The sequence below is a fragment of the Nonomuraea sp. NPDC049625 genome (assembly GCF_040675285.1).
Classification (GTDB): Bacteria; Actinomycetota; Actinomycetes; order Streptosporangiales; family Streptosporangiaceae; genus Nonomuraea; species Nonomuraea angiospora_A.
This window is the reverse complement of the sequence record NZ_JBFAOQ010000010.1, coordinates 228,484-396,030: the sequence shown is the minus strand read 5'-3', so window position 1 is coordinate 396,030 and position 167,547 is coordinate 228,484. Positions and strand designations below refer to the sequence as shown.

Below are 167,547 nucleotides of genomic sequence, written 5' to 3'. Positions count from 1 at the left end.
CTCCGACCCCAACGGCTTCCGTGATCACAGAGGGTGAAGTCCTACGGCACACCGGGGAGGAATACAGATCAATGGATCAATGAAGCCTGCCAGTGTCCCACCCCTTGCTGGGTGTTTCGTCATGCCTTCCGGGCACCAGGGATCGCCGAGACGTGACGAGCATCGGCCCGTTGCCCTTCCGCGCCCGCTCGACATCGAGATCGAAGCGATCGGCAGTCAGGACGCGTCGTCGGTGAAGTGTGACAGAACCATCTCGACCAACGCGGCGACGTCGGCATCCACCATCGGCTCGCCGGTCATGCCCATCCGGTGGAGCAGGGTTCCGACGACGACGTCGATGAAGAACAGGACCCGGTTTTCCGGCTCGCCGAGCGCCTCCTGGAGCGCGCGCCGGTAGGGGTCCTGCAACCGGGCGGACAGGATCTCGCGCAGGGCCGGGTCGCTGACGGCGTCGCTGAACACGCCGGCGAACGCGTCGCCGACCCCGGGTTCGCTGATCTTCCCCGCGATCCAGCGGATGGCCGAGGACATGAGCTCGGCTCGACCGGTGCCCTCCAGCGGCACCGGGCCGAACACGTCCAGGAGGCAGTCCACGATCAGCGCGCCCTTGGACGGCCAGCGCCGGTAGATCGTCGTCTTGGCGACCCCGGCCGCGGCGGCGATGCGGTCGACGGTGGCACGCGCGTACCCGAGCTCCTGGACCGTGCTCAGTGTCGCGGCGAAGACCACGTCGTTGAGGCCGGCGCGCGGGCGACCGGGTGGTCTGGCGGATGCGGTCGAGGTCATGCCCACACGATAAACCATTGCGCTACCAGCGGTATCGATACTTGCGGTGGCGCAATTGCTGGGCCGAGGAGGAGACATGGGTGAGGTCACTGTCACGGAGCGGCAGCCGGAGCCCGGACTGGTCGGCGGTGGATGCTGAGTGCAGAAATCAGCGGTAACGACCTGCGACTTCTTGCCTTGCCGACTGTGGTCGTGCAAGCGCTGCGGCGTGTGGTCAGGCGCCAGGGTGGGCGGCCTGCTCGGCGGGAGTGCTCAGCGGCAGGCGCAGGACGAAGCCGGCCCCGCCGATCGCGGCCTGCTCGACGTGCAGGGTGCCGTGGTGGGCGGTGGCGATGTCCCGGGCGATGGCCAGGCCCAGGCCGGTGCCTCCGCGGTCGCGGCTACGGGCGGCGTCGAGGCGGACGAACCGCTGGAAGATCCGTTCTCGGTCGGCCGGAGGCACGCCGTCGCCGTCGTCGCTCACCACCAGCTCGGCATGCGTTGCCGAGCTGCGAAGCCGTACCCGCACCTTGCTGGTGGCGTGCCGCTGCGCGTTGTCCAGCAGGTTGGTCAGCACCCTTGCGATCTGTCCTGGTACGGCGTCGACGACGACCCGTTCGGCGAGGTTCAGGACTGCCGGGTGGCGATCGGCACGCCGGCCGGTCTCGGTGCGGATCAGATCGGTCAGATCGACGCGCTGAGTGGCCTGGGGAGCGGTGGCGTCCAGGCGGGCAAGCAGGAGCAGGTCGGTCATGATGTCCTGAATCCGATCCAGGTCCTCCAGCGTGTGCCCGATCAGGTCGAGCAGGTCGGTGTCGCGGGGATGCATCTGTGCCTCCTCCAGGCGCACGCGCAGGCCGGCCAGCGGGGTGCGCAGCTCGTGGGAGGCGTCGGAGGCGAACTGGCGTTGCCGCTGCAGCGCCTGATGGGTCGAGGCTTTGGCCTGCTCCAGACGTCCGAGCGTGTGGTTGACGGTGCGCGCCAGTTGGGCGATCTCGCCGTGGCCGTGCGGTTGCGGGATGCGGATGCTCAGGTCGCTGACGTTGATCGCGGCCAGCTGTGCGCGTATGAGCTGGATCGGGCGCAACGTGCGGCTGGTGATCTTCCATGTCGCCGCGGTGGCCAGGAGGATCAGCAGCGCGATCTGGGCGATCCAGAGCAGTTGGAACGTCCGGGACGGCGCCACGGGCGAGACCATCCGGCCGGCGTAGACCACCGGGGAGGTGGGGGCGGGTGAGAGGCGGACGGCGGCCAGACGCAGGCACCGTCTGCCGCTGTTCTTGTCGCACACCTCGACGTCGGCCTGAGGGTGGTCCGGGGAAGGTCGTACCTGGCTCAGCGGGTCCCGGCCGCGTGCCGCGGGAGAAGCGGCGATGACGCGGTGATCGGCTCCCACCACCTGGATCAGGTCGATGCCGGGTGTTTGCGTCTCGATCGTGCCGGTCAGATTCCGGCGCCCGGCCGCGGCGGCGGTGATCCCGGCTTGCTCGCGGGCGCCCGACCAGCCGGGGTCGGCTGAGGCCTGCCCGGCGGCTGACGCTCCGACCATGCCCATCGGGACCAGTACGGCGATCGCCGTGGCCAGGGCCAGGACGGTGAGTCGGGCCGGGGTCGAGCGCAGGCGCGGCCGCCGCGGCGATGAGCCCGGACTCATGACGTCATCTCGCCGCTTCGCAGATCGCCCGGCGCGCCGCACGCGTGCGCGAACCTGCCAGGCGTTCGGCCGTTCAAGCTTCGCCGGCGGCGGTATTCCTCCTCGTCGATTTCATCGCGGATGAACAGGACGAGCAGCTGCCGTTCCTGCGGCGAGCAGTCCTGGCACGGGGCCGGTGTCCGCCTGTACAGCGACACCATGGCCAACGCCGCGGCGATGGCAGTGGTGAACAGGATCTGGCTGACGATCAAGGACATGATTCTCCTCCCGGCGGTGATGATGAAGGCTCGCTCTCAGGGCGGCCTACAGGTCCGGGATGTCGTGGTGGTGGCGCCGGATGTGCGCCGTGAAGGCCTGCATGTATCCGGTCAGAAACTCGGCGACGGACGGCACCTGGATGTCGCCTTCGTCGTTGATCAGGCCCTTGGCGAACTGGATGTAGGCCTCGGGCTGACCCAGCACCGGGGAGTTGGTGAAGGACAGGATGGTCTTGAGGTGCTGCTGTGCGACCGCGGTGGAGATCTGGCCGGGCGAGGCTCCGATGATCGCGGACGGCTTGCCGTTCAGCACGTTGGATCCGTAGGGCCGGGTCGCCCAGTCGATGGCGTTCTTCAGTGCGCCCGGAACGGACCGGTTGTACTCGGGGGTGACGAACAGCAGGGCGTCGGAGGCTTTGATCGCGTCCTTGAACTCCTGGGCCACGGCGGGGTAGTCCGGGTCGTAGTCGTAGCTGTACAGGGGCAGCTCGCCGATGGGGATCTCCGTGAGGCGGAGTTCCGGCGGCGCGAGACGGCTCAGAGCCAGAGCGAGAGTCCGGTTGATCGACTTCTGGGACAGACTCCCGACGATGTAACCAACGGTGTAGGTCATTGCGTTTCCTTTCAAGAAAAAGAGGCGGGACGGAGGCCGTGCCGACGAGGTCTTCGGGTTGCCGGCCGCGTCGCGCTCACAGCAGTGCCGGGGAATGTCTTGCGCACCTGTTCGGTGACGGAGATGCCGTGGCTGCCCAGTCCATGGGCGAGCCGACCGCGACGTAGGAGGCCCGGAGCCGGATTTGACGACACGTACTCATCAATCGAGGAGGGGGTACGTGCCGGTGAGGTTGATCTCGAGGACGCGCGGGGCTAACCCTCGACGAACGCGACCGTCTCGCCGAGGGGCGCCCGGCCCGTACGGACGTACTCCACGGTGACGTCCTCGAACCCGATCGACATGCCACAGAAGAGGATGAGGTCGTCCGGGGGTGACAGGATCTCCGCGACGGTCCTGCGATACACCGACCACGCCATCTGCGGGCAACTGTGCAGCCCTTCGGCGCGCAGCAGCAGCATGACGGTCTGCAGGTACATGCCGACGTCGGCCCATTGGGGCGGGCCCAGGTCGCGGTCGATGTAGCAGAACAGGGCGGCGGGCGCGCCGAAACACTGCCAGTTCTCGGCAGCGGCCCTCTGGCGCGCCTCCCAGTCCTCACGCACGATGCCGAGTGCGCTGTAGCGCTCCTGGCCGAAGGCGGATCGGCGCTCGTGGTACGGGGTCTTCAGCGTGGGCGGGTACATCTCGTACTCGCGATCGTCCCAGGGGTCGCCTGCGGCCAGGCGCTTACCGGCGCGCTTCTTCAGCTCGGCCAGCGGCTCGCCGGTCAGCACGTACGCGTGCCATGGCTGGAGGTTCGATCCGGACGGCGCCCAGGCCGCGGCGGACAGCACGCGCTCCAGCACCTCTCTCGGGACAGGCCGGTCGGTGAATCCGCGCACCGCCCGTCGGCTCGTGACTGCCTCATAGACGTCCAAGATCACCTACCTCCTCAATGCATTAATGTCACTACATCCGAGACTGTATCATCAGTGATTGTATCATTCAATACTATCTGGTGACCGTACGAGCCCCGTGCATCGCGGAGGGAATGAATTCAACGCTAGCCGACGAGGTGCGCAACGGTGCCGCCAGGGCAGGGGCCCCCGCCCGAAGCCGGCGCGGCGCCGGGCAACCGGCACACGGGCGCGCTTACGCCTCGCCGTCCGCTGGATAGGCGAACCGGGTCAGCAGATCCCTCAGGAGTTCGGCCTCGCCGGGCCCCAGCGCGGCAACCAGGCGCGCATCCGCCGGCTCCGCCGCCACATGGGCCGCATCGAAGAGCTCGACGCCTTGAGGCGTGATCTCCACTGCCCGAACCCGTCGATCCCCCGGAACGCTCTTGCGTACGGCCAGCCCCTTACGCTCCAGGTCGTCCACGACCCGCATGATCCCGGCCTTGTCCGACCCGGTCGCCGTCGCCAGGTCCCGCTGCACCGTGGGCCCGCGCTCGATCAGTACGATCAGCACGGCAAAATGCCGCAACTCTATGCCGAGCGGCCGAAGCGCCTCTGTCATCACCGTGGCCGCGCGCCAGTGCGCCTGGCGCAGCAGCAAGCCGAGAGCGAAAGGTGATGCATCCCCAGAGCGGTCGGTCGCTCTGGGGGGAATGTCGGCAGCCATCAACCCATGCTATCAGATATATTCTCATTCGATACGGTATCGCATGAAATTAATGCTCGGTCGGCGGGAGGTAAGAGGGGTTTCGGACTCGACGCGGGTGAGCTTTTCGGGGTTGCGGACGTAGTAGAGGCCGGTCACGCGGGCGTTCTCCAGCGGAAGGCCAGCACGCCGTCCAGGCGCAGGATGAGCCCGGGGTTGCCGTTGACCGTCGTGGGCTCACCGGTGAAGGCGCCGTCGGCCTTGGCGACACTGCCGGCCATGTAACCGAGCACCTTGTCGGCGCCGACGACCGGCCGCAGGGCCGCCGGCTTGAGGCCGCCGCCGTCGCTGACGAAGACGACGTCCGGGGCGAGTACGTTGAGCAGCCCCCGCAGGTCCCCGGTCGCGAGCGCGGTCCGGAACGAATTCAACGCTGCCCGGGCTTCTTCCGGGGAGACACCAGCCACGCATCCGGCGTAACGGCCTGCGGATGAGACATAGCGCACATCGGACGCAGCGGAAACGCCCCTGCGCGGCCGGCCTCCTGGCGGTCATGCTCCTATGGAGAAGATCGCGACAGGTAAGACGATGGAGGAAGACACAGTGAAGCGCATCGGCATCATCGGGGTGGGCGAGATCGGCCGAGCCATCGTGGCGGGCCTGTGTGAGGGAGCCGACCGGTCCCCCGAGGTGTTCCTCTCCCCCCGGGGAGCCGGCACGGTCGCGGCGCTGTCCGAGCGCTACGAGAGCGTGCGGGTGTGCGCCGGCAACCAGGAAGTGGTGGACGGCTCCGAGGTGGTGATCATCGCCGTACGCCGCCAGGACCGGCACGAAGCACTGGCCGGGCTGAGGGTGGACGGCGACAAGGTGGTGGTCAACGTGATGGCCGGGGTCGGCAACGACGACCTGCGCCGGACGCTCGCCACCGACGCCCCGCTGGTGCGGGCCATCCCCCTGCCCACCGTACGCGAACGCCGCTCCGTCACGGTGACGTACCCGTCGCACCCGGTGGTGAACTCCCTCTTCGAGCACCTGGGCGGGGTGCTCCCGGTCGCGGACGAGGCGGCCTTCAACGTCTTGTCCGCACTGACGGGAACGCTGACCACCCACTACTCGTATCTCGCCACGCTCACGTCGTGGACCGTCGGTCACGGCATCGACCCCGACGAGGCGGACCGCTACGTCCGCGGCCTCTTCCAGGGGGTCGGCCGTTCGCTGAGTGACGAGACCCGTTCGCTGCGCCGGCTCGCGGCCGACCACGAGACCCCGAACGGGAACAACGAACGCATCCGCACCACCTGGTTCACCCCGGCCAACGCCGAAGCCCTCAACAAGGCCCTCGACGACCTCCTCGCCGATCTCTGAAGCCCGGTGAGTTCACCGCTGTCCGCCGGTCGCCACCAGCTCCCCGGCGAAGTGGCACGCGGCCAGTTGCCCGCCCGGGGTCTCGGCGAGCTGCGGCTCCTGCTCGGCGCAGATCGTCCGCTCGGGATGGGCCAGCGGGCCGATCGGGCAGCGCGTACGGAACCGGCAGCCCGACGGCGGGCTCTTCGGGCTGGGCAGGTCGCCGGTGAGCACGATGCGCTCGCGGCCGCGCACCGTGGTGTCGGGCACCGGCGAGGACGACATGAGCGCGACCGTGTACGGATGCTGCGGAGCCGCGTAGACCGCCTCGACCGGGCCGGTTTCGACGATCTTGCCGAGATACATGACGGCGACCCGGTCGGACAGGTGCCGCACGACCGAGAGGTCGTGCGCGATGAACAGGTACCCGAGGCCGAGCTCGTCGCGCAGCGACTCCAGCAGGTTGATGATCTGCGCCTGGATCGACACGTCCAGTGCCGACACCGGCTCGTCGCAGATCAGCACCTGGGGTTGGACGGCCAGCGCGCGGGCGATGCCGATGCGCTGGCGCTGCCCGCCGGAGAAGGCGTGCGGGTAGCGGTCCAGGTGCGACTCGTTCAGGCCGACCCGCCGGATGAGCGCGTCCGCCTCCGCTGCACGTTCGGCGACCGGCACGCCACGCATGTCGAGCGCCTCGTCGAGCGACTGCCTGATCGTGCGGCGCGGGTTGAGCGACGCGTACGGGTCCTGGAACACGTACTGCACCGTGGAGCGCAACGCCCGCGCGCCGGCCGGGGAGAACGCGTCGACGCCCTCGGAACCGACGCGGACCGTGCCCGCGGCCGGCCGGTTGATCCCGACGACCGTCCTGGCCAGGGTCGACTTGCCGCACCCGGACTCGCCGACCAGGCCCAGTGTCTCCCCGCCGGCGACCGTCAGGCTCACCCCGTCCACGGCGTACACGGGCTGTGGGCGGCCGAGCAGGCTCCTGCGGCCGGAGGCGACGTCGACCCGGAGGTTCTCCACGCTCAGCAGCGGGGTTCGGGCCTGTTCGGCCCGCGCGGCCGGGTCGGCGGTGACGAGCGTGAGCGGCGGTATGGGCGTGCCCTGATGGGTCACCCAGCAGGCGGCGGCGTGCCCTGGCGTGGCCAGGGGCAGCAGCTCGGGAATGTCGGTGCGGCAGCGGTCCTCGGCCAGCCGGCAGCGCGGGTGGAAGGCGCACCCGGGCGGCAGCGCGGCGGGGTCCGGCGGGGCGCCGGGGATCGCCGGCAGCCGGTTGCCGCCCGCGGTGTCCATCCGCGGCATGGCCTTGAGCAGGTCGGCGGTGTACGGATGCTCCTGCCGCGCGAAGATCGTCTCGACCGGTCCCCGCTCCACGACCCGGCCGCCGTACATGACGACGACGTCGTCGCACATCTCGGCGACCACGCCCATGTCATGGGTGATCATGAGAACGGCGATGCCCAGCTCGTCGCGCAGCTGCTTGAGCAGGCGCAGGATCTGCGCCTGGATGGTGACGTCCAGGGCCGTGGTCGGCTCGTCGGCGATCAGCAGCGACGGCGAGCCCGCCAGTGCGATGGCGATCACGGCGCGCTGGCGCATGCCGCCGGAGAACTGGTGCGGGTAGTCGTCGATCTTGCGTTCGGCGTCCGGGATCCCGACCTGCCGGAGCAGTTCGAGGGCCCGTGCGCGGGCCGCACGCCTGCCCGTGCCGTGCACGGTGAGGGCTTCGACGATCTGCGCGCCCACCGTCAGGACCGGGTTGAGCGCGGACTGCGGGTCCTGGAACACCATCGCGATCTCGGCCCCGCGGATGCGGCGCATCTCCTCCTCGGACAGCGCGAGCAGGTCGCGGCCGCCGAAGCGGATCTCGCCGGCGGCGATCCGGCCCGGTTGGGGCACCATCCGCAGGATCGAGCGGGCGGTCACCGACTTGCCCGAGCCGGACTCGCCGACCACGCCGAGGATCTGGCCCGGTCGCAGGGTGAGATCGACGTCGTTGACGGCGTGGACGATCCCCGCGCCGGTCGCGAACTCGGTGCGCAGCCCGCGGACCTCGAGCAGGACGTCCGCGTCGGGACGCGCCGGGGCCGCCGGCGCGACGCCGTGGGGGTGGCGATGGGGGTGGCCATGGGAGTGGATGGTCATTTCCGCAGCACCGCCTTGTTGAGCGCGTTGGACAGCAGGGTGAACGCCAACGCGAGGAGCAGCAGCACCAGGCCGGGCCCGAGCACGTACGCGGGGTGCACCTCGATGTAGCGGGCGCCGACGTTGAGCATCGCGCCCAGCGACGGGACGGGCGGCTTGATGCCGAGACCCACGATGCTCAGGCCGGACACGATGAAGATCGCGACCACCATGTAGACGGCGGCGCCGACGACGATCGGGTCCATGATGTTCGGCAGCACGTGCCGCACCAGCACGGTGCGCTTGCGCACGCCGAGCACCTTGGCGGCCAGCACGTACTCGCGCTCCTGCTCGACCTGGAGCCCGGCCCGCGACAGCCGCCCGAACCCGGGCAGGCCGCTGATCAGCACGGCCACGAACAGCGAGAGCCAGCCCGTGCCGAGCACGAGGACGACGCTCATGCCGAGCACCAGCCCCGGGAAGCCGAGGATGATGTCGAGCGCGCGCTGCATCGCGGCGCCGAGCAGGCGCGAGACCACGCCGGTGAGCCCCATGAGCGTCCCGATGACGGCGCTCACCGGCACCGCGGCCAGGATCAGGCTCAGATCCGTACGAAGGCCGTAGATCGTACGGGCGAGGATGTCGCGGCCCAGCTCGTCGGTGCCCATCCAGTGCGCGGCCGAGGCGCCGGCCAGCGAGTCGCCGCTCTGGTCGTCGTACCCGCCGGGGAACAGCACCGGCGCCAGGAGGGCAACGGCGACGAGGGCCAGCAGCAGCCCGGCGCCGAACGCGCCGCGCGGGGTGCGCAGCGCGGTGAGGTACTGCCTCAGTGCCCCGGCGCCGGGGCGGCGCGGCACTGCCGGCGCGGGGGTTCCGGGTGCGGTGACGGTGGTGGTCATGGTTTCACGCTCCCAACCTGACGCGGGGGTCCAGGACCGCCATGGCGATCTCTGTGAGCAGCTGCACGACCACGGCGATCAGCACCGTGCCGACGATGATCACCTGTACGAGGTTGTAGTCCGCGCTGAGCACGCCCGAGACCCCGAGCTGCCCGATCCCGTTCCTCGCGAAGATCATCTCGATGACGACGGCGCCGGCCAGCATGTCGCCGAACCGCATGCCGATCGTGACGGCGGCGGGCCCGAGGCTGTTGCGGACGACGTGGCGCAGGGTGATCCACCTTCGTGGCACGCCCTTGGCCACGGCGAGGTCGACGTAGTCCTGCCGCCACGCGTTGTCCATCGAGGACTGGACGAGCATGGCGACGTGGCCGCCCATCGGCACCGCCATGGCCACCGCGGGCAGGATCAGGTACTGCAGGCCGATCACCGGGTCGTCCAGCACCGCGACCTCCCCGCTGATCGGCAGCAGGCGGAAGACCACCCCGAACAGGATGATCAGCAACAGGCCGAAGAGGAAGGGCGGCATCGCCAGGAGCACGGTGTTGCTCGCGTCCGCGGTGAACCGGGACAGCCGCGAACGCGCCGACCCGGCGAAGATCCCGAGCCCGAGCGAGACCGCGACCAGGAGGATCGTGGCCGCGACGGTCAGCTCGAACGTGCTCTCCACCCTGCTGCCGATCAGCTCGGCGACCGGGCGCTTGAACTGCAGCGACTGGCCCAGGTCGCCGGTGAGCAGCCCGCCCATCCAGTGGACGTACTGCTCGGCCAGGGGGCGGTCCAGCCCCATCTCGACGCGGATCGCCGCGACCTGCTCCGCGGTGGCCTCCGGCCCCGCCGCGATGGCGGCCGGATCACCGGGCGCCAGGCGGGGCAGGAGGAAGGCGATGGCGGTCGTCGCCGCCAGGACGAGCAGGACCGACGGCAGGCGCCGGATCAGGAAATGGATCATGCTCGGCCTCGTTCACCGGGTGAGGTAGGCGGCGCGCATGGAGCGGCCGTAGCGGCTGACCAGGATGTCCCTCGCGGCGTCCGCGCGCACGACCGTGGCCGGCACGATGGCGATGGTCTGGAGGAAGGCGGCGTCGAGCAGGTACTGCGAGAGGTCCTTCAGCCGCTGCGCCGTCTCGCTCTCGTCGGCGCTGTCGATCAGCGCCTGCGCCCGCTCGCGGTAACCGGCGTCGGCGTAGTTCGAGGTGTTCTTGGCCGGCCGCAGGTCCGGGTATCCGTACAGCGAGAGTGCCGGCGGCAGCTTGGCCACCGCGGTCCAGGTCAGGAACGCGGGCCCCAGCTTGCCGGCGATCCTGCGCGGCTCGAACTCCGCGGGGGGCAGTTCGAGCGCCGACGGCCGGAGGCCGACGTCCGTCAGGTTGCGGGACACGATCTCGATCACGTTGCGCGGCACCGGCAGCGCGTGGACGGCGATCTCGACGCGGGCCCCGGCCGCCCCGGCGTCCTCGATCATCTTCTTCGCGCGGTCCGGCTGGTAGGCGTAGGTGGCGGCGAGCTCCGCGGGGTAGCCGGTCGCGTCCTCGCTCCACGGCAGGCTGGTCGTCGTGCCCACCCCGCCGAAGACCTGCTGGTTGATGCGCCGGCGATCGATCGCGTAGCCGATGGCCCGGCGCACCTCGGGCTTGTCGAAGGGCGCCTTGGTGACGTCGAAGCCCAGCGCGTACACGAGCCCGTGGTTGAGGTCGAGGTGGAACTCCTTGTCGTCGACGACCGTCTTGGCGTCCTGGATGTTGAGCCCGTTCGCCAGGTGCGCGCGGCCTGAGCGCAGCGCCGCCAGCTGGGCGGTGGAGTCGCCGATGACCGTGAGCTCGATGCCGTCGAGGTAGGGCAGCCCCTGCTCCCAGTACGCGTCGTTGCGCGTCATCTTGATCTCCGTGCCGGCCTTGTAGCCGGACCAGAGGAACGGTCCCGTACCGATGACCTTCGACCCGTCCGCGAGCCCCTTGTAGCTCTCGCGGTCGATGATCGGTGTCGAGTCGAGGATGTCCAGCACCACTTCCTGGAGCGGCCGCGGCGAGGTGATCGTGACCTCGTGCTGGCCGGTCGCGCTCGCCTTCCAGCCCTTCATCGCGCCGCCGAGCGTGGCCAGGCCGTCGCCCGCCATCTCGCGTTCGAGGGTGAACACGACGTCTTCCGCGCCGAAGGCACGGCCGCCGTGGAACTTGACACCCTCGCGCAGCGACAGCACCAGCGTCCGGTTGTCGTCCCGCAGCTCCCACTTCGTCGCCAGCAGGGGCTGCGGCTTGTTGTCCTGGTCGACCATGACCAGGGTCTCCAGGACGTTGCGGTTCCAGAAGATGTTGCCGGGGCGGCCGGTGAAATAGGCCGCCGGGTCCGGCGGCGCGGCGACGGTGGCGACCAGGGTCCCGCCGCGGGTCGGGCCGCTCACCGCGCCGGCCGTCTTGCCCTCGTTCACCGCGGAACGGCATCCGGCCAGGCCGGCCGCACCGAGGACGGCCAGCCCGCTGAGGAGCGTCCGGCGCGACAGGGCCGAAGCGCCGGGGATGGAATCGACGTGGCGATTACTGGGGTACATCGCTGCACCACCTCACTTACTTTCTCTCGGGCCGGGGGGAAGACCCGGTTGATCACTCCTCGTGAACCTTGATCGACGTCGTGCCACGGATGTCCGCGCAGGAGAATCCGATGGAGACTTCGAACGTTCCAGGCTCGACCGCCCAGTCGTGCCGTGCCGCGTCCCAGTGCTGGAAGGCCTGGGGAGGCAGCGGGATCTCGGCGGTGAGCGTTTCGCCGGGTTCGCCGCGCACGACGGCGAACCCGGCCAGCCAGCGGGCGGGGCGGTCGACGCTCGAACCGGGCCGCGCCAGGTAGACCTGCAGCACCTGCTTGCCCGGCCGCGAACCGGTGTTGCGCACGGAGACCCGTACGGCCGCGTCCGGTCCGCTGTCGACGTTGACGAGCTCCCAGGACGTGTAGCCGACGCCGTGCCCGAACGGGTACGCGGGCTCGACCCCGGCACGCAGCCACGCGCGGTAGCCGACGTGGACCCCTTCGCCGTACTCCAGCCGGCCGTCCACGGGCGCCGTGTCCAGCACCGGAACGTCCTCGCCGCAGTCCGGCCACGTCATCGGCAACCTGCCGCCGGGCTCGGCGTGACCGAGGAGCACGTCCGCGAGCGCGGCGCCGGACTCCTGGCCGCCGAACCACGTCACGAGCACCGCCGCGACATCATGGCGCCACGGCAGCAGCACGGGGGCGCCCGCGTTGACCACGACGACGGTGTTCGGGTTCTCCGCGGCGACCGCACGCACCAGGTCGTCCTGCCCGTCGGGCAGCGACAGGTCCGCCCGGTCGAAGCCTTCGCTCTCCGTCTGCGAGCTGGTGCCGACCACGACGATCGCGACGTCCGCGGCCCTGGCCTGCTCGCGGGCGACGGCGAGCTCCTCGGCCGGGGACCGCCGCGGCGCCCGGGAGCGGATCGCGACGGCCGAGCCGGACTTCGGCATCCGCTGCCGCAGCAGCACCTCGACCGGCCTGCCCGCTTCGAGCGGCACGTCGAACGTGCGCACGGGCGGCGTGAGGATCTCCGCGCCCGGGCCGTCGTGCGTCGGCCGTACGTCGTCGTCCAGCAGGGTCCGGCCGTCGACGGCGAACACGATCCGGCCCGCCCCGCTGAGGCCGAGCTGCCACGTGCCCGAGACGTCCGGGACGATCCGGGTGGCCAGCTCGACGGTGGTGGCCCCCGCGGGCACGTCGGCGCCGAGCCGTACGAGAGCGGCGCTCCGGCGATCCTCGCGCGTCACCTCGGCGCCCGTGTCGTCGAGCCAGCGGATCAGCACGGGCGCGCCGAGCATCCCGGGCGGCACCGGGGCGGGGTCGCCTTCGAGGTAGCTGCCGGCGGTGTAGGTCACCTGGACGCCGGGCGGCAGGGCGGCTTCGAGCCCGTCCAGCGGGGACACGACGTGGGTGGGCCGCACTTCGGCGCTGCCGCCACCCTGGATGCGCGGGCTGCCGGCCAGCTCGCCGAACACGGCGACGCGGCGCAGGCGCTCCGGCGCGAGCGGCAGCAGGTCGTCGGAGTTGTGCAGCAGCACGGTCGCGTCCGCGCCGGCGGCGTGCAGCTCACCGCGTACGTCGACGGTGACCGGCGTGCGGGTCACCGGCACCGAGTCGAGGGCGCCGAGCCGGGCGGCGAGCCGCAGGAGGTTCTTCACCTTCGCGTCCACCGCGGCCTCGCTGACCAGGCCGTCGGTGACGGCCTGCACCAGCGCGGCGCCCCACGGTCCGCCGGGGCCCGGCATGGTGAGGTCGAGGCCCGCCGAGGCGGCGGGCGCCACCGAGCGGGCGGCGTGCCAGTCGGACATGACGAGCCCGTCGAAGCCCCAGTCCGTGCGCAGCGGGCTGTCGAGCAGCTCGTTCTCGGTCATCGCGGTCCCGTTGACGGCGTTGTACGACGCCATGACCAGCCACGGCCGTTCATCACGGACGATGTGCTCGAACGGGGCGAGATACACCTCGCGCAGCGTGCGCTCGTCGAGGCGGACGTCGACGGTGGCGCGTTCGGTCTCCGAGTCGTTGGCGACGTAGTGCTTCACGGTCGCCGCCACGCCGTGCCGCTGGAGCGTTCCGACCAGCGCGCCGGCGAGCCGGGCGGTCAGGACCGGATCCTCCGACCACCACTCGAAATGGCGGCCGGCGAGCGGGCTGCGCTGGAGGTTCGCCGTGGGGCCCAGCACCACGTCGACGTCCTTGCGGGTGGCCTCCGCGGCGAGCACGCGCCCGGTCGCGGCGGCGCGGTCGACGTCCCAGCTCGCCGCGATCGCGGTCGGGCACGGCAGGCACGCCGACGGGGAGCCGTTGTCCCATTCCGGGCCGCGCACTCCGGCGGGCCCGTCCGACACGTTGATCTCGCGCAGCCCGATGGCCGGCTCCGCGTACGTGCGCCAGTGGGACTCCCCCGTCAGCAGCCGCACCTTCCGCGGGAGGTCGAGCTTGCCGACCAGGGCGTCGAGGTGCTCCTCGAGTCCGTCGTTCACCGGTCCTCCTTGATGATGAGTCGCTCGAGGTAGGCGGCCATGCGTCCGGGGAGGTCCATGGTGGGGTCGAGCAACCACTGGATCTGGAGCCCGTCCATCACGGCGATCATCTCGCCGGCCAGGACGACCGCGTCGAGCGTGGCGGGGAGCCGGCCCAGCTCCTGGTCGCGGCGGATGCGCTCGGCCACGCGCTCACGAACGCGGGCGTAGCGGCGCAGGAAGAACTCGCGGGCGGGGTGGCCCGGCTCGATGCTCTCCGCGGACTCCACGGCGTACAGACGCATCGCCGTCGGATCCTCGACGTTGTGGCGGCACAGCGAGATCAGCGCGTCCGCGACGGACATCTCCTGGAACATCGCGTCCATGTGGTCGCGGCTGTCCTCGTCACGACGTTCGAGGGCCGCGAGCAGCAGCTCTTCCTTGTTCTTGAAGTGGTGGATCAGGCCGGGCTGGGAGATGCCGACCCGGGCCGCGATGTCGGCGAGCGAAACACCCCGGTAACCGCTGTCGCCGAACATCTCGGTGGCGACCCTGAGGATCTCCTCCCGCCGCACCCCTGGCGGCCTGCGGTTACGCACCGATGGTGCCACTCCTGACAAGAGATTCTCCTTGTGTTCTCGCGGTTTCGGCAGACCTTACCGAGTACTCGGTAAGGTACGCTACCCCCCAATTCAGTAACGGGAGAATGACCATGACGTATCGCCCGAATTTCCTGGTGGTGGTCGCGGACCAGCTGAGGGCCGACGCGGTGGGCGCCTTCGGAAACCCGTCCGCGCGCACTCCGAACCTCGACCGCCTCGCCGCGACAGGCACCGCCTTCACCAACGCCTATGCGCAGCATCCGGTGTGCTCGCCGAGCCGCGCGTCGTTCCTGTCCGGCTGGTATCCGCACACGGCGGGGCACCGCACGTTCGGTACGCCGCTGCGCGCCGACGAGCCGAACTTCCTGCGCACGCTCAAGGAGAACGGCTACCACGTGGCCTGGGCCGGGGATCGCGGCGACACGTTCGGCCCCGGCGCGACCGAGCTCAGCGTCCACGAGCACGGCTTCGGCACGCGGCCGACCAGCGGCCGATGGGCGGGTGGCGCCAGAGCGGCCATGGAGCTCCCGCGGATGGCGTCCGAGGTCGATCCCGACCTGTGGGACCGCCTCTACTACCACGGCCGCGTGGTCGACGACAGCGACATCGACTTCGACGAGGCCGCCGTGCGCACCGCCGAGGAGTGGCTCGCCGACCCGCCGGACGGGCCGTGGGTGCTGTTCGCGCCGCTGGTCGCGCCGCACTGCCCGTTCCGTGCCCCCGAACCGTGGTTCTCCCTGCACGATCGCGACTCCGTGGGCGACCCCGTGTCGGGCAGCGGCCCCGAACCCGCCTACCTGCAGGGGATCCGCGACTACTACGGCACGGACCGCGCGACGCCGGAGGTGTGGCGGGAGCTCCGGGCCACCTACCAGGGCATGGTCTCGCGGCTCGACTCACATGTCGGCCGCCTGCTCGACGGCGTGGATCGTACGGGTGCGGCCGAACGTACTGTGACGGTGTTCTTCTCCGACCACGGCGAGTACCTCGGCGACTTCGGCGTGGTCGAGAAGTGGCCGTCGGCGCTGCACAGCTGCATCACCCGCGACCCGGTGATCATCAGTGGCGGCGGGCTGCCGGCGCACGGCGCGGTCGACGCCATGGTGGAGCTGATCGACGTCTTCCCGACCGTGCTCGATCTCGCCGGGATCGAGCCTGGGCATCATCACTTCGGCCGCAGCCTGCTTCCGGTGCTGCGCGATCCCGCCGTGGGGCACCGCGAGTACGCGTTCAGCGAGGGCGGCTTCCTCGTCGAGGAGGAGCCGAAGTTCGAGCGCAGCGGCTTTCCGTACGACCGCAAGGCGGCGCTGCAGCACGAGCGGCCGATGACCGTGGGCAAGGCCGCCGCCGTCCGCGACGAACGCTGGACGTACGTGTGGCGCCTGTACGAGCCCGCCGAGCTCTACGACCGGTCGGCCGACCCGCACGAGGCGCACAACCTCGCCGGGTGCCCCGACCTGGCCGACGTCGAGGCCCGGCTCTCCGGCGTGCTGCTGCGCTGGCTGGTGGAGACCGCGGACACCTTGCCGGAGCAGGCGGACACCCGGATGCCCGACGTCGACCTCCCCACCCCGGGCGCCCGCTCGGCGAAGTGCCGGACCCCGGGCGGCACTTCGGGCGGCACTTCGGGCGGCATGGCATGAGCGGCCGGGGATTCGGGCCGGACAGCCTGCTCGCCGACGTCCTGGACCACGCCGCGGCCCGCGGCGTCATCCAGCGCACGCTACCCGGCGTCGTGAACTCTCCCCTACTCATACAGCTGCGCCGCCGCACCCTCGGCAAGATCACGGCCGCCGGTCCGTACGCCCGGCTCTCCCCCGCACAGCTCGACGACCTGTGGCGCGAGCTCGCCGCGCTCGACGCCGGCGACCCGGGCGTGCGCTCCGATCCGCCCGCGATCGCGCCGAACCCCCACTACGAGCCGCCCGGTACGCCGCGCGGCTCGGCCGGCGTGCTCTCCGCACCCGCCACGGGGGAAGTGTGGGCGACCTGGGAGCTCGCCCTCGCCGGACCGGACCGCGGCGACCCGTTCGTCGACGTCGACCTGCGCGCACGCGCGACCGCCCCCGACGGCTCGACGCGCCGGCTCGGCGGCTTCTACGACGGCGACGGGATCTGGCGCGTCCGGCTGCTGCCGGACCAGGCCGGACGCTGGGTCGTCACGACGGAGGCGACCACGCCCTCCCTCGACGGCGTCACCGTCGAGTTCACCGCGGTGGCCGGCGCCGGTCGAGGGCCTGTCCGGGTGGCGGACCGGTATCACTTCTCGTACGCGGACGGCACGCGTCACCTGCCGCTCGGCACGACCGCGTACGCCTGGACCCACCAGAGCGAAACGCTGCAGGAACAGACCCTGCGCACGCTCGCCGAGTCGCCGTTCACCAAGATCCGGATGGGGGTCTTTCCCAAGTCGTACCTGTTCAACGCCAACGAGCCGCCGCTCTACCCGTTCGAGCCGGACAGCGACGGCGGGTGGGACCACACCCGCTTCAACCCCGCCTACTTCCGCGCTTTCGAGCGCCGGATCGCGGGTCTCGCCGCGATCGGCGTCGAAGCCGATGTCATCCTGTTCCACGCCTACGACCGCTGGGGCTTCTCGGACATGGGCACCGCCGCGGACGACCGCTATGTCCGGTACGTGGTTCGGCGATTGTCGGCATTGCCGAACGTCTGGTGGTCGCTCGCGAACGAGTACGACCTGCTGTTCTCGAAGACCGTCGACGACTGGGAGCGGCTGGCCGCGATCGTCGTCGAAGAGGACCCGATCGGGCACCTGCTCTCGATCCACAACTGCTTCCGCTTCTACGACTACGGCCGGCCGTGGATCACTCACGCGAGCGCGCAGCGCATCGACGTGTACCGCACCGCCGAGAACACCGACCAGTGGCGTGAACAGTGGGACAAACCCGTCGTCATCGATGAATGCGCCTACGAAGGCGACATCGACCAGGGGTGGGGCAACATCACCGGTGAGGAGATGACCCGGCGGTTCTGGGAGGGCGCGGTACGCGGCGGCTATGTCGGGCACGGGGAGACCTACCTCAACGACCGCGAAGAGCTGTGGTGGTCGAAGGGCGGCGAGCTCGTCGGCTCGAGCCCGGATCGGATCGCCTTTCTCAGACGGATCATCGAGGAGTCGCCGACCGGGGTGCTCGACCCGCTGCCGAGCGATTGGGACACCCCTTGGGGTGGCGTGGCGTCGCGTTACCTGATCGCGTACTTCGGCTTCAACCGGCCGTCGTATCGCGATGTCACGATGGAGCCCGGCACGGTCTGGACGGTGGACGTGATCGACACGTGGAACATGACCGTCGAAACGCTGCCCGGCACGTACTCGGGCAGCTTCCGGGTCCCATTGCCGGCACGCCAGTACATGGCGATCCGATGCGTCGCCACCGACGCCGACCAGCCTGCGGAACCGCGCGATACTGCGCTGGAGATGAATGGCCGTGGCGGGATCGGAGAGGACGAGCATGCGCGGGTGCCGGCAGGCTGACGTACGCATTTCGGTGCTGGACACCTCACCGATCGTTCAGGGGTCCACACCGAGCCAGGCACTGCACAATACGGTGGATCTCGCGAAGCTGGCCGACGCGCTGGGCTTTCACCGCTAATGGGTCCCCGAGCATCACGGCATGCGCGGCGTCGCCAGCTCCGCCCCCGCCGTCCTCATCGGCCACCTCGCCGACGCCACGCGGCACCTGCGCGTCGGCGCGGGCGGGGTGCTGCTGCCCAACCACGCCCCGACCCCCGTGCTCACCACCACACTGCCGCCCGAGTGCTGGACGGCCAAGCACCGGGCCGAGTGGGTCGGTGATGAGGACCACCTTGCCCCGACCGCCTCCTCCCGGTCGAGCAGCACCTCCAGCTCGGAGAACAGCCGGGCGGGCGTGAAGAGCATGATCACGTTGCCAGCCCCAGCGGCAACACCAGGTGTCGCCGGGGCTGACGCGCCTTCAGACCGAGACCGGCCGGCCGGAGCGCCAGGTATTCGGCGGCGGTCCCCGAGTGGCCCACGCCGTAGGCGATGACGTCGCGGGCCGCCGCCAGGGTCTCTGCGGCCAGGATGAGCCCATCGGCGCGCTGCCCCGTGCGAGCCTGGCCAGGACGGACCCGCTCCGGCTTTGTTCATCTGCCGGTCGGGGCCGTCGGAGGGCGGCTACTGGAGGCGCAGCTTGTTGGCGTAGTCAGCGATCCGGGTGGCCAACTCTGTGACGTCGGCATCGTCGGTGCGGAACACGGTGGGGATGAGAGTACGTGCCCGGGCGGCGTCCGCCATCGCGTCCTCGACCTCGTCCGGCATGTCACCGCGTGCTCGCAGTCGCCGCAGTCGTTCGGTGTCGCTGCAGTCCAGGAGGGCGCAGTGGACGTCGCCGGTCCATCGCCCGCCCGGTGCGAGCTCGTCGGCGTCGGGGACGGGGCACAGCAGGAGGACGGGATGTCCGGCTCGCCGGACCATGGTGACGATGCGGGTCCACATGCGGTCGTAGACGGGCCAGACGGGTGCGGCGTCCATGGTCGCGATCGGTACGCCGATGAGCCTGCCGTCCTCGAGAAGCTCATCCATGTCCATGACGACCAGCCCGTCGGCGGCCTTCAGCAGGTGCGGCAGCAGCGTGCTCTTCCCCGACCCCGGAGCCCCGGCGAGCAGAACCAAGATCCCTTCATGCACCGGTTGATCATACGGGCCGTGCGTCGTTACTCACCGTCGACATGAAGTGACCGGTACGGCGCTCTGCGAACTCCTGGAGCATGCTGTCGGTCCGTCCCAGCCGCAATCCGAGGCTCCCCCTCCCCTGGCGGCGAGGCCTCGGTGCTGGGCCGCGCGGCCGTCGGCGTAGTGGGGACCGGAGCCGCCGGCGCGTCGGTCAACGGCATGACGCCCCGCTCCACCCGCCGGATGCAGGCGGGGCACGCGGTGGAACCCCCTCCGGTTGTGGCTGGACGCCCTGTACACCCGGCTCCGGTCGGCCGTCTCCGCAAGCGGTGTCCGTACCAGCAGAAAATCGATCACGGCCGCCGAACAGGACGGCCCCGCCATGGAGGCGCCGGTCTCGCCCCAGGTCCGTGCCGCCGCCTACCGGGCGCTCGCCTCCCGGCCGGGAGGCGTCGACCTCGGCGAGACCGGCGGCGGGCGACACTTGCGGGTCCCGGTGATGTTCGGCAAGGGCACCATGATCGTCGACCCGGATACCGGGCGGATCCGTGAAACCTCCGCATGGGCTCCCCTCGCAGGCGGAATGGCCCAAACCCAGGACGGCATGGTGACGATCGACGCCGAATGGACGGACCGGCTCCCGCCCAGCTGACGTGCGCTTCGCAGGGCCAGGACGCAGGCCCTGCGGCGCCGGCGGGCGTGGTGGAGATCCACACCGAACTGGCCGAACTCGACGCTACCGGTTACCGGCCCCTGCGCCTCCATGGTCTGAGCTGATGAGGCACCCTCTGTCCATCTCGCAGGGCATGATCAGGGCGTGCCGAACCAGCCGGAGAGTGCTTCGCGCAGGGCGGGCGCGGCGGTGCCGGTGGGTTCGTCGATGGTCGCGGCCCAGGCGATGTGGGCGTCCGGGCGGATCAGCAGGGCGTCGGCCGGCCGAAGGTCGGTCTTGGCGGTGTGGATGTCGACGCGATGCTGCCAGTCTTGGGCGGTTTCGCGCAGGTCCGGGCGGTCGGCGAGGTCGAGCAGGATCGGCCGGGCGGGGTGCAGGAGTTCGGCCACGCTGGTCTTGCCCTGGCCGGTGTGGAGGGTGAGGTCGGGGGCGAAGGTGCCGGCGAGGGGGTGGTGGTCGGAGCCGGGCATCGGGTAGCGGATGTCGGTGCCGGCGACCAGCGCTCCCATGCGGCGCAGCGGCTGCTCGTCGGTGAGGAGTTCCTGGAAGACCTCCCGCAGTGCTTCGGCGGCCGCGTCGTGCCCGCGCCGTAGTGCCACCTGGGCTCGGGTGTGCAGCATGGTACGGGCGCCGGCGAGGTGGCGTTCGCTGTGGTAGGTGTCCAGCAGGCCGGTCGGCGCCCAGCCGTGGAGGTTCGCGGCCAGTTTCCAGGCCAGGTTGACGGCATCCAGCATGCCGGCATTGAGCGCCACCCCGGTGGCGGGGAACAGGTGCGCCGCATCGCCGGCCAGCAGGATCCGCCCCTCACGGTAGCGCTCGGCCTGCCGGGCCTTGAAGGTGAAGCGCGACAGCCGGAGCGCCTCTCCCACGGGCAGTTCCACGCCGAGCACGCGACGGACGCTGTCCTGCAGTTCGGCGACCGTCATCGGGACGTCGTCGTCGTACTCGGTGCTCTCGTCCTCGATGGTGTAGAGCGAGACGGTCTGGGAGCCGGGCGAGGAGCCGACGCCGAACAGACCACGGTCGGTCCGGGTGAAACCCGCGTGGACAGCGCCGTAGCCGGGCACGTCGAGATCGCCGTTTCCGAGCACGGTCACCTTCTCAGGCAAGGTGACCTGGGCCAGCCGGTTGACCTCCGGATAGATGGTGCCGGGAAAGCCGATGCCGGCCCAGTCGCGGACCCGGCTGCGCGCGCCGTCACACCCGACCAGGTAGCGGGCGATCACCCGGTACGCCCCGTCCGGTCCGTGCACGTCCACGCTCACCGCGGCCTCGTCCTGGCTCACCCCGGCCACCTCGTGCCCGCGGCGGACGTCGACGCCGAGCTCGCCGGCGCGTTCGTCGAGTAGCCGCTCAAGCAGCTGTTGCGGGAGCGGCAGGGCGTGCAGCGGGGGATCTGCCAGCTGGGTGAAGTCCAGGTGCACACCGCCGAAGGGGAAGCGGGGAGCCGGAGCAGGGCCGGTGCAGGCCGCTTCGAACCGTTCCAGCAAGCCCCGGTAGCGCAGGAGCTCCAGGATCTGCCCGCCGAGACCACCTGCCTTCGGAGTGTCCCGGCGCTGCGGATGCCGCTCCAGCACCAGTGGTCGCACCCCGGCCAAGCGCAGCTCGGCGGCCAGCATCAGGCCGGTCGGACCGGCGCCCACAATGATCACATCGGTGTTCATCACCGGGTAGCTCCCTTACAGTCCGTCGTTGTCAGCAATACATGCATCTCGTTACTCCCTGTTTCTGCAGGTTCTGGCCTCGGCTGACGATCTCCTGGACGGTTCAGCTTTCGACGCCGTCGGCGACGGTGGAGGTCGGGGTGCTGAGGATGCCGTCGAACGCGTCGAGGACGGGGGTGTGCAAGTAGGCGCCTTGTATCCGGATGCGATCGGGACCCGGGGCAACGGCCTCTCGGCGTGCCCGGCGGAGGTCGGCGATGCTGAGCCCCAGGCCGGCATCCGCGAAGGCGGCTTCGACGCTTCCCGGCTCGGGCGCCTCCAACGCCGTGTTGTCGATGGCGAAACCGAAGCGCGCGTTCTCGTCGGGCCGCATGTCGGCTGTGTGTCCGGTGGTGCTCGTCAGGCCGAGGGCGAAGTACTCATCGCCGAGTGCGCGCTGCAGGTGCTGTCCCATCGGGAGCCCCGTGAGGTGACCGTTGAAGGAGATCGGCACCTTCTGGAGGTGGGCGTTGTGAGCCGCCAGCACGATGCGGGCCCCGGGTTCGAGGCGCTCCAGGTGCCAAAGGACCGACCCGGCCATGTAGACGTCGCGGGCCGAGGTGTCGGCGGTCAGCCCGTTTCCGGCGTACAGGCCGGCCATGGCACGGAAGCCGTAGTCGGCGTGGCAGGCGGCCTCGATGCGACGCAGGGCGATGTCATAGCTGTGCTGATCGCCACGGGAGACGTACAGCGCTTCGACGGCGCGGAACCGGATGAGCAGGCGCATCAGGACAGCGCTGAGAGCGTCCTGCTCGGCAGTGGCCAGGCGCGTCCAGGCCGGCGCGGCCGAGGCCGCGGAGGCACCGGCGAACGACTCGGCCATCCGCATCGCCGCCTGGACCGCCGGGAGGGTTTCGGGATCGATCTCGCGGAGGTAGTCGGCGACCGGGGCCAGCGCGGGAAGCAGGGATCCACCGGCCGCCGGGATGTCGATCCCGGCGAAACGCACCGGCACCCCGGCTGTGGCGTTGTGCCGGCGCATCCAGCGCAGCGGCTCATCGACTCCCACGGGGATCGCCTCGGCGAGATGGGCCGACAGATCATCATCCGTCCCCTCCCCCTGGGCCCAGGCGTCAAGGGGGAAGCCTTCGCTGAAGCCGTACTCGAAGGCCAGGACGGTGAAACCGCAGTGTTCGACCAGGAACCGCAGGATGCGCCGGCGCATGAGTGAGAACTCGTTGATGAAGTGGGAGTTCTCACCGATCGCGACGACGCGGGCGTCGCCGAGGATGTCGCGTACCGGCTTCAGATCGTCGAGCGGCGCCTCAGGGTCGAGGTGGGTGAGCGGGACGGCCTGGCGGCGAAGCCAGCCGGCGAACGGGTTGGGATGGGACGAAGCAGGCATGCCGATAGCTCGATTCCGAAGTGCTGGAACTGTGAAACGGAGGTCAGATGTCGCAACCGCGAGCCAGGATCCGGCTCGAGTGATCTCACAACGTGTGGACCAGCGTGAGCACCTGGAACTCGCGCTCCATCGCCCGACCGGCGATCCCGGCGAGCTCTCCCGTCCCGGAGTTCGGGACGATGCTCCCTTCGCTGCTCTGTTCGGCTCCATCGGCCAGCCCCCAGTGCTGGATGACCAAGGTGCCATGGCGGCCGTCGAGCGTGCCTTCGATGCGCTCCGAGGCGACGTAGCCACCGCCGGCGCCGCCTTGGGCCGTCAGCACCTCGGCGACACCCGTTCCTTCGATCACGCCCTGGTAGCGCTTCCGGATCGTGACCCGGGTCAGCTTGGGCCCCTCGGCGTGCTCGTCATACACCGTCTCGTCGAACTCAACGATCTCGAACTTCGCCTGCACGGTGTGCTCCACCTGCGGGTCACTCATGATGACTCGACTCCCAAGTGGCGGCCACCTTCTCCAGGTCGTCGATACTGCCGGACATGATCGTGCGGATGTGCTCGGTGATCTGCTGGAGCGGCCAGTCCCACCAGGCCACAGCGAGGAGGCGGTCGATGTCGGCGTCGCTGTAGCGGCGGCGGATGAGCCGGGCCGGGTTGCCGCCGACGATGCCGTAGTCGGGCACGTCATCGACGACGACGGAACCGGAGGCGATGATCGCTCCGTGGCCGATGCGGACGCCGGGCATCACCGTGGTCCGGTAGCCGAGCCAGACGTCGTGGCCGACCACGGTGTCACCCCGTCCGGGCAGACCGGTGATGAGGTCGAAGTGCTCGGCCCAGGAGCCGCCCATGATCGGGAAAGGGAACGTCGAGGGCCCGTCCATGCGGTGGTTGGCGCCGTTCATGATGAACCGCACGCCCTCCCCCAGCGCGCAGAACTTCCCGATGACCAGCTTGTCCGGCCCGTAGTGGTACAGCACGTTGCGGGTCTCGAAGGCGGTCGGATCGTCCGGGTCGTCGTAATAGGAGAACTCTCCGACCTCGATCAGCGGCGAGGTGACAAGAGGCCTCAGCAGCACCACCCGCGGCTGCTCGGGCATGGGATGCACCACGGTCGGGTCGGCAGGAATGGGCATCAAAAATCGTCTTCTTTCCGAAGAGGTGGGGGTGGAGTCCTTGGGACCTGGGAGCTCTTATCGGTACGGAACGCACCGTGCCGATAGGATGATGTCCAAGTGGGGCTTCCGATGTCAAGTACGGCACGTACCGTACCGATAAGGTGTCGGCATGACCGACACGCCCCATCGTCGCGGCGCCGACCGGACCGAGGCCATCATGCGGACCACACTGGAGCTCGGCCAGGAGATCGGCTACGCCAAACTGAGCATTGAAGCGGTCGCCGCCCGCGCGGGCGCGAGCAAGCAGACCATCTACCGCCGATGGTCGTCCAAGGGCGCCCTGCTGCTCGACTCGCTGTTGTCGCTGAACGAGCCCGGCCTGGACTATCCCGACACCGGCGACATCGTCGCCGACCTGCGCGCGCAGATCCGCGCGGCCGTCGACCTGCTGGCCACGCCACCCTTCGGCCCCTTGTACAAGGCCCTGATCAGCGAGGCCCAGCACAATCCCGAGATCGCTGCCGCGCTCAACGAGCGCTTCATCACCCCGCAGGCGGACAAGACCGTCGCCCGGCTGAAAGCGGCCCGCGACCAGGGCCAGCTGTCACCCGGCTTCGACCTCGACCTGGCGATGGCGATCCTGTCCGGCCCGCTGTACTTCCAGCTCCTGATCACTCAGGAACAACTGACCCATGAGTATGTCGACCGGATCCTCAACGCTCTCTTCGCCGGGATGGGGCCCTCGCCACGCTCGTCGGTTTCATAAGCGCCGGGGAGTCCGCTACGGGAGGTCGATGCCGGCCGAGCGCATCCTTGCCTCGAACAACTCGTCCAGCCGAGCCCAGGCCGGCTTCTGCTCTTGTCCGTGGTGGCTGAGCAGGCTGTACCGAATCGCGCCGTCGGCGCGGGCCCGGAGTCCGGCCGGGATCGGCATCAGCGAGGGGTGGGCGAGGAAGTGGTCGGCCATGGCTGTGGCGAGTTCGTCGATCCGGGGGTCCTCCGGCTCCCACTCGGCGGCACACCACAGGCGTTTGACCAAGGAGACGTACCGAGGGTCGTCGAGGGCGCGCTCGACCTTGGTGACACAGTCGTCGAAGCCTTCCGGCACCAGGGCCCTGATCAGCACCAGGCCCTCCCGGGCCATCGTCACGTCGTCCGGGGTGAAACCCAGCTCGGCGGCCACCCTGTCCAGCTTCGCGAGAACGCGGTCGGGCAGCAGGGCCCGGTCGCCGGTGGCGAGCCGGCGCAGCGTGTCGCGCCGCGCGATCGGATCGTCGATCCGGTCGGTGAGGCGCCGTTCGACGTCGACGAGCGCGGCGGCGAACCGGTCAGGGTCGGCGTCGAGTATGGCCCCGATCTCGGCGAGCGGCACGCCGGCGGCGGCCAGCGTCCGGATCTGGACCAGCCGCAGCAGGTCGGCCGATCCGTAGCGGCGGTAGCCGGAGCTTCGCGCACAAGTGCAGGGGACGGAGCATCGGAAACAGCCAGCCCCACCGGCGGTCCAGCCCCGCGGGTACGCGCCGTCCACGGACACCACTCCCAGGACGCGGCCCGGGTTCCGGCCGGCCCAGTGCAGCGCGACCGGCGCGCCGTAGGACCAGCCGACCAGCAGCGGCCGGTCGACGCCCCTCGCCTTGAGGACGGCGTCGACGTCACGGACGTGCGCCTCGAACGAAGCGGCCACCGCCGAACGTCTCGATCGGCCGCGGGGTCGGTCACCCGTTCAGCGTGCAAGCTGACCTAAGGTCAAGGTCAACCCTGGGGGCGAACGGCTTGCCTTCCCCCGCTAGGGACGGAGCACGATCTTGCCGTGAGTGTGCCGCTGTTCCAGCTCGCGGTACGCGTCCCGTACCTGCTCCAGTGGGTAGGTGCGGGCGATCGGCACTTCGAGCTCCCCACGCGCGGCGAGCCGGGCCAGCTCGCCGACCACGACCGCGCACGCCGCGGCGCCTTCTCCGTCGGTACGCGCACCGACCTTGGCCGCGGCCTGCCAGTCGCAGATCGTGTTGATCCGCTCGGGCCGCACGCCCAGCTCCACTGCCAGCTCCACGTAGCCGTCGCCGAACGTGTCGATGAACGCGTCGACCTTTCCGCCGCAGGCTTCCCGGATCCGCTCGGCCACACCCTCCCCGTACGCGATCGGAACGACACCGCGATCCTTCAACCAAGCGTGGTTCGGCTCGCTCGCCAGCCCGATCACCGTGGCGCCGCGCCGCCGCGCGAGCTGTACCGCAAGGGACCCGACGCCGCCCGCCGCGCCGGACACGACGACCGTGTCGCCCGGCCCGGGGTCGACCGCGAACACGGTGGCGTACGCCGTCGTGCCGGCCACGTACAACGACCCGGCCACCTCCCAGGACAGCCCCTTCGGACGCGGGGTCAGCTGCACATCGTCCACCACGACGAACTCCGCGTGGCTCGCCCTCTTGTGAGTGAAGCCGAGGACCTCGTCGCCCACCGCGACACCGCGCACCTCCGGACCGACCTCCACCACGAGTCCGGCCAGATCGCTGCCCTGCCCGGAGGGGAACGTCGCCGGCCAGCGCTCGTGCCGCGCACCCTGCCGGATCATCACCTCGCCGGGCTGGATCCCGGCCGCACGGACCTCGACCAGCACCTGCCCGGGGCCGGGCACCGGACGCTCCACTTCCTCCACCCGCAGGACATCGATCCCGCCGTACTCGTGGAACCGCACCGCCTTCATCGCCTGATCACCGCTCTTCCTCTTTCGGACAGGCCTTCACACTGCCATCGCCCTCGATGGCCCAGGAACGGAGCGGTCTTCCTAGGACCGACGCTCCGATGATGCGTTCGACCACCGATTCGGGGATGCATCGCGACGCCTCCCGCCGAAAGGGGCGCTGCGCATGCTGGGCGAGCGCCATGACCGCCATCCCCGCTGGGGGACGACGACCGTGACCGCGGCCCGTGGCTCACGAACTGCGCCCTGCGGTCGATCGCGTTCGGCTGGCACGGGCGCGTCGTTGCGCGGGTCGCCGCAGTTCATGAACCCTGCTCGGCTCCGGTCAGCATGGCGACCATGCTGTGGGGTGCGTCGTCGCCGAACATGATCGTGTAGATGTCGTCGTCTGCGGCTACGCCGGCGGCGCGAGTGAACATGGCTTGTTCGTACTCGGCGAGTGCGGCCTCGACGTCGTCGGGGCGGGCGGCGATGGCCTGGCCGAGTGCGGCGCCGTCCTGCATGGCCAGGTTGGCGCCTTCGCCGTTCGGGGGCATGAGGTGGGCCGCGTCGCCGAGCAGGGTCACACCCGGTGTTCGATTCCAGCGGTGTCCGGTCGGCAGGGTGAAGAGGCGGCGCAGGACCGGCGGGGTGTCGCTGTCGGTGATCAGGGCGGTGAGCTCGGGAGCCCAGCCGTCGAACTCCTCGACGACACGCGCGGTCACGGTTGCGGCATCGGTGAGGTCGATGCCGGCGAGCCAATCCTGTGGTTTCACCAGTTGCGCGTAGCTGTGCAGGGTTCCGCCGCTCTCCCGATGGGCCAGGATTCCCTTACCCGGCGTGAGCGCGAACAGCGATCCGGCGCCGACCGCCTCCGCGGCGGCGGGATGGCGGGTGTCACCGTCGAACAGGAACGTCTCGATGACCGAGACGCCGACGTACTCGGGGGTGGCGCCCGAGAGCAGCGGACGAACCCGCGACCACGCGCCGTCCGCGCCGACGAGCAGACTCGTGACGACGGTGGTGCCGTCAGCCAGGCCCACCTTGTAGCGGCCCTCGTCCAGGGTCTGCACGCCGGTCACCTTGCACCCCCACCGGACGATGCCGTTCGGAAGTGAATCGAGCAGCAGTTGCCGCAGCTCGCCGCGCTGCACCTCGGGACGCTCGCCCGTGCCGTCGTCGGGCCGGTCGAGCAGCACGGTCCCCTTCCGGTCGAGGACCCGGTAGGACTCGCGGCCCTCCAGGACGAGCTCGCGAAACCCCTCGGTCAGGCCGGCCGCCTCGAGCGCCGGTTGGCCGTTCCAGGGGTGGATGTCGAGCATCCCGCCCTGACGGCGCGCGGCCGGTGAGGGCTCCGCCTCGTAGACCGTGACGGGGATGCCGTGTACGTGCAGGACGCGGGCCAGCACCAGACCGCCGAGGCCGGCACCGATGATCGTGACCGGGGTCGTCATGGCGTTCCCTCCAGAGGGGTTTGGATCGACGATCCAATCAAGCTAGCACGACTTTGGATCGACGATCCAAACGTGCGATAATGCGACCATGGCGAACAAGGCTCAGCGGACCCCGCGGCGCACGGACGGGCTGTCCAAGGAGCTGATCGTCAAGGCCGCGACCGAGATCCTCGACACCGACGGCGAGACCGCGCTGACCTTCCGTGCGCTCACCACTCGCCTGAGCACCGGCTACGGGGCGATCTACCACCATGTCGCGAACAAGAGCGACCTGCTCGCGGCGGCCACCGGCGACGTCATGGCCGGCGTGATGTCCGGCGTGGTCATCGATACAGAGCCGCGGGAAGCTCTGCGTACTGTCGCATTGGGCCTGTTTGACGCGATCGACGCGCACCCCTGGGTCGGCGCTCAACTCTCCCGGGAGCCGTGGCGTCCCGCGCTGCTGGAGATCTACGAGTGCATCGGCAGGCTGCTCGATGCGCTCGGCGTTCCCGAGCATGCACTTTTCGACGCTGCGGGCGCGCTCGTGAACTACGTGCTCGGTGTCGCCGGGCAGAATGCCGCGAACGCCCGGGTCCTTGCCAGCAGTGAGGCGGACCGCTCGGCCCTCCTGTCCACCGTCGCCGCACAATGGTCGCAGCTGGACCCCGGCAAGTACCCGTTCGTGGTGAGAGCGGCGACGCAGTTGCGCGAGCACGACGACCGCGAACAGTTCCTGTCCGGCGTCGACATCTTCCTGGCCGGCATCGCGACCCTTCGCTAGAACCACCACCTGCCAGGGGCTGTTCCAGCTTGTCACCCACCGCGCCGCGACGCTCTACCGCCGCCTGGCGTGAGCCTCCGGGACGGGCGTGTTGATCAGCAGGGCCGCCAGCGCGGCGGCCAGGAGCAGGACCCCCGCCCCCCACGCCGTCGCGGTCGTGTACCCGTGGACCAGCGCCCGCGCCTGCGGTACGCCCGCGCGCAGAGAGGCGGCGGTGGCCGCGGTGGCGACCGTGTTGAGCAGCGCGGCGCCGAGCGAGCCGCCCACCTGCTGTGCGGTGTTGACCATGGCCGAGGCCACGCCGGCCTCCCGGCGGTCGACGCCTTGGGTCACGACGCTGAACCCAGGGGTGATGACACAGCCGATCCCCCCGCCCAGCAGCACCTCGGCCGGCACGATCATGGTGAGGTAGTCGCTCTCGGGAGTGAGCCCGGTGAGCAGCAGCAGGCCGGTGGCCGTGACGAGCAGCCCGGGCACGATGAGCAGCCGCGCGGGCACCCGCGGCAGCAACGGACTGGCGATGCCGAACGCGCTGGCCGCCACGGCCAGCGTCATGGGCAGAAAGGCCAGCCCCGCCTGGAACGGCGAGTAGCCCAATACCGCCTGAAAGTGGTACGTGAGCAGCAGCGACATGCCGAACAGCCCGACGATCGCCAGCCCCGAGGCCACGCAGGCGCCACCCCGGTTGCGCTCCCACAGCAGGCGCAGGGGCAGCAGCGGCTGAGCGGCCCGCGACTCCCACAGGACGAACGACGCCAGCAACAGCACGGCCGCCCCGAGCGGGACGATCACCTGAGCCGCTCCCCATCCGGCCGCCACCGCCTGCGTGCACGCGTACACCACGGCGACGAGCCCGCTCGTCACCAGCAGCACGCCGGGCACGTCGAAGCGCTGCCTGCCCTGGGACTCGCCATCGGCCAGCACCCACAGCCCGGCCAGGCCGGCCGCCAGCCCGATGATCATGTTCACGTACAGGCACCAGCGCCACGACGCGAACTCCGTCAGCAGACCGCCCGCCAGCAGACCGACCGCTCCTCCGCCGCTGGCGATCGCGCCGTAGACCGCGAACGCCCTGGCCCGCTCCTTCGGCTCGGTGAACGTCACGGCCAGCAGTGAAAGCGCGGTCGGGGTCAGGACCGCGGCGAAGGCGCCCTGCAACGCCCGGCCCGCGACCAGCATGGGAAAGTTCACCGCCGCACCCCCGATCGCCGAGGCGGCCATGAACCCGGCCAGCCCGGCCAGGAAGACCCGCTTGCGTCCGAGGTAGTCGGCGATCCGCCCGCCCAGCAGCAACAGGCCCGCGAAGGCCAGCGTGTACGCGGTCACCACCCACTGCCGGTCGGCGTCGGACGGATGCAGGGCCTGCTGCGCCGAGGGCAACGCGATATTCATGATCGTCGCGTCCAGGGCCACCATCAGCTGAGCCACGGAGACGACGGAGAGGGCGACCCACCGCCGGGATCCGGTCATCGCTACGCGTCGTCGGCCATCGGGCTGAACTGGATGCCCGCCAACCGCCACGAGCCCTCCTGCTTCACCCACACCTGGGACACCCGCACCCGCAGCGCCACCGGCCGGCCGTGCGAGGTCGCCTTGTTGCTCTGCACGTTGCGGACGATCGCGGCATCGCCATACATCCGGATGTCGATCCGGCTGGTGTCCAGGGCGTGGTACTCGAACTGGGCGTGCCGGCCGATCCACTGCTCCTTGTCGAGCACGTACCCCTTGGGACCGATCGACTGGAAGTCGTCGGCCAGCAACTCGCGCAAGCGGTCGGCGTCCGCGGCCAGCTCGGCCTCGTCGAACTGCCGCTGCAGGCTTAAGACCGCCTCTTTCTCCGTGTCCGTCATGAAGCCGAGCATAGGCGTGGCCGCGAAAATGGGAACCGGATAATTCCGGGTGCGAGAAAATGTCCGGTGAATGTCCGGTCCATGACCTGTCGCCCATTGATCGCCATCAGCCAGACTCTCTTTCAGCCGAAGCCGGCGAAAGAATGCGAGGCGAGCATCGCCACCCGGCATATCGCGGTCACGAACGCCTGGCTCATCCCCCACCGTCCCAACCGAAACCCGCGAAACAGGAGAGTGCGGATGCGGATCGGCAAACTCGTCCTCGCGGCCACCTCTGTGATCATCGGAGGAGCCGCGCTGTTCGCGACCCCGGCGACGGCCGGAGCCGCCGCTGCCCTGGCTCCCTGCCGCGTGGTCGCCGACACACACGGAGGGTCGTTACGGCTCTGGTACTGCGACGGCACCGGTGGAACAAGGAACGGCTATCACGGGCAGGCGGTGGGCGCCTTCGAAGGCGACCAGCTATTCCTCAGAAGCGCCGCCGGCACCAAGACCGCAGTGGTGAACATCCCCCGGAACGGCAATTACGACACCGCCACAGTCGGTCGCCAGGGAGGGCCATGGAAAGCCTGCTACGACCCTTGGCCAACGGCTCCGGGCGTAGGGGACGAATTCTGCACCGCGGCAGGCTGGTGATCCGAGGGTCCACGCTCCTGCACTCGCGTGCAGGAGCAATTCCGGCCCCGGTGCTGGGAGAACGGTGTAGCAGTCACATCCGACTCCCCGTGCCGCGCCGGATCCCGACCTGGCGCAACAAACCGGTAGCAGGCGCTTCGGTCATGAAGAGGACCCTCCCTGGCGGACATACTCATCCATGCATGGGCAGGCGTCTGGCGGCAGCGTCCCGTAGCGCAGGAAGAGACGATCGGCTTTGCTCAGGAACGGCTCGATCTGGCCCTGCATCGTGCCGTCCGCCCCTCGGGAGAACGACCAAATGCGGGTTCTTTCTCCGCCTCGATTCCTGAATCGCGGCCACCATGGGGAGACTTTTTTGTCCGGGTCGTCATTGACGCCGTAGTGGTAGCGAGCCATGGGAGCCGACGCGTGGACTCGGCTTTGTCGTCAAAATCCCATTCCTCTCCGGGCCTGTCGCCCGTTCGTACGCACGCCTGGGCCGTCCCTTGACATGCTCGTCCGCTCGTGTCGGTAATTATGCGACAGCTCGAGAATGCGATCGGGACGGTCGACGGCCTTTTCGAAGTCCTCTCGGCCCAGACTGATAGCCAGTCCGCGAAACACTCGAATCCGTCGGACGATGCGTAGCCGGTGGTGATGTGTCGATGCCATGGCCCATGATCATGGCATCCGGAGGGACTTCCCGCTTACCCGCCGCCTGCTGGCCGTCGGAGGCACCGCGCCGCCGATACGCTCTGGCGCAGAGCGCTGGTGGCGAGCAACGTGAGTGACGGACGAACGCAGTCGGCGATTTCTCACCGCGGGTAGCGGCGGACTTGGTCGCGTTCCCGAGATGACGATACGCGGCGATCTCGAGATGGCTCGCCGAGCACGGTCGCTCGGTGTTTCTCGGCACGGTGACGCCGGTGCGTGCCACGGCGGTCGAGGACGCCCGCGGGGCTTCTGAGACTCCCGGCCTCCCATCGAGAGCGGACCTGAGTTCAGGGCTGGTCTCGCGACCCGAGCGGGGGTCGTCGTGGCGCTGATCGTAGTTCCTCGGCCATGGCCGCTTGGATAGCACGCGCCGTTACGCCTTGCCCGCCGAAGCCGGGAGTGGCTCCCAGGTGGGACTGCCGGTCGGTGTCTGGTCCGCACCGGTCAGCCGGATCTCGTAGGCGATCTCCTCGCCGAACCTCCCTACGAGTTCCTGGCGGATGCGGGCAGTGCGGCGGTGATCCTCACGGCCGGGGCACGACTCCGTTGCTGAGGGCGTCGAACAGGCGCTCCAGGCGGGCGCGGTGGTCGTCTGCGACGGTGTCGGCCGGGTCGCCGGCGATCAGGCGCCGGGCGGTCTCCACCAGCACGACGGTGTAGCCGGCGATGAAGAAGGCGGCGAGCAAAGGGGCGTCGCCGTCGAAGAGCGGGTCGCGTTCGAGCTCGCCGGCGAGAGTCTGTTGGAGGTCGGAGGCGATCTCCCTGGCGCGGGCGACCAGCGTGGGCGAGGCCGCGACGGTCCGGAAGAAGGGGGCGGACCCCTCCTTGAGGCCGGACAGGGCGTGGCGCTCCTCGAGGAGGCGGAACGCCGTATCGCGCAGGGACTGGAGCACCCCGGCGTCCGGGGCGCGGTCGTGTACCGCTGAGCGCAGGAGCCCGACGGCGTCGACCTCGCGGTCCAGCAGGAGGTCCTCCTTGCGCGGGAAGTGCTTGAAGACCGTCACGGCCGAGACCCCGGCCTCCCGCGCGACCTCGGTGACCGCGACCGTGTCGAATCCGCGTTCGAGGAACAGCCGGGTCGCGACCTCCGAGATCTTCGCGCGCGTCTGCGGTCCGCCTCGCGCTCCGGTCCTGGGCATCCCGACCTCACTTTCTTGTGTCACTTAACTTAGTCGCATAATCTAGTGGCGTGTCCTTCGAACAGACCACTGTCATTGTCGCCGGAGCAACCCCCCACCGGGCCGCGCTCCACCGCGACCACGGCCCGCGCGAGCGGCCGGATCGCCCTGATCAGGGTCCCCGCCGGGATCACGACGTGAAGGGAGTCCTCCATGAATGAGATGGCTGCTCGTACTCCCCGGTCGCTGCGGGAGGCGTGGGTCGCGTTGGCGGGGCTGTCGGCGGTGTTCCTCTTCGAGATGCTGGACAACTCGATCCTGAACGTCGCGCTGCCCGTGATCGGACGCGAGCTGCACGCCTCGACGATCGCGTTGCAGTGGGTGACGGGCGCCTATGCGGTCGTGTTCGGCGGGTTGATGCTGGCGTTCGGCGCGATCGCCGATCGGTTCGGCCGGCGGCGGATCATGCTGATCGGGCTGGTCCTGCTCGGCGTGGCGAGCCTGGCGACCGCCGTGGTCACCACCGCCGAGCAGCTGATCGCCGTCCGGGCGACGATGGGGGTCGCCGCGGCGATGACGACCCCGGGATCGATGGCGCTGGCGTTCCGGCTGTTCGACGAGGACGGCCTGCGCGTGCGCGCAGTGACCCTCATCTCGACCGTCGGCCTGGTCGGGCTCGCGATCGGCCCGACGGCGGGCGGCCTGGTGCTGGCGATCGCGCCCTGGCAGGCCCTGCTGCTGGTGAACGTGCCGATCGCCGCGCTGGCGTTCCTCGGCGTGCGCGCCGGCATCGCCGCCGACGACCCGGCCGGCCTCCACCGCGACCCGCTCGACGTCCCCGGGATGCTGCTGGGCACGGCGACGATCGCGCTCGCACTCCTCGCGCCGACGCTGTTCGTGGACGAGGGCACCGGCTCACGGGCGCCCTGGGCGGCCACCGCCGCGGCCGCCGCGACGGCGATCTGCTTCGTCCTGCGCGAGCGCCTGGCCCGCCATCCGCTGCTCGACCTGAAGCTCCTCGCCCTTCCCCTGGTTTCCAGCGGGCTGGCGTACAAGGCCGCCACCGGGCTAGCGACCGCCGGACTCGGTTACCTGGTGACGCTGCAGTTGCAGCTCGACTGGGGCTGGACGCCCGCACAGGCAGCCATCGGGATGCTGCCGCAGGTCGTCGTCCTCATCGCGGGCAGCGCGTTCGTCAACCCGTTCGTGCAGCGCGTCGGCCTGGACCGGGCCGCCTGGATCAGCGCCGCGGCGGTCGTGTCCGGCCTCGCCGTCTACGGCCTGCTCGGCCGGGTCGGCTACCTGTGGGTCGCGATCGCGCTCGTCCTCGTGGCGGCCGGGATGCGCGTGGTCGGCGTCGTCGCCGGGCTCAACGTGGTCCGCGGCCTCCCGGACAACCGGACCACGATCGGCACCGCGCTCGTCGATACCGCCACCGAGGTCACCTCCGGCACCGGCATCGCCATCACCGGCACCATCCTCGCCGCCCTGTTCACCGGCGACATCGCCACCTCCCGCTGGAGCCCGCAGCAGACCGGCGAGTTCCACCAGGCCGTCACCATCGCGGGCCTCACCCTCACCACCGTCGCGGCGGCCCTCGTCGGCTGGGGAATCGCCCGCACCCGGTACGCCGCCGGCGGCCAAGCCGCCACTCCCCTCGACGACGCCGTCCCCCAGGACGCCTGACACCCTCTGCCGCAGCGCCCGCACCATCATCAAAGGAGCGCACATGACGATCACCCTCCGACCGGGGGCAAGCACCGTGGTGTTCACCGGCGATTCGATCATCGACTGCCAACGGCTGGAGAGCGAGGACGGCCTCGGGTTCGGCTACCCGCTGCGCATCGCGGGCGAATGGGGCCCCCGGCATCCGGACCGCCCCGTGACCTGGCTGAACACCGGGATCGGCGGCAACAAGGTGATGGGCCTCGAAGCCCGCCGGCAGGCGGACGTGCTCGACGCGCACCCGGATGTGGTGTCGTGACCCGGCCGTCGAGCCGCCCTCTTCATCGCCGGTTACGGCACCCTGATGGTGGAGAACGCGCGTCGCCTCATCGCGACAGGGGCTTCAGCTCGTCGGCGACCAGCTTGACCACCAGATCGTCCAGGGCCAGCACGGCGTACTCCGAGACGTGATGCTCGGTCTTGTCGCCCGGCGAGACGCCGTCGGCCCCGTACGTGAGGAAGGTGAAGCGCCCCATGGTGAGCTGGGCGAGCTGGCGGTAGATGTACTCGCCCTGGGCGTCGAGACCCGACGAGGCGATCGGCTCGATCTTGATGCCACGTTCGGCGGCCCGGCGGGCCTCGGTCAGGTAGTCCGGCCCGTCGTAGTCGAGGTGCGGCGGGGCGTCGGCGATGAGGAAGACCAGCCTGACGGCGTCCTCGCGCCAGGCCGGCTTGGCCAGCGCCTCGGCGAGCGCCGCGTTCAGGTCCTCGGGGGTGTCACCGCCGCCTTCGGCCCGCACCGCGGTGAGCTGCTCGCGGAACGTTCCCACGTCGGCGGTGAAGTCGGTGGTCCTGGTGACATATTCGTCGCCCTTGTCGCGATAAAGCGTCATGCCGAGCTCCAGTTCGGGCCCCGCCGTCAGCTTGGCGATGCGTGCGGCGACCGAGTCGACGCTGGCGGTCAGGCGGCCGATCTCGTCGCCCATCGAGCCGGTGGTGTCGATGAGGAACAGCACCTGCAGCTTGGCCCGGCCTTCCGGCCCGGTGACGGGCAGCTTGACCTTGGGCGCCTGGCCGGTGGCCGCGGCGGTGGCTCCGCCGTACGAGACGGAGATCCGGCCGTCACCGAAGATCAGCGCGCGTCCGTCGGCGTAGGTGCGCGCCTTCTGATCTCCAGCCTGTACGGTGGCGCCGGACAGCGGCCGGCCGCCCCTGTCCGTCACGGTCACGATCCGGCGCCCGCGGACATCGGCGTCGCGCACCTCCTGGTCGCCGTCGGCGAACTTCTTCCGGTAGTCGAGGTAGGCGGTGAAGGCGGCGTTGTCGTCGACGCTGCCCGCGCGTAACCCCGATTGCCCCTGGTCTCCGGACCTCGGTTCGGGGGCACCGGCGGCGGTCGTATCCGCTGCGCCGCAGGCGGTCAGGAGGATGGCGGACAACGGCAGGACGGCGAGACGTACACGGTGACGTGTCATGACCTTTCCGACGGAAGGATCGGCGCGGGCGTTCGAGCCCGGGCCACACGGTGACCGTGCCGTGCCCGACGTGTGACCTTCCGGCCGCTGTCATGGCCGCCGGGGGGTGTACGGCGCCCCCGTGGCGGGCCTCGTCCACGGCGCCGAGGTCAAGAGACCGCGATCGAGGCCGAACCCGTCCGCCAAGGCCTGTCCCTGCTTCTGCTGCCCTCGGCCCGCGCCCACTTCCGCAAGTGAGGCGTCCCGCGGATCACCGTGCCAGCCGCCCCAGCAGTACGGACGCCGCCGTGATGCCGATCGCCGTGGCCGCGAACAGCACCGCGAAGTCCAGCGGCAGGTGCGCGGGCACGCCGAGCAGCAGTCCGCGCAGCGCGTCGACCTGGTAGCTGAGCGGGTTGACCGCGCTGACGTACTGCAGCCAGTCCGGCATGGCCGTGGTCGGGTAGAGCGCGTTGGACGCGAAGAACAGCGGCATCGTGATCGCCTGCCCGATGCCCATCAGCCGGTCGCGAGTCAGGACGATTCCGGCGATCGTCACCGACAGACAGGAGAAGAACGCCGAGCCGAGCAGCACGGCCACGATCACGCCGGCCAGGCGCACGGGGTTCCAGGTCATGCTCACGCCCAGGAGCGCGGCGATGAGCATGACGACCACCGCCTGGATCATCGCCTTCACGCCGGCGGCGAACGCCTTGCCGGTGACCAGCGCGGCTCGCGGGGTCGGCGTGACCAGGAGCTTGGTCAGGACCCCCGAGTCGCGCTCCCAGATGATCTGGATGCCGTAGAAGATGGCGATGAACATCGTGGACTGGGCGATGATCCCGGGGGCCAGATAGTCGAGGTACGGGATGCCGTCGCTGGGGATCAGCTTGATGCGGGTGAACGTCTCACCGAAGATCAGCAGCCACAGGGCGGGCTGGATCGCGCGGGTGTACAGCTCGGTGCGATCGTGGCGCAGCTTCTGCAGCTCCACCACGCACATCGCGGCGACCCTGGCGGGCAGCACGCGCCACCCCGTACGGGCGCGCGGCGGAACGAGCAGCAGGTCGAGGCCGCCCGCGCCGGCGCTGTCAGCCGACACGGGAGGCGGTGTTGCGGGTACGGCGGACATCGCGGAACTCCCCTCCTCCTTCGTCGAGGCCGCTTCCGGCGACGTCGCGGAACACGTCCTCCAGCGTCGGCACCGCGCCGTCACCGCGCCGCTCGCGCAGGTCGGCGATGAGCCGTTCCGGGGTGCCGAGGGCCCGTACGCGTCCCTTGTGCATGAGCGCGACCCGGTCGCAGTACTGTTCGGCCTCGTCCATGTAGTGCGTGGTGACCAGGACGGTCATCCCGGTGGCGGCGCGCACCGCCATGATGTGCTCCCAGACGCTGGTGCGGGCGATGGGGTCGAGCCCGATCGTCGGCTCGTCCAGCATGAGCAGGCGGGGCGCGCTGACCAGGGCCTGGGCGAGTTCGAGGCGGCGTACCATGCCACCGGAGTAGGTGCCGGCCATCCGGTCGGCGGCGTCGGCGAGCCCGACCGCCTCCAGCGCCTGGCCGACACGGCCCGCGCGCTCGCGCCGGGGGACGTCGAAGACGCGGGCGAACAGGGAGACGTTCTCGCGGCCCGTGAGGCTCGCGTCCGCCGACAGCTGCTGGGGCACGTACCCGAGCAGGCGGCGCACCGCCATCTTCTCGGTGGCCGCGTCGTGCCCGAAAACCCGCACCATCCCGGACGGAACGGGCAGCAGCGTGGTCACGCACCGGATGGCGGTGGTCTTGCCCGCCCCGTTGGGGCCGAGCAGACCGAACACCTCTCCGGCGGCGACCGTCAGATCGACACCATCGACGGCCCTGGTCCGGCCGAACGAATAGCGCAGGCCGGTGCAGGTGACCGCGTCACCCGTGGTCGGCGTACCGTCCCTCATGCCGTCCCCACCTCCTCGTGCAGGCCCTCGGCGAGCCTGCGCAGCGCCGGGAGCGCGGCGGTCAGCGCGGCCCGGTCCTCCTCACTGAGCCGCTCCACCTGCTCGCGGACGAGCGCCGCGCGCCGCTCCTCCCAGGCGCGCAGCCGCGCCTCGGCCTCGGGGGTGGGCAGCAACCGGGCGGAACGGCGGTCGTCGGTGCCGGTCTCCCGGCGCAGCAACCCGGCGGTCGTGAGCTGATTGACCAGCGTGGACACCGAGTTTCCTGCCAGGTACAGCTCCTTGGCCGCCGCCGAGACGCCGATGCCGGGGTTGGTGGAGACCAGCCGCAGCAGCTCGACCTGGGCACCGCGCAACCGCGGCCCGGTCAGCCCTCGGCGCAGCTTGCGCCGGAGGAGCCGCTGGATACCGGTCAGGACGCCCGCGAGAGCGTCGGAGAGTTCCGTGCTGCCCATACTCAGAACATTAGCTCTGTTCACGAGCTAATGTGAAGTAGTCTTAAATGATCTCGAGGTTGGCCATCATGCCCATGTCCTCGTGTTCGGCGTTGTGGCAGTGGAAGAGGTAACGGCCGCGGTAGCCGTCGAACCGGGTGATGATCTCCACGGCTTCGCCGGGCCGTAGCGAGACGGTGTCCTTGAGCCCCGCGTCGTGGGCCAGCGGCGCCCTGCCGCTGCGCGAGAGCACGCGGAAGCCGACCAGGTGCAGGTGGACGGGATGGTGGACGTCGGCGACGAGCCGCCAGACCTCGACGTCGCCGAGCCGGGCCGTGACATCGGCGCGGGCGGGGTCGAACGGCAGGCCGCCGATGAGCCAGCCGTGGCCCGCGTGCATCTGCCCGGCACGGAAGGAGAAGTCGCGCACCCTGACGGCGTCCGAACGCCGCCAATCCGGCAGATCGGTGGACAGCCTGCCGGGGATGCGGCTGTCGTCGGTGGCTCCGCGGGCGACGCGGAAGGCCATCACGTCGCCGGTACGGCCTGCGCCGAGCCGGTTGATCACCCTGACGAGGCTGCCGGCCGGGACGCCGGAGAAGTCGACGACCACGTCGTAGCGTTCGGCGGGCGCGATCGGCAGCAGCCGGTGGGTGACCGGGACGGCGAGCAGCCCCTGGTCGGCCCCGATCTGGACGAGGTCGAGGCGGCGCCCGTCGTCGGTGACCGCTTCGAGTTCGTAGTGGCGGGCGTTGGAGGCGTTGAGGATGCGCAGCCGGTAGCGGGCCGCGTCGACCTCGTGCACGGGCCAGGGTGCGCCGTTGACCAGGATCACGTCGCCGAGGACGCCGGCGAGGTACGGCTCGCGGACGCCGGGCCGTACGCGCAGGGTGGGGTCGAGGGCGGGGTAGGCGAGGCTGCCGTCGGCGGCGAACGCCCGGTCGGCGATCATGAGGGGCAGCTCGCGCGGTCCGGCGGGCAGGCCGAGGGCCTCCTCGGCGTCGTCGCGGACGATGTGCAGCCCGGCCAGGCCCCGCCAGATCGCGGGGGCGGTGAAGTCCATCCGGTGGTCGTGGTACCACAGCAGCGTGGCCCGCTGGTCCAGCGGGAAGGTGTAGTCCCTGGTCAGCTCGGTCACCACGGCCCTCGGGTCGCGCATGCCGTGCTCCATGTGCATGGTGTGCTCCTGCCGGCCCTCGGGCAGGACGAGATCGGTCGGATACCCGTCGGAAGCCGCCGGGGTCCGCCCGCCGTGCAGGTGCACGACCGTCGGGACGGGCAGTTCGTTGCGGTGCGTCACGGTGACCGGCCGGCCGCGGCGCGACTCGATCGTCGGCCCCGGGAAGGTCCCGCCGTACGTCCACATCGGCGTGGTGACACCGGGCAGGATCTCCGCGCTCGCTTCACGCTGGGTGATCTCGTAACGGTCGGCGCCGCCGGAGGTGCTGACCGGCTTCAGTACGGCGGGGATCGGCAGCGGCACCTGGAAAGGCGGCGGCAGCGGTACGGCACTGCGCAACTCGGCGCCGGTGACCGACGGCCTGCGGGCCAGTGCGGCCGAGGCCGACAGCCCGGTGGCCGCCATCAGCCCGAGCGCCCCGCCGATGCCCAGAACCCGCCGCCGGGTCAGGCCCCGGGCGTCATCCTCACGCATCGCGAGCCTCCCGCCGCGGCAAGGGCCGGCTCCAGACGGCGATGAACAGCACGACGAGCGCGACGACGGTCATCACACCCAGCGGGATGTGCAACCACAGCGCGCCGTCCAACCCGGCGAAGTACTGCACCGTCTCGGCCGCCACCACCGCCGTCGTGGCCAGGAACGGCCACACCTGGCGCAGCCGGATCCACACGACGATCGCCACGATCACCTGCAGATAGCCGATGGAGGTGACCACGTCGGCGCCGATCGCGTGCCAGCGCAGGCTGTCGAAGTCGCCGGTCAGATACACCCCGGCGAACACCGGCTGGCCGACGATCGCCACCACATGCGCGCTGACGACGGCCCGCAGTGTCCGCGCGGCCATGGAAAGCATGCGACATCCCTCCTCACTTTGTTCTCGCTGTTCGCGAGCAGGCTCGACACTATGGCTCGCCAGTTATCTTGTCTAAGATCAGTATTGCTATGCTGTTATGACCGGGGAGTCATGATGGAGCTGAACACGCTCAGGCAGTTCCTGGTGGTGGCGCGGCTGGAGCACCTCAGCCGGGCGGCGACGAGCTGCGGGGCGGCCGGCTCCTCGAGCGGCTCTTCGCCGCCAGGGGCCTCACACAGAAGATCGTCTGTGAGGTCGACGAGCCCAGCTCCATCGCCGACCTGATCGGCGCGGGGCTCGGCATCGGCCTCGTCCCTTCGTTCGCCCGGCATACCTCCATCCGGGCTCCCCTCGTCGCGATCACCGTCGACAGCCCCGACTGCCGTCGCGCGCGCACGCCGTACTGGGGTGCCGACAGCCACCTGTCGACCGCCGCCCGCCTGATGCGCACCATGATCACCAACTGGAGCTGGACCACCGGCGATGCGCCGGCCTCACATTCCGAGGGGCTGTCCGGTCAGTAACTACAGAGACGCGGGTTTCACTATCTCGACCAGAAGAGGCGACATGTCAACAGCTCAGGAAGCACGCAACAAGGAGACGTACCACCGCTTCCACGAGGCCATCAACAGCGGCGATCTGGAGATCATCTCGAAGGCGATCGACGAGTTCATTCACCCGGACGGGCGGTTCCACACGGCGGAACTGGCTGGCGTGACCGCGGTGCAGGCGCAGAAGCGCATATGGGACGTCCTCCTGCGCGCGTTCCCCGACATTCACGTGAGCGTCGAGGACCTGCTCGCGGAGGGAGACAAGATCGTCGCTCGGCAGAGGGTCACCGGGACCAACTCCGGTGAATACCGGGGCATGCCCCCGACCGGCAGATCCGTCACGTACAACGAGATCTTCATCGCCCGCTTCGCCGACGGCCAGATCACCGACATTTGGGGGGTCGTGGACATCTATTCACAGCTGCAGCAGCTCGGCCTGATCAAGGCGTAGTACCTCGCGATCATCGTGCCCGGAGGCCCTCCCCCGGAGCCGACCGGCCCCGAGGCTGGGCCTCGGCACCGCAACGGCCGACGAAGCCGTCGCAGGGCATGGGGAATCGTGTGGGTCCCTCCCGGGGCCGGTACCGCGGCCCGGTTCTGTGGCTCCCGTACCTGAGCTTTCTTACTCGACCGGGCCCTGCCTCGGTGCCGCACGGACGTGCGCGCGTTCGCCTTGTTTCCCGATGAGGCTCAGGAACTCGACGGGTCCGGCGCTGGTGGCCCCGAACCAGTGCGGGGTACGCGTGTCGAACTCCGCCGCCTCCCCTGGCCTGAGGGTGAGGTCATGCTCCCCGAGCACGAGGCGGAGCGTTCCGTTGAGGACATAGGCCCAGTCGTAGCCCTCGTGGGTGCGCAGATCGGGTTCGGCGTCGTCGCTTCCGGTCGGGAGGACGAACTTGTAGGCCTGGATTCCTCCGGGCCTTCGGGTCAGCGGCAGGACGACCGAGCCGTCGCCGCACGGGATGGGACGCAGATTGACGCGGGGATCGCCGGTCGGCGGCGCGTCGACGAGCTCGTCGAGTGTGACCCCGTAGGCGCGAGCAAGCGGAAGCAACTGCTCGAGCGTGGGACGTCGCAGGCCCGCCTCGAGCCGGGACAACGTGCTGGTGGAGATGCCGGTCTCCGCCGCGAGGTCGGCGAGCGTGACGTCTCGATGCAGCCGAAGGCGTTTCAACCTCGGTCCCACAGCGTCAAGAGTGCGGTCTATGGTTTCGTCCACCCCGCCATTTTGCCATTCGGCAACAGCGTTTGCGAATCTGCCTGCTCTGTCAGCACCATGAACAACGCCACAGCAGAGAGATCATCGCGAACAAGGGAAAACGACCTATGACGTACGAATTCGACAAGGACTTCTGGGAGCGGCACTGGCAAGAGGGGCGAGCCGGGGGCTCCGGGTCCATGGGCGGCAACCCGCCGAACCCGTACCTCGCCCGTGAGACCAGCGGCCTGACACCGGGCACGGCACTGGACGCCGGGTGCGGCGGCGGCGCCGAGGCGATCTGGCTCGCCTCTCACGGCTGGCACGTCACCGCGGCCGACATCTCGTCCGAGGCCCTTGCTCGCGCGGCCGAGCGCGCGGCGACGAGCGGGGCCTCCGAGCGGTTGCAGTGGGTCGAGGCGGATCTGCGCCTCTGGAACCCGGGCGATCGGTTCGACCTGGTCATGACCCACTACGCCCACCCGGCGATGCCCCAGCTGGAGTTCTACGATCGCATCGCCGGGTGGGTGGCTCCCGGCGGCACTCTGCTCATTGTGGGGCACCTGCACACCCCGGAATCCACCGGCCACGGGCACCAGCATCCGGCCGAAGCGTCGGCCACCGCCGCGACCGTCACCGCGCGCCTGGACGGCACGGAGTGGGAGATCGTCACCGCCGAAGAGCCCCGCCGCACGCTCACCGGCCACGGGGGCCGAGCGGTCCCCCTGCACGACGTCGTCGTGCGCGCCACCCGCCGCCGGTGACCGCGCCGACTCCCCTGGCCTTCTGAAAGGAATCGCATGAGTACGAACCCGGGAGCACCCGGCCCGACCATCCACGACCCACGACAACGACGTACGATCCTGGCCGGGGTCTGCATCGCGCTCATGGCGGTCATCGCTTCGGTGTCCGGGCTGAACGTCGCCCAGTCGGAGCTCACCGTCGCGTTCGACGCCTCGCAGACCGAGGTCTTGTGGTTCATCAACATCTACACCCTCAGCCTGGCCGCGTTGCTCCTGCCACTCGGCGCGATGGGCGACCGGTGGGGCCGCAGGCCGGTGCTGCTCGCCGGCCTGGTCGTGTTCGGAGCAGCGAGTGCGGCGGCCGGCCTGGCCACGTCGTCCGGGATCATGCTCGCCGCGCGGTTCCTGAGCGGCGTGGGCGCAGCGATGATCATGCCGGCCACCCTCGCCGTCATCACCTCGACCTTTCCGGATGAGGAACGTTCCAAGGCGATCGGCGTGTGGACCGGCGTCGCCGGCGGTGGAGGCATCTTGGGGATGTACCTGTCGGCGGTCCTGGTCGACCTGGCGAGCTGGCGGTGGCTGTTCGTCCTGCCGGTCGTGCTCGTCGTCGTCGCCATCGTCATGGCGCTGCGATCCGTCCCGAACTCGCGCGAGGCGTCAGGGCACGGGTTCGACGCCATAGGCTCGGTGTCGTCCGCGGTCGCGGTGGTCGGGCTCGTCTTCTTCCTCCACGAGGGCCCCGAACGAGGCTGGACCGCGCCCGCGACACTGCTGGGCCTTGTCGTCGGCCTCGTCGCCGCTGTCGGATTCGTGGCATGGGAGCTGCGCCGGCAGGCACCGCTTCTCGACGTCCGCCTGTTCCGCGAACGTGGTCTCGCGAGCGGTTCCGTGTCTCTCTTGACGGTCTTCGGCGTGCAGGCGGGGATCTTCGTGGTCCTCTTCCCGTACTTCCAGGCGGTGCTCGGCTGGTCCGGCCTTCGCTCCACCCTGGCGCTCATGCCGATGGCGCTGCTGATGATGTTCGCCTCCGGCCTCGCCCCGCAGGTGGCGGCTCGGCGGAGTGCCGGACGCCGCCGCCGACACCGCCCGCGAGGGGGTCGCCAACGTCCTCGCGGGCGGTGTCGGGACGCAGGCGCTGATCCGGGCCGCCCAAGAGTCTTTTGTCGCCGGGTGGCAGCAGGCCATGTGGGCGGGCGCAGTGGTCATGGCGGCCCTGTTCGTGTACGTTCTCGCGCGAGGTCCGCGGCCACAAACCCGGGGTTCCGACAGCGACAGCCGTGAATCCAACGATGTAGCCGCCGACCTGCGCTGACTCACCCAGGCGACGACCGTCTCCTCTGAGCGCGAACGGCCCGCCGTCCTTGCCCGTCCCGGTCCGTCCGAAGGCCCACAGGTCGTCCGGGGCGACCGCCACCACTGACAGTGTGACGAAGACGCCGTGCTCGGCCAGGGACGGGCAAGTACTGCCCGCCGCTCTACGGCCGGCCCGACGCTGCTGTACGCGGGCACGGCCGACCCCTGGCACGAGCCGATGCGGACCTTCGCCGAGCGCTCAGGCGCGAGCTTCGTGTCCGTGTCCGACGCGAATCACCAGGGCTACTCGGACAAGACCATGTACTGGTCGTGGCGGCCGTAGAGGTCGGTCCACTCCTCTTCGCTGAGTTGCCGCCCGCTCGCCACGATCTCGGCCAGCTCCTGGAAGTAGGCCTCGCGAGGAGCGCCAGGGGCGAACAGCACCAGCATCGTGGCCGGCCCGTCCGAGTTGCGGAACGCGTGAATCCCGCCGGGAGGGACATGGAGGAAGTCACCTGGGGTGCCGTCGGCCCAGCTTTCCCCGTTGTACAGGCTGACCGTCCCGTTCAGGACGAAGAAGGACTCGGAGAAGGTCCGGTGAAAGTGAGGTCCTCCCCCGGACGGCTCGGCGCCCATCTCCCACCGGTAGAGCCCGTACTGGCCGCCGGTACTCGCGCCGGTGGCCAGGTAGTGCACCCTCGTACGCCCGCCGATCAACAGGTCCGGCGCGGTGTCCGCCGTGTGGAGCCTGCCGGTGACCTCTCCCTTGTCACCCAGGTAGCGAGCGTCCGGATATGACATCCCATTCCTCGTCGATGGAGGAACTCTATAGACGCCGGTTCCGGGCGCTTTGTGACACCCAGGCCTGGTGGCGCACGTCACATCGTCGAGTTGTCACAGGGACCGGGTGGCCGGCATCTCCATGCCGTCAGGACGCCGCGCGAACGATCCGCGCGGCGTGCAGCTCCACAAGTGAGGACGAAGTCATGGAACCCCGTATGAACCTGAACGCCAACGAGTTCGGCGCCAAGCTCGGCAAGCGGTTCTACAACGTCAGCCTGGCGATCGAGCAGTCGACGCTGCCCAAGCCCACCCAGGACCTGGTGATGCTGCGTGCCAGCCAGATCAACGGCTGCGGCTTCTGCGTCGACTACCACTCCAAGGATGCCGCGGCCGCCGGGGAGAGCGCGGTCCGGCTCAGCCTGGTCGCCGCCTGGCGCGAGTCCACCGTGTTCACCGAGGCCGAACGGGCCGCGCTGGCGCTCGCCGAGGAGGGCACCCGGCTCGCCGACGCCTACCAGGGGGTGTCCGACGAGACCTGGGCGCAGGTGCGCAAGCACTACGACGACGACCAGATCACCGCGCTGGTCTACCTGGTCGCCATGATCAACGCGGCCAACCGGCTCGGCGTGATCGTGCGCACCCAGGGAGGCTCCTACGAGCCCGGCATGTTCGCGAGCATGTCGAGCTGATCGACGGGCGAACCCCGGTCCAGGATCGTTCGATCCCGGGCCGGGGCCGCCCAGGTCCGGGTGCGGCGGCGGCCGGTTCGCGCCGCGGGCTAGGATCGCGCCCATGCCCTTGACTGTGGACGACGTCGACCGGTTCGAGGCGTCCAGGCCGCGCCTGGAGGCCATCGCCTACCGCCTCCTCGGCTCCGCCTCGGAGGCCGAGGACGCCGTGCAGGAGACGTTCCTGCGCTGGCAGGCCGCCGACGTCGACCGCATCGAGGTCCACGAGGCCTGGCTGACGAAGGTCCTCACCAACCTGTGCCTCAACCAGCTCACCTCCGCGCGGGCGCGCCGCGAGACCTACGTGGGCCGATGGCTCCCCGAGCCGCTGCTCGCCGGGGACCCGATGCTCGGCCCGGCCGACACCGCCGAGCAGCGCGACTCGGTCTCGTACGCGGTCCTCACCCTCATGGAGCGCCTCTCCCCCAACGAGCGGGCGGTGTACGTGCTGCGGGAGGCCTTCGACTACCCGCACCGGGAGATCGCCGAGATCCTCGACCTCACCGAGGCCGCCAGCCAGCAGATCTTCCACCGCGCCAAGAAGCACGTCGCGGACGGCAAGGCCCGTACCGAGATCGACGCGGCCGCCGCCCGGCGGATCGTCGAGGAGTTCCTGGCGGCCGCCACCAGCGGCCGGACCGAGCCGCTCGTACGCCTGCTCACCGCGGACGCCATCTCGGTCGGCGACGGCGGCGGGAAGATCCCGGCCCGCACCAAGGCGTTCGAGGGCGCCGTCGCGGTCGCGAAGTTCCTGCGGGGCCTGTTCAAACCCGCCGAGGCCAAGCGCACCATGGTCGGCGGCCCGCCCGAGATCTACGCCTGGATCGCCAACGGCGACCCCGCCGTGGTGGCCGTCGTGGACGGCCGGGTCGTGGCCATCATGTGCCTGGAGGTCACCGCCGAGGGCATCACCGCGTTCCGCAACCAGGTCAACCCCGACAAGCTCGAACGCGCGACCGCGCAATGGGCGGCCGCCGACCACGGGGAGCCCCTGTTCGATATGTGAGGTGCTTCACATCCCGTTCCTGTCAGGAAACGGCGGGCTGCCCGGTTCAAGAGGCAACCGCACCAGACAGGAGCAGGAAATGCAGCACCGCATCGTCGTCCTCGGAGCCGGATACACCGGAGCCGTCGCCGCCGGCCGCCTCGCCAAGCGGCTCCACCGCGAGGACGTCGCCATCACCCTCGTCAACGCCGAGCCCGACTTCGTCGAACGCGTCCGCATGCACCAGGTGGCGACCGGCCAGGACCTCAAGCCCCGGCCGTTCAGCGAGATGTTCGCGGGCACCGGCGTCGAAGTCCGGCTCGCGCAGGTCACCGGCGTCGACGTCGACCGCAAGACCGTCGCCGTCATCGACGCGAACGGCGCCGGACAGCTCCCCTACGACACCCTCGTCTACGCCCTCGGCAGCCGCTGGAACGCCCAAGGCGTCCCCGGGACCGCCGAGCACGCCCACGAGATCGCCAGCCGCCCCGGAGCGCTCCGGCTGCGCGAGCGCCTGGCCCGCCTCGACGCCGGGCAGAGCGTGGTCGTCGTCGGCGGCGGTCTCACCGGCGTGGAGGCCGCGACCGAGATCGCCGAGGCCCGCCCCGACCTCGACGTCGCCCTCGCCGCCCGGGACGGCCTCGGCGACTGGCTCTCCCCCAAGGGCCGCGAGCACCTGCGCAAGGTCTTCGGCAAGCTCGGGATCACCGCGTACGAGCACGCCGCCGTCACCGGCGTCGAAGCCGACCGCGTCACCACCGCCGACGGCACGGCCATCCCGGCCGCGGTCACCGTGTGGACCGCCGGCTTCGCAGTCCACCCGATCGCGAAGGCGACCGCCCTGGAGGTCACCGGCAGCGGCCAGATCGTGGTCGACGGGACCATGCGCTCGGTCTCGCACCCGGACGTGTACGCCATCGGCGACGCCGCCATGGTGATGGGCCCCGGCGACAAGCCGCTGCGCATGTCGTGCGCCTCGGGTACTCCGACCGCGTGGCAGGCCGCCGACGCGATCGCGGCGCGCCTGACCGGCGGGAAGCTCCCGAACGTGTCGATCCGCTACTTCAACCAGTGCATCTCGCTGGGCCGCAAGGAGGGCTTGATCCAGTACGTCACCGCCGACGACCGCGCCGTGCAGGCGGTCCTGACCGGCCGGCTCGCCGCCGTCTACAAGGAACTGATCTGCAAGAGCGCCGCCTGGGGCGTCGCCAACCCGACGCTCGGGCTGCCGACCCGGCGCCGCCGCGTCACCTGGGAGCGCGCCGCGGCGGGCTCGGCCGTCAAGGCGTCGGCATAGAGCGCGAGGGGACGCGGGCGCCCGCGCGGCCCCAGAGACGTCCTCGGCCCGGCTTGACCTTACCCTCGAGGGCAAGGTTTACCGTTCTTCGAGGTGAGAGGCATGCGGATCAGCGAGCTGGCCCGTCGGGCGGGCGTGACGACAAAAGCGGTGCGTTACTACGAATCGCTGGGACTCCTCACGCCCGAGCGGCTGGCCAACGGCTACCGGGACTACGACGAGCACGACGTACGACTCACGCGGGAGATCAGGGCGCTCGGCAGCCTCGGGATCCCCGTCGAGCGCACCCGGCCGTTCCTGGACTGCCTCACGGCCGGCCACCGGCACGCCGACGACTGCCCGGCCTCGCTGGCCGGGTACCGGGACGCGATCGCCGAGCTCACGCAGCGGATCGAGGGGCTCACCGCCCGCCGGGCGGTGCTGATCGGGCACCTGGAGGAGGCCGCCCACCGCAACAGCCGCGTCTCACCGGCCACCGAAGGAGAGGACCCGATGACCGACTACGCGAGCCTGCCCGCTGACCTGCCCGTTCCCGAGGACGACGGCGCGGCCGCCCATCTGCCGGGCATGAAGGTGCCGCACCTGGAATTCCAGGGCACCGGCGGCGGAACGATCCGCCTTGACGCGCTCGGCGCGGCCCGGACGGTGCTCTACATCTACCCGCTCACCGGCCGCCCGGGCACCGACCTGCCCGACGGCTGGGACTCGATCCCCGGAGCGCGTGGCTGCACCCCCGAGGCCTGCGGCTTCCGCGACCACCATCAGGACCTGCTCGCCGCCGGCGCGGCCGGCGTGTTCGGCCTGTCGAGCCAGGACACCGACTATCAGCGCGAGGTCGTCGAGCGGCTCCACCTGCCGTTCCAGATGCTCTCCGACCCTGCGCGGAGCCTGGCCCAGTCGCTCGGTCTGCCCACGTTCGAGGCCGGCGGGCGGACGCTGTACAAGCGGCTGACCCTGATCATCCGCGACGGCGTGATCGAGCACGTCTTCTACCCGATCTTCCCGCCGGACGAGCACGCCGGCCAGGTCCTGACCTGGCTGCGCGACAACCCTCTGGTCAGGCCGTTTCGGCGCTGAGGGTCTGTGCCACGGGCCGACGGGCCGCCCACCGTGCGGGTACGGCGGTGAGTGCCGCCGTTGCCAGGACGATCACGAGTGCGGCCGCCAGCATCCAGGAGACGGGCGGTGTGATCGTGTTCCCGACGCTGAAGAGCCCGAACAAGCCGATGCCCAGGGGAACGCCGGCGAGCGCGCCGAGCAGGGCGGGCAGGAGCTGGGCGGCGGACAGCCCCGCGGAGATCTGTCCCGGGGTGGCGCCGAGGGTGCGGGCGATGGCCATGTTCGCTCGGGCGTCCATCGCCGTGGTCCAGGTGAGCGTGATCGTGTTCACGACGGCGAGGGCGATCAGCAGGATGGCGACGGCGAGCATCAGCCGGCGGTCGTGCTCGCCCCGCAGGTTGGGCAGGGCGGAGGAGCCGTTGAGGCCGTAGCCCCTCTCCGATTGGACGTAGAGGGTCAGCAGGGCGACGATCGCGATCATTGTGGTGGCGGTGGAGCACGCCTGCAGCACGGCGCGGCCCGGCCGGCGCGCGGTCAGCCGCAGCCCGAGCAGCAGCGGCGTGGGCAGCAGCGCTGACAGCGCGGTGAGCCAGGGCCGGTGACGGGGCTGGTGCGCGGTGGCGGACAGCGCGGTGACGGTCGCCGTACGCATGGCCCGCAGGGTGGGACGTAGCGTGGACAGCACCGCCACCGCCACGGCCAGGACGGTCGCCGTGGCGACGGTGGCGCCGCCGGGCCCGACCGCTTCGCCGATCCGGCTGGCGGTGGGGCTGGCGATGGCGGGCACGGTCAGGCGGGCGATCACCAGCCCCAGCACGTCGCCGACCAGCGCCAGCACCAGGTACTCGGTGAACAGGACGGCGGCGATCAGGCCCGGGGTGGCGCCGACGGCCTTGAGCAGCCCGGCCCGGCGCGTCTGCTCGACGGCGCGTCCCGCCGCCAGGGCCGCCACTCCGGTGATGGCCAGGAAGCTGAGCAGCCAGCTGCCGACGACCAGGATCGGCTGGCTGTTCCTGAGGATGACCATGTCCTGTTGCGCGGTGAACTGCCAGGAGCGGAAGTTGACCCTGAGGGTGGGCACGCTGCGGGCGTCGATGAAGGCCTCGGTGGCGGCGGGGTCGCGCAGCTTGAGGTCCATGGCCGTGGTCACCGGGAGGTCTTGGGACGACGCCAGTGTCCGGGCGTCCGTCTGGGTCATCCAGGCCAGGCCGCTGTAGTCGCTGGGGCCGCCGCCCGGGCCGATCTGCGCCGCCCAGGGGTAGATGGAGGTGGCCGCGGTGACGGCGATCCCGACGACGGGGTACGACCGGCCGGCGATGGTGACGTGGTCGCCGACGCCGACGCCCAGCGCGGTGGCGAAGCCGCGTTCGAGGACCGTGCCGCCGGAGCGGACCCACTGACCCGAGGTCACCAGGGGCCGGTTGACCGCGCCGGGCTTCTCGCCGAAGCCCTGCACCACCACCGGGGACGACGTGGAATCACGCGTGGTGAGGTTGGCGTAGACGATGCGATAAGGGCCATGGTGGGCGACCACGTCGGGAGTGTCCGTCAGCGAGACCAGGGTCGGGGTCACCGCGGGGCCCGTCTCGCCGGAGAGCACCACCACGTCCGGCCCGGCGGTGGCCGCGCGGGTCTGCACGTACAGCGCGTCGCTCACGCCGCGCAGGGACAGGCCCAGTGCCATCGTGGCGGTGGCCACGGTCACCGCGAGCAGGAGCATCACGGCCTGGACCCGGTGCCGCCGCACGTCAGCCAGCACCAGACGCACGACGAGGACGATGGAGCCCATGCCGTTCAGCCCTCCAGCCCGATCAGGCCGCCGAGCCACCCGGTGCCGGTGCCGGCCAGCCGGGTGTCGTCGACGAACATCCCGTCGCGCATCGAGATCAGCCGGTCCGCGGTGGCCGCGACCCGCTCGTCGTGCGTGACGATCACGAGGGTCTGCCCCGCCGAACGCAGGTCCTCGAAGATCCTCAGCACGTCGAGTGTCGCCGCGGTGTCGAGGTTGCCGGTCGGCTCGTCGGCCAGGACCACCAGCGGGTCGTTGGCCAGCGCGCGGGCGATGGCGATCCGCTGGCGTTGCCCGCCCGACAGCTGCGACGGCAGATGCCGGGCACGGTCGGTGAGCCCGACCCGTTCCAGCAGCAGGCCCGTGCGCCGCCTGGCCTCGCGCCGCGAGCGCCCGGCCAGCAGTACGGGCAGCTCCACGTTCTCGGCCGCCGACAACTCCTCCACCAGATGGAAGGCCTGGAAGACGAACCCCACCGACCGGCGCCGCAGCCGCGCCAGAGCCCGCTCGCTCAGGGTGTCGATGCGCCGGCCGGCCAGCCACACCTCCCCGTCACTGGGCCGCTCCAGGCCACCGAGCAGGTGGAGCAGGGTGGACTTCCCGCAGCCGCTGGGGCCCATCACCGCCAGCATCTGCCCCTGGGGCACCTCCAGGTCGACGTCGTCGACCGCGCGGACCCGGCCCTGCCCCTGACCGTGGTGTTTCACCAGGCCGCGGACACCGACCACGGGACTCGACTCGCTCATGCGTTCTCAACCTTGTCGTCGATCCTGGACCAGGCTCGCTCGCAGGCCGCCAGCCAGCGCAGGTCCGCCTGCAGCCGCAGCATGATCCCTTCCAGCAGCAGGCCGGCGCCCGAGCCCGCCGGCTCGGCCAGCGCCGCGTGCTGCGTCTCGTTCAGGCGGCGCAGCAGCTCGCGGCGCTGCGCCCCGACCAGCTCGACCGGGTCGGCCAGTCGGGCCGCGGCGGCCGCGACGAGCTTGAGGTGAAACTCCGCCAGGTCCGGTTTCGGCCAGCCCACCTCGGCCAGCCACGCGGCCACCCGCTGCTGCCCGGCCGGCGTCAGCGCATAGACCTTGCGGTCCGGCCGCTCGGGAAGGCCGTCGGCCCGCTCGCAGACCACGAGCCCCGCTTTTTCCAGCCGGGCCAGCGTCACATAGATCTGACCGCGGTTCATCGACTCACCCAGCGGCCCGAGACTCTGCCGCAGCCGGGCGTGCAGGTGGTAGCCGTGCGACGCCTCCTTGGCGAGCATCGCAAGCACTGCGTCTTGCACGTCCCTCCCTCCTAAGGCTTCCTGAGCCGGAACCCGGTGGTGACGTCGTCCCCTTCGAGGGGATCGCCGTCCTCGAACGGGTCGTCGCCGACGTCGTCGTCGGTGGACGGCTCCTCGGTCGGCTTGGGCGTCGGCTTCTGCACCAGGTCGTGCTGCCGGCCGCCGAAGGTCGGCACCGGGAACTGCTCGACCGGCTTGCCGTCCATCGCGATCGTCATGAAGTCACGCCAGATCTTGGTAGGTGTCCCGGCGCCCTGGATGTTGCCCAGGGAGACCTCCTTGGGCAGGGGGTAGCCGTTGGCGTCCTTGATGACCTTCTTGGTCTTCGGGTCCGTCCGCGGGACCTCCTTGTACATCCCGACGGCCGCGGAGAGTTGCGGGGTGTATCCGACGAACCAGGCTTCCTTGTTCTCGTTGTTGGTGCCGGTCTTGCCGGCGATCGGACGCCCGCCGGGCAGCGAGGTGCCCCTGGCGGTGCCGTTCTTGACCACCTGCTGCATCGCGTAGGTCGCGTCCGCGGCGCTGTCCGGGCTGATGACCGTTTTGGGCACGCCGGCCTCCTCCATGACGGTCATCCCCTTGAACGTCTTGACCGAGACGACCACGTGCGCGTCGTGGTGGACACCGCCGTTGGCGAAGATGCCGTACCCGTCGGCCTGCTCGACCGGGGTGACCAGGCCGGCGCCGATGGACATGCCGAACGCGTGGTCCTTGACGGCCTGGTCCAGATTCTTCTTGTTGATCCCGGCGTCCCCGGCGATCCTCTCGACCTCTTTCAGGCCGACCTCCTGCGCCATCGTGGCGAACGCCGTGTTCACCGACTCGGCGGTGGCCCGGTCGATCTGCACGGCCGCGCCGAGGTTGTGCGAGTTGCCGATCGGCTTGGTGCCCGGCAGCGTGACCGGGCCGTTGCCGGACACGTAGCTCTTGAGGCTGTAGCCGTTCTCGAGCCAGGCGGCCAGCACGTACGGCTTGAACGCCGACGCGGCCTGCTTGTAGGCGTCGAAGGCGTTGTTGGTGAAGCTCTTCAGGTAGTCGCGGCCGCTGTAGAACGCGATCACCCGGCCGTTGCGCGGGTCCACGGCGGCCATGTTCGCGCGGATGTGCCTGTCGTGGACGGTGGCGAGGTTGCTCTCCACCGCCTTCTTCGCGGCCTGCATGAGCTTCCTGTCGAACGTCGTCGTGACCCGGAAACCGCCGCTGCGCAGGCTTTCCCTGGAGATCCCCCGCTGCTCCAGCTCACGCTGCGCGATGTCGACCATGTAGCCGTTGATGCCCTTGAGGGTCTCTTTCTTGTCCAGCTTGGCGAGCTTGGGGAACTTCGCCGTCTTGGGCAGCTGCCCGTACTTCGCCGGGTCGACGATCGCCATGCCGCCGATGACGTACGCGAACCGCTCCCGGGTCGGCGCCCAGTTCTTCTTGGCTTCCGTCTTGTCGAAGACGACCGGGTTCTGGATCCGGCCCGCCAGGTAGGCCGCCTCGGCGGCGGTCAGCTTGTCGACGTCCTTGTCGAAGAACGCCTGGGCGGCGGCCTGGATGCCGTCCGCACCGCGGCCGAAATAGATGGTGTTGAGGTAGTTGGCGAGGATCTCGTCCTTCGACATCTCCTTGCTGGCGCGGATCGAGACGAAGATCTCCTTGACCTTCCGCTGAATGGTCCGCTCCTGGCTGAGGCCGTCGTAGTAGGCCCGCGCCATCTCCTGCGTGATCGTCGAACCGCCCTGGACCTGCTGGCCGGTCAGGGTGCTCCACGCCGCCCGCGTGATGCCGGACACCGAGATGCCCGGGTCGGTGCGGAACGTGCGGTTCTCGGCGGCGATGAAGGCGTCCTGGACATGCCGCGGGATCTTGGTGATCGGGACGATCTCGCGCTTGGTGCCGAGCCGGGCGATCTCGGTCTTGCCGTCCCGGTAGTAGATGACGCTGCCCTGCTCGGTTGCCTTCTGCTGGGTCGCCAGAGGCAGCGGGGTGTTGGCGTACGCCACCATGATCATGCCGAAGAGACCCACCGCCAGCACCGTGCAGGCGAGGACCACGACCTTCCAGCTGGGGATGAACCGCTTCCAGCCGGTCCGGCGCGGCCGGTCGCCGTCCTCGTCCGGCCCTCCCCCGGGACCTTCGCCGCCCGGCCCGCCTCGTCCCTGGCCGCCGGCTCTCCGTAACGCGTCACCACCTGGCACCGTCGCCTGGGGGGTGGCGCGGCGCCGCCTCCTGCGCGGGCTTTCCCCGGCGCCGCTGCGGTCGGCCTCGCGCCGAGTATGTGAGCGGTACCCGTGCGACGGCTCCTCGGCCATTGCCAGCAATCTATCCCCCTAACGGTTAGCCAATAGATAGCGGTTACCCTAAGGGGTGTCAAAGCGCCGGGGGCGCGAGGTCGGACTCGTTCCAGATCCGCAGGACTCCGTCGCCCCCGGAGGTGACGAGCACGCACCGGCCGTCGACGATCGCCGGCTCCATCGTCGTGATGCCGTGCCCGTGCGCGTTGACGTGACCGACCTCGGTCCCGTCGGTGGCGTCCCACAGGCGCAGCGAGTCCTGGGTCGGGGTCACCACCAGCGGCCGCCCGTCCACCGTCATCACCGCCACTGTCTCCAGAGCCCCGCCCGAGGCAGAGACCGGTCCGTACAGCGGCTCGTCCGGTTCGGCGTCAAGGGCCCAGGCGTACAGTTCGCCCTTCTCGGTGACCGCGACGATCGCCGTGCGCTCTGCGAGAGCGCAGGCGGTCACGGCCCACACCCGCCCCTCGTACGGGTAGAAGGAGCCGAGCTCGGTGAGGCTCGCGGCGTCCCACACATGAGCTCCCGAACCGCCCGCCAGGATCAGGCGGCGGCTGCCGACCTGTGCCGTCCCAAGGCAGGACAACTGGCCCACTTCGTCAAGCAGGGTGTCCGTGCCGTCCGGCGACCAGAGCCGTACCTCCTCGGAATACTGCTGCGCGGTGACGAACCGGCCGTCGAGCGCGATGACGTCCGCGAGGTAGGCGCCGTTGAGCGGCGTCCGCCACAGGAGCTCACCGCTGCCGAGATCCCACAGAGCCGGCTCCTGCTCGTCCCCGCCGGCCGCCAGGAGGAGCCTGCCGTCAACGGAAAGCGCGGCGACCATGTCGATGACGTTCGCGGCATCGGGGAACTGCGCCACGATCGGATCCCCCGCGTGCGCGTACGGCAGGGAATGCCCCGACCATTCGCCGGTCGACGGAGACCACGTCCACACCCCGCCCCACCTGTCCGCGCAGACGATCAGGGAGCTTCCCTCGTGGCGCACAACGGAGAGGTCGCGGATCGGGGAATCGGTGGGGATCGTTTCGCTCATGATCATCCGCAGAGTGTAGCCATCCGCTGCGGGCCACCATCGGGTACACCGGAATACGACGGAAACACACCGCGGGCCTGACGACTGATCGGCAGCTGGACGCTCGACCTGACCCCGCCGGATCAGAACCCCACGACCCGGCCTGACCGCAGGAGGAGGAGCGCACGAAGAGCCCGGCGCCGCCCGAACTTCCTGTACTCCGTTCAAGCCGACTTGAGCCCAAGGCCTGCTTGGCAGGAATTGGTACACGCCGGTAACGTCCGATCCTGTGGGGCGATTGAGGACCAATTCCGGGCTGGCCGAAGACGTGCTCATCGAACTGGACCGCGACGCCGGGGTGCCACTGCACCGGCAGATCGAGGCGTCCATCCGCGCGAGCATCCGGGCCGGTCGGTTGCGAGCGGGTACGTCGCTGCCACCCACCCGCACTCTCGCGGCCGGGCTCGGGGTCTCCCGCGGGGTGGTCGTGGAGGCCTACCAGCAGCTCGTGGCCGAGGGCTACCTTGCCAGCCGATCGGGCGGTTACACCCAGGTCGCCGCGTCGATGCCGCCGGCCGCCGCCGACCCGGGCTCCGCGGCTTCGACGGCGGCTGCGACGGCGGAGCCGGCCGCCCGCACGGTCGGCTTCAGGGTCGGCTTCAGGGTGGACTTCGGGTACGGGCGCACCGACGTGTCGCAGTTCCCGCGGGCCGCCTGGCTGCGCTCGGTTCGTACCGTGCTCACCACCACACCCAACGACCGGTTCGCCTACCTCGACGGGCACGGCGTACCGGAACTGCGCCAGGCCCTGTGCGACTATCTCAACCGGGTACGCGGCACGCTGGCCGTCCCCGGCAACGTGGTCATCTGCAACGGCTACGGGCAGGGCATCTCGCTGCTGATCCAGGTGCTCGCACGGCGCGGCGCCAGGCGGATTGCCCTGGAGGACCCGTCGTCCGACGACGATGCCCGGGTGCTGGCCGGGGCCGCGGGACTGGACGTGGTCGGCATCCCGGTGGGTCCGGACGGCGTTCAGGTCGATGCCCTCGACCGGGCCGACGCCGACGCGCTGGTCCTCACGCCGTCGCACCAGTGGCCAACCGGCGGGGTGCTGTCGGCGGCGGCGAGGGCCGAGGTGATCCGCTGGGCGAGGCGCCGCGGCGCGATCGTGGTCGAGGACGACTACGACGCGGAGTACCGCTACGACCGGTCTCCGGTGGGCGCCATGCAGGGCCTGGCGCCCGATCACGTCGTCTACTGCGGCACGGCCAGCAAGACGCTCGCGCCGGGGTTGCGGCTCGGCTGGATGGTAGTGCCTCCCCAGCTGGTCAACGACGTCGCCGCGGCAAAGCTGCTCGCCGACCGCGGTTCGTCGGTCATCGACCAGCTGACGTTCGCCGACTTTCTCGGCCGCGGCGAGTTCGACCGTCACCTGCGCCGGATGCGTCCGGTCTACCGGCGCCGCCGCGACGCGCTGCTGGACGCGCTGCGCACCCATCTGCCGGATCTGCGACTGGCCGGGATCGCCGCCGGGCAGCACGTGGTCGCCTGGCTCCCGCCCGACCTCGACGAGGCGGCGGTGGTGGCGGCAGCCGCCCGGCACGGGCTCGGCATCCAGGGCGTCGGGCCGTTCCGGATCGCCGGCGCCGGGCCCGGTGGCCTGATCTTCGGCTACGCCATCCTCAGCGAGAGCGCCATCGCCGAGGGGGTCGCGCTGCTGGCGACGGCCATCCGGGAGGTACGGGGATCCTGACGCGGCCCGTCACAGTGCCGGACGGATGTTCTGGTTCAGGTGGAACACGTTCGCCGGGTCGTACGCGGTCTTCACCGCGGTCAGCCGGGCCAGCTTTGCGGCCGAGTATGCCCGCCGCACGCCGCGCTGCCCATCGGCCAGTTCGTCGGCCGTCAACGAGTTGACGTAGATCCCGCTGGCGTACGGCTCGAGCGAGGCGCCGGCGGCGCGGGCGGCACCCATCCTGGCGTCGTCCTCGACCGGGTCGGTCCAGCGGGAGCCGGCACCGAACTCGAACATCGTGCCGCGGTGGCTGAACGCCGCGTCCGCTTCCGGGACCTCGGCTATCGCGCCGCCGTGCGCCTGCAGGCCGACGCCCGGCAGGTCCAGGCTCGCGCTCAGGTCGGAGCCGCCGCGCAGCAAAAACGCCTCGATCGCCGCGGTGGGAAAGCTCCGCAGGTAGTGCCCCTTGGAATAGCGGCGGTATGCGTGGCCGCCGGTGGAGTCCTCGCGTCGCTGAAGTTCGAGGTACGACGGTGTGGTGACGCGGGAGGCAACGGGACGCCCGAGCGCCCGCATCGCGGGCAGCAGCCGGCGGCCCTCGGCCGGGTCGCCGATCCACACGAACCCCAGCGTGGCGATCGGACCAGAGGGAGCGCTGCTGACACCGGCGGTGAACGTCGCCTGCCGGGGCGCGACGGCGTTCAGGTCGCGCCAGCCCTCGATGACCGGGACGGCGTCCTCGGCGCGGAAGTCGAACTCGGCGACCAGCGTCCGCGTACCGGTGTGATGCAACTGGAACTCGAACTCGGTGACGATGCCGAAGTTGCCGCCACCGCCGCGCAGGCCCCAGAACAGGTCGGGGTTCTCGGTACGGCTCGCGGTCACCACGTCGCCCTCGGCGGTGACCATCGTGTAGGAGACGACGTTGTCGCAGGCCAGGCCGTACTGGCGGGCCAGCCAGCCCATGCCGCCGCCGAGCGTGAGCCCGCCGACGCCGGTGTGGGAGACGTTGCCGGCGGTGGTGGCCAGGCCGTACGCCTGGGACGCCCGGTCCAGCGCGCCGAGCAGCGCGCCGCCCTGCACCCGGGCCCGGCGACGGGCCGGGTCGACCCGCACGCCGCCCATGGGCGTCAGGTCGATCATGAGACCACCGTCAGGCACGGCGAAGCCGGCGGCGTTGTGGCCACCGCAGCGCACGCCGATCTCGAGGTCCAGTTCGCGGGCCATCCGCACGGCGGCGACCACGTCGGCGACGCCCGCCGCGCGGACGATCATGCGTGGGCGCCGGTCGATCATGGCGTTCCAGACGGTACGGGCGGTGTCGTAACCGGCGTCGCCAGGCGTGAGCACCTGGCCGTCGAAGCGAGCTGCTGTCGTCGTCATGCCACTCAGCCTGGCAGGAATCGGTACACTCGATAAGGTCCGATCCTGTAGCCCAATTGAGGACCAATTCAAGCTCACGCCGGCTCGGCAGATCAAGGCGCACCCCCGCACTGACGGGTCATCCCGACGGTGTATGAGATGAAGCGGCTGGGCCGTGACACCGCTCGTGGACGTCGCGCAGCGCTCCCGAGGGGTCGGTGGTGCACCCGACCATCAGGCGCTGCCGATGCGGAGTGCTTCCTTCAGGAACACGCGGTAGACGCTCGGCGTGCCCTCGGTGGTGATGACCTCGACGACGGAGCGGAGGTTGCGATCCTCGACGGCCTCGCGCACGAGCGCGTCGGCCAGGTCGCGGCGTGAGGTGAACCGGCCGACCATCTGCGGCGGGCCGACGGTGTAGCCGGTGACCGCGTCTCCGTCGAACAGGCCGGAGGGGCGGAGGACGGTCCAGTCGAGGTCGGTCCGGGCCACGAGCTCTTCCATGCGGGCGGCGTCCTCGTACAGGGGGCGGCCCATTCTGAGGAGCATGGGCACGATCACCTTGCGGTAGACGAGGGTCTCGCCGGGCGGGGGTTTCATCGGCACGCCGGTCGAGGTCACGCAGACCAGGCGCCGGACGCCGTGCGCGGCCATGGCCGCGACGATGTTCGCGGCGGACCGGGAGAACGGGGTGGGCACCTCGGAGCCGTAGGGGACGCCGAGCGTCGAGATCACCGCCTCGTGCCCGGCCACCACCCGGTCCACCGCCTCGGGGTCCAAGGCGTCCGCCTTCGCGACGTCCAGCGCGGGATCGCCGAGGGGGAACGCCTCCGGATGCCGGGTGACGGCGGTGACGGCGTGGCCCTCGGCCAGTGCCTGGGCGGTGGCGAGCCGCCCCGTCGGGCCGTTGGCCCCGAAGATCACGAGCTTCACGTGCTTCCCTCCCGTGGCTTGCGCCGCGACGTCGGCGTTTTACGCATCATATATTCATTATAAGGAGCGTAAAGACGCGCTCAGGCTCGGCCCGGGTCGCACATGCACGGGCCGAGCCTGACGACACCGGCTCAGGCCGGGGCGGGCAGCTGGATCGAGGCGAGTTTGGCCGGGTCGACGACGATGTGGATGCTGGTGATCCGGCCTTCGGCGACGGTGAAGGCGATGACGGAGAGAGGGGTTCCGTCGGAGCGCCAGGACATGTGGCCGGGGATGCCGTTGACCAGCACGGGTCGATGGCGGGCGGCCTCGCCGGAGAACATGCGGGCACCGGCGGCGACCTCGGTGGCGCCGAGGGTGACCACCACGCCGCCGGGGGTGTCGACGGTCAGCTTCACGTTCGGGTCGAGGACCCGCAGGAGCGCTTCGAAGTCGCCGCCGAGGGCGGCTGCGCGGAATGCGTGGACGACCTCTCGGTGCTCGCGGCCGGGGCCCGCCGGCCGGTCCGTGGCTTGGACCTTGCGGCGGGCGCGGCTGGCGAGCATCTTGGTGGCGTCGGCGGATTTGCCCAGGATCTGGCCGATTTCGTGGAACGGGACCGCGAACATGTCGTGCAGGACGAACGCCAGGCGCTCGCCCGGCGTGAGCGAGTCGAGCACGACGAGCAGGGCGAGGCCGACCGAATCGGCCAGCGCCGCCTGCTCGTCCGGCGCGGGGTCGTCGTGAGGCGTCACCACGAGGTCCGCATGCTCGTGCCCGTACGCGGTTTCGGGGTGGGCCTGGCGGGATCTCAGGAGGTCCAGGCTGATGCGGCCGACCACGGTGGTCAGCCAGCCCGCCAGGTTGCCGATGGTCGTCTCGTCCTGGCGGACGAGACGCATCCAGGCTTCCTGGACCACGTCCTCGGCGTCGGCGTGCGAGCCCAGCACGCGGTACGCGACGGCGCGCAGCCGATCGCGCTGGGCTTCGAACGCCTCGGTCACGAGGCCGGACGGGTGGGCGGTCACGGCTTTCGCTGCTGACGGAGCGAGACCCGGTTGCCGTCCGGGTCCACCGCCTCGATACGGACCCCGAACGGATAGTCCACGGGTTCGGACTCTTCGAAAGTGACGCCGCGCCGGCGCAGGATCTCGAAATCCTTCCGCAGATCATCGGATTCGAGGATCAGCGGACCGGGCGCGCCATCCTGGCCCACGTCGCCCGGCTGGCCCGCGGCCGCCGCATGCGACCACAGGAGGATCTGCACCGGGCTGTCGGGAACGCCGACGGTGAGGAAACGTCCGTCGGGCCCCCGGAAGTCGATCCGCTTTTCCAGGCCGAGTCCCTCGGTGTAGAACTCCAGCGCGCGGTCCTGATCGGTGACGTAGACCGTCACGTACATGATGTTGTTCAGCATCTTGTTCTCACTTCACTCGTTGGTGCGACGACCGTTCGTATTCGGTCGTCGCACTTATGACGAGTGCCGATGGGAGAAGGTAACAGGACCGCTCCGGGAGTCTCAATCGGCCGCGACTGCGCGTCGGACGCATTCGCGGAGCAGGGTGCGGCGCTGTTCGTGGACGTCGGAGGGTTCCTCGGCGGTCGCCGCATAGACGTTGCTGACCGGCGACCAGGCCATGGACATGGCGATGACCATGGCCATCACGTCGAACGGGTCTCCCTGGCGCACTCGCCCGGCGGCTTGGGCCTCGGCGATGGCACTCAGCTTGCGATCGTCGAGCCGGTCGTGCTCCTCCACGAGGTGGCCGGCCGGCCGGCGTTCCAGGCGCGCCCAGGTGGCCAACCGGATGAGGTCGGGACGGCGGAGGTACTCGTCGTAGAGGCGTACGGCCCAGTCTGCGAGGTCGGCGGCGTCGATCGGGACGACATTCACGATCCGCTCCAGCGAGGCGAAGAAGATCGCGTCGAAGAGCTTGTCCTTGTTGCCGAAATAGGCGTAGAGCTGGGCCTTGTTGGTGTTCGCAGCGGACACGATCCGCTCGATCCGCGCCCCGGCGATGCCGTACTGGGCGAACTCCCGGGTCGCCGCATCAAGAATGCGCTGGTAGGTCGCGGCTCCGCGCGAGGTCAGGGGCTGGTCCGCCATGCTGATGACCTTACCAAACAGAACAGTTGGTTTGCCGAGCGCGCGACACCGTGCCTACACTCCAATAAACCGAACAGTCTGTTTTAAGGAGAACCGCGGTGCGGACCACGACCGGATGGCAGGCGGACGGCGCGACGGCGAGTCTGCGGCGCACACCGTTGCGGCGTCGCGACCTGCGCCCCGACGACCTCGCGGTCCAGATCGACTACTGCGGCGTCTGCCACAGCGACCTGCATGCGCTCCGCGACCACGACGACGAAGCCGGGCAACCCTTGGTTCCGGGGCACGAGTTCACCGGCGTGGTGACCGAGACGGGGCCCGCGGTCACCCGCTTCTCCGCCGGCGACCGGGTCGCCGTCGGCAACATCATCGATTCCTGCGGCGAGTGCGCCATGTGCCGGGCCGGCCAGGAGAACTTCTGTCACGCCTTCCCGACCCTGACCTACGGCGGCAGCGACCGGCAGGACGGATCGACCACCCTGGGCGGGTACTCCCGCGAGTACGTCGTCCGGGACCGGTTCGTCTACCCGCTGCCCCCTGGCCTGGACCCGGCCGGCGCCGCCCCGCTGCTCTGCGCCGGCATCACCGTCTGGGAGCCCCTGCACACTCTGGGGGTGGGGCCCGGCAGCCGCGTCGCCGTGGCAGGCCTGGGCGGCCTGGGGCATCTCGCGGTCAAGATGGCCGTGGCCCTCGGCGCCACGACGTCGGTCATCAGCCGCTCCCCCGACAAGGCCGACGACGCGCGCCGGTTCGGCGCCCACGGGTTCATCGTGTCCACGGATCCGGAACAGATGGCCGAGGCCCGAGACACGTTCGACGTCGTCATCGACACCATCTCCACCCCGCACGACCTCGGCCCGTATCTGCGGCTGGTCGCCATGGACGGCACCCTCAGCCACCTTGGACATCTCGGATCGCTCACCGTGGAGGCCATGGACCTGCTCGTGGGGCGCAAGAAGCTCAGCTCCGCGGGCAGCGGCGGGCGGCCTGCGACCGCCGCCATGCTGGACTTCTGCGCTGACAGGGGCATCACCGCCGAGATCGAACTGCTCTCCTCTGCGCGGGTGAACGAGGTCCTCGACCGCCTCCGCCGCAACGACGTCCGCTACCGTTTCGTACTCGACATGTCCGACCTGGATTAAGAACAGCCGCGCGCTCATCGGCAAGGCCGCGCCCGCGATCTCCTCACCCACCCAGCCTCGGTTGATCCCGAGCGCGATGGTCCCCCTGGGGCTGGACCATGTGACTCTGCTGAGAGCCGTGACCACCCTGCTACGACGACACGGCGCGGCGAGACCTCACATTCCACGGCGCTGTCTCGTCGTAGTGGTGAGAGCGATTGCGACAAGGAAAGACGACATATCATGACCACCCGATCAGAGCCAGGAGACAACCGGCGCGATCCGAGCCTGAGCGCGATCATGAGCGAGCGGCGTCGGCTGATCAATCTCGCCTACCGGCTGCTCGGCTCGCTGGCCGACGCCGAGGACGTCGTGCAAGAGACCTACACCCGCTGGTACGCCATGACCCCGCGGCAGCAGGAGGCCATCGAGAGCCCCGGCGCCTGGCTGACCAAGGTCGCCGGCCGCATCTGCCTGGACCTGCTCGGCTCGGCCCGGGTCCGCCGCGAGAGCTACGTGGGCGAATGGGTTCCCGAGCCGCTGCCCGACCGTACGGAGTGGACCGGCGCGCGGCCGGGCGACCCCGCCGACCGGATCACCCTCGACGAGTCGGTCACCATGGCGTTCCTCGTGGTGCTCGAAGCGATGACCCCGGCCGAGCGCGTCGCGTTCGTCCTGCACGACGTCTTCCGCTACTCCTTCGCCGAAGTGGCCGAGGTCGTCGGCCGTACCCCGGCGGCCTGCCGCCAGCTCGCCTCCTCCGCGCGCCGCCGCATCCGCGAGTCACAGACGCCCGTGACGTCGGAGGCCCGGCAGGCCGACGTCGTCAGGGACTTCAAGCAGGCATGGGAGGCCAAGGACATCAGAGCCCTCGTCGACCTCCTCGACCCCGACGCCACGGCGATCGCCGACGGCGGCGGCCTGGTCACCGCCATGCTGGAGCCGGTCGAGGGCGCCGAACGGATCGCGCGCTACCTGGTCGAGGTCGCCGGCCTGGCACCCGACCTCGTGTTCCTGGAGCGTACGGTCAACGGTCAGCCCGGCCTGGCGGCCCAGCAGGACGGGGAGACCGTGGTGGTCATGGCGTTCGACGTCGCCGGCGAGCGGATCAAGCACCTGTGGGCCGTACGCAACCCCAACAAGCTCCGGCCCTGGACGGCCTGACGCGCGCGGCGATGAACCCGCACGCGAAGCGCTCGGCAAAGACGTCCGCCTGACATTTCGCACGGCTCCGTCGTCAAACTCCTGAGACGAACATTGCGAAAGGAAACTGACCATGGAATCCGTCAACCTCGCGATCATTTACTACAGTGCCACCGGCACCGTGCATGCCTTGGCGCGAGCCGCCGCCGAAGGCGCGGAAAAGGCCGGTGCCAATGTGCGACTGCGCAAGGTCGCCGAAACGGCTCCGCCGGAGGCGATCAGCGCCAATCCGGCCTGGGGCCGGCACATTCAGGACACCGCCGACGTCGTCCAGGCCGTCCTCGACGACCTGGAGTGGGCCGACGCGGTGCTGTTCGGTACCCCCACCCGCTTCGGCAACCCGGCCAGCCAGCTCAGGGCGTTCATCGACACCACCGGGCCCCTGTGGTTCCAGGGCTTGCTCGCCAACAAGGTGTACTCGGCTTTCACCGCCTCCAACACCGCCCATGGCGGGCAGGAATCCACCATCCTGGCGCTGGGGAACACGTTCTACCACTGGGGCGGCATCATCGTGCCTCCCGGCTACACCGACCCCATCCAGTTCCAGTCAGGCAACCCGTACGGCACCTCCCACGTGGCCGGCGACGGCGCACCCGGCGACGTGCCCTTGGACGCGGCCCGCTACCAGGCCCGCCGAATCGTCGACACCGCCGCCTCGCTCAAGGCCGGCCGCGCCGCCTGACACCACACATTCCTTGAACGGAGGATGCAATGACTACGAACGATGCCGAATTTCTGGCCTTCCTGGAAGGTCGAGTCGATGCCTGCCAGGCAAAGGACATTGACCGGCTCATGTCCCACTATTCTCCCGACATCATTTATTACGATGTCGTTCCCCCGCTCCAGTTCGCGGGGTCCGACGAAGTCCGCCGTAATTTCGTACGGTGGTTCGACGAATATGACGGCCCCATCGGACTGGAAACGCACGAACTCAACATCGCCACCAGCGGAGACGTCGCGTTCGCGCACATGCTCCACCTGGACACCGGAAACCTGAAGGACGGGTCTGATCGCGTGATGTGGGTACGATCGACGGTCTGCTGCCGCCGGGCCAGCGGCAAGTGGCTGATCACCCACGAACACATCTCCATGCCGTTCGACCCGGAGACCCTTCAACCCTGGGTCCCACCGGCGGTGTGAGCCGGCCGCTTGACGACAGCACCCTTGGCGCGCCCGCCCGGCCTTCGTGACGGCCGATCCCGCATCGTGTGATGAAACGATGACAACCCGGCTGAGCTCCGAATTCGTCTGATTGCCTGCTGGCCATGCGATCGACGAACCTCTCTCGCCGGTTCCACCACGGGTACACCGGCCTGATCCTGGCTGTCGCGACCGGGCTCACACTCGCGGGTTGCGGCGCGTCCGCGACCTCCCCCGGCGCGGCGACCCAGCAGACCGCCACCGGCGTCAAGGTGCTCTGGATGGGTGACTCCATCGCGGGCGCGCAGGCCCCGGCGCTGGAGGCGGCGTTGAAGGCCGCGGGCGTGGCGTTCAAGAACGCCACGTCCGACGGCGGCGGCAACGTCGTCGCCGGTGACCACGAGGTGACGGCCATGGCGGCCAGGGACACCTGGAAGACGCTGAAGGAGAACCTCGCCTCCTTCCGGCCGACGGTGATCGCCTACCAGATCACCACCTACGACTGGGGCACCGCCCGCCAACAGCTGTCGGCCTACCAGAAGCTCTCCCGAACGGCCGCGGACGCCGGTGCCGAGCTCGTACTGGTGTCCGCGCCGCCGTTCAAGATCGACGATTTCTACAAGCCCCACGAGAACGCGATCAAGACCGCGCCGGCGATGGCCGCCAAGGCCACGCACGTTCGCTACCTGGACGCCTCCGCGCTGTGGGGAAGCGACTACGCCGCCGCCAAGGCCCAGCGCGCCAAGGACGGCGTCCACTCCTGCCAGCAGGGCTCGGCGGCCTTCGCCACCTGGTTCGCCAAGCAGCTCGGCGAGTTGGCCGGCTTCACCCCGGCCGCCCCCGGCGTCTGGGCCACCGGGCCGTGGACCGGCGACGAGCGCTTCGCCAAACTCGGCTGCGGCTGATGGGACCGACGACGTCGGCCCCGCGTCGCGCGCATGTCGGCGCGCTCGACGGGCTGCGCGGGCTCGCTGTCGCCGCGGTCCTGCTGTTTCACGCCGGGCACCTGCGCGGCGGGTTCCTGGGCGTCGACCTGTTCTTCGTCCTGTCCGGCTTTCTGATCACCGGCCTGCTGCTGGAGGAGCTCGGCAGGAACGGCGGTCTCCGCCTGGCGGCCTTCTGGGAGCGCAGGGCCCGCCGTCTGCTGCCCGCGCTGACCTTCATGGTCACCTCAACCCTGCTGCTGGCCTGGGCGTTCGCCAGGCCGGACCTGCTGAGGTACGCCCTCCAGGACGCGCCGTGGGTGGCCGCCCAGAGCGTGAACTGGCACTACATCGGCGAGCGGATCGGCTACTGGAACGCCTCCGGCACCCGCCTGTTCGCCCACCTGTGGAGCATCGGCGTCGAATGGCAGTTCTACCTGGCCTGGCCTCTGATGCTGGCAGTGGCCGGGAGAGGGCCCGGCGGGCACCGGCGGGTGGCGCTCGTCGCGGTGGCCGGCGCGCTCGTCTCACTTCTGCTCATGATCAGGCTCGGGGCGGCCGTGGACACCACCCGCGCCTACGAGGGCACCGACACCCGGGCCTTCTCCCTGCTCCTCGGCGCGGCCGCCGCCACGGCGCCCATCCGGAACGCGGTGGCCGGCCTGTCACGTACCGCCGTGGACGTGCTCTGCGTCCTGCTGCTGTGCGGACTGTCGGCCTCATGGCTGTTGACCGGCGGGGAAAAGGCCCCCGGCCTGTTCCAGGGCGGGATGTTCGCACACTCCCTGGCCGGCGCTGCGCTGATCGCGCTCCTGGCCAACGCACCGGACGGCCTGGCGGGTCGGGTGATCGGCAGCACCGTGCCGCGCCGGCTGGGCGAGCTGTCCTACAGCCTGTACCTGTGGCACTGGCCGGTCTACCTGCTGCTGCCCCGGCCGGTGGCCGGGTTCGGCGGCTGGGGCTGGACGATCATCGCGGCCGGGCTGTCACTGCTGGCTGCGGTAGTCTCGAAGGCCACCGTCGAAGATCCGATACGGCTGCGCACCGGCTGGGCCACCGGGCGGCGCGGATGGGCGGCACTGGCCGCCGCGGCGGTCATGGCGGCGGCGCTGTGGGCGGCGATACCGCGGCCGCGGCCCGGCGCCGGGACGGTCGACGTGAGCAGGCTCAGCCAGCCATGACAGGACGGTTCGCGCCAGGAAACGGGGGAACGGACACATGCCGAGGGTCTTATGCCACGTGGCGGCCGGCCTGGTCGCCGCGGCGACGCTGGCGGGTTGTGGAATCAGCGACACCGATGTGCGCTCCGCCGGTGACTTGGTCCAAGGCGGCCTGACCGAAGACCTCGGTAGTTCACTGCGGGTGTACTTCGTCACGCCCCAGGGCACCTGGCCGGTCTCCCGGCCGGCATCGGCCGCCGCCCGGGTGCAACAGGCCATGGACGCGCTGCTCGACGGCCCCACGGCGGCCGAGCGGGCACGGGGGCTGATCACGCAACTGCCCTCGGCGCCACGTCCGGTCCGCGCCAGGACGGCCAAGGGCCGCGTACAGCTGCATCTGCCGTGGCTGGTGCGTGACCTGCGCCCGGCTGCGGTGAGCCAGCTGGTCTGTACGGCCGCTGAGGCCCCGGACGTCGGCGACGACCCGGTGATCGAGGTGTTCGAGCCCGGCATGCCGGGCCCGCCCTGGCCCGTCAGGTGCGACGAGAGCGGGTCGGCCGTCCCGGCCCACCAGGGAGCCTCCTCATGACCCGCGTCCTGGTGATAGAAGACGACCCGGCCGTACGCCGCGGCGTGAGCCTCGGCCTGCGCCACAGGGGCCACGAGACCCTGCTCGTCTCGACCGGCGAGGAAGGACTGGCCGAACTCATCGCGAGCGCGCCCGACATCGTCCTGCTCGACCTCATGCTGCCCGGCATGAGCGGCCTGGAGACCTGCCGCCGCATCCGCGCCTTCAGCCAGGTGCCCATCGTGATCCTGTCAGCCCGCGACGATGACGTGGACGTCGTCGTGGGCCTGGAAGCCGGCGCCGACGACTACGTGATCAAGCCGGCCAGCAGCGAGGTCATCGAGGCCCGCATGCGCGCGGTGCTGCGCCGTACCACCCAGCCCGCCTCCTCCGACCAGGCGCGCACCACCCACGGCGACCTGTTCGTCGACCGGGTCGCCCTGCGCGTGCTCAAGCACGGCGAGCAGCTCGCGCTGGCGCCGACGGAGCTGAAGCTGCTGCTGTTCCTGACGGCCGCGCCCGAGCAGACCTTCAGCCGCCAGCAACTCCTGGAACAGGTCTGGGAGCACAGCTTCCACGGCGACTACCGGCTGGTCGACGCGTGCGTGATGCGGCTGCGAGCCAAGATCGAGAACGACCCTCGCAACCCCCGCTACATCCAGACCGTGCGCGGCTTCGGTTACCGGTTCGGGCCGCTGTGATCCGCTTCGCCCGCGCCCGCGGCCTGAGAGCCCAGCTGGTCCTGGTGTTCCTCCTGGTCTCCACGATCAGCGCGCTGACCGCCGCCACGATCACCTACCGGCAGGGCCGCACCGCGATCGTCGAACGCGTCCAGGCCGACGTCCTGCAGGAACTACGCGCCAACCTCACCTCCCGGACGCCCGACCTGCCCGCCGACCCCGCCGAGGCGGATCTGCGCAAGCTGGCCCGGCAGCTGGACCTGGCGATGGGCACGCGGGGCCGGCACACCGCGCTGTCCTATCGTGGCGGCCCGCTCATCGCCGCCGGGAAGCAGGTGCCGCCGCTGCCCGCGCAGCTGCGCGACCAGGCGGCCTCGGCGCGCACCGCGCTGGCCCAGCGCTTCCACCACGCCCGGACGCCCTGGCTGGCCGTGGCCCTTCCCGTCACCGCCGCCGCACGCCCGCACGACTCCCCGCCGCTCGTCGTCTACGCCTCCCTCTCCCTGGCCTCCCAGCAGCAGGACGTGGACAGCCTGGCGGCCGCCGCCCGCGCCGGAGCCCTCCCCGTCGCTCTGGCCTCCATCGTCCCCGCGCTGCTGGCCGCGCGCAGACTGCTGCGACCGGTACGGCGGCTGCGCACGGCCGCGGAACAGATGGCGGGAGGCAGCCTGGACACCCGCGTGAGCGTCACCGGCGACGACGAACTCGCCGACCTCGGCCGCACCTTCAACACCATGGCGGCCACGCTCCAGGCCGACGCGGCCGCACTGCGCGACATGGAAGCGCGGGCGCGCCGGTTCGCCGCCGACGTCTCCCACGAGCTGCGTACGCCGCTGGCGGCCATGAGCGCTGTCACCGGAGTCCTCGACGCAGACGCCGCCTCCGGCCGCCTCGCGCCGCTCACCGCCGAGGCGCTGCAGCTGGTCTCCGACGAGACGCGCAAGCTCACCCGCCTCGTCGAGGACCTGATCGAGGTGTCCCGCTTCGACGCCGGCGCCGCCGTACTGAATCTCGACGAGGTCGACCTGGGCGAGCTCATCGCCAAGACGCTCGATCTGCGGCACTGGCACGATCGGGTCCGCACCGACATCCCCCCGGGCCTGCGCGTCCGCCTCGACCCGCGCCGGGTCGATGTCATCCTCGCCAACCTCGTCGGCAACGCGCTGCGGCACGGCGGCCCGGCGGTGTCGGTCCTCATCCAGGTCCAGTACGGTGCCGACCGGATCGTCGTCACCGTCTCCGACGACGGGCCCGGCATCCCCGCCGACCTTCTGCCCCACGTCTTCGACCGGTTCACCAAAGGCGACGCCGCCCGTACCCGTACCGAGGGCAGCGGTCTGGGCCTGGCCATCGCCGCCGAGAACGCGCGCCTGCACGGCGGCACCCTCACCGCTGCCAACGCCCCTCACGGCGGAGCCATCCTGGCCCTCGCCCTCCCTCGGACCTCACCCTGAATTCGTCCCATCCCCCGTGAGAGCCATCCCGAATGTCCCTTCCGGTGGGATGGCATGGCCCGCTCCGTTCCCTAGCCTCCCTTCTGCCGCAGGATCACTGCGGAAAGGAACATACCGGCACCGTGATCGCCCTGGTCGTGTCCGCCGTGCTGTTCGGCGCGACGCATCTGGTCAACGTCAACGCCACGCTGTGGGGGACGCTCTCGCTCGCCCTGACGGGAGGAACCATGACGGCCGCCGCCTACGTCGCGACCCGCTCGCTGTGGTTACCGATCAGCCTTCACTTCGCCACCGCCCGCGCCGGGCCGTGGCTCACGCCGGCTCGGATTCGTCCTCGAAGACGAAGTAGATGCTCAGGACGTACGGTTCTGCCTCACCGGTCGCGTAGTCCCACGAGACGTCCACCAGAAATACGTTGTGAGCCCCCACCCACTCCTGGGCCTTGCCGAACGCTTCCGCGGCGGTCCGTGCGGGGAACAGCAACCTGGCCATCGGATGGACTTGGGAGTCGGCATCGGAGTCGTCGAAGTCCGCCGGAACGTCGAGACGCAAATCGGGCTTCATGCCCCGCACTCTGCCACATTGATCGCAGCGCCCGCTGATGAACGGCCCCGAACCCCGGGCCGACGCCTGCAGCGCGAGCGATGATCGTGCTGTCCACAGTGCAAGATGTGATGCATGTTCGGATCGCCCCTGTCCGCCCGGCTTGAGCGTTGCAGCCGGATCCTCGTCGCCGGCGCAGGCGGAGGTTCCGACGTGTACGCCGGGTTACCCCTCGCCCTGACCCTCCGGGAGGCCGGCAAGGAGGTGCACCTGGCGAACCTGTCGTTCAGCCACCTCGACGCCCTCGATCTCGACGTCTGGCTGTTCGAGGACGTCGCGGAGATACGCCCGGACACCGAGGCCCGCGACTGGTACTTCCCCGAGGGCTGCCTGGCCCGCTGGCTGGCCATGCACGGCCAGCCGTCGACCGTGTACGCCTTCCCCAAGGTCGGCGTCCGCCCGCTGCAGGCCGCGTACGCCAAGCTCGCCGCGCACCTCGACCTGGACGCGGTCGTCCTGGTGGACGGCGGCACCGACATCCTCATGCGCGGCGACGAGGCCGGCCTCGGCACGCCGGCCGACGACATGACGAGCCTGGCCGCCGCCCACGCCCTCGACGTCCCCGAGAAGATCGTGGCCTGCCTGGGCTTCGGGGTGGACGCCTATCACGGCGTCAACCACGCACAGGTCCTGGAGAACCTGGCCGCCCTGGAGCGCGACGGCGCCTACCTGGGCGCGTTCTCCGTCTCCAGGTCCACGAAGGCGGGCGCGCTCTACCTCGACGCCGTCGCCCACGCCCAGGCCGAGTTGCCGGCGTACCCGAGCATCGTGAACGGCTCGATCGCGGCGGCCGTACGCGGCGAGTTCGGGGATGTGCGCTTCACCGACAGGACCAAGGGCAGCGAACTGTTCGTCAATCCACTGATGGCCATCTACTTCGCCGTGGACCTCGACGCGCTGGCCCGGCGCTCGCTCTACCTGGACCGGCTCCGGGACACCGTGCTCATGCGCCAGGTCCACTCCGTCATCGAGGCGTTCCGCGACGAGGTGACGCCCCGCCCGCCGAAGGCGTTCCCGCACTAGAAGCAGCCACCGTTCTCGTGTTTGTGTAATGGTGGCACGGCATGAGACCGTTGCGAGGTGGACACCCTGGAACTGCTGGCGCATCCGGTACGGCTGCGGATCGTGCACGCGATGCGCGGAGGGCGCGAACTCACCACCGCTCAACTGTGCGCCCGCATCCCCGACAGCTCGAAGGCCATGATCTACCGGCACGTCGACCTGCTCGCGGCCAACGGAATCCTGGAGGTGGCCGACGAGCGGCGCGTGCGCGGCGCGGTGGAACGCCGCTACCGGCTACGCCTTGACCGGGTCATCGTGGACGCCGACGCGGCGGCGGCGCTGTCGGCCGACGACCACCGGCGCGTGTTCGCCACGTCGATGGCCGTGCTGGTGGCCGAGTTCAACGCCTACCTCGATCGCGACAGCGCCGAGCCGGCCGCGGACCTGGTCGGCTACCGGCAGCACGCCGTCTGGCTCAACCGCGACGAACTGGAGAATATGATCATCGAGCTGCGGCGCGTGATCCTGCCCCTGCTGGCCAACGAGCCGACGCCGGATCGCGCGCAATACCTGCTCAGCCCGGTTTTCTTCCCGATCGAGCAGGCGTCCGCGGCCGAGACCGAGTGAGAGGATCCAGGACCTTGACCGAATACACGCTGCGCCCGATCGGGCGCGTCGAGTCGACGCTGACCGATCGGGCGGCGGCGCCCCGGCAGCCCGACGAGGGAGCGCCCGAGGCCTGGCTCGTCCTCGACGATCGGTACGCCCCCGCCCTGGACGGCCTGGCCCCGGGTGCCGACGTCCTGCTGCTCACCTGGCTCGACCGCGCCGACCGCGAGAGGCTCACCGTTCACCCGCGCGGCGAGACCACCCGGCCGCTCTCCGGCGTCTTCGCCACCCGCGCGCCCGACCGTCCCAACCCGATCGGCCTGCACGTCGTCCACATCCTCGCCATCGACGGCACGCGCGTCCACGTCCGCAACCTCGAAGCCCTCGACGCGACCCCGATCCTGGACGTCAAACCCCTCCTCACCCCCGACCGCTGACAGACCGAGCACTGACATGTCTAGAGCCAGCCGGCGTCGCGAGATATGCGGATGGCGTCGATGCGGTTGCGCCCGCCCACCTTGCTGATCGCGTTCGACAGGTAGTTGCGCACCGTGGCCTGCGAGAGCGAGAGCTGGGTGGCGATCTGGGCGACGCGGTTGCCGCTCGCCGCGGCGCGCAGCACCTCGGTCTCGCGGGCCGTCAGCGGGCTGCTGCCGGTCTCGAGAGCGGCGGCGACGAGCTCGGGGTCGATCACCCGCTCCCCCGCCGCGATGCGCCTGATCCCGTCCGTGAGGGTCTGCGCCGGGGCGTCCTTCACGATGAAGCCCTTGACGTGCACCTTCAGCGCGCGCAGCAGGTTGCCCGGCTGGCTGAGCCCCGTGAGCACGAGAGTGCGGCAGTCGGGAACCCGCGCGGACAGTTGCTCGGCCGCCGACAGCCCGTCCAGGCCCGGCATGTCGATGTCCAGCACCGCGACGTCGGGGCGTACCCGCAGCGCGGCGTCCAGCACCTCGTCCCCGCGCTCGATCTCGGCGACCACCTCCATGTCGTCCTCCAGCGACAGCAACGCGACCAGCGCGGACCTGATCATGTGCATGTCCTCGGCGATCAGCACGCGGATCACGCGACCTCCTCGGGAACCTCGACCGACAGCCGGAACCGGCCATCACGGACACCGGCCTCGGACGAGCCGGACACGGCTTCGGCCCGCTCGGCCACCCCGGCGAGCCCGGAGCCGCTCCCAAGGCCGGCGGCGCCGCGGACGCCGTCGTTGACGATCTCCAGCCGTATTCTCCCGTGCTGCCGGGAAAGCGTGATGGTGCAGGAGCCGGCCTCGCTGTGGCGCAGCAGGTTCGTGGTGCCCTCTCTGACGGCCCAGGCCAGGGCGCTCTGCGCGGACCCGGGCAGCGACCGCAGGTCGGCCATGTCGAGCCGGGTCTCCACGCCTGCGGCGCCGAGCAGGGCCGCGGCCCCGTCGATCTCCGTACGCAGCGACACGGCGTGCTGGTCCCGCGTGATCGCGCGTACGTCGTGCAGCGCGTCGCGGGCCACGCCGGTCAGGCTCTCGATCTCGGCGCGGGCGGCGACGGCGTCCCTGGTGAGCAGCCGCAGCGCCAGGTCGCCCTTGAGGGCGATCGCCGACAGGCTCTGGCCGAGCAGGTCGTGCAGGTCGCGCGAGACCCGGATCCGCTCCTCGCCGACGGCGGTCGCGGCCAGCTCGGTACGGGCGGCGTCCAGCTCGTTCAGCAGCCGGACCAGCCGGGCGCCACCGACCAGGGCCGCGGCGTACAGGCCGGTGACGACCACCGCATACAGGCCGAGGAGGAGAGCCTGCGGGATCGTGCTCTGGCTCTGCAGCATCGTCAGCACCTCCCTGGTGGCGTTGGCCGTCAACTGCAGCGTGGCGGCCACCGCCAGCACCCACCCCCCGCGCAGCAAGGTCATCATCGAGGCGAGCGCGAAGATCCCGAGGGCTTCCCAGTTGGAGCCGAGCCACCAGATCGGCAGGTCCGCGAGCAGCACCAGCGCCGCGAGGCTCCAGGGCCAGCCCGCGGGACGCTCGCCCCGGGCCGCCGCGAGGCTGTGCCGCAGCTGGATCGCGCCGGCCGCGGCGGCCCCCAGGATCGCGGCGACCGGGTTGCCGGGCGGGCCGTCCATGCCGAGGATCGTGTAGACCGGCACCTGCAGGGTCAGCGGCACGTGCAGGGCGATCAGCGGCCAGTGCGGGTGCCGCAGCACCCAGCGGGGCGGGATGGACGCGGTCATGCCGGTATCTCGATCGTCTCGGTGGCCTCGCCGGTGCGCAGCTCCAGCCGTAGGCGGCCGTCCGTGGAGGTCACCGTGATCGTGCAGGAGGGTACGGCGTCGGCGCGCAGCAGCCGGGTGACCGTCGCGCGCAGCGCGGCCCGGGACTGCGGGGCGATGGCGTCGGGGACGCCGCCGCGTGGAAGTTCGAGGCGGGTCTCGATGCCGGCCGCGGCCAGCAGGGTCGCGGCGGTCTCCAGCTCGGCGCGCAACGACGGCTGACGGTAGCCGCGTACGCGTTGCCTGGCGTCGGCGAGCGTACGTCTGGAGTCGTCGGCGAGCGCGGCCAGCTCGTCCGACAGATCCTCGGGCGCGGCTCCCCCGAGCCTGCGCCCGGCCTGTTCGCCGCGCGCCGCGATCGACTCCAGCGCGCGGCCGAGGCTCCGGCGCAGGTCGTCGTCGAGGCGGCGGCGTTCCTGTGCCACCGCCTGCTGGGCAAGCAGTTCCCTGGCCGTCCGCAGCCGCGTCAGCGCGGCGGGGAGCCAGACCAGCAGCAGCAGCGCCGCGCTCCCGCCCAGCACCGAGAACAGCAGCCACGGCGCCGTCGTCCACGGCAGCCCCAGCGCGTAGGCGATCGGCGCCGCCGCGGCCGCCACCGTCACGTACACGATGTACGACCACGGCGCCGGCAGCACCAGCAGCGCCGACACCACCAGGGCCGCGTACGACCGCGGCCACATGTTCCCGGCCAAGGGAGTGGCGCCGAGGATGACGGCGGCCATCACGGCGAACGTCCAGACGCCGGCCGGTGGCCGCCGCGCGTGCGCCGCGTACCAGACGTGGCGCAGGTGCAGCGGCAGGTACGTCACCACCGCCGCGAGGCTCCACAGCCCCGTGCGGGTGTCGTTGCCCATGTAGCCGAACGCCAGCATCACCTGCACCACCGGCAGCAGAGCACTGCAGGCGACCGCGCCGACCGGCGCCAGCCGGACGATGCGGTCGGATCGCCACAGCTCCGCCAATCCTCCCACCGCCCGTCCTCGCGTCCTGGCTGACCAGAGTAGAGGCCGCGGCCGGGTGCCGGATCCGGCGCGGGTGGGCGTCCTGGACGGGCCGGCATGGCGGCGACCTGGATCCGCTCCGATCGCGCGGCGGCGCAGGCGGGGGGCTAGAGCAACGGTGTCGTGACCGTTCAAGGGAGAGACGATGCGCACCACGAGCGTGAGGGGATCAGACTTCTCCGGCGTCGCTGACCCGGCCGAGGTTGTCCAGCTCGTTGCCGCGGCCGGCCGTCAGGCGCTGGGTCCACTCCTCGTCGTGCATCGCGTCCATGGTCATGACGACGTGGACGCCGTCGCCGGTGGACTGGATCTCGACCACGGTGAGGAAGTCGTACGGCTCCACCCCTGGGATGAAGTCGGCCAGCGAGGTGTAGGAGAGCCGCGTGGGCTCGTCCACCTCGACGAAGGTCTTGCGCGACTCGGTGCTCAGCGGCAGCCCGGCGCCCTCCATGAATGCGATCTGCTCGGGCGCGGTCGCGGTCATCGTGTAGATCAGCTCGCCGCCGGGCCGCAGGTCCAGTTTCCCGACGTTGACCGTGAAGCCGTCGGGCGACCACCAGGACTCGATGCCGGCACTGGTGGTCCACAGGCGCCACACGTGCTCGGGCGTGGTCGCGTAGGTGCGCTCGATCCGGACGGTCTTGGCCACGGGTGGGACGGTCATGATTGCTCCCTTTGAGGTGCGGTTACGCGAACGATCCTCCTCGTGAGGGCCCGTGGCAGACAGATGTAAATGTCACGAGACAGGTGATGAGTTCCGGGCCGGCCGGGCGGTGCGCCCGCCCGGCTCCGACCACTCGTGGCCGCCGAACCCGCGGATCCTGGGCAGCCCGCCGGCGGCGGCCTGCGGACGGCACCCGGGACGCTCGATCATTCTCGCTTACGGCCTGCTCCCTTATTCACTGCGGGCCGCCGTCCGGCGGGTCGGCCGCGCTGAGGCGCAGGATCGGGTCGAGCAGGCCCGGGAAGCGGTCGCTCAGATCGTCGGCGCGCGGCCGGATCCGCCGGTGCCGGCCGTCGACGGTCATGGTGATCAGCCCGGCCTCGCGCAGGATCCGCCAGTGGTTGGACAGCGTAGACAGCGGCACGTCCAGGCCGTCGGCGAGAGCGGAGCAGGTCGACTCGGGGTTGTCCCAGGCCCGCCGTACCAGCTCCAGGCGCACCGGATCGCCGAGCGCGTGGAGGACTGGCGCGAGCGTCAACGACTCGCGCGCCGGCTGGGGTAGCGGTCGCATGCCCTCCACAATACAACGCTTCGACACTTCGGAATTATCGAACTATGGTGTGCCAGAGCATCCGCCCCATGAGAGGGAGCAGCTTTGACCGCACACGGAAGCACGAACCGGACAGCGTTACTCGCAGTGGCCTGCCTGGGCCAGTTCATGGTGCTGCTCGACAGCACGATCGTCGGCGCGGCGCTGCCCGACATGCAGCAGCGGCTGCACACCCAGCTGACCGGCCTGCAATGGATCGTCGACGCCTACGTGCTGCTGGTCGCCATGCTGTTGCTGTCCGGCGGCGTCTTCGCCGACCGCTTCGGTCGCAAGCGGGTGTTCCTGGCCGGCGTCGTGGTGTTCACCGTCGCGTCCGTGGTGTGCTCCGTCGTACCCTCGCTCGGCTGGCTGATCGCCGGTCGGGTGGTGCAGGGCATCGGGGCCGCGGCGCTGAGCCCCGCCTCGCTGGCCCTGCTCGCCGCCGCGTATCCCGTTCCGCAGGAACGGGTCAAGGCGATCGGGCTGTGGGCCGGATTCAGCGGGATCGGCCTGGCCGCCGGACCGTTGGCCGGCGGCATCCTGGTGGACGCCTTCGGCTGGCCCGCCATCTTCCTCGTCAACGTGCCCATCGGCGCGATCCTGCTGCTGGTCGGTATGCGCGTCCTGAGCGAGTCCCGCAATCCGAACGCGCCGGCGATCGACCTCCCGGGGACGGTCCTGTCCGTGCTGGGCGTGGGAGCGCTGACCTTCGGGCTGATCGAGGGCGGCTCCCGTGGCTGGACCTCGCCGGTGATCCTGGGCACCTTCGCCGCCGCGGTGGCGATCCTCGCCGTCTTCGTCGTCGTCGAAGGACGTGGTGCGACGCCGATGCTGCCGCTGCGGCTGTTCCGGCAGCGGCTGTTCACGGTGTCCAACACGGCGATGGTCGTGGTGGGTTTCGCGCTCATGGGTTCGTCCTTCTTCTTCTCCCAGTTCTTCGTGTACGTTCAGGGCAGTTCGGTTCTACTGGCCGGCCTGCAGACCCTGCCCGCCTCGCTCGCCATGGTGATCGTCAGCCCGTTCGCGGGCCGGTTCGCGGCCAGGTACGGCTTCCGGATCGTGGTCACCATCGGCCTGGCGCTGGCCGGGCTGGGGCTGCTGGCGCTGGGCTTCGTGCACGCGGACACCGGCTACGGGAACGTGTGGTGGCGGCTGGCCATCGTCGGCATCGGGTTCGCCCTGACCATGTCCCCGCTGACCGGCGCCGCCATCCAGGCGGTCAGCCCGCAGGAGGGAGGCCTCGCGTCGGGCATCAGCAGCACCACCCGGCAGATCGGCGCGGTGCTCGGCGTGGCGGTGCTCGGAGCCGTCGTCCGCACCCGGGAGGCCGGCGGCGCGTCCTTCGAGGCCGGCCTCGACAGCGCCTTCGTCGCGGCCGGCGTCGTCACCCTGGCCGGCGCCGCGTTCACCGGCCTGTGGCTGGTGAGGTCCAGGCCCGCGGAGGTCTCCACGCCGCAGGCACCCACCGTCACGACACCGTCCTGATGAGCCGTCAACCGGCCCCGCTCGGGGGAGCTAACCTGCGAGGACTCTGTCCCAGTCGACTGTCTTGGCCCACTCGGCGTAGTTGTGCCATCGCACGGCGGGGTACCGTACGCCACCACCTCGTGACCGCGCTGCAGAGGCAGGTCGGCGACGGCGCCGGTCAAGCACGGACGAGGTTCTCGAAGTAGGCGGCGCTCTCCGCGTCCTCCGGGTAGTACGACTCGATCGCGACCTCGTCCAGCGTGATGTCCATCGGGGTGCCGAACGTCGTGGTGGTCGAGAACAGCCGCAGTTCCCGCCCGCCGAAGTTGAAGATCATCGGGATCACGACCTCGGACTCGACGGGGTGGCCCGCGTCCTCGGAGCCGGGCGCCAGCAGCTCCTCGTAGAGCGCGGTGAGCTCGGGGTCGGGGGCGGTGGCGAGCTGACGCGCGATCCGGGTACGGAGCACCACGCGCATCTCGGCCAGATTGACGATCCGAGGGGCGAGCCCGCGCGGGTCCAGTCCCAGGCGCAGCATGTTGATCGGCGGCCGCAGCAGATCGGGGGCGACGTCCGCGAGGAACGGGCCGAGAGCGCGGTTGGTCATCACGATGTTCCACCGGCGGTCGATGACCAGCGCCGGGTACGGCTCGTGTGCGCGGAGCACCCTCTCGACCGCGCCCCAGGCCGCCGACAGCGCGTCCCCGCCGAGCGGCCGCTCGGCGTAGCGGGGTGCGAAGCCGGCGGCCAGCAGCAGCCGGTTGCGCTCACGCAACGGCACCTCGAGCTGATCCGCGAGCCGGAGGATCATGTCGGCGCTCGGGTTGGACTTGCCGGTCTCCACCAGGCTGACGTGACGAGCCGAGACGTCGGCGGCGATCGCGAGATCGAGCTGGCTGATTCGCCGCCGATGCCGCCACTGCCGCAACAGCTCCCCGACCGTGTACATGCCCGTCGATGCTACTCCTCGTGGCGCCGGGCGCCATGAAATGCGAGTTCATCGACAACCGTGGGCAACGGTCGAAACACTGCCGCCATGACTACGCAGAACCTGACCACAGACAACAAGAGCATCGTCCAGCGGGCGCTGGCGGCACTGGTCGCGACGGGCGACGTCGATGCGCTCGCGCCGTTGCTGAGCGAGGACTTCGTCCATCACCGGCCGGGTCCGACCTCGTCGACCAAGGCGGAATGGCTCGCCGCCGTGCGCGCCGCGCTCGGCCCGCTCGCCGGCATGCAGGTCGAGATCCATCACGTGCTGGCCGAGGGTGATCACGTCGTGATGTACTCGCGACGCCGGCTCCCCGGTGCCGGGCCGGAGATCGCGGTCGTCGACATCTGGCGGTTGGACGACGGGCTGATCGCCGAGGCGTGGGAGATCATCGAGCCGGTGGCCCAGGTGGCCGCCAATCTGGTGTGGTGGGAGTCCGCCTGAGCGATCAGCGGCGGCGTAGCGACGGGTCGAGCAGGGAAGGCGGAGTGTCGTACTTCTCCTCCGGGGCCAGGTCGACGCCGGGCGCGACGATCGTGTCGATGGCGTCGAGCACGTCGGCGGAGAGCACCGTGTCGGCGGCGGCGAGGTGCGAGCGCAGGTGGCCCAGCGTGCGGGGGCCGATGATCGCGCTGGTCACGGCCGGGTGCGCGGTCACGAAACCGAGCGCGAGCTGGATCATCGTCAGCCCGGCCGCGTCGGCGACCTTCGCCAGTCGCTCGACCGCGTCGAGCCTGGTGCGGTTGGACGGGATGGAGGTGTCGAAGCGCCGCGGCATGAACGCCGAGCGGTTGGTGGCGATCTCCCGGCCCTGCCGGATCGCGCCCGACAGCCAGCCCGAGGCCAGCGGGCTCCACACCAGCACGCCGAGCCCGTACTGCTCGGTCACGGGCAGGACGTGGCTCTCGATACCGCGCTGCAGGATCGAGTAGCTGGGCTGCTCGGTGACGTAACGGCTCAGGTGGTGTTCGCGGGCGGCCCATTGGGCCTGGACGACGCGGTGGGCGGGGAAGGTCGAGGAGCCGAAGTAGCGGATCTTCCCCGCGCGCTGCAGGTCGGTCAGGGCCGACAGCGTCTCCTCGTCGCTGGTCGTCGGGTCCCACCGGTGGATCTGGTAGAGATCGACGTGGTCGACGCCGAGGCGGCGCAGGCTGTTGTCCAGCTCGGTGACCAGCCAGCGGCGCGAGCCGCCCTGATGGTTGCGCTCCTCGCCCATCGGCAGGCTCGCCTTCGTGGCCAGCACGATGTCGTCGCGGCGGCCGGCGATGGCCTTGCCGACCATCTCTTCCGACTCGCCGTCGCTGTACATGTCGGCGGTGTCGATGAGGTTGATCCCGGCTTCGAGGGCGGCGTCGACGATGGCGGTGGCGTCGTCCTGGGTGGTGCGTCCGATCCTGCCGAAGTTCATCGCGCCGAGCACGAGGGAGCTGACCTGCACACCGGTACGGCCCAAGGTGCGGTACTGCATGACTGCGTTTCCTCCTGGATTAAACGGAACCGTGTTCCGATAAAGATAGGGAATGTGGTTCCGTTTTGGCAACTTGCCCGTGCTGTGCATGCGGAACTGGTTTCCGGAAAGTGCGGTGTTGACCTTCCCCTAGGGTGAAGCCGCAGCATCGTCGGTACCGGCCACGGTGGCCGGGACGAGGAGGAATGGTGCGGCTGCTGACGATCGGGGCGTTCGCTCGGGCCGCGCGGTTGTCGCCGAAGGCCCTGCGGCTCTACGACCAGCTCGGGTTGCTGCGACCGGCCGCGGTGGACGGCGAGTCCGGATACCGGTTCTACGATCCGGGACAGCTGGAGCGGGCCCGGTTGATCGCCTGGCTGCGGCGGCTGGGCATGCCGCTGGCACGCATCCGGCGGGTGTGCGACCTGCCGGCGGGCGCGGCGGCCGAGGAGATCGCCGGCTACTGGCAGCAGGTGCTGGCCGAGACCGCCGCCCGTGGAGAGCTGGCCACGTTCCTCGTCGACTATCTGTCGGGGAGGGGAAGCACCGTGGAAGAGACGGCGACGATGCTGGGGATCCGTTACGCGGCCCGGTCGGAGTCGGGCCTGGTGCGTACGAGCAACCAGGACACCGCCTACGCCGGCCCCCGGTTGCTGGCGGTGGCCGACGGGGCCGGCGGCTCGGGCGGGGACCTGGCGAGCGCGGCGGCCGTCGACGCGCTCAAGCCGCTGGAGACGCTGGCCGTACCGGCCGAGGACCTGCTCGGCGCGCTCGCCGAGGCGGTCGGAGAAGCCGAGCGGGCCATCGGGGAGATCGCCGCCTCGACGCCGTCGGGTGAGGCGGTGACCACGTTGACCGCGCTGCTGTGGTCGGGGTCGCGGCTGGCGCTGGTGCACATCGGTGACACCCGGGCGTACCTGGTGCGGGACGGCGAGCTGTTCCAGATCACCCATGACCACACCTATGTGCAGGGGCTGGTCGACGAGGGCCGGTTGACCGTGGAGGAGGCGGCCTCGCATCCGCAGCGCGCGCTGCTCGCACGAGCGCTGACCGGTACGGGCGGGGCCCGGCCGGAACTGTCGCTGCACGCCGCCGCGGCCGGCGACCGGTACCTGCTGTGCTCCGACGGGCTGTCCACCGTCGTCCCGGCCGGAGCGCTGCGCGCGGCGCTGACCGGGCCCGGCGCCCCCCAGCAGGTGCTCGACGAGTTGGTGGCGCTGGCGTACGCCGCCGGCGCCCCCGACAACATCGCCTGCGTCGTGGCCGACGTGGTGAGCCTGGACGCCGATGAGGCCGGACGGTGATCACCTCAACGGCCCGGTCACTCGGCGCCTACACCGTCGACCGCCGCCCGCTGGCCATCGCGGCCTACCGGCGCTTGTGGGTGTCATCGGCGGTTTGCGCCGTCGGTGGTTCGTTCAGCGTGGTCGCCGTGCCGGCGCAGCTGTTCACGGTGACCGGCTCCTCGGCGGCCGTGGGCGTGGCGGGGGCGGTGTCGTTCGTCGCGCTGGTGGTGGCGGCGTTAGGGGCGGGCGCGCTCGCCGATGTCATGGACCGGCGAAAGGTGCTGCTGGCCGCCCACTGCGGCCTGGCGCTCACGTACGTGGCCTTGTGGACGCAGGCCGTGCTGGGCGGACGTTTCGTCCCCGTCCTGATGGTGCTGGTCGCCTGCCAGGGACTGTCCTTCGCCGCGATCATGACCACGATGGGCGCCGTGGTGCCCCGCCTGGTCCCGGTCGAGCTCCTGCCGGCGGCCAACAGCCTCAGCTCCCTGACCCGCTACGCCGGGTCGATCCTCGGGCCGGTACTGGCCGGCGCCTTGATACCGGTGGTCGGGCTCGGTGCGCTGTACCTGTTCGACGCCGTCGCGCTGCTGGCCGTCGTGTGGGCGGTCGTCAAGCTCCCGCCGCTGCCGCCCCGACCCCACCCGGCCACGCAGCGCCGGTCGGCGGCCGGGTTCCGGTATCTGGCGGCCAGCCGGCTGCTGGTGGCGGTGCTCCTGGTGGACCTCGCTGCGATGGTCTTCGGCATGCCGACGGCCCTGTTCCCGGAGCTCGCCCAGCAGACCTACGGCGGGCCCGCGGGAGGCGGCCTGGAGCTGGGGCTGCTGTACGCCGCCTATCCGGCCGGGGTGGTCACGGCCGGGCTGATGTCGGGCACGTTCACCCGGGCCCGACGCCACGCCGCGCTCATGGCGGCGGCCGCCGCGGCGTGGGGCATCACCGTGGCGCTCCTCGGGCTGGCCGCCCAGCTGTGGCTCGCCCTGGTGGCGCTCGTCCTCGGCGGTGCGGTCAACTTCGTGCTGAGCACCTTCCGCAACGCCATCACGCAGGCGCACACCCACGACTCCATGCGCGGCCGGATCCAGGGCTCGCTCACCGTCGTCCTCTTCGGCGGCCCGCACCTCGCGAACCTGCTGCACGGGGCCGCCACCTCGATCCTCGATCACCGGCTGGTGATCTGCGTCGGCGGGCTGCTCACCACGGTGACCGTGGCCGTGGTCGCATGGGCACTGCCGGAGCTGCGCAACTACACCGCCGACCCCTGAGAGGCGACCGAGACGACGTGGCGGACGGACGACGGGTCGTCGATGAGGTCGAGCATGCAGTGGGCCACGTCGGCGCGGGTGGTGCTGAGCCCTCCTCTGATGTTGAGGTCCCGTGCGGTCCGGTAGTGGCCGGGCCGCTCGGTGTCGAGCAGCCGGGAGGGTCGCACGATGGTCCAGTCCAGGTCGGAGGCGCGCAGCAGCTCCTCGGCCCGGGCCAGGTCGGTGTAGGAGTGTCGGAACAGGCGTTGCACGATGAGCGGCTTGAGTACGTACCGGGTGAAAACGCCGTCGCCCGCGTCGGCGACCAGGCCGCTGGCGCTGACCAGCAGCATGCGGCGGGCCTGCGCCTGGGTCATGGCCTGGATGATCGAGGTGGTGCTGGCGCTGTGGACGGTGGTGGGGCCGCGATCGCGCGTGCCCATCGCGGACAGCACGGCCCCGCAGCCCTTGACCGCCGGGACTATGGCGTCGGGGTTCATCACGTCGGCCTCGACGACGTCCAGCCGCCCGCGCAGTTCGGCGGGCAGCCGGGACGCGTCGCGTACGACGGCGGTGACCTCGTGGCCGAGACCGAGGGCCTGGCGCAGGAGCTGCAGGCCGATGCCGCCGGTCGCGCCGAAGACCGCGAGTCTCATCAGTGTCGCCCCTCTCGGTAGGTGAGTATTCACTCACCCTACCTCGCGGGGACGGATCAGGCGAAGACCGTGCCCGCCTCCGTGAACAGGGCATTCAGCGCCCGCATGCCGCGCCACGCCTTCGTCAGGCCGAACTGGGCGGAGAAGCGCACCACGGCACGCGCCTCCTCCGGCGTGGCGCCCGCCTTCAGGGCCCGCGTCACGTGGACGCGGAAGCTCTCCTCCAGCGTCTGGAAGAGCACGTCGACGGTCATGGTCGCGAACGCGCGCTCGCGAACGGTCAACCGCCGCATCCCCGCGCGCATGCGCGACTGCAGGTCCATGTAGTCGGCGAAGGCGGGGTCGAGATTGCGTACGGCCTGCCGGGTCGGCGCGGGGATCGGGCTGGTCAGCCCGTCGGCGTCGATCGGGTGCCCGTCGCCCGTGGGGCCGGGCAGGCCCTGCTCGCGTTCGATGTCGACCAGGCGGGCCAGCGCCGACAGGGCCGCCGGGTAGCCGCTGTCGTAGGCGATGAAGCGCAGGAGTTCGCGCAGGTCGTCGGCGGACAGCCCGTTCTCGTACGCCATCGCCACGTGCGCCTCGAAGGGCAGCCCGAGGGTCTGTTGGCAGACGTCGCCGACCAGGGACAGCAGGATTTTCTCCCGCATGGACAGCTCGGTGATCTCCTCCCAGATCATGCGGTCGGTGGCCTCGCTCATCTCCGCGAACACCGGGTCGAGCGTCTTGGCGTGGACTTTCATCGATGCTCCTCGATAACTGTACGGCTGTAGCGCTACGACTGTAGTGCAACGCCCGTCTCGTTACAATGGCTCCCATGAACGTGACCAACCCCCGCTCCCGGGGCCGCAACCCCCGAGGCCAGGGCGAGCGGCTGCGCGAGGACATCGTCACGGCCGCCCTACGGCTGCTCGACGAGCTCGCCGACGACCAGGCCCTGTCGATGCGCGCGGTCGCGCGGGAGGTCGGCATCGCCGCCACCTCCGTCTACATCCACTTCGCCGACCGCGACGCCCTCGTCCTGGCCGCTCTGGAGCAGTGCCACCGCGACCTCGTACGCGCCCTCGACCAGGCCGAGACCGCCGCAGACCCGGTGGCGCGCCTACGCGCCCGGCTGCTCTACCTGGGCGACTGGGTACGCCGGCACCCGGGCCTGTACAAGGTCCTCCACGAGAGCACGCTCAACCAGCGGGCCAGCATGGAGTTCAAGCAGGAGCTGGGCGAGCGCACCACGGCCGCGGTGCGGCGCTGCATGGACGCCGGGCTCGCCGCCCCCGGCGACGCCGCGGAGGTCTCGCTCGACCTCCGGGCGGCGGTGCACGGGGCCGTGTCGATGCGGGTCAACCAGCCCGACCTGCCCTGGCCGCCGCTGGAGGCGCAGATCGACCGGTTCCTGATCAAGCTGGCCGGGATCTCTCTGGGTTAGACGCTTTGATCTCCCGGGCCGCCGGGTGATAAAAGGTTGATTGGTGCGATTCCAAGGTGCGGCGGTGACAGCCCGCCGGTTCTGCCGGTTCCGGCGGGACGACTCGGTGCGACTCCGGGCCACGCGGTGACACCCCGCCACCTCTCGGGCCTGTCCGGCCCCTGGTTCCCGCTGTCGAGAGGTGGTGTCGCATGTTCACCGGAAATATCCAGGAAATCGGCACGGTGGTGGCCGTCGACGAGGCGCGCATCGCGGTCAGTGCCCCCGGGGCCGCCGCCGGCGCGCCGGGTTCGATCTGCCTGAACGGCGTGGGCCTGACCGTCCTCAGGACCGCGCACGAGACGCAACCGCTGGAGGCCGGGCTGTCGGCGGAGACCCGGCGCAGATCGACCCTCGACCAGATCAGGCCGGGCACGCGGGTCAACGTGGAGACCCCGTTGACGCTGGGCGACCCGCTCGCCGGTCACCTGGTCCAGGGCAACGTGGACGCCGTGGGCAAGATCGTGCGGATCGATGACGAGGGGGTCGCACGGCGCTTGTGGATCAAACCGCCCGAGCGCTTCCTCTCGCTGGTCGTCGCGAAGGGGCAGATCGCGGTCGACGGCGTCAGCCTGACCGTCGCCGAGGTGGCCCGCGACCGGTTCTCGGTGGCGCTGATCCCGCTGACGCTGCGGGCCACCACGCTGTCGGAGCTGTCCGTCGGCGATCGGGTGAACCTGGAGCCCGACCTGGTCGTCCGCCTGGCCCGCCGCCGCCTGCCCGACCTGGCGAAGTCGGTGACCGAGGTGGTCGCGGCACTTCCCTGGGCCGGACGGCTCTCGGGCGCGCGCGGCGTGCAGCAGGCGCTCACGCAGCTCGCCGCCGGAGGAGCCGTGGTGATCTGGGACCCTGAGCGGGAGAGCGAAGGCGACGTGGTGTTCGCGGGGGCCCGGTTGCGCCCGGAGGCGTTCACGTTCCTGCTCACCCAGGTGTGCGGCCATCCGACCGTGCCCTGCGCGCCCGAAATCCTCGACCGGCTGGAGATCGGCCCCGTCCCCGGCCCCGGCGACCGGCACGGCACCCGCCCGCACATCCCCGTGGACTTGACCTCCGGGACCGGCACCGGGGTCTCGGCCGCCGAACGCGCCGCGACCGTGCGCCGCCTGGCCCATCCGGACGCCAGGCCGGCCGACTTCCTGCGGCCGGGACACGTCTTCCCGCTCGCCGCCCGCCCCGGAGGGCTGGCCGAACGCGCCGGACACACCGAGGCCACCGTGGCCATGTGCGTGGCGGCCGGGCTGCCGCCCGTCGGGGTGTGCTGCGAGGTCATGAACCCCGACGGCACCATGGCCGGCGCCGCCGACCTGGAGATCGCCGCCCTGCGCTGGGGCCTGCCCCTGCTGGACGTGGCCGACCTCGGGAAGCACCTGTGACCGCCAATCCGTACGAGTCGATCGGGCTCGGCTACTCCCACCACCGCCGCCCCGACCCCCGGATCGCTGCCCTCATCGACCAGGCCCTGGGGCCCGCCCGGACGGTGGTCAACGTGGGCGCCGGGACCGGCTCCTACGAACCGCGCGGCCGGCAGGTCACCGCCGTGGAGCCGTCCACGGTGATGATCGAGCAGCGTCCTCCCGGCTCCGCGACGGTCGTCCAGGGCTATGCCGAGTCCCTGCCCTTCCCCGACCGGTCGTTCGACGCCGCGATGGCAATCCTCACCGTCCACCACTGGACCGACGCGGCCGTGGGCCTCGCCGAGCTGCGCCGGGTGTCCGCCCGGCAGGTCGTCCTCACCTGGGATCCCGCCGTCACGGTACGATTCTGGCTGGTCGCGGAGTACCTCCCGGAGATCGCCGAAGCCGACGCCCGGCTTGCCGCCCTCGCGGTGGTCGAGACCCACCTCCGGCGTGACGGAACGCCGGTGACCGTCGTCCCGGTCCCGGTGCCGGCCGACTGCACCGACGGGTTCCTGGGCGCGTACTGGCGACGCCCGCACTGCTACCTCGACCCGCAGGTCCGCGCCGCCATCTCCGCGCTGGCGACCCTCGACCAGGAGCGGGTCGAGCGCGCGATGCGGCGCCTCGCCGCCGACCTCGCGACCGGGCGCTGGCACGAACGCCACCGGGCTCTCCTCGACGCCGACAAGCTCGACCTCGGCTACCGCCTGGTGACAACGTCCAGCACGGCCACCGCCTGATGATGGTCGGCGATCAGGCAGGTACGCAGAGGGCCGTCCCAAGCGGTCGAGACGCCGGCTCGCGGGTCCGAATCCCAGGAGGCCCCGGTCAGGTCCGCTTGCGGCACGCCACCGCTGCCTTGATCGCCGCCGAAGTCCGGAGAATGTCCGGTCACTGACCTGGTCAGGCGCGCTTCCGCAAGCCACAATCAGTGCGGTGTTTCGCCCCTGATCATCGACACCGACCGGCGGCCGGCATTGAGTGACCTGGCCCCCGAACTTCGGCAAGATCACAAAGCACTTGGAGGTGCAGCAATGGACACACCCGCGTATGTGAAGGCCGTTGTCGAGCAGACGGGCACCTTTGCCGATTGGGTGCACGGCAGGGATGCGGCGGCCCCGGTGCCGACATGTCCGAAGTGGACGCTGGCCGATCTTGTCGACCATGTCGGCGGGACACAGCGTATGGTCACCATGCTCGTGGGTGAGCAGATGACCGAGCCGAGCAGGGCGTTCGCCGGCTACGTTCCGGGTCCGGCCGATTCGGGCCAGTGGCGCGCCTGGCTGAACGACGGCGCGGCCGAGGCGAGACAGGCGTTCGCATCGGTCGCCGATGACAGGCCGGTGTGGGATCCGTCGGGTGGCGCCGCAGGCGTGCCGTTCTGGTCACGTCGGTTGTTCGCCGAGGCTTGCGTGCATCGCGCGGACGCGGCTGCGGCACTCGGCATGCCGTTCGAGTTGGCTCCGGAGCTTGCCGTTGCGGCCATCGAGGACTGGCTGGACACGATGGCGTCCCGCGGCTATTGGGAGAACAGGGCGGGCTTCGCCGATGCGATGCGCGGGGGCGGTCAGACTCTGCACTTCCACGCAACCGACGCGCCTGGGGAGTGGGTGGCACGCCGGGAACCGGACATGGTCGTGCTGGAGCGCACGCACACCAAGGCGGACGTCGTGGTACGCGGCCCAGCCGTCGAGCTCCTGCTCGTGATCAGCAGGCGTCGCCCACTGGATGCGGCTCCCACGCTGGAATTGCAGGGGGATCGGGCGCTGCTCGACCACTGGATCGAACACATGGACTGGGTCACCGACGGCTGACCCACGGTGGTGGGGCCTGCTCCTCGAAGTCACGGCAAATGTCCACTGAAGTGATCTGTCGAGCGCAAGCCCCGTGGAAGGCGGAGGGTGGCGACGGCGCCGCCGCCGGGGGCGTTGGCCAGGGTCAGGTCGGCGCCGATGACCTGGGCCTGGCCCAGCGCGATCGTCAGCCCGAGGCCGTGGCCGCGGCCGCGTTCGGCGGCACCCGTGCGGAAGCGCGTCGGGCCGTCGGCGAGGAGCTCAGGAGGGAAGCCCGGCCCCCGGTCGCGGACCTCGATCACGTGGTCCCGGACCGTGATCTCCACCGGGGGCGCACCGTGGCGGTGGGCGTTGAGGACGAGGTTGGCGAGGATCCGGTCCAGGCGGCGCGGGTCGGTCTCGGCCACCGGATGACCCGAGGCCGTCACGCAGGTCTCGACCCCCACCCGGGCCGCGGACTCCTCCGCCACCTCGGCCAGCGGCACCCGTACGCGCTCGGCGACCTCGGCGCCCGTGTCCAGCCTGGAGACCTCCAGCAGGTCCTCCACCAGCGAGCGCAGCACCCGGACCCGGTCGCGTACCAGATCGGTGGCCTCGCTCTCCTCCAGCAGCTCGACCGCGGCGACCAGGCCCATCAGCGGGGTCCGCAGGTCGTGGGCGACATCGGCGGTGAAGCGCTGCTCGGCCAGCAGCCGGTGCTGCAGGCTCGCCGCCATGGAGTCCACGGCGGTGGAGATGTCAGAGATCTCGTCGCGCCCGCCCCACCGGGAGAGGCCCCGGCGGTCCGCGGCGACGCGGGCGTCCAGGTCGCCGTCCGCGATCCTGCGGGCGGTGGCGGCGACCCGGCGCAGGCGCCGGTTGGCCAGCTCGGCAATGCCCATCGAGACCGGCAGCACCACGGCGAGCGCGGTCAGCGCGGCCCGGACCATGGCTCGGTCGAGGGCACTCAGCCCGCGCATGTCCGAGGTCATGTCGACCTTCGGGGCGGCCACGAGCCCATCGCCCACCGGCTGTGCCGCCCACATCCACCGCTGTTCGGCCCGCAGGTCGTCGTACCAGGTGGCGGGCGACTCGACGGCCAGCCGCGCGCGCAGGGTCGGGGGCAGCTCGTCCACACTCATGATCGACTCGGTGTACGGGACCGGTCCCTCCTCGGGAGGAGCGTCCCTGCGGTGCTTGTCGGCGACCTCCGCGGCCGACACCAGCGCCCGCTCCTCGCCCAGCCGCATCGTGCGCTCGAGCGTCGTGCGGTGGACCAGGATCCCGACCACGGTCACGATCGCGCAGCAGGCCAGCGTGATCAGTGCCGCCAGCTTCCAGCGCAGCGAGCCCAGCATCACGACCTGCGCAGCTTGTAGCCGAACCCGCGCACCGTCTCGATCCGGTCCGTGCCGATCTTCCTGCGCAGCCGCTGCACGCAGAGGTCGACCACGCGGCTGTCGCCGTCCCAGCCGTAGTCCCACACGTTACGCAGCAGCGTGGCGCGCTCCAGCACGATCCCCGGATTGGCGGCGAACTCCAGCAGCAGGCGCAGCTCGGTCGGCGCCAGTTCGACCAGCCGCCCGCCGAGCCGTACCTCCAGCGCCGCCGGGTCCACCGTCAGCTCCCCGAACGTCAGCACGCCCGACGAAGGGGCAGGAGCAGTGGTACGGCGCAGCAGCGACCTGATCCGGGCCACCAGCACCGGGATGTCGACCGGCTTGACCACATAGTCGTCGGCACCGGCCTCCAGGCCCGACACCACGTCCAGCGAGTCGCCGCGCGCCGACATCATCAGGATCGGCACCTGGCTGGACTCCCTGACCCTGCGGCACAGGCCGATGCCGTCCAGGCCGGGCAGCATCACATCCAGCAGCAGGAGGTCGTGGCTGCCCGCCCGGGCCGCCTCCAGGCCGCTCAGCCCGTCGGCGACGGTGGTCATCCGGTAGCCGTAGCGTTCCAGGGCCAGGCCGAGGGACTCACGGATCACCGCGTCATCTTCGACGAGCAGCAGAGATGTCATGAAAGGGCACCATATCTAGCGAAGTGCGTTGACCGGTTCCATGCGAGCGGCGCGCAGGGCCGGGTAGAGGCCCGCGAGCAGCCCGACGACGGCACCGGCGGCAGGCGCCATGAGGGCCAGCCGTACGTCCATGACCGGCGTCCACTGCTTGACGGCGCAGACCGCGACGATCACGACGATCCCTCCGGAAGCGCCGATGACGCCGCCGGTCAGGCCGGTGAGGGTGGACTCCAGCAGGAACTGCGCGGCGATGTGGCGGCGGGCGGCGCCGAGGGCGCGGCGCAGGCCGATCTCGGCGACGCGCTCCATCACGGTCACCAGCGTGACGTTGGCGATGCCGACCGCGCCGACCACCAGGGAGACCAGCCCGAGGATCAGGAAGAGGGCGTCGACGTCGCCTTCCACCGCATCGCGGGCCCTGGTGGGGCTGGGCGGCGAGCCGACCTGGAGGAGGGCCTCGTTGCCGGGGCTGAGCGCGGCCGGGGCCTGCCTGGCGATCAGTTCCGCGGCGCCGAGGCCGGTGTTGATCAGGACCCGGGTCACGGTGCTCAGGCCGTAGCGCCTGCCGACGGACGGTGGCAACATGACCGCGCTCGCGAGGCTCTTCTCGCGTCGCAGGTCGCCGAGGACGCCGATGACGGTGTACGCCTGCGTGCCGATGAAGACGGCCGGAGCCCGGCTCAGCCGGGTGATGCCCAGCAACTCGGCCGCGTGCAGGCCCAGCACGACGACCTTGTCCCCGCGGGCGATGTGCCCGGCGTCGAAGTAGCGGCCCTCGATCATCCTGCCTTTGACCGCGGCGGGCAGGTCAGGGCTGCTGGAGACCACGGTCAGGGTCTGGTCGGTGACCCGGGTGGGGTCCACGATGTCGTTGGAACGGACGCTGAGGTTGGCGCTCTGCTTCGACTCGGCGAGGGCGGCGGCGGAGACCACCCCGCGCAGCCGGGTCACCCGGCCGATGTCGGCCCAGTCGACCAGGGGGAACGGGTTCTCCGGGACCTCGACCGTGACGGAGGTGGCGGTGAGCTCGTCGAAGCGGCCGACGATCTGGTTGCCCGCCGTCGCGGCGACGCCCAGGGTGACCACGAGCGTGGTGATGCCCAGCACCGTGCCCAGCGTGGTCAGCGCCGAGCGCACCGGGCGGGCCAGCAGCCCGGCCACGGCCTCGTTCAGCAGATCGCGAGGGTGCACCTCTACTCCTCCGTGAGGACGCCGTCGGTGATGCGCACCCGGCGCGCGGCCCGGTCGCTCACGTCGGTCTCGTGAGTGATGACCACGATGGTCATCCCCTGGGCGCGCAGTTCGTCGAACAGGTCGAGCACGGCGTCGGTGTTCCTGCTGTCGAGGTTGCCGGTGGGTTCGTCGCACAGCAGCAGCGACGGTTCGCCCATGAGGGCGCGGGCGATGGCGGCGCGCTGCCGCTCACCGCCGGACAGCCTGCCGGGCAGGAAGTCCACCCGGTGCGACAGCCGTACCCGCTCCAGGGCCCGCAGCGCGCGTTTCCGCCGCCCCGCGCGCGGTGCCGCGCCGTAGACCTCGGCCAGCATGACGTTCTCCAGCACGCTGCGGTGCGGCAACAGGTGGAAGGACTGGAAGACGAAGCCGATCCGGCTGCCGCGGATGGTGGTCCGAGCACCATCCTTCAAGGTGGTGGTCTCGATGCCGTCGAGCCGGTAGCTGCCGCTGGTCGGCCGGTCGAGCAGGCCGAGCGTGTTGAGCAGCGTGGACTTCCCGGACCCCGAGGGGCCAACTATGGCGACATAATCCGATTTTTCAACTCTTAGGGTGACGGCGGAGAGCGCTCTGACGGGAGGGTCGGCGGGGAACTCCTTGGTCAGGCCGTCGAGCAGGATGACCGGCTCAGGCACTGTTGATCACCACCAGGTCGCCCGGCTTGAGCTCGCCGGTCACCTCCACGGCCCCGTCGGCGGACAGGCCGGTGCGTACCTCGACCTCCTTGGTCCGGTCGGGCGCGATCTCCACCTGCACCCGGGCCCGGCCGTCCGCGGCGGTGACGACCGCCGCGGCGGGGACCACGAGCACCTCCCGGTCGGTGGCGCCGATGGTCACGCGAACCGTGACGGGCGCGCCGGCGAGCTTCTTGAGGCCCTTCATCGACGTGGGAGTGATCGTCACCGGCACGGCGCCCTTCGCGTCGCGTCCGCCGAGGGAGGTCACCGTGCCGGGGACGGTCTTGCCGGCCTCGGTCTCGATGCTCGCGTTCAGGCCGGGTTTCACCCGCTCGGCCTCGGCCACGTCCACCGAGCCCGAGACCACGAACGAGGCGCTGGTCACCGTGGCGACCGACTTGTCCACCGGCTCGCCCGCCTTGACGGCCGGCTTGTGCAGGCGGGCGGGCAGCCTGGGCAGGAAGACGACCTCTCCCGGCGGGACGGTGACGCCGTAGGTGCGGGAGAACTCGGCCAGCAGCGCCCGTGCCGCGGCCAGGTCACGCCGGGCGTTGGCCACCTTCAGCTTGACGGGCGAGAGCTGCCTGGCCTGCCGGAGCGCCTGCTCGGCGGTGGCGACCGCCTCGCGCGCCAGCCGGACGTTCTTCCCCAGCTCGGTCAGCCGCGCGGCCCGCGTGATCCCGGCCTCCTTCAGTACGCGCTCCAGCGCCGACCTGGCGGCGGCCAGATCCGCTCGGGCGTTGGCGACCCGGAGTTCGAGCAGGCGGGTGTCGGCGGGCGGCCCGGCCGTGGCACTCACCGTGGGGCTGGGCCCGAGGCTGGGCGCGGCGGTGGGCGTCGCGGTGGCCTGGGCGAGCTCCTGCTGGGCCGCCAGCAGCTTCTCCTCGGCCGCCCGTACGGCGCTCTCGGCGGCCTCGACCTTGGCCTCGTCCTCGGTGGTGCGGTCCTGCGCCCGCGCGCTCCCGAGCGCCTGTTCGGCCTCCTTGAGATCCTGCCGGGCGCCGGCGAGCTTGAGTTTCAGCGGGAGCACATCCTTGCCCTGGTCAAGAGCCATGCGCTCGGTCGCGAGCACTTCCTGGGCGGTCCGTACGGCCCGGCGCAGGTCGTCGCGCTTCTGCCGGAGCTCCAAGGTGGGCTGCTGCGCCTCATAGCCCTTCTTGGCGTAGAAGCGCGACACCGCGGCGACGGTCGCCCGGTCGAACACGCCGGTCGCGGGCGCGCGGTGACCGAGCCTGCGCAGCGCCTTCTGCAACTGCTCGACATCGGCCCCCTTGGCGCCGGAGACGATGCTGCGGTGCATCGGCACCGTGCCGGAGAAGACGAACACCGGACGCCCGTTCACCTCCATCATCACCGCGCCCTCCGCCAGGGTGCCCCGCCGGGGAGCGCGGGTCGCGCGCTGAGTGGTCTCGCTGCCGCCCACCACCCCGGCCAGCGACACCGGATAAGGCGAGCCGTACTCGAGCGCGCCGCTGACGACGACGGTGGCGACCAGCTTGCGCCGCTCGACCGCGACGGTGACCAGCGACGGTCTGGGCGGCTTGCGCGCCGCCGCCTCGTCGGCCGGGGAGCGCAGCAGGGCGGCCACTCCCCAGCCGGTCCCCGCGACCGCCAGGACCACGGCCAGCACGAGCAGCAGCTTTCCGCGAGGGGTGCGCATCACCGCTCTTGGAACCCGTACTTCACCCTGGCCTCGTTGGTGAGCCGCTTCTGCAGGGGGATGAAGGCGGCGTAGAAGTCCTTGCCGCATTCCAGGTCGACCAGCGCCGACCTGATCTCCCTGGCGAGGTACGGCCTGGCGGCCTCCGCCGTGACGGTGCCCGCCTTGCCGAGCCGGTCGGCCTGCTCGCTCCAGAGCACCACGCCGCGGCCGCTCAGCGCGACCGGCTTCTCGGAGGTCACCCGCTCTCCCTTGGACTTCAGGCACTCGGCGAACGGCGCGGCGAGCTCCAGCAGCTTGGGGTCGCCGTCGAGAGTCTTGTCGATGTTCTCGATCTCCGTGGCCATCTGGTCCTGGTAGTCGGCGACCGAGGTGGCTTTGAGGCCGTTCACCTGCCGGAGGGCGGTGACCCGGCACTCGTTCAGGGTCTTGAGGTAGGCGTCCCGCCTGGCGCCGGAGAGGCCGTCGATCGTCGCCTGGTTGGGGTCCGGGGCCTGTGTCTCCGGCGGCTTCGGATAGACGACGGCGGAGAAGACGCCGAAGCCGTTCTTGCCGCGCTCGGCCTTCATCGCCGCGTAGTCAGCGGGGTTCGCCGCGGACTTCCTGGGCGGGCTGACCGAGGGGGTGTAGGCGAAACCCTTCTGCTTCATGCAGGTGGCGATGACGGTCTCGCGCTCGCGGGCCTTGTCCATCGTGGCACCGCCACCGCCGTCGGCCGCGGGGGCCGGGTCTCCCCCGCAGCCGGTCAGCACCGCCAGACCGAGCAGACCGCACATCAGCACACGCATCGGGGACTCCTTCCCGGTGACTCACGCCGCCCTTCGCGACGCCGTGGCCACTTTGGAGCCCTCTCCCGGCCGATCTGTATTGACCGGGTATCCGCGCGTGCTCAGCCGTGTATCCGCCGCGTATCAACGCTCCGGTTCGGGGGCGTAGAAGGCGGTGGTGGCGGCGACGGCCGCGGCGACCTCGTCCGGCTCGCCGCCCGCGGCCAGGTGGGCCTCGCCCCAGGCCCGGCTGCTCTCGGTGATGTAGCGCCGCCCCTCGCCGGTCTCGTGGAACGTTGCCTCGTCGACCCCTGTGTCGCCACCGGTCGACAGGTGCAGGGCCAGGCCCAGCAGCGACAGGTCCCAGCCCACGCCGGTCGCGCCCGGCCCGAACCGCCCCCAGAACTCCGGCGGCACCTCGGCGCTGTGGCGCAGCTCGAACAGGGTGCCGCCGTCCTGCGCGGACAGGTGCACCTCGACCTCGGAGAAGCCGGGGTTCGCGCCGAACAGCCAGCTGACCTTCAGCAGGCTGGGCGGCTCGCAGCGCAGGATCTCCCCGCCCGCGTTGCCCTGGAGCTGGTACGTCCCCCCGACCCGGAGGTCCCCGCTCACCGGCAGGAACCAGCGGGACAGGCGCTCGGCGTCGGTGCAGGCGTCCCAGACGTCCTCGACCTCGGCGTCGTAGTGCCGTCGCAGCACCACGCTCTTGACGTCGCCGTCCTTCACCTCGCGCTGCGCCTTGAGCAGCTCGTCCACGATATCCATCAGGTGTCCTTTTCGTTCATGCGGCGCTCGCGCTTGCCGCGGGCCAGCTCCGTCGCCAGCGCGTCCAGTCGTTGGGTCCAGAAGCCCCGAAATCGCTCCAGCCAGAGATCGACCTCCTGCAGCGGCCCCGGCTCGACGGCGTAGAGCCGCCGGGTGCCCTGGGCTCGTACGCTGGCGAAGCCGTTGTCGCGCAGCACCCGCAGGTGCTGGGAGACGGCCGGTTGGGAGATGCCGAACTCGCGCTGGATGACGCCGGTGAGCTCTCCGGAGCTCTGCTCACCGGCGGCCAGCAGCTCCAGGATCCGCCGCCGGACCGGATCGCCGAGGACGTCGAATGCGTGCACGACCTGATTGTTCAGGATGGGCTTATATAAGTCAAACCTGGGGTAAGCCTGCGCTCAGTCGTCCAGGCCGCGGGCGCTCAGGGCCTCACCGAGGGCGTCGGCGTGCCGGAGGGAGCCGACCACCAGCGGCACGGCGAAGGCCCGGAAGCTGCGTTCGACGCCCCTGGCCCGCTGGGCCTCCCGGACGCGGGTGGCCAGCGCGGCCACGACGGGCACGCTGCGTACCGTCAGCGACAGCAGCAACGACAGCCGGAACGGGTCCAGACCCACGAACCTGGCCGGCGACAGGCAGCGCTCCAGCGCCGACATCATGGCCGAGGTGCGGGTGGTGAGCGTGACCAGCCCGGCCAGCGCGACCGCGAGGACCACGCGCAGCGTCGTGGACACCGCCCCCGGCAGGTCCACGAGCACCCACTGCATCCCGAACAGCCCCACCGCGAACCACCGCACCGGCCTGACCTGCGCCCACGCCGCCGCCACGCCGACCCCGGACAGCGCATAGAGGCCGGCCGCCACGACCGCCGCGCCTGCCAGCGCGAGCGGCGAGCTCAGCAGCACCAGCCCCGTGCACGCCAGCGCCAGCCCCGCCAGCTTGGCGCCGGCCGGGAGCCGGTGCAGCGGCGAGGAGCCGGGGACGTAGGCGCCGGTGAGGCCGTTCACGACATGATCTTCCGGTAGTGGGTGATGGCCTCGTCGGGGGTGCCGTCGGCGACGACGCGGCCCTGGTCGAGCACCAGGACGCGGTCGAAGTCGGCCAGCAGCGGCAGGTCGTGGCTGACCACCAGCACCTGTTGCGGCAGCTCGCGCAGCAGGTCGGCGACCTGGCGGGAGTGGCGCAGGTCCAGCAGTGTGGTCGGCTCGTCCATGACGAGGATGTCCGGTTCGAGCACCATGACGGAGCACAGGGCGAGCAGCTGCTTCTGGCCTCCCGACAGGTGGTGGGCGGGGTGGTCGGCGTGCCCGGCCAGGCCGTACCGGTTGAGCACGTCGTGCACGCGCCGCTCGACCTCCTCGCGCGCCAGGCCCTTGCGGCGCAGGGAGAAGGCCACGTCCTCGGCCACGGTGGGCATCACGATCTGCGCGTCCGGGTCGGTGAACAGGAATCCGACGCCCCGCCTGATCTTGGCGGCGTGGCGGCGGGTGTCGAGGCCGAGCACGGTGACGCTGCCCGAGGTGGGCAGGGCCAGGCCGTTGATCAGGCGGGCGAAGGTGCTCTTGCCCGAGCCGTTGGCGCCGACCACGCCGATCCGCCGCTCGGGCAGGGCGGCGGTGACGCCGTTGAGGACGTCGCGGGCGCCGAGGCGTACGCGCACGTCGGCGAACTCGATCACGCCCGCGCTCCGTCCCGGCCGGTGCCGACCACCTCGAACAGGGCGGCCACGCCGAGCCCGCCGCCCACCGCGGCCGTCGCCAGGCCCAGCGTCCCCGGCGGGGCTCCCCCGCGCACGAGGCGGCCGAACAGCCGGGTCACCACGACCGCGCCGGTGGCGCCCCAGGGATGCCCCAGGGCCAGCGCACCGCCGTCGGCGCACACCCGATCGTCGTCCAGGGCGTCGATCCCGAGCGCGTCGGTGACGGCCAGCACCTGCGCCGCGAACGCCTCCACGATCTCCACCGCCGCGACCTGTTCCAACTCCACCCCCGCACGCGCCAGCACCCGCCGCACCGCCGGCACCGGACCCCACCCGGGCAGCTCGGGATCGCACCCGACGACGGACCCGGCCACCAGCCGCATCCCCGGCAGGCCCGCGCGCAGCCGCTCGGGCACGATGGCCACGGCCGCGGCGCCGTCGCTGACCGGGGAGGAATTACCGGCCGTCACTGTACCGTCCGCCACGAAGGCCGCGGGCAACCGGGCCAGCGACGCCGCCCGCAGCGGCCGGGGCCGCTGGTCGTCGCGGCGCCCGCCGATCGGGACGATCTCCTCCTTGAACCGGCCCGCCTCGCGGGCGGCCAGCGCCCTGGCGTGGCTGCGGCAGGCGTAGGCGTCCTGGCGCGCCCGGCTGACGCCGCGCGCCGCCGCCAGCGCCTCGGCGGCCGGCCCCATGTCGGGGTCGGGGTGACCGTGCGGGGCGAAGGGCGCCCTGGGGTACGGCTCCATGGCACCCCGATGGGTACGCAGCGGCGCGGTCGAGGCGCTCTCCACCCCTCCCGCGATCACCAGGTCCATCTCCCCCGCCCGGACGGCCTGACCGGCCACCAGGATCGCGGCCAGCCCGCTGCCGCACTGCCGGTCCACCGTCAAGCCGGGCACCTCGTGCCCCAGGCCCGCCGCCAGGGCCGACACCCTGGCCACGTTCCCGCCGGGCCCCATGCAGTTGCCCAGCACCACGTCGTCCACCCGCCGCCCGGCCAGCTCGCGCGCCACGGCGGCGATCACGGGCGCGGCCAGCCGATCGACCGTCACGCCCTTGAACGCGTGCCCGGCCGTCCCGATGGGGGTGCGCCGGGCCGCCACGACGACGGGCTCGTCCCCGAGGGTCCGGGTCGCGGCTTCGTGGCGCGGATCGGAGTCGCGCATGTCAGATCAGCCGCCGGATGTCGGGGTCGCCGCCCGCCAGCCGGGCCGCGACCAGGGCTCGGGCGGGCTTGCCGGTCTGGGTGCGGGGCAGGCTCGGCACCGCGTACCAGCGGCGTGGCCGTTGCGCCTCGTCCAGGCCGCCCCTGGCCGTCGCCTCCAGCAGCGCGCGCGGCGGCGGCGTGGCGCACTCGGCCTCGATGACCGCCGTGACCACCGCACCCAGCGACGGGTGCGGCGAGCCGATCACGACGATGTCCCCCACACCGGGCACCTTCCTGAGCACCTCCTCGACGTCCTCGGGCACGACGGTGGCGCCCCCGGTCTGGATCGCGCCGTCACCCCGGCCGCGTACCCGCAGCACCTCTCCTACCCGGTACGGCTCCGCCACGTCTCCCACGCTCGCCCAACCGTCAGCGTCCCGGCGCAACGGGCCCGCGGCATCGCCCAGATATCCGTCGGCCAGCCACGGCGAACGCGCCCACACCTCGCCGAGCCCGCCGTCGGGCCTGACCTCGATCTCCACGCCCGGAAAAGGGCGCAGCCCGCCCCCGTCGGCGTCCACCGCCACGAACGACAGCTCCGTCGCCCCGTAATAGGACACGACCCGGACCCCCGCCCGGGCGGCCGCCGCCCGGGTGCCGGGGTCGAGGGCCGCGCCGCCGACGACGGCCACGCGCAGCGCCCCCGGGTGCTCCAGCACGTCGGGCAGCCGGTGCGGCACCAGGTGCACGACCGTGGCCCTGGCCAGCAGGCCGGGCAGCGTGCGGGAGGGCCGGCGGCCGGGAAGGAGGGCCGTCGCCCCGGTGGCCAGGGTGTGGACGGCGGCGAAGGCGTACAGGCTGGAGACGAGGGGGCCTGGGATCAGCACGACGTCGTCCGGGCCGATCCCGGCCAGCTCGCCGAGGTGCGGGAACGACTCCGTCCACGACGCGCGGGTGCGCACGATCGCGCGCGGCCGGCCGGTGCTGCCCGAGCTGAAGCACGCCCACGCCCGGTCCCCGGGCTCCGGGTCGTGCCGCACCGCCGGACCCGCCACCCCGGGCAGCGGCGCGTCCACGAGGAAACCGGGCCCGGCCGCGGCGGCGACGCTCGACCACCGCTCCCGGTCCCAGGCGGGGTCGCCCACCAGCGGCGTCGCGCCCGCCAGGTCGGCCGCGAGCACGGCGGTGAGCAGCTCGACCGGGTCCGCCAGGCCGATCGAGACCAGCGCGCCCGGGCCGATCCCGCGGCCGAGCAGGTGGCGGGCGGCGCCGTGGATCCGTTCGGCGAGCTGGGCATAGGTGAGCTCGCCCTGGGTGCCGCACACCGCCGGGCGCGAAGGGCGTTCGGCGGCGTGCCGCATCACGTGTTGTGCAACGGGCATCGAGCGGTCAACGCCCCCCGCCGGAGCGCAGCCGTTCGCGGTGCACGGCCGGGACCGCGTCCGGGTAGGCCCGCTGCGTGCCCCTGGCCACGCCGGACGCGAGCACCACCTTGATCAGGTCGCCGGGCAGGAAGACGAGGCTGGACACCGCCGTCGCGCCCAGGGACACCCCGGTGACCAGCGACTGGACGGGGATGCCGAACAGGTAGACCACCCCGATCCCGCCCACCAGGCACGCCACCATCAGCGGGAAGATCCCCGGGTTGCGGCCCGCGCGCTCGACGAGCCAGCCGGTCACCGCCGCGCCCGGGATCCAGCCGATCAGGTATCCGGCCGACGGCATGGCGAACACGCCGAGCCCGCCCCGCCCGCCCGCCAGCAGCGGCAGGCCGACGGCGACCAGCACGAGCAGCACCACCACGGCCAGCGCGGCCCGCCACGTGCCGAGGATCGCCCCCGCCAGCATCACGCCGAGGGTCTGGAGCGTGATCGGGACCGCATTGCCGAACAGGTTGAACGAGCCGGGCACGCCCAGCACCGCGATCAGCGCCGCGAACACGGCCACCCGCGCCAGGTCGCCCGTGGGGAACCCGCGCCGCTTCGATGCATCCATCATGGGGACGATCCCACACCAGAACCGCACCGTTCAGGCATGGAGAGATCCCACAACTTTCCGGGTGTTCCTCTGCTAACGATCGATACCTTCTCCACAACTGCGGTCAGGCCGCCAGGCGGAGGGCCCGGGCCACGTCGGAGGCGGACGAGGAGGTCTCCGTCGAGGAGTAGCCGCCGCGCAGGGAGGCGTCCAGGTCCTTCAGGCCGTTGCCGCTGAGCGTGATCACGATCCGCAGGCCCGGCTCCAGCAGGCCTCGCTCGTGCCGGTCGAGCAGGCCCGCGACGCCGGCCGCCGAGGCGGGCTCGGCGAAGACGCCGTCGCGGCGGGCCAGCAGCCGGTACGCGGCGAAGATCTGCTCGTCGGTCACCGCCTCGATCAGCCCGCCGGACTCGTCGCGGGCGGCCACGGCGCCGTCCCAGGTGGCCGGGTTGCCCACGCTGATCGCGCTGGCCGCCGTCTGCGGAGCCGCCACGGGAGCGCCGTGGACGAGCGGGGCCGCTCCGGCCGCCTGGAAGCCCCACATGCGCGGCAGCCGCCCGGCCAGGCCGGCGCCGTGGTAGTTGCGGTAACCGCCCCAGGTGGCGGTGATGTTGCCGCCGTTGCCGACCGGCAGGCAGTGCACGTCGGGCGCCTCGCCGAGGGCGTCCACGATCTCGTAGGCGACCGTGCGCTGCCCGGCCAGGCGCAGCTCGTTGCCGACCGAGTTGACCAGCGCGATCGGGTGCTGGGCGGCCAGCTCGCGGGCCACGCGCAGGCAGTCGTCGAAGTTGCCGTCGATCTCGACGATCTCGGCGCCGTAGCGTACGGCCTGGCTCAGCTTGCCGAGCGCGATCCGTCCCTTGGGGACCAGCACGGCGGCCGTCACCCCGGCGCGGGCGGCGTAGGCGGCGGCCGAGGCGCTGGTGTTGCCGGTGGAGGCGCAGATGACGGCCTGGGCCCCGGCCTCGGCGGCCTTGCTGATCGCCACCGTCATCCCGCGGTCCTTGAACGAGCCCGTCGGGTTGGCGCCCTCGACCTTCAGCCAGACCTCGCAGCCGGTGAGCTCCGACAGGTGCGCGGAGCGCAGGAGCGGGGTGTTGCCCTCGTTGAGCGAGATGGAGGGGGTGTCGGCGGTGACCGGCAGCCAGCGCCGGTAGTCGCTGTCGATCAGGCCATGCCAGGTTCTCATGCCCCGCACCGTAACATTCGTTTCGCGAACCTGGGTAGCCGGTATTGATGTAACATTTGTCATTGTGGAGAACGATCCGGTGGCCGACCGCCTCAGCGCCGTCTATCCCGAGCTGCCGCCCGGGGAGCGGGCGATCGTGCGGGTGCTGCTCGACGACTATCCGTTCGCGGCGCTGGGCTCGCTGCGGGCGCTGGCCGAGCGCGCCGGGGTGAGCCCGCCGACGGCGTCGCGGCTGTTCGACCGGCTGGGGTACGGCGGGTTCGCCGACTTCCAGGCCGCGGTGCGCGACGGGGCGCGGGGCCGGTCGCGGCTGCTGGAGTTCGTCTCGCGCGCACCCGACTCCCCCGCCGCCAGCCCCGAGCTGCGGCAGGCCGCCGAGGACCTGCGCGCGGGGCTGGACGGCACGCTCGCCGCCGCCACGGATCCCCTGCTCGACGCGTCCGCGGCCCTGCTCGCCGAGGCCAGGACGGTGTGGGCGCTGGGCGGGCCGCTGAGCGAGCTGGCCGCCGAATACCTGATCCGCCAGCTGGCCAGCCTGCGGCCCGGCGCGCACCGGGTGCCCGACTCCGTGCCGGCCCGGGCGCGTACCGTGCTGGATCTGAAGGGGTCCGACGTCGTGGTGGCGTACGACTTCCGGCGCTACTCCTCCGGCACCGCCCGCTTCGTCAAAGCCGCGCGCGCCCGGGGAGCGCGGCTGGTGCTCGTCACCGACGCATGGGAGTCGCCGCTGGCCGCCGAGGCGGAGGTGCTGATCAGGCTGCCGCGCGAGGCCGCCGGGCCGATCGCGCCGCTCGCCCACGAGATCGCCGTCACCGAGCTGCTGCTCGTCGCCACGGCCGCCCGCCTGGCCCCCACCGAGCGGCTGGCCGACCTCGACGCGCTCACCCGGACGCTGTGAGTTTCTTGTAGAAGAAGCTGCAGTCCTGGAGCGTGCCGTCCGGGGATCCGGCGTAGTCGGGGACGACGCCGTAGCGGGTCCAGCCGCCCGTGCGGTAGACGTGCTCGGCGGTGCTGCCGGTCTCGGTGTCCAGGAGCAGCAGGTCCGCCCCGGCGTCGAGGGCGGCCTGCTCGGCGGCGGCCAGCAGTGCGCGCGACAGGCCCCGGCCGCGGGCTTCGCGGTGGACCATCAGCTTGACGATCTCGGCGCGGTGGCGGGCGTTCGGCTTGGTCGCCAGGGCGAGGCTGACGGTGCCGGTGACGGGGCCGGTGACGGTGCCGGTGACGGGGCCGGTGACGGCGCTCCCGTCGCGGCACACCCACACCAGGAGGCTGCCGTCGGCCACCGCCGGAGCCTGGGACCGCCACCAGGCGGCGGCCTCCTCGTGGCCGAACGGCGCGAGAAAGCCCACGGACGCGCCGCCGTCCACGACGTCGACCAGCAGGCCGGCCAGCTCCTTGACGTCGGCGTCGAAGTCGTCGGCGGTCAGGCGCTCGATGGCGGGCATGGGACTCCTCCGGGGTCTTCCAGGGGACGAAGGGCTGTGGGTCATGGGAGGACGATCAGGAGGGCGTACCGGACCGGGTCGGGGCCTGGGCAACGGAAGCGGGACGGCCCCCACAGGCGGAAGCGCAGGCAGTCTCCCGCCTCCACGGTGTGCGTGTGACCGTTGGCGGTGATCTCCACGGCCCCCTCCAGCACCCAGATGTGCTGCTCGAGCCCGGGCACCGGCGACGCGTCGTACGAGATGTCCGCTCCCGGCCGCAGCCTGCCCTCCACGACCTCGCCCCGCATCCCGGGGTGGGGCGGCGACACCGAACGCCGGACGAACCCGGACTCCTCATCCCGGAACACCGCCTGCGCCCCCGCCCGTACGAGCTGCGGCGGTTCGGCCTCCACCTCGGCCAGCAGCCGCGACATCGTACGCCCGTAGACGGCGCACAGCCTGCCCAGCAGCGCGGCGGTCGGGCTGATCTCTCCCCGCTCCAGCCGCGACAGCGTCGAGCGGCTGATCCCCGAGTGGCTCGCCAGCTCCTCCAGCGACCAGCCGCGCTCGACGCGCAGCTCCGCGAGCCGCCCGGCGAGCCGGACCTCGACCTCCTCCATCTGTCTCATATAAGAGAACATATCCCATATGTGGGATCAGCGGCGACGCCGCACCTTGATGTCGCGCATGTCGGTCACCGCGAGCTGCAGGATCTCGTACGGATGCCCGTGCGCCTCCAGCGCCTCCATCGCCCCCAGCGCCGCCTCGTCCTCGCCGTCGTCGGGCCCGGCGGGCACCTGGCAGCGGAAGGTGAAGGCCGTGACGCCCGCGTCGTGGGTGAAGGTCCCGGCCTCGGTGTACGCTGCGCCGCTCGCGGCCAGCACGGCGGCCCGCCCGGCGTCGTCGAGCCCCTTGAACTTGCCCCTGATCGTCACCCTGAACACGGTCATCCCTTTCGTACGGCATAGGCCAGGACACGCTCGCCCAGCAGCCCTTCTGCGACATCCATCAGCTCCAGCACGGCGGTGGCGATGGCGTCGGGCGGCTCGCCCGCGACCGTCCGCCGGCCGATCTCGGCGTAGACCAGCGCGTGCAGGCACCCGATGTGCCAGGCCGCCACGCGCGGCAGCGGATCACCCTCGGCCGCCCCGGTCTCCTCGGCCAGCACGACGGCCAGCTCGTCGGTCATCCGGCGGCCGAGGTCGTCCAGCCGGGCGGCCAGCGTGGGCGCGGCCCGCATCATCTCCAGCACCCGCCCGAACCCCTCCGTCAGCCCCACCTGGCGCTCGCGCCCGCGCACCTCCGCACGCAGCCGCGCCAGCACCGCCCCGGCCGCCGACTGACCGGGCGGGCGCTCCCGCACGATGTCGGCCAGCCGGTGCGGCGAGGCCTCCTCCGGCGGCAGGACGAGGTCCTCCTTGGCCGGGAAGTAGTTGTAGACGGTGTTCACCGACACCTCGGCGGCCGCCGCGACCTCGGCGATCGTGACGTGCTCGAAGCCGCGCTCCACGAACAGGCCGATGGCCACGCCGATGATGCGCTGCCGGGTCTGCCGCTTCTTCCGCTCCCGAAGCCCCTCCACCATTCCTGGAGTCTACTCCAAATTTGGAGTCCATTGCAGTTTTCTGGGCCGGATGGACAGCGCCGAGCGCGACATGATCACATTGGGCTCGCTCACTCGCCTAAGTGTTCGGAGCGGACCCATGGTCAAGCGCAATATCCTCCGGTCTTTAGCCCTTGCGGCCCTCTTCCTGAGCGTGACCGCTCCGGGCGCCGCGGCCGACGACAAGCCCGCCGACCCGACATATCCGGGACCGGTCTACAAGACGGTCACCGATCGGAACGGCCTGCTCTCGCTCCAGACCTTCGGCCGTCCCGACGGCAAGGACATGGTCTTCCGGATCTCCGGCAGCGTGTACGCCAACATCGAGGGCAACAGCCTGGACCCGGCGATGCGGCACGGGCAGAAACTGTTCAACATCGAGGGCTACAACATCAGGCGCCTGTACCGGGTGCCGGACACGACGCAGGTCTACCAGCTCTCCCGTGAGATCGTCTTCTACACCGACCCCGCCGATCCCACGCGGGTCCTGCGGGAATGGAAGAACCCGATCGACCAGAAGACCTATCCGGTCATCCCCATCAACAACGACGCGGTGAACTTCGGCCCGTTCAACATCACCTCCGCCTACGTGGGCCCGCCGGTGCGCCAGTTGCATGATGAGAACGTGTGGACCAGTGACATCCCCGTACGCTCCGACTTCGGCACCGCGCTCGGCGAGCGGTTCGGCCTGGTGGGCGGCGTGTACGCGGCCCAGGAGATGTTCGACTTCTCCGTGGACGAGCGCGAGGCGGCCGTCAGGACCGTTCCGGGCACCGTCCCCTCCGGGGCCATGGAGACGAAGATCAGCTGGGCGCGGACGAGCCCGTGGGCGCCGTTCATGTGCCTGGCCGAGAGCGACGTACGCGGCCAGCTCACCTACCACGCCCGCAGCTGGTCCCTGAGCTCCTACGCCGAGATCGAGCCGTGGCTGCGCGCCGAGGTCGAGGCGAACCACCCGCTCTTCACGGCCGCCCCCACCGCGCCCGGCGCCAGCGAGAACTCCTGGAGCTCCTTCTACAACAAGCAGCTCGGCAAGGGCGCCACCACCTGGTCTGGCTGGTGTGCGGCCAACGGGCGCTCGTGACCGCCTACACGGCCCTGGCGCTCCAGATGGAGACCAGGGCCGTCAACGCCGCCGCCGACCCGAGGACCGCCATCCGCGCCGCCATCGAGCGGATCGGCGAGCAGGTCGGCGGCAGCAAGGCCTGGCTCGGCCGCGATCTGCGCCTGGTGGTGCTGCCCGAGTACGTGCTGACCGGCTTCCCGATGCGCGAGAGCTTCGCCGAGTGGCGCGACAAGGCCGCGCTCGACCCCGGCGGCCCGGAGTACGAGGCGCTGGCCGGGATCGCCGCCCGGCACGAGGTCTACCTGTGCGTGAACGCCTATGAGCGCGACGAGCACTTCCCCGAGCTGTACTTCCAGGCGTCGGTGATCCTCTCCCCGCAGGGTGCGCCGGTCCTGCGCTACCGCAGGCTGCACTCGATGTTCACGCCGAGCCCGTACGACGTGTGGGAGCGCTACCTGGAGGTCTACGGCATCGACGGGGTGCTGCCGGTGGCCCGTACCGAGATCGGCAACCTGGCGGTGCTGGCCTCGGAGGAGATCCTCATGCCCGAGCTGGCCCGCGCGCTGGCCCTGCGCGGCGCCGAGATCTTCTGCCACCCCACCTCCGAGGCCTCCTCACCGGCGCTGACCCCGAAGGCGATCGCCCGCCGCGCCAGGGCCGCCGAGAACCTGGCCTACGTGGTCTCGGCCAACAGCGGCGGCCTGAGAGGCATCCCGATCCCCGGCGACTCCACCAACGGCGGCTCGGAGGTCCTCGACCACCAGGGACGCGTGCTCGCCCAGGCGGGCGCGGGCGAGTCGCTGGTGGCCGCCGCCGAGCTGGACATGGGCGCGCTGCGCCGGCTGCGGCGGCGGCCCGGCATGGGCAACCTGCTGAGCAGGGTGAAGACGGGGCTGTGGGCCGAGGAGTACGCCAGGCACGACGGCGAGCGGCCCGGCGGGCTGTCGCAGGGCGCGCGCGATCGGGCCTGGTTCGCCGCCCGGCAGGTCGAGGCGATCGAGCGCCTGTACGGCCCGGGCGGCTACTAGGCGACAGCGCTCACGCGTTCCGTCTGATCGACCGGAGGGGGGTCGAGCAGCGGGAGCCGCAGGACGAAGCTGGCGCCGCGCGGCGCATCCTCGACCTTGAGCGTCCCGCCATGGCTCTGGGCGATGTCGCGGGAGATGGCCAGGCCGAGCCCGCTGCCGCCGGCGTCGCGGTGGCGGGCGTCGTCGAGGCGGGTGAACCGCTCGAAGATCCGCTCGCGGTCGGCGGGCGCGATGCCGGCGCCGTCGTCCGCCACCGTCACCACGGCCTCGCCGTCCGAGGCTGCCACGAGGACGTCCACGGCGCTGCCGGCGTGCCGGATCGCGTTGCTCACCAGGTTGGCGAGCAGCCGGGCGAGCTGGATGCGGGACCCGCGGACCCAGACGTCCGAGGCCGCGTGGACGCGTACGGGCACGCGGCCCGCGCGCGGCGCCTCCTGGCTCACCAGCCGCCCGAGGTCGATGAGCTCGGGCGGCGCCGGGTCGCCGGCCCCGAGCCGCGCGAGCGCCAGCAGGTCGCCGACGATGGCGTCGAGCCGGTCGGTGACCGACAGGGCCGAGCGGATGGTCTTGTGCGGATCGATCTCGCCGGGGTGGAGCAGCGCCTCCTCCAGTTGCGCCCGCAGGCCGGCGATCGGGTTCCTGAGCTCGTGCGACGTGCTGGAGGCGAACCTGCGCTGCTGCGCCACCGCCTCGTCGAGCCGGTCCAGGGTCTGGTTGGCGGTACGGACGAGCATGGCGACCTCGTCGTCGCCCGGCGGCACGGGGATGCTCAGGCTGAGGTCGCTGACGGTGATCTCGGCCAGGCGCACGCGGATCGCCTCGACCGGCCGCAGCGTGCGGCCCACCGTTCTCCAGGAGGTCCAGGAGACGATCGCGAGGAGGACGAGGGCCGCCGCCGTGAGCGCGTACTCCAGGTTGTGGCCGCGCAGCAGGGCCGGCTCCCGGCGCTCCGCCAGCACGACCTGGGCGCCGGCCGCCGTGGTGATCCGGATGGCCACCAGGAGGCGGCACCCATCGCTCCGCCGCTGGACGCGATCGTCGACGGGCGGTCGCAGTGTGCTCAGCGCCGAGCGCGCGAGGGCGGAGTGGCTGGCGGCGAGGACCCGGCCGCGCGCGTCGACCAGCTGAATGAGAGCCAGGTCGCCCGAGGTGGGTATCACCTTGGGGATCGTGCCGGCGCGGGCCGCCGCACTCCACCGGCTGGCGACCTGTTCGACCCGGTTGAAGGCGTCGTCCTGGATGCGGTAGCGGATGGCCAGCGAGGAGGTGACGCCCACCACGGCCAGCGCGACCAGGGCGAGCAGCGACGCGGCCACGGTACAGCGCGCTCGGATGGACCGGGGGCGAGGGATCACGGTCATCGTTTCCTTTCCGTCACTGCGACGGTAAGGCGGGACGATGCTGAGGAGGGTAGGCGCGTGACACCCAGGAAATTCGCATACCTGGATGAATGCCGACGGATGCGGCGATGCCGTCTCAGCCTGGTAGTGACACGCCCACCCTGGCGCTCAAATCCCGACATATCGTACTTAAATGGACAGCACTAAGTTGTTGGGCGAGTTCCTGCGCGCACGGAGAGAGGTCATGACTCCCGCGCAGGCGGGGCTCCTCGACGGGGGCCCGCGCCGGACCCCGGGGTTGCGGCGCGAGGAGGTGGCGATGCTGGCCCACGTCAGCACGGATTACTACATCCGCCTCGAACAGGGCAGGGAGCGCCACCCGTCCGAGCGCGTGCTCGGAGCCCTTGCCCAGGTGTTCGGGCTGACTCTCGAGGCCACGGCCCACATGCACGCACTGGCCCATCCCATGCTCCAGCCCCGGCGGTCGCCGGCCCGGCGGGTCAGCCCTGCGCTGCGCACGCTGATCGGCGGCTGGCCCGTCACGCCCGCGCTGATCTGCGACGACCTCATGAACATCCTCGCCGCGAACTCCCTCGCCGACGCCCTGTACGGCGGGTTCGAGGACCGCGACAACCTGCTCCGCATGATCTTCCTGGATCCCGCGGCCCGCGAGTTCTATCCCGAGTGGGAGAAGTCGGCCCGTTCCAAGGTCGCCCACCTGCGCCTCGTCGCCGGGTCGCAGCTCGACGACCCCCGCCTGACCGAGCTCGTGGGAGAGTTGTCCGTCAAGAGCTCCGACTTCCGGAGGCTGTGGGCCCGCCACGACGTCTCGCCCAAGGTGGCCGAGGTCAAGCGCATGTGCCACCGGGAGGTCGGGGAACTGGAGCTGACCTGCGAGGTCTTCTCGGTGAACGGCTCCGACGGCCTACAGCTCATCACTTTGCTCGCCCAGCCGGGCAGCCCTTCGGAGCAGGCGCTGAAACTGCTGGGCAGCCTCGCCGCGCCCGTCCGTGGCTGAGATCGCTCTTCAACGGCTGTCGTCCCCGGACGGGTGGGCCGCGGCGCACGGGCTGTCCTCCCCGCGCTCTACCGGCTGCGCCACGCCGTGGAATGCGGCATCAACCTGCTCGAAGGCAACCGCGGCATGGCAACCCGTTACGACGAGCTCACCGTACGCTACGAAGCCGTCGTCATCATCGCCGCGATCAACCAGTGGCTCAACGCCTCATGAAACACGGTCCCGCTTGATCTTCAACCTTTCTCATCGGCCGTGCGGCCTGGGCCGATTCGGCTGAGCTGCCGATGATCGAGGGCACCGTGATCCGCCTGGAGATGGGCCATCTGCCGGCGGGGCGATCCCGAAGCCGGTGTGGCTGTGGTGGTCCCGTCGAGGTGGACCGGATGTGGCAGCTGGACCGGTCCGGCCCGGGCACCGAAACCTTTCCGGCCAGGACCGGGACGACCACTCGGGCGGCGCAACAACCGGCCCGTCCCACGCCACGACGTCTACACCGCCACCGGCCTGACCGCCGCGAAGACCCCTGCCCGGAAACCGACGACGAGGAAATCCGCTGACCCACGTCCGCGAGCATCCCGGCGAGTCCGCGACCTGCGTGCATGGTGGTCTCCTGTGTTCGGGCGTGTTCTCGTGGCGGGACCGGGTGTGCTCGCCCGATCACCGCCGGTGGACGACAGCGAAACCCACCCCGGCGGGTGTCCAACAGGAACTCGGCCAGACTCGGCCGAGCTCGGACACGCCGAGCAATCACCCGTACACTGTCTGTCGCAGCAGGCGAGGCCGAACGGCCCGGTCAGGAGAGGACAGGGTCCGGGAACGATGAGCGAGGCCCCTCAAGGCGACCAAGATCCTCGGCCCGAGGGCGGGCCGGAGTCGGTGACGTGTCACGAGGACCTGGTGAAACTGCTGGCCGAGCAGTTCGCGCGGGCCGACGTGTCACTTCGGGAGCTTCAGACGCGGGCGGACAGGGCGGGCGGAACGCGGCTGCCCCGCTCTACCTGCGCCGACATGCTGGCCGGTCGGCGCTTCCCCAAGAAGGCGGTGATGGTGGCGTTCCTCCGGGGCTGCCGCGTCCCCGACCATCAGCTCCCGGCGTGGGAACGGGCGTGGGAGCGGGTGCGGGTCAATCAGCTGCCCCCCGGGTCCACGGAGATCGCCGCCCAGGCCATGACCGTACCGGGCACCACGGGGACGGCCCGTGCCGCCGGCCGGCGTCGGCGCCGAGCCGCCCTGCTCACAGCGGTGACCGTGCTGACAGCCGCGGTGATCCTGAGCGTCGTCATCGCCCAGCGGGCGACGCCGCAACGCGGCGCCTCCGAAGAGGTGCCCGACCACATCGTCAATCCCGCCCACATCGTCAGCGACGACGGTCGTGCGTTCCCCCGTGGAGGGTGGAGCCGGTTCACCGTGACCGTCGACCCGGCCAATACGGGCGTACGGCTGATCCGCCGGCTGGATGCGGGCGTCGGTCTGCAACGTGCCACCATCAGCGTCAACGGGACCCCGGCCGCGGAATGGCGACCGCTGCTTGAGGACGGCATCTACAAGTGGCGAAACCAGATCGTCGCCCTCCCGCCGGATCTGACGACGGGGCGACGCTCGCTCACCATCGTCAACACGTGCGTGTCCCCCTCGGGCTTCAACGAGTTTCTCTACACCGTGCAGCACCAGGTCAACGGTGTCTGGTCGACCGCCGACACGGTCGACATCGGCCGCCATCACACCGCGAGCGAAGCCGCGCACGACTACCGCGTCGTCGGGGAAGACTGGGCCGAGACGCAGACCTTCGCCTATCCTCCGCGCAAGGAGGCCTGGAGCGTCCAGTGAGCCGCCTGTCCCGCGCGCCGCAGTCTGGTCGAGTCGAGACGTTGAAAGCTCAGTGCCGCCGTCGGATCGCCTGCGGAGTCTCGGGCACCTCACTGCTTTCGAGCGCCAGCACCGAGCGCTGTTGCGGGGTGGCAGGGCCGACGAACGTGTCACCCGCCCAGAGCCCGACCGGCCCCAGCAGGCGGAACTCGATGTCGTCCGGCTGGTGCGTCTTCGGGGACCGGCTGTGAGGCGCCGTCCTGTCCTCGCCCGCCGCACGGCCCATGGTGATCATCATATTCATCAGGCTGCGCGGTAGCCGGGCTGAAGTGCAGTCATGCGTCCGATACCCCGGCGGGGCCGCACGTCCGCATGATGGCCCGGAGAACCGGACAACCTCGAGGAAACCGATGGGCATTCAACTCCGGCGTGCGTGGGATCGCCTCGCGGTCCGCGACCCCGGGCTCATGCGTTCGACGACCGCGCTCGCGGCCGTCGCGGGCATCGCGCTCGCCCTGGCGGTCCTGGCCTTCCTGGACATGCCCGCCCCGTTCCTCGTCGCCGGCTGCTTCGCCCCCTTCACCGCTGCGCTGGCCATCGGCGACGGCTCTGCGCGGGATCAGGTCTTCGTGGTCGTCGCGGCCGTTCCCCTGGTGTTCGCCGTGCTGCCCGCGGGCGGTGCGCTGGCGCCCTTTCCCGTGATGGCCGAGGGCGTCTTCGTTGTGCTGATCTTCTGGGCGGTGTACATCCGCCGGTACGGGCCGCGGGGCCAGGCGCTTGGGATCTTCGCCTTCATGGCGTATTTCCTGACCCAGTTCCTGGACGCGCGGGTGAGTGATCTGCCCGGCTTGTACGCCGCCGTGGGCGTGGGCTTCGCCGCCCATGCGCTGGTGCGCTTCGGCCTGCTGCGGACGGGACCCGCGAGGACGCTGCGACGGCTGAGGCGGGCCTTCCACACGCACCTGGGACACGTCGTGCTCGGAGCGATCGAGGTGATGCGGGCGGGACGGGACGACGCCCGCCTTGCGCGGTCGCTGGAACGCCGGGTCGCCCGGCTGCACCGTGACGCGCTGCTGATCGCGGACCTCCTGGACCAGGACGTGGCCGAGCAGTCGTGGGAGCCCTCCGCGAACCGGGTGCTGAGGCGGGTCGCGCAGGCCGAGGTGGCCGCGCAGCGGCTGGCCGTGCTGATCGTCCGTTCCGCCTCGGCCGGGCCGGCGTGCGCACGCGCCCGGGAGCAGCTGGTCGCGGAGCTGCAGGATGTCCACGACCAGCTCATGCGCCCTCGTGACACGGACCACGACCGGGTCGACCGGCACCTCGGGGGCGCTCCTGACCCCTTCCCCGACGTGCGTCACGCGATCGGCGAGCTGACGCGGGCCGTGGCCGGACTCCGGCTGGTCGACGGCGCCCCGTACCGGCTGGGAGACGGCGGGCAGCCACCTCGTACCAGCCCTCGCGGGCTGAGGCGGGTCACGACGCGGCAGGCCGTCCAGGCCGCCGCGGCAGGGGCGATCGCCGTCGTGCTCGGGGAGCTGCTGTCCTCCGAGCGCTGGTACTGGGCCGTGCTCACCGCGTGGGTCGTCTTCGTCAACACCGAGAGCTCCCAGGAGATCCTGGTCCAGGGCTTCCAGCGGCTGCTGGGCACCGTCCTGGGCGTGGTGTGCGGGCCGGTGCTCGCCGCCGCGGGCGGGGGCGGCGTCCTGCCGGCGCTCTGTGTGTCGCTGGTCTGTGTCTACGGGATCTTCCGCACCCCGCCGCGTGCGTACTGGGCGGTCACCTTCTTCGTCACCTGCCTGATCGCCATGATGTTCGTCCTGCTCGGCACCTTCTCGGCCGAGCTCCTCGCGCTGCGCGTCCAGGAGACCGTCCTCGGGGCGCTGTGCGGGGTGCTCATGGGGACGCTCGTGCTGCCCACCACCGCGGGCCGGGCCGGCGCGGCGCGGTTGCTCGAGGTGTTGCGGGTCCTCCGGCGGACGCGCGTACGGGAAGGGGGCGCGCTGTTCGACCTCCGCGAGCTGGACGGGGCCATCGAGGAGCTGCGCGGTTCGCTTCGTCCGCTGACCCACCCGCTGAACCCGCGCCGCACCCGGCGTGCCCATGCCCACCGCCTGCTCGCGCTGCTGGAGTCGTGTGCCTATCACGCCCGCAGCCTCGCCGCCATGACCGCCGAACCAGCGGTTCAGCTGGGCGAAGCGGGGTGCGAGGTGCGTGCCGTCGAGCGCATCCGGGCCACGCTTGACCGGACGATCGCCCTGGTGGAGGCGGGCGGGTGGCCCGCGATCCCCTGTCACGATGGCCGCCGCACGCTGGCGCGGCTCGCCGCCGAGCGCCGGTGGGGCGGCGATCGCACCTCCTCCGCGGCGCACCGCGAACTGTTTCACCTGGAACGCCTGGACGAGGCGACGACCGAGCTCGCGGGGGCTCTCGGCGGGTCCCGCATCGGGTGCCCGGCGCGTTAGCCGGTCGTGCGGGTCCCCGTCTCCAGCACGTCGCGCAGCTGCGAGCGGGCGGTGACACCCAGCTTGGGAAAGGTGCGGTAGAGGTGGGAGCCGACGGTGCGCGGCGAAAGGAAGAGGCGTTCACCGATCTCCCGGTTGGTCAGCCCACGGGCGGCGAGCCGGACGATCTGCTGCTGTTGCGGGGAGAGTCCGGCGAAGGCGTCGGGGTCCGGGGTGTCGACGTCCAGACCGGCCGCCCGCAGCTCGGCCTGCGCGCGTTCCGTCCACGGGCGTGCGCCGAGGCGGCGGAAGATGTCGTACGCGGTGCTGAGGTACGGCCGCGCCTCGGCGATGCGGCGTCGGCGGCGCAGCCATTCGGCGTACTCCAGCAGCGCCTGCGCGCGCTCGAAGGGCCAGCGTTCCAGGGCCGGGTCGGCCAGGGCGGCCAGGAAGTCGGGCTCGGCGTGGCCGGGCTCGGCGAGCAGCGCGCGGCTGCGGTGGACCAGGGCCCGCAGGCGGGGCGAGCCTCCGCGCGCGAGAGCGCGGGCCGAGCGCTCGACGATCTCGACGGCTTCGGCGTGGTGCCCGCCGCGCGCGGCAGACGCGGCGAGCTCCGGCAGCGCCGGGTAGGAGGCGTGGTAGTGGACGGGGTCGCCGTCGGCGTCGAACACCATCCGCGCGTGCTCGTAGGCCGCCTCGTAATCGCCCTCGGCCAGGGCGGCGACGGCCAGGGCGCGGCGCGCGTAGATGGCGACCGACCGGCTCTCCAACGGGTTCACCAGGCTCAGCGCCTCCTCGGCGAGTGCGCGGGCACCCGCGGCGTCTCCGTGGGAGGCCTGGACCATCGCGTCGACGGCGCGCGCGCACGCGACGGCGTGGGCGAGCCCGGCCGCGACGGACAGCTCGGCGAGTTTCGCGCACACCGTCCGGGCCTGTTCCCAGTGGCCGTACTCGAAGTAGGCGAGCGCGACGACGCCGCCCATCCCGTCGGGTAGCGGTCCCGCGGCGCGCCACGACTGTACGGCCTCCTCGAACGTACGGACGGCCAGCGGCAGCTCATCCAGCACCCAGGCCGCGACGGCGAGCGCGGTCCGCCGTTCCGGACGGTCCCCGGCCGCGGCGATCAGGTCCGGCAGCCGGGGCACGAGCTCGCGCCCGCCGCCGAACGGGTCCGACACGATCCGCACCCAGTCCCGCAGCGGTCCGGCGGGCAGGCGGGGCAGGATCCGGTCGATCTCCCGCCGTTGGGACTCCTCGCCGGAGTAGAAGCGCAGCACGGCGGCGGTGGCGAGCGCGTCCAGCGCGGTGTCCGGACGCGTGGCGGCCAGGTCGTCGGCGATCGCGGCCAGGTCGGCGAAAGCGGTGCCGTGCTGCCTGGTCAGCGCGGCCAGCCGGCCGACGTGCAGGGAGGCCGCGGCGATCACGGCCGGGTCGTCGGTACGGTCGCGGGCCCGATCGGCCAGTTCCCGCACCCAGGACAGGTCCCCGGTGAAGACGGCCAGGCCGGCCGCGTCCGCGAGCAGCCGGGCACCCTCGTCGCGTCCGGGACGCAGCTCCGCCGCGCGGGCCAGCGCCTTGGCCGCCGCCGCGTAGCCACCTCGCCGACGCGCCCTACCGGCCGTGTGCTCCAGGGCCGCCGACACGTCGGCATCCGGGTGGAGGGTCGCGGCGGCGAGATGCCAGGCACGGCGGTCCGGTTCGTCGCGCAGGGCGTCGGCCAGCGCGCGGTGGGCCGCCATCCGGGCGTCGAACGACGCGGCGTGGTAGACCGCGGAACGGATCAGCGGGTGGCGGAACCGTGGGTGCCGGCCCGCCCGGCGGATCAGCCCGGACTCTTCGAGCGCGGGCCAGGCTTTGTCGTCGGCGTCGGGCAGCAGCGCCAGGACGGCGTCCGGGGGGTCCTCCACATCGGCGGCGGCCAGCAGCAGCAGGGCGCGCCGGCCGGCTTCCGGCAGCTCTGTCAGCCGGGCGGCGTAGACGTCCTCCAGGCGCTCGCCGACCGGCGGCGGACCATGATCGTCGAGCTCGGGACGAGCGTGTTCGGCCAGCTCGAGCAGGGCCAGCGGATTCCCCGCGGCCTGGTCGAGGACGCGTTTCCTGATCCTTCCCGTCAGGCCGGGCGAGTGCAGGTCGAGCAGCCGCCGGGACGCCACGTCGTCGAGCGGGCCCAGCCTGAGCGTCGGGAAATCCCGGTCGAGGCCGGGATCGCCGTCGCGTGCGGCGACCAGCACGGCAACCGGGTCGGCGTCCAGCCGCCGGGCGGCGAAGGCGAGGACGGCGGCGGAGGCGGAGTCGATCCACTGGGCGTCGTCGAGCACGACCAGGAGGGGCGCCCGCTCGGCGACCTGGGACAGGAGGGTCAGGACCGCGACGCCTGTCAGCAGGGGGTCGGGGGCGTCGGGCGCGAAGCCGAAAGCCCCCAGCAGCGCCAGGCGCTGCCTGTCCGGCAGGCCGGCCGCCTCGTGCAGCACCGGCCGCAGGAGCTGGTGGAGTCCCGCGAAGGCCAGGTCCCTCTCGGATCCGTGGCCGGTCGCGCGCAGCACCCGGTGGCCTGCCGCCTCGGCGCGGCGGACCGCTTCCTCCAGCAGGGTGCTCTTGCCCGTCCCCTCGGCTCCGGACAGGAGCAGGACGCGTCCGCCGCCGGACCCGTCGGCCACGAGGGCGGAGAGCCGCTCGATCTCGGCGTCCCGCCCGATGATCGGGTCGCGCGGCACCCGCTCGTCCATGGGCCTCCCTCGGGAAAACGCAGGTCCGTACCGCTTCCTTGTCACCGTAGCAACGGGTGCCGGACGGCAGATGCAGTCACCTGTCGCATACCGCTCGAACGGGGCGGCGGCGCACGATGGACGGGCGGCGGCTTCCACCGCGTTCACCACCACTCATCGATCAAGGAATACTCATGATCACCGATCAGATCACCCTGGGTGACGTCACGGTCACTCGGGTGTGGGAGTTCTACGGACCCGTCGCGATGACGCCCGGGACGTTCTTCCCGGAGAGCTCGCCACGCGCCTGGGAGGAGCACGCCTCCTGGCTGGAGCCGCACTTCGTGGACCCTGAGACGCGGATCGTCAACGCCGCGATCCAGACCTGGCTGCTGCGTAGCGAGGGCCGGAACATCCTCATCGACACCGGGGTCGGCAACCACAAGGAACGGCCCTACTCGCCGGTGTGGAGCCGCCTCGACACCGGCTTCCTGGACAACCTGGCCCGCGCCGGCGTACGGCCCGAGGACGTCGACCTCGTGGTGAACACCCACCTCCACGTGGACCACGTCGGCTGGAACACCTACCTGGACGGCCGGGCCTGGGTGCCGACCTTCCCCAACGCCACCTACCTCATGCCCAAGGCCGACTTCGACTTCTGGAACCCGGCGAACGAGCACAAGCCGCTGCTCGGCCGGGGCAACCAGAACGTGTTCGAGGACAGCGTCGCCCCCGTCCACGAGGCGGGCCTGACCACGCTGTGGGAGGACTCGTACACGATCGACGCCAACCTGCGCCTGGAGCCCGCGCCCGGTCACACCCCCGGGTCCTCCGTGGTGGTCCTCGAATCGGGTGCGGACCGCGCGGTGTTCGTCGGCGACCTGCTGCACAGCCCCGTGCAGTTCGTGGAGCCCGACACGAACAGCTGCTTCTGCGAGGACCCGGCCGGGGCCCGCGCGACCCGCCGCAGGGTGCTCGGCTGGGCCGCCGACCGCAACGCCCTGGTCGTCCCCGCACACCTGGGCGGGCAGGGGGCCGCCGAGGTGCGCCGCGAAGGGAGCGGGTTCGCCATCGAGGGCTGGGCGCCGTTCGCACCGCACGCCGAGAGCCTGGAGGACGCTCGATGAACCACCGTACGCGAGACGCCGCCGTCACCGCGCAGGGCGCCGTACGGGGCCTGCGCCGCGACGGGACGAGCGTCTTCCTGAACATCCCCTACGCCGCTCCACCGGTGGACGCCGCCCGATTCGCCGCCCCAAGGCCGCACGCCCCTTGGGACGGCGTGCGGGACGCCACCACGCCGGGTCCGACCGCGCCGCAAGCCGAACGCAGGCTCGGCAGCGTGGACATGACCCCGTACTTCGGGCCGGGCTGGATCCCCGGCGAGGACTTCCTGACCGTCAACGTGTGGACGCCGGAAGCCGGCGGCGCGCGGCTGCCCGTGATGGTGTTCGTGCACGGCGGCGGGTTCGTGGCGGGATCCACCCGGTCCGAGATCTACGACGGCGCCGCCTTCGCCCGCGACGGGGCCGTCCTGGTGACGCTGAACTACCGGCTGGGCGTCGCGGGTTTCCTCGACCTGCCCGGGGCGCCCGCCAACCGGGGCCTGCTCGACGTGATCGCCGCCCTGCGCTGGGTGCGGGAGAACATCGCCGCGTTCGGCGGCGACCCCGGCCGCGTCACGCTGTTCGGCCAGTCCGCGGGCGCCACGATCGTGGGCGGTGTGCTGGCCGCGCCGCAGGCCGAGGGGTTGTTCCGGCGCGCGATCGTGCAGAGCGGCAGCGGTCTGGGCGCCTTCACGTCCGAGCAGGCCGCCCGCGTGACCCGCGCCGCGGCCCGCGCCCTGGGGATCGAGCCGCACGCCGCCGCCTTCGCCGGCGTCCCCGACCAGCGGCTCGTCGAGGTCGTATCCGAACTGTCGGGCATCGACCTGCGGACCGAGCCCCACACGGACCCGCTCATCGGGCTCAGCGCATTCAGCGTCGTGCTCGACCGGCAACCGGCCGAGGCGGTCGCCGCGGGCCGCGGCGCGGGGGTGGACCTGCTGGTGGGCACCAACACGGAGGAAGGCAACCTCTATCTGGCGCCGTTCGGGAGCCTGTCCACGTCGACCGCGGCGGACGTGGACGCTGCCGCGGCCCGCTCGCACCCGGATCCGGCCCACCTCGTCGAGACCTACCGCAAGGCCAGGCCGGAGGCGTCCTTCGGGGAACTGCGCTCGGCCATCATGGGCGACGCCCTGTTCGGCGTGGGCAGCCGGCGCCTGGCCGACGCGCACGCGGGACGCGCGGACGCCGCCACTTACCGCTACTCATTCGCGTGGCGCTCGAACGCTCTGGGCGGCGAACTGGGTGCCACCCACGCTGTGGAGCTGCCGTTCGTCTTCGACGTCACCGGGCTGCCCCGGCTGCGCGGTCCCGAGGCCCTGCTCGGGCCGGACGAACCGCCCGCGGAGGCGGCCGCCCGCATGCATGCCGCCTGGGTCTCCTTCGCCACGACCGGCGACCCCGGCTGGGACCGCTACGACACCGGCCGCCGGGCCACCATGCGCATCGACGCGGAATGGAGCCTGGTGGACGACCCGCACGGCGAGGAGCTTCAGGCGTGGCTCTGACCCCATCGGCCCGGGATGCATGCAGTTCGCGGGCACCGCGCCCGGCTGGGGCCGCCGCGAGCTGATCGTCGAGGGGTCGGCCGGCGCGGCTAACCGGGTTGCGGAACGGGTTCGGGGACGACCATGGAGGCCACGTCAACCTTGGACTTCAGGTAGCCGAACTCGTACATCAGGTCGGCCACCCGCTGGATCCGCTTGGGGTTCAGCGAGGTCGGGAAGGTGCCCATCGCCATGGTCATCACCGCCTGCTTGGGCGTCTGCGTGTAGAGCGGGACGACCTCGGCCAGCTCGGCGCGGTTGGTGGCGGCCAGGCGCTGGGCCTTGGCGACCGCGCGCTGGAAGGCGGCGGTGGTCTTCGGGTGCTTGCTCACCCACTCCGCCGTGCCGGCCCAGCCGTCGATCGGCAGCGCGTCGGTCGGGCCGGTGTTGGTGTCGAGCAGCAGCCGGGCGCCGGCCTGCTGGGCGGCCGACAGGAACGGCTCCACCATCCAGGCCGCGTCCACCTTCTCGCTCGTCAGCGCGCCCAGCTGTGCCTGGAAATCGATGGCGACGAACTTCACCTGTTTCGGCGTTACTTCATACGCCTTCAAATGGGCGCTCATGGACATGGTGCCCAGGTTGTTCAGGGAGTTGACCGCGATCGTCTTGCCTTTGAGGTCTTTGGGGGTCTGCAGCGGGGAGTCCTTGCGTACCACGACGCCGGCGATGCCGGGCGCGCCCTGCAAAGTGTCTGAAAGGATCTTCAATTTGGCGGCACCGCTGCCCTGGATGTTGATGAGGGAGACGTAGCTGCCCTTGAATATGTCGATGCCGCCGTTGAGGATCTTCGGCATGACCTGCTGCGGGGCCTGGATGATCTCCGTCTTGACGGTCAGGCCCTCGGCCTTGAAGAAGCCCTTGCGATCGGCGATGAACACCGGTGCCGAGGAGGGAGTGGGGCTGACGCCGATGGTCAGCGCGGTCTTCTCCAGGTCTCCCGGCGCGCCCGGGTTCGCCGCGAGAGTGCTGCCGCCGCCGCACCCGGCGAGGGCGGCGGCGGCCAGGAACGCCAGGAACGCGCGAAAAGCAGAACCGGATTCCATTGAGGGTTTCTCCTTGGCGAGTCCACGCATCCGAAAGGCCGCCGGTGATCGTACAGCAGGATCTGCGGCAATTGCCATGAAATGTCATGAGTCATGACTCGGTGGAACATTACGGGTTGTCCAAAAGTGTCCTATTTCTGGCAACCTTGGGCAGATAGGAGGGATTCCAGGTCAATCGGCCATTCCAATGGAAGTCATGGTCTTTGTAAGGTTGGCCTACCTCGTCGGTGTGTGCTCAAATTGCTCTTCGTCTCGTGGCGCGCATCACGCGCCTCGCATGCCGGCGTGCGTTCAGGCGACAGAGTGGGGAGCCAGTGACGAAGCAACCGACCGCGCGCCGCCCTCGCCCCCGATTAGCGCACGTCCGCAGGAGGCAGAAGCGCAGGCTGCGACTGCGTGACTGGCGGGTGCGGGCGCGTCTCGTCGCCCTGATCCTCATCCCCACCGGGGTGGGCGTCGTGCTCGGAGCCCAGCAGGTGATCACCTCGTGGGCCGCGGCGGGCCAGTACCAGCGCGTGCTGGAGAAGGCCGAGCTCGGTGACACCGTCATCGAGTTGACCCACCAGCTCGCCCGCGAGCGCGACCTCGCGGTCTACTTCGTGGCCACCGGCCGTTCGGCCGCGCGCGCGGAGCCGCTGCGCAGGCAGTTCGCCCCCGTCGACGAGGCGGTCGCCACCGTACGCGCGAAGGCCCAGGCGATCACCCCCGACCACGGCGAGAGCGCCTGGACCATCACCCAGCAGATGATCAGCCGCCTGCCGGAGATCCCCGCGACCCGCGGCATCGTGCAGTCCACCCAGTTGCTCGCGCTGCCGGCGCTGACCAAGTACTCCCAGATCATCAACGCCTTCCAGCAGTTCCACGACCAGATCGCCCAGGGCGGCGACCAGGAGGCCCTGGGCAACAGCGTCCGCGCGCTGGCGGCCCTGTCCAAGGCGCACGACGCCGCCTCGCAGCAGCGCGGCCTGCTCGCCGCGGTGGCCTCGGCGGGCCGCTTCCAGAGCGGCGAGCTCGAACGCTTCATGGCCGCACGGGCCCAGCAGGAGAGCGAGATCGCCGTGTTCAGGTCGGTGGCCACGCTGGACCAGCTGCAGACCTACGACGACACCGTCACCGGCACGCTGGTGGACCGCGCCGAGGCGATCAGGCTGCGCGCGCTGGCCCAGGTCACCGAGGGCGGCCGGGTCGATCTCGACCCGGGCCGCGAGGACGACGCCGAGCGCTGGTTCGAGGCGATCAGCGGCACCGTGGACGGCATGTGGACCGTCCAGCGGCGGCTCGGCGAGTCGATCAACGTGCAGAGCCGCACGCTGCAGGACTCCGCGCGCCGCGACGCGCTGCTGGCCGCCACCTACAGCCTCCTGCTGCTGCTCGCGGTCCTGATGGTCACCGCCATCATGGCCCAGTCGCTGGTCAGGCCGCTGCGCCGGCTGCGCACCGAGGCCCTGCACATCGCCGGGGTACGCCTGCCCCGGACCGTGCGCTCGCTGCACGAGGCCGGCGACGAGACCACTGTGGCCATCCCGCCCATCGGGGTCGACTCCCTGGACGAGGTCGGCGAGGTCGCGCGGGCCTTCGACGAGGTCCACCGCGAGGCCGTCCGGCTGGCCGGCGAGGAGTCCAGGCTGCGCGCCAACGTCAACGCCATGTTCGTCAGCCTGTCCAGGCGCAGCCAGACCCTGGTGCAGCGGCAGATCAAGCTCATCGACGGACTGGAGCGGGGCGAGCAGGACGAGCAGCGGCTGGCCAGCCTGTTCACGCTCGACCACCTGGCCACGCGCATGCGGCGCAACAACGAGAACCTGCTGCTCCTGGCCGGTCAGGAGCCTCCCAGACGCTGGAACAAGCCGGTCAGCGTGGCCGACGTCGTACGCGCCTGCCTGTCGGAGGTGGAGAACTACGAGCGGGTCACGCCCCGGGTCGCCACCCGCAGCGCCGTCTCGGGGCAGGCGGTCAACGACATCATCCACCTGCTGGCCGAGCTGGTGGAGAACGCGCTGTCGTTCTCGCCCCAGACCACGTCCGTCGTCGTCACCGCCGCCGCCATCGAGGGCGGCGGCGCCGTGCTGTCCATCACCGACAGCGGCATCGGCATGGTCCCCGACGAACTGGCGCAGGCCAACGAGCGCCTCTCCAACGTGCCCACGGTGGACGTGTCGGTCTCGCGGCGCATGGGGCTGTTCGTGGTCGCCCGGCTGGCCCACCGCCACGGCATCCGGGTGCAGCTGCACCTCAACGACTCCAAGGGGCTGACCGCGACGGTGTTCCTGCCGGAGGCGCTGCTGCAGCCGCCCGCCCAGCCGACGCCGGCGGCGTCCTTCGGGCGGCCGTTCGACATCTCCGACTCCTGGGTCACCCCTCCCCCGCCCGTGGTCCCGTCCCCGCGGCCGTACTCGCCGGCCGTGGGGACGGGTTCGGCCGACTGGCCGTCGTTCGCCACCGATCCCGGGCCCGACACGTCCTCGGCAGACTGGTCGGCGGCCTCCATCTGGCCGGGGATGTTCGACACGCCCGGGGCCAGGGCGCGCTTCGACCTCCTGCGCGGCGGCCCGGGCCCGGTCCCGGGAGGCCCGTCCTTCGGCGGCACGGCCCCAGGCCCGGTCCCGGGAAGCCCGGCGTTCGGTGGCGCGGCGCCGGGCCCGATCGCGAGCGGTCCAATCGCGAGCGGCCCGGTCCCAAACGGGGCCGTCCCCGCCAGGGCTATCTCCGTGGATCCGCTCGGCACGGGGCTGGGCGTCGCGCCCGTCCCCGACCCCGACGGCTACCTGCCGATCTTCGCGGCGGTGAAGTCGGCCTGGTTCAACCACGACACCTCCGACGGCGCCTGGAGCTCGCCCCAGGCCGACGCCGGGTGGAGCGCGGCCGAGGCCGCCGCCAGCCCGGCCAACGACGGCACCACCGCCTCCGGCCTGCCCAAGCGCGTGCCCAAGGCCAATCTGGTGCCCGGCAGCGCCGACAATCCCTCGGTGCCCAAGGGCGTCGCCCCCATCCCGCAGATCTCGCCCGAGCAGGTCCGCGACCGCATGGCCAGCTACCAGCAGGGGTTCCGAGCGGCCCGCGACGACATCTGCATGCGCAGCATCCCTCCCTTCGATGCAGGGAGCACGACCCGCGAGGAAGGCCCATGACCCGCAACAGCAATCTCGACTGGCTGATCACCGACTTCGCCCGGTCGGTCCCCGGCGTCGCCCACGCGGCGGTCGTCTCCTCCGACGGGTTGCCGCTCGCCGTCTCGGCCGGTTTCCCGCCCGAACGCGCCGAGCAACTGGCCGCCGTCGCCTCGGGCCTGGCCAGCCTGACGCAGGGCGCGGCCACGCTGTTCGAGGGCGGGCCGGTCGTCCAGACCGCCATTGAGATGCAGCGCGGGCTCATGCTGAACGTGGCCATCAGCGACGGCTCCTGCCTGGCCGTGCTGGCCACCCCCGACTGCGACATGGGCGTGGTGGCGTACCAGATGACGCTCCTGGCCGACCGGGCCGGACAGGTGCTCACCCCGGCCCTTCGCGCCCGGCAGTCCTGGTGAGTGGACATGACCGACCCGCCCTGGAGCGGCGGCTGGCGGCCGCCGCCCGACCCCGACGAGCAGGACCCGGATTCGCCGGTCCGGCCTTACGCCGTCACCGGCGGGCGCACCGCGCCGCGCATCAAGCTGGCGATGGAGGCCCTGGTGTGCTCCGCCGACGCGCCGCCGCACACCTTCGCCCTGATCACGCCCGAGTACGCCGCCATCAGCGAGCTGTGCCGGCAGGTCCGGTCGGTGGCCGAGGTGGCGGCGGTGCTGCAGATCCCGCTCGGGGTCGCCCGCGTCCTGATCGCCGACATGGCGGCCGAAGGGCTGCTGCACCTGTACCACCCGCGCCTGCCCGGCGGGCGGCCGGAGGCCGGCCTGCTGGAACGGGTGCTCAGCGGGCTGCAGCGGCTCTGAGCCCGGCGTCCACGGGCTGACGGCCGCCACGCCGCCTCACGCGCCGGCGGGACGGCCCGGCCAGGCGGCCAGCACCTCTTCGGCGAGTTCCGCCGCCGACCGGCCGTCGGTGTCGAGGCGGAGGTCGCCCGTGCCGGCGTGCTCCAGGGCCTCGGCCTCACGGGCCGCCCGTTCGGCGGCCCGTCGCAGGGCGCCGGGATCCAGCCCCTTCAGCTCGTCGCCGGGGATGGCCGGCCCTCCGCCCTGCCCGCGCAGCATCACCCGTTCGGCCAGCGTGCCGGGGCCGGCGTGCAGGCGGCACACCGTCAGCGCGGCTCCGGGGAGGGAGTCCGCGTAGGTGTCGAGGCCGGCGTCGCCGGAGACGATCAGGCAGCGGGCTCCGGCAGCCCGGTAGCCGGACCACAGGGCGGCGAGGTTGCCCGCTCTGAGCCGCCGAGCGTCCTCGGTGACGGGACGGAGCACGCCGATCTGCTGGAGATCGACGTAGGCGGCCGGGACGCCGCTCCTGATGAGGCGCGAGAAGACCTCGTACGCGACCGTGGACTTGCCGACGGCGGTCGCGCCGGAGAACCACAGCACCGGCACCCGCGCGAGCGGCCATCCCCCGGCCCGGGCGAGGACCGTCCTGGCCGCCTCCGCGATCGAGAGCCCGTCGGTGTCCACGCACACGTCGGCAAAGTCCGTACGCTCTAGGGCCTCCGCATCCGCGATGGCCTGCTCGACCAGGTCGGGGCGCCAGCCCCTGGCGAGGAAGCGCTCCTTGAGCTCGGCCTGGCCGACCCGCAGCCGGCACAGCGTCAGCGCGGCGTCCGGGAGCAGGCGGGTGTACTGGCGGACCTCTTCGTCGGTGAAGACGAAGCCCGACAGGACCACGCACTGGGCGCCTTCCCGGCGGAAGTTCGGCCACATCGCCGCCAGGTGGCGCGCCCGTACGGGGTGCGTGCCGCCCTCGGGGAGCGGGTGGAACATGCTGATCTGGTCGCCGTCGACGAACGCCGTCCTGACGCCGCTCCGGCTGAGCTGGTTGAACACCTCCCAGCCGACCGTCGACTTGCCGACGCCCGACGGACCGCAGAGCCACAGCAGGGGCAGCCGATCATCGCTCATCCACGCGACCGTAGTCGGCCCCCGCCCTGCCCGGCGACCCCTTTTCGGAGGGCAGGGTCAGCGGGTGGGCGGGACGAACTCGGGCTGGTCGATCACGCGCAGCCAGCTCCCGTCCGGCTGGCGGCGTACGACCTGGGCCCGCGCCCCGGCCCCGTCCCTCGGCGGGGTGGAGGTGAGCGCGATGTCGCCGTGGATCAGCGTCGGCAGCGGCTGCTCGGGCTCGAAATGCGGCCGCCCGGCCAGCACCTTCTCCCACAGCTCGCGGATCGCCTCCCGGCCCACCGTCTGGCTGCCCGGCGGGTAGGCCAGCACCGCGTCCTCCTCGTACAGCGCCGCCACCCCGGCCGCGTCACCGGCGTTGGACCGCTCGACGAACAGGCGGGTGATCTCCTCCGGCCGCATGGCCTTCTCGTATTCCGTCATGTTTTCCACCCTGCCCGGCCACCCATCAGAAGTCCAACAGATGGTTCTGATGGAAGCTAGAATCTCTGGTTATGGAACTGAGGCAGCTGGAGTACTTCGTCGCGGTCGCCGAGGAGCAGAACTTCACCCGGGCCGCCGAGCGGGTGCACATCAGCCAGTCCGGCGTCAGCGCCCAGATCCGCCAGCTCGAGCGCGAGCTCGGCGCCGAGCTGTTCGACCGCTCGGGCCGCACCGCGACGCTGACCGTCGCGGGCCGGGCGGCTCTGGAGCACGCCCGGGCCGCGCTCGCGGCGGCGGGGGCGGTCGGCGAGGCGGTGGGCGAGGTGACCGACCTGATCCGGGGGCGGCTCACGGTCGGGATGGTGATCGGCTGCACGGTCACGCCGCTGTTCGACGCGCTCGCCGCCTTCCACCGGGCGCATCCCGGCGTGGAGCTCTCCCTGCTGGAGGACAACTCGGACCGCCTCATCGACGGGGTCCGCGCCGGCACGATCGACCTGGCCCTGGTGGGCACGGCCACCGACGCCCTCGACGGGCTGGAGGCGCTCACGATCATCAGCGAGCGCCTCGTCGTGACCGTCCCGCCCGGCCACCCCCTGGCCGAGCTGCCCCAGGTCGGCCTGCGCGACCTGGAGGCGTACCCGATCGTGTGCATGCCGCCCGGCACCGGGCTGCGCGCGGTGTTCGACCGGGCCTGCGTCGCGCAGGGCCGCAGGCCCGTGATCGCCCTGCAGGCCAGCGCCGCCGACGCCATCGCCGACCTCGCCGCCCGCGGCGTCGCCGTCGGCGTCCTCAGCGACTCCATGGCCGCCCGCCACCGCGACCGGCTCATCGCCCGCACCCTCGCCGACGTCGAGGCGCCCGCCCTGCTGGCGCTGGTCTGGCGCACCGGCCACGGCCCGGCCGTACGGGAGCTCCTGGCCCGCGGCCGGCAAGCCTTCGGGACCTCCGCCGCGACCACGGCAGCGGTCAGCCGGTGAGCTCGCTGAAGAGACGCAGGGCCCCCTTGACGCCTTCCGGGGAGAAGAGAGCGTCGAGGCCGTCGGTGGCGAAGCGGGCCAGGCGCGCCGCACGGGGGAACATGACGCTCTCGTAGGCGCGGACCGCCGCGTCCACGTCGGGCTCGGCGGCCAGGGCGTCGGCCAGCTCGGCGCCGTCGAGCATGGCGAGGTTGGCGCCCACGCCCAGCGGCGGCATCAGGTGGGCGGCGTCGCCCAGCAGCGTGCGGCCCGGGGTGTGCGGCCAGGAGTGGCCGACGGGCAGCGTGAACAGCGGGCGGGACTCGAACGGCTCGTCGGCCTCCAGCAGGAGCGCGCGTACGCTCTCCGCCCAGCCGTCGAACATCGACAGCACCTCGGAGACCGGCCGGTCCTGAGGACCGCGGTAGGCGGCGTAGACGCGGATGCGGCCGTTGCTGTTGCGCTGGGCGAGCACGGCCTTGTCGGGGCCGTAGGCCGACATGGTGCCGTTGCCGACCATGCGCGCCAGCTCGGGGTGGCGGGCCTCCTCGAAGCCGGTCTCGACGAAGCTGACGCCAGTGTAGGCGGGCGTCACCTCCGACAGGCCGGGACGCACCCGGGACCAGGCCCCGTCCGCGCCCACGACCAGGTCGAACTCCTCGCTGGAGCCGTCAGGGAAGAGCACGCTCCGCCCGGCGGCCCCCTCCACGGCGTGGCCCCAGCGGATGGTGCCGTCGGCGAGCGAGCCGATGAGCAGGCCGCGCAGCTGCCCCCGGTCGATCTCCGGCATGCTCTCGTCGCCGTCGGCGGGCTGCTCGTGGTGGAGCAGGGTCCCGTGCTCGTCGTGGATCCGCTTCTCCTGCCCTTCCGGCCGGGCCAGCGCGCGGAACTCGTCGAGCAGCCCGGCCTTGGCCAGCGCGGTCTGTCCGGAGCCCGCGTGCATGTCGAGGGTGCCGCCTTGGGAGCGGGAATCGGGTGACGGCTCGCGTTCGAAGACGGTGACGGGCAGGCCGTGGACCTGCAGGACGCGGGCCAGGGTGAGGCCGCCGAGCCCGGCTCCGACGACGGCGATGCGGGGAGAGGTCATGGGACGATCCTTTCGATACAATGTATTTGTCAATACACTGTATCGACCATAGACGGTGTATTCTCGTTACTCAAGGAGGTGAGCCCATGCTCGTCTGGGAGCGGCCCGAGCCGCCGAGCAGGCCCACGCCGAGCCCGCTGAGCAGGGAGCGGATCGTGCGCGCGGCCATCGACCTCGCCGACCGCGAGGGGCTCGACGCGGTGTCGCTGCGCAAGGTCGCCGCCGCGCTCGACGCGGGCCCCATGCGCCTGTACGGCTACCTGTCCACCAAGGAAGAGCTGCTGGACCTCATGGTGGACGAGGTGTACGGCGAGATCGTGCCGTCAGAGCCGCCCGGCGGCGACTGGCGGGCGGCGCTGCGGGATCTCGCCCGGCTCACCAGGCAGGCGGCGCTGCGCCACGAGTGGTTCGCCGACCTGCTGGGCGGGCGGCCCAATCTGGGGCCCAACGCGCTGGCCTACCTGGAGACCTCCCTGGCCGCGCTGGGGGACGTGCCGGTCGCCACGGTGATGCGGGTCGTCGGCACCGTCAACGCGTACGTGATGGGCGCGGTCCGCCTCGAGATCACCGAGCGGCGGGCCGAGCGCGCCAGCGGCCTGGACGAGCGGGAGTGGCAGAGCACCGTCGGCCCGTACCTCACCCGGATGCTGGCCACCGGCCGCTACCCGGCGGTGGCCAGGGTCGTCACGGGCGACGACGTCCAGCCCGACTTCGACGAAGGTCTCGACTGGGTGCTCGACGGGGTCGCCCCGCGCGTCACCGGCGCGCCATGATCCGCATCGCCTGCCGTACGACCTCGGCCTGCGCGGGGGCGAGCCCGTCGAGGAACGGCTCGACCGCCGCCGGGTCCCAGCCGGGCGGGCCGGAGCCGGCCAGCAGGTGCACCATGCTGTAGTCGGCCAGCGACTCCGCCAGCGGCCCCACCCGCGGATCGTCCGGTGAGGCGTCGGCCAGCGCGTCGAGCCTGCGGTAGAAGTCGTGGCCGCGTGCCGTCATCTCGGGGTCGGCGGCCAGCGCGTCGAACATCCCGAACGCCCGCTTCCGATCGCCGCTCGTCGCCATGCTGTCCATCAGCACCAGCAGATCGCGGTCCCAGGCCGCCGCCTTCGACGCCGGGAGCTCCACCGTGCGCAGGAACGCCAGCAGATCGGGCGATGAGGTGTCGTCGGGGCCCAGCGACCCGGTCTCGGCCTGCTTGAGCACCTCGGCCAGCCGCCCGCGGCGCAGCTGGATCTCGTGCTCCTGGCGGGCCAGGTCCGCGTCGATCTCGGCGAGGATGTCGGACAGCTCGCGGGAGCGGTCGTCCGCGATGACGTCGCGCGCCTCCTCCAGGCTCAACCCGAGCTCCACCAGGCGCCGCACGCGGGCCAGGGCGATGGCGTCGCGCATGCCGTACTCGCGGTAGCCGTTGGCCAGGCGCGGCGGCTCCGGCAGGATGCCTTGCTGGTGGTAGTAGCGCACCGTCCGGGTGGACACCCCGAGCAGCGCGGCGAGCTCTCCGATCCGCATACCCCACGATAAATCAATGGCAGGTGCCACTGCGCACCGGCTACTGTCAGGTTCGTCGGAAGAACGAAAGGAAAGGCCTCCCATGCGATTCGCAGCCGAACGCCACTATCGCCGGGGCGCGGCGTACGGCGGCGCGCTCGCGCTGGCCGGGCGGCTTTCTGGGTAATCCCCCGTCAGGATTCTCCAGAGGCCGCCGGGCAATCCACCGGGCGGCCTTTCTCTTTGGGCTGATGGTGAAAAGGCATCACACCTGCCTTGCAAGCAGGAGTTCAGGTTTCGAGATCCTGTCGGTCCACGTCAGCACCGGCACGTCCGTAGCCCAATGGCAGAGGCACCGGTCTAAGGAACCGGACGGTGCGGGTTCGAATCCCGCCGGACGTACGTAAGAAAAAGGCCCCGTTGGTCCAGCGGTCAGGACGCCCGGCTTTCACCCGGGAAATCGCCGGTTCGAGTCCGGTACGGGGTACGGCCTGCCGTTTCTCGGCCCGAAAAACCATCGACAATGCGCGAGCTGGGCACATTGGTGAGCCCACCCGGCTGTAAACCGGACGCCTCGGCTGTGGCGGTTCGACTCCGTCCTCGCGCACTTCCTCCGGGCGAGTTGACATCCGTCGCGGATCAACGTGTAATGGCCGTCGCGTCGCGTGACGCCGGCCGTGCGGACGGCGGCGGCATGGAGGCGCCGAAACCAAAGGGGATGAGGCCGATGACTTCTCACATCGCTGGGCCTGCCTGAACGCAGCTGACCCGCGCACGCCGTTCCGGCGTGCTCTGACGGGTTTCCCAGGTCATCGAAGAACCCATCCCGCTTTGGAGCGAATACACGCATGCCCATTGACTTCAACCAGCAGATCATCGACGAGTTCCGGGCCAACAGCGGCCAGGTCGGCGGCATGTTCGAGGGAGCCAGGCTGCTCCTTCTGACGACCGTCGGAGCGCGCACGGGCGCGCGCCACACGACGCCCCTCGGCTACCTGCCCGACGGCGAGCGCAACCTGATCATCGCCTCGGCCGGCGGCGCGCCGCGGCACCCGGCGTGGTACCACAACCTGGTCGCCAACCCGCAGGTCGGCGTGGAGGACGGCGTCTTCACCTACCAGGCGAAGGCGGTCGTGCTGGAGGGCGAGGAACGCGACCGGATGTTCGCCCGCGCCGTGGAGGCCGATCCCGGCTGGGGGCGGTACCAGGAGAACGCGGGCCGCGTCCTGCCTGTGGTCGCGCTCCTCCCGATCTTCGACGGGCCGCCACCGGGCCGCCTGGGCGACGCGCTCAAGCTGGTGCACGACGCCTTCCGCAGGGAGCTGGCCCGCATCCGCACCGAGGTAGCCCGGTCGGGCCCGCGCCTCGGCGCGCAGCTGCGCGTCAACTGCCTGACCATGTGCAACAACCTGCACGAGCACCACACGCGCGAGGACGGCGCCGTCTTCCCTGCGGTGGAGGGGCGCTATCCGGAGCTGGAGCCGGTGATGGCCCGGCTGCGCGCCGAGCACGAGACCGTCCAGCGGCTGCTGGAAGAGCTCCAGACGCTCCTCCGCGACGACGACCTGTCCCCCGGCACGTTGCTCGCGGAGGTCGAACGGCTCACCCGCGAGGTCGAGGCCCACCTCGACTACGAGGAGGAATACCTCGTACCGCTGCTGAACGGCTGATCCCCCACGACGGGTGGCGAGGTCCGCGGGTCCCAGTGGGCGATGCGGACCTCGCGCAGCCACGCTTCGACCGTCGCCTCATCGGGCTGGTCGGGCAGCGGCGTGCGCACGGTGTCGAACGCCTCCTCGGTGGCCGCCAGGAGAGCTTGGGCCTCTTCCAGGCTGCCGGCGGCGACCCTCTCCCCGAAGGCGCGGATCGCCTCGGGGTCGGGGAGCCGGATCGGCAGGTGGCCGGTCTCGTACAGCTCTCGCCCCTGGTGCAGGAGGCGGGCGAGGTGGCGGGCATGCTTGCTGGTCCGCTTGCGGGTGTCGGCCGAGAACGAGCCGTCGCCGCGCTGGTCGAGGCGTTTGAACTGCTGGGTGGCGTACCCGAGGTAGGCGTTGCGGACCCGCGGGCCGGACAGGAACGCGGTCCTGATGGCGATGAGCTGGTCGCCGAGCGGGGTGCGGGTCTCGTACAGGTCGTCGGGCAGCCAGACCAGCTCCGTCACGGTCGGATTGCCTCCCAGCGCCAGCGAGCACCACTTGCCGACCTCGTGGAGCGAGCGGTCGGGGTTCGTCTGGACGATGCTCTCCTTGGGCCGGGACAGGCCGACCATGTCCAGCGTGGGGGTGGCGAAGACGCCGAGCCGGTCGACGTCGGAGTCGGGCCCCGCCAGGCCGTAGGCGGTGGAGCCGACGACTCCGGCGAGCAGCACGTTGCTGGGGGTGTTGGTCACGGGATGCCCTTCGAGTCGCGCGCTTCCGTCGAAGATAGGGCAAATGATCAAATTTTGCGGCCGTTCGTGGGTCAGCGCAGCTCAAACAAGATTCGGTATGTTCTCGGCGTGGACGACACCTCGCGCGACGATCTCGACGTGGACGCCTTCACCACGGCGATCGAGCACTTCAACCGCTTCTACATCCGGCTCCCCGTGCTGGAGAAGCTGCCGTTCACGACGCTGTCGGTGCTGGACACGCTCGCGTTCAGCGACGGCCCGATGCGGCTGACCGACCTGACCAGGACCGAGCAGGTCAGCCAGCCCGGCATCACCCAGCTCATCACCCGACTGGAGCGCGACGGCCTGGTGGAGCGCCGCCCCGACCCGACCGACGGCCGCGCCGTGCTCGTCCACATCACCGAGGCCGGCCGCCGGATCGGCCGCTCCCGCCACGACGACCGCACCCGCCACCTGGCCCCGCTCATGGCCCGGCTGACCCCCGAACAGCGCCGCGCGATCGCCGCCGCCCTGCCCGCCCTGACCCGCCTCGCGGACCTCGGCCACGAAAGCCCCTGATGCTCAGGCGAGGCCCGCGTCGTGGGCGAGGAGCGCGATCTGGGTGCGATTGTCCAGGTCGAGCTTGGTGAGGATGTTGGACACGTGCGCCTTCACCGTCGTGATGCCCATGGCGAGCTCCGCGGAGATGTCCGCGTTCGTCCGGCCGCGCCCGATCGCGAGGGCGACCTCGTACTCGCGAGGGGTGAGGGCGGCCAGCGCGGCGCGGGCCCGCTCGTAGGCCCCGGCCTGGGCGACGGTGCGCTCCATCAGCCGCCGCGTGATGCGCGGGGACAGGATCGGCTCGCCCGCCGCGACCCGGGTGACCGCCTCCACGATCTGCGGCGGCGGGGTGTCCTTGAGCAGGAACCCGCTGGCGCCGGCGCGCAGCGCGTGCAGGATGTTCTCGTCGGTGTCGAAGGTGGTCAGCACGATCACCTCCGGCGGACGGGCGCGGGCGCGGAGCCGGCGGGTGGCGGTGATGCCGTCCAGCCGTGGCATCCGCAGGTCCATGAGCACGACGTCGGGCGAGTGGGCGTCGGTGGCGGTGATGGCCTCCTGGCCGTCGGCCGCCTCGCCGACGACCGCGATGCCCGCGGCGCCGTCCAGCATCATGGACAGCCCGGCACGGACCAGGGCGTCGTCGTCGACCAGGAGCACGCGGATCACGCGGGCCATGGTAGCCAGGCCTGGAGCCGGAACCGCCCCTCGGTGCTCTGGTGGTCCAGTTGCCCGCCGGCCAGCCGTACCCGTTCGGTGAGCCCGACCAGGCCGACGCCGCTGCCGGGCGTGGTCGGCACCGAGCCGGGCGGGGGCAGCGGGTTGCTGACGTCGATCAGCAGGCGCGTGCCGGGAGCGCCGCGCAGCAGCACCTCCACGGGCTGGCCGGGGGCGTGCTTGCGGGCGTTGGTCAGCCCCTCCTGAACGACCCGGTAGCCGGTCCGTCCGGCGGCGGGCGGGGCGGCGCCGCCGGTCTCGTCGCTGACCTGTACGTCCTGACCGGCGTGGCGCGCTTCGGCGACCAACCGCGCCAGGTCGGCCAGCGTGGGCTGGGGTTCGAGCTCGTCCAGGAGGTCGTCGTCCTCGCGCAGCAGGCCGATCACCTGGCGCAGCTCCTCCAGCGCCTGGTGGACGCCGGAGCGGACCACCCCGGCGGCCCGGGCGAGCTGGTCGGGCGAGGAGTCGGGCCGGTACTCCAGCGCCCCCGCGTGGGTGGCCACCAGCGACAGGCGGTGGGCCAGTACGTCGTGCATCTCCCGGGCGAGCCGGCGGCGCTCGGCCATGCGGGCCTCGGCGACGCGCCTGCCCTGCTCGGCTTCGGCGCGGCGGGCGCGTTCGTGCAGCGAGATGAGCAGGGCGCGGCGGGAACGGGCCAGCGCGCCCCAGCCGAGCAGCGCCCCGTACGCGGCGCAGATCAGCAGCAGCCACCAGCCGAGGGAGATGCCGGAGTTCGGCCGCCACAGCCCCTGGACCAGGTGGGCCGCCATGCCCGTCGCCGCCACCGCCGCCGCGACGGGCCAGCGCCTGCGCTGGGCCACCTGCAGCGCCCCCGTCGTCGCCGCCGGCGTGGCCACCGGGGAGACCACGGCGAGCAGGGCGGCGGCGAGCGCGCCGGAGACCGGCCACCACAGCTGGGCGAGCGCCGCGACCAGGCTCAACACCGCGACCGCGACATCCGGCCAGAGCAACGGCCCGTCGCTTTGCCCCCACAGCGTCACGCCGGTCAGGCCGCCCACCCCGAGGGCCATGACCGCCACGGCCAGGGGCTGCTGGGGTCGCATCTTGCTCACCGGCCAAAGGTTAGTCGCCGGTACGAAGGAGCCATCACCTACTAAAGGAGGACCCGTACCCCACCGGGGACGGACAGAGCGCGACCGCGGGCCCGATGTGGCGACCCACCCGGGCAGGCGAGGCTGAGCGGCGTGAACACCTCCCTCAGAAGACTGCTCCTCACCGTGATCGGCGCGCCCGCGGCCGCCCTGGCCGTGTGGGCCCTGGCGGTGCCGCTGGCCGGCGCCGCACTGACCGTGCGGGCGGGCGGCGGCACGCAGACCGTCGGCCCCGTATCGGTCATCGTCGCGAGCCTGGTGGCCGGGCTCGCGGGCTGGGCGCTGCTGGCCGCGCTGGAGCGACGGGTCGCCCGGCCCGGCCGCGTCTGGACGATCACCGCCCTGGTCGTGCTCGTCCTGTCCCTGTCCGGCCCGCTCGGCAGCGCCGTCGGTCTCGCCGCGACGCTGGTGCTGATGCTGTTGCACCTGGTCGTCGGCGCCGTGATCGTCGCGGGGCTGGCACGGCGCTGAACCTGCCCTACGGGTACCTCCGTGGCGGGGGTGATCGGGCTGGGCGGCTACTACGGCGAGAATCCACGCACCTCGCCCCTTGCCCACGTCCGGCGGGACGCGCCGCCGTCGTCAACGCCGTCGAGGCGTTCTGCGCGATGAGCCTTGAGGGATCAGCCGGCGCTCGGGAGCCTCGCCTCGCCCGCCGATCGGCGGACCGCGGTCTCGACGAGCTCGCCGACCTGCGCCGCGGGGACGGCGATGCCGGGGTTCCGGAGGGTCCAGCGGAGGAAGTCCTCCACGCTCATGGCGGGTAGTTCGCCGAGGTAGGGCTGGATGTAGACCGGGGTGTTCGGTTCGCTGCGCCAGCTGTCGGCGAGCGTGCCGATGTCCACCGCGTCATGACCGAGGACGTCCAGCAGCCGGGTGGCCTCTGCCTTGGCCTCCGCGTCGTCGCCGGCGATGGGCAGGGCGCTGCGGTCGGGCGCGCCCGCGGGCCGGGCGAGGGTGAACAGCTGGTGCGGGGTGATGTTGTTGAAGGCCTTGACCACCCGGGAGCCCCCGAGGTGGCGCTGCATGAGGGCGCTGGAGGTCAGTTCGCCCGCGTCGAGTTCGGCCAGGTGGCCGTCCCGCTCGGGGTAGTAATTCGACGTGTCGAGCACCGTCTTGCCGGTCAGGGCGTCGGTCGGCAACTGGTCGCAGGCTTTCAGCGGGATGGCCGCCACCACCAGGTCCGCGGCGCGTGCCGCCTCCGCCGGTGTGGCCGCCCGGGCACGTCCGCCCAGCTCGGCGACGAGATCGGCGAGCGTTTCCGGCCCTCGCGAATTGCTGAGGACGACCTCGAGGCCGGCCGCGACGGCCAGGCGGGCGACGGAAGCGCCGATCATTCCGCTCCCGATGAGTCCGAGCGTCTGGGACACCGTTCATCTCCAATGCGTTCAGGTGGGTGACTCGCCTGACAGCCTGGAGCCCCCGCGGCCGCCCGGCCAGGCCCGTGTCCTGCGTACTCACGGCGTGATCACCCACGGCATAGGGTGGTCGCGTGAACGACCGGACCGAGCTGAGCGAGTTCCTCAAATCGCGCCGTGCCCGGCTGCGCCCCGAGGACGTGGGGCTGCGTGACTACGGCGGGATGCGCCGGGTCGCGGGGCTGCGGCGGGAGGAGCTGGCCCGGCTCGCGGGGGTGAGCATCGCCCACTACACGCGCCTGGAACAGGGCAAAGGCGACAGCGTCTCCGACGAGATCCTGGACGCCGTCGGCGCGGCGCTGTGCCTGGACGGCGACGAGCTGACCTACCTGCACCGGATCGCCCGGCCGCCCCTGGCGTGCGAGGGTGGCGCGGCCGCAGTGCCTGCGAGCCTGCGTTATCTGCTGGAGTCGTTCGTGATGACGCCGGCGCTGGTGGTCGGCCGGCACACCCAGATCGTCGGCTGGAACCGGCTGGCGGTGGCGGTGTTCGGCGACTTCCCCGCGCTGCCGGCGGGCCGCCGGACGCTCTCACACCTGCTGTTCACCGAGCCCCACCTGCGTGAGCTGCACCGCACCGGCTGGGAGGGGGCGGCGCGCGAGCAGGTGGCGCACCTGCGGGTCCTGCTCGGGCGCTATCGCGGGGACGCCGGGCTCGCGGCGCACGTCGACGAGATGCGGGAGCTGAGCGCGGACTTCGCGCGGATGTGGGCCGAGCACCCGGTCGCGCGGGTCCGGTCCCGGACGTACGTGCTGCACCACCCGGTCGTGGGCGAGCTGACCCTGCACGGCGAGCTCATCGCGCTGCCCGACGAGCCCGCGTGCTGCGGGCTGGACCTGTTCGCCGCCGAGCCGGACTCGGCTTCCGAGCAGGCGCTGCGGGAGCTCGCGAGTCCGGGCTCGGCCTCCGAGCAGGTGGTGGTGCCGGCGCGGCCGTCCGCCCTGTGAGCCGGCTGCCCCAGGTCCGGGGGCGGTCGGCTCTTGCGGTCAGTCCGCCGGCCGGCGGGCCTGGGTCGCCTCGCGGAGGGTCGCCCAGGCGTCCGCCACCGGGCCCACGTGCTCGAGCTTGTCGGGGTTGAGCATCGTACGGATCGCCTGGACCCGTCCGTCGAGGACGTCGAGCGTCCAGGTGTTGACGACCTTGCCGTCCCGATCCCGGAAGATCGCGCCCGGCTGGCCGTTCATCTGGTGCGGCTCCACCACGCCGCCGATCCGGGCGAACAGCGGGGCGAGCGCGGCGAACACCCGGGCCACGTTCTCGGCGCCGAAGACGCCCGTACCCCACTGCGGGGCCTTGCCGCCGCTGTCGGCGACCATGTGCACGTCGGCGGCGAGCAGCGCCCGCAGACCTTCGACGTCGCCTTCCCGGAAGGCGTCGAAGAACCGTTCGGCCAGCTCCTCCCGCTCCTTGCGGTCGGCCTCGAACCGGGGCCGGCCCGCGTCCATGTGGCGGCGCGCCCGCGCCGCGAGCTGGCGGCACGCCGCCTCCGAACGCCCCACCGCCGACGCGACCTCGCCGAAGCCGAACCCGAACACCTCCCGCAGCACGAAGACCGCGCGCTCGAGCGGGCTGAGCCGTTCCAGCAGCAGCAGGGCCGCCATGGACAGCGAGTCGGCCAGCTCCGCCGAGCGCTCCGGGTCCTGGTACGGGTCGGCGAGCAGCGGCTCGGGAAACCACGGCCCGACATACTCCTCGCGCCGGACCCGGGCCGAGCGCAGCACGTCGATGGCGATCCTGGTCACCACGGCCGCCAGGAAGGACTTGGCCGAGACGGGCTCGGTCGGGGAGGTCTGGTAGCGCAGCCAGGTCTCCTGGACCGCGTCCTCGGCCTCGCTCACGCTGCCGAGGATCCGGTAGGCGATCGAGAACAGCAGCGGCCGCAGCTCCTCGAACTCTTCGGCGCGGGTCATGCCAGCTCTTCCTTGAAGCCCTGCCGCCACGAGGGGTAGCGCAGCTCCCAGCCCAGCTCCCGCTTGGCCTTGGCGTTGGAGAAGCCGCGCCCCTCGGTCATCATCGTCACCGCCACGTCCCCGGCCAGCGGGCGGGCCAGCCAGGCGGGGACCCGCATCGGCCGCTTGGCGCCCGCGCACCCGGCCAGGTAGGGCAGCCACTCGCCGGCCGGGGCCGGTTCGTCGTCGACGATGTTGAACACTCCCCTCGCCCGCTGCTCCACGGCCAGGACGGTAGCGCTCGCCGCGTCGTCCAGATGCACCCACGAGCAGTGGCCGGCACCGCTCCCGACGACCGGGAACTGCCGCTTGCGTACGGGCTCGACCAGGTCGTCCGTGGCGCCCGGACCGTAGAACCAGCCGTACCGCAGGACCGCGCCCCCGGCCTTGACGACCACGTCCTCGACATGGCCGATCGCCTTCATCCCGGGCTCCGCCGGCGTCCCCGTCATCGGGTCCACCGCGTCCTGCTCGGTCTTGACCCAGCCGCCCTCGCGGATGCCGTTCCAGGCGCCGTAGCTCTGCGCGACGAAGCCGGTCACGCCGGTCGCCTCGGCGGCGGCCAGCAGGTGATCCGTCCCCTCGGTACGCAGCCGGTTGGTGCCGGCGAACCACCGATCCATGTGCTTCATGTCGGGCTTGCCGGCGTGTGCCACGGAAATCGCGGTCATCTGGTGGACGATCGCGTCCGGCCGGGCCTTGGCCACCGCCTCACCGACCGACACCGCGTCCAGCCCGTCCATCACGACCGCCTCAGCGCCCAGCTGCTCCAGCAAGCCCCTCTTGGCCGCGCTCGTCGTCGAAGCCGTCACCTGGTGTTTCCGGGCCACCAGCAGCGGCACCAGCCGCTGCCCCAGAACCCCGCTTCCACCGGCCACGAACACCCGCATGATCATCACCTTTCCGAACTCAGAACCCGTTTCCGCAACCCGAGACGAAACAGCCCTCCCGGCTGTGACATCGGCGGGCTCAGCGGTGCAGGGTGGTCTCCCGCTCCATGCGCGCCAGCTTCTCGGGATTGCGCACGGCGTAGAGGCCGGTGATGAGGCCCTCGTCGATGCGTACCGCTACGACGGTGTCGATCTCGCCGTCGAGCCGGAAGATCAGCGCCGGGTAGCCGTTGACCTGCGCCGCCTGCAGCGACACCATGGGCTTGATCCTGCTCAGCACGGGAGCCACGTTGCCGGCCCCCACGACGGGCGCCAGCGCGGCCTGCTTGATTCCGCCGCCGTCGGTCAGGAGGACGACGTCCGGCGCGAGGATGTCGAGCAGGCGTTGCAGGTCGCCGGTTTCGACCGCCCGCTGGAACGCCGCCAGCGCGTCCCGGGTCTCGGCCGGGGAGACGATCCCGCGCGGCCGGCGCGCGGCGACGTGCGCCCGTGCCCGGTGGGCGATCTGGCGCACCGCGGCCGGGCTCTTGTCGACGGCTTCGGCGATCTCGTCGTAGTCCAGGTCGAACACCTCGCGCAGCACGAAAACCGCCCGCTCGGTCGGCCCCAGCGTCTCCAGCACCAGCAGCATCGCCATCGAGACGCTGTCGGCCAGCTCGACGTCCTCGGCCACGTCGGGCGTGGTCAGCAGTGGTTCGGGCAGCCAGGGGCCGACGTAGGACTCCTTGCGCCGGCCCAGCGTACGCAGCCTGCTCAGCGCCTGCCGGGTGGCGATCCGGACCAGGTAGGCGCGCTGATCCCGTACGTCGTCAAGATCGACGCCCGCCCACCGCAGCCAGGTCTCCTGCAGGACGTCCTCGGCGTCGGCGGCCGAGCCGAGCATCTCGTAGGCGACCGTGAACAGCAGGTTGCGGTGGGTGAGGAACGCCTCGGTGGCGGCGTCCGGGCTCATGTCCCCGCCGCGATCTTCGGGCGCGGTGTGCGGCATGGGTGGCTCCTGTTCGCTCTTGACTGTGTCACCCACCAGACGCCGGACCCCGCCGTTTTGTGACGCCGTGGCCCTTGTGACACACCTCACGTACTCCGCGCTGTCACAAGGATCGGCTCGCCGGCATCTCGTGTTCATGAGATCAGCACTTGACACCCTGCGCCGCGACTTCGGCGGCGACATCATCGAGCCGGGCGCAGCGGAGTACGCGTCGGCCGGCCGCTCGGTACTGACTTCGGGCAGTCCAGCTTATGTTCTGCGGCCCAAGAGCGTCGCGGACGTGCGGGCGGGCGTCAGGTTCGCCGCCGGCAGCGGGCTCCTGCTGTCCGTACGCGGCGGCGGCCACGCCTTCGTGGGCTTCGGCACCAACGACGACGGCATCGTGATCGACCTCAGCGGCCTCGCGCAGGTGGAGGTCATCGACAAAGAACGGCACCTCGTACGGATCGGCGGCGGCGCCACCTGGGGTCAGGTCGCGACCGCCCTGGCCCCGCACGGCCTGGCGATCTCCTCGGGCGACACCAAGAGCGTCGGCGTCGGCGGGCTGACCTTGACCGGCGGCATCGGCTGGAAGGTCAGGAAGTACGGCCTGGCCCTGGACAGCCTGGTCGCCGCGGAGCTGGTCACGGCGGACGGAGAGGTCGTGCGCGCGAGCGCGGAGGAGAACCCGGAGCTGTTCTGGGCGATTCGCGGCGGTGGCGGCAACTTCGGGATCGTGACCGCCTTCGAGTTCGCGGCACACCCGACGACGGACGTCTTCCACGGCAGGATCGCCTTCCCGGCGGCGGAGGCGGCCGGCGTGCTCCAGGGCTGGGCGGACTACCTCCGCACCGCCCCCGAAGAGCTCACCTCCATCGCGAGCTTCGCCAACCCCTTCGCCGGCGGGCCCGAGGCGCCGGTCGAGCTCTTCGTCACCTTCGACGGCGATGACCCGGAGCTCGCCGCGCGGGCCCTCGACCCGATCCGCCGGCTCGGCACGGTGATCGACGACGACGTCGCGCTGAAGCCCTATGCGGACACGCTCGTGGACGGCGCGACCCCGCCGCCCGGCATCCGGCTCGTCACCCGGAACGGCTTCGCCGACAAGGAGTCGGTGCCCGAGGTCCTTCGGATCCTTGCCGAGGTCGGGGCATCGGAGGGGTCGCCGTTCATCGCCGTTCGCAGCGTCGGCGGTGCGGTGTCCCGGGTCCCGGCCGAGGCCACCGCCTACGCGCATCGCCGGGCGGAGTTGATGTTCGTGACGACCACCCTGGGTCCGGAGCCGGTCGTGGAGGCCGCCCGTCCTGCTCTGGAAGCGATCTGGGCGCGGCTCGCACCTCACGCCAATGGCGCGTACGCGAACTTCCTGGCTTCCGCCACCGAGGAGGACGTCGCCGCCGTCTATCCGGCGGGGACCTATGAGCGGCTCGCGGCGGTCAAGCGCCAGTACGACCCCGGCAACCTGTTCGCCCACAACCACAACATCCGGCCTCGGTAGGCCGTCCGCCAACGGGGGCGGGCCCCACGCACGGAGTGTGCGTGGGGCCCGTCTTGATCGGCGCCTCGGGGTCACCAGGGCATCGGGCCGTTCTCGCTGAAGAACCCGCCGGTCGGCCCGTCCGCGCCGAGCGTGGCCAGGCGGACCAGGATCGCGGCGCCCTGCTCGGTCGTGAGATAGCCGCTGTGGTTGTTGATCTCCGTGTCCACGTAGCCGGGGTCGGCGGCGTTGACGAGGATGCCGTCCTTGCGCAGCTCGTTGGCGTACTGCACGGTCAGCGCGTTCAGCGCGGTCTTGGAGGGCGAGTACGCGGCCGACGCCGGCAGCGCCGTGAACGGGCCGTCCGGGTCGCTGTTGAGGGTCAGCGATCCGGCGGCGCTGCTGACGTTGACGATGCGCGGCGCCGGCGAGCGCCGCAGCAGCGGCAGCATGGCGTTGGTCACCGCGACCACCCCGAGGACGTTGGTCTCGAACACCGCCCGGACCATGTCCAGGTCGACGGAGCTGGGGACCTGATCGTGGGCGTCGACGGGCGTGACCTGCCCGGAGCCGGTGATGCCGGCGTTGTTGACCAGCACGTCGAGGTGGCCAAAACGCTCCTCGACCTGCTCCGCTGCCGCCCGGGCCGTGGCCGGGTCGGTGACGTCCAGGGTGACCGCGTGCGCGTCGCCGCCCGCCGCCCGCAGCGCCGCGGCGGCCTCCTCACCGCGCCGCGGGTCTCTGGCGCCGATCAGGACCGTCATGCCCAGCGCGGCGAGTTGCCCGGCGGCCGCACGGCCGATCCCCTTGTTCGCCCCGGTGATCAGCGCGATGTTCCGATGCGTGGCGTGCTCGCTCATGTCCAGCTCCTTGCTATGGAATGGTGCGTTCCTTCGCTTTCGGAACCCGAGACGAGATGGCCCACCCAGCTGTGACATCCGGCCTGGGTAGACGGGACTCTTCGGGACCGGCCGGTCGATGTCGGCGTGGAGCCGGTGCCGCAGGAGATCGCCCGCCGGGCCGGGGTGTCGCACGGTGTTGCTGGTGGGCTCCTCGCCAAGGTCCTGTCCGGGTCAGAGAGCCACCTCGCTCAACCGCACGTCACGGGACAAGCGCCGCTGAGGCGTTGAGCGCTGCCTCGATCTGCTTGCGATCTCCCGCGTGGTGGATTCTCGTCAGCAACCGTCGCAGCGCCGCGGGTGCCTGCGGGCCGGGGATGGCCCCCAGGGCGCGCACCGCCGCCGTGGCCACCTTGGGCTCGGGAAAGTAGGCGAAGGTGTCGTACGAAGTCCGCAACACCACCGCCTCCAGTGCCGTCACCGCTGCGGGCCCCTCAGTCAGCGCCGCCATCCAGACGACGCCTCTCGCCAGATCGTCGTTGCGCTCGTCCAGTAGCACCTGTTGCTGCTTTCCGTGGCGCCGCATCGTGGTGGGACCGCACTCCAGCAGCCCGGCCAGCGCTCGTCGGCCGAACTCCCGGCTGCCCTCTCGGAGCGCCAGGTCCATGCACGTCCGCCGCCACGCGACCGTCGGAAGACCCGACGCCAGGGTGGCCAGATGAATGATCAGCTGGACCAGGTGCGGCATCGGTTCGACACCGAGCCACTGCCTCAGGTCCCCTGCCCATCGATCGCGGGGCACGAGCACCGAGTCGGGCAAAGCCGTCGGCGGCCCGTCGGCCAGCGCCAGGTAGGACCGCATGGCCTGAGGCAGGCGAGCACGGTCGGCGCCACGGATCCCCCACGCGGATGGCAGCGTCTCCTCAACGGCGCGTAGCAACGGAGCAAGCTCTCGAAGCTCCGGCTCTCCGAGCCCTTTGAGCGAGGCCAAGGCCAGCTTGACGCATGTGACCCATCGAAAGCCCCGCTTCTGGTCGGCGGCGGCCAGACGCCACAAGACGCTCGCCTGCTCGGCAGTCCAGCCCAGACGCCGCCTGGTGGCGCGTTTCACTATGTCGTCGAAATCCGCGTAAGGGTCCTCTGGCCACAACACCACGCAGAGCGCCGCGGCGCTCAGGGCGGCGTCGTCCGCTTTCTCCAGCCGCCGGCTGACGTCCTCCTTGATCCGCGCCCGGGTGGCCCAGCATTCGTCCCAGTCGTCCTTGTGCTGAGTCCGCAGGGCATGGGCTGTGGTGGCCTGCTCGTCGCCGAGGTGGTCCACGAGCCAACGGGCAAGGTCCACCGCCGAAGTCCGAACGTGATCGAGACCGTCATCACGGCGAAGGATTTGCTTCAACTCGTCCAGCTCGTCGTCGCGCATGAGGTGCACTCTTCCAGGCAGGACCGACGGTCGCAGCCACGAGTGCCGGGGACAGGTGAAGCGGGTCCACCCCTCGGGCGAAAGCTTCGTGGAGGATGCGGCCCAGTCGTCGAGGAATACCGAATGCTCACTGAGCGGGACACGCTCACCCCGCAGGAAGGTCATTCAGCACGCATCTGGTGGTCGAGGGGTTCCAGCCCCCGACTTGGCCGAGCTCCTGGGCGCCCCGCTGCACGTTCCGGCGTGGGTGCAGTTCCTCCTGAGGGAGTAGTCGGCCGGGGTCACCAACGGTCAGATGTGATCGCGTCCGGGTAGGGTAGGTGCATGCTTTGACGCCTGCCCGGTAATCGGGCCCCTCCGTCACCTCCTTCGTTCGTCGCAGATCGACCCTGGACCCACGAAGGAGATGCCATTCATGAACACGTCGACCTCCATCGACGTTCCCGACCTGTTCGCCGCGTCTTATGGCGCGAACGGTGCCGAGGCGCGCGCTTGGCTCGCCGATTTGCCTCGCCTCGGCGGCGAGTTCCTGGACCGCTGGCGGCTGCGGCCGGACGGCCCGACCGCGTACGGCATGGCCTCGCTGGTCCTGCCCGTACTTCAGTCCGACGGGACACCCGCCGTCCTCAAGCTTCAGCAGCTCCGGGAGGAGACCGCCGGCACCGCCCCCGGGCTGCGGGCGTGGCAAGGCGACGGCATTGTGCGCCTGCTCGACTATGACGAGCAAAGCGGCACGCAGTTGCTGGAACGCCTGGACGCGGCCCGGCCGCTATCCTCGGTGACCGACGATGACGCGGCCGTGCAGATCCTGGCCGAGCTGATGGCCCGCTTGACCTCGGTTCCTGCCCCAAGGGATCTGCGACGGTTGTCCGACATCGCCGCGGCCATGCTCGAGCAGGTCCCGCAGGCCGTGTCGGCACTGCGCGACCCTGGCGAGCAGCGGCTGGTGCGCACCTGCGCGTCCACCGTGGCCGAGTTGGTCGGCGAGCCCGGCGATCGCCTTTTGCATTGGGATCTGCACTACGACAACGTTCTGGCCGGGGAACGGGAACCCTGGCTGGCCATCGACCCCGAACCTCTGGCGGGCGATCCGGGGTTCGAGTTGCTGCCGGCACTGGACAACCGGTGGGAGGCGGTGGAGGCCAGCGGCGATGTGGCTCGCGCGGTGCTGCGCCGCTTTGACCTGCTGACCGAGGTCCTCGATCTCGACCGGAGGCGGGCAGTCGGCTGGAGTCTCGGCCGCGTGCTGCAGAACGCACTGTGGGATATCGAAGACGGTAAGGCCACGCTCGAACCTACCCAGGTCGCCATCGCTACGGCACTGCTGCGCCGGCGAGAATGAGCATTGGGGTGATCAAGCGGTGAGGTCGCGCTCCTCCCCGGTAGCGGGCATGGTGGACGCGTTGGTCATCGATCAGGTGGCCGCAGGCGCCCTCGATCATGCCGGTGGCGATCGGCCACCCCTTCGTCAGGGCCTGGTCGTTGCGCAGGAACACCGTATGGCCGGCCAGGTAGCGGAAGCAGGCGTCGATCTCGCCCCGGCGGCGCGGCAGCCTGAGCGTCCAGGGCGGCGACGACCTGGCCGAGGTGCCCGGCGAGCAGGGCCAGGGCCTGAGCGGCGGCCCGGTCTTCGGCGGCAGGGTCGCCGAGACGATGCAGATTCCAGGCCCCAGCCCACAACTTCCCCAGAACGTGCACGAAGTCGATCGTCACGTTCCGGCGGGTGGCGACGCTGGTGGCGACCGTGCGGGAGTTGGAGGGCTCGTCGGTGGACGATGCGCTGCTGCTGTTCGATCTGCTGATGTCGACGAAGCTGTTGTCGGGCGCGGTCCGCAAGAGTGACAGGGAGAAGCTGAAGACCTTCCCGCGGCTGAAGACGGCGGCCGCGCGGATGGCGGCGGCGTGGGCGGTGGTGCTGCGGGAACGCCTGGGTGATGAGGCGGTCCCGGAGCTGATGGCGGCGGTGGAGCAGGTGATCTCGCGTGCGGGCCTGGCGGCCGCGGTGGAGACGGTGCGGGCGCTGCTGCCGCCGGCCGAGGATGATGACGACGGTGAGGACGAGTGGCGGTCCGCGCTGCTCGATCGGTACGCCACGGTGCGGCCGTTCATCGAGCTGCTGGCCGCGGTGATCCCGTGGGGCTGCACCGAGGCCGGCGCCCGGGTGCTCGCCGCGCTGCGCAGCTTGGCGAAGGTGATGGCCGCCCGCAAGCCCGGCACCGAGCACATCAATTCCCACGGCTCCTACCCCTTCCAACGCCCGGACCTGCACGGACGCCTACGCGAGCTGCGCGAGGTCGCCGCCCTCGATGCTGAGCCGGGGCAGTAGACCCGGTGAGCGACGCGAGCGGCAGCCCGGCCGAGATCGGGCTGGCCTACACGGTGCCGGCCCGGCCGGACGGCTGGCCCGACTTACTGGGCCGGCGGCCGCTGAGTAACGCCGAGCGGGCCCGGCTGCGCGCCGCCCTGCACGACGCCGCTCCCACTGCGGGCCCGGACCCTGATCCCGGCATGTGCTTTCTCACGATCAGCGGCCTTGGACCGCGCGGCCGATCCGGCCAAAGCGACGCGTCTGCGCGGCCGGATCCACGCCGCTGTCCGCACTGCGGCCGAGCGCCGCCGCACCGCCTACCAGAGCACTGAGGCGACCATCACGATCGGCATCAGCGGACCTGACGCCGCCGCCCGCACCGCCCCGCTGCGCGCCGTACTCGGCCCTCTCGCGGCCAAGCACGGTTGGGACCTCTCCGAGATGCCTACGGACAACGAAAAGGGCTGAGCAGCAGGAGTGAATGGGTGTCTTCAACGCCCACTGGGCCCGGGAGCTTGATCTTCGGCCTGCGTCCAGCCCGGCGCATCCCTTGGTGACGTCTGCCGGTGCTCAGGGACGCGGGCTCGCGCTCGTCGGCTCTTTCTGACGGGTGAGGAGCCCGGAGATGGTCACCTCTACCGTCCGGCGCATCACTTTGGTGAAGTCGAGTCGCATGGCGGCCAGGGCCGGGTCGGAGGCGTAGGCGGCCAGCATCGCCTCTGATGGCCGGCCGCAGGGCCAGGCGGCGGTGGCCATCAGCAGGGTCACTTCCACCACCCGGGGCGCGCCGTGGGCGCCGAGTTCGGGCACGTGCCGCAGGACCAGCTGGACCAGCGCCTGCATGGAGTGCTTGGCGGCGTACTTGTGCCGGATGGCGACCTCGGTGGAGATGTTGTGCTCCAGCACTGCGGCCTGCGCGCTGATCAGGTCGCACAGCACCGGCCGCTGCGCCATCGACTCGGCCAGAATCTCGGCCAGCCGGTCACCGCGCTCTCGCGGCGTGCCCTCGTTGGGGTGAAACGACCGCTCCAGCTCGGCGATCCAGTCTTGGATTTCGGTGTCCAGTAGCTGGAGCAGGACCGCCTCGCGTGAGTCGAAGTAGCGCAGCACATTGACCTTGGCCAGGCCGACGCGCCGGCTCAGTTCGTTCAGGCTCAGCTTCGCGACCGGCATCTCGGCCAGCATCGCGGCCGCGGTCTCCAAGATCTGCAGGCGTCGTTCGGTCCGCTGCTCCTCGTTGCGGGCGCGCTTGAAGTTCACGGGCCCATCTTACATACCGATGGTATTTTGCGAAGATACCAGTGGTGCGTTAACCTCTAGAGACAAGAAACCGGCAGTACTTAAGAGGTGCGTCATGTACCAGGTCCCTCCCCAGCAGGGAAAACTCGCCGTGGTGACCGGCGCGAACAGCGGAACCGGCAAGGCGGCCGCGACCAAGCTGGCCGCGGCCGGCGCGCGGGTGATCATGGCGGTGCGCACCGTCGCCAAGGGCGAGCAGGCGCGCACCGAGATCCTCAGCGCCCACCCGGCAGCAGAGGTGCACGTGCGGCGGATCGACCTGGCCGACCTCGCCTCGGTCAAGGAGTTCGCCGACGGCCTCATCGCCGACGGACGCCCGCTCGACATCCTGCTCAACAACGCCGGGGTCATGTTCCCCCCGGTACGGCACGAGACCGTCGACGGCTTCGAGCTGCAGCTGGGCAGCAACTTCCTCGGCCCGTTCGCCCTGACCGTGTGGCTGCTGCCGCTGCTGCTGAATGCGCCCGCCCCGCGCGTGGTGACCATGAGCAGCGGCATGGCCGCCCGCGGCGACATCGACTTCGACGACCTGAACTGGGAGAAGAGCTACGACCCGACCGGGGCGTACGGGCGCTCCAAGCTGGCGGACCTGCTGCTGAGCCGGCACCTGGCCCGCCTCGCGACCGAGCGTGGCTGGCCGCTGCTGTCAGCCGGGGCGCATCCCGGTAACGCGGCCACCAACATCGCCGACTCCGGTCCGAGGCTCGGGGGTGAGCCGAGCCTGCTGTTCCGCATCGCGTTGAAGATCACCCCGCAGCACAGCGCGGAGGCCGGCGCCGACCCGATGCTGTACGCCGCGACCGCGCCCGGCGTGACGCAGGGGGGCTACTACGGCCCCCGCTGGGGGCTGATCGGTGCCCCTGCCATCGCACGGCCCACGAAGAAGGGCCTCGACCGCGACGTCGCCGCCCGATTGTGGGCCGAGGCCGAACGCCTGACCGGCGCCGCCCTGCCCGCCGGCCTCTGATCACCCACCAGACGAAAGGCACCACCAGAAATGTCATCTCTCTTCGGCAAGGTGGCCCTCATCAGCCCGCAGGCTCGACCTGGACGACCGCGCCAGCATCGACGCGTTCGTCGCCGCCTGGCAGGGGCCGCTGCACATCCTGGTCAACAACGCCGGGATCATGGCGCTGCCCGAGCTGACCCGCACCCCCCAAGGGTGGGAGCAGCAGTTCGCGACCAACCACCTCGGCCACTTCGCCCTCACCACAGGCCTGCATGACGTCCTCGCCGCGGCCGGCGGTGCCCGCGTCGTCGTGGTCAGCTCGGCCACCCATCAGGCTTCCGGGATCGTCTTCGACGACATCCACTACGACAACCGCCCCTACGACCCGTGGCAGGCATACGGGCAGTCCAAGACCGCGAACATCCTCTTCGCAATCGAGGCCGCCAAGCGATGGGCCGGCGACAAGATCACGGTGAACGCGATCGAGCCCGGCGCGATCTACGACACCGGCCTGCTGCGGCACGTCGAGATCACTCCCGAGTTCCAGCAGATCGTTGACGCAACACCGTGGAAGACGGTCGAGCAGGACGCCGCCACCCAGACCCTGCTCGCGGCCTCCCCGCTGCTGGAGGGCGTCACCGGCGGCTACTTCGCCGATTCCAACGTCATCGAGAAGTCCGGGGCGAACCCGGACGGCCTCGCCCCGCACGCCGCCGACCCTGACGCCGCCGCCCGCCTGTGGGAGCTGTCGGAGAAGCTGCTCGACCAGCAGCGACCCCCGGCCCGGAGGCGGCGCGTTCGTCGCCTGCCGCCTCCGGCCGCGCCCCGCGACGACAGCGCACGACCCCGACCGATCCCGAAACCGATGGCCACCACCGAGGCCAGCAAGGAGACCCGATGCAACCACAAGGAAGCGTGAAAACCGGATTCGACGCCGTCCGCGACACCTTCGCCGAAGCGCTCGGCAACGGCGACGAGGTGGGCGCCGCGATCGCCCTGGACGTCGACGGCGAGACCGTCATCGACCTGTGGGGCGGCCACCGCGACCCCGAGCGCACCTCCCCCTGGACCAGCGACACCATCGTCAACGTCTTCTCCACCACAAAGATCGTGACCGCGCTCGCCGTCCTGGTCCTCGCCGACCGCGGCACCATCGACCTCGACGCGCCGGTGGCCACCTACTGACCCGAGTTCGCCGCAAACGGCAAGGACGGCATCCTCATCCGGCACATCCTGGGCCACACCTCCGGCGTCTCCGCCTGGGAACAACCCATCACCATCACCGACGTCTACGACCTGCCGACCTCCACCGCCCGGCTGGCCGGCCAGGCACCCTGGTGGACTCCCGGGACCGCGGCCGGATGCCACGCGACCCGCCCAGGCGTTCCTACGCTGGTGCACGACCACCGGTCACATGCCCAAACTGATCATCCCGACCCGCGGCACCCTCAACCCAGCGCCGATCAGCCAGCGGCAACGACTCGCCCTGATTCGCAAGGCCCTCAGTGACGAGAGCATCCCCGAGCGCGACCGGATCATCGCCCTGCTCGTCCTGCTCTACGCCCAGCCCATTAGCCGCATCCTCCGGCTCACCCTCGACGACCTCACCCGCGACGGCGACCAGGTCCTCCTCCGCCTCGGGGATCCGCCCTCACCCGTCCCCGAACCCTTCGCCGGACTCCTGCTCAACTACACGCAGACCAGACCGAACACCACCACGGCAACCAACCGGGACAGCCGCTGGCTGTTCCCCGGCCGCCGCGGCGGACAACCGCTGACCCCACGACCATCCAGTCACGCCTGAGCAAGCTCGGCATCCTCGCCGGACCAGGACGCTCGGCCGCGATCCGCCGGCTCGTCCTGCAGACCCCCGCGCCCGCGGTCGCCCGCATGCTCGGCTACGGCGGAGACACCGCCACCCGACTCGCCACCGTAGCCGGAAGCCCCTGGACGCCCCCGGTGACCACGAACAGTGACACCTCTCAGGCGATCAGGCAGGAACACAGATCACTCGATCACTGGTCCCTGCCAGTGTGGCATCCCAACTGAGCCTTCCTGCGGCCCGCCAAGCCGCTTCCCTGACAGGCCCGAACACTACGGTGGGGTGGCCCGGAGGTGAGGGCCTTCGGGCCACCCGGTTCGGGCTCAGGAGGTCGGATCGTCGGGTGCCTCTTCGACCGAAGGCGCCTCGGCCGAGGGCTCCAGGGTCTCAGTGCCGTCCGGCGCTATGGCGACCCGGGGTGAGCCGGTGAGGTTCCAGACGTAGTCGCCCTTGCCGTCGTTGTTGATGTTGTAGATGATCCTCCCGTCGGCGGTCCACCCGCCGTTGAGAGACGAGCTGTAGTACGCGTAGCAGTCCCACATCACGCCCTCGGAGTCGCTGATGCTGTTGAGATCGCTCGTCCAGTCGCACTGCTCGTTCCCGTAGATGATGTCGTTGCGCTCGACGCGTGCCTCCGCGATGAACTTGTCGAACCGCTTGCCGCCCAGGAACGACCCTGACCAGTTGATGCTGAGCATGCCCGTTTTCTGATTGTTGCCCGTACCCCTGGTGTAGATGCACATTTCGGCGCCCACCCACACGTCCGGCTTTCCGGGCAGCGAGAAGGTCTTCTCCTGCGGCGAGGAGCAGGCGGACGCCGCCCACGCGCCGGTCGTGGGGGTAATGGTGAGGCTGGCGATGAAGAGTGTGCCGATAGCGGCAATCCGCGCAATCGTCCGGGCCATGGAGCCCTACCCTTCTCGAGGGTCGCGCGTCGGGCGACCACGTTGATCATTTGCCCGAAAGGTAGATCACAAAGAGAAGCCACGCCAGACCCTATTCTTTGGTGGAACGAACTATTTCCAGATGGATTTCTTGGGAACGGTGCAGAGGACTGAACGGCCCTCCGGTGCCGCTGTTGCGGTGGTTCCGCGGGGGTGGCCCACAGGGCGGGGAGACCGGGGCTCACTGAACCGCTCCGACGTTCATGGAGACCGGTCGAGCCGGTACAAGGCCCGTTCTGGGTCGGTTCGGCGAGTTTGCGGGGCTTCGGGGGCGCGGCGCACCGTATGGGAAGCGCTGCCCAGCCACGTCAAGGTCACTGGCCTGTATGACAAAGAGCTCCTGCACCGCCGCCCTCGTCGCCCGAGCACGGCGACGCCTGCTCATGGGCGGCACCCCGATGGAGAACAACGCCAGGGAATTTCTCAACGTGATCGAGCCGGCCAACCCGGACAAGGGACGTGGGCTCTGGCTGCGGCACCGTTCTCAACCACAACGGCAGCCCTCCGGCGGGCTACGCGGCGCTGATGTACAGCTCGCCCGACGGCGCCAAGACCCTGACCGCCTCGCTCACCGCCGGCGACGCCGCATTCGACCTCACCACTTATCCCGAGCTGCTGAACGGGCTCGTCAAGACGGCGTTCTGCGGCGAGCAGGCCGCAAGCTGACCAGACCACAAGCTGACCAGGCCGTGCCGACGGCAGTGGCCGTCGGCATGATGCCGGTGACAGTTCCGGCGCGCGCCACGACATGGCCACCGCCCGGCCGGTTGATGTTCGCGGTCCTGACCGCGGCCGCCGCATACGAGCTGGAGGCCACGGTGCTCCGGCACCTGGCCGACAACTTGTCCACCCCGCTCGAAGGTCGGGCTGGGGTCGTGGCCGTCGCCTGATGCGCCCGCTCAGTCGTCGACGGCCTGTACCGCGGCGGCGATCGGCTCGAGCCCCGCGGCCAGTTCGTCGAGCTCGTCCGCGCTGAGCACGTCGTACGCCGGGGCTGCCAGCTCATCGGTGAGCTCCTCGATCCGCTGCCTGATCTCCCGGCCGGCGTGGGTGAACCGGCCGGCGGCATCCACGAGGCCGCGGCCGCGCAGCCCGTCGACGACGGCGGCCAGCCGTGTCTTGGGCAGGTGGTGGATCCGGCCGAACTCCTCCGCCCGCATCCCGAGGGAAAGCGCCATGAGGACATGGGACTCGGTGCCGCCGATGCCGTGGGCGAGAAGGGCGGCGTTGTGGCCGTCCCCGCGGTGCTCGCGCAGCAGCGTCGCCGCGTGCCACAGCCTGGCCACCGGCTCCTCGGGCACGTCGAGCGCCCGTAGCCCGGCGTACAGCACTCGGCCCCCGGCCGGTGCGCTGAGCGCTGCTCGGGTGGCGAGGTCGGCGATCCGCACCAGAGCGAGGGAGTCGGCGAGTTCGCCGATCCCTTGCCGCAGGGCGGCGGCGCTGCCCCGTTCGCGCACGGCGATCGCCTCCTGCGGGCTGATCTTCCCCCACACCCAGGGGATGTGGCGCGCCACCTCGCCGTCGGCGAAGTTGTAGAAGACCGCGTGCACCACCTCGGCCGGTGCCAGGCCCAGCGGCGCCGCCCGGCCGGCGAAGTATCCGTCCCAGTAGTTGCGCATGCCGACGGCCAGGAACGCCTCGTTGGCCACCTCGGAGAAGGTGACGGTGGCGATCGGCTCGACGAGTTCGAACATGCGGTGGATCTTGGCTTCTGGGTGCTGCTGCATCGGTCGGCATCTCCTGTGGTCGTGGCAGCGCCCCTGGTGGGCGGCCTCTCACCCTGGCTACGAACGACGTGGCGCGGATCCGACACCTCCGGTCGATAATTCCCGGCCGATTCTGCCGGGCAGCGTCGGGGGCGAACTCATCATGGAAGGCACGCACGAGGGACTGGCCGCCGCCCGCGCCCGTGGCCAGCGCCTGGGACGCCCGCCGGCGATGACCGCCGAGCAGGTTCGACACGCCCGTGACCTGCTCACTCGTCCGGGGAACACCGTCTCCTCGCTGTGGGCGTCCTTGAGGGTCTTGCCCATCTCCAGGGCCATGACGAGGGCGTCCTCGTCCTGGTGCGCGACCGTCAGTTCGAAGGCGCGGCGCAGTACCTCGGCGCGCTCGCGGGGTGGGCGTGCGGCCCATTCGGCCTGGGCCCGCGCGGCCGCGTCGATAGCGCGGGCGACGTCGTCGGTGGAGGCGCGCGGCACGTGGGTGATCGGTTCGCCGGCCGAGGGGTTGAGGACGGGGAAGGTGCCGGCGCCGCCGGTCCACTGCCCGTCCAGCAGCATCCGGGTCGGTGCGGCTTCGGGCAGGTTCATCGTTGGCTCCCAGGTGATGGTGGGGCTGGCGTCCGCCGCCGCGGCGCCGGACGCCCATCGTGCTTGTTCGCTCAGGCGGCGACGTACCGGTCGCTCGCCTGCCCGTGGAGATGTCCGGGTGGCAGCTTGCGGCCGTATGCGACCAGGAGGAGGTCCTGCGCGGCGCCGGTCAGCGGGACGCCGGTGCCGAAGGACCATTCCAGGTCGTCGGCGCGTAGCTCGACGCCGTCGAGGTCGGCGCCGAAGAACTTCGCTGTTCGAGGGGTGACGGCCTCCAGGAGAAGGCGAAGGCGGTCTTCCTGGACGCGGCGGTCGATGCCGAGGGCGACGGTGATGTCCAGGCCGTGGATGACGTCGTGGCCCAGAGCCGCCGTGATGCCGCCGACCGGCGGCTTCCAGGGGTGGTGGGCGTTGTCCCGGATGGCGCCGGCCAGTTCGGCCGTGGACAGGCGGGCCGCGTCCTCACGGGCCCGCCGGTCGGCCATCCGGTTGACGTCGCCGTACGCCTTGACCAGCTCCAGCACCATCCTGGGCAGCGGGTAACGGAATCCCAGCGACATATGTGCGGCGACCTCGCGCACGCGCCATCCGGCGCACAAAGTCGGCTCGTCCCACCTGGCGGGCGGCAGGTCCTGCAGCAGCTGCGCCAGTTCCCGGCGTTCGGAGGCGATCGCGGTCTTGATATCCATGGTGGTGCTCTTCCTCAACGGTTCGGTGCCGTGTGCGCGGCGGCGGTCAGGAGGGCGCCCAGCTGGACGGCGACCAGTTTGCGCAGTTCGATCGGCGGGCCGGGAGGGTCGGCCTCGGCCTGGCCGTACCACGTCTCGAAGCGCCCGGCGAGCAGGCGGCGCTGCTCGCGGATGGCCGGCGTCAGGTTGCCCGCGGCGATCTCCGCGTCGAGCGCGCGCAGGAATGTCCCGAGCAGCCGCAGCCGCATCAGGTGCAGCGCCTGACGGTTGCCGAACTCCTCGGCGACCGTCGCCGTGCGGTCCTGATCGGGCACGGTCTCTTCGAGTTCGCCGAGTTTGCGGAAGGTCGCCAGCGTGCTCTCGGTCGAGCGGCGGAACGGCGAGCGCACGATCAGGTCGCCGGCGACGGCCCGCATGCCCGCCCGCATCGTGTCGATCACCTCGCGCCGGGCCACCGCTCCCCCGGCCAGGATCTCCCGGTACGGGCGGCCGCTGGGGCTCTGGTCGGCCACGCGTTCGTCGGCCCAGGTCGGCACCTCCGTGACCAGGTGGAGTGCGCCGAAGGCGGCCGCGTAGTCGGCACTGCTGCCGCCCGCGCCGAAAGCCTGTCCCACCTGCGAGCCGGGCGGGGTCAGGTAGACGGCGGGAACGATCGGTTCGGCGCCGGGCAGCTCCGGCTCTCCGTGGTGCAGTCCGATGCCTTCCAGGCCGGGCAGGGCGGCCAGCCGTTCGGCCAGCGTCGCATCGCGGCGGTTGAGGTAGAAGAACGCGCCCTGGTACTCGCCGTTGTGCAGCGAGCAGACCAGCGACGGACGTACCTCGTCCATGAGGCGCATCAGCGCGGCCGTCTCCGGCAGCGGACGGTCGAAGGAGTAGTCCGCACCGGCCAGCGGGAAGGTCCACTCGACCTGATCGGCCAGACCGGGGCGGTAGAAGTGCTCCGCGTAGGCGCGGCGGTCGCCGGGCCTGCCGTACCAGCCCTCGTTCAGCCTGGCTCCGTCCGGATCCGCGCACGCGACGACGTGCCAGCGAAAGCCCAGCTCCGTCCGCAGCCGCTGGTCGCGGCAGAGCAGCTCGACCAGCGCGAGGGCGGTCAGGGCGCCGACCGGCTCGTTGGGATGCGGTCCGGCGATGACCACCGCGTCCGCCGGGCCGTCGCCGACCGTCACGGCGTGCAGCGGGTCGCCCAGCCGCGAGGCGCCGATGCGGCGCGACCGTATCTGGTCGGGGTGGGCGGCGGTCAGCTTGTCCAGCTCGGCCTGGAGCGCGTCGACGGTCGGGTACGCGGCGCAGCCGGGGATGTGTCTCATGTGCTCAGCAACATTCATAACGAGATTACGGTAATAATAGAATTATGAGAATGACAAGGGCCGAGGCCAAGGAGCACAACCGGCGGGCCCTGCTGGAGGCCGCGCGGCTGGTCGTCGCCCGCGACGGCCACCGGGCCAAGCTGGAGGAGATCGCCGAGCAGGCGGGCCTGACCACCGGCGCCGTCTACTCGTTGTTCGGCAGCAAGAACGGACTGCTCGTCGCCCTGGTCACCGACTGCCTCGCGCCGCACTACGACGGCATCGAGCAGGCCGTCCCCGCCGGCATGGGCCTCATCGAGGCGGTGGAGGTCTTCGCCCGCCACTACCGGAGCCTGTGCGACGACCCCGACGCGCTGCGCCAGCTGTCGTTCGAGATCAGCCTGCAGGACCTGGCCCTGCGCGACCCCGAGCTCCAGCCCAGGCTCGCCGCCTCCGTACGGGCGCACGAGGAGCGACTGACGGCGCTGCTGTCCGGAAGGATCCACGACGGGAACGCGCTGACGCCGCGGCAGGCGCAACGCCTGGCCACGGCGCTGCGCGCGCTCATGGTCGGCCTCAGTCAGGGCGTCATCCTGGGCCTGACGCACGCGGCACCCGAGCAGTACTTCGCCGCCGCCGCTCACGCCCTGGTCGCGCCGGACGTGCTCGGACCGCCTTGACCTGCCCGCAGCACACGCAGCGGTCGGCCCGCTATACGTGCCCGGCCAGGCCCTCGGACAGCAACGCGAAGGCGTGCTCGGCGTCGGCGACCGCCTGCGGATAGCGCTCGTCGGCGGACTGGCCGCCGGCCAGCGCCCCGGAGTTGTCCATCGACAACAGCCAGTGCACGCCCACCACCTGGGCGGCCGCCACGCGCGCGGTCAGGGCGGGGACGCCGTCAACGTCCTGGAGCGCCTCCGCGAGCGCCCGTTCCGAACCCTCCTGAAAGCGGGTCGCCCTCGCCCGCAGCGCCGGAGTATCCGAGATCATGCGGATGAGCGCGAGGATCTCCGGGACGTCGTTGAGGCCGGTGATCGGGTCGCGGTCGCGCAGGCCGTCCAGGAAATGGTCGCGGAGGGCGGCCAGCGGCCCGACCCCCGGCGGGCGGGCGCGCACCACGCGGGCCGCCTCGGTCTCGTGGTCGGCGAAGCGGTGGACGACGAGCTCCTCCTTGGCGGGGAAGTAGGCGAACAGGGTCCGCTTCGACACTTCGGCGGCCTCCGCCACCTCCGCCACCGACACCTGGTCGAACCCGCGCTCAAGGAAGAGCGAGATGGCGGCTTCCGAGATGGCGGCATGGGTCCGTGCCCGTTTGCGTTCGCGCAGCCCTGTCATGTCTCCACGGTATCAAAATCTGCACTCGTACGTTTATAGCGTCGGGTATATATTTGCACTCGGTCGAGATTTCGGGAGGAACGATGACCGAAGTGATCGTGGCGGGCGCCGGACCCACCGGGCTGGCCCTGGCCTGCGAGCTGGCTCTGGCCGGCGTGGACGTCCTGGTGGTGGAGCGCCTGCCGTACCGGATCGAGCAGACCAAGGGCGGCGCGATCCAGCCGCGCACACAGGAGCTGCTCGAGCTGCGCGGCCTGCTGGAGCCGATGCAGGCCAGGGCGCTTTCACGCGAGCCGGCGGGCGGGCACTTCGCGATGCTGCCCGTGCCGCTCGACTGCACGGCGTGGGACACCGCGCACCCGTACCCGCTCTCGATCCCGCAGGGGGAGATCGAGGCGGTGCTGGAGGAGCGCGCCACGACGCTGGGGGTCAAGGTGCTGCGCGAGAGCGCGGTGACGGCGGTCGAGCAGTCGGACGACGGCGTGGTCGTGACGGCCGGCGACCGGCGGATCGAGGCCCGCTACCTGGTGGCCTGCGACGGCGGGCACAGTACGGTCAGGAAGCTGCTCGGCGTGCCGTTCCCCGGCAGGCCGGGAACGTACACGGCGGTGCTGGCCGACGTGCGGCTGTCGTCGGTGTCCGACCTCGTGCCGAAGACGATCGGGCACATCAGCACGCTCACGCGCGAGGTCGACGACCACTGGGTGATGCTGGTGCCGCTGGGCGGCGGCCGCTACCGGTTCACCGGCGGGGCGGCGGGCGAGGAGGAGGCGGCCAAGGACAAGCCGGTCACGTTCGAGGAGATCGCCGAACTGCTGCGTGTCGTGTACGGCGAGCAGACCGTGCTGGCCGCCGTGGACAACGCCTCACGGTTCAGCGACGCCACCCGGCAGATCGACAGTTACCGGGTGGGCAACGTGTTCTTCGCCGGCGACGCCGCGCACATCCACCCGCCCTTCGGCGGGCAGGGCCTGAACCTGGGCGTTCAGGACGCCTTCAACCTGGGCTGGAAGCTGGCCGCCGTACTGCGGGGCCGGGCCTCGACGGACCTCTTGGACACCTACCACGCCGAGCGGCACCCGGCCGGGGCCTGGGTCCTGCACATCACCCAGGCGCAGCGAGTCTTCGCGACCCCCCGGCCCGACGCGGACGCCGTCGAGCTGCGCAAGGTCTTCACCGACCTGATGCGCCTGCCCGAGGCCAACAGACACCTGGCGGGCCTGATGTCGGGGCTGTCGCACTCCTACGACCTGCCCGGCGACCACCCGCTGGTCGGTCACCGGGTCGCCGGCCTGGACCCGTCGCTGTTCCTGGCCGGCCGGCCCGTCCTGCTCGACCTGGCCGGGATCCTCCCGCCCGACCTCGGTGCCACGCGCGGCCGGCCGGTGGACGGCCTGCCCGGCGCGATCCTGGTCCGCCCCGACGGCTACGCGGCCTGGGCGGCGGACACGGACCCCGACCTGGACGCCCTCGTCGGGAACCCGTGCTGGTCCCTCCTAACGTAGGGCCGCATGGGTCTCACTCCCCAGGCGGCTCAGCGCCCGCATGGCCTCGCGTTCTATGCGGGAAAGATCGCTCAGGACGGTGCCCGCCTGGACGAGGTACTGCCCCTCGCCTGATTCGCCGGCCTTGGTGATCAGCGCCGCGGCTTCCGTCCACAGGGTGGCTGCCTCGGCGTACAGCTCGTGGCCGGTACGCAGGTGGCCGCTGTCGAGCAGGTGGACGCATTCGGCGAGGAAGTCGCGGTAGAGATTGCGGAACAGGGCGCCGCCGGTGCCGGCCTTCTCCATCAGCAGGGCGGCCTGCGGCAGGTCCCGCCGCGGGTCGTCGGTCCGCTGGAGCCAGGTGCGTACCAGCTTGCCGGCCTTGTCGATGCCGCGGTGCCCCACGTTGGCGATGGGCGGGTTGAGGAAGGCGTCGGCGCAGGCCGTGATGGCGGGAATGATCTGGGCCTGCGGGGAAGGCAGGTTCCTCGGGGCCGTGAGGGTGAAGGACCGGTGCTTGGCGGTCATCGGGCCGCGCGCGGCCCTGGCCTGGGCGAGCGTGGTCAGGCTGGTGGACACCGCTCCGCCTTGCTGGTCGGTGTCCACCAGGTAGGCGTCGTGGTCGTCGTAGCCGTACATGGCGACGACGTGACCGCCGAAGTGCACCTTCGACCTGAAGTACTCCAGGTGGTAGCTGTCGAGCTGCAGCCCGACGGGGCGGCCGGCGTCGATGGGCGCCGCCACGTTCTCCCATGCCTTACGGGGGGAGCTGGTCTCCTGGACCACGAGCTCCAGTCCGAGCCTGGCGGCCAGGTTCCTGGTGAGGTCGAAAGGCTTGACCCGGCCCCCGAGGAAGGGGAAGTCCATGTTCTTGCTGTCCCAGTAGATGAAGGACAGGCCGGAGCCGAGGCCGAAGAGCATGGGCTCGGACAGATCAAGTCCCTGGTGCCGCAGCAGCACCCCCAGAGCCGTCGTCTCGCAGTGCTGTGTACCGCGGGTGTCGACGTCTTTCACCTTCGTCATGCCTTGCTCTCCTGGATGGGGATGATCAACCGGGTCATCAGTTCTTCTTGCGGGGCCTCTGCCGGCCCGACGAGATAGGCCTCACGTACGGGCGCTTTCGGACGCAGCCCGCGCTCGTGGATGGCGGCGAAGAGCGCGTTGTAGGCCAAGGGCAGCTGGGCGTAGGGCCCGATGTGTATGGTCTCGGCCACGGGTCCGCCGGGTAGCACCACGAACTCCAGGCCGGGCGCCTCTTCCCCCTGCGGTGTCTGCGCTCCGACGGCGATCTCCATCCGCTTTTCCAGATCCAGCGGGTACAGCGCCCACAGCGGCGGCTCCCACGCGATCCCCGCCTTGCCGAGCACGGGCAGCAGTCGGCTCACGCACTCCTCGAACGTCTCCCCGATCTCCGCAGGGGCGCAGACCGCGCGCGCCACCGCCAGCCGTCGTTCCGGCTCCCTGCCCATCGTCACCTCATAGCCGGGCAGGCCACCCTCCGCCAGCCGCTCCAGCATCTTCAGCCGCGCCTGGTCCCTGCTGATCCGTTCGGCCAGCCGGTCCCGCTCAGCGCGCAGGATCTGCGCCCTGGACTCGGGCTCGGCGGCCAGGGCCTGGGCGATCACGGCCAGGGGAAGGTCCATTTCGCGCAGCAGGGCGATGGTCAGGGCATCGCGTGCCTGCTCAGGCGCGTAATAGCGGTAGCCGGAGCCGGCGTCCACGTGAACCGGGGCCAGCAGCCCCGTCTCGTCGTAGTGCCGTAGCTGCTTGACGCTGAGCCGGCAGAGGCGGGCGAAGCGCCCGATGGTGAGAAGTTCGCCTTGCACGTCACCATGGTGGACTCTCCCACGGTGGGAGAGTCCAACGCCGTACCCGTTGGACCCGCGACGGCGGCCGCACGGCGGGTAGACGGCTGGCCGATGCCGCGGTATTCCTCGACCGGGATGGGCTGGAGGCCGTCGCGCATGCGGCCGATGTAGAGGCGGCCGTCCAGGTGGTCGAGTTCGTGGGCGACCAGCCGAGCCAGACGAGCTTGCCCTCCTTGGCCGCCAGCGCGAGCGCGGCCCGGAGCCGACAGGCTCGATCAGCCGATCGGCGGTGCGAGGTATTCCAGCGCATAACCGTCGCCGGAGGGGGTTACGCGGGCGATGCCGGGTGAGTCGAGGTGGGCGCCGGCTACGAAGTGGTGTGGTTGGGTCAGTTGTTCGAGCAGGGCCGCTCGCGCGGCGCGGGCCTGGGACTGGTTGCCGTCGAGCTCCCAGGACACGTTCGGCTGATCGAATTGGAGCGTGGGAACGTGAACGGTGTCGCCCCAGGCGAGAAGGTGGCCGGTGCCGCTCCTGACGTCGTAGACGGTGTGACCGGGTGTGTGGCCCGGTGTCGGGATCGCGGTGATCCAGTCGTTGATCGCGACCTTCTCCGACACGGGTACGACCCGGTCGCGGATCGGCTCGAGCCGCCCCGTGAACACCGAGGTGTCGCCCGCGCCGATCCACACGCGCTCGAGTTTGGCGAACGCCTCTGAACCGTCCGGCGCGATCAGGCCGCTCACGTGGTCTTCGTGCTTGTGGGTGATGGCCACATCGGTGACCTGCGCGCGGTCGATTCCCGCTTCGTCGAGCGCGTCGTAGATCAATCCCATGGTGGGGTCGTGCCAGGCGTTGGACGCGCCGGTGTCGATGAGAACCGACCGCGTGCCGTCGGTGACGAAGAAGGCGTTGACCGACAGCCGCAAGTTGTCGCCGGCCAGCGGGACGGCGGCTGGCAGCTCATCGAGCGTGCGCCCCTCCTCGTCGCGGAGCCGTGTCGGCGGCATGTCGATGTACCCGTCTCGCAGCGAGATCACCTGCAGATCGCCGAATTCGAACGTGGCGTGGTGGCGGCCACTCGAGATCAAACGCATGGATCCTCCGTCGTGTTGGGCGCACATCGCTTGTCTCCGATAGAAGAACAAATCTTCTTTAGGAGATTACCCTACACTGTGGGCAGCGAAGTACCCATCGATCGAGGAGCACGGTGGTCGAGCAGGACGGAAACGCGGCCGAACCGCAGCACGGAGACGACCTGGCCGGCGCGTTCGGCGGTAACGTGCGGCGACGCCGCGAGGAGGCGGGCCTGACGCTGGAGCAGCTGTCCACACAGTCGTCGGTCAGCCGGGCGATGCTGTCCAAGGTCGAACGCGGTGAGAAGAGCCCGACGATCGGCGTCGCGTCCAGGATCGCCCACGCGCTCGACGCGTCGCTCTCGGAGCTGATCGGTGCGCCGGCTGCTGCCGCGTCTGGTGTGGCCATTGTCATGCGCAAGAACGATCGCCCCGTTTTCCGTGACCCGGAAACCGGCTTCGAGCGGCACATGGTGTCAGCGGCCCCGGGCGCGGGAGGGGCCGAGATGGTCGTCCACTACCTCCCCGCGCAGGTCTCTACCGGGCTGCTGCCCGCGTATCCGCCGGGTACGGAGAAACAACTCGTGGTGCTCGAAGGCACCCTCACCGTCGCGATCGGCGGGATCAGCGAGACCCTGAACACCGGCGACTCCCTGTTCTTCCAGGCCGACGCGGACCACGGCTTCGCCAACCGAACGAACGCTCCCTGCGAATACATCATGGTCATCTCGCGCAGAACCTGATCGGCCGCAGCTTGCGGGCCTGGACAAAGCCGGCTGGGCATCGCCAACCTCACGGCATTCTTCGGGAGAGCCGACTTGCGAGCAGCTCCGCTCGCGGCCATCGCCTGCGAGGGCGCCGAGGCGGCCGACGATCCACTCTGGCCCGCTTCCGGCGCCACCAACCAGGCTGAACACGACCTGACCGCCCGGGTGCTCCCGCACCTGGCCGCCCTGCTCGCCGACGGTCACCTGGTCCTGCTCACCGGCCACGACATACTGCACATTGCAACCCTTCCGGCCACACCACGACGATTCCCCAGGAGGGAGCCCACCAAGATCACGGCCCGCTCAAGCACCTCGTCACCGACGAATGATCAACAATCTGCGGAACAACACGATCACAGCAGGAGCGACGCGGATGGCTACGGCCTGCTCGCGGGAGTTCTCCACGGCCGCGGGCCTCTCCCCCAGATCGGAGAGCACGGCGGCGAGCAGTTCCACCGCGGCCTCGCTCCCGTCGTTCAGGAGCGTGCGGCGATGAGGAGAGGAGCGAATCTCCCAAGGATCGGCTCTCCTAGCGCGCGGCAGAAGCAGTGGGCCGAGGCACCGAGGATGGATGGCATGAAGATGGACCGGGCCAAGCTGGCGGACTTCCTTCGCCGTTCCCGCGAGCGGCTCCAGCCGCAGGAGGTCGGCCTGGCCGCCGGACCGCGGCGCCGCACGTCCGGCCTGCGCCGCGAAGAGGTGGCCCAGCTGGCCGGGGTGTCGGCCGACTACGTGATGCGGCTCGAACAGGCACGCAGCTCCCAGCCGTCGGCCCAGCTACTGAGCGCGCTCGCCCGGGCATTGCGGTTGACCGAGGACGAAAGAGATCACCTTTACCTGCTGGCGGGCCACCGACCGCCCGAAGGGGCGCGCGCCGGAAATCACGTCCGTCCCGGCCTGCTCTACCTGCTCGACCGGCTGGGCGACACGCCCGCCCAGCTCCTCACCGACCTCGGCGATCTGCTCGCGCAGAACCCCCTGGCCGAGGCCCTGTTCGGGTGCGTGTGCACGATCGAAGAACCGGACCGGAACATCGTGTGGCGCTGGTTCACCGACCCGTTCGTGCGCGAGCCGTACCCCACCGAGGAACACGACCGCCTGAGCCGCCTGCACGTCGCGGACCTGCGTGCCGCCGCGACGCGCCGCGGTTACGATCACTCCTCCAGTTCCCTGATCGACCGGCTCGAGGCGGCGAGCGAGGAGTTCACCGCCCTCTGGCAGCGGCACGAGGTCGCCGTACGCCGCGAAAGCCGGCTGCGCGTCATGCATCCGTCCATCGGGCCCGTCGAATTCGACTACGAGATGCTGCAGACGCAGGCCGCGGACCAGCGCCTGCGCCTCTTCACGCCGCCGCCCGGATCCAAGAGCATCGAGGCTCTCGAGCTCCTCCGCGTCGTCGGCCCGGAGACCGCCCACCGCAGTCATCGATGAGGGCCGCCGTTTCATCCTGACGGGACGACTGGGTCGAGTCGGGCGTTCACGCGCCGGCGAGCAGGTCGGTGGAGACCTGCCAGAGGCGTGCTGCCTGGTCGGGGTCTTGTGTGTAGGCGGCGACGCCTCCGTGGAGGTTGTCCGGGCGCAGTGGCTCGGCCTCGTTGCAGTCTTCGAAGCAGCGGCCGCCGGGGCGCCCCTCTGCTGGAAAGCCCCGCCGTGCTGCCGATGCGCCCCGACGAGCCGGGCGACCCGCTGATCGTCTCGGGAACGGTGCGGTCCACCTCGGGTGAGCCGCTGCCAGGCGCGATCCTGGACATCTGGCAGATCGACGCGAACTGCGTCTACCCAGGACTCACCACCGAGGACTTCCGGGGTCTGGACATCCCCAACGACTCGACAGGCATCCCCAAGTACAACCTCCGGGCGAGGATCATCGCCGACAGCGACAGGATGACGGCGGTCAGAGGCAGGTGCAGCACGGCGGCGGCCAGCAGCCCGGCCGCGCCGGCCGAGCACATGCCCAGTCCGATCGCCAGGATTTTCCGCTCCGACCAGCGTTCGGCCAGCCGGCCGCCGAGGTGGCCGAACACCATGAAGCCGAGGGAGGCGAGAGGGCTGCCGGACTGGTGTTCGTGGGCGTGCCGGTCACGCTGTTCCTTCCATGTGTTCGCTGCGTCGATCGCTCCCGGCCGGTGAACGGCGGGGCGGGCGGTGTCGCCGGGCTTACGGGTGCAGCAGCACCTTGATGGCACGGCGCTCGTCCATCGCCCGGTAGCCGTCAGCAGCCCGGTCGAGCGGGAGGCTGAGGTCGAACACTCTGCCCGGGTCGATCTGCCGCTCCCAGATGAGCTGCATCAGCTCGGGCAGGAAGCGGCGCACCGGGGCGGGGCCGCCGTGCAGGTGCACGTGGGAGAAGAACAGGCCCATGCCGGGCAGATGCACGTCGTGGGTGACGCCGACGTAGCCGACGTGCCCGCCAGGCCGGGTGGAGCCGATGGCCTGCATCATCGACTCCTGGGTGCCGACGGCCTCGATGACGCTGTGGGCGCCGAGCCCGTCCGTGAGGTCCTTGATCCGGGTGACGCCTTCCTCTCCGCGCTCGGTGACGATGTCGGTGGCACCGTAGGCGAGGGCGAGGTTCTGGCGGGCCTCGTGGCGGCTCATCGCGATGATGCGTTCGGCGCCGAGTTGCCTGGCCGCCAGTACGCCGAGCAGCCCGACGGCGCCGTCACCGACGACCGCGACGGTCTTGCCCGGGCCGGCCGCGGCGGCCACCGCGGCGAACCAGCCGGTGCCCAGCACGTCGGAGGCGGCCAGGAAGCCGGGGATCAGGTCGTCCGAGGGGACGTCGGGCGTGGCGATCAGCGTGCCGTCGGCGAGAGGGACGCGCATGAACTGGGCTTGGGCGCCGCTGACGCCCTGACGGTGGATGCAGGAGCTGTGGTAGCCGGCCCGGCAGATCTCGCAGGTGTTGTCGGAGGTGACGAACGAGCCCACCACGAACTGGCCGGGCCGCACCGCGGTGACCGCGGATCCGACCTCCTCGACGATGTCGGCGTACTCATGGCCCATCGGCCGCGGCCCGTCCAGTTTCTCCACGCCCCGATACGGCCACAGGTCCGAGCCGCAGATGCAAGTCGCCGACAAGCGGACGATCGCATCGGTCGGCTCGATGATCTGCGGTTCGGGACGGTCCTCGACCAGGACCTGTCCGGGAGCGGTCATGACAGCAACATGCATGAGAAGAGCACTTCCTCGATAGGCGGTGACGGAGACGGCCGCCGGTTCGGAACGGACAGGTCAAGGGCCGGTCGCGGCGGCCGGCTCGATCCGGACCGTGATCTGCTTGCCCGCTGCGGCGAGCCTGTCCAAGCCGGCCTTGACGACGCCGAGGCGGACCAGGCCCGGATCAGGGACCACCTGGCCGAGATCGTCGTAGTAGACGGCGATCACTCCGCTCGAGGGCCAGAAGTAGATCTCGCCCGGGGTGGGATCGTGAACCGGAGCACCGCCCTGGGCCGTGAGCGCGCGCGGCAGCCGCCCTGCCTTTGCCTGTCCCCACGCGTCCGTCAACTGCAGGGTCAACGGCAGCATCGCGGCGAACTGCCGTGACGGCGGCGTGTCGGTCAGGGTCGCGGTGACGGCCTGGTCGCCGAACCGCAGTACCGTTGCCATTCCCGAAGTGACGCCCGCCGTGGTCGACAGCGGCCCGGAGATATGCGGGTTCGCCGGGAGCGCGCACCCGGCCAGGACGGCGGCCAGCGGGGCGGCCAGCAGAGCACGGGCCAGGCAGCGGGTCCAGGCGGCGACGGTCACGGCATCGGTCATGGCATCCAGCACAACCGAGCAGCCCAGGAACGAGAAAGTCACTCCTGATGGATGTACTACCAGTACATCCCAACCTGCCCGGAGGCTGGCGTACCGTCATGTCATGGACAACCGGTCCGATGTGCGCGAGTTCCTCACCTCACGACGCGCCAAGATCACCCCTGGGCAGGCGGGCCTGCCCGTCGCCGGCCAGCGCCGCGTCCCCGGACTACGGCGCAGCGAGGTCGCCGCCCTGGCCGGGATGAGCGTGGAGTACTACGCCAAGCTCGAACGCGGCTCCCTGGCCGGAGTCTCGGCCGGCGTCCTCGACGCGATCGCCCGCGCCCTGCAGCTGGACGACGCCGAACGCGCTCACCTGCTCCGCCTCGCACACGAGGCCGACGGCAGCAACGCCATCCTGCGCCGGCGCCGTCCCAAGCAGCCGACGGCACGTCCCGGGCTGCAATGGATGCTCGACGCCATCACCACCGCCCCGGCGATCATCGGCAACAACCGATCGGATCTGCTGGCCGCCAACCACCTGGGGCGGGCCATGTACAGCGACCTCTACGCCGATCCCACCCGGCCGCCGAACTTCGCCCGCTTCACCTTCCTCGACAGCGCGGCCCGCCGCTTCTACCCCGACTGGGACCTGGCCGCCGACATGACCGTGGCCAACCTGCGCACCGCCGCCGGCAAAGACCCGCACGACAAGATCCTGCACGACCTGGTCGGCGAACTCTCCACCCGTAGCGACGACTTCCGTTACCGCTGGGGAGCCCACAATGTCCGCACCCACGGCACCGGCGTCAAACACTTCCGCCACCACATCGTCGGCGACCTCACCCTCACCTACGAAAGCATGGACCTGCGCGCCGAGCCCGACCTGTCCATGACGATCTATGCAGCCGAACCCGGCTCCCCGTCCGAGGACGCGCTCCGCCTGCTCGCCTCCTGGGCCGCCACACACGAGCACACCGACCGGCCCCAGGACACCGACCACCCGGACGTCGAGCGCACCTGACGCACAAGCGCCCGATCGGCGGGTGCGGGCTCAGCCGCTTTTGCCAGGACGGATCGCGCAGCACGATCCGGATCATCACCGTCCAGCAGCGTCCACCGGATCGCCTCGGGGCAGCGGCGAAGTCGGACGGACACATCCGCAGCGCCCGCGCCCGCCAGGCCTCCACGACCTTCCCCGAGGTCCCTTCGAACCGCATCTCCGGCAGGCCGATGCGCTGCTGACCTCCTCACCGTCCGGGTCCGGGTCGGATGCAGCGATCAACTCCTGCAACGCGGGCGGCAGGCGCTGCATCGTGGCCGTGGTGAACTCCCGCTCGAACATCGCCTCGGCCGCGCCCACTGCTTGGGGCTGGGAGGTTCCATCCGCTCTCTTCGCCCACTATGGTTCATAAGTGAGTCAGTCAACTCACTAACTATGTGAGGCAGAATTATGATCGTTGTCACGGCCGCCGAGGCAGGCGGGATCCGTAGGGTGATCCTGCTGTCCTCTCGGGGCGTCGGGAGCCGGCCGAACGGCTTCCGCTGATGGGACCGCGTGGAGCCCTCACCACGAGCCCGACCGGCTCGGTGGAGTCCTTCCTGGCCGAACCCCGCGTGGCCACGCTGACGACCCTGCGGCCCGACGGGTCCCCGCACGTGGTGGCGGTGCGCTTCACCTGGGACGGCGAGCGGGAAATGGCCCGCGTGCTGACCGTCGCCGCCTCGCGCAAGGCCCGCAACCTGGTACGGGGCGGCCGCGCCGCGCTCTGCCAGGTCGACGGGTTCCGCTGGGTCACCCTTGAGGGCACCGCGACGGTGTCCGACGATCCGCGCCGGGTGGCCGAGGCCGCCCGCCGCTACCTCCGGCGTTACGGTTCGCCGCCGCCCGCGCCGCCAGGCCGGGTCGTGATCGAGATCGCGGTGGACCGCATCATGACACTCAACACCTGAACGGATCCGACATGCCTTTTCAGAACGTGCTCGACTCCACCATGCACTACCGGGAGCTCGGCGCCGGCGCGCCGATCGTCTTCCTGCACGGCAACCCGACCTCCTCCTACCTGTGGCGCAACGTCATGCCCGCCATCGGGCACGGCCGTCTCCTGGCTCCCGACCTGATCGGCATGGGCGAGTCGGGCAAGCCCGCCATCGAGTACACCTTCGCCGACCACGCCCGCTACCTGGAGGCCTGGTTCGACGCGCTCGACCTCGACGACGTGGTGCTGGTCGGCCACGACTGGGGCGGCGCGCTGGCCTTCGACTGGGCCTCCCGCCACCCGGACCGGGTTCGCGGGATCGCCTTCACCGAGGCCATCGTCAAGCCGATGAGCTGGGACGAGCTCCCCGAGGACGGCCGCGACCTGTTCCGGGCGATCAAAACCGAGGGCGTGGGCGAGTCCATGATCCTCGACGATGACGCCTTCCTCAGGCAGGGCCTGCCCACCACGGTCACCACCCCGCTCACCGAGGAGGACATGGCCGCGTACACGCAGCCGTACCCGACCAGGGAGAGCCGCCTGCCGCAGCTGCGCTGGGCGCGCTCGTTGCCGCTGGGCGGGGAGCCGGCCGACGTCGTGGCCAGGATCGAGGCGTTCGACCGGTGGCTCGCGACCAGCGTCGAGGTGCCGAAGCTCATGATCGGCTTCCGTCCCGGCATCGGCACGATGTGGACGTCGGAGACCGTCGCCTGGTGCGCGAAGAACGTGGCCGCGTTGGAGATCGTGGAGCACGAGGAGGTCGCCGGGCATCACACGCCGGAGGACCAGCCCCTGGCCATCGCGGCGGACATCGAGAGCTGGCAGGCCAAACTGGCGGGCTAGCCCGAACTGCCGGCGTTCGGTTGCGGTGGTGGGGGCCACGGTCAGGGGCACCGTGCAGGCCGACATCCTCAAGGAGGACCAGGGCCAGAACACCTGCAGCTTCTCCACCGA

At 71.1% G+C, this 167,547-nt stretch carries 173 protein-coding genes, 4 tRNA genes and 4 pseudogenes; 80 read left to right on the top strand and 101 right to left on the bottom strand.

The features are described from left to right. Window positions 1-216 precede the first annotated feature (216 nt). The 7 genes from AB0J87_RS38870 to AB0J87_RS38840 form a co-directional block, all read right to left on the bottom strand. Window positions 217-786 (bottom strand): TetR/AcrR family transcriptional regulator, encoded by a 570-nt coding sequence (locus AB0J87_RS38870; protein WP_363974044.1) that lies wholly within the window; start codon window positions 784-786, stop codon window positions 217-219. Between the two features lie 214 nt (window positions 787-1,000). Further along, entirely contained in the window at window positions 1,001-2,419 is a 1,419-nt protein-coding gene (locus tag AB0J87_RS38865; RefSeq protein WP_363974042.1) for a HAMP domain-containing sensor histidine kinase, read from the bottom strand. After that, window positions 2,416-2,676 carry a hypothetical protein gene (locus AB0J87_RS38860; RefSeq protein WP_363974039.1) on the bottom strand — a complete coding sequence of 87 codons (261 nt, stop codon included), beginning with the start codon at window positions 2,674-2,676 and terminating at the stop codon, window positions 2,416-2,418. The genes AB0J87_RS38865 and AB0J87_RS38860 overlap by 4 nt, the downstream gene beginning before the upstream one ends. A 46-nt stretch (window positions 2,677-2,722) precedes the next feature. Then, complete coding sequence (locus AB0J87_RS38855) at window positions 2,723-3,289, bottom strand: NADPH-dependent FMN reductase (RefSeq protein ID WP_363974036.1); 567 nt, start codon at window positions 3,287-3,289, stop codon at window positions 2,723-2,725. A 254-nt stretch (window positions 3,290-3,543) separates the two neighbouring features. Further along, window positions 3,544-4,215 carry a nitroreductase gene (locus AB0J87_RS38850; protein WP_363974033.1) on the bottom strand — a complete coding sequence of 224 codons (672 nt, stop codon included), beginning with the start codon at window positions 4,213-4,215 and terminating at the stop codon, window positions 3,544-3,546. Window positions 4,216-4,423: 208 nt separating this feature from the next. Continuing rightward, the gene (locus tag AB0J87_RS38845; RefSeq protein ID WP_363974031.1) at window positions 4,424-4,894 is read right to left on the bottom strand and encodes a MarR family transcriptional regulator; all 471 of its coding nucleotides are present in this window, start codon (window positions 4,892-4,894) and stop codon (window positions 4,424-4,426) included. Between the two features lie 134 nt (window positions 4,895-5,028). Continuing rightward, a complete protein-coding gene (locus tag AB0J87_RS38840; RefSeq protein WP_363974028.1) occupies window positions 5,029-5,304 on the bottom strand; it encodes a hypothetical protein in 276 nt (91 codons plus the stop codon). A gap of 157 nt (window positions 5,305-5,461) precedes the next feature. On the opposite strand from AB0J87_RS38840, the gene AB0J87_RS38835 reads away from it, so the two are divergent. Beyond that, window positions 5,462-6,238, top strand: coding sequence for an NAD(P)-binding domain-containing protein (locus AB0J87_RS38835; protein ID WP_363974025.1), 777 nt, complete (start codon window positions 5,462-5,464; stop codon window positions 6,236-6,238). 12 nt (window positions 6,239-6,250) lie between these two features. Here the strand turns inward: AB0J87_RS38835 and AB0J87_RS38830 are convergent, their stop codons facing one another. From AB0J87_RS38830 to AB0J87_RS38805, 6 genes are read right to left on the bottom strand one after another with little or no spacing between them, the layout of a single operon-like run. Next, the gene (locus tag AB0J87_RS38830) at window positions 6,251-8,365 is read right to left on the bottom strand and encodes an ABC transporter ATP-binding protein (protein ID WP_363974022.1); all 2,115 of its coding nucleotides are present in this window, start codon (window positions 8,363-8,365) and stop codon (window positions 6,251-6,253) included. After that, complete coding sequence (locus tag AB0J87_RS38825) at window positions 8,362-9,243, bottom strand: ABC transporter permease (RefSeq protein ID WP_355196280.1); 882 nt, start codon at window positions 9,241-9,243, stop codon at window positions 8,362-8,364. Before AB0J87_RS38825 ends, AB0J87_RS38830 begins: the two co-directional genes overlap by 4 nt. A gap of 4 nt (window positions 9,244-9,247) precedes the next feature. Then, a complete protein-coding gene (locus tag AB0J87_RS38820; RefSeq protein WP_363974018.1) occupies window positions 9,248-10,195 on the bottom strand; it encodes an ABC transporter permease in 948 nt (315 codons plus the stop codon). A 12-nt stretch (window positions 10,196-10,207) separates the two neighbouring features. Beyond that, window positions 10,208-11,791 (bottom strand): ABC transporter substrate-binding protein, encoded by a 1,584-nt coding sequence (locus AB0J87_RS38815; RefSeq protein ID WP_363974015.1) that lies wholly within the window; start codon window positions 11,789-11,791, stop codon window positions 10,208-10,210. A 52-nt stretch (window positions 11,792-11,843) separates the two neighbouring features. Further along, complete coding sequence (locus AB0J87_RS38810) at window positions 11,844-14,252, bottom strand: glycoside hydrolase family 3 C-terminal domain-containing protein (RefSeq protein WP_363974012.1); 2,409 nt, start codon at window positions 14,250-14,252, stop codon at window positions 11,844-11,846. Then, the gene (locus tag AB0J87_RS38805) at window positions 14,249-14,830 is read right to left on the bottom strand and encodes a TetR/AcrR family transcriptional regulator (RefSeq protein ID WP_350730408.1); all 582 of its coding nucleotides are present in this window, start codon (window positions 14,828-14,830) and stop codon (window positions 14,249-14,251) included. Before AB0J87_RS38805 ends, AB0J87_RS38810 begins: the two co-directional genes overlap by 4 nt. 113 nt (window positions 14,831-14,943) lie before the next feature. Here AB0J87_RS38805 and AB0J87_RS38800 point away from each other — a divergent pair, with 113 nt between their 5' ends. The 3 genes from AB0J87_RS38800 to AB0J87_RS38790 all read left to right on the top strand — a co-directional run bounded on the left by AB0J87_RS38800 (window position 14,944) and on the right by AB0J87_RS38790 (window position 18,864). Then, window positions 14,944-16,476, top strand: coding sequence for a sulfatase-like hydrolase/transferase (locus AB0J87_RS38800; protein WP_363974009.1), 1,533 nt, complete (start codon window positions 14,944-14,946; stop codon window positions 16,474-16,476). Then, window positions 16,473-18,329: a DUF5605 domain-containing protein gene (locus AB0J87_RS38795; protein ID WP_363974006.1), complete on the top strand. Its 1,857-nt coding sequence runs from the start codon at window positions 16,473-16,475 to the stop codon at window positions 18,327-18,329. The genes AB0J87_RS38800 and AB0J87_RS38795 overlap by 4 nt, the downstream gene beginning before the upstream one ends. A gap of 139 nt (window positions 18,330-18,468) precedes the next feature. After that, complete coding sequence (locus tag AB0J87_RS38790) at window positions 18,469-18,864, top strand: hypothetical protein (protein WP_363974003.1); 396 nt, start codon at window positions 18,469-18,471, stop codon at window positions 18,862-18,864. 128 nt (window positions 18,865-18,992) lie between these two features. Here the strand turns inward: AB0J87_RS38790 and AB0J87_RS38785 are convergent, their stop codons facing one another. Next, the gene (locus tag AB0J87_RS38785) at window positions 18,993-19,505 is read right to left on the bottom strand and encodes an AAA family ATPase (RefSeq protein WP_363974000.1); all 513 of its coding nucleotides are present in this window, start codon (window positions 19,503-19,505) and stop codon (window positions 18,993-18,995) included. 262 nt (window positions 19,506-19,767) lie between these two features. Here AB0J87_RS38785 and AB0J87_RS38780 point away from each other — a divergent pair, with 262 nt between their 5' ends. Continuing rightward, window positions 19,768-20,142, top strand: a complete 375-nt coding sequence (locus AB0J87_RS38780; protein ID WP_363973997.1) for a hypothetical protein — start codon at window positions 19,768-19,770, stop codon at window positions 20,140-20,142. A gap of 158 nt (window positions 20,143-20,300) precedes the next feature. On the opposite strand, the gene AB0J87_RS38775 is transcribed toward AB0J87_RS38780, so the two are convergent. The 4 genes from AB0J87_RS38775 to AB0J87_RS38760 form a co-directional block, all read right to left on the bottom strand. Then, on the bottom strand, window positions 20,301-21,827 hold the full coding sequence (locus tag AB0J87_RS38775) for an FAD-dependent monooxygenase (protein WP_363974080.1): 1,527 nt from the start codon (window positions 21,825-21,827) through the stop codon (window positions 20,301-20,303). 103 nt (window positions 21,828-21,930) lie between these two features. Beyond that, window positions 21,931-23,211 (bottom strand): erythromycin esterase family protein, encoded by a 1,281-nt coding sequence (locus tag AB0J87_RS38770; protein WP_363973994.1) that lies wholly within the window; start codon window positions 23,209-23,211, stop codon window positions 21,931-21,933. 85 nt (window positions 23,212-23,296) lie between these two features. Beyond that, complete coding sequence (locus AB0J87_RS38765) at window positions 23,297-23,677, bottom strand: DUF3224 domain-containing protein (RefSeq protein WP_363973991.1); 381 nt, start codon at window positions 23,675-23,677, stop codon at window positions 23,297-23,299. Between the two features lie 7 nt (window positions 23,678-23,684). After that, window positions 23,685-24,344 (bottom strand): CatB-related O-acetyltransferase, encoded by a 660-nt coding sequence (locus AB0J87_RS38760; RefSeq protein ID WP_363973988.1) that lies wholly within the window; start codon window positions 24,342-24,344, stop codon window positions 23,685-23,687. A gap of 151 nt (window positions 24,345-24,495) precedes the next feature. Here AB0J87_RS38760 and AB0J87_RS38755 point away from each other — a divergent pair, with 151 nt between their 5' ends. Then, a complete protein-coding gene (locus tag AB0J87_RS38755) occupies window positions 24,496-25,092 on the top strand; it encodes a TetR/AcrR family transcriptional regulator (RefSeq protein ID WP_363973986.1) in 597 nt (198 codons plus the stop codon). Between the two features lie 15 nt (window positions 25,093-25,107). On the opposite strand, the gene AB0J87_RS38750 is transcribed toward AB0J87_RS38755, so the two are convergent. The 4 genes and pseudogenes from AB0J87_RS38750 to AB0J87_RS38735 form a co-directional block, all read right to left on the bottom strand. Then, on the bottom strand, window positions 25,108-25,854 hold the full coding sequence (locus AB0J87_RS38750; RefSeq protein WP_363974077.1) for a MerR family transcriptional regulator: 747 nt from the start codon (window positions 25,852-25,854) through the stop codon (window positions 25,108-25,110). 3 nt (window positions 25,855-25,857) lie between these two features. Then, window positions 25,858-26,019 (bottom strand): annotated as a pseudogene (locus tag AB0J87_RS38745) (alpha/beta fold hydrolase); the annotation flags it as partial. A gap of 93 nt (window positions 26,020-26,112) precedes the next feature. Next, window positions 26,113-27,030 (bottom strand): NADP-dependent oxidoreductase, encoded by a 918-nt coding sequence (locus AB0J87_RS38740; protein ID WP_363973983.1) that lies wholly within the window; start codon window positions 27,028-27,030, stop codon window positions 26,113-26,115. A gap of 299 nt (window positions 27,031-27,329) precedes the next feature. Beyond that, window positions 27,330-28,460, bottom strand: coding sequence for an NAD(P)/FAD-dependent oxidoreductase (locus tag AB0J87_RS38735; RefSeq protein WP_363973979.1), 1,131 nt, complete (start codon window positions 28,458-28,460; stop codon window positions 27,330-27,332). 88 nt (window positions 28,461-28,548) lie between these two features. Here AB0J87_RS38735 and AB0J87_RS38730 point away from each other — a divergent pair, with 88 nt between their 5' ends. Further along, the gene (locus AB0J87_RS38730) at window positions 28,549-29,223 is read left to right on the top strand and encodes a TetR/AcrR family transcriptional regulator C-terminal domain-containing protein (RefSeq protein WP_363973976.1); all 675 of its coding nucleotides are present in this window, start codon (window positions 28,549-28,551) and stop codon (window positions 29,221-29,223) included. Between the two features lie 54 nt (window positions 29,224-29,277). Here the strand turns inward: AB0J87_RS38730 and AB0J87_RS38725 are convergent, their stop codons facing one another. Continuing rightward, window positions 29,278-30,693 (bottom strand): MFS transporter, encoded by a 1,416-nt coding sequence (locus AB0J87_RS38725; protein WP_363973973.1) that lies wholly within the window; start codon window positions 30,691-30,693, stop codon window positions 29,278-29,280. A gap of 2 nt (window positions 30,694-30,695) precedes the next feature. Next, a complete protein-coding gene (locus tag AB0J87_RS38720) occupies window positions 30,696-31,073 on the bottom strand; it encodes a nuclear transport factor 2 family protein (protein ID WP_363973970.1) in 378 nt (125 codons plus the stop codon). A gap of 96 nt (window positions 31,074-31,169) precedes the next feature. On the opposite strand from AB0J87_RS38720, the gene AB0J87_RS38715 reads away from it, so the two are divergent. Continuing rightward, window positions 31,170-31,709, top strand: coding sequence for a hypothetical protein (locus tag AB0J87_RS38715; RefSeq protein WP_363973967.1), 540 nt, complete (start codon window positions 31,170-31,172; stop codon window positions 31,707-31,709). 1,217 nt (window positions 31,710-32,926) lie between these two features. Here AB0J87_RS38715 and AB0J87_RS38710 read toward each other — a convergent pair. Then, a complete protein-coding gene (locus tag AB0J87_RS38710; protein WP_363973964.1) occupies window positions 32,927-33,541 on the bottom strand; it encodes a TetR/AcrR family transcriptional regulator in 615 nt (204 codons plus the stop codon). A gap of 192 nt (window positions 33,542-33,733) precedes the next feature. Between AB0J87_RS38710 and AB0J87_RS38705 the strand changes: the two genes are divergently transcribed. Together AB0J87_RS38705 and AB0J87_RS38700 are read left to right on the top strand one after the other, a co-directional pair. Next, on the top strand, window positions 33,734-35,206 hold the full coding sequence (locus AB0J87_RS38705) for an MFS transporter (RefSeq protein WP_363973961.1): 1,473 nt from the start codon (window positions 33,734-33,736) through the stop codon (window positions 35,204-35,206). Window positions 35,207-35,249: 43 nt separating this feature from the next. Then, the gene (locus AB0J87_RS38700) at window positions 35,250-35,504 is read left to right on the top strand and encodes a hypothetical protein (protein WP_363973959.1); all 255 of its coding nucleotides are present in this window, start codon (window positions 35,250-35,252) and stop codon (window positions 35,502-35,504) included. Between the two features lie 67 nt (window positions 35,505-35,571). On the opposite strand, the gene AB0J87_RS38695 is transcribed toward AB0J87_RS38700, so the two are convergent. From AB0J87_RS38695 to AB0J87_RS38670, 6 genes are all read right to left on the bottom strand, one after another. Continuing rightward, window positions 35,572-36,660, bottom strand: coding sequence for a vWA domain-containing protein (locus AB0J87_RS38695; RefSeq protein ID WP_363973956.1), 1,089 nt, complete (start codon window positions 36,658-36,660; stop codon window positions 35,572-35,574). Between the two features lie 250 nt (window positions 36,661-36,910). Further along, window positions 36,911-37,741 (bottom strand): ABC transporter permease, encoded by an 831-nt coding sequence (locus AB0J87_RS38690; RefSeq protein ID WP_350730448.1) that lies wholly within the window; start codon window positions 37,739-37,741, stop codon window positions 36,911-36,913. Beyond that, window positions 37,731-38,570, bottom strand: coding sequence for an ATP-binding cassette domain-containing protein (locus AB0J87_RS38685; protein ID WP_363973952.1), 840 nt, complete (start codon window positions 38,568-38,570; stop codon window positions 37,731-37,733). The genes AB0J87_RS38690 and AB0J87_RS38685 overlap by 11 nt, the downstream gene beginning before the upstream one ends. Then, entirely contained in the window at window positions 38,567-39,022 is a 456-nt protein-coding gene (locus AB0J87_RS38680; protein ID WP_350730451.1) for a MarR family transcriptional regulator, read from the bottom strand. Before AB0J87_RS38680 ends, AB0J87_RS38685 begins: the two co-directional genes overlap by 4 nt. Before the next feature lie 43 nt (window positions 39,023-39,065). Then, the gene (locus AB0J87_RS38675; RefSeq protein WP_363973948.1) at window positions 39,066-40,655 is read right to left on the bottom strand and encodes a multicopper oxidase domain-containing protein; all 1,590 of its coding nucleotides are present in this window, start codon (window positions 40,653-40,655) and stop codon (window positions 39,066-39,068) included. Beyond that, entirely contained in the window at window positions 40,648-41,034 is a 387-nt protein-coding gene (locus AB0J87_RS38670) for a hypothetical protein (RefSeq protein WP_363973945.1), read from the bottom strand. The genes AB0J87_RS38675 and AB0J87_RS38670 overlap by 8 nt, the downstream gene beginning before the upstream one ends. A gap of 185 nt (window positions 41,035-41,219) precedes the next feature. Between AB0J87_RS38670 and AB0J87_RS38665 the strand changes: the two genes are divergently transcribed. Together AB0J87_RS38665 and AB0J87_RS38660 are read left to right on the top strand one after the other, a co-directional pair. Continuing rightward, window positions 41,220-41,558 carry a LysR family transcriptional regulator substrate-binding protein gene (locus AB0J87_RS38665; protein ID WP_363974074.1) on the top strand — a complete coding sequence of 113 codons (339 nt, stop codon included), beginning with the start codon at window positions 41,220-41,222 and terminating at the stop codon, window positions 41,556-41,558. A 43-nt stretch (window positions 41,559-41,601) separates the two neighbouring features. Then, complete coding sequence (locus tag AB0J87_RS38660; RefSeq protein WP_363973943.1) at window positions 41,602-42,036, top strand: ester cyclase; 435 nt, start codon at window positions 41,602-41,604, stop codon at window positions 42,034-42,036. Between the two features lie 171 nt (window positions 42,037-42,207). Here AB0J87_RS38660 and AB0J87_RS38655 read toward each other — a convergent pair whose 3' ends face one another. Further along, window positions 42,208-42,804, bottom strand: coding sequence for an XRE family transcriptional regulator (locus AB0J87_RS38655; RefSeq protein ID WP_363973940.1), 597 nt, complete (start codon window positions 42,802-42,804; stop codon window positions 42,208-42,210). 107 nt (window positions 42,805-42,911) lie between these two features. Here AB0J87_RS38655 and AB0J87_RS38650 point away from each other — a divergent pair, with 107 nt between their 5' ends. Both AB0J87_RS38650 and AB0J87_RS38645 read left to right on the top strand, forming a co-directional pair. After that, window positions 42,912-43,547: a class I SAM-dependent methyltransferase gene (locus AB0J87_RS38650; protein WP_363973937.1), complete on the top strand. Its 636-nt coding sequence runs from the start codon at window positions 42,912-42,914 to the stop codon at window positions 43,545-43,547. Window positions 43,548-43,583: 36 nt separating this feature from the next. Further along, window positions 43,584-44,810: an MFS transporter gene (locus tag AB0J87_RS38645; protein ID WP_363973935.1), complete on the top strand. Its 1,227-nt coding sequence runs from the start codon at window positions 43,584-43,586 to the stop codon at window positions 44,808-44,810. 315 nt (window positions 44,811-45,125) lie between these two features. On the opposite strand, the gene AB0J87_RS38640 is transcribed toward AB0J87_RS38645, so the two are convergent. Further along, a complete protein-coding gene (locus AB0J87_RS38640; RefSeq protein WP_363973932.1) occupies window positions 45,126-45,623 on the bottom strand; it encodes a cupin domain-containing protein in 498 nt (165 codons plus the stop codon). Between the two features lie 185 nt (window positions 45,624-45,808). Between AB0J87_RS38640 and AB0J87_RS38635 the strand changes: the two genes are divergently transcribed. From AB0J87_RS38635 to AB0J87_RS38620, 4 genes are all read left to right on the top strand, one after another. After that, entirely contained in the window at window positions 45,809-46,294 is a 486-nt protein-coding gene (locus AB0J87_RS38635) for a carboxymuconolactone decarboxylase family protein (protein WP_350730464.1), read from the top strand. Between the two features lie 103 nt (window positions 46,295-46,397). Then, complete coding sequence (locus AB0J87_RS38630; protein ID WP_363973929.1) at window positions 46,398-47,339, top strand: RNA polymerase sigma-70 factor; 942 nt, start codon at window positions 46,398-46,400, stop codon at window positions 47,337-47,339. A gap of 79 nt (window positions 47,340-47,418) precedes the next feature. Next, complete coding sequence (locus tag AB0J87_RS38625; RefSeq protein ID WP_363973926.1) at window positions 47,419-48,615, top strand: FAD-dependent oxidoreductase; 1,197 nt, start codon at window positions 47,419-47,421, stop codon at window positions 48,613-48,615. Window positions 48,616-48,717: 102 nt separating this feature from the next. Further along, the gene (locus AB0J87_RS38620) at window positions 48,718-49,692 is read left to right on the top strand and encodes a redoxin family protein (protein ID WP_363973923.1); all 975 of its coding nucleotides are present in this window, start codon (window positions 48,718-48,720) and stop codon (window positions 49,690-49,692) included. Here the strand turns inward: AB0J87_RS38620 and AB0J87_RS38615 are convergent. From AB0J87_RS38615 to AB0J87_RS38595, 5 genes are read right to left on the bottom strand one after another with little or no spacing between them, the layout of a single operon-like run. Beyond that, window positions 49,673-51,463 carry an FtsX-like permease family protein gene (locus AB0J87_RS38615; protein ID WP_363973921.1) on the bottom strand — a complete coding sequence of 597 codons (1,791 nt, stop codon included), beginning with the start codon at window positions 51,461-51,463 and terminating at the stop codon, window positions 49,673-49,675. The two genes, AB0J87_RS38620 and AB0J87_RS38615, sit on opposite strands and share 20 nt — an antisense overlap. Window positions 51,464-51,468: 5 nt before the next feature. Continuing rightward, complete coding sequence (locus AB0J87_RS38610) at window positions 51,469-52,209, bottom strand: ABC transporter ATP-binding protein (RefSeq protein ID WP_363973918.1); 741 nt, start codon at window positions 52,207-52,209, stop codon at window positions 51,469-51,471. Beyond that, window positions 52,206-52,739, bottom strand: coding sequence for a PadR family transcriptional regulator (locus tag AB0J87_RS38605; RefSeq protein WP_363973915.1), 534 nt, complete (start codon window positions 52,737-52,739; stop codon window positions 52,206-52,208). Before AB0J87_RS38605 ends, AB0J87_RS38610 begins: the two co-directional genes overlap by 4 nt. Before the next feature lie 11 nt (window positions 52,740-52,750). Then, window positions 52,751-55,033 (bottom strand): transglycosylase domain-containing protein, encoded by a 2,283-nt coding sequence (locus tag AB0J87_RS38600; RefSeq protein WP_363973912.1) that lies wholly within the window; start codon window positions 55,031-55,033, stop codon window positions 52,751-52,753. Window positions 55,034-55,091: 58 nt separating this feature from the next. Then, window positions 55,092-56,057: a hypothetical protein gene (locus tag AB0J87_RS38595; RefSeq protein WP_363973909.1), complete on the bottom strand. Its 966-nt coding sequence runs from the start codon at window positions 56,055-56,057 to the stop codon at window positions 55,092-55,094. A gap of 262 nt (window positions 56,058-56,319) precedes the next feature. Between AB0J87_RS38595 and AB0J87_RS38590 the strand changes: the two genes are divergently transcribed. Beyond that, a complete protein-coding gene (locus AB0J87_RS38590; protein ID WP_363973906.1) occupies window positions 56,320-57,783 on the top strand; it encodes a PLP-dependent aminotransferase family protein in 1,464 nt (487 codons plus the stop codon). A gap of 9 nt (window positions 57,784-57,792) precedes the next feature. On the opposite strand, the gene AB0J87_RS38585 is transcribed toward AB0J87_RS38590, so the two are convergent. The 5 genes from AB0J87_RS38585 to AB0J87_RS38565 form a co-directional block, all read right to left on the bottom strand. Further along, complete coding sequence (locus tag AB0J87_RS38585; protein WP_363973903.1) at window positions 57,793-59,148, bottom strand: FAD-binding protein; 1,356 nt, start codon at window positions 59,146-59,148, stop codon at window positions 57,793-57,795. A gap of 213 nt (window positions 59,149-59,361) precedes the next feature. Beyond that, window positions 59,362-60,060 carry an NAD(P)H-binding protein gene (locus AB0J87_RS38580; protein ID WP_363973900.1) on the bottom strand — a complete coding sequence of 233 codons (699 nt, stop codon included), beginning with the start codon at window positions 60,058-60,060 and terminating at the stop codon, window positions 59,362-59,364. A gap of 131 nt (window positions 60,061-60,191) precedes the next feature. Then, the gene (locus tag AB0J87_RS38575; protein ID WP_363973897.1) at window positions 60,192-61,067 is read right to left on the bottom strand and encodes a sigma-70 family RNA polymerase sigma factor; all 876 of its coding nucleotides are present in this window, start codon (window positions 61,065-61,067) and stop codon (window positions 60,192-60,194) included. After that, a complete protein-coding gene (locus AB0J87_RS38570) occupies window positions 61,064-61,456 on the bottom strand; it encodes a VOC family protein (protein WP_363973894.1) in 393 nt (130 codons plus the stop codon). Before AB0J87_RS38570 ends, AB0J87_RS38575 begins: the two co-directional genes overlap by 4 nt. A gap of 102 nt (window positions 61,457-61,558) precedes the next feature. Then, entirely contained in the window at window positions 61,559-62,146 is a 588-nt protein-coding gene (locus AB0J87_RS38565) for a TetR family transcriptional regulator (protein ID WP_363973891.1), read from the bottom strand. 98 nt (window positions 62,147-62,244) lie between these two features. Here AB0J87_RS38565 and AB0J87_RS38560 point away from each other — a divergent pair, with 98 nt between their 5' ends. The 10 genes and pseudogenes from AB0J87_RS38560 to AB0J87_RS38515 all read left to right on the top strand — a co-directional run. Further along, the gene (locus tag AB0J87_RS38560) at window positions 62,245-63,288 is read left to right on the top strand and encodes an NAD(P)-dependent alcohol dehydrogenase (RefSeq protein WP_363973888.1); all 1,044 of its coding nucleotides are present in this window, start codon (window positions 62,245-62,247) and stop codon (window positions 63,286-63,288) included. 222 nt (window positions 63,289-63,510) lie between these two features. After that, window positions 63,511-64,431 (top strand): RNA polymerase sigma factor SigJ, encoded by a 921-nt coding sequence (gene sigJ / locus AB0J87_RS38555; protein WP_363973885.1) that lies wholly within the window; start codon window positions 63,511-63,513, stop codon window positions 64,429-64,431. A gap of 112 nt (window positions 64,432-64,543) precedes the next feature. Next, window positions 64,544-65,152: an NAD(P)H:quinone oxidoreductase gene (gene wrbA / locus AB0J87_RS38550; RefSeq protein WP_363973882.1), complete on the top strand. Its 609-nt coding sequence runs from the start codon at window positions 64,544-64,546 to the stop codon at window positions 65,150-65,152. A 29-nt stretch (window positions 65,153-65,181) separates the two neighbouring features. After that, window positions 65,182-65,610, top strand: a complete 429-nt coding sequence (locus tag AB0J87_RS38545) for a nuclear transport factor 2 family protein (protein WP_363973879.1) — start codon at window positions 65,182-65,184, stop codon at window positions 65,608-65,610. Between the two features lie 125 nt (window positions 65,611-65,735). Beyond that, on the top strand, window positions 65,736-66,515 hold the full coding sequence (locus tag AB0J87_RS38540) for an SGNH/GDSL hydrolase family protein (RefSeq protein ID WP_363973876.1): 780 nt from the start codon (window positions 65,736-65,738) through the stop codon (window positions 66,513-66,515). Continuing rightward, window positions 66,515-67,714: an acyltransferase gene (locus tag AB0J87_RS38535; RefSeq protein WP_363973873.1), complete on the top strand. Its 1,200-nt coding sequence runs from the start codon at window positions 66,515-66,517 to the stop codon at window positions 67,712-67,714. Before AB0J87_RS38540 ends, AB0J87_RS38535 begins: the two co-directional genes overlap by 1 nt. A 37-nt stretch (window positions 67,715-67,751) precedes the next feature. Then, window positions 67,752-68,282 carry a GerMN domain-containing protein gene (locus tag AB0J87_RS38530; RefSeq protein ID WP_363973870.1) on the top strand — a complete coding sequence of 177 codons (531 nt, stop codon included), beginning with the start codon at window positions 67,752-67,754 and terminating at the stop codon, window positions 68,280-68,282. Continuing rightward, window positions 68,279-68,962, top strand: a complete 684-nt coding sequence (locus AB0J87_RS38525) for a response regulator transcription factor (protein ID WP_350730502.1) — start codon at window positions 68,279-68,281, stop codon at window positions 68,960-68,962. The genes AB0J87_RS38530 and AB0J87_RS38525 overlap by 4 nt, the downstream gene beginning before the upstream one ends. Beyond that, on the top strand, window positions 68,959-70,395 hold the full coding sequence (locus AB0J87_RS38520; RefSeq protein WP_363973866.1) for a HAMP domain-containing sensor histidine kinase: 1,437 nt from the start codon (window positions 68,959-68,961) through the stop codon (window positions 70,393-70,395). The genes AB0J87_RS38525 and AB0J87_RS38520 overlap by 4 nt, the downstream gene beginning before the upstream one ends. A gap of 32 nt (window positions 70,396-70,427) precedes the next feature. After that, window positions 70,428-70,673, top strand: a pseudogene (locus AB0J87_RS38515) (CPBP family intramembrane glutamic endopeptidase); the annotation flags it as partial. A 34-nt stretch (window positions 70,674-70,707) separates the two neighbouring features. On the opposite strand, the gene AB0J87_RS38510 reads toward AB0J87_RS38515, so the two are convergent. Continuing rightward, window positions 70,708-70,959, bottom strand: coding sequence for a hypothetical protein (locus AB0J87_RS38510; RefSeq protein WP_355196388.1), 252 nt, complete (start codon window positions 70,957-70,959; stop codon window positions 70,708-70,710). A 114-nt stretch (window positions 70,960-71,073) separates the two neighbouring features. Between AB0J87_RS38510 and AB0J87_RS38505 the strand changes: the two genes are divergently transcribed. Genes AB0J87_RS38505 through tsaA form a run of 3 tightly spaced genes read left to right on the top strand, consistent with a single transcriptional unit; the run spans window position 71,074 to window position 73,046 of the window. After that, window positions 71,074-72,021: a DUF1152 domain-containing protein gene (locus tag AB0J87_RS38505; RefSeq protein WP_363973863.1), complete on the top strand. Its 948-nt coding sequence runs from the start codon at window positions 71,074-71,076 to the stop codon at window positions 72,019-72,021. A 57-nt stretch (window positions 72,022-72,078) separates the two neighbouring features. Then, on the top strand, window positions 72,079-72,627 hold the full coding sequence (locus AB0J87_RS38500) for a helix-turn-helix domain-containing protein (protein ID WP_363973860.1): 549 nt from the start codon (window positions 72,079-72,081) through the stop codon (window positions 72,625-72,627). A gap of 14 nt (window positions 72,628-72,641) precedes the next feature. Further along, the gene (gene tsaA / locus AB0J87_RS38495) at window positions 72,642-73,046 is read left to right on the top strand and encodes a tRNA (N6-threonylcarbamoyladenosine(37)-N6)-methyltransferase TrmO (protein WP_363973857.1); all 405 of its coding nucleotides are present in this window, start codon (window positions 72,642-72,644) and stop codon (window positions 73,044-73,046) included. Between the two features lie 20 nt (window positions 73,047-73,066). Here the strand turns inward: tsaA and AB0J87_RS38490 are convergent, their stop codons facing one another. From AB0J87_RS38490 to AB0J87_RS38470, 5 genes are all read right to left on the bottom strand, one after another. Continuing rightward, on the bottom strand, window positions 73,067-73,672 hold the full coding sequence (locus AB0J87_RS38490; protein ID WP_363973854.1) for a response regulator transcription factor: 606 nt from the start codon (window positions 73,670-73,672) through the stop codon (window positions 73,067-73,069). After that, window positions 73,669-74,814, bottom strand: coding sequence for a histidine kinase (locus tag AB0J87_RS38485; RefSeq protein WP_363973851.1), 1,146 nt, complete (start codon window positions 74,812-74,814; stop codon window positions 73,669-73,671). Before AB0J87_RS38485 ends, AB0J87_RS38490 begins: the two co-directional genes overlap by 4 nt. Beyond that, window positions 74,811-75,824 carry a hypothetical protein gene (locus tag AB0J87_RS38480; RefSeq protein ID WP_363973849.1) on the bottom strand — a complete coding sequence of 338 codons (1,014 nt, stop codon included), beginning with the start codon at window positions 75,822-75,824 and terminating at the stop codon, window positions 74,811-74,813. The genes AB0J87_RS38485 and AB0J87_RS38480 overlap by 4 nt, the downstream gene beginning before the upstream one ends. Window positions 75,825-76,023: 199 nt before the next feature. Continuing rightward, window positions 76,024-76,518 (bottom strand): SRPBCC domain-containing protein, encoded by a 495-nt coding sequence (locus AB0J87_RS38475; protein ID WP_363973846.1) that lies wholly within the window; start codon window positions 76,516-76,518, stop codon window positions 76,024-76,026. 235 nt (window positions 76,519-76,753) lie between these two features. After that, window positions 76,754-77,089, bottom strand: coding sequence for a helix-turn-helix transcriptional regulator (locus tag AB0J87_RS38470; protein WP_363973843.1), 336 nt, complete (start codon window positions 77,087-77,089; stop codon window positions 76,754-76,756). Window positions 77,090-77,173: 84 nt separating this feature from the next. On the opposite strand from AB0J87_RS38470, the gene AB0J87_RS38465 reads away from it, so the two are divergent. Further along, window positions 77,174-78,592 carry a DHA2 family efflux MFS transporter permease subunit gene (locus AB0J87_RS38465; protein ID WP_363973840.1) on the top strand — a complete coding sequence of 473 codons (1,419 nt, stop codon included), beginning with the start codon at window positions 77,174-77,176 and terminating at the stop codon, window positions 78,590-78,592. 160 nt (window positions 78,593-78,752) lie between these two features. Here the strand turns inward: AB0J87_RS38465 and AB0J87_RS38460 are convergent, their stop codons facing one another. Next, the gene (locus tag AB0J87_RS38460) at window positions 78,753-79,523 is read right to left on the bottom strand and encodes a helix-turn-helix transcriptional regulator (RefSeq protein WP_363973837.1); all 771 of its coding nucleotides are present in this window, start codon (window positions 79,521-79,523) and stop codon (window positions 78,753-78,755) included. 87 nt (window positions 79,524-79,610) lie between these two features. Between AB0J87_RS38460 and AB0J87_RS38455 the strand changes: the two genes are divergently transcribed. After that, window positions 79,611-80,009: a nuclear transport factor 2 family protein gene (locus AB0J87_RS38455; RefSeq protein WP_363973834.1), complete on the top strand. Its 399-nt coding sequence runs from the start codon at window positions 79,611-79,613 to the stop codon at window positions 80,007-80,009. Between the two features lie 4 nt (window positions 80,010-80,013). Here the strand turns inward: AB0J87_RS38455 and AB0J87_RS38450 are convergent, their stop codons facing one another. Beyond that, a complete protein-coding gene (locus AB0J87_RS38450) occupies window positions 80,014-81,033 on the bottom strand; it encodes an aldo/keto reductase (RefSeq protein ID WP_363973831.1) in 1,020 nt (339 codons plus the stop codon). 185 nt (window positions 81,034-81,218) lie between these two features. On the opposite strand from AB0J87_RS38450, the gene AB0J87_RS38445 reads away from it, so the two are divergent. Together AB0J87_RS38445 and AB0J87_RS38440 are read left to right on the top strand one after the other, a co-directional pair. Continuing rightward, window positions 81,219-82,316 carry a MerR family transcriptional regulator gene (locus tag AB0J87_RS38445; RefSeq protein WP_363973828.1) on the top strand — a complete coding sequence of 366 codons (1,098 nt, stop codon included), beginning with the start codon at window positions 81,219-81,221 and terminating at the stop codon, window positions 82,314-82,316. Beyond that, entirely contained in the window at window positions 82,313-83,560 is a 1,248-nt protein-coding gene (locus AB0J87_RS38440; RefSeq protein WP_363973826.1) for an MFS transporter, read from the top strand. Before AB0J87_RS38445 ends, AB0J87_RS38440 begins: the two co-directional genes overlap by 4 nt. On the opposite strand, the gene AB0J87_RS38435 is transcribed toward AB0J87_RS38440, so the two are convergent. Together AB0J87_RS38435 and AB0J87_RS38430 are read right to left on the bottom strand one after the other, a co-directional pair. Next, complete coding sequence (locus AB0J87_RS38435; protein ID WP_363973823.1) at window positions 83,542-84,195, bottom strand: SDR family oxidoreductase; 654 nt, start codon at window positions 84,193-84,195, stop codon at window positions 83,542-83,544. The genes AB0J87_RS38440 and AB0J87_RS38435 overlap by 19 nt on opposite strands. Window positions 84,196-84,251: 56 nt before the next feature. Then, window positions 84,252-84,935: a carboxymuconolactone decarboxylase family protein gene (locus AB0J87_RS38430; protein WP_350730538.1), complete on the bottom strand. Its 684-nt coding sequence runs from the start codon at window positions 84,933-84,935 to the stop codon at window positions 84,252-84,254. Between the two features lie 74 nt (window positions 84,936-85,009). Between AB0J87_RS38430 and AB0J87_RS38425 the strand changes: the two genes are divergently transcribed. The 4 genes from AB0J87_RS38425 to AB0J87_RS38410 all read left to right on the top strand — a co-directional run bounded on the left by AB0J87_RS38425 (window position 85,010) and on the right by AB0J87_RS38410 (window position 88,868). After that, window positions 85,010-85,618 carry a TetR/AcrR family transcriptional regulator gene (locus AB0J87_RS38425; protein ID WP_363973819.1) on the top strand — a complete coding sequence of 203 codons (609 nt, stop codon included), beginning with the start codon at window positions 85,010-85,012 and terminating at the stop codon, window positions 85,616-85,618. 191 nt (window positions 85,619-85,809) lie between these two features. Beyond that, complete coding sequence (locus AB0J87_RS38420) at window positions 85,810-87,030, top strand: riboflavin synthase (protein ID WP_363973816.1); 1,221 nt, start codon at window positions 85,810-85,812, stop codon at window positions 87,028-87,030. Then, window positions 87,027-87,794: a class I SAM-dependent methyltransferase gene (locus tag AB0J87_RS38415; protein WP_363973813.1), complete on the top strand. Its 768-nt coding sequence runs from the start codon at window positions 87,027-87,029 to the stop codon at window positions 87,792-87,794. Before AB0J87_RS38420 ends, AB0J87_RS38415 begins: the two co-directional genes overlap by 4 nt. 294 nt (window positions 87,795-88,088) lie before the next feature. Then, window positions 88,089-88,868 carry a maleylpyruvate isomerase family mycothiol-dependent enzyme gene (locus AB0J87_RS38410; protein WP_363973810.1) on the top strand — a complete coding sequence of 260 codons (780 nt, stop codon included), beginning with the start codon at window positions 88,089-88,091 and terminating at the stop codon, window positions 88,866-88,868. Window positions 88,869-88,897: 29 nt separating this feature from the next. Here AB0J87_RS38410 and AB0J87_RS38405 read toward each other — a convergent pair whose 3' ends face one another. From AB0J87_RS38405 to thrC, 14 genes are all read right to left on the bottom strand, one after another. Then, entirely contained in the window at window positions 88,898-90,184 is a 1,287-nt protein-coding gene (locus AB0J87_RS38405; protein ID WP_363974071.1) for a HAMP domain-containing sensor histidine kinase, read from the bottom strand. Further along, window positions 90,184-90,849 (bottom strand): two-component system response regulator CseB, encoded by a 666-nt coding sequence (cseB, locus tag AB0J87_RS38400; RefSeq protein ID WP_363973807.1) that lies wholly within the window; start codon window positions 90,847-90,849, stop codon window positions 90,184-90,186. The genes AB0J87_RS38405 and cseB overlap by 1 nt, the downstream gene beginning before the upstream one ends. 15 nt (window positions 90,850-90,864) lie before the next feature. After that, entirely contained in the window at window positions 90,865-92,040 is a 1,176-nt protein-coding gene (locus AB0J87_RS38395; RefSeq protein WP_363973804.1) for an ABC transporter permease, read from the bottom strand. 2 nt (window positions 92,041-92,042) lie between these two features. Then, entirely contained in the window at window positions 92,043-92,717 is a 675-nt protein-coding gene (locus AB0J87_RS38390; RefSeq protein WP_363973801.1) for an ABC transporter ATP-binding protein, read from the bottom strand. Beyond that, window positions 92,710-94,419 (bottom strand): peptidoglycan-binding protein, encoded by a 1,710-nt coding sequence (locus AB0J87_RS38385; RefSeq protein WP_363973798.1) that lies wholly within the window; start codon window positions 94,417-94,419, stop codon window positions 92,710-92,712. Before AB0J87_RS38385 ends, AB0J87_RS38390 begins: the two co-directional genes overlap by 8 nt. After that, window positions 94,419-95,207, bottom strand: coding sequence for a hypothetical protein (locus AB0J87_RS38380; protein WP_363973796.1), 789 nt, complete (start codon window positions 95,205-95,207; stop codon window positions 94,419-94,421). The genes AB0J87_RS38385 and AB0J87_RS38380 overlap by 1 nt, the downstream gene beginning before the upstream one ends. 123 nt (window positions 95,208-95,330) lie before the next feature. Then, window positions 95,331-95,951, bottom strand: coding sequence for an SRPBCC family protein (locus tag AB0J87_RS38375; protein ID WP_363973793.1), 621 nt, complete (start codon window positions 95,949-95,951; stop codon window positions 95,331-95,333). Further along, window positions 95,951-96,295, bottom strand: a complete 345-nt coding sequence (locus AB0J87_RS38370) for a metalloregulator ArsR/SmtB family transcription factor (RefSeq protein ID WP_192784068.1) — start codon at window positions 96,293-96,295, stop codon at window positions 95,951-95,953. Before AB0J87_RS38370 ends, AB0J87_RS38375 begins: the two co-directional genes overlap by 1 nt. A 54-nt stretch (window positions 96,296-96,349) precedes the next feature. Continuing rightward, entirely contained in the window at window positions 96,350-96,955 is a 606-nt protein-coding gene (locus AB0J87_RS38365) for an energy-coupling factor transporter transmembrane protein EcfT (RefSeq protein ID WP_355196443.1), read from the bottom strand. Beyond that, the gene (locus tag AB0J87_RS38360) at window positions 96,952-97,626 is read right to left on the bottom strand and encodes an ABC transporter ATP-binding protein (protein ID WP_350730556.1); all 675 of its coding nucleotides are present in this window, start codon (window positions 97,624-97,626) and stop codon (window positions 96,952-96,954) included. Before AB0J87_RS38360 ends, AB0J87_RS38365 begins: the two co-directional genes overlap by 4 nt. Further along, on the bottom strand, window positions 97,623-98,816 hold the full coding sequence (locus AB0J87_RS38355; RefSeq protein ID WP_363973787.1) for a thiolase family protein: 1,194 nt from the start codon (window positions 98,814-98,816) through the stop codon (window positions 97,623-97,625). Before AB0J87_RS38355 ends, AB0J87_RS38360 begins: the two co-directional genes overlap by 4 nt. 1 nt (window position 98,817) lies before the next feature. Further along, window positions 98,818-100,179, bottom strand: coding sequence for an AMP-binding protein (locus AB0J87_RS38350; RefSeq protein WP_363973784.1), 1,362 nt, complete (start codon window positions 100,177-100,179; stop codon window positions 98,818-98,820). Between the two features lie 7 nt (window positions 100,180-100,186). After that, window positions 100,187-100,795, bottom strand: a complete 609-nt coding sequence (locus AB0J87_RS38345; protein ID WP_350730561.1) for a biotin transporter BioY — start codon at window positions 100,793-100,795, stop codon at window positions 100,187-100,189. A 103-nt stretch (window positions 100,796-100,898) separates the two neighbouring features. Beyond that, a complete protein-coding gene (thrC, locus tag AB0J87_RS38340; protein WP_363973780.1) occupies window positions 100,899-101,963 on the bottom strand; it encodes a threonine synthase in 1,065 nt (354 codons plus the stop codon). 64 nt (window positions 101,964-102,027) lie between these two features. Here thrC and AB0J87_RS38335 point away from each other — a divergent pair, with 64 nt between their 5' ends. After that, window positions 102,028-102,861, top strand: coding sequence for a MurR/RpiR family transcriptional regulator (locus AB0J87_RS38335; RefSeq protein WP_363973778.1), 834 nt, complete (start codon window positions 102,028-102,030; stop codon window positions 102,859-102,861). On the opposite strand, the gene AB0J87_RS38330 is transcribed toward AB0J87_RS38335, so the two are convergent. From AB0J87_RS38330 to AB0J87_RS38315, 4 genes are read right to left on the bottom strand one after another with little or no spacing between them, the layout of a single operon-like run. Beyond that, a complete protein-coding gene (locus tag AB0J87_RS38330) occupies window positions 102,845-103,408 on the bottom strand; it encodes a GNAT family N-acetyltransferase (RefSeq protein ID WP_363973775.1) in 564 nt (187 codons plus the stop codon). The genes AB0J87_RS38335 and AB0J87_RS38330 overlap by 17 nt on opposite strands. Window positions 103,409-103,449: 41 nt before the next feature. Continuing rightward, window positions 103,450-104,016 (bottom strand): XRE family transcriptional regulator, encoded by a 567-nt coding sequence (locus tag AB0J87_RS38325; protein WP_363973773.1) that lies wholly within the window; start codon window positions 104,014-104,016, stop codon window positions 103,450-103,452. A gap of 27 nt (window positions 104,017-104,043) precedes the next feature. Next, on the bottom strand, window positions 104,044-104,337 hold the full coding sequence (locus AB0J87_RS38320; RefSeq protein ID WP_363973770.1) for a DUF6204 family protein: 294 nt from the start codon (window positions 104,335-104,337) through the stop codon (window positions 104,044-104,046). Beyond that, window positions 104,334-104,972, bottom strand: coding sequence for a TetR/AcrR family transcriptional regulator (locus tag AB0J87_RS38315; RefSeq protein WP_363973767.1), 639 nt, complete (start codon window positions 104,970-104,972; stop codon window positions 104,334-104,336). The genes AB0J87_RS38320 and AB0J87_RS38315 overlap by 4 nt, the downstream gene beginning before the upstream one ends. A gap of 172 nt (window positions 104,973-105,144) precedes the next feature. On the opposite strand from AB0J87_RS38315, the gene AB0J87_RS38310 reads away from it, so the two are divergent. Next, a complete protein-coding gene (locus AB0J87_RS38310; protein WP_363973765.1) occupies window positions 105,145-106,074 on the top strand; it encodes a DUF1838 family protein in 930 nt (309 codons plus the stop codon). After that, entirely contained in the window at window positions 106,071-107,084 is a 1,014-nt protein-coding gene (locus tag AB0J87_RS38305; protein WP_363973763.1) for a nitrilase-related carbon-nitrogen hydrolase, read from the top strand. The genes AB0J87_RS38310 and AB0J87_RS38305 overlap by 4 nt, the downstream gene beginning before the upstream one ends. Here AB0J87_RS38305 and AB0J87_RS38300 read toward each other — a convergent pair. Next, window positions 107,081-108,445, bottom strand: a complete 1,365-nt coding sequence (locus AB0J87_RS38300; protein ID WP_363973761.1) for a HAMP domain-containing sensor histidine kinase — start codon at window positions 108,443-108,445, stop codon at window positions 107,081-107,083. The genes AB0J87_RS38305 and AB0J87_RS38300 overlap by 4 nt on opposite strands. A gap of 172 nt (window positions 108,446-108,617) precedes the next feature. Here AB0J87_RS38300 and AB0J87_RS38295 point away from each other — a divergent pair, with 172 nt between their 5' ends. From AB0J87_RS38295 to AB0J87_RS38285, 3 genes are all read left to right on the top strand, one after another. Beyond that, the gene (locus AB0J87_RS38295; RefSeq protein ID WP_363973758.1) at window positions 108,618-109,442 is read left to right on the top strand and encodes a helix-turn-helix transcriptional regulator; all 825 of its coding nucleotides are present in this window, start codon (window positions 108,618-108,620) and stop codon (window positions 109,440-109,442) included. Window positions 109,443-109,475: 33 nt separating this feature from the next. After that, window positions 109,476-109,655: a hypothetical protein gene (locus AB0J87_RS38290; protein ID WP_363973755.1), complete on the top strand. Its 180-nt coding sequence runs from the start codon at window positions 109,476-109,478 to the stop codon at window positions 109,653-109,655. Between the two features lie 684 nt (window positions 109,656-110,339). Continuing rightward, the gene (locus AB0J87_RS38285) at window positions 110,340-111,269 is read left to right on the top strand and encodes a hypothetical protein (protein ID WP_363973753.1); all 930 of its coding nucleotides are present in this window, start codon (window positions 110,340-110,342) and stop codon (window positions 111,267-111,269) included. Window positions 111,270-111,318: 49 nt separating this feature from the next. Here AB0J87_RS38285 and AB0J87_RS38280 read toward each other — a convergent pair whose 3' ends face one another. Continuing rightward, complete coding sequence (locus AB0J87_RS38280; protein WP_363973750.1) at window positions 111,319-111,546, bottom strand: hypothetical protein; 228 nt, start codon at window positions 111,544-111,546, stop codon at window positions 111,319-111,321. 112 nt (window positions 111,547-111,658) lie between these two features. On the opposite strand from AB0J87_RS38280, the gene AB0J87_RS38275 reads away from it, so the two are divergent. Continuing rightward, window positions 111,659-113,710, top strand: a complete 2,052-nt coding sequence (locus AB0J87_RS38275; protein WP_363973747.1) for an FUSC family protein — start codon at window positions 111,659-111,661, stop codon at window positions 113,708-113,710. On the opposite strand, the gene AB0J87_RS38270 is transcribed toward AB0J87_RS38275, so the two are convergent. Beyond that, complete coding sequence (locus AB0J87_RS38270) at window positions 113,707-116,415, bottom strand: AAA family ATPase (RefSeq protein ID WP_363973744.1); 2,709 nt, start codon at window positions 116,413-116,415, stop codon at window positions 113,707-113,709. The genes AB0J87_RS38275 and AB0J87_RS38270 overlap by 4 nt on opposite strands. A 173-nt stretch (window positions 116,416-116,588) precedes the next feature. Here AB0J87_RS38270 and AB0J87_RS38265 point away from each other — a divergent pair, with 173 nt between their 5' ends. Together AB0J87_RS38265 and AB0J87_RS38260 are read left to right on the top strand one after the other, a co-directional pair. Further along, the gene (locus AB0J87_RS38265) at window positions 116,589-117,521 is read left to right on the top strand and encodes an MBL fold metallo-hydrolase (RefSeq protein ID WP_363973741.1); all 933 of its coding nucleotides are present in this window, start codon (window positions 116,589-116,591) and stop codon (window positions 117,519-117,521) included. Continuing rightward, window positions 117,518-119,008 carry a carboxylesterase family protein gene (locus tag AB0J87_RS38260; RefSeq protein ID WP_363973739.1) on the top strand — a complete coding sequence of 497 codons (1,491 nt, stop codon included), beginning with the start codon at window positions 117,518-117,520 and terminating at the stop codon, window positions 119,006-119,008. The genes AB0J87_RS38265 and AB0J87_RS38260 overlap by 4 nt, the downstream gene beginning before the upstream one ends. An 89-nt stretch (window positions 119,009-119,097) precedes the next feature. Here AB0J87_RS38260 and AB0J87_RS38255 read toward each other — a convergent pair whose 3' ends face one another. Next, a complete protein-coding gene (locus AB0J87_RS38255) occupies window positions 119,098-120,090 on the bottom strand; it encodes an ABC transporter substrate-binding protein (RefSeq protein WP_363973736.1) in 993 nt (330 codons plus the stop codon). A gap of 314 nt (window positions 120,091-120,404) precedes the next feature. Here AB0J87_RS38255 and AB0J87_RS38250 point away from each other — a divergent pair, with 314 nt between their 5' ends. From AB0J87_RS38250 to AB0J87_RS38240, 3 genes are read left to right on the top strand one after another with little or no spacing between them, the layout of a single operon-like run. Beyond that, a complete protein-coding gene (locus AB0J87_RS38250) occupies window positions 120,405-123,218 on the top strand; it encodes a nitrate- and nitrite sensing domain-containing protein (protein ID WP_363973733.1) in 2,814 nt (937 codons plus the stop codon). Further along, window positions 123,215-123,613, top strand: coding sequence for a roadblock/LC7 domain-containing protein (locus tag AB0J87_RS38245; protein WP_363973731.1), 399 nt, complete (start codon window positions 123,215-123,217; stop codon window positions 123,611-123,613). The genes AB0J87_RS38250 and AB0J87_RS38245 overlap by 4 nt, the downstream gene beginning before the upstream one ends. A gap of 6 nt (window positions 123,614-123,619) precedes the next feature. Next, window positions 123,620-124,015 carry a DUF742 domain-containing protein gene (locus AB0J87_RS38240; RefSeq protein ID WP_363973728.1) on the top strand — a complete coding sequence of 132 codons (396 nt, stop codon included), beginning with the start codon at window positions 123,620-123,622 and terminating at the stop codon, window positions 124,013-124,015. 36 nt (window positions 124,016-124,051) lie between these two features. Here the strand turns inward: AB0J87_RS38240 and AB0J87_RS38235 are convergent, their stop codons facing one another. Together AB0J87_RS38235 and AB0J87_RS38230 are read right to left on the bottom strand one after the other, a co-directional pair. Continuing rightward, window positions 124,052-125,122, bottom strand: a complete 1,071-nt coding sequence (locus AB0J87_RS38235; RefSeq protein ID WP_363973725.1) for an adenylyl-sulfate kinase — start codon at window positions 125,120-125,122, stop codon at window positions 124,052-124,054. A 57-nt stretch (window positions 125,123-125,179) separates the two neighbouring features. Next, window positions 125,180-125,545 (bottom strand): nuclear transport factor 2 family protein, encoded by a 366-nt coding sequence (locus tag AB0J87_RS38230; protein WP_363973722.1) that lies wholly within the window; start codon window positions 125,543-125,545, stop codon window positions 125,180-125,182. A gap of 71 nt (window positions 125,546-125,616) precedes the next feature. On the opposite strand from AB0J87_RS38230, the gene AB0J87_RS38225 reads away from it, so the two are divergent. Further along, window positions 125,617-126,525, top strand: a complete 909-nt coding sequence (locus tag AB0J87_RS38225; RefSeq protein ID WP_363973719.1) for a LysR substrate-binding domain-containing protein — start codon at window positions 125,617-125,619, stop codon at window positions 126,523-126,525. Here AB0J87_RS38225 and AB0J87_RS38220 read toward each other — a convergent pair. Then, window positions 126,515-127,591, bottom strand: a complete 1,077-nt coding sequence (locus AB0J87_RS38220; RefSeq protein ID WP_363973716.1) for an NAD(P)/FAD-dependent oxidoreductase — start codon at window positions 127,589-127,591, stop codon at window positions 126,515-126,517. The genes AB0J87_RS38225 and AB0J87_RS38220 overlap by 11 nt on opposite strands. Before the next feature lie 86 nt (window positions 127,592-127,677). Between AB0J87_RS38220 and AB0J87_RS38215 the strand changes: the two genes are divergently transcribed. Next, a complete protein-coding gene (locus tag AB0J87_RS38215) occupies window positions 127,678-128,364 on the top strand; it encodes a TetR/AcrR family transcriptional regulator (protein WP_363973713.1) in 687 nt (228 codons plus the stop codon). Here the strand turns inward: AB0J87_RS38215 and AB0J87_RS38210 are convergent. Next, window positions 128,348-129,100, bottom strand: a complete 753-nt coding sequence (locus tag AB0J87_RS38210) for a MerR family transcriptional regulator (protein ID WP_363973710.1) — start codon at window positions 129,098-129,100, stop codon at window positions 128,348-128,350. The genes AB0J87_RS38215 and AB0J87_RS38210 overlap by 17 nt on opposite strands. A 224-nt stretch (window positions 129,101-129,324) precedes the next feature. On the opposite strand from AB0J87_RS38210, the gene AB0J87_RS38205 reads away from it, so the two are divergent. From AB0J87_RS38205 to AB0J87_RS38185, 5 genes are all read left to right on the top strand, one after another. After that, window positions 129,325-129,395: transfer RNA gene (locus AB0J87_RS38205), tRNA-Ala, on the top strand. Window positions 129,396-129,408: 13 nt separating this feature from the next. Continuing rightward, window positions 129,409-129,481, top strand: a tRNA-Leu gene (locus AB0J87_RS38200). Between the two features lie 12 nt (window positions 129,482-129,493). Then, window positions 129,494-129,566: transfer RNA gene (locus AB0J87_RS38195), tRNA-Glu, on the top strand. Between the two features lie 38 nt (window positions 129,567-129,604). After that, window positions 129,605-129,686: transfer RNA gene (locus AB0J87_RS38190), tRNA-Tyr, on the top strand. Window positions 129,687-129,927: 241 nt separating this feature from the next. Next, window positions 129,928-130,749: a nitroreductase/quinone reductase family protein gene (locus tag AB0J87_RS38185; RefSeq protein WP_363973707.1), complete on the top strand. Its 822-nt coding sequence runs from the start codon at window positions 129,928-129,930 to the stop codon at window positions 130,747-130,749. Here AB0J87_RS38185 and AB0J87_RS38180 read toward each other — a convergent pair. Continuing rightward, window positions 130,710-131,468 (bottom strand): nucleotidyltransferase domain-containing protein, encoded by a 759-nt coding sequence (locus AB0J87_RS38180; protein ID WP_363973704.1) that lies wholly within the window; start codon window positions 131,466-131,468, stop codon window positions 130,710-130,712. The two genes, AB0J87_RS38185 and AB0J87_RS38180, sit on opposite strands and share 40 nt — an antisense overlap. 108 nt (window positions 131,469-131,576) lie before the next feature. On the opposite strand from AB0J87_RS38180, the gene AB0J87_RS38175 reads away from it, so the two are divergent. After that, window positions 131,577-132,026, top strand: a complete 450-nt coding sequence (locus AB0J87_RS38175; RefSeq protein ID WP_350730611.1) for a MarR family transcriptional regulator — start codon at window positions 131,577-131,579, stop codon at window positions 132,024-132,026. 3 nt (window positions 132,027-132,029) lie between these two features. Here AB0J87_RS38175 and AB0J87_RS38170 read toward each other — a convergent pair whose 3' ends face one another. Beyond that, entirely contained in the window at window positions 132,030-132,683 is a 654-nt protein-coding gene (locus tag AB0J87_RS38170) for a response regulator transcription factor (RefSeq protein ID WP_363973700.1), read from the bottom strand. Further along, window positions 132,671-133,786: a histidine kinase gene (locus AB0J87_RS38165; protein WP_363974068.1), complete on the bottom strand. Its 1,116-nt coding sequence runs from the start codon at window positions 133,784-133,786 to the stop codon at window positions 132,671-132,673. The genes AB0J87_RS38170 and AB0J87_RS38165 overlap by 13 nt, the downstream gene beginning before the upstream one ends. A 141-nt stretch (window positions 133,787-133,927) precedes the next feature. Here AB0J87_RS38165 and AB0J87_RS38160 point away from each other — a divergent pair, with 141 nt between their 5' ends. Then, a complete protein-coding gene (locus AB0J87_RS38160) occupies window positions 133,928-134,305 on the top strand; it encodes a DUF6069 family protein (protein ID WP_363973698.1) in 378 nt (125 codons plus the stop codon). A 152-nt stretch (window positions 134,306-134,457) separates the two neighbouring features. Here the strand turns inward: AB0J87_RS38160 and AB0J87_RS38155 are convergent, their stop codons facing one another. Continuing rightward, complete coding sequence (locus tag AB0J87_RS38155) at window positions 134,458-135,204, bottom strand: NAD(P)-binding domain-containing protein (RefSeq protein WP_363973695.1); 747 nt, start codon at window positions 135,202-135,204, stop codon at window positions 134,458-134,460. A gap of 122 nt (window positions 135,205-135,326) precedes the next feature. On the opposite strand from AB0J87_RS38155, the gene AB0J87_RS38150 reads away from it, so the two are divergent. Further along, entirely contained in the window at window positions 135,327-136,199 is an 873-nt protein-coding gene (locus AB0J87_RS38150; RefSeq protein WP_363973692.1) for a helix-turn-helix transcriptional regulator, read from the top strand. 39 nt (window positions 136,200-136,238) lie between these two features. Here AB0J87_RS38150 and AB0J87_RS38145 read toward each other — a convergent pair whose 3' ends face one another. The 3 genes from AB0J87_RS38145 to AB0J87_RS38135 form a co-directional block, all read right to left on the bottom strand. Beyond that, window positions 136,239-137,162, bottom strand: coding sequence for an RNA polymerase sigma-70 factor (locus AB0J87_RS38145; RefSeq protein ID WP_363973689.1), 924 nt, complete (start codon window positions 137,160-137,162; stop codon window positions 136,239-136,241). Continuing rightward, window positions 137,159-138,091, bottom strand: a complete 933-nt coding sequence (locus AB0J87_RS38140) for an NAD(P)-dependent oxidoreductase (RefSeq protein ID WP_363973686.1) — start codon at window positions 138,089-138,091, stop codon at window positions 137,159-137,161. The genes AB0J87_RS38145 and AB0J87_RS38140 overlap by 4 nt, the downstream gene beginning before the upstream one ends. A gap of 79 nt (window positions 138,092-138,170) precedes the next feature. Next, a complete protein-coding gene (locus AB0J87_RS38135; RefSeq protein WP_363973683.1) occupies window positions 138,171-139,079 on the bottom strand; it encodes an RNA polymerase sigma-70 factor in 909 nt (302 codons plus the stop codon). Between the two features lie 136 nt (window positions 139,080-139,215). On the opposite strand from AB0J87_RS38135, the gene AB0J87_RS38130 reads away from it, so the two are divergent. Beyond that, window positions 139,216-140,556 (top strand): FAD-binding oxidoreductase, encoded by a 1,341-nt coding sequence (locus tag AB0J87_RS38130; protein WP_363973680.1) that lies wholly within the window; start codon window positions 139,216-139,218, stop codon window positions 140,554-140,556. A gap of 71 nt (window positions 140,557-140,627) precedes the next feature. Here AB0J87_RS38130 and AB0J87_RS38125 read toward each other — a convergent pair whose 3' ends face one another. Further along, window positions 140,628-141,395 carry an SDR family NAD(P)-dependent oxidoreductase gene (locus AB0J87_RS38125; RefSeq protein ID WP_363973677.1) on the bottom strand — a complete coding sequence of 256 codons (768 nt, stop codon included), beginning with the start codon at window positions 141,393-141,395 and terminating at the stop codon, window positions 140,628-140,630. A 241-nt stretch (window positions 141,396-141,636) separates the two neighbouring features. Then, on the bottom strand, window positions 141,637-142,794 hold the full coding sequence (locus AB0J87_RS38120) for a hypothetical protein (protein WP_363973674.1): 1,158 nt from the start codon (window positions 142,792-142,794) through the stop codon (window positions 141,637-141,639). Between the two features lie 415 nt (window positions 142,795-143,209). Here AB0J87_RS38120 and AB0J87_RS38115 point away from each other — a divergent pair, with 415 nt between their 5' ends. The 3 genes from AB0J87_RS38115 to AB0J87_RS38105 all read left to right on the top strand — a co-directional run bounded on the left by AB0J87_RS38115 (window position 143,210) and on the right by AB0J87_RS38105 (window position 145,570). After that, on the top strand, window positions 143,210-144,136 hold the full coding sequence (locus tag AB0J87_RS38115) for an aminoglycoside phosphotransferase family protein (protein WP_363973672.1): 927 nt from the start codon (window positions 143,210-143,212) through the stop codon (window positions 144,134-144,136). A gap of 381 nt (window positions 144,137-144,517) precedes the next feature. Next, a complete protein-coding gene (locus tag AB0J87_RS38110; protein WP_363973670.1) occupies window positions 144,518-145,120 on the top strand; it encodes a hypothetical protein in 603 nt (200 codons plus the stop codon). Window positions 145,121-145,327: 207 nt separating this feature from the next. Further along, window positions 145,328-145,570: a hypothetical protein gene (locus AB0J87_RS38105; protein WP_363973668.1), complete on the top strand. Its 243-nt coding sequence runs from the start codon at window positions 145,328-145,330 to the stop codon at window positions 145,568-145,570. 102 nt (window positions 145,571-145,672) lie between these two features. Here AB0J87_RS38105 and AB0J87_RS38100 read toward each other — a convergent pair whose 3' ends face one another. Beyond that, a complete protein-coding gene (locus tag AB0J87_RS38100) occupies window positions 145,673-146,362 on the bottom strand; it encodes a TetR family transcriptional regulator (protein WP_363973665.1) in 690 nt (229 codons plus the stop codon). 94 nt (window positions 146,363-146,456) lie between these two features. On the opposite strand from AB0J87_RS38100, the gene AB0J87_RS38095 reads away from it, so the two are divergent. From AB0J87_RS38095 to AB0J87_RS38080, 4 genes and pseudogenes are all read left to right on the top strand, one after another. Beyond that, window positions 146,457-147,368: an SDR family oxidoreductase gene (locus AB0J87_RS38095; protein WP_363973662.1), complete on the top strand. Its 912-nt coding sequence runs from the start codon at window positions 146,457-146,459 to the stop codon at window positions 147,366-147,368. Between the two features lie 34 nt (window positions 147,369-147,402). Next, window positions 147,403-148,269 (top strand): annotated as a pseudogene (locus AB0J87_RS38090) (SDR family NAD(P)-dependent oxidoreductase); the annotation flags it as partial. Beyond that, window positions 148,248-148,859 (top strand): annotated as a pseudogene (locus tag AB0J87_RS38085) (serine hydrolase domain-containing protein). The pseudogenes AB0J87_RS38090 and AB0J87_RS38085, both read left to right, overlap by 22 nt. Continuing rightward, window positions 148,765-149,154: a hypothetical protein gene (locus AB0J87_RS38080; protein WP_363973659.1), complete on the top strand. Its 390-nt coding sequence runs from the start codon at window positions 148,765-148,767 to the stop codon at window positions 149,152-149,154. Before AB0J87_RS38085 ends, AB0J87_RS38080 begins: the two are co-directional and overlap by 95 nt. Before the next feature lie 341 nt (window positions 149,155-149,495). Here the strand turns inward: AB0J87_RS38080 and AB0J87_RS38075 are convergent, their stop codons facing one another. Further along, window positions 149,496-150,077 carry a hypothetical protein gene (locus tag AB0J87_RS38075; RefSeq protein WP_363973656.1) on the bottom strand — a complete coding sequence of 194 codons (582 nt, stop codon included), beginning with the start codon at window positions 150,075-150,077 and terminating at the stop codon, window positions 149,496-149,498. 498 nt (window positions 150,078-150,575) lie between these two features. Here AB0J87_RS38075 and AB0J87_RS38070 point away from each other — a divergent pair, with 498 nt between their 5' ends. Then, window positions 150,576-150,782, top strand: coding sequence for a hypothetical protein (locus tag AB0J87_RS38070; protein ID WP_363973653.1), 207 nt, complete (start codon window positions 150,576-150,578; stop codon window positions 150,780-150,782). 23 nt (window positions 150,783-150,805) lie between these two features. Continuing rightward, window positions 150,806-151,006 carry a hypothetical protein gene (locus tag AB0J87_RS38065; protein WP_363973650.1) on the top strand — a complete coding sequence of 67 codons (201 nt, stop codon included), beginning with the start codon at window positions 150,806-150,808 and terminating at the stop codon, window positions 151,004-151,006. A 9-nt stretch (window positions 151,007-151,015) separates the two neighbouring features. Here AB0J87_RS38065 and AB0J87_RS38060 read toward each other — a convergent pair whose 3' ends face one another. From AB0J87_RS38060 to AB0J87_RS38045, 4 genes are all read right to left on the bottom strand, one after another. After that, window positions 151,016-151,810 (bottom strand): hypothetical protein, encoded by a 795-nt coding sequence (locus AB0J87_RS38060; RefSeq protein WP_363973647.1) that lies wholly within the window; start codon window positions 151,808-151,810, stop codon window positions 151,016-151,018. 90 nt (window positions 151,811-151,900) lie between these two features. Continuing rightward, window positions 151,901-152,428, bottom strand: a complete 528-nt coding sequence (locus tag AB0J87_RS38055; RefSeq protein WP_363973644.1) for an aldehyde dehydrogenase family protein — start codon at window positions 152,426-152,428, stop codon at window positions 151,901-151,903. A gap of 71 nt (window positions 152,429-152,499) precedes the next feature. Next, on the bottom strand, window positions 152,500-153,117 hold the full coding sequence (locus AB0J87_RS38050) for a maleylpyruvate isomerase family mycothiol-dependent enzyme (protein ID WP_363973641.1): 618 nt from the start codon (window positions 153,115-153,117) through the stop codon (window positions 152,500-152,502). A gap of 14 nt (window positions 153,118-153,131) precedes the next feature. Continuing rightward, window positions 153,132-154,427, bottom strand: coding sequence for a M14 family zinc carboxypeptidase (locus AB0J87_RS38045; RefSeq protein WP_363973638.1), 1,296 nt, complete (start codon window positions 154,425-154,427; stop codon window positions 153,132-153,134). A 50-nt stretch (window positions 154,428-154,477) separates the two neighbouring features. Here AB0J87_RS38045 and AB0J87_RS38040 point away from each other — a divergent pair, with 50 nt between their 5' ends. Next, a complete protein-coding gene (locus AB0J87_RS38040; protein ID WP_363973635.1) occupies window positions 154,478-155,086 on the top strand; it encodes a TetR/AcrR family transcriptional regulator in 609 nt (202 codons plus the stop codon). A gap of 31 nt (window positions 155,087-155,117) precedes the next feature. Here the strand turns inward: AB0J87_RS38040 and AB0J87_RS38035 are convergent, their stop codons facing one another. Beyond that, window positions 155,118-155,741: a TetR family transcriptional regulator gene (locus tag AB0J87_RS38035; protein ID WP_363973632.1), complete on the bottom strand. Its 624-nt coding sequence runs from the start codon at window positions 155,739-155,741 to the stop codon at window positions 155,118-155,120. An 83-nt stretch (window positions 155,742-155,824) separates the two neighbouring features. Between AB0J87_RS38035 and AB0J87_RS38030 the strand changes: the two genes are divergently transcribed. Next, entirely contained in the window at window positions 155,825-157,246 is a 1,422-nt protein-coding gene (locus tag AB0J87_RS38030; RefSeq protein ID WP_363973629.1) for an FAD-dependent oxidoreductase, read from the top strand. On the opposite strand, the gene AB0J87_RS38025 is transcribed toward AB0J87_RS38030, so the two are convergent. The 3 genes from AB0J87_RS38025 to AB0J87_RS38015 form a co-directional block, all read right to left on the bottom strand. Beyond that, window positions 157,238-158,248: a BtrH N-terminal domain-containing protein gene (locus tag AB0J87_RS38025; protein ID WP_363973626.1), complete on the bottom strand. Its 1,011-nt coding sequence runs from the start codon at window positions 158,246-158,248 to the stop codon at window positions 157,238-157,240. The genes AB0J87_RS38030 and AB0J87_RS38025 overlap by 9 nt on opposite strands. Then, window positions 158,245-159,051: a GyrI-like domain-containing protein gene (locus AB0J87_RS38020; RefSeq protein WP_363973623.1), complete on the bottom strand. Its 807-nt coding sequence runs from the start codon at window positions 159,049-159,051 to the stop codon at window positions 158,245-158,247. Before AB0J87_RS38020 ends, AB0J87_RS38025 begins: the two co-directional genes overlap by 4 nt. A gap of 257 nt (window positions 159,052-159,308) precedes the next feature. Further along, window positions 159,309-160,178: an MBL fold metallo-hydrolase gene (locus tag AB0J87_RS38015; protein ID WP_363973620.1), complete on the bottom strand. Its 870-nt coding sequence runs from the start codon at window positions 160,176-160,178 to the stop codon at window positions 159,309-159,311. 62 nt (window positions 160,179-160,240) lie between these two features. Here AB0J87_RS38015 and AB0J87_RS38010 point away from each other — a divergent pair, with 62 nt between their 5' ends. After that, complete coding sequence (locus AB0J87_RS38010) at window positions 160,241-160,849, top strand: XRE family transcriptional regulator (RefSeq protein ID WP_363973617.1); 609 nt, start codon at window positions 160,241-160,243, stop codon at window positions 160,847-160,849. 339 nt (window positions 160,850-161,188) lie between these two features. On the opposite strand, the gene AB0J87_RS38005 is transcribed toward AB0J87_RS38010, so the two are convergent. Continuing rightward, window positions 161,189-161,329, bottom strand: coding sequence for a hypothetical protein (locus tag AB0J87_RS38005; RefSeq protein WP_363973614.1), 141 nt, complete (start codon window positions 161,327-161,329; stop codon window positions 161,189-161,191). Window positions 161,330-161,449: 120 nt separating this feature from the next. Here AB0J87_RS38005 and AB0J87_RS38000 point away from each other — a divergent pair, with 120 nt between their 5' ends. Both AB0J87_RS38000 and AB0J87_RS37995 read left to right on the top strand, forming a co-directional pair. Then, window positions 161,450-162,304 (top strand): helix-turn-helix transcriptional regulator, encoded by an 855-nt coding sequence (locus AB0J87_RS38000; protein WP_363973612.1) that lies wholly within the window; start codon window positions 161,450-161,452, stop codon window positions 162,302-162,304. Window positions 162,305-162,532: 228 nt separating this feature from the next. Next, window positions 162,533-163,003, top strand: a complete 471-nt coding sequence (locus tag AB0J87_RS37995; RefSeq protein ID WP_363973609.1) for a hypothetical protein — start codon at window positions 162,533-162,535, stop codon at window positions 163,001-163,003. 27 nt (window positions 163,004-163,030) lie between these two features. Here AB0J87_RS37995 and AB0J87_RS37990 read toward each other — a convergent pair whose 3' ends face one another. Both AB0J87_RS37990 and AB0J87_RS37985 read right to left on the bottom strand, forming a co-directional pair. Continuing rightward, window positions 163,031-164,047, bottom strand: coding sequence for a zinc-dependent alcohol dehydrogenase family protein (locus AB0J87_RS37990; RefSeq protein ID WP_363973606.1), 1,017 nt, complete (start codon window positions 164,045-164,047; stop codon window positions 163,031-163,033). A gap of 60 nt (window positions 164,048-164,107) precedes the next feature. Continuing rightward, complete coding sequence (locus AB0J87_RS37985) at window positions 164,108-164,677, bottom strand: cyclophilin-like fold protein (protein ID WP_363973603.1); 570 nt, start codon at window positions 164,675-164,677, stop codon at window positions 164,108-164,110. 61 nt (window positions 164,678-164,738) lie between these two features. Between AB0J87_RS37985 and AB0J87_RS37980 the strand changes: the two genes are divergently transcribed. The 3 genes from AB0J87_RS37980 (at window position 164,739) to AB0J87_RS37970 (ending at window position 167,436) form a co-directional block, all read left to right on the top strand. Then, a complete protein-coding gene (locus tag AB0J87_RS37980; RefSeq protein WP_363973600.1) occupies window positions 164,739-165,638 on the top strand; it encodes a helix-turn-helix transcriptional regulator in 900 nt (299 codons plus the stop codon). 524 nt (window positions 165,639-166,162) lie between these two features. Beyond that, window positions 166,163-166,567, top strand: a complete 405-nt coding sequence (locus tag AB0J87_RS37975) for a TIGR03618 family F420-dependent PPOX class oxidoreductase (RefSeq protein ID WP_363973597.1) — start codon at window positions 166,163-166,165, stop codon at window positions 166,565-166,567. Window positions 166,568-166,578: 11 nt separating this feature from the next. Continuing rightward, window positions 166,579-167,436 (top strand): haloalkane dehalogenase, encoded by an 858-nt coding sequence (locus AB0J87_RS37970; RefSeq protein ID WP_363973594.1) that lies wholly within the window; start codon window positions 166,579-166,581, stop codon window positions 167,434-167,436. Window positions 167,437-167,547 lie beyond the last annotated feature (111 nt).

Bases quoted from the DNA above. Each gene is read 5' to 3' on its own strand.
- AB0J87_RS38135 (WP_363973683.1), bottom strand. From the start codon at position 139,079: ATGCCGCACACCGCGCCCGAAGATCGCGGCGGGGACATGAGCCCGGAC.
- AB0J87_RS38235 (WP_363973725.1), bottom strand. From the start codon at position 125,122: ATGAGCGATGATCGGCTGCCCCTGCTGTGGCTCTGCGGTCCGTCGGGC.
- AB0J87_RS38080 (WP_363973659.1), top strand. From the start codon at position 148,765: ATGCCCAAACTGATCATCCCGACCCGCGGCACCCTCAACCCAGCGCCG.
- AB0J87_RS38215 (WP_363973713.1), top strand. From the start codon at position 127,678: ATGCTCGTCTGGGAGCGGCCCGAGCCGCCGAGCAGGCCCACGCCGAGC.
- AB0J87_RS38435 (WP_363973823.1), bottom strand. From the start codon at position 84,195: ATGAGACTCGCGGTCTTCGGCGCGACCGGCGGCATCGGCCTGCAGCTC.
- AB0J87_RS38820 (WP_363974018.1), bottom strand. From the start codon at position 10,195: ATGATCCATTTCCTGATCCGGCGCCTGCCGTCGGTCCTGCTCGTCCTG.
- AB0J87_RS38530 (WP_363973870.1), top strand. From the start codon at position 67,752: ATGCCGAGGGTCTTATGCCACGTGGCGGCCGGCCTGGTCGCCGCGGCG.
- AB0J87_RS38470 (WP_363973843.1), bottom strand. From the start codon at position 77,089: ATGCGACCGCTACCCCAGCCGGCGCGCGAGTCGTTGACGCTCGCGCCA.
- AB0J87_RS38050 (WP_363973641.1), bottom strand. From the start codon at position 153,117: ATGGATATCAAGACCGCGATCGCCTCCGAACGCCGGGAACTGGCGCAG.
- AB0J87_RS38210 (WP_363973710.1), bottom strand. From the start codon at position 129,100: ATGCGGATCGGAGAGCTCGCCGCGCTGCTCGGGGTGTCCACCCGGACG.
- AB0J87_RS38485 (WP_363973851.1), bottom strand. From the start codon at position 74,814: ATGACCGCGTCCATCCCGCCCCGCTGGGTGCTGCGGCACCCGCACTGG.
- AB0J87_RS38755 (WP_363973986.1), top strand. From the start codon at position 24,496: ATGACCGACACGCCCCATCGTCGCGGCGCCGACCGGACCGAGGCCATC.
- AB0J87_RS38325 (WP_363973773.1), bottom strand. From the start codon at position 104,016: ATGAGACAGATGGAGGAGGTCGAGGTCCGGCTCGCCGGGCGGCTCGCG.
- AB0J87_RS38245 (WP_363973731.1), top strand. From the start codon at position 123,215: ATGACCCGCAACAGCAATCTCGACTGGCTGATCACCGACTTCGCCCGG.
- AB0J87_RS38675 (WP_363973948.1), bottom strand. From the start codon at position 40,655: ATGCGTGAGGATGACGCCCGGGGCCTGACCCGGCGGCGGGTTCTGGGC.
- AB0J87_RS38350 (WP_363973784.1), bottom strand. From the start codon at position 100,179: ATGCCCGTTGCACAACACGTGATGCGGCACGCCGCCGAACGCCCTTCG.
- AB0J87_RS38055 (WP_363973644.1), bottom strand. From the start codon at position 152,428: ATGAACCTGCCCGAAGCCGCACCGACCCGGATGCTGCTGGACGGGCAG.
- AB0J87_RS38510 (WP_355196388.1), bottom strand. From the start codon at position 70,959: ATGAAGCCCGATTTGCGTCTCGACGTTCCGGCGGACTTCGACGACTCC.
- AB0J87_RS37975 (WP_363973597.1), top strand. From the start codon at position 166,163: ATGGGACCGCGTGGAGCCCTCACCACGAGCCCGACCGGCTCGGTGGAG.
- AB0J87_RS38060 (WP_363973647.1), bottom strand. From the start codon at position 151,810: ATGTTCGAACTCGTCGAGCCGATCGCCACCGTCACCTTCTCCGAGGTG.
- AB0J87_RS38330 (WP_363973775.1), bottom strand. From the start codon at position 103,408: ATGCCCGCCATCGAGCGCCTGACCGCCGACGACTTCGACGCCGACGTC.
- AB0J87_RS38775 (WP_363974080.1), bottom strand. From the start codon at position 21,827: ATGAACACCGATGTGATCATTGTGGGCGCCGGTCCGACCGGCCTGATG.
- AB0J87_RS38800 (WP_363974009.1), top strand. From the start codon at position 14,944: ATGACGTATCGCCCGAATTTCCTGGTGGTGGTCGCGGACCAGCTGAGG.
- AB0J87_RS38225 (WP_363973719.1), top strand. From the start codon at position 125,617: ATGGAACTGAGGCAGCTGGAGTACTTCGTCGCGGTCGCCGAGGAGCAG.
- AB0J87_RS38680 (WP_350730451.1), bottom strand. From the start codon at position 39,022: ATGGGCAGCACGGAACTCTCCGACGCTCTCGCGGGCGTCCTGACCGGT.
- AB0J87_RS38825 (WP_355196280.1), bottom strand. From the start codon at position 9,243: ATGACCACCACCGTCACCGCACCCGGAACCCCCGCGCCGGCAGTGCCG.
- sigJ (WP_363973885.1), top strand. From the start codon at position 63,511: ATGACCACCCGATCAGAGCCAGGAGACAACCGGCGCGATCCGAGCCTG.
- AB0J87_RS38040 (WP_363973635.1), top strand. From the start codon at position 154,478: ATGACAAGGGCCGAGGCCAAGGAGCACAACCGGCGGGCCCTGCTGGAG.
- AB0J87_RS38000 (WP_363973612.1), top strand. From the start codon at position 161,450: ATGAAGATGGACCGGGCCAAGCTGGCGGACTTCCTTCGCCGTTCCCGC.
- AB0J87_RS38535 (WP_363973873.1), top strand. From the start codon at position 66,515: ATGGGACCGACGACGTCGGCCCCGCGTCGCGCGCATGTCGGCGCGCTC.
- AB0J87_RS38620 (WP_363973923.1), top strand. From the start codon at position 48,718: ATGCGGATCAGCGAGCTGGCCCGTCGGGCGGGCGTGACGACAAAAGCG.
- AB0J87_RS38145 (WP_363973689.1), bottom strand. From the start codon at position 137,162: ATGACCCGCGCCGAAGAGTTCGAGGAGCTGCGGCCGCTGCTGTTCTCG.
- AB0J87_RS38450 (WP_363973831.1), bottom strand. From the start codon at position 81,033: ATGCAGTACCGCACCTTGGGCCGTACCGGTGTGCAGGTCAGCTCCCTC.
- AB0J87_RS38720 (WP_363973970.1), bottom strand. From the start codon at position 31,073: ATGACGGACACGGAGAAAGAGGCGGTCTTAAGCCTGCAGCGGCAGTTC.
- AB0J87_RS38125 (WP_363973677.1), bottom strand. From the start codon at position 141,395: ATGAGCGAGCACGCCACGCATCGGAACATCGCGCTGATCACCGGGGCG.
- AB0J87_RS38320 (WP_363973770.1), bottom strand. From the start codon at position 104,337: ATGACCGTGTTCAGGGTGACGATCAGGGGCAAGTTCAAGGGGCTCGAC.
- AB0J87_RS38280 (WP_363973750.1), bottom strand. From the start codon at position 111,546: ATGATGATCACCATGGGCCGTGCGGCGGGCGAGGACAGGACGGCGCCT.
- AB0J87_RS38540 (WP_363973876.1), top strand. From the start codon at position 65,736: ATGCGATCGACGAACCTCTCTCGCCGGTTCCACCACGGGTACACCGGC.
- AB0J87_RS38670 (WP_363973945.1), bottom strand. From the start codon at position 41,034: ATGCTTTCCATGGCCGCGCGGACACTGCGGGCCGTCGTCAGCGCGCAT.
- AB0J87_RS38615 (WP_363973921.1), bottom strand. From the start codon at position 51,463: ATGGGCTCCATCGTCCTCGTCGTGCGTCTGGTGCTGGCTGACGTGCGG.
- AB0J87_RS38710 (WP_363973964.1), bottom strand. From the start codon at position 33,541: ATGCCCAGGACCGGAGCGCGAGGCGGACCGCAGACGCGCGCGAAGATC.
- AB0J87_RS38565 (WP_363973891.1), bottom strand. From the start codon at position 62,146: ATGGCGGACCAGCCCCTGACCTCGCGCGGAGCCGCGACCTACCAGCGC.
- AB0J87_RS38405 (WP_363974071.1), bottom strand. From the start codon at position 90,184: ATGCTGGGCTCGCTGCGCTGGAAGCTGGCGGCACTGATCACGCTGGCC.
- AB0J87_RS38630 (WP_363973929.1), top strand. From the start codon at position 46,398: ATGCCCTTGACTGTGGACGACGTCGACCGGTTCGAGGCGTCCAGGCCG.
- AB0J87_RS38410 (WP_363973810.1), top strand. From the start codon at position 88,089: ATGGACACACCCGCGTATGTGAAGGCCGTTGTCGAGCAGACGGGCACC.
- AB0J87_RS38455 (WP_363973834.1), top strand. From the start codon at position 79,611: ATGACTACGCAGAACCTGACCACAGACAACAAGAGCATCGTCCAGCGG.
- AB0J87_RS37995 (WP_363973609.1), top strand. From the start codon at position 162,533: ATGCGCCCCGACGAGCCGGGCGACCCGCTGATCGTCTCGGGAACGGTG.
- AB0J87_RS38275 (WP_363973747.1), top strand. From the start codon at position 111,659: ATGGGCATTCAACTCCGGCGTGCGTGGGATCGCCTCGCGGTCCGCGAC.
- AB0J87_RS38770 (WP_363973994.1), bottom strand. From the start codon at position 23,211: ATGCCTGCTTCGTCCCATCCCAACCCGTTCGCCGGCTGGCTTCGCCGC.
- AB0J87_RS38300 (WP_363973761.1), bottom strand. From the start codon at position 108,445: ATGACCGTGATCCCTCGCCCCCGGTCCATCCGAGCGCGCTGTACCGTG.
- AB0J87_RS38740 (WP_363973983.1), bottom strand. From the start codon at position 27,030: ATGAAGGCGGTGCGGTTCCACGAGTACGGCGGGATCGATGTCCTGCGG.
- AB0J87_RS38635 (WP_350730464.1), top strand. From the start codon at position 45,809: ATGGAACCCCGTATGAACCTGAACGCCAACGAGTTCGGCGCCAAGCTC.
- AB0J87_RS38425 (WP_363973819.1), top strand. From the start codon at position 85,010: ATGAACGTGACCAACCCCCGCTCCCGGGGCCGCAACCCCCGAGGCCAG.
- AB0J87_RS38375 (WP_363973793.1), bottom strand. From the start codon at position 95,951: ATGGATATCGTGGACGAGCTGCTCAAGGCGCAGCGCGAGGTGAAGGAC.
- AB0J87_RS38860 (WP_363974039.1), bottom strand. From the start codon at position 2,676: ATGTCCTTGATCGTCAGCCAGATCCTGTTCACCACTGCCATCGCCGCG.
- AB0J87_RS38220 (WP_363973716.1), bottom strand. From the start codon at position 127,591: ATGACCTCTCCCCGCATCGCCGTCGTCGGAGCCGGGCTCGGCGGCCTC.
- AB0J87_RS38240 (WP_363973728.1), top strand. From the start codon at position 123,620: ATGACCGACCCGCCCTGGAGCGGCGGCTGGCGGCCGCCGCCCGACCCC.
- AB0J87_RS38420 (WP_363973816.1), top strand. From the start codon at position 85,810: ATGTTCACCGGAAATATCCAGGAAATCGGCACGGTGGTGGCCGTCGAC.
- AB0J87_RS38045 (WP_363973638.1), bottom strand. From the start codon at position 154,427: ATGAGACACATCCCCGGCTGCGCCGCGTACCCGACCGTCGACGCGCTC.
- AB0J87_RS38845 (WP_363974031.1), bottom strand. From the start codon at position 4,894: ATGGCTGCCGACATTCCCCCCAGAGCGACCGACCGCTCTGGGGATGCA.
- AB0J87_RS38505 (WP_363973863.1), top strand. From the start codon at position 71,074: ATGTTCGGATCGCCCCTGTCCGCCCGGCTTGAGCGTTGCAGCCGGATC.
- AB0J87_RS38660 (WP_363973943.1), top strand. From the start codon at position 41,602: ATGTCAACAGCTCAGGAAGCACGCAACAAGGAGACGTACCACCGCTTC.
- AB0J87_RS38835 (WP_363974025.1), top strand. From the start codon at position 5,462: ATGGAGGAAGACACAGTGAAGCGCATCGGCATCATCGGGGTGGGCGAG.
- AB0J87_RS37970 (WP_363973594.1), top strand. From the start codon at position 166,579: ATGCCTTTTCAGAACGTGCTCGACTCCACCATGCACTACCGGGAGCTC.
- AB0J87_RS38445 (WP_363973828.1), top strand. From the start codon at position 81,219: ATGGTGCGGCTGCTGACGATCGGGGCGTTCGCTCGGGCCGCGCGGTTG.
- AB0J87_RS38610 (WP_363973918.1), bottom strand. From the start codon at position 52,209: ATGAGCGAGTCGAGTCCCGTGGTCGGTGTCCGCGGCCTGGTGAAACAC.
- AB0J87_RS38650 (WP_363973937.1), top strand. From the start codon at position 42,912: ATGACGTACGAATTCGACAAGGACTTCTGGGAGCGGCACTGGCAAGAG.
- AB0J87_RS38870 (WP_363974044.1), bottom strand. From the start codon at position 786: ATGACCTCGACCGCATCCGCCAGACCACCCGGTCGCCCGCGCGCCGGC.
- AB0J87_RS38170 (WP_363973700.1), bottom strand. From the start codon at position 132,683: ATGGCCCGCGTGATCCGCGTGCTCCTGGTCGACGACGACGCCCTGGTC.
- AB0J87_RS37980 (WP_363973600.1), top strand. From the start codon at position 164,739: ATGGACAACCGGTCCGATGTGCGCGAGTTCCTCACCTCACGACGCGCC.
- AB0J87_RS38165 (WP_363974068.1), bottom strand. From the start codon at position 133,786: ATGCGACCCCAGCAGCCCCTGGCCGTGGCGGTCATGGCCCTCGGGGTG.
- AB0J87_RS38645 (WP_363973935.1), top strand. From the start codon at position 43,584: ATGAGTACGAACCCGGGAGCACCCGGCCCGACCATCCACGACCCACGA.
- wrbA (WP_363973882.1), top strand. From the start codon at position 64,544: ATGGAATCCGTCAACCTCGCGATCATTTACTACAGTGCCACCGGCACC.
- AB0J87_RS38585 (WP_363973903.1), bottom strand. From the start codon at position 59,148: ATGACGACGACAGCAGCTCGCTTCGACGGCCAGGTGCTCACGCCTGGC.
- AB0J87_RS38075 (WP_363973656.1), bottom strand. From the start codon at position 150,077: ATGGCCCGGACGATTGCGCGGATTGCCGCTATCGGCACACTCTTCATC.
- AB0J87_RS38035 (WP_363973632.1), bottom strand. From the start codon at position 155,741: ATGACAGGGCTGCGCGAACGCAAACGGGCACGGACCCATGCCGCCATC.
- AB0J87_RS37990 (WP_363973606.1), bottom strand. From the start codon at position 164,047: ATGCATGTTGCTGTCATGACCGCTCCCGGACAGGTCCTGGTCGAGGAC.
- AB0J87_RS38185 (WP_363973707.1), top strand. From the start codon at position 129,928: ATGCCCATTGACTTCAACCAGCAGATCATCGACGAGTTCCGGGCCAAC.
- AB0J87_RS38735 (WP_363973979.1), bottom strand. From the start codon at position 28,460: ATGACGACCCCGGTCACGATCATCGGTGCCGGCCTCGGCGGTCTGGTG.
- AB0J87_RS38270 (WP_363973744.1), bottom strand. From the start codon at position 116,415: ATGGACGAGCGGGTGCCGCGCGACCCGATCATCGGGCGGGACGCCGAG.
- AB0J87_RS38685 (WP_363973952.1), bottom strand. From the start codon at position 38,570: ATGAGGGACGGTACGCCGACCACGGGTGACGCGGTCACCTGCACCGGC.
- AB0J87_RS38140 (WP_363973686.1), bottom strand. From the start codon at position 138,091: ATGCGGGTGTTCGTGGCCGGTGGAAGCGGGGTTCTGGGGCAGCGGCTG.
- AB0J87_RS38695 (WP_363973956.1), bottom strand. From the start codon at position 36,660: ATGACACGTCACCGTGTACGTCTCGCCGTCCTGCCGTTGTCCGCCATC.
- AB0J87_RS38265 (WP_363973741.1), top strand. From the start codon at position 116,589: ATGATCACCGATCAGATCACCCTGGGTGACGTCACGGTCACTCGGGTG.
- AB0J87_RS38725 (WP_363973973.1), bottom strand. From the start codon at position 30,693: ATGACCGGATCCCGGCGGTGGGTCGCCCTCTCCGTCGTCTCCGTGGCT.
- AB0J87_RS38600 (WP_363973912.1), bottom strand. From the start codon at position 55,033: ATGGCCGAGGAGCCGTCGCACGGGTACCGCTCACATACTCGGCGCGAG.
- AB0J87_RS38855 (WP_363974036.1), bottom strand. From the start codon at position 3,289: ATGACCTACACCGTTGGTTACATCGTCGGGAGTCTGTCCCAGAAGTCG.
- AB0J87_RS38545 (WP_363973879.1), top strand. From the start codon at position 65,182: ATGACTACGAACGATGCCGAATTTCTGGCCTTCCTGGAAGGTCGAGTC.
- AB0J87_RS38640 (WP_363973932.1), bottom strand. From the start codon at position 45,623: ATGTCATATCCGGACGCTCGCTACCTGGGTGACAAGGGAGAGGTCACC.
- AB0J87_RS38760 (WP_363973988.1), bottom strand. From the start codon at position 24,344: ATGCCCATTCCTGCCGACCCGACCGTGGTGCATCCCATGCCCGAGCAG.
- AB0J87_RS38570 (WP_363973894.1), bottom strand. From the start codon at position 61,456: ATGCTGAACAACATCATGTACGTGACGGTCTACGTCACCGATCAGGAC.
- AB0J87_RS38475 (WP_363973846.1), bottom strand. From the start codon at position 76,518: ATGACCGTCCCACCCGTGGCCAAGACCGTCCGGATCGAGCGCACCTAC.
- thrC (WP_363973780.1), bottom strand. From the start codon at position 101,963: ATGAGAACCTGGCATGGCCTGATCGACAGCGACTACCGGCGCTGGCTG.
- AB0J87_RS38790 (WP_363974003.1), top strand. From the start codon at position 18,469: ATGCGCGGCGTCGCCAGCTCCGCCCCCGCCGTCCTCATCGGCCACCTC.
- AB0J87_RS38260 (WP_363973739.1), top strand. From the start codon at position 117,518: ATGAACCACCGTACGCGAGACGCCGCCGTCACCGCGCAGGGCGCCGTA.
- AB0J87_RS38795 (WP_363974006.1), top strand. From the start codon at position 16,473: ATGAGCGGCCGGGGATTCGGGCCGGACAGCCTGCTCGCCGACGTCCTG.
- AB0J87_RS38025 (WP_363973626.1), bottom strand. From the start codon at position 158,248: ATGACGAAGGTGAAAGACGTCGACACCCGCGGTACACAGCACTGCGAG.
- AB0J87_RS38865 (WP_363974042.1), bottom strand. From the start codon at position 2,419: ATGAGTCCGGGCTCATCGCCGCGGCGGCCGCGCCTGCGCTCGACCCCG.
- AB0J87_RS38595 (WP_363973909.1), bottom strand. From the start codon at position 56,057: ATGATCATGAGCGAAACGATCCCCACCGATTCCCCGATCCGCGACCTC.
- AB0J87_RS38705 (WP_363973961.1), top strand. From the start codon at position 33,734: ATGAATGAGATGGCTGCTCGTACTCCCCGGTCGCTGCGGGAGGCGTGG.
- AB0J87_RS38115 (WP_363973672.1), top strand. From the start codon at position 143,210: ATGAACACGTCGACCTCCATCGACGTTCCCGACCTGTTCGCCGCGTCT.
- AB0J87_RS38385 (WP_363973798.1), bottom strand. From the start codon at position 94,419: ATGCGCACCCCTCGCGGAAAGCTGCTGCTCGTGCTGGCCGTGGTCCTG.
- AB0J87_RS38295 (WP_363973758.1), top strand. From the start codon at position 108,618: ATGGACAGCACTAAGTTGTTGGGCGAGTTCCTGCGCGCACGGAGAGAG.
- AB0J87_RS38315 (WP_363973767.1), bottom strand. From the start codon at position 104,972: ATGGTGGAGGGGCTTCGGGAGCGGAAGAAGCGGCAGACCCGGCAGCGC.
- AB0J87_RS38525 (WP_350730502.1), top strand. From the start codon at position 68,279: ATGACCCGCGTCCTGGTGATAGAAGACGACCCGGCCGTACGCCGCGGC.
- AB0J87_RS38815 (WP_363974015.1), bottom strand. From the start codon at position 11,791: ATGTACCCCAGTAATCGCCACGTCGATTCCATCCCCGGCGCTTCGGCC.
- AB0J87_RS38460 (WP_363973837.1), bottom strand. From the start codon at position 79,523: ATGTACACGGTCGGGGAGCTGTTGCGGCAGTGGCGGCATCGGCGGCGA.
- AB0J87_RS38625 (WP_363973926.1), top strand. From the start codon at position 47,419: ATGCAGCACCGCATCGTCGTCCTCGGAGCCGGATACACCGGAGCCGTC.
- AB0J87_RS38120 (WP_363973674.1), bottom strand. From the start codon at position 142,794: ATGCGCGACGACGAGCTGGACGAGTTGAAGCAAATCCTTCGCCGTGAT.
- AB0J87_RS38380 (WP_363973796.1), bottom strand. From the start codon at position 95,207: ATGCGTGTGCTGATGTGCGGTCTGCTCGGTCTGGCGGTGCTGACCGGC.
- AB0J87_RS38255 (WP_363973736.1), bottom strand. From the start codon at position 120,090: ATGGAATCCGGTTCTGCTTTTCGCGCGTTCCTGGCGTTCCTGGCCGCC.
- AB0J87_RS38430 (WP_350730538.1), bottom strand. From the start codon at position 84,935: ATGAAAGTCCACGCCAAGACGCTCGACCCGGTGTTCGCGGAGATGAGC.
- AB0J87_RS38130 (WP_363973680.1), top strand. From the start codon at position 139,216: ATGAGATCAGCACTTGACACCCTGCGCCGCGACTTCGGCGGCGACATC.
- AB0J87_RS38095 (WP_363973662.1), top strand. From the start codon at position 146,457: ATGTACCAGGTCCCTCCCCAGCAGGGAAAACTCGCCGTGGTGACCGGC.
- AB0J87_RS38830 (WP_363974022.1), bottom strand. From the start codon at position 8,365: ATGACCATCCACTCCCATGGCCACCCCCATCGCCACCCCCACGGCGTC.
- AB0J87_RS38700 (WP_363973959.1), top strand. From the start codon at position 35,250: ATGACGATCACCCTCCGACCGGGGGCAAGCACCGTGGTGTTCACCGGC.
- cseB (WP_363973807.1), bottom strand. From the start codon at position 90,849: ATGACATCTCTGCTGCTCGTCGAAGATGACGCGGTGATCCGTGAGTCC.
- AB0J87_RS38030 (WP_363973629.1), top strand. From the start codon at position 155,825: ATGACCGAAGTGATCGTGGCGGGCGCCGGACCCACCGGGCTGGCCCTG.
- AB0J87_RS38230 (WP_363973722.1), bottom strand. From the start codon at position 125,545: ATGACGGAATACGAGAAGGCCATGCGGCCGGAGGAGATCACCCGCCTG.
- AB0J87_RS38345 (WP_350730561.1), bottom strand. From the start codon at position 100,795: ATGATGGATGCATCGAAGCGGCGCGGGTTCCCCACGGGCGACCTGGCG.
- AB0J87_RS38355 (WP_363973787.1), bottom strand. From the start codon at position 98,816: ATGCGCGACTCCGATCCGCGCCACGAAGCCGCGACCCGGACCCTCGGG.
- AB0J87_RS38730 (WP_363973976.1), top strand. From the start codon at position 28,549: ATGGCGAACAAGGCTCAGCGGACCCCGCGGCGCACGGACGGGCTGTCC.